Consider the following 226510-nt stretch of genomic DNA (forward strand, 5'->3'; position numbering starts at 1 on the left):
GCTCGACCGTGGCCGCACGCTGCCAGGCGCTGAAGGTGCCGGCGAACTTCCGCCAGCAGACCGCGTCGGAAGGCAACGTCGCCAACCGTCCGGGCCAGCAGGGCATCGCCGATTTCGACTCCGGTTCCAACGCGAACCTGAAGCCGGAAACCGCCAAGACCTGGACCGTGGGCCTGGTGTACAGCCCCGAGTTCGTGCCGGGCCTGGACGTCAGCCTGGACTGGTGGAAGATCCGCATCGACAACGCGATCGTGGGTGAGTCGGCCACCGACATCCTCAACCAGTGCTACGTGCAGGGCGTGGATTCGGCCTGCGGCCGCTTCACCCGTTCCACCAGCGCCAAGACGCTGGGCCAGGTGACGTCGCTGGACCGATCGCTGGTCAATGCGGGCTACCGCGAAACTGCCGGCTACGACTTCAGCCTGCGTTACCGCCTGCCGGAAACCTCGTTCGGCCGCTTTGCCGCCACCTGGAACACCACCTACACCGACTACCTGGAGCAGCGCAACGACAGCGCCGCCACCACGCCGGTGGAGCAGAAGACCGGCTGGCAGGGCAACTTCCGCGTGCGTTCGACCTTCAACCTGGATTGGCAGTACGGCGACCTGGGCATCGGCTGGACCGCCCGCTACTACTCGGGCATGAAGGAAGCCTGCTCGTATGACCTGTCCGGTGGCCCGGACTGCAACATGGCCGGCTTCGTCTCGCCGTACACCGATGCGCAGCCGAGCCGCAAGGTGGGCTCCAACACCTTCCACGACCTGCAGGTGCGTTACAGCCTGCCGTGGGACGGCACCGTGTCGCTGGGCGTGAACAACGTCTTCGACCACCAGGGTCCGATCATGTACAGCCAGCCGAACAGCAGCTTCACCTACTACGGTGGCTTCGACATCGGTCGTTTCATGTACATGAAGTACCAGCAGCGCTTCTAAGCCTGCAACCGCGTTCCCGCCACAGCCAACTCTCTCCTGGCTGTGGATGGAAGCAGAGCGGCGCCCCTCGGGGCGCCGCTCTTTTTTTGGGGAAGCGGGGTCGGATCCCTTCGCCCTGCGAAGGGCCCTGCCCCCAAGGCTGCGGACGGAAAAGAGGTCAGAGCCCTCCGCGTTGCGGAGGGATCCGCCCCCGCAGCCCCGTCGGCGCTAGCGCTTGGCGCGCATCGTGCGGATGTTGTCGCCGACGAACAGGATCAGGCCGGCCCAGATCGCGGCGAAACCGATCGCCTTGGCGGTATCGAACGCTTCGTGGAAGAAGAACACGCCCAGCAGCAGCTGCAGGCTCGGCGCGATGTACTGCAGGATGCCGACCAGCGACAGCGGAATGCGCTTCACGCCGTACGCGAAGCCGATCAGCGGCACTGCGGTCACTGCGCCACCGAAGATCAGCAGCAGGTCATTGCGCCAGCCCCAGCCGTGGAAGAACGCGCCGCCATGGCCATTCTCGGCCCAGATCGCAAACGCCAGCGCCGGCAGGAACAGGTACATGCTCTCCACGCCCAGGCCGGCCACCGGGTCGACCGAGACCAGCTTGCGCAGCAGGCCATACAGGCCGAACGAACAGGCCAGGCCCAGCGCGATCCACGGTGGCGTACCCGCGTCGATGGTCAGCCAGGCCACGCCCACCGCTGCCATCGCCACCGCCACCCACTGCAGGCGGCGCAGGCGCTCCTTCAGTACCAACACGCCCAGCAGCACGTTCACCAGCGGGTTGATGAAGTAGCCCAGGCTGGTTTCGATGACGTGGCCTGCATTGACCGCCCAGATGTACAGGCCCCAGTTGAAGGCGATGGTCAGGCTCGACACCAGCAGGATCGGCAACGCGCGCGGCTGCGCGGCGATCTTCTGCCACCAGCCCAGGCGCGAGCTGATCAGCAGCCAGCCCAGCACCATCACGGTGCTCCAGATGATGCGGTGGGCGATGATCTGGAACGAGGGCACCTCGTTGAGCAGGTGCCAGTACACCGGCACCAACCCCCAGATCACGAAGGTGGAGGCAGTGACCAGCAGGCCCCGGCGTTGTTCTTTCTCGTCCATGCTCATTTCTTTCGTGTCCTTGCCATTGTCAGTACCACCACACCCAGAAGAATCACCGCCATGGCGAGGAAGTCCCGCCATCCAAAGCGTTCACCATTCAATGCAGCACCCAGCAGCACGGCAATCACCGGATTGACGTACGCATAGCTGCCGGCCAGCGCCGGGCGCACGTTCTGCAACAGCCACACATAGGCGGTGAACGCGACGATGGAACCGAACACGCACAGGTAGGCCATCGCCAGCAGGCCGCCGGCATCGGGCAGCGTGGTCGGGCGCTCGCCGACCGCCAGGCCGATCAGCACCAGCAGCACGCCACCGCAGATCATCTGCCCAGCGGCGGTCATGAACGGGCCCGGCAGGTCCAGGCCACGTGACCACACCGAACCGAAGGCCCAGCCGATCGGCGCGATCAGCAGCAGCACCAGCCCGGTCGGCGAGGCGGTCAGGCTGCTGCCGGCATTGAGCCAGACCACGCCGGCAAAGCCGACCGCGATGCCCAGCCATTCACCCTTGCTGGCGTGCTGGCCGCGCAGCGCCGAGAACAGCGCCATCCACAGCGGCACCGAGGCCACCGCGGTCGCGGCCAGGCCCGAGGACACCTCACGCTCGGCCAGCACTACCATGCCGTTGCCCAGCACCAGCATGGTCACGCCCATCACCACCAGGTTGCGCCACTGCCGCAGGGTCGGGTTCGGCATCTTCCAGAACAGGCGCAAGGCCAGGAACATCAGGCCACCGGCAATGATGAACCGGCTGCCAGAAACCATCGTCAGCGGCAGCGCGCCACCGTGCAGGGCCTTGGCGATGCCCAGGTAGGTCGAGCCCCAGACCACATAGACCAGCAGCAATGCCAGCGCGACAAGGCCACCCCGGGGGGCAGCCGCAGACGAAGAAGGGGGAGCCGACATGACACACCAGGGAGCCGGGGGAAGGCGGATTCTAGGACGTTTTGAGTATGGTCCGGGACCCCGGACGGTGGCACGCTGTCATCCATCCATGCACCCTGCTCTGGTCTGCTACCCCGTGTTGACGGCCGATGCAGTACCAAGAGGGCTGCCCGGCCGCGCCGCCCCAAGGCCGGGCGCCGTTTTCCCTGCGCACGGACGCGCCGCATCGAGGATTCCCACCCAGATGAGCACCACGTCCCAACCTGCCGTACCCGCAAACGACCGCGCCGCCCTGCGGCGGTCGATCTCCAACACCCTCAAAGGCTCCGCCGGCAACCTGGTGGAGTGGTATGACGTCTACGTGTACTCGGTGTTCGCCGTGTACTTCGAATCGCAGTTCTTCTCGCCTGACGACAAGAACTCCACCATGTACGTGTGGGCGATCTTCGCCGCGACCTTCCTGATGCGCCCGATCGGTGCCTGGTTCTTCGGCCGCTTCGCCGACCGCCACGGCCGCCGCCTGGCACTGACAGTCTCGGTCACGCTGATGGCGCTGTGCTCGTTCCTGATCGCCATCACCCCTACCGCCGCCAGCATCGGCATCTGGGCCGCCGTGATCCTGCTGTTCGCACGCCTGCTGCAGGGCTTCGCCACAGGCGGCGAGTACGGTGCCAGCGCCACCTACATGTCCGAGGCCGCCATTCCCGGCCGTCGCGGCTTCCTGTCTTCCTTCCACTACGTCACCCTGGTCGGCGGCCATGTGCTGGCCCAGCTGACCCTGCTGCTGATGCTGACCTTCTGGGGCAAGCCGGAGATCTCCGAGTGGGGCTGGCGCATCGCCTTCGGTATCGGTGGCATCGCCGCGGTGGTGGTGTTCTGGCTGCGCCGGGGCATGGACGAAACGATGGAAGAATCGTCGATCGAGGCCGCACGCGAGGGCAAGGCAAAGAAGTCCGGTTCGATGTACGAACTGTTCGTGCACCAGTGGCGTCCGCTGCTGCTGTGCTTCCTGATCACCGCCGGTGGCACCGTGGCCTTCTACACCTATTCGGTGAACGGCCCGAAGATGATCCAGAGCGCCTTCGCCGGCAACGACCCGATGACCGGCACCCTGATCAACCTGGGCGTGCTGGCGTTCCTGATGGTGCTGCAACCGGTGGGTGGCTGGCTGTCGGACATCATCGGCCGCAAGACTCTGCTGGTGTTCTTCGGCGTCGGCGGCGTGCTGTACAGCTGGTACCTGATCACCCAGCTGCCGCACCAGCATGACGCCACCCTGGCGTTCCTGACCCTGGCACTGGCCTTCGTCATCCTCACCGGCTACACCTCGATCAACGCGGTGGTGAAGGCCGAACTGTTCCCCACCCACGTGCGTGCACTGGGCGTGGGCCTGGGTTACGCACTGGCCAACTCGCTGTTCGGTGGCACCGCCCCGCTGCTGTACCAGGGCGCACTGAAGACCGGCCATGTCGACTGGTTCGCCATCTACGTCACCGCAACGATCGCGGTCTCGCTGGTGGTCTACATCTTCTTCCTGACCAACAAGGGCCCGAACTGGCTCGACGGCACCCGCAAGTAAGGGCGCTGCAGTGATCGCGGCCACCGGTGCAATGCCGGTGGCCGCTGCGTTTCCCGCCATCCCACGGATGTGGATCGCGGCAACGCTGGCCGCAGCCGAGCGGTAGTGCCGGCCGCTGGCCGGCAACGCCACATTCTTTCGGAAGGTTCATGAGGTTGCCGGCCAGCGGCCGGCACTACCCCGTCAGCGGCGGGCGGATTCGCTCTTGTCCCGCGTGCTGCGGAACTCCGATTCCTTTTCCCACGTCGGCCAGCGGCGGCTGTTGGCCAGCTCGGCACCCAGGTCGTAGACCAGCAGGGTGTCAGCGGCGTGGCCGCTCGGGTCCCAGCTCGGGGTCCAGGCATCGCAGGCCTGGTGGTAGCAGTCGGCGAAGTACTTCTCGCGCAGCGCGCGGCCGGCTTCAACACCGCCGTCCAGCTTGTCCAGGCCCGGGCCGATGGTGATCGCCGGCACGCCCAGACGGGCGAAGGCGAAGTGGTCGGCACGGTAGAAGAAGCCGGCCTCCAGGTTCGGGTCCGGGCTGTAGCTGCGGCCGCGGGCCTTGGCCACGCGTTCCAGATCGCCTTCCAGCGAGACCCGGCCCTTGCCCCACGAGGCGATGTCACGGGTCGCGCCATCCGGGCTGAACATCTCGATGTTCAGCACCGCAGCGGTCTTGTCCAACGGCGCCAGCGGGTGCGCGGCGTAGTAGCTGGCGCCCAGCAGGCCCTTCTCTTCGGCGGTGAGGGCCACGAAGTACAGCGTGCGCTGCGGCTGCGGGCCGGCGGCGAATACGCGGCCCAGTTCCAGCACCGTGGCCACGCCGGTGGCGTTGTCGATCGCACCACGTCGGATGCGGTCGCCCTTGGCATCGGCCTGGCCGATACCGAACGCATCCCAGTGCGCGGAGAAGATCACGGCCTCGTCAGCATGTTCTCCACCGGGCAGCTTGGCCACCACGTTGCGGGTCACCACCTGCTCGCGCTTGAGCGCCAGATCCACGCTCAGCTTCGCGTTGTCCAGTGCCACCGGGCGGAAGTCGGCACGCATCGCCTTGCGCTTCTCGGCATCGAAGTCGAGGCCAGCGTCGGCGAAGATCGCCTCGGCCAGCTCGCGCTGCATCCAGCCGCGCAGCGGCGTGTGCTGGGCCATTGCTTCGGCCTGGCCGCGCTCGATGTCGAACAGCGGCGAGGTGCCCGAGCTCTTCACCGTGGCCCAGCCATACGCAGCCGGCGCGGTCTCGTGCACGATCAGCACGCCTTCGGCACCACGGCGTGCGGCTTCCTCGAATTTGTAGGTCCAGCGGCCGTAGTAGGTCACCGCCTTGCCATCGAACGCGCCCGGTGTATCGGCCTCGAAATCGGCGTCATTGATCAGCACGACGGCGATCTTGCCGTGCAGGTCCACGTCCTTGTAGTCGTTCCAGTGGCGTTCCGGGGCGTCGATGCCATAGCCGACGAACACCAGCGGCGCATCCTTGATCTGCACGCGCTTGCGCGGCTGCAGGCTCTGCAGGGTCACGTCCACACCGTTGGCCAGCGCGCGCTTGCCCTGCTTCAGCGACAGGCTGGCCTTGGCCGCACCATCCAGCTGGGCGCGCACCAGCGGCACCGGCTGCACCCAGCTGCCGTCCACGCCGCCCGGCTGCAGGCCATAGCTGCGGAACTGCTCGATCAGGTACTGCACCGTGCGCTCTTCGCCCTCGGTGGCCGGCGCGCGGCCCTCGAATTCATCCGACGCCAGTACACGCACGTGCCGCGACAGTGCCTGCGGATCGATGCCGCCACCCGGCAGGTCGTTGGCCGCATGGGCCAGGCCACCGACGAACAGGCAGGACGACAGCAGCAACACGCGCATCGGATTCACGGCAGTACCACGGCAGGCTTGGAAGTCACCAGAGTGTAACGTGGTCGTGACATCGCGGTGCAGCGTGGACTTGCGTCATCCACGCATGGCGTGGATCTACCGACGGATGCGGTCCAGCCAGCAGGCCAGGCCCTGTGCGTTCAGCTCGATGTCCATCGACAGCACGGCGGTCACCGCCGCCTGGTCCAGCGCACAGCCATGCTGTTGCGCACGCTCCAGGTACAGCGCCTGCAACGCGGCCAGCAAGCAGCGGTGGCGGTCCGGCCGACCATCGCACTGGCGGCCGATGGTCGCCATCGCATCGATCTGTTCGAACAGGTCGTTGGCCAGTTTCTCCACTTGCTCCACACGTCCGTAGTGGGTCAGGTACATCGCCTGCGGCGTGTAATCGAGCATGCGCCGGATCGAGACCTTCATCGCCTCCGGATCGAACTGCACCGGCGACGAGGTCGGGAAGATGAAAGCGCCCTGCGCACTGTCCAGCTCGCGGTAGGAGATGCCAAACGTATCGCCAGTGAACCAGCTGCGGCTGCGCGCATCCCACACGCAGTAGTGGTGCAGCGCGTGACCCGGTGTGTGCAGCAGCAACAGCTCGCGGCCGGCCAGGTCGATGCGGTGGCCGTCTTCAGCCACCACCACGCGCTGCTCCGGAATCGCCTCGATGCGACCATAGCTGCGGGCGATTTCCTCGGCACCATAAACGGCGGTCGCACCGGCAATCAGCCGGGCCGGGTCGATCATGTGCGGCGCACCGCGCGGGTGCAGCACCGCCTTTGCGTTCGGCAGCTGCTGCATCAGCAGGCCAGCGCCGCCGGCGTGGTCCAGGTGCACGTGGGTCAGCAGCAGCCAGTCGACCGCGTCCACACCCAGGCCGGCGTCCGCCAGCGCCTGCAGCATGGCCGGCACTGACAGCCCGGTGCCGCAGTCGACGAAGGCCGCGCGACCGTTTTCAACGATCAGGTAGGCCGCGTCGAAATCAGGACGCTGGAAGCCGGTATCGATGGTGTGGATGCTGGGGTCGGCGGTCATCGGCACGCACCTGGCAGGATCGGGAACAGACCTCCATGGTAGGCGCGCGGGCGGCCCGGGTTCGATGCGGCTTTGGTCGGGTAGTGCCGGCCGCTGGCCGGCAACTGCATTCAACTGGCTACCCCGAGGTTGCCGGCCAGCGGCCGGCGCTACCGGTCCAACCAGCGCGGCCGCAGCAGCAACGCCAGCACCAGCACCGCCAGGAACGCGCCGTAGGCGTACAGCACCGCCAGCACCTGTGGCCAGATCGGGCCGGCGCCGGGCTGCACCACGCCGATGCGGAAGCCCCACAGCATCGACACGATGCTCAGGGCGAAGGCCAGCACCAAGGTGGTGGTATCGAACAGGCGCCGCCGCGCGGTGCGCGGCTGGCGCGGGAACAGCCAGTACAGGCTGCCCAGCAGCAGGAACCAAGGCAGGAACAGCAGCAGCGACAACCAGGCCATCGCAGACTCCATGTCATCGCGCCTGAGGCGCGTGGGCATCATGCCATGGGCGCAATGCCCTGGTAGTGCCGGCCGCTGGCCGGCATGTCCCGTGCCCTTGCCGGCCAGCGGCCGGCACTACCCGTCATTCGGCGCGCAGCACCGCCAGGGCCGCCAGCACCGCGTCCACTTCGGCGTCCAGCTTGAACAGCTCGCTCTGCAGCTGATCGCCCTGCTCGGCCTGCTTGATCACCGCGATCAACTGGCCGGCATCGCGCGGCGAATCGAAGCCTTCGCTCTGGATCAGCAGCGTGCCGTCACCGGCGGTCAGCTTGAAGTAGAAGCGGCCGTCCTTTTCGCGGTACTGCTTGAACAGTGGTGGTGCCACGCGGGCAACGCCGGCATCCTCGCTGGCGATATCGCCCGCAGTGGACAGGTCACGCAGGCCCACGGCATGACGCAGCTCGTCCAGCAGCGGTGCCGCCAGCTGCTCGCGCAGCTGCTGGCCACGGCGCTTGAGCAGCGCTTCAATCTTCTCCGGCTCGGCCATCAGCGCGTTGTAGCGCTCGCGCAGCGGTGCAAGCTCGCTGTCGATGCGCTCGAACAGCTGCTGCTTGGCATCGCCCCAGCTGATGCCGGCGGCGAACGCCTTTGCGAATTCCGCCGTCTGTTCCGGGGTGGCGAAGGCCTGGTACATCTGGAACAGCGCCGAGCCTTCGGTGTCCTTCGGCTCGCCGGGTGTGCGCGAGTCGGTCAGGATCGAGAACACCAGTTTCTTCAGCTCCTCGCGCGGCACGAACAGCGGAATGGTGTTGTGGTAGCTCTTGCTCATCTTGCGGCCATCCAGGCCCGCCAGCGTCGCCACCTGCTCGTCGATCACCACGTCCGGCAGCGGGAAGTACTCCTTGCCGTACACGTGGTTGAAGCGCTGGGCGAAATCGCGCGCCATCTCGATGTGCTGGATCTGGTCACGGCCCACCGGTACCTGGTTGGCCTTGAAGATGAGGATGTCGGCGGCCATCAGCACCGGATACATGAACAGGCCGGCGCTGACGCCTGCGTCCTCGTCCACGCCTTCCTCGCGGTTCTTGTCCACCGCCGCCTTGTAGGCGTGCGCGCGGTTGAGGATGCCCTTGCTGGCGATGGCGGTCAGGAACCACATCAGCTCGGTGGTCTCGCGGATGTCGCTCTGGCGGTAGAACCACACGTGTTCCGGGTCCAGGCCGCAGGCCAGCCAGCTGGCCGCGATCTCCAGGGTCGCGCGCTGGGTGCGCTGCGGGTCCTGGGACTTGATCAGGCTGTGCAGGTCGGCCAGGAAGAAGAAGCTCTCGATCCCCGGAGCGCGGCTGGCGGCGATGGCCGGACGGATGGCGCCAACGTAGTTGCCCAGGTGGGGCGTGCCGGAGGGGGTGATGCCGGTAAGGACTCGGGTCGTCATGACTGCGTGGGGTAACCTTCGATGAACGGGGCCAGTTTACCTTGCACGCCACCAACCCCGTCAGGGCCTGCGGCGCGTTCATTCACGCAACCCCGCTGGAGACGCCCGATGAAACGCCTGCTGCCCCTGCTGCTGATCCTGCCCCTGGCCGGTTTCCGCCCGGCCCCACCCCCGCCACCGGTGTACACGGGCGGCCCGGTGCGCATGGCCCTGGTCGACCGCGACCGCGGCACCGAACTGCGCAGCTACCCCGCCGAGGGCCAGCGTTGGGTGGCCGGTGAGCGCGGCCACCGCTACGCCGTGCGCCTGTACAACGACAGCCCGCGCCGGGTGCTGGTGGTGCTGTCGGTGGACGGCATCAACGCCATCTCCGGCGAAGATGCCGATCCCTCGCAGACCGGCTACGTGCTCAACCCCGGCCAGCGCGCCGACATCACCGGCTGGCGCAAGAGCCAGGACGAAGTGGCGCAGTTCGTGTTCAGCAGCCCCAGCGGCAGCTATGCCAGCCGCACTGGTCGCCCGGACAACATCGGTGTGGTCGGCGTGGCGGTGTTCGAGGAAGCCCGCCGTTGGTACCCGCAGCCGATCCTGCGCCGTGGCCTGCCAGCACCCGCCCCGGCGGCCGAAGCAGCGGCCGATGCCAGTGCCAGCCGTATCGAGGGTTACGCCAGCAAGTCGCAGGCGCCGGCGCTGGGTACCGGCCACGGCGCACGCGAGCAGTCCTCGGTGCGCGATACCGACTTCGAACGCGCCAGCCGCAGCCCGGCGCAGGTTCTGCAGCTGCGTTACGACAGCGCCCGCAACCTGCGCGCACGCGGCATCCTGGTGGATTCGCCGTCGCGCCTGCCGCGCGAACCACAGGCGTTCCCCAACCGCTACGTGCCGGACCCGCCAGCGCGCTGATCGCCCGTCCAGACAGCACAACGCCCGCAACCTCACGGTGCGGGCGTTGTGCTGTGGGGGAAACCGTAGCGCTTACTTGTAGTCCGGGTAGTCCTTGCTCACGCTGTCCTGGAACTCACGCACTTCCTTCTCGGCGCGGTCCTTGGCCCAGCCATAACGTTCCTGCAGGCGACCGGCCAGATACTCGGCATTGCCTTCGGCCACATCGAAGTCGTCGTTGGTCAGATCGCCCCACTTGGCCTGGGCCTTGCCCTTCAGCTGCGACCACTTGCCGGAAATGATGTCTTTGTTCATTGCTGGGAATCCTCGGCTGCAACGGCGTTCTTACCGTGGCCCCAGCTTCGCGCGGCGGCTGTTGAGTGCCGGTCAACCGGCAATGAAATAGATGCTCACCTGCTTGAATGGTTCACTACGCTTCGACACATGCGCTGCAGAAGACGCGCAACAAAAAAGGCCGGGGGAAGTCCCCGGCCTTTTTCGCTTTCCGTTCCACTTCAGGCTCAACGGCCCTTGGCGGCATCCTCAACCTTCTCGCCAGCCTTCTGCACGTCCTTGCCGGCACCGGCAACGGTGTTGCAACCGGCCAGCAGGGCCACCGAGAACATCGACAACAGCATCAGGGCAACAACGCGCTTCATGGGCTTCTCCTTGGGTTCGCCGCTATACCGCTTCATTCGCGGATGGGGTTCGGTCGCTCGGCGGAAGAAGCCAATGCCACTGCCGCCGCGTGAAGTGCAATCTGGCGGCAGGGGCGTGGAGCGGGCGTGAACGGATCAGAGATCCGTTCAGGCGGAGCCGTCAATCGCGCATCAGGGTGGACTTGCCGAACAGGCTTTCGACCAGGTCCACGGCCAGTTCGGCGGTGGCATTCTGCTTGTCCAGCAAGGGGTTGAGTTCAACGATGTCCAGCGAGCCCATGCGCCCGGTGTCGGCGATCATCTCCATCACCAGCTGCGCCTCGCGGTAGTTCACCCCGCCCGGCACCGTGGTGCCGACGCCCGGCGCGATGCTCGGGTCGAGGAAGTCCACATCGAAGCTGACATGCAGGTGGGTGTTCTCGTCGATGCCGGCCAGCGCCGCCTCCACGGTGCGCTTCATGCCGTTCTCGTCGATGTAGCGCATGTCATAGACATCCACCTTGTGGGTCTTGATCAGGCGCTTCTCGTCCGGGTCCACCGAGCGGATGCCGATCTGGTGCATCTGCGCCGGGGTGATCGCAGGCACGGTGCCACCGAGGCGGGTCAACGCATCGGGGCCAAGGCCGCACAGGCAGGCCACCGGCATGCCGTGGATGTTGCCCGACGGGGTCACGTCGCTGGTGTTGAAGTCCGAATGCGCATCCAGCCACAGCACGCGCAGGGTCTTGCCCTGCTCGCGGCACCAGCGTGCCACGGCAGTGATCGAACCGATGCCCAGGCAGTGGTCGCCACCGAGCATGATCGGCATGCGGCCGGCCTGCAGTTCGGCGTAGCTGGCTTCCATCAGCGCGTGGTTCCACGCCACCACTTCATCCAGGTGGCGGTAGCCTTCCACCGGCGCGGTCCACGGGTTACGCGGACCATCCAGGTTGCCCAGGTCGCGTACGTCCACCCCGCGCGCCTCCAGCGCCTCCGGCAGGCCGGCCACGCGCAGCGCTTCCGGCCCCAGCCGTGCACCGCGATGGCCCGCACCTACATCGGTGGGAACGCCAATCAGGGATACGGAGATGGGATGGGCCATGGGTGCCTCCTGCGAACGAAAAAGAAGCACAGTCTAGCCAGAGGGATGTGACACCACTCGCGGCGGTGCAGCAGGGCGGGGTTCGCGTCCAGGGTCCTTTCACACTAGAGGATGGCTGCCGCCCAGGTCTCGATGTGGAACACACGCTTCTTCCGCAGGTCGATCCGCCACCGCCCACCCATACGCTTGAGTACGAACAGATGTTCGTAACGAAGGGAACGCGCCTTCTGAGGGTCGTCGCGTACCAGCACCTCGGCCCTCGAGACCGTCGGCATCGCAACTGACACCAAGAGATCCTCCGGTACGTACCGCGGGGGGTTCCCGACCGAAACGCCGGTCGAATAGACCCGTTTGCGGTTGGTACACCAGGCGGCAAGGATGTCCGCTTTCTCCTGTTGGAAGCCCGAGCTGAGCAGAAGTCTGCCGCCGGCACGGGAATCCTTGTAGCCACGCGTTTCCCACTCGTGATAAGCCAACAAGTATCCACGCACCACCGACGCGGGCTCACCTCCGGCGTCGGGCTGGGGCCACTCCAGTGGTGGCGCTTCTACCTGGGCGGGCGGGAGCTGTGCACCTGCCGCCTTCAAATGCACCACCACATCTGCGTGGTTGCGGGCGTCAGCCATCACCAGCGCATTGCGTCCAGAAAAATCCAGTGGTTCCACAGCGGCACCGCGGTCCAGCAGAAGCTCGACCATCGTTAGATGCCCACCTGAAGATGCCAACATCAGCGGCGTGTGCCGCGACTTCGGCGAAGCGGTGTTCACCGAGGCACCGCGCTCGATCAAGAGGCGCCCGATCTCAACATTGCCTCGCTCTGCAGCCCAACTCAGCGCGGTGTAGCCAAGTGCACTGCAGGAATGCTGGATGTTGGCACCGCGATCCAGCAGCCGCACCACTGCGTCCTTCTTCCCTGCGATTACGGCCGAAAGCAACGGAGTGCGTCCAGTACCCTTGTGCTGCCACTCGATATCGGCACCAGCATCCAGCAGGGCGTCGATACGGTCGAGGTCCTGCTTCTCAGCGGCCTTGGCCAGAAGATGGGACATGAAGTTGCTGCCAGACGGAAGTACGGGCGGCCACCATAGGACGGCGGGTGCGGCGAACTCAACCCCCGCGGCGGCGCAGCGGGGTCACGCTCTGCACTTCGCCATTGTTGCGCATCATGCACAGGTAGCGGCCATCGGGGTAATCAATGATCAGCTCTTGGTAGTCGCTGCCCACCGGCACCTGGGTCACCACCGCGCCCTGCGCGCCCTTGCGCAGGTTGCAGGCGCCCAGCGCGCTGTCACCAGTTGGGGCTGAATACGACATTCGCGAGGTATTGCGGAACACCGCCCGGCACCCGCCATTGACCCACACCGAATGCCGCGACAGGCCCCAGTTCTGGCCCTGCTCGCAGCGGGTGTGGCTGATCTGGCGAGCGACTTCCACGTTGCCGCGCGTGTCCATCTCGCACGACACCTGGCGCTGGTCGGTGGACTCGCAGGTGACTTCGCGCGGCAGCGCCGCACCTTCATCGTCACTGTCATCGTGGCGGCGGTGGTCGTGCCGCTCGCCCGCCACCGGTGCACCGCCGCCGCTGACCTGGCAGATGCCATTGGCGCCGCCTCGTCCGGTGTAGCTGATCTGCGGCGTGCCGTCCTCGTTGCTGCTGATCGACAGCGTGATGCCACTGTTGGCATCGCGTGCTTCGAAATAGCGGTCATTGAAGCGCTTCAGCGTGGCCTCGCGGCCCTGCACGTAGACCGGCCCGCCATCGTCGGCGTGCACATCGATGCCGCCCGGGCAGCTGGCGTTGAAGAACGGCACGGCGGCCATGGCCGGAGTAGCGAAAGCGGTGGACAACAGTGCGACGGTGAGCGACAGGGCATGGCGACGCATGAGCGGATCCCGAAGGGGCCCAGGATGGGCGTGTGGCGCCAGTATGCGGTGGAGCGCTGCGGGCTGTCCGTGAGGAATATCAAGATCCGGGTAGCGCGCGTGGGGATTCATGTCTGGCAGGGTGTTCTGGAAGCCCTGCCGGGGAAGTCAAGCCAGCTTTACTTCCTGGGTCATGACGGGCCGTGCAACAGCAATGACGCACCAGGATTCATCGTTGGTTGCAGCCCCGCGCGAAATGTCGCTTCTGGCATTGCGATGCTCGAAATGGGCCAAACGCGATAATTCATTTTTCCTTTTGGATCACCCGATGCCATCGAAACAAACGACTGGCAGGCGGTGATTTCACGTGCGCATGATGAATCGCCACCTGCAAGGGTGGCCGGGACTTCCAAGCCCGTGTTGTCAACGATGTATACGCTTGCCAGCCGGCGTCGTCCTCCCAAGTACGGCGCCGGCTGGCAGTCCGTTCGCCGATCGACGGCGGGCGGTGCGTGGGGGCCTCGTGCCCGCCGATTCGTTGACCCGGTCTTGGAAGCCACGCATCGCCCGCCACCCTCTTCGGGTGGCACCTCTGTTCCTGACGAGGATGCCCGCATGCCCAAGGCCCATCACCCGTACCTGACCGCCACCCTGGGCGAGGCTGCCCTGCGCCTGCCTCCCGAACTGGCGCAGCCGTTGGAAGCTGCGTTCGCTGCCGCGAACGAGGCGCCCGCGCCGATCAACCTGCCCGGATGCCTGCAGCGCATCCGGGCCGGTGACGCCGCCGATGGACAGCCGTGGCAGGGGTCGTCAAGCACGCCCGGCCAAGCGGTCGCCGCCGCGCGCAGGGATCGTGCCGCGGTGGGTTTGGTGTCGCTGCTGGAGCTGCACCACGCCAATGAGCGCGTTCGCGTGGATGGGGAAGAGAAGGACGATATCGGCGACGGTGCGCGCGAAGGGTTGATGCTGGCCTGCCGGGGGGCTGGCGGAGTATGTGGCGTTGCAGGTACGTAGCTGAGGCTGCGTTGGCAGTGTCAGCGGCGTTGATCGAAGAATCTGCCCACGTCATGCATTGAGCTGACTCACCGGCTTCGTACGAAGAAGCCGCCGAAAGGCGGTTTTTTCATGTTCGTTCCACCGCCTTCGCCACCGGCGCCGTGCTGACATATCAAGATCGGCGCGTGTGCTTATGCTGCGCTGGCATGCAGGCGTACACCCAAGGCGCGGGTCACTTTGAGGATGGTCGCAAAATCAGGGCTGCGCTCGCCCGACAGTGCGCGATACAGGCTCTCCCGCGACAGGCCTGCCGCACGCGCGACCTTGCTCATGCCCTGGGCGCGCGCGATATCGCCAAGTGCCTTGGCAATGAACGCAGAATCGCCATCGCTTTCTTCGATGCAGGCATCGAGATAGGCCGCCATCTCCTGCGGTGTGCGAAGGTGCTCGGCCACATCAAATGCTTTGAGTTCGACTTTCTTCTTGGTGGCCATGATGGGACAGCTCCTGTACTTCGGTATTGAGTCGTTTCACCTACAGCCCGTTCGACGCTTACAGGGCACGCGCAATCTCTTTGGCCTTCTCGATATCGCGTTGCTGTGAACCCTTGTCGCCGCCAGCCAGCAGAATCACCCACTGCCTGCCGCGCTGGGTGTAGTACACGCGGTAACCTGGTCCCACATCGATGCGCAGTTCGGAAACGCCATCGGCCAGATAGCGGTGATCGCCCAGATGGCCTTCGCTGAGCCGACCGATGCGGGCCAGGATGCGAGCGCGTGCGGTTACGTCCTTGAGAGCGTCAATCCATGTCGCGAACTGACGGGTACGCTGGATCTTCATGGAGGACTGTAGCCTACCGGCTACACCCTTTCAACCATGAGGAACTCGCTCTGGGAAATGCACAGCCATGGATCGCGCGCCAAATGGCAGATCAGCAACGAAAGAAGGAAGAAGACGCGACAGGGAGCAATGCTCGACCAACGACCGTGCCGCGGCTGTGCGGGCACAACGACAGTTGCTTGATGGTGCCGCTTATCCGAATCGAACGGATGACCTACTGTTTACAAGACAGTTGCTCTACCAACTGAGCTAAAGCGGCAAGGTTGGATCACCGGCGGCAGTGCCGCGGTCCGGGGATTCTAGCGCAACCTTGCGCATTCCAGCGACCGGCTCTGTGCCGCGCCGCTGCGCTGCTGGGCCTGCGCCGGCTGCGTACCCGCCGCCAGCTGCCCTTCCAGCCACCATTGGCCAGCGTCGCCGCTGGCCACCAGGCGCGGCTGGAAGCCGGCGGCCTGCACGGCGGCCATGCGGCGCTCGGCGCCTTCGCGGTTGCGGTACTGGCCCAGCGCCACGGCGTTGGCGTCCTCGCCCTGGCTGATGATGTAGTAGTCGCTCAGGCCGGCGGCGACGATGCGCTTCACCGTGGCCTGGGCCTCTTCGCGGCTGGCAGCCGCCGGCAGCATCACCCGGTAACGGGCACTGCCGCTGGCAGCGGGCTGTTCGCGCAGGCGCACCTGGCTGAGCAGCGTGCTGGCCTTGCCCTGCGCGCTGGTCGCGGCGGCGCGGTCGGCAAATGGGCCCAGCGCGACGCAGCGCGGCGGTTCGGCAGCCACGGGCGGGGTTGCGGGTTTTTCTGGCGCCGGGGCGGCTGCAGGCGGTGTTACCGGCTTGGTAGCGGCAGCAACCGGCGTAGCCTCAGCCACCTGCGACTTGGCAATTTCCGGCTTTGCCGGCACGGCCGTCGCGGGTGCAGGCGTCGCAGCCACTGCGGTCTTCGCGGCCGGTTCGCGCTCCATCAGCGGTGCAGTCGGGGCGGCGGCGGATACCTCGGCTGCGGCATTGGCATCCACGCCACCGCGTACCCAGCGCAGCTCGGCGACGCCAGCCGGTTGCGGCGCAGGCGCAGGCCTCTGCGGTGCATCGCGCAGCAGCCACCAGCAGGCGACGCCAAGATTGAGGATGGCCAGTACGACGATCAGGGCACGGGTCAGCATGCGCGGATACTAGCCTGCGGGCTGGTGCACCGCCCAGCGGGCGAGGCCATCCAGCACCAGCGACGGGTGGTAGTCGGCGCCGGGCAGCAGCGGCATCAGCGCCGGTGCGCCGCCGCCGTGCACAAGCAGTGACGGTGCTACGCCCAGCAGCGCGTGCGCCTGCTGTGCGCTGCGTTCGATCAGCGCCACCGCGGCACCATCACAGCCGGAGGCCAGCGCATCGGCAGTGTCGTTGGCGAACTCGCTGTAGTCGCCACCGCTCGCGGGCAGCTGCACCGCACGCGCGTGCAGTGCTTCGCGCATGGTGGTGGGCGATGCGGAAATGCGGCCACCGTGGTGCTGGCCGTCGGCGTCGAGCAGATCAATCGTCAGTGCGGTGCCCACGCCCACCACCAGCACCGGGCGCTGCGCCTTGGCAGCGGCCAGCAGGGCCAGGAAGCGGTCGACGCCGAACTTTTCCGGCCTGGCGTAGGCGATGCGCACACCGGCGCATTCGGCGCTGGTGCGTACCACGTGCACGTGCGCGAAGCGACGCTGCAGCTGGTCCAGCATGGCGCTGGTCAGCGACGGTGCGGCCACGCTGGCCACGAACGCGGTGGTGCCGCTGGGCAGGCTGTGCGGCGGCTGCCCGGCCATGCCTTCGGCGCCATGTGCCCAGGCCTGCACGTCGCCGGCACGGTCACCCTGCAACGGCGCGAACTTGAAGCGCGAGTTGCCGAGGTCGAACAACCAATCGCTCATGCCGCCCTCACGCTGACTTCGCCGGCGTGCAGCAGGCGTTCCTGGCCATCGATGCGCACGCGCAGTGCGCCGTCATCGGCCAGGCCGAGTGCGGTGCCGTGCTGCCACTGTCCATCCAGTTCCACCCGTACTTCGCGGCCGGCCAGCATGTCGAAGGCGGCGTAGCGCGGCAGGAACGGCGCCAGCCCTTCGCGGTCGAACTCTTCCAACGCCGGCAGCAGGCGCGCCAGCACGGCAGCAACGACCACGTTGCGGTCCACCGGCTTGCCAGCCAGCGTGTCCAGATCCACCCATGGCTGGGTGATCTGCTCGGCGAACGACGGCGGCATGTGCGTGTTGATGCCGATGCCGATCACCGCGCGCGCCGGGCCGGCATATTCGCCACCGCCCTCGGCCAGCAGGCCGACCAGCTTGCGTCGGCCATCAACGATCAGATCATTCGGCCACTTCAGCTGCGCCTGGGTAAACCCCAGATCGTGCAGCGCTTCGGCCACGGCGATGCCGGCCACCAGGCTCAGCCCGGCCAGGCGGCCGAGGCCACCGGAGTAAAGGCGCAGCACCGACAGGTAGACGTGCGCTGCCAGCGGCGAGGCCCAGGTGCGGCCGCGGCGCCCCCGGCCACCGGTCTGGCGTTCGGCCAGCAGGACGCTCACCCCGCGCTGGGGCGCGCTGCAACGCAGCAATTCGGCGTTGGTCGAGTCCACTGTCCAGGCCACCTGCAGGTCATGCAGCAGGGCCTGGGCGTCGGCGGGAAGGCCGGCGCGGATCGCGGCCGGGTCCAGCAGATCGACCGGCCGGGTCAGGCCATAGCCCTCGCCAGCGCGGCCCTCGATGTCCACACCGGCGGCTCTAAGTCCTTGAATACGCTTCCAAATGGCCGCCCGGGTCTGGCCCAGCTCACGGGCCAGGGCGTCGCCGGAGAGGCGACCGGCAGCGAGTTTGGCCAGCAATTGGCGGTCGTCCACGGCAGCTTCCACGAAGTCAGGACGGAATTATGCGGGAAAGCTGCCAACGACGCCCGCCACGCTGGGTTCCGCGAGGGCTTCCAACGGGGCGCCGGGTTCGGGCTAGAATCGGGAACTCACCTTCCCTTAACGTGGATGTCGTCAATGCGCCGTTATGCCCATTGCCTGATCCTGCTGACGATGCCCTTCGCGGCGTCTGCGACGGCAGCGCTGGACGACAGCCGTGGGGCCTGCGTGTCCTCCAACGGCGATGCCGCCTCGCAGCGCGCACCCACCGCCAGCGCTGCGGCCGCCAGCACCAAGGCGGCACCGGTACGCCCGGCGGCCAGCACCACCACCGGCGGCGGTGGTAGCGACGACGACATGCTGCCGCGCATCCGCGCGCCGAAGTGGCACAGCTACCTGCCGGGAATGTTCCGCTGATCAAGTCGTTGCTGCAGTGGCTGCGGCCTGCGCCGCGGCCGATCGACGATGCACTTTGGGAAGACGCCTGCCAACGCGCGGCGTGGCTGCGCGGCCTGGACGACGAACGCCGCGCGCGCCTGCGCGAGCTGGCCACGCGCTTCCTGCACGAGAAGACCATCACCCCGATCGGTGATCTGCAGCTGCAGGCCGGCGATGGCGTGCTGCTGGCCGCGCTGTGCTGCCTGCCGCTGCTGGAGTTCGGCAAGGTGGGACTGGAGGGCTGGTCGCAACTGGTGATCTACCCCGACGCGTTCCGCGTGCACCGCAGCCACATGGATGCGGCCGGCGTGCTTCACGAGTGGGATGACGAGCTGATCGGCGAGTCGTGGGACAGCGGTCCGTTGATCCTGTCCTGGGCCGACGTGCAGGCCGACCTGGCCGCGCCGCACGAGGGCTACTGCGTGGCGGTGCACGAGATGGTGCACAAGCTGGATGCGCTGGATGACGCGATGGACGGCACGCCGCCGCTGCCGCGCGAATGGCAGCGCGAGTGGGCCGCCACCTTCCAGCGCGCCTACGACGCCTTCTGTGCGCAGGTGGACGCAGGCGAAGAAACGCTGATCGATCCGTATGCGGCCGAAGCACCGGAAGAGTTCTTCGCGGTGGCCAGCGAGTATCACTTCTCGGCGCCGGATCTGCTGCAGCAGGCGTTGCCGGAGGTGGCCGCGCAGCTGCGACGGTTCTATGGCGAGCCGCCGAAGATCGAAATACGGTAGTGCCGGCCGTTGGCCGGCACCCTGGCAATGCCACCGAAGATCATGAGGTTGCCGGCCAGCGGCCGGCACTACCGGAGCAGCACGCGTTGTTGCGCCAGGCGATGCCCGGCGGACGGGAACGCGCGACTCAAGGCCCCGGCGGCAGGCGCACTTCGAAACGGGCGCCGCCCAGTTCGCTGGAACGGCCAACGGCCAGTTCGCCGCGGTAATCCTTGATCAGGTCCTGCACGATCGACAGGCCGATGCCGTGGCCCTGCACGCGCTCGTCGCCACGCACGCCACGCTGCAACACCTTGCCGATGTCGTCCGGGGCAATGCCCGGACCATCGTCGTCCACCGCCAGCAGCAGGCCCGCACGACGGGCGTTCGGTGCCGGCAGCGGCTGCGCGGTCAGCAGCACGCGGCGACTGGCCCACTTGAAGGCATTTTCCAGCAGGTTGCCGAGCAGTTCCTGCAGGTCGCCCGGTTCGCCATGGAAGCGCGCGGCCGGGTCGATGTCGAACTCGCACAGCACGCCCTTGGAGGCGTAGACCTTTTCCAGGCCACGTACGATTTCCTCGGCGTTGGACTCGATCGGCAGCGGTGCGGAGAACAGCTTGTGGCCCGATGATGCGGCACGTGCCAGCTGGTAGGAGACCAGGTTGTTCATGCGCTGCAGCTGTACGTCCAGTTCCTCGCGCAGCGCGCCATCGCCGGCGCCGCTGTCCATCTGCGTGCGCAGCACGGCGATGGGCGTCTTCAGGCTGTGTGCCAGGTCGGCCAGGGTGTTGCGCTGGCGCTCGAGGTTCTCGCGCTCGCTTTCAATGAAGGCGTTGATGCTGTCGGTCAGCGGTTCCAGCTCGCGCGGGTGGCGCTCGCTCATGCGCTCCGTCTCGCCGCGCTGCACCTTGGTGAGCTCGGTGATCACCCGACGCAGCGGGCGCAGGCTCCACTGCAGGATGACGGTCTGCAGCAGCAGCAGGATCAGGCCGATGCCGCCCAGGTAGAACCAGACACGGCCGCGGAACACGCGCAGCTGCGCGCCCAGTGCGCGCGAGTCTTCCATCACGTAGATGGTGTACGGGAATTCGGTGGCCGGGTCGGCGTCGGCGTCCCACACCAGGCCCAGGCCATAGCGGTACACCGAGCCCTGGCTGCCGTCGATCTGGATCATCGGCAGCGGGCCTTCGAACACTTCCTGGCGCGGCGCCAGCAGGCCGCCGCCGACGGTGGGCAGCATCGGGCCTTCGGCGGACATCGAATTGCCCTTGCCGTGCGGCATCACCACCTGCAGGTACAGGCCACTGCCCGGCACGTCGAAGCGCGAATCCGGCGGCTGCTCGCGGATGTACAGCGAGCGGTCGCGGGTGAAGTCGATGCCGGCCGCGTAAGCGGTGGCGTAGTTCTTCAGGCGCTCACGCAGGTTTGCCTTCGCCGTATCGGCGAAGGCGGCGTCGAGCGCGTAACCGGCCAGCGCCAGGAACGCGACCAGGCCCACGGACGCGGCAAGCATCTGGCGCGCCTGCAGGGAGCGCGGCCGCCAGCGTCGGAAGAACCACAGACGGCCGGACATCATGGTCTCGCCAGGCTGAGCCGGCTCAGCCCTCGTTGCGCGGAATCGCGAAACGGTAGCCGCGACCGCGCACGGTCTCGATCGGCTTCAGTTCGCCATCCGGGTCCAGCTTCTTGCGCAGGCGACCGATGAACACTTCCAGCACGTTCGAGTCGCGGTCGAAGTCCTGCTGGTAGATATGCTCGGTGAGGTCGGCCTTGGAGACCAGTTCACCGGCATGCATCATCAGGTACTCCAGCACCTTGTACTCGTAGCTGGTCAGGTCGACATTGCTGCCGGCCACGCTGACGGTCTGCGCGGCGAGGTCAAGGGCAACCGGGCCGCATTCCAGGGTCGGCTTGCTCCAGCCGGCGGCGCGGCGCAGCAGCGCGTTGACGCGGGCCAGCAGCTCCTCCACATGGAACGGCTTGACCAGGTAGTCGTCGGCGCCCTGCTTCAGGCCCTCGACCTTGTCCTGCCAGCTCGAACGTGCGGTCAGGATCAGCACCGGGAACTTCTTGCCTTCGTCACGCAGGGCCTTGATCAGCTCCATGCCCGACATCTTGGGCAGGCCGAGGTCGATGATGCCGACATCGAACGGAACTTCGCGCCCCATGTAGAGGCCTTCCTCGCCGTCCTGCGCAGCATCGACGGCAAAGCCTTCGCGCTTGAGCCGGGCTGCCAGGGTCTCACGCAGCGGGGCTTCGTCTTCGACCAGAAGGATACGCATGAACTCTCCCTAGTGTCCTGGGTGTGGCCCGGAGGCCTGTGGGGTACGGGTTGATAGCGACAACTATCCCTGTTCAGGGGTTATCGCCGCGTAGTGATGACATATCCGACCGCGGCGTGCGCGGCTGTGAACGCGACGGTGCAGGGTCGTCCATGTAGCGGACCCGGCCCCGGTCGTCCATGTACTTCACCCGGTTGATGTCACGACCATCGAACGGCACGCGCTCGGCGCCGAGGATGTGGCCGCCGGTGGTGCGCTGCACGCGGCGCACGGCATCGGACAGCGAACGCTCGTCGCCACGGTTGCCGCGCTCGCCCCGCTCCATCATCTCCGCCCGCCCCTGGTCGCCGCGCGGCGGCTGCTGCGCCAGCGCCGACGACAGCGGCACAGCCGACAGCACCACGCAGGTGGCGAAGGCAATGCGGCGATGGAAGGGAGCGGAAGACATCGATGCGATCCTAGCCGAGCTCGGCGATTCGTTCAAAAGTCGTAAATCCGGGAGCCGGGTTCGGGACCCGGCGCTTTACAATTCCTTTGCAAATTCTTGGTTTGGGGCAGTGAATCCGGTCTGAACTTTTCCGGTCCCGCCCCCGCGTTGTTCAGCTAAGTGAACATTCGGGACGAATCGGCGCCCCTTGTCAAGCCAGGAATGTGACTGCGGTCACGCTGCGGCACGATCCGCTTCGCGTTCGGTGACGGCCAGCGCCTGCTCGACCAAGGTCCAATCGGCGCCCGGGCGGTGTGCGCCCTCGCTCAGCACCTGGCGGAACGCGCGGCCACCGGGTTGGCCATGGAACAGGCCGAGCAGGTGGCGGGTGACGTGCTTCAACGCCAGGCCTTCGCCCAACCGTGCTTCCACATAGGGGCGCAGCGCGCGCAGCAGATCGCCACGGGCCTGCAGCGGGGCGCCTGTGTGCAGCGCCTCCAGCTGATGCAGCAGGTAAGGGTCGTGGTAAGCCGCGCGGCCCAGCATCACGCCGTCGACGTGCGGGGCCTGCGCCTGTACCGCCTCGATGCTGGCCAGGCCGCCATTGATCACCACCGGCAGCGCCGGGCGCTCCTGCTTCAGGCGGTAGGCCCAGTCGTACTTCAGTGGCGGAACCTCGCGGTTCTCCTTGGGCGACAGGCCCTTCAGCCACGCATTGCGCGCGTGCACCACCACCATCGCCGCGCCGGCGGCGACCTGGCGGTCGACGAAGGCGGCGAACACGTCGTAGTCGTTGTCCTCGTCCACGCCCAGGCGGCACTTCACCGTCACCGGGATGTCGACCGCATTGACCATGGCCGCCACGCACTCGGCCACCAGCACCGGTTCACGCATCAGGCAAGCGCCAAAACGCCCGGCCTGCACGCGGTCGGATGGGCAGCCGCAGTTGAGGTTGACCTCGTCATACCCCCACTCGGCGGCGATGCGCGCAGCCTGCGCCAGCAGGGCCGGATCGCTGCCGCCCAACTGCAGCGCCAGCGGCTGTTCGCTGCGATCGAAGCCGAGCAGGCGCTCGCGATCGCCGTGGATGACCGCGTTGGCGTGCACCATTTCCGTGTACAGGCGTGCGCCCGGCGCCAGCACGCGATGGAACACGCGGCAATGGCGATCGGTCCAGTCCATCATGGGCGCCACGGAAAGGCGAATATCTTTTGAATTCAATTGCTTACGCATGTTTCGGTGCATCCTTGGTGCGCTAGGACTCCCTGCAAGTCCCTGTTTTTCCCTGCGGATCCCGGTGTAATGTACCCGTGCTGCACCAAGCAGCGGGGAGTGCACCAAGACATGGCAGTAGTCGAAAAGCGCGGAAAGAAGTGGCGGGCAATGGTCCGCATCAAGCCCCATCCTACCGCCTCGAAGACCTTCAACGGTCGCAAGGCCGCTGAGGATTGGGCTCGCATTACAGAAGATGCCCTTCGGGCTGGCCTGCCTCCCCCGCAGGAGAGCATGACGCTGGAAACCCTGATTGATCGGTACATCAAGGAGATGGACCGCTTCAAACCCATTTCAGCCACCAAGCGCGGGAACCTGCGCCGATGGGTGGAAAGCCTCGGCGACCGGGAAGTGTGCTCACTCACCGGGCAGGACATTTTGAACCACATCCGGGCAAGAACGGCTCCCTCCGCTGCGCTGAACGGCGGCAAGGCACCCGGTCCGGCAACCATGGCGATGGAACTCGGGTTCCTGGCTGAGGCCCTGGCGGCTGCTCGGTCGCTATGGAACATGACGATCCCGGACGTGGTCACCGCCGTCCGGCCAGTGCTGCGCCGCGCCGGAGCCATCGCCAAGCCAGAGGAGCGTGACCGGCGCCCGACAGCCCAAGAGCTTGACGAGCTGGCCGCCTTCTACAAGTTCAACTTCGGCGCCATCCCTATGCGCGACCTGATCCCGTTCGCCATCGATTCGGCAATGCGGATGGGCGAGATTGTTGCACTGCGGTGGGAAGACTACCAAGGAGGCGACAAGCCCATGGTCCTGATCCGGGACAGAAAGGATCCCAAGGACAAGAAGGGCAATCATCAATGGGTGCCCTTGCTGGGGCGGACAGCGGCGATCATCGAAAGCCAGCCCCGCAAGGGTCCGCTGATCTTCCCCTACAAGGCAGACAGCATCGGGGCATCCTTCCGCCGCGCCTGCAACCGGCTGCAGATCGAGGATCTTCACTTCCATGATCTGCGCCACGAGGGAACCTCCAGGCTGTTTGAACGGGGCTACACCATTCCAGAGGTCGCAATCGTGACGGGCCACAAGGACTGGAAGTCCCTCAAGCGGTACACCCAGCTTGCCCCAAGCTCATTGCACCGGGCCGAATCGAACCTCACTCGCCCCCTGGCGGACGCCTACAAGCCGGGGAACCCAGGGCGCGAGGACTGACGGAATGCCTCGGCAATGTGGGCGGAGTACACTCCCGGCCAAGGAACGAGGGACAAGCCATGCAGGACGAAATTCGCATACTCATCTATGCCGCTGGCACGGTCTGCCTCTTGGCGTTTGCCCACCTGCAGATTTGTGCATGGGTCGCCCATGGCTGGATGAGGGCGTTCTACGTGGCTGGAGCCCGCTGGAGGAGCGTAGGGATCGCCCTGCAGGCTATGGCGTGGGTGGCCGCCGTGGCGATCACCATTGCCGGGGTCTCGTTCCTACTGTCCTGGATACCGAGCAGTTGGGGGTGGCGGGACGAAATCGGAACCTTTACCTCGCACGCAACTGACCTTGCCACTTGGGCTGGCCTGTTCATGGGATCTGGGTGGGTGTGGTCACTGCTGCAGGCTGGGCGCAGAAGCGCCTCAACCTGCCACTGATTATCGTCAGTCGATTGGAATGGTCTGCCGGGATGCCGTGGATCCGTACTTCACCGGACCGCGCGTGGTGCCGACACCAGGCGTCCATTCATAGGCAAGCACGCCGTCGTTGCTGGTGACACCAACATACAGAACCAATCCGTCCTTCGAGAACGAAACGCCGCGTCCGTAAGAGCCTCCGCCTATTCCAGGAGGAACCGGATATGCAGCGCCGACGCCATTGACCGGATCCCACAGGTAGAGGTGCATCTGCTGCATGAACGAACTGCCGAACACGACAGCACGCGCAGCGTCGGACAGGGCGACCATGCCCTGCGCCTGTTGGCCGAAGGCGGCAATCCGATCCTCAAACCCTTCCGGACCGATCTTGTAGATATGACAGGACGGGGAAGCACCGCAAATGGCAGCCAGGTGCGTTCCTGACTCGTTGATGGAAATGGACTGGACCGCCGACGGTGTCGTGAGAGCCGGGCTGTTCAACCTGGCGCCAAGACCATTCACGTCGTCCCACCGGTACGCAACGAGGTATGGCGGAGACTGCTGCACCAAGTACAGAACTTCGCCCGTGGGGTTGAACTGCGCGAACATCACCCGGCTGGTCAGTGCAGTTGCTGGTGGCGGGTAGGCCGCACCGATCCCAGATGGGCTTACCGAATGGGCGCGCAGGTAGGGGGCACCGCCGTGCCCAACTACCATTGCGGCTCCCGACCGGGAGAAAGCTACACACTCACATTGCTCAGTTAGTGGCGGAACTGGCGCCGCGAACGGGGCACCGAAGATGCCCAGCTCATTCACCGGGTACACCGCCAACTGCGGGAAAGTAGCGTAGGCGGTCGCGGCAATAGATCCATCGTCTGTGACGCCGATCAATCGCTGATTCGAAGTCGAGGCATTGTCGGGATAACCGGTCCGCTCCAACACGTTCGCCGCATGACGGTAGCTCAAGGACAGGATGGCGTTGCTGATTGCCGAAGCGAAGACCTTATAGGCTGCAGGACGGGTGGCGACAGTAATCTGCCCGCTCCAGACGAACGAGCGACCGATAGAGTCGTTTACGCGCAGAACAACGTTAAAGACGGTTTCCACATTGATACCAGCTGATGGGACTGTGTGGTCCCACTCGAAGTCATCAACAAAGAGGATCTTGTTCTCGCGGTATCGGATGCCATTCGCTGCGACGTTGATTGTTGCAGCGCCAGCCGGAGCCGCCCCAAACACCGACGACGGATAAACCCGGTTCTTACTGGCCGACATGACCTGATTACCCTCAACGGTATAGATCACTTCGCCAGCGGCGTTTCGGTACTCCAGCATCACGGAGGCTCCAGCGTTCCCCTCCGATGACGCGCCCTGCCGAACGTTGCACTTTGCGGACGTTACCTGCCCCGGCTGCACCGTGTATCGCGCGGCATTCGAGATCCGAGAAGTCCCCCAGTTTCCCCAATACCCAGCTGCCCATGATCCAGTCGGAGGATTTTCGGTTGCGATATTCCAGCCAGGGCCAAGCTCCCAACCTGTCTTCCCCTCCTCAAATCCAGGGTTCGCAATCGGAGCCTGCGTCGTTTGGTAGGCAGGCCAAGCCACAACCACTTCCTTGGATGCCTGATCGACCCGGACCTGACTACCATTGGGCAGCTTGTCGCCACCGATCTGCAGCACACTACAGCCGCCGATGCTGTTGCGGATCTGCAGACGGCCCTCGTATGCCAGTGACGGCTTCGCGCGGGCAAAGCGACCGTTCACGTAAAGGGCTGGCTGGTATACGTCCTGATCTAGGTCGGGGCGGTCGTAGATGCGGGCGGCCATGTCAGTTTGCCCTCTGACCAACCAGGTACACCCGCAATCCCTTAGCCAGCGCGGTCCCCACTTGGTCCACGTCAATCGTGATCTCGTCGCCCTTCGCAAGGATGTTGCCGCCCACCTCGTAAACGGCGGGGATGGCCGCCGTGGTGGTGCTGCGTTCGTTGTTGTCGAAGGTCAGCTTCGTGGACAGGATGCTGGTGCCGTTGCGGTTCACGTCCACGGTCAGCGCTACGCCCGTTGCCTGCGCGACTGACACGCTGGCATAGATGCCACCACTGGCCACCGGATCCAGCAGCATGCCGTAGGGCATGACCAAGCTGTCTTTGCCGGTGCCGGTGGAAATGGAACTCCCGATGTTCACAGATCGGTCGATCAGGTCGAACGACTGCAGATCGGGGGATGCCGCGATGCGCAGCAGGTCGCCTGCCGCAACCCAAGCGTCAGCGTCCGGCGCAATGCAGGTGGCGCTGATGATGCTGCGCGGCCCACGGGCCTTGGCCTGGAAGCTCACCGGGATATTGAGCTGCCCTGCCCCGTCCTGAATCGCCAGCGTCACGGCACCGTCGCCCAGCTGCAGCACAGAGAAGAACTGGCCCTCTTTCCAATCTGCACTGCCACCCGTGTTCTTACGAATGGTGATGGTTATAGGGCTTGCCGAGTTCGCCAGAATCAGCGTGTTGTGGGAGCCCCCGTCAACGATGGTGCTGGCGCTCACGCTCACAATGCGGGGGGCGACGGTATAGACGGGCGGCTGACCGATCCAAGGACGAGCATAGCCACGCAGGGTGGTAAAGCCCCGAACCCCGTCACCCAGCGGCGGATTGAAGCGGATCGCTGGCGGAGATCCCTGGACCCCAGCAACGATGGTGAAGGCCCCGCCGATGCCGGGCTTTGAAACGGGGTACACGTTCGAGCCTGCTGCAGTCTCCACGGCCGTGTCGTAGAACAGAGGGTCCAGAACATCGGCGCCGGGTAGAGGGAAGTCAGTGACCACCCCGTCTCCCTCGAAGGCCCAGAACTTTGGCGTGACACCAACTGTCCCGCCGCCTCCCTGAATCTGCTCAATCAGGACCAAGGCAGAGCGCTTGTTCAGCGCATCAGCATCGCCCGTGGCGTCGCCCACACGGATGATCCTCGATCCCTTTGCATCCCATACAAGCTCGCCGCTGCCTTCGGGATCGAGAATGATCTGCAGCACGCTTGCGGCAAGCTGCTGGATCATCATGACGGGGGCATCTTGATCCTGATTCAGAGTGGAGGCGAGAAGGTCGCCAAGGTTCTGATACTCAATGACCCTTGTGAAAGGCATGTTCCGCGAGCGAACGACAGTCGCGTTCGCTGCTGGCGGATCAAAGAAGACGACATTACCGCCGTCCTCATTGCCAACCCCAGTCACTGTGTAGTGCGTACCCAAGACGCGAGGCAGACCATTCACCGTTACGAGAATGTCTTCCTCCGCGAGGATCTTGAAGCTATAGGGGAAGGTCGTCGTCACCCCATTGGCAACAGACGAGTTCGGACCGGTGTAGACAGGAACGGACATAGAGGCGACCAAGGGCTGTGATGAACCCATGGTCTCCATCTGGACGGGCGGGTTCCCGACTATTTCTGCCGGTGGTCGTCCAGGCAGTCCGCAGTGAACGCCCGCTTGTTCTCGCTGTCCTCAAAGGCCCCCACGGCGCCAACGTAGGCAGCAGCCCACCTCACCCAATCAGGGACGTTCGGCGGTGCTGGCGGACGCTGGGCAATCGCTCGTTCGCTGCACCCTGCAGGCGGCACGTATGGCTCTGGCGTGCGCTTCCTGAGCAATGCGCAGGACGGCAGCAGCAGAATCAGGGTCAGGGTGAGTAGCAGTCGCATGGATGGCCTCCACCGCCTTGGCGGTGCGTTCGCGGGTTTCGTGGGCTTCCAGGTCGATGGCGGAGGCTGTCTCCCGACTGATCTGGACACTCTCGCTGGTGGCCTTTGCACTGGCTCGCAGCTCTCTATTCTCGATGGTGGTCGCGGTGTCCGACCGGCCTTTCAGGTAGTAGCAGCCGCCGATGGACAAGAGGACAACGACGGCGGCCAGCTGGACCGCCTGACGGGGGGTGAGGGTCATTGGATGGTTCCTCTGCAGGTCATCATTTCCCACTGCCTGCGGTCGGGTATGCCGCCACAAGCAGACTTCCATTGAGGGAGAGCGCAATCCCTTTTCACGCCGTTGACCTTCACGAACCGCCACTTCCAGATTTCATCGCAAGCGGTGGCCCGCTCCCCTGCATTCAAACGTCGTGCTGCGGTGCTGGAGCAAAACGCATTGGTCCCTACGTTGTAGGCAAAGTGTCCCCACGCCTTCACCTCGTGAAACTCAAACTCTCCTCGAACGCATTGGCCCATATGCCCGAGCATCGTCCGGACATAGGTTGTCTCAAGGCGCTGGCATTCTTCCGGTGTGTACCGCCGCCCTGGGACAACAGCGGGTCCGGTGATCCCGGCGCAAACTGTCCAGATCCCCGCTGAGTCACGGTATGGGGTGAACTTGCGACCTTCGTGGCGCGAATCGTTCTGGCCGAGAGTTGCCACCAGCGCCAAGATCAGCGTCGCCGGAGCAGCTGCAAAGGCGAACTTTTTCCCCGTGCTGGCCTTCTCGTCAGCCACGGCGGAACACCCATGCGGCGATGCGCCGCACCGTGACCCACCGCGCGCGTCCCCATTGCGTCCAGTCGCCCCAATTCTTCACCACCACGGAGAACGCCTGCAGCAGGGTAAAAATGATGGTGCAGATCAGGGCCCAGTCGCTCAGGGTGTACCCAGGCGCGTACGTTCCCACTGTGACCCCGGCAGCTGGGGCGACCTTGGCCGCCGCCATTGCAATATCCTGGGTGATGGTCTCTTTCATCGAAGCTCCGAACGGTTGGCGTTCAGCGCTCGAATGGAACCTCGAAGACTCCAGCGCTGGTGCCCCAATGTTCGCGGTCCGGGATATGCGGGTTCCCGACAATTTTGTGGATCCGCTCTGGAGTGCTGGTCAGCGCTCCCGCACCCGCATCCAACAGGTCATCCGGCTGATTTGAAACGTCGGCCTTCCAATCCTTCGCCTGATCCCAGAAAGGGCCTCTCAGCACATCTACGTGCCCCCAAAGCTGCCCATTGGACTTGAGAAGCGGCTCCCAGGCTTCAAGGATCCGCTTGTTCTTGTTGGCGGAGGATGTCACCTCCTTGACGCCGCAGCGGAGCCGCCGCTGTTTGAGAGCCGCTTTCAGTGACGCCGGGGCGAATCCACCGATGCCGTTGGTTTCGACCGAAATGCTGGTTATGCCGAATTGATCCACCAAGTCGCAGAGCTGCCACACCTGTCCGCCGATGATCCGCATCCCGTCATCGCTGGTCTCAAGCACCTCTCCGGTGAGCTGTGCGATGCGGTGGAGGTATCTGCGTCCATAAATGTCCTGCAGCACCAGGGCCGCAGCCGATATATCGGAGCGGAGCTTTCCGCTTGAAGGATCCCAACGGATGGCGCCGCCTGCGATCTGGACGGAGCCAAGGAACATTGCCGTATCGCCGTTGGCCTTCCGAATTGTGGGCTCGTCTTGATAGGGAACGATGCGACTCGGATCGAGACGGACCTCTGTGACAGGCTTGGCATGTAGCTGATACTGAGAGTCCCATTCGCCGATAGTGCGGGTCTGCTGCCGCCGTATCTGCATATCTTCGCGATCAAAGCGTTCAGGCCATGCCGCTCCCGCGTAGCAGTCGATCAGTGCCCCGCCAGGGTTCTCCAGCACAAGCACAGAACCTTCTAACTTGTAGTCAATTCCCTCCGTCAGGAGGCGCGCAGTCTCACCTATACCCATGAAGACGTACTCAGCGTGGAAGCCAACGTCATGGCGACCACGCTCAGCCTTCTCGATTCGGTACTCCTGCTGGAACATACGGACCACCATGCTGACAGCACCTTGGCGCTTCACGTCTTCGTAAATTGAATCATGAGTGTGCGGAGTGCCAATGTAGAGTTTGGGCGCTTTGGGGACAGCAATGAAGACCTGCTCGCCCAGGCGGAAGCGAAGCTTCGCTCTCGCATCCGGAGTTCCGATATTGCCGGGAACCTCGATATCGTCGTTCTGGATGAAGTCCGCACGGGAGCTTGTTGTGTTGGATAGGATGCCCCTGGCGTACATACTCGCGTTGCGGGCGTCATTCTCCATCGCTCCTTTGACCCACCACTGTTCGACGGTGCCGATGCCAGCGGGCAGCAAGTCAGCTGTCAGAGGGTGGTTCCTCAGCACGTTCTGCGTGCCTCGGCTTGTCTTCAACGCCGTCCCGTCTGATTCGGACTGGTGCAGGATTCGCGTCAGCCCCCAGCAGTAGTAAATCCAGGCATTGAACACCTCAAGGATCGTGGACTTCGCATGACCGCGCGGCAGCATTAGCAGGAGCAGCGGATTGGAACCAATCCAGGCCTGCTCAAGAAAGATGCAAACTCGGACGTGCAGGTCTGGGATTTCCCAGCCCATCCGGTTTGCCCACATTGCGAAGAACGCGAGGAACGAAATTCGCGGTTTGATGCGAATTCGATCAGGCAACATTCTTCGCCCCGATGCGCTCAAGGAGCCTGCTTGCCTCGCGCTCTGCGGCCTTGATTTCTGCCTCCGGGTCGGGATCCTTATCGCCGCCTCCAGGCGCCCCCGTATCCCTCAGCAGCTGCTGTAGGCGGCACAGCAGAGCGACCGATTGAACAGCGGTCTTCCTGCACCATGCAGCATCACCCCGCTCATCCTTGCTCATGTCGCACAGGGGCTTATCGAACGCTGTCCAGTTGGACGGGTCAGCGTCACGGATAGCCACCTCCGCGAGGGATTCGGACACGTCCTGCAGGCGCTTGCGCTGGTCATCTCTCATCACTGCTCTCCTGCCATTGCGGTGAGGTCAGGCGCGCGTTCCGGCACCGGCTCGCCCGGCTCCCACCAATACTTCTGTCCAAACTCCTTCTCACTGCGGCGCTTCATCTTGCGGAGGTAGCCCGGCGAGAAATACTCCTGCAGCTGGTGGAAGATGAGGTGGTCAAGCGCACCCTTGGCATACCAAAGGTTGGCACCTGGGGTATTACCCTTCACGAACCGGACGGCCTCAGCGCCAGCGTTCGTGTCCTTGCCCTGGGCGGCTTCCATCAGGTTCCCCTGCGTCAGCTTAAGAACGTCCTCCGCAAGACCGGCAACAGGCCCCAGGGCGGCAGCGAATGGCGATTGCCCATAGCGCGATGACTCAGAGAACAGGAAGTCCCCATATAGGCCGAGCGAGCCGCCCTTGAGCATGGCGGCGATTCCGAACCGTGGATCGGTCACGTCTCGGGGGTCACGCCCTGCGAGCATGTCGCTGATCTGCATCGACACCGCTCCCATTACCGTGGTCGAGGCAATGAGGGTAGAGAGATAGGCCGCCTTGCCCGTGCCGGTCGGCATCGACCAACCGCGCTGAATGTGCCGGGTCATCATGGCGATGGGGAAGGACTTGAAAAGGAAGAACGAACGGGTCAGTTCGCCTTTCCACGTCCCTCGCTGCAAGCCAGTCATCATCATGGCGCGCTCTTTCGCGCCCGGCTCGATCACAGCAACATCGGTCTCTTCAAGCACGACGCCCAGCAAGCGGGTCGCCGCGTTCTGTCGCAACGTGGCCGGGTCGCCCATGCTGGCAAGTGCCGCATCGGGAATCCGATAGATGGCGTCCGGCGTAAGCATGGTGTCGTTCCCGCCGCCCCAATCCTCCAGCGCCGCCAGCTTCCACACGGAATAGTCGGCGTCGGTGATCCCCTTGGAAAGCAGGATCCGGTTGTCTGCGGCATCGATAGCCTTGAGGGTTGGGTGATCCCGCACAACGGAACCAAGAGCGTGCATGAAGGTGACGCCATAGGCTCGCTTCCTGGCCTCAGTGAGGGCGTTCAGACCACTGGCCCGCAGAGTCACGCCAGCGAGCTTGTTGGAGAAAGAACTCACCAGACTGTCGTTGCCAAAGCGATTCAGCGATGAGAGGAGCGTGTTCATCGCAAGGCCCGCGCGCAGGGCCATCCGCTTTTCCATCTGGTTGGCGGGGTTGAGTGCTGCCAGCTCGTTGGCAAACAGCCTCATCGCCGGGAGGTTGTTCACATGTGCCGACAGGTACATGGTTGCATCGTCGGAGAAGGAGGTAATCACCGCCGAGCCAAGCCGCGATGCGGTAAGCCAGCTCCGCAGCGTGTCGAACGTCTCGGCCAGCCAGCGCGAAGCAACAGGCTGCGTACGGCCAGCAACCTGGTTGTAGAGGTTCTCCGACGTGATCGCACGCTTCTCCAGGCGTCCGGACGCGTTCGGATCAAGCAACGCTTGCTCCTGCAGCGCCTTGTCGCGGAACAGACGGAACGCAAGATCCGGGTTCGGTCCGAACGCCTCGACCAAGGCGATATCCTTGGATACCCCGGAAATGTGGCCCGTCAGCACCTCATACAGGGAGCGCTCGCCATAGCGCTGCTGATACTGCAGATACGCCTCGCCGTCGCGGAAATGGACCTGACGGGACTCGTTGCCCCGGTTGGCACGCATGCCGCCGCCAACCCCGCCACGGCCCGGCTCCAGCTTGTTGACGCCGCCAGTGGCGATGCTGACCCAGGCATGATCCAGGAACTCGCCAACCTCCACGTCGGTCATCCGGCTGCCGTCCTCGTTCATGTACCGACGCCGGTCCAGAAGTGGCAGAACGTCCTGAACCCATTGCGCCCGGCCAGCCTTCGCCACCAATGATTGGGAATGGTGATGCGGCATGCCCCAATCATCGAGCTGCCCCACATCGCCACCCGAGCGGTTGAAGCGCTCACGCAGAGCGGTGGTAATTCCGTGGAACACCTTGGCGCCAGCGGCGGCGTCAGCATCGCCAGTGGATTGGCCGTGCAGCTCACGTACCAGATTCCCCACCCCTTCCGGATTCTCGATCAGGCCGAAGAACTTCGGATTGGTCGCCTCCAGAGTGTCGAGCATCTGACGGAGCGCGTCTCGCTCGATGGCGCGCGCGCGAGTCTCAACGGATAAGGCGTTGCCCTTGCCATCTGCATGGAACGCAACCATGCGATCCAGCCCGTCGAACTTGTCGGCGAACTGTGCAAGGTGGTTCTGCACCCGATCATGGGCGAGGATCGTCAGGGCGACGCGCTGCTTCTTCTTGGCCGCCTCGTTCACCAGCTCCTGGGCCGCAGTCCTCGCGGCTTCTGTGAGTCGCTGCTCGGGTGAACGGGCAAGCTGCGCCTGGGGATCGCGAACAGAGTTCTGCCGCATGTGACGGCTGATCCGTGCCTCAATGCCCTGAACCTCCGCAGCGTTGAGCTTGCGGCCAATGGCTGCACTTACCGCGTCGATACATTCGGATCTCATCAGGCAAACCTCAATGCGCAGGTAACAGCGGCTGCAAAGCCACGGGAGTCGATTTCGGCCTGTGCGAGGTCAGCATCGGCACGGGCCAGTGCCTCGGCGGCGGTGACGACGGTTCCGTCCTCCAAGGTCACTTGCAGGTCGGGATTGATCGCAACGGCCTCAACTGCTGCCTGCTGGGCAATGTCAGGGCTGCCCGGCTCCCTGCCTGCCGGAATGCGCGACACTGCGGCCTGCGGGGCTGCGCCGGAATCGGCAGCGGCGGCTGATTGATCGCGCGCCGACTCGGCACGAGCTGGGGACGGCCGGCTGTCCAAGGCTCCTGGGCTCATCCAATCCGGCCCCTGCTGGGCAGCTGCCTGTCGCGATGTCGCGCGGGACGGAACTTCCATGGCCGGGGTGGAGCCGTTGTCAGGCAGCACCGGGCGTGCCGGGGTGGCAGTCATCTGATCCCTGCCGCTGATTCGATCTGCAAAGGCGATGAGGTCGGAGTCTGCATCCACGCGATCTAGCCGGGAACGCAGCTGCTTTGCCACCGCCTCATACCCCTTGGCGGCGTCGGACCGCTCCAGCGCCTGCCGGATCTCGACACGCCGGGCGCTCAGAGCATCGAACTCCTCGCGGCTGATCCGCTCGCGGGGGTCCGCAGGAACGATGCTGTCCCGCGTCAGCTGCTCCTGTCGCCGGATGGTCTCGACAAGGGCGGCGTCCTCCTGCCGGTAGGCGGCAACCTCTTCCTGACTTAGCCTCCCTTGCTGGGACAGTTCGTCCAGGGTGGACAGCCTCTGCTCAACCACCTGAGCGGCCTCTGCCGGTGTGGTGGGCAGCAGCGACGCGGCAGAAGGTGTTGCCTCGGGAGCCGCGCTTGCAAGCATCCGGACCACTGGCGGCGCATCAATGCCCATGCGCGACGCCCGCTGATCCCAATTGGCGATGGCATCGCCCTTGGTCTTCCCCTTGAGGTAAGGGTTTGCATCGAGCTGGGCCTTGGACAGGATCCGCGACATGGGGGTGTCGTCGGAGGCGCGCGCAAAGGCGACCCCTCGCTCCTCGCCAAAGTGGTGGGCGGCATAGAGGTTGTGCGCGGACACGTCGAGTCCAGCCGTCTCCAGCGCGGCGGTGTTCTGTGCATCCAGAGCGCGGGCCATTTCACCGGACTTCGCCGGATCCTTTCGCGCTGCCAGCAGCTGGTTGTCATTCAAGCCGTTAGCCCAATCCGGCTTGGCCTGGGCGACGATGCGGCGCCAGGTGCCTGCGGTGAACTGATCGATGCCGGTGGCGCTGCTGCTCGAATTGGTGGCATCTGCGCGGAACCCAGATTCTAGGGCGCGGCGGTAGGCTTCGTACCGGGCCGGGCCAAACTCGTAGTTGGCGGCCAGATCACTCGGAACGCCAGCCCTACGCGTGGGAAGGAACTCGGCGGACTGGATCACATCGGCGACGCTGACCTGCTCGCCACGCAGGATCGAGGCCATAGCAGACGCAAGGGCGGTCTGGTGAGCGCCGCTGGATGCCTCGTCACGGGGCAGGCCGGGCGCGGTATCAACCTGCATGTGCTTGGCGTTCGACACGGTCAGCACCGCGTCGCGATCAGCACTGGTCGGCTTTGGACCGGCCTGCAGGTGTGCGATGCCACCGAAGGCAGCGCCTGTCAGCACATCAACAGCCCGAGCCTCAAGGTTCAGGGGGCTATATGCCTTGGCAATCTCAGCATTGCCAGCAGACTCAAGCACCGCCTGCTGCGCTACGGCGGTGGCCGTTCCTACTGCCAGGTTCGCCGCAGCGCCCGTGCCGATCCTCTGCAGCAGCGTGGTTCCGAAGCTGGCCGGAATCTTGAATCCCAACATGGTCGCACCAGCTGAGACGGCGCCGAACTGGATGGCCGCGCCAGCATCGACACCCTGCTTTACCAGTCCAGCCGGAGCCTCAATGCCCTCGTTACCGGCCAGCAGCGCAGGGTTGCCGCCAGCAGCAGCAAGCGGGATCGCAATTTGTGCCAGGCCGCCAGCGATGCGACCTGCGGCGCCAGTCTGTGCGGGATCGGGCGCCCAATAGTCCGTGGCCGCCTGTCCAACGTCTTCGACCACGTTCCGGAAATACCACTCCTGCCCACTCACCTCGGGCTTGCTGAGGTCCGCCTTGATGCCAAGGGACTGAGCCAGGGCAGCAGATTCCGGCGTCCGGAAGGAATCAAGGTAGTTGTCACGAGCGCCGACGACAGGGGCACCAGCGAGAGCAACCGTTGTGAACGTGCGAGAGCCGCCCTGCATGATGCCGCCGCCAACGGCGGAGAAGAACCCAGAGAACATGCCGGGGGTGACCTTGGACAAGTCCAGGGGATTGCGGGAGACCTGCTCATTCAGAGCGAGTCCGCCTTGCTCATCAATCTCAAAGACGCTCACGGCTGGCTGCTCCCGTCGATCCGAATCACCAGAGGCGTTCCGTCCTTCTTGTAGAGGTAGGACATTCCGCTTTTGACAAAGAACGTGTTCTCGCCCGATTGGGTAAGGCCGAAGGCGCCGAAGTTGTTGACGGTCGAATCCGGCAGCTCAGCGGCGCGCGCGGCTGCCAGGAATGAAGCCTCTGCTCGGTCCTCAAAGTCGGCTGCCGACATGCCCCACGGGGCCAGTACTTCGCCCCGGCCATTGATATCTACCACCTCGCCCAGCGAAGCGCGCAGCGCCTGCCGCAGCCGAGTTGAGTCAACCTCTCCGCTGAGGTCTCCCTCTGCCGAAGACTTGCCCGTGTAGTAGGCGCGGACCGCCTGCATGGCAACGTCAGCTGCCCCTGGCCGTCCCGCAAACAGCTGCCCGGTCGCATCATTGAAGGCGGTGCGGAACTCCTTGTCAGCCGGGACGGGGAACTTGCTGTCGCCCTTCTGCTGCAGGAGACGGTTTCCCTCAAGCATGGTCGCGGCCACGTCGCGCGCGCCGACTGTCTCGTTCGGGCTGAAAAAGTGCTTGGCAGTGGTGACGCTCGCACGCTCCTTGGTTGCCAGCATCCCCGCGTAAGCAACAACCGGCTCCTCCGGCGCAAGCTGCTGCATGACTCGGTTGAACAACTTGTCATCCATCGTCGCAGTCCGCAGCTGCCCAAGCATCGAGGTTTGCTGGACAGCGGTCGAGTTCTTGAGCGTATCCGCCAGGATCTTGACCTCTTGAGGCAGAAGCAGCCGCTCCGGAACCTGAGTCCCAAAGCGCTTGCGCATGCCGGTAATGGTCGCCATCCGGTCATTGAGCTGAGAGCCGATTTCCCAGGCGTCAGCGGGCGATGCGAGCGCCTGGATCTTCAACGGCTCAACCTCCCCGCCCTCCCGCGCGGCGTTGTAGAGCAAGGGGGAATCCAGCAGCTGTTTCTGATTCGTCTCGACGGCGTTCTTGAGTCGGTCGAGGTTCGCCTTCTGGGCGACGCTCCCGCCATCGGTCAGCAACTTGGACTCAGCCGCCTGCACGTACGCTTGCTGCTGGTCTGGCGGCAGGCGCAGGATCGCCTGAACCGCCTTCTCCTGTTCGGCCCTGTTGTCGAACTCAGCAGCGGCGGTTGTGCCCTTGACGGTGTCGGCCCACTTCGCCCACATGTCGGCGGTGGCCGGGACGCCGCTGGCGATCTGCCGGTCGATCTGATCAATGACGCGCTGCCCCTTGGCGTCGAGCCGATCCTGAGCGCGCTCCGCCCGATCCACCAGCGTCTGTTGCCGGGTAACCACCTGGGACAGCAGAGCGTTGCGCTTCTCCGGGTCGAGCTTGTCTGCATAGAACCCATCTGCCGCCGACAGGTCATGCTCCAGCTTTGCAAGCTCCTCAGGGTTCTCCCGCGAGAAGATGGATCGCTGAGTCGCTTGGGTGGTCCAGTTGCGATCCTTGAAGTCCTGCAGCAGCTTCCCGGTCTGAGCATCAGTCAATCCCGACTGACGCCCCAGGCCACCGACAAGCTGCTCCGCCCGCAGATTGACGGCGGCTATATCCGCTCCCGGCATGCCAGCCACCTTGCCCAGCTTGTCCAGGCCGGAGGTCACCTGGTCCCGCAGCTCGGAGCGCTGGGCGCCCTGAACGGCGCGCTGAACCTTCATCTGTCCGGAATGCGCAGCCCGCGTAGTCCCGCGCTCATAGGCGAGCTTTGCATCCGGCGAAAGCCCATCAATGGAAGGGCGCTCAATCTGTGCCACCTTGGCCGAGTAGTCCTCGGCGGCCTGCCGGTGATCGAGGCCGCCCGTGGCGATTGCATCCTCGGTCTGCAGGGTAGCGTCCTGAACAGCAATCTCGTAGTCGAGCTGGGCATTCATCGCCTTGGCACGCGCCAGGGTTTCGGCTTCCTGCTTTTGGCGGCGCTCCTCCTGCTCAACCACCGACTGCGCCCGATCAGCCACGGCCATCCCGGTTTGGCCCAGGTTTCCGACAGCCTCAGCAACAGCGGCAACGCCAGCGCCGCTCACGCGCGTCTGCACAACCGGGGCCTGCGTCGCACCGTGCCCGAATCCTCCAGTCGGGATCTTTGCCATCTCAGTAGCCTCCTGAGGCGGCGGGCTTCTTCCACCCGCGCCCGTTGTTGCTGGCGCCTCGGAGCAGCGATGCTCCAGCGTTCACGAACCCGGCATTTCTGGCCTGCTGCCCACTGACTCGATACCCCTGGGCCTCAGCATCCAGGCGGTTGGCGCGGTCCACGCCGCCAGCGAGAGACAGATAGGCATCCTCTTCGGAGTCACGGACGATCTGCTGATCGATCCTCAGCGCGGTATCGCTGTTCACGTCCACGCCAGAGGATGCAAGCTCAGCGATGGCGTCCGCCCGCACCTTGTCCCGCTGCTTACGGATGCGCATCGCCTCGACCTCAGCAGCGCTCTGCGCAGTGCGCTTGTCGGCCTCAGCCTGGTCTGCCAGATAGTCGTTGTACTTCTTGGTCTCGATACCCTGTTGCACAGCGGCACCTGCCGCCAGGATCGTGGCACCCCACTGAATGACCGGAATTACTGCAGCGCCCATGGCTCAGTCCCCCTTGTATTCGAGAACGGTCCCGGTCTGGACGAATCCGATCTTCTCGTAGAGCCTGACCGTTCGCTGCAGGGTCACGCCAGTGGTGATGCCTGCTTGGATCAGGTCAGCGCCTGCCTCCTTGCACCAGCCAACATAGGCGCGCAGTAGCTCAACGCCCGCGCGCGTGCCGCGATTCTCCGGGCGAATGTAGATGCCGAACTCGCCTGCCACCTTGGCGTCGGCGAACCAGAAGTCCTCGCAGTAGCCAGCGGCTACCCCGATGGCCTCTCCATTATCCTCAGCGACGAACAGGCAACCCGCGCCGTCGATCAGTGAACGGAAGAGAGTCGCCAGCTTGCCGGGGGCAAACGGGAAGCGCGCATAGCTGGACTCGGCGTGCATGGCCTCAGCCAGCACGAGCAATGCGCCGATATCGGAGTGGTTTGCTGAGCGGATCATCCGTTGTTCACCGAAATAGTTGTGATGACTGCCTGGAGGTGGAAGGGATACGGCTGAGGCTGCTCGATCACGATCCGATAGTCCCCGTTGTTCCAGCCGAGAGAGGAAATGGGCACGTCGTCTGTCACCAGCGGCGGCGGCCTGTCGAGAGCGCCAATGCCGGTCTTGCGGCCCATGAGGGTCTGCCCATTGACCGTTGCGCCGGTTGTCTCGTGGAACCGGCAGACGATCTTGGAAACGCTCACTGCCCCAGCCTGTCCCGTCCCCTCCTGGGTTTGGGTGGCCGGACGAAGCAGCTCCACACGCGGCGTGTAAGGGAGGCCAATTTCGATGGCCTTGGCTGGGCGCTCAGTGGTGATCGAGCCGCCAGCCACGATCTTGTCGTTCAACTCCACGCCATCCGCTTTGACCTTGACCGTAAGCCCCTCAAGGTGGCCCAGGCCATCCCACACGGTCGCGCCAGCCGGGTTGGTGCCGGTGATCGCACTGTCGGTGCAAAGGCTCGAGTCGAAGCGTTCCACGTAGCGGACCTGTTGTCCGTTGACCTCGCGAATGACGATCACCCAAATCTGGGCGCCGTCCTCAGTCGGCAGGACAGAGACGGCGTCAAACCGCCCCACGGTGGATTGAGCGGCCCAGGCGATAACCTCTTGATCCCTGTCGAAGGTGCACACGGCCAACCGGCCATCTCCAAGACAGGCGAACAAGAAGGACTCCGGCTCTACCTGATAGGCCATCTGAGTGATCCCGCTCTTGAACATGTGTTCCGCAAGGACCGTGATATCCGGTGCCGCGAACTGGTCCGCGTCCACGCGATCAGCCGACAGTGCCCGGATCTTGCGGCCACCGCGCTGGACATACATCAATTCGTTGCCGATGCGCTCCGGAGAGACGCGGCTACAGCCGAAGTTTGGCTGTGCCTTCACCTTGTTCTTGTTGTTGGGTGCAATCGCGGAGTCATCCGTTCCGCGCGCGGTTACTGCGCCACCAGCGCTGAGCGCGATCAGCGAGCCCAGCGCCGTCATGTGCGTGATGGCATCCTGTTGCTCGCTGGCAGCGGAGAGCGAGATTGCATCGTCCGCCTCCGCGCCAAGCTCATAGTCGAGATACTCCCCGATGCGCGAACCCCACATGGTGAGCGGGAACTTGCGCGATCCTCCGGTCCACAGGCGCTGCTCGTAGAACGTGCCGGTCCGGGGATAGCCGTTGCCTCCACCCCAGGCATTCCCCATCAGGAGCCACGCTTGAGCAGGCACCGCCACGAGAGCAGACATGGTCTTGCGCAGCTCCCCGGTCGCCACAGTGGACGAAGAGACAGCCGTGATCTGGACAAGGCCAGCATTCAGGTCAACCCACTTGCCAACGTCATCCGCGCGCCAGCCGCCCGCAGACAGGGTCAGAGTGATGGTCGCTCCCACCGCTGGCTGTTCGTTGCCCGTGCCACCTGACCACGTAGGCGTCAGCGTGGTGAACGGACTGCCGTTGATGATCCACTCTCCAGCCGGGATCGTGAGTCCGGGGAACGGAGTCAGAACGTCCACGGTGACGACAGTTCCGCTGGTATAGGCGGTGATGAGCGCAAGGCCGCCCTCCGTCTCAATCTCTCGGCCAACGTCCGATGGCATGAACGCCGCGCCGCTCGCGGTGATGGTGCGACCAGGGCCCAGATCAGCGCTGTCGAGGGTGATGCTTACGGCTGGGCGGTGGCCCACCTCGGCGTATGGAACAGTTACCCACGGCACATCCTCCAGCACCCACGCAGCATCGCCGAAACGACGCAGGCGACGGACCGGGTAGTTCTCATGGAACAGGAACATGGTGTCCCCGCTCTGAACATAGTCCAGGGAGTCGAGGTCGGCCTCGGCATAGTCCGTCTGGATCTCGTAGGGGACGAACACGCCCGGCGTTGTCTCACGCTGAACCTGGGCGCCGCTCTGCAGGAACACCCGCAGATAGGCGTCCCCAATCTCCAACATGTATGCCTGATCGCGGTTGAACACATAGGGCACCAGCAGGGCGTGCTTGTCGCCATGCTTGGCAGGCTGGGTGAAGCGCAGGCCATAGCGCCCAATAACTCCACCCTGCACGAGGACAAACACGTTCTCCAGTCTCTTCGCGCCGTTCTGGTAACGGTCGATATCTGTCCGCCCCGCCAAGCGCTCGCTCAGCTCACCGGCAGTGAAGTTGGTCTTGATGGTGGTGAACTTCACCGCGAACTCCCCCAGCCATAGCCGCCCAGGCGGGCCGTCATCAGCGGGAAGTCGCCCAGCGTCTCAGGCGGATCGTCCTGGCCGTCAACTGCACGCGCCGTCTGCATCAGTGCGCGGAGTTCAGCCGTCTTCGTCTCGATCATCGCCGCAGACTTGGTGATGGGATACGCGAGCCGAGCGGCCATGGCGCAGGTCATTACGTCGATCAGCATGGCGTCCCAGGTATTCTCCGGAACGTCGGCGAGGTAGGTCAGCGGGAACACCACCGCATCACTGAGCAGATAGCGGCCCTCCGCCCGGAAGTCGATGCGAACGCCCCGATCCCCAACGGCCAATGTCCGCAGCCAGTCGCCCGGCAGGAGGAACCGGTTGGTGAAGCCAAATGGAGGCCGTACGGCATCGGGCGACAGCTGTACTCGCCGGATCGCGCAGTTCCATGGGTGGCTGCGGAGTACCGACTTGCGCACTTGTGGATAGAGCGCGGCGCAGAGCTTCGCTCGATCAAGGTCGCCGTATGACGCCTGTCCCTCGTCAAAGCTGGCGATTGGCCTGTCTCCCAAAGAGAGCAGCGCGTTAGAGCAGATGGTTACTGCATTGGCGGTTTCTGTCATCGCGGCCTGCCTCTTGAGACGCCGGGGGCGCTCGGCCCCCGGCAGGTGCTACCTGTCGATACCGGAATCCCGATATCGATCAGTTACCGTCGATGAAATGACCCTTGACGCCAATGAAACCTGCGGCGGTTGCGCCAGCGGTCAGGGTCGCCGCAACGTCGTAGTACAGGCCCGGATCGGCGGCCAGGCCCAGCAGACGCCAGATCGGCCATTCCAGCTTTTCGACGGTCACCAAGCCCGACTCACGCAGGACGTTGGTGGCATCCAGGGCGGCCGACAGGTCCTGCGCCGAAGCGAAGAAGTCGGCATCCACTACAGCGCCGGCCGCAGTCTTGGGCAGGTTGTAGAGGCCGATATCAGCTGCGGCACCGGTTACGGCGGTGCACGAAACCAGCACCGCGCCGACGCGCCAGCTGGAGTGGATGGAGAAGAAGCGCAGCACACTGGTTGCGCTGTCGCCGTTCGCCACCGGAATGACGCCGATGGATTCCTTCACGCGGCCCGTTGCCACCTTGGTGGAAGCCTGCTGCGAGTTGGTCTGCGAGGGGGCCGAGTCGCGAGCGGTGATCGCCGCGCTGCCCTTCTGAACTACTGCCATGGTGTTTACCTCGTATCGATAGGGATCAGGGGATGGGGTAGCAGTGCGCTACCCCATTGGTTGAATCAGGCGTCCGCGCAGGCGATTTCGACCACCTTCTCCTCTTCGACACGGACCGAGCCGATGGCCTGCTTGGCATAGACGCGGACGTTGAAGCCCTTGCCCGGATCCTTGCCAACCTCGGTGGTGGTGTCTTCGCCGATGCCCAGGGCGACGCCGGTCTTAGCCCAGGCGTAGCCAAAGGCGGTGCCAGCGGCACGCGGCAGACGCTCGGACGGAACCCAGGTGAAGCCCATCCACTGGCCCTTCATCGTGCCGTTCTGGATCATCTGCACGGTGGTCTGATCGGCGGTGGTGATGTTCGGGTCGCCCAGAACGTCGGCCATCATCTGCGCGGTGTAGGCAAAGAACAGCTCCTCGCCGTTCTCCTCGTCGGCCTCGTTCTGGCGGAACAGCTTCTTGGCCTGGATGATCTTGGCTTTCGTCAGGCCGGTGGCGTTGAGCGCGATCTTCTGCGAGGCCGGGAGTAGGATGTTGCCCTGAGTCGAACGCGAGCCGCCGCCCATGGCGCCGATAATCACGTCATCCTTGGCGCGGCCCATCGCCGCGACCATGGCCTTGACGTAATCGCTGGTCGGGTCCACCAGCATGCGGACCTTGTCCAGCTGGTCGATCATGTCGCCGTCTTCCCAATCCTCCAGGTCCACATAGCGGGTGGAATGCGGCTGATCGTTGATGGGGGTGTCGCCGTGGCGAACGAGGCGGCGCTGTGCGTTGCGCTTGCCCAGGCGGTTGACCGTCTTGGACATGCCAACGATGCCGCTCTCGATGGTGACGCAGCGCTCAAGGCGGGACTGGTTCTGCTGGGCGACGTGCTTGAAGTTGTCGGCGAACTGCTGCACGAACGCTTCGGTGATCTGGAAGCTCATTGAATGACTCCGAAGTTATGAGAGGGGTGTTCGTGCCTGCTCGGTTATCCCTGGCGGGGCCGTGCGGTTCGCGTGGCAACGTGCGCGGGCGAAGCTGGTTGTCCGAGAGCCACCTCGGGCCAGATGCACGCAGTGTTGGGTTGTTGCGCAGTCGGATTCCCGACTATTTGCCGCAACGAAAAAGCCCCGCACTTGGCGGGGCTTGTCATGGGCTCAGGCGGGGCTCAGAGGAACAGCGTGATGAGTTCCGTAAGGACCATTGCCGCGAAGGCCACGGCATAGATGACGAATCCCCAAGCAGCGACGCACCATGCCTTGGCCCTGAGCCGAGCGACGCGCTCTGCGCCCTCCGGGGACATGCGCCCGCCGATTCTCACCCGGATCATCGGACCGCCGACGAGCCGAGCTGGCGGGCATTGGTGCCGTAGCGCTTCTGATACAGAGCGCTTACCTCATCGACCTTCTGCCGGTGCTGCGGGTGGCTCTTGTCGCTGTAGGCCGGGTCGGCGCGCAAGGCCGCGATCTTCGCGTCCCAATCCTGCGTGGCGGACGGACTGCCGTTGATCGGGGTGTCCTCGCTCAGCTCGGCGCCAACGGCAGCGGCGAAGTGCAGGAAGTCGGGATCGTTGCCGTACTTGTCCTGCAGTCGCTGCAGACTCCCGGCAGCGTCGCCCTCTGCGGCGAATGCCTGGACAGCCCGCATCGCTTGGCCCAGGTTCTTCTGCATGGCCTGGTCGTCGGGCCACACCTTGCCCAGCTCCGCGCGAGCCTCCGCCTGGGTAGCGGCAACATTGCTCGCCAGGAGATCCGGCGCGAAGCCGAAATATTCCTTGAGGAAGAAGTTGACGTGCTCCTGCGGTATGCCAGCCTCATGGGCACGGCCAAGAATGCCCTTGAACAGCGGGTCTGCCTTCACCTCGTCAATGTTGACGCCGTCCGGCATGCCCTCGATCAGGTACTCCTCGGCAGTCTTCGGCATGGTGCCGGGCGCGCCGCGCGACTTCTCCAGCTCGGCGTAGCTGGTCGCCAGCTTGCGGGCCGATGCTTCGAGATCCAGATCGCTCCCACCTTCCTTCACGGTGCGGAACTTCTCCGGCAGCCAGTCATTCGGGCTCCCGCCCTGGTTCAGCAGCGAGCCGCCGCCATTCTGGCCGTCACCGCCCTGGTCGCCGTTGGAATTCGGGTTGACTACGTCATTCATTCGGGTCCACTCCGTTTGCAAAGTTGCATTGCCTGACAATGTGATCCACGACGGAGCGGGCTCCCTCGCGGTGATAGGTGGTGAGGATTGCGTCGATACCGCCAGATAGCTCGGCAGGGCGATGGAAGCGCTTCACCAAGTCCTCAAGGATCAGCGCGCCCTCGGCGTGGTTCTCGAACACGCGGGAGTACATTTCCGGCGTCACTTCGACAGTTGATCTACTCATGCCGCTGCCTGCTGCTGGGTCTGTGCCTGGGCGGACATGGCAACTGCCTGCTCACCCAACTGTTGCTGTTTGGCCTGTTCTGCGGCCTGCTGGCGCGCGTCGATTCGAGCCTGCATCTCGTCGTCGCTCAGCATGACCTTGCTGGGAACGCCAAGGCCGTCACCGATGATTTCAAGCGCCGCGTCATCGTTCAGGCGGTCAAAGACGGACATGTCTCCGCCCTTCGCTTGCGCAATTAGGGAAGCACTTTCGTACAGCCGCTGTGTCGCCGTGACTTCCTCCAGGCGCTGGGCGCGCGCCATTGGTGAGACGTAGCGGACCGAGTAGTCCCGCCCCGCGAGCGATTCGGGCGGATCGCCCAGGACGCCAGCGCGGAAGGCGATGCCAAAGCACCGCTCGATCAGCGGACGCAGGTACTCAGCTTGCAGGCGCCCGTAGATCGGCCCCAGCAGCTGGCGGATCATCTCCACGCGGACGTGCACCTCAGTTGCCGTCATCCGTGGCCCGTCCTGGGGTTGCAGCTGGTCGGCCATCAGCACGCGTCGAATCGAAGCCTGCGCGCCGGTCACCAAGTAGTCGGCCAGCTGGAAGTTCGCGCCGGTCTGGAGCGGCTTGATCGACTCGACGCTGTTAGCAATCAGGATCTTGCGCGGGCCCAGCTTGGCGGTACGCGGGTTGAACACGCCGTCATCTTCGGCAACCCACATTCCGCCAATGGCAACGTCGGCGGACGCCAGCTGCAGGGCCTTCAACTCGTTGAGCATCCGGATATCCGGAAGCGCGTCGAAGACAGGACCGATGCCATAGGAGGTATCGGGGATGCGCTGCCAACGCGGGACGATAACCGGGAACTCGTGATAGCCCGACTCGCGGACCATGTGCTTGTTCTTGGCCTCGACCACGTAGGAGCCGAACGGCAGGTTCTTTGCCATCTTGGCCCCAACCACATAGGGCATCCGGGGCTCGATGGCGTGAATGAAACAGACCTGCTCGTCAGGCTTGTCCTTCACCAGCTTCTGTGTCGCTTCGCTGAGGTTCTTGAGCCCGAACGTCTCGGCGGCGGCAGCGGCGGGCATGGAATGCTCGCGGTAGCAGGTGTCAATCAGTCCGTCGCGGCGAGTGCTGGTGACATAGACACCGGCAATGGGCCACTGCTCGAACGAGTAGCCGCCACGCTCGGCGTCTTCCTCCACGTACAGGGCAAACCACCCTCCGGCCACGGCGTCGATGCACGCCTCGAATGCCTCGGCGTCGAAGTTCGATTGGTGAATGTTGAGCCAGATCGTCTCGGCGGCGTTGTCGAGATACCGCTTGTCCTCAGTCGTCTCGCCATCAACGTCCAGCTCAAACCACCGGGAGTTTGCCGGGGTGAGCCCCGACATGATGGCCGATGCCAGGATGCGGGTTGCGTCGGTGCCGGTCGAATCGAGGATGCGGGCCTTCTGGTTCTGCGCCTGCTGCGCGTCCACAACGTTCCCGTTGAAGCCATGGGCACGCAGCGGATAGGTCATCTCGAAGCAGTCACGCCACACGGGCTCATGCGAGCTGCGGCGGCTCTTGAGTTCTGACAGGCGCTTGCAGATGCGACCGGCGTTCATCATGCGCCCCCGAGAGTCGAGCGACCCTGAGCGCTTGCCAGGAGCGACGGGGCATTGCTTCCGCCAATCAGGCCATCGGCGCCCAGAGTCAGGAGGCTACTCTCGCGGCGGCGGCGGCGGCGTCCGGCAAGCGCAAGGTTCGCCTCCGATGCTGCGGTGGCCTCGGCGGCGCGCTGTTCCGCCACGAGGTCACGCTCGACAACCTTGGGCTGCTTCTTGGATCCGCACATAGCGTCAGCTCCTGTTGCCGCTGGCAAGCAGCGACTGCGGGGTGGAACCTTGCCCCAGGAGGCTCACAGCAAAGGCGCTGCGGCGCTTGAGGCGGGAGTTGAGGGACGCCTCGGTCGCATCAGCGGCGTTCAGCGCGGCCAGGTTGCGGGCGCGAGGGAGAACGTTCTTGGCGTCCTCCTGCGCCTTGCGGTCGGCCTCGACCTGGGCAGCGAGCCGCGAGCGCTCCTTTCGTAGGTCGCCGGTCGGGTCGCCGATAGCGGTCTTGGTGATGCCCAGGGGGTCGGCATACTTGGCGTTCTTGCCAGTCAGCAGCCCAGCCGGGTCGAGGATCTTGGCCTTATTGCCGCACATGGCTCAGCCCTTCGGCTTCGGCTCAGGCACAACCCAGCCCGCATCGGTCAGAACGGGCCGGTCTGCGGTGTCTGCTGAGGTGACGGCGGAATTCGTCGGCGCCTTGGGTGCAGCCTGATCGCCAGCGCTCAGCGCCTCATCGACAGCGCCCAGGACGCTCACCCGGCCCTTGCCTGCGGTCTCCAGCTCACGCAGCAGCGCCAGCTCGTCACGATTCATCGTCGGCAGGGCGCCGATCACGTCCGGGGCGTTGAGCGAGACGATGGCCTCCAGCTCGGCGCGGAGTTCGGCCTTCGGGTCGGCGGCGGCGCCAGAGTCCTGCGCGCCAGCATCGGCAGCGGCGGTTTCAACGGTCGGGGCCTCGCCGGGAACGCGGGGCTTGAGGTCGGGCGCGGGCATGGTTTGGTTCCTGCACTGGGGTGTGATGCCAGTGTGGGCAGGCCAACCATGCGGGTTCCCGACTTTCTTCCGGGTAGCAGGTACGATTCCTGCTCACCCAAGAGCGGAGGATTGTGCTTTGACCATGGAAGAACAGGAATACTTGGCTCGCCTCATCGGTCGGGACGTTGCCCAGGAGCGGGCTCTCCTGACCCTTATCGGAACTCACCAGAGAGGAGATCTGGTCGCCCTCACTGAACTCCTGCGGCAGAACAACGAAATCGGCAAGGCCCAGCTCAGCACGCGGCTGCAGGAGGCAAAGCTGCCGGCACACCTTCTGCGGATGGCGGAACACGGGTTCAGCCTGACGGCAACCGCAATCCTCAACGGCGTCAGAGACCACAAGTTCCATCCGGCTCAGCGCTGACGTGCCGACAACCGTCCTCCTTATGGGGGACGGTTCCCGGTTGGGTGGTGGATCGCCACCCCATCATCCATACGCAACACCACCAGTACCGCACGGACGGATTACGTCCTCGGAGCCTCGTGTCGGCTCTGCCCGGTCTTTGCTATCCACAGGTCGAGCAGCAACTCCCCGTCGCGATACTTCGGTTCGGCTCCCTGCTTCCAGCCCACTATCGTGGAGCGCGGAACGCCAATGTAGGCAGCCACTCCGCCCATTGAAACGCCGCGCCTGGACAGGTCATCCAGCAGGCGGAACCAATCGACGCGACCCTCCAGCGCCTCAATCCTCACCATACGCGCCCCCATATGTACCGAATGGAATCACTCCCCCACCTCGCCGACAAACGCGCGCGCGCGCGAGGCGGACCGAGCCGCGCCCTCCAATCGCGCTCTCACCTGGGCCACTGCCCAAACGAATCCCTTGCCGTTGAGTGCAGCCTCTCTCGCCGCCTCATCGAACATTCGCGCAGTGCCGCCCTCGGCTATCGCTGCCAGCAGTGAGGGGTGATTCGGGATGGACCCCCTCACGCCTGCCCGGCGCATCGACAGACAGACTCGCGCCGATGCGTCTGGATCAGACCAAACATTGATGCTGCGTTCTTTCGCTTCACCATTGCCAGTGAATGGTGTCGATGCGCCCTTGCCGTTGCTGATCGAAGAAAGCCACTTGCGGGTGGCCTTCGACTTCAACCGGCTGCTGTGATCCGCGACCACTATCGCCGGGCAGTACCAACATGCGCCGGAATCCACTGTCACCAGCTGCACAGGGTTGCCGCGCTTGCCAGCATGCGTAGGCGCCCACGAGAACGACGCGCCATCGCTATCAGATCCACAGAGGACGCCAGCGAATGCCAGCTCCTCCACGATGGCGAGAGGCGCTTCCACCTCCTCGGCGATGCGTCGCAGGGGAAGTAGGCAGATGCCGCGAGCTTCCTGAGCCCGCAGCAACTCCTGTACGTCCATCCACGTCCCGCGAGCTGCACGGCTGCAGGACCGCAAGCGGCGGGCAGAGCGGGCCACTGTCTCCCCCGGCCTACTTGCCATTCCCACCATCCTCCAGCTGTGCAACCAGCCTCTCCAGGCGGTGTGCCTGCTGCCGGGCAAGGGACGCGGCCAGACGCAGCGCCTCAGCCATGGTCGAGCGCTCTCCTCCCCGGCGCCACAGCACGCGGTCATAACGCGCAGCCTGCTGTTCCAGCGTATCGGCATGATGGCGGAGCGCTTGGGGCGCCGTTGGAATGAAATCAGCCATTGGCATTCCACCCTCCGCCCCCGGAGCGCCTCCTGCTACCTACACGCGACGCAAGTCCAGATGGCTTGCTTGCCGGTGTCGGTGTCGGTGCCGGTTGCGGCGGCGAGACGAACTCATACTCCGGATCATCCCAATCCACGGCGCGCTGATACTGGAACTCGCCATGCAGGTTGATGATATCGCCCGTTCTCACGTTGCGACCCTTGCCGATGATGATCTGCACAACGCCCGGCTGATCCTCCGGGTTGTAGTAGTCAGGGCGGTGGACGAAGAGGATCATGTCAGCCGCCTCCTCAATTCCGCCCGAGCCGCGAATGTCCTTGATTTCCGGAGGTCGCCCGTTGGCGGCATCCCGGTTGAGCTGCGCCAGGATCACCACTGGACACCCGAGCTGCTTGGCAAGGCCCTTCACGTCGCGGATTGCTTGACCACGCTCAATCACCTCTCCCTGCTTCCCCGGTAGTGCCATCTCGTGCAAGTGATCGATCACCACGAGGCGTAGGCGCTTCTTCGCATGGGCTCGCTTCGCCCTGGCGATGATCTGAGTAGCCGAGAGCTGGGGAGCGTCATCGAACACAATGGACGCGTCCATGAGCTGCTGCATGGCTGGCGTGGTGCGCGACCAGTAGATATCACTGTCGTCCGCGCTGAACTCGCTTTCCATGCCGACAACCCACCCGAGCGGGATCTTCCCCAAGGCGGACACGTCACGGGCTACAGCGCTCTCGCCAACCATTTCCATGGAGAAGACCGCTGTCTGCTCTCCACGCAGGCCGTTGAACCGGGAAATCTGGAAAGCCAGGGTGGACTTACCCATGTTAGATCGAGCCGCAATAACGTAGACCTCACCGTCCCGAAGTCCGCCGATCTTCTTGTTCAGATCGGACCAAGGAGTAGGAAGGCCAACGGGCTTTCCGTGCCGATGGCGCGCAACAAGATCGTCCTTGAACCTCGTGACGTAGTGCCGGTACGGGACCAAGCCCCCCGCATTTGCAGGAGCCAGATCAGATGCCAAAGCGGACAGGCGAGACATGATTTCCTCAGTGGAGACCTCCCGCTTGTGCAGCGCTGCGTCATGGGCACGGCCAAGCAAATCCGCCAGCCGACGACGCCGGGAATGGCTGGCGATGATTTCTGCATGCGGGACGACGTTTGCAGCCGTGTAGGCGCTGCCAGCAATCTCGAATACAAGCGACGCACGGTGACTCGCGTCCGCACCGCCTTGGTTCTGGACCCACTCGGCCACGGTCACGCCGTCAGCGGGTTGGCCCGCGAGGCACAGGGCAACGATTCCCTCATAGATGGCGGCGTGATCGCGGCTCCAGAAGTCCTCCGGGGAGAGCCAATCCTGCACCTGCGAAAGGGTGTCGTTTGCAAGGATCAGACCCGCGAGAACCACTTGCTCTGCGTCCAGGCTGTAAAGCTGAACTTCTGCACGGCGGCTCATCGGACGCCCCTCCGCGTGTAGAAGTCCTCAATCACCTTGGCGAAGTTTTCGGGACTGACAAGCCACTCAAGCGTGCACTTGAACGGGGTGCCATCGTGGCCGTTGACCTTACCCATGAGCCATCCGCTTTTGCGGACGGTCAGGAAGAACTGACGCCACCACTCGATGCTCTGCCGCGAAGGGTCGGCCTTCCAACGCGCGGCAAGCTTGTTCCGGCGAGTTCCCTCCCAGGTCCGAACCTCCGGCAGCTCCGGCAGCACCTCATGGAACAGATCAACGATTTCCAGGTGAGGGCACGGCGGCGGGCCATTCTTCTTGGGCTTCGGCTTAACCGAGTCTCCGAGAAGATCACCACTCACGCTCTCGTCGCCAGTCACGGCAACGCCGCTGGCTGACGACAAACCCACGATAGTGGGTTCTTCTTCTTCCTGATCCTGTTCCTGCTGCTGTTCCTGTTCCTGCTCCTGATTAGGCATAGTCTTTCCGTAAGCCTTGGACAAAGGCTTCCCGAAAGTCTCATTGAAAGCCTTTGCGAAAGCCTCTCCTAGCCCGCAAACAGTGGCTCTCAGGTGATCCAGGGCCTCCGATTTCAAGGCGCACTCTGGAATCATGTTGAACTCAGCGCCCCACCCACGGACCACGTTTGGTGACTCGGGACGGTTGTGGGTGATGGCCTTCGGAACCCACACAACGCGGGATTTGAAATCGGCTTTGACCATGCCTTGCGAGTAGGCTTCACTGAAGGCTTTATCAAAGCCTTCCATGCCCCAGCCAAGCTCCTCCGCAAGGGCGGCGCGGCCTGCGCGGAAAAGGCCAGGAATAGGGCCGGTATGCGGTCCGGTGATGAGGTACAGCCAAAGACCTTGGCCGCAAGGCGGCATTGGGGTGAGGCGACGGAACTTCTCGTCGCCCCACATTTTCACCTCGACCTTGCGATACCGGCCCTTGGGCTGGCGCGCTTCGGCTGCCTCAGTCATTGCAGGCTCCATCGCCGAACTCTTCGCGCATCAGTGCTGCGAACTGCGCCAAGTGCGCAGGGGTGATCCACCGCTTATCAGCGACATGGCGCGCGATTTCCTGCGCCTGCTCCGCGCTGTGAATGCTGGGGTCGTACTCAAACCCTGGGTGATTGGGGTCGGTGAAGATGGCGAATACAACGCCGTTGATCCGCTCAACACGGACGAGTGCAGCCGGTTCAGCGGCTGAGTTGATGCTTGTGTCGTGAGATGGCATAGTGGCCTCGGTCTCAACGAAGCCTCCGCGCATGTCTGCCCGACAGCGGGGGCTTCGTCATATCTGGACGATGGGTTCTCGCGCCAGACACCCACACGGCCACTACCGCGTGCGGGATGTACGCCATCCTTCATTGCGCGCCGCCGTTCCTTCGGCGAACGCCTGCCGTCAGGCAGCGTCTTCTGAGTTGACCGCCGCAGCGATCAGGTTGCCCTCAGCGTCGAATGCCTCGGGGCGAAGTCGATAACGGATTTCGAGTTCGTGGACTCGCGGGATCCTTCCCGCAGGCCACATGGAAATGGTCGCGTGACTCTTGAGGCCCAATGCTTCCTGCAGGGCCTTCACAGAGCCGAAAAGGGCGACGGCGTCGGTCTTGGTGAGCATGTTGAGGAGCATAGCGGACTGACAGATGGTGTCAACACCCTGACACCATTTGCTTGTAAGCTTGCTGACATGGACACGAACTCTATGGCAACCCGCTTCAAGGCCGCGCGCACCCGCTCTGGCCTCACCGTTCAAGCAGCCGCCAATGAAATCGGCTGCTCCAGGCCCCTTGTCCTGTCATGGGAGAGCGGGGCCACCAAATCCATCGGCGGGCAGTACCTCTTGGCTGCCGCTGAGGTCTATCAGGTTGATCCGCGCTGGCTCTTGGGTCAGTCGGAGGATGATGGATATCCGTGGAGCGCAGACCGTCCATCGCGAACCGTCTCAGCAGTCGCTGCGATTGAGACGAGGGCCGGGCAGTATCGCGTCGAACAGATCGACGGGAGAGCTGACATGGGCGAAGGAAGCGAAAACGAGGACTATCCGGAAGTGGTCCGAGCTATGGACTTCTCCGACTCTTACATCCGGAACCTCATTGGCTTCCTGCCGCCACCTGGCAGGTTAAAGCTGGTCACCGGCGTGGGCGATTCCATGGTTCCCAGGATTCAGCCCGGCGAAGTTGTCCTCGTGGATACCGGGTGCAGTGAGTACCAGGGAGACGGGATCTACCTCATCAACTCTGGCAATGGTCAACAGCTCAAGGCGCTGCAGGATCGCGGTGATGCCGTGTATGTCGTGAGCGCCAACTCCTCCCTTTACCCGCCTTTCCCCGCACCCAAGGGAACGCTTGTGGCGGGCAAGGCGTATCTGATTGGGAAGCTTGAACGAGTAGCCTGACAGCCAGCGATCTTCATTCAACCAAAGGCCCCTGTCTCAGGGGCCTTTTTCTTGGCCGGAGCGCGTCAGTGCGTTGACATAGGTAAACGCGTTAAGAAAAAAGTGTCAGCAGACTTACGATTTATCCTGTCAGCCCATTGACCTTCACTGTCAGCGCACTGACAATGGACCCATCGCAGCACACCGCTGGCAGATGGGGTCCACCAAGTGATTAGGAACAGCAAGCAGACGTGGGAAGTAGGAGAAGCGGTCAAGGTCGGATTCCTCACCTTGATTGTTGTCGCGAAGGTTCCCACCCCCGGTGACTTCCTCCCGGACGCATACGTTCTCACCAACAAGGGCGCAACCAAGTTCTACCGGTTCGTGCCTCACAACGGCCTCTCTTCCCATCCTTCCAAGGATGCCGCCATGCGCGGCGAGGTCTGAGCCATGCGCGCAAAGAACCTCTCACGAAATCTGCATGGTCGTCTCTGGTGGGGCCGATGGGAGCGCTTCTCGCTCACGTCAGCATCGGCTACGCACGACTGCATGCTGATCGCGACTATTGGTTATTTCAGGTGCGAGGCGTAGCCATGAAAGCCAGAGAAATCGAAGTGCCTCGGTGCGCCTGGGCCTTGCTGATGATGCTCGCAGCGGTCGTTGTTCCTCTGCGGGTGGCCGAGATCGTCCGGCATCACCAAACCCCTATTTTTAAGCCTGAAAAGTGTTCGGACATAGTCCTGGCACCGTCGCAGGGTACGTCAAAACCTTGAACCAAGGAAACCTGATTTATGAGTAGGAATTGTCTGACACAACAAGATTTGGCACCCAGCCACATGGCTGGATCCAAGGTCATCAATCAGAAGGAGGGCGGCTTGATCCGCATCGGCGACAGCATCGACGTTGTCATTCTCAAGGCACGCGACGGGCATACGCGCCTCGTCATCCGTGCCCCGCGCAGCCTGGAAATCACCGCGCAAAAACAGTGACGGCCCGAGCGCGTCAACGCCCGAGCCGTCTGCCAAGTAGCCCCATCACCGCATAGATCAAGGAAACCACCATGGCGACCGATAGTGTAAACCCCAAGCTGGATACCCAGGCAGTAGCGCAAGCCGTATCCGATGCCCTGGACAAGCCACCCCGTATCGAGCTGGCCGTTGATCGTCATTGGACGGATTACGTCTGGGACGATAGCAATCTCGATCCGAGATTGACGGATCACCTTCGCAAGGTTGACCGCTGCATCGGGGCTGCGTCCTCGCTGGCGGCATTGATGCACCGACACGCCATCGCTGCTCAGGATGTGCAGAGTTCGATGGACGACGAGGTCGCTCGCTCTGTCTATCCGGCCATTAAGCCAAACGATCTGGATCGACTTTGGGTGGGGCTGAACGAACTGATCGATGCAGCGGAGTTCGGGATGGATCGCGTGCGCAATTTCCAGGAGGTGCGCCGTGGCTGATCGAGCTTCCTATAAGGCCATCACTCTCGACTTCGATCAGATGGCGACGATCAAGGCGAACCTGAAACGCCTGCACGCCCTCATGGACCTACTCGCAGAGGGAGACCTGAGCAATGTTGACCCGGCTTCGCTCAACGTCCTGGGCGACTACGCAGGTATGGCCGCTGTTCGTATCGATGAAGTTCTCAGCAAGGCGGAGGACAGCACCAATGTCTGACATGACCGTTGAGAGGAAGGTAAACGGGATGCCCTTGCTGGTTCCTGCCGGGGCAGAGGCGATTCAGGCTCTTGAAATGGCGCAGACGTTCGTTGAGCAGGTTCAGTCGCTCATGTGGGATGCGATGCGGGAAGCGGCAGTGTCGGACGATGCAATGACGGTCAAGTTCGACTATGACCGCGTGGTGGTCATGGAGCGGCTTCTGAGCATGTCAACCGCGATGTATCAGGCAGCGGGGGCCGTGGCATGAGCGCGAACAAGAAAGCTCCAGCGGTCCCATATGTGGTCATGGAAGAAGGGCCTAGCGGCAGCTTGGTGGATCAAGGATCGCACTACCTCACCAGCGCGCGGGCGCTTCTGGACTACGTCATGGAAGACGGGCAAGTGGCGACGGATCAAATGTGGGGCGTCTACCACCTTCTGTGCCTTGCGGAGAAAACCATCGAAGCCGCGCAGATCGTTATCGCAAAGGAGGGCAAGTGAACGAGACCGCGACCATTCTGGCCTTTCCGGTGCACAGGGTACGGCAGCGCGCGGCTGACGGGTTTCCCCCTGGCTGGCCCGCTGGGCCTGTCGGGGAACAGATGGAAAAGCTAGCGCGCATGGTTATGGCTCGGTCACTTAGCAAGGGCACCGATGTAAGCCTGGAGGACTGTCGAGCGTCGATCTATGCCGTTGTGTTTGAGACCCGCCTATGCAACTGATAGCAGCCACAGGCTACGCGGAACTGCCTCACTTGATCCGCAGCCATCGATACGCGAACCGCGTTATGCCTCTTCCGGAATTTCAGCTGCGAGAGGCGGTCGCCGGGCTGCGGTCCGGCTTGTCCCAGGCGGGCGCGATGAGGCGACTCAATGCGACTGGCGTTTCATTGAACCTGACAAACCGCCTGCGGGTGGAGTTCGGTCTCGATGATGACGGGATGATCCCTGCCATCAATCTCGACGCGGCGATGACGCTTCTTGTCGAGCTACACACCTGGGCCCAATGCCACTGCGAATGGAACAACTTGGCTGAGCTGCGCGAGGACATGCGCCGAGTCGTCGGCGGCAATCATCCGTTCCCGAGTAAGGGGAGGAAGCGCGGGCCCCGCGACCGGGCCCGTCGAGTGAAGTGCTGGTGGGAGGAGTACGAACATGACAACGCTTAACTACGATCTGAGTACCCGACGCGGTTGCATGTTGGCAGTGGTGGACATGCGCCACTGCTGCCGCGTCCTGACCACCACCCGCGATCTTTACGAGCAGGACGTTTCGATGGCACGGCGCGCTGTTCGCAAACTCCGCAGCACTGGAAACCCATTCATGGCAAGGCGAGCCGATGCTATCGAATGCGAAGTTGAGGGCGCACGCGGGGTTATCAACCAGCTCAACGAGCAGCTGCGAGGCGTCGCGGACAAGATGTTCATGTGCGCGCCGTACATCGACGCAATGCTCCCTCAGTCTGTTCTGCTGGACCTATTGAACGTCAACAACGTCGATAGGTCAGCCCTGACACCAGAGGATGACCTCACGCAAATTGTGTTTGCCCACGCGCTGGAGAATTCTGCGGAGAACCGACACAAGGATTGGAACGATAGCGCGATGTTCCAAGCTGTCCATCTGCGATTCGCCCATGCACTGGCTACCAATGCTGAGTTCGAGCGCATCACGACAGACATGCTGTTCGGACCTGGCGGGATGTTTGAGTTCGTTCCGCGCATGGAAGTTCTGTCGGACGGCACCACGAGGAAACTTCCGCCGCCGCTACGAATCGCTGATCCGGCCCTCGACGCTGGCGAACGATGGAGGGATGAGTGATGGCTGACACATATCGAATTGAGAAGATCGGCGATCTGCTGTTGATCCCGCCGGATCGGCTCTCTGCGTTTATTGAGGAGCTGGAGACGGGAATTGAAATGGTCCACTTCGTCCACGGCTCTGCTACCAGCCCGGAACTACTGCCCGCGATAACCTGGGTGGATGACGGAAAGCACTCAACCGAAGTTCGCCACAAAGACGGCAGTTCCTTGCGAGTGGAAGTCAAGGAGGACGCCGATGGCCGCAGCTGAGCATTCGACGTTCTGGCTGCTCTACGGGCAGTACGGCCCAACGATGACCGTGGAGAAGTTCCGCGAGGAGTTCTTTCCGAAGATGACCATGAAGACCCTGCAGAACTGGATCGCCAGGGGTGACGCGCCCAGGCCCATCAATGGAGTTCTCGATGTTCGAGACGTGGCCGCTTGGTGGGACGATCAGCGAAAGGCCAGCTGACTACAGCGCGCGGTGCACCACTCGTGCACCGCAACCCATGCAACTTACTGATTTCCCTTTGAATGCGCCCCATCCATCATGGGGGCGACGGACAGGCGCAGGGAATCGGCGTAACGGGCGGTGGCGGACGTCATCGGGGTGTTGATCGTGGAGACTGGCATTGCCAGTGAGATCAATAGTTTACACCGGGTGGCTGAATGGCAGCGGGTGGCGCCCGGATACCGCTGCAGCGCCCCCGGCCCGAGGGCCGTACGCAGACCGGACGGCGCCCACCCGCAATGACGGGCAACCGGTCACAGTTGTCGCGATTCGTTGACGACGACGAAATATTGACGCCGTTATAGTCCAGCGCTCGCAATGGATTGGACGTGTGGAGCAGATGATGCAGCACAAGCGTTTGAGCAGGACCCTCGCCACCGCGCTGGCCGTCGCCACCCTGGCCATCGGCACGGCAACCGCAGCACCGGCGGCCACCGGGCTGAGCCCGACCTTCACCACCTGCCGTGACAAGGCGCAGGGTGCGGTCGAGCAGGCCGCCTGCCTTACCTCGGAAAGCGCGCGCCAGGACCAGCGCCTGAACCAGGCCTACCGCCAGCTGCAGGCAAAGCTGAGTGGCGCGAAGAAGACCAAGCTGGTGAATGCCCAGCGCGCGTGGCTGCAGTCGCGCAGCCGCGATGGAGAACTGGATACCGCGCTCTACGACGATTCGCAGCCCGGCAACCTGCAGGGCGAGCTGAACGATGTGATGCGCCTGAGCGCGCGTGCCGACCAGCTGCAGAAGTATCTCCAGCTGCTGGACTGACCCATGAGGGGCACACCCTCTGACTGCACAAGGATGTAAGACATGCCAACCAACATCGATACCCACGATCTCGATGCCACCTCCGGCGCCGTGTATTTCGCCGTCGGCCGTGGCACCGAAGGTGGCCCCGCCTCCTACCATCTGGCCATCGCCGGCATCACCCAGGGCGTGACCGAACCGCACTGGGGCACGGTCAACAAAGTCGCGCAGAACAGCGGTTACAGCCTGGGCGCGATCCAGGTCGACTTCGGCCAGCGTGGCGAATGGGCGCTGGGCGCCATCGACGGCCATGCACTGAAGGCCGGCGAAACGACCTATGTCGACGCCGTGATCGATCAGGCCAGCAGCTATGCCAAGGCGCACAACCTGCCCTTCACCCAGGACCACGCCGACCTGCGCCGCGACCTGCTCAGCCACGGCAATGGCCTGAGCGGGCGCAGCTCGATCCAGTTCATCGATACCAACACGCGCGACAGCATCAACGCCTGGGCCGGTTCGGCCGAGGGCAAGCAGTGGATCCACGCCAACATCGACTACCCGCAGGTGCGCAACGCCACCCGGATCGGCATGACGATGGTGGACGCGCACGGCAGCGGCATCGCCGAGGAAAACCGCTTCGAAGCCATCAGCCTGATCGCCAAGACCGCCAACCAGTTGCCCAGCCAGCTGCCCAAGCTGCAGAAAGTGCTGGAAGACGGCGGTGACTACGAGGCGCTGCGCGCCAAGGCCGGGCAGATCCGCGAAACCTACCAGTACTTCGATGCGCCCAAGGCCGGCGACATCGCCGTGCGCTACGAGGACGCGTATGCCAACAACAAGGACGCAATGGACCGCGCCCATGCCAAGGTCAGCAGCCGCGACTACTCGCCTGCCGGTGAGCACAACGACGCCGATATCCAGGTGGCGCTGGGCCAGATCGGCGCACCGCGCCAGCAGGCCGGTTCGCAGACGTTGAAGGAAGGGTCCAGCGGCCGTGACGTGCTGAAGCTGGAAAGCAACCTGGTCACGCTGGGCCATGCCAGTGCTGACGGCCAGCAGACGCTGAATCCGGACCGGCGCTTCGATGCCACTACCCGCAAGGCGGTGGAAGACTTCCAGCGCGAGCACAATCTCGACCCGGTGGACGGCAAGGCGGGCCCAGCCACGCTGGCCGCGATCGACCGTGACGCGCGCGAACTGCAGGGCAACCTGGCCGCGCTGGGGCTGACCGACGCCAAGGGCCAGGCCATCAGCAGCGACGGCTATCTGGGCAGCGGCAGCCGCCACGCGATCAACACCTTCCAGCAGCAGCATGGCCTGCCTGCGACTGGCATCGCCGATGCGGAGACCCGCCAGGCGCTGGCCAATGAAGTGCAGCAGCGTGCGCAGGGACAGGGCAACACCCCGGAACAGCAGGCAGCGGCCGAGCCAGCGCGCGAGACGGTGTACCCGATGTCCGACCCGCGCAGCCCGCAGAACTGGCTGTACACCGAGACCCTGGTGCAGGTGAAGTTCGCCGAGGAAGCGCGTGGCCTGCCCTCCGGCGAGCACAGCGAGAAGCTGGCCGCTGCGCTTACCGTGGAAGCTGCGCGCGCCGGCCTGTACCGGGTTGATCGCGTTGAGCTGAACCAGGATGGCTCGATGGCGCGCGCGGTGCAGGCCAATGCACTGCACGACGAAAGCGCGTTGAACCGCAATACCGCGCCGGTATCGACCGCTGACGCGATGCGCCAGAGCGTGCAGGAGAACAGCGAGCGGGCCTTGCAGGTGAGCGATCAGCAGCCCGAGCAGCAGAAGATCGACCAGCAGACCCAGCAGCATGGGCCGCGGGCCATGATGGCGTAAGGAATACAGGCCCACGGGCCTGCTGTCGGCAGATGATGACATCGCAATCGCCACCTATCTGAGCGAGGCGTTGGCAGCTGGTGATGCGGGCCACTTCCAGGAGGCGCTCGGAACAGTGGCGCGCGCCCGCGGCATGGGCGGCGTTGCCGAGGTCTCCGGTCTTGGACGCGAGAGCCTGTACAAGGCGCTGCGCCCCGGAGCACACCCACGCTTCGATACCGTGCAACGTGTGCTGTCGGCGCTTGGGGTGCACCTGATCGTGCAGGCCGGCAAGGCCTGACCGCGACCGCTTCATTCGCCGGGCGTGGCCCGGCGCTACCGGGCCACATGGCCGGATCAGTGAGCGCTGCGCGCGCCACCCACCTGCTCGATCAACGTCTTGCTGGCCGCATTGAGTCCGACCACCGTCACCTCGGCACCGTGCGCGGCCAGCTTTTCCTGCGCCCGCTCCAGCGCGGCCACGGCGGTCAGGTCCCACAGGTGGGCATCGCGCAGATCAATCTGCACCTTCGGCGCCACGTGCTGGTAGTCGAACGCCGCTCCCAGCTGCCCCGCCGAGGCAAAGAACACCTGTCCACGCACGCGGTAGACCTGTGTATCACCCGCATCCTCGCGCTGCACGTCCAGCATGCGGCCAACCTTGCGCGCGAAGAACAGGGCCGACAGCAGCACACCGCTGAGCACGCCCTTGGCCAGATCGTGGGTGGCCACGGTGACCACCACGGTCAGCAGCATCACCGCAGACGAGCTGCGCGGATGCGTGCGCAGGTCGCGCAGCGAGCGCCAGCTGAAGGTGCCGATGCTGACCATGATCATCACCGCCACCAGCGCGGCCATCGGGATCTGCCGCACCAGGTCGCTGCCATACACCACCAGCACCAGCAGGACCACGCCGGCCACCAGGCAGGACAGGCGGCCGCGGCCACCGGAGGTCACGTTGATCACCGACTGGCCGATCATCGCGCAGCCGGCCATGCCGCCGAGGAAGCCGGTGACCGTGTTCGCCACGCCCTGGCCGACGCATTCGCGGTTGCGCTCGCTGGGCGTCTCGGTGATGTCCTCGACGATCTGCAGGGTCATCATCGATTCGAGCAGGCCGACCACCGCCAGCGTGGCCGACACCGGCAGCAGGATGCGCAGCGTCTCCCAGGTGAGCGGCACGTCGGGCAGCAGGAAATGCGGCAGGCTGTCGGGCAGCTGGCCCATGTCGCCGACGCTGCGCACCTCCACGCCGAAGCCGATCACCACGGCAGTGAGTACGACGATGGCCACCAGAGGCGACGGCACCGCGCGGGTGATGCGTGGCAGCAGGTAGATGATCGCCAGCGCGGCGGCGCACAGCACGTACACCGTCGGGCCGCGGCCGATCAGCTCGGGCATCTGTGCCAGGAAGATCAGGATCGCCAGCGCGTTGACGAAGCCGGTGATGACCGAGCGCGAGACGAAGCGCATCAACGAGCCCAGCTTGAACACGCCCGCGAGCACCTGCAGCAGGCCCGCCAGGATGCTGGCAGCGAACAGGTACTGCAGGCCATGGTCCTTGACCAGGTCGACCATCACCAGCGCCATTGCACCGGTGGCGGCGGAGATCATGCCGGGGCGGCCGCCAGCGATGGCGGTGATGACGGCAATGGAGAACGCGGCATACAGGCCGACCTTGGGGTCGACGCCGGCGATGAGCGAGAACGCGATGGCCTCGGGAATCAGGGCCAGGGCGACGACGATGCCGGAGAGCAGGTCGCCACGGATGTTACCGAGCCATTGCTGGCGCAGGGGGTAGGACGTTTGCATGGGAAAACTCCGCGCGCAGGCGGGCGTGGCCGCATGGCGCTGCAGTGGAAAGACACGGGTTCCTGAGCCGGGCGGGCCGGCTGCCGATGTACGGCAAGGGTCAGGGTGGCGTGATCACTGCAGGCGGGCGTCGGTACGTGGGAGGGAGGCAGTCTACGGCACAGGGCTGCCCAGGGACAGCGTCGGCAGGCCGCAACGGCAGTGAAGCATGGCGCCGCTCTACAATCGGGCCATGGCCACCCACCGCCCGCAGTTCTTCGACCCTGCCACCGAACAGGGCGTGCTTCGCCTGTCGATCGCCGCTTCGCTGCTGCTGGCCGCGGCGGCCGTGGTGTTCGGCCTGCTCGCCAATTCGTCGTTGATCATCTTCGACGGCATCTATGGCCTGATCGACGTGGTGATGACCTGGCTGTCGCTGCTGGTGGCGCGGTTGATCGCGCTGTCCACGCAGACCGATGCGCTGCAGTCGCGGCTCAACCAGCGCTTCACCATGGGCTTCTGGCATCTGGAGCCGATCGTGCTGGGGGTGAGCGGCACGCTGATGATCGGCGCGGCGCTGTATGCCCTGGTCAATGCGGTGGATGCGTTGATGTCCGGTGGCCGCCATATCGCGCTGGGCCCGGCCATTGCCTTCGCCGGGCTGTCGATCGTGGGCGAAGGTGCGCTGGCCTGGTTCATCCTGCGCGCCAACCGCCGCATCGGCTCGGAATTCATCGCGTTGGACGCGAAGAACTGGGTGATCGCGGCCAGCATGTCGGCCTGCTACCTGCTGGCCTTCCTCGGCGGCGTGCTGGTGCAGGGCACCTCGCTGGCGTGGATCGGGCCGTACATCGACCCGGCCATCCTCGCCTTCGTCTGCGTGCTGGTGATGATCGCCCCGCTCGGTACCGTGCGCCGGGCGCTGGCCGGCATCCTGCTGGTCACCCCACCGGAACTGCAGGCGCACGTGGATGCGGTGGCACGCGCGATCGTGGCCAAGCACGGCTTCGTCGAGCACCGCAGCTACGTGGCGCAGGTGGGGCGTGGCGAGCAGATCGAGCTGTTCTTCGTGGTGCCGGAAAACGACCCGCCGCGGCCCTTGGTGGAATGGGATCAGCTGCGCGACGAGATCGGAGATGCGCTGGGCGAGGCCTCACCGGACCGCTGGCTGACCATCATGTTCACCACCGACCGCGAATGGACGATCTAGGTCGCCAGGACGATCGATCAAGTTTTTCGTACGCATTGCAACCCAACGTACGCGGAAACCGGGCAAAGTAAGCTCCAACGCACCACCCACCCACCGACCAGGAGCATCCCGATGTCCATCGAAAAGGTTCTGTACACCGCCCAGGCCACCTCCACCGGCGGCCGTGAAGGCCGTTCCGTCTCCTCCGACAACGTGCTGGACATCCAGCTGTCGACCCCGCGCGAGCTGGGCGGCGCCGGCGGCCCGGGCACCAACCCGGAGCAGCTGTTCGCCGCTGGCTACTCGGCCTGCTTCCTGGGCGCGCTGAAGTTCGTGGCCGGCCAGGCCAAGGTCGCGCTGCCAGCCGACACCACCGTGACCGGCAAGGTCGGCATCGGCCAGATCCCGACCGGTTTCGGCATCGAAGCCGAGCTGACCATCAACGTGCCGGGCGTGCCGCGCGAGCAGGTGGAAGAGCTGGTGCAGAAGGCGCACATCGTGTGCCCGTACTCGAATGCCACCCGCGGCAATATCGACGTGACGCTGATCGTTGCCTGATGGGGTGATGCCGGCCAGCGGCCGGCACTACCCGCGCGGGGCAAAAAAATGGGCGGATGCCGGTCGAAACCGGGCATCCGCCCATCCCACCTCGGGTGGGCCCCGGCACGTGGCCGGGGACGCATTCGCTGCGGCGCGCATCCATCCTTCTGGAGAAGAGCCCCCTTCCTTCTGGAGAAGAGCCCCCTTGTTGTTCAAGGGGGCGCGCCAACGGCGCGGGGATAAGGTGGAATGCGCGGACCAGCGACCAGTTACTGGTCGCTGGTGATCAGCTGCACGACGCTGGAGAAATCCAGCTTGCCGCGGCCGGCCTGGTGGTTCATCGAATACAGGTTGCGGGCCACTTCGCCCAGCGGGATCGAGGCACCGACACTCATCGCCGCTTCCACCGCCAGGCCCATGTCCTTCAGCATCAGGTCGCTGCCGAAACCGCCGCTGTAGCCGCGCGACGCAGGCGCGTTCTCCAGCACGCCCGGCCACGGGTTGCACACTTCGGTGGCCCAGCTGCGGCCGGTGCTGACCGCCATCATCTGCGACAGCACCTTCGGGTCCAGCCCGTGCGCCACGCCGAGCGCGATGGCTTCGCCGGTCACCGCCATGATCACGCCCAGCGCCATGTTGTTGCACAGCTTGGCAACCTGGCCGGCACCACTGGCGCCCACGTGGAAGATGTTCTTGCCCATCGCCTGCAGCACCGGGCGCGCGCGTTCCAGCGCGTCCTCTTCACCACCGACGATGAAGGTCAGGGTGCCGGCCTGGGCACCGGCGGTACCGCCGGACACCGGCGCGTCGATCATCTGCAGGCCACGCGCGGCCGCGGCTTCGGAAACCTTGCGCGCGCTCGCCGGGGCAATGGTGCTGCAGTCGATGACCAGTGCACCGGCCGGAATCGCGGCGAGGATGCCGTCATCGCCCAGGTACACGCCTTCGACATGGCGGCTGGCCGGCAGCATCGAGATCACCACTTCGGCGTCGGCCAGGGTTTCACGCGCCGACGCAGCCGCGCTGGCGCCGGCATCGACGGCCGCCTGCACCGCGGCCGGGACCAGATCGAACACGCGCACGGTGTGGCCGTTCTTGACCAGATTGGCGGCCATCGGGCCACCCATGTTGCCCAACCCAATGAATGCAATGCGGCTCATGCCAGGCTCCTTTCAGCGACGGGGGTGCCCAGGTCGGCCAGCGGATGCGCGGCATCGGCCCAGGGCGAAGCGAAGAACGTATCGGCCCACTCGGCGGTGGCCTCGGCCAGCGTGGCCGGGTTCCACTGCGGGTTGCGGTCCTTGTCGATCAGCAGCGCGCGGATGCCTTCGGCGAAATCGCCGTGGGCGGCGCAGTGCAGCGCGGTGATGTACTCCAGCCGGTAGACGCTGGCCAGGTCCTGGCCGGCGCTGCGGCGCTGCAGTTCGAAGGCCAGCCGCGCCGAGCCGGGCGCACCGGCGGCGAGGGTCTTCTGTGCGGCCTGCAGCCAGGCATCGTCGGTCTGCAGGCCGGCAATGCGCGCCACGATGGCCTGCAGGTCATCGCCTTCGCACAGCGCCTCGACCTGCGCCGCATGGGCCAGCAACGGGCCGGTGGCGGCGTCGCTGGCGTGCGACTGCAGCAGATGGGTCAGGCGTTCGTGGTTGTGTGCGGCATCGCCCGACCAGGCCACCTGCAGCAGCGCGTCGAACACCGCGCTGCGGCGTTCTTCGGTCACGTGCACATCGGCCAGGCCGGCATAGATGGCATCGCCCGGGTTGAGCAGTGCGCCGGTCAGGGCCAGGAACAGGCCGCCCTTGCCCGGCACGCGCGGCAGCAGCCAGCTGCCACCGACATCGGGGAACAGGCCAACGGTGATTTCCGGGAAGGCCAGCTTGGAACGTTCGCTGACCACGCGGTGGCTGGCACCGGACATCAGGCCGATGCCGCCGCCCATCACGATGCCGTGACCCCAGCACAGGATCGGCTTGGCGTAGGTGTGGATGAGGTAGTCGACGCGGTACTCGACGTCGAAGAACTCCGCTGCGTAGTCGTTCTCGCGGATGTCGCGGCGGCCATCTTCGCGGAAGGCAACCATGCTCTTGTACAGGCTGTGCAGGTCACCGCCGGCACAGAATGCTTTTTCACCGGCGCCCTGCAGCACCACCATGGCGATGCCGTCGTCGTCGGCCCAGGCATTCAACTGCTTCAGCAGCAGGTGTGCCATCGGCAGCGAGAAACCGTTGAGCGTACGCGGCGCGTTGAGCGTTGCGATGCCGATGCGCGCGCCGTTGCCGGCCACGCGCTCTTCGAACAGCACCGGTGCGTCGTCGGCAGCGGTGTCGGTGCTCATGCGTTCTTCCACTGCGCGGCGCGCTTTTCCAGGAAGGCAGTCACGCCCTCGACCTGGTCGGCGGTGTCGAACAGGTCGACGAAGGCTTCACGCTCGGCCACCAGTGCCGAGGCGTGGGTGCCGGTGCGGGTGGACTGCACCAGGGTCTTGCAGGCGGCGATGCTGGTCGGGCTCTGCTTGCCGGCCTTCTTCGCCCATTCCAGGGCCAGTGCCTTGGCTTCGCCCTTGCCGACCTTTTCTTCGGCCAGGCCAATGCGCAGCGCGGTCTCGGCGTTGATGCGCTCACCCAGCAGGATCATGCGCTTGGCCCAGCCCTCACCGACCAGGCGCGGCAGGTTCTGGGTGCCACCGGCGCACGGCAGCAGGCCGACGGTGGCCTCCGGCAGCGCGACCTGGGCATGGTCTTCGATGATCCGCAGGTCGCAGGCCAGTGCGCATTCCAGGCCACCGCCCATGGCGTAGCCGTTGATCGCAGCGATCGACACGCCACGGAAAGCGGACAGCGCTTCGAAGGCTTCACCGAAGCGGCGTGCGGCTTCACGTGCAGCGGCCTTGTCGCCGGAGGCGAACTGGTTGAGGTCGGCACCGGCGGAGAAGAACTTCTCGCCGTCACCGGTGATCACCAGCGCGTAGATCTCGCGGTCCGCGTTGAGCGCGCCCACCAGGTCGCGCAGCGCCGACAGGCTGTGCACGGTCCAGGTGTGCGCCGGCGGGTTGTGCAGGGTGACTACGGCGGTGTGGCCATCGACCTCGACCTTCAGACCCACGTGCTCCTGGGTACGCCAATCCTTCATCGCAGTTCCTCTTCGGTGTTGAGCAGGTGGCGGGCAACGATCACCCGCATGATCTCGTTGGTGCCTTCCAGGATCTGGTGCACGCGGCTGTCGCGCAGCAGGCGCTCGATCGGGTATTCGCGGATGTAGCCGTAGCCACCGTGGATCTGCAGCGCTTCGTTGCAGATCTTGAAGCCGGCATCGGTGGCGAAGCGCTTGGCCATCGCGCACCACACGTTGGCATCGCTGGCACCGGCGTCGAGCTTGCGCGCGGCCGAATGCACCATCTGCCGCGCGGCGACCAGTTCGATGGCCATGTCGGCCAGCTTGAACTGCAGCGCCTGGAATTCGGCCAGCGCCTTGCCGAACTGGCGGCGCTCGCCCATGTAGCGGCGTGCGGCATCCAGCGCGCCCTGCGCGGCACCCAGCGAGCAGGCAGCGATGTTGATGCGGCCGCCGTCCAGCCCCTTCATCGCCAGCTTGAAGCCGCCGCCTTCCTCTCCCAGAAGGTGGCTGACCGGCACGCGGACGTTTTCGAAGGTGATGCCGCGGGTGGGCTGGCTGTTCCAGCCCATCTTCTCTTCCTTGCGGCCGAAGCTGATGCCCGGCAGGTCCGACGGCACTGCAATGGCGCTGACACCACCGGCACCGGCACCGCCGGTACGTGCCATCACCACCAGCAGCTCGGTGGCACCGGCACCGGAGATGAAGGCCTTGGAGCCGTTCAGCACATAGAAATCGCCATCGCGCACGGCGGTGGTCTTCAGCGAGGCCGCATCGGAACCGGCACCCGGTTCGGTCAGGCAGTACGAGGCCAGCTTGTTGCCCGAGGACAGGTCAGTGCCCCACGCATCGCGCAGTGCCGGCTGGCCCCACTTGGACACCATCCACGAGGCCATGTTGTGGATGCTGATGTACGCCGCGGTCGACGGATCGACGTTGGCGAGCTCCTCGATGACGACGGCGGCGTCCAGTCGGCTCAGGCCGCTGCCGCCCACTTCCGGGTCCATGTACAGACCGCAGAAGCCCAGTTCACCGGCCTTGGCGATCGCCTCGCGCGGAAAGATGCCCTCCGCATCCCATCGCGCGGCGTGCGGCGCCAGTTCGGCCAGTGCGAAGTCGCGCGCCGCCTCGCGGTACGCCTGCTGTGCTTCGTCCAGTTCCGTCGTCATCGAGTGGCTCATGGCTGCTCCTGCCGTTACTTCAGGCTGATCGTGGTGTTGACGCCGTGGCTCAGCGTCTCGTCATCGAACCAGCGTGCGGTGACCGTCTTGGTCTGGGTGTAGAACAGCACCACCTGCTTGCCGTACGGGCCCAGGTCGCCCAGCTTGGACGCGCGCGAACCGGTGAACGAGAACAGCGGCACCGGCACCGGGATCGGCACGTTGATGCCGACCTGGCCGACGTCGATGTCTTCCTGGAACTTGCGCGCGGCAGCGCCGGACTGGGTGAACAGTGCGGTGCCGTTGCCGTTCGGGTTGCTGTTGACCATCGCAATGGCCTCTTCCAGCGTTTCCGCTTCGAGGATGACCAGCACCGGCCCGAAGATTTCTTCCTGGTAGATGCGCATGTCGGTGGTGACACCGGCAAAGATGGTCGGGCCAACGAAGTTGCCCTTCTCAAAGCCATCGACCTGCGGCTTGCGGCCGTCCAGCACCAGCTTGGCGCCCTGCTCCACGCCCGAGGCGATCAGGCCTTCCACGCGCTCGCGCGCGCTGCAGGAAATGACCGGGCCGACGTCGGTGCCGGACACGGTGCCGGCGCTGACCTTCAGGGTCTGGGCCTTGGCCACCAGGTCCTGCACCCAGCCGCGCGCTTCACCGACCAGCACCAGCGTGGAGGCGGCCATGCAGCGCTGGCCCGCCGCACCGAAGGCGGCGCCGACCATCGCGTTGAGGGTCTGTTCCTTGTTGGCGTCCGGCAGCACCACGGCGTGGTTCTTGGCGCCCATCATGCACTGCACGCGCTTGCCGGCCAGCGAGGCACGGTTGTAGACGTGGGTGCCGACGCGGGTGGAACCGACGAACGACACAGCCTTGATGTCCGGGTGGTCGCAGATCGCGTTGACCACTTCCTCGCCACCATGGACGACGTTCAGCACGCCCTTCGGAATGCCGGCTTCCAGCGCCAGTTCGACCAGGCGCATGGTCACCATCGGGTCCTGCTCGGACGGCTTGAGGATGAAGGTGTTGCCGGTGGCAATGGCCATCGGGAACATCCACAGCGGGATCATCGCCGGGAAGTTGAACGGGGTGATGCCGGCGCACACGCCCAGCGGCTGCATGATCGTGTAGGTATCCACGCCATTGGCCACGTTGTTGGCCAGCTCGCCCAGCTGCAGGTTGCCGATGGCGGCAGCGTGCTCGACCACTTCCAGGCCGCGGAACACATCGCCTTCGGCATCCGGCAGGGTCTTGCCCTGTTCGGCGGTAAGGATATGGGCCAGCTCGCTCATGTTCTCGCGGATCAGCTGCTGGTACTTCAGGAAGATGCGCGCGCGGGTGCCGATCGGGGTCTTGCGCCAGGTCTTGAAAGCTTCCTTGGCGGCGGCGACGGCGGCGTCCACTTCGCCGGTGGTGGCGAACGGCACCTTGGCCAGCACGTCCTGGGTGGCCGGATTGATCACGTCCTGCCAGTGGGAGGTGGCCGATTCGATGAACTGGCCATCGATCAGCATGCGGATACGGGGCGCTGCAACAGTCATGACGACAATCCCACGGGCTCGAAAGATGCTTGGCATTATTCACAGCACCCACCTCGATTTCCGGGCTGAATCCGCTTAATCTGGCCAACACGCCAGACGATTCATGTTAATTCTGTGAATTATTCAGCCACCCAGCGGCAACTTGGCCTCCGCCTGCTGCGCCTGCGCGAGCAGCGCGGCTACAGCCAGGCCGACCTGGCACGGGCGCTGGGGCTGTCGGCCAGCTACCTGAACCAGATCGAGCGCAACAAGCGCCCGCTGACGCCGGCGGTGCAGAAAAAGCTGGGTGAGGTATTGGGCGATGTTTCCTCACTGTTCGACGAAGATGAGCCCGCCGCGCTGCAGGAGGCACTGGGCGAGACCCTCCGCGACCTGGGCCTGGCCGAGGTGAGCGCCACCGAGCTGCGCGCCCTGGCCGGCAACCTGCCGCAGGTCAGCCGCGCCCTGCTGGACCTGCACCGCCGCCACCTGGCCCTGCGCGAACATGCCGCCGCCCTGGAATTCCAGCTGGGCGAGCCGGGTGCCGGCAGCACTCTGCCTGCCGGTGACCAGGTGCGCGAGTTCTTCAACCGCATGCACAACCACATCCCCGAGCTGGACGAACTGGCCGAGCGCCTGTTCGCCGAGTGGGGGTTGTCGCCCGGGCATGTGGCACCCCGGTTGCGCCAGCTGCTGGCCGACCGCCATGGCGTGCTGGTGGAAGTGGCCGCGCTGCAGGCCGGGCGCGAAAAGCGCCAGTACGACGCCGGCACGCGCCGGTTGTGGCTGCCGGACTACCTGGAGCCGGGCCAGCAGGCGTTCCAGATGGCGGCCGAGCTGGCCCTGCACGGCTACCTGCCGCAGATCGATGCGGTGGTGGCACGCGCCGGCTTCACCGATGAGGCACGCATCGCGCAGGCGCGGATTGGCTTGTCGAATTACTTCGCCGGTGCGTTGGTGATGCCGTACATGCGCTTCCTGCGGGCGGCCGAAGCCAGCAGCTACGACATCGAACTGCTGGCGCATCAGTTCGGTGTGGGCTTCGAAGCGGTCTGCCATCGGCTGAGCACGCTGGCACGGCGCAGCGCGCCCGGGCTGCCGTTCTTCTTCATCCGCGTGGACCGCGCCGGCAATGTGTCAAAGCGTCATTCGGCCACCGATTTCCATTTCTCGCAGGTGGGTGGTTCGTGCCCGCTGTGGATCGTCTACGAGGCGTTCAACCAGCCCGGCCGCATCCTGACCCAGACCGCGCGCATGCCCGACGGGCGACGCCATTTCTGGCTGGCGCGGCAGGTCAGCAGCGGGCCGGTCGGACATGGGCAGCCGCGCAAGACCTTCGCCGTGGCGCTGGGCTGCGATCTGCAGCATGCCGAACGGCTGGTGTATTCACTGGGGTTGGACGTGCAGAGCCCGGGCAATTCGGTGTCGATCGGGCCAGGTTGCCGGGTGTGCCCGCGCGAGGACTGCATGCAGCGCGCGTTCGCGCAGTTGCCGGGGCGATAGGGTTGGTTCGGCAGGGCTGCGCCCTGCACCTGCTTCAATCCAAGGCAACAGCAAAAGCAACAGCGGGCTTTCCGTGGGATGGCGGGGTGGATCCGGTTGCGGGGGACGCCGTAAACCCGTCCTTGGGGGCTTGGCCGCGGCATCCATGCCGCGGACACCCCCGCAACCGGACCCACCCCGCCTTCGACAGTTTCCCGCTGCTGTTGGTGGGTGCTGACCGTTGGTCGGCACGCTGCTCTTGGTGGGTGTCGACCTTGGTCGACACGGTAGATCCACGCCATGCGTGGATGCTCTTCGATGAATGTTCGAAATATTCGATTCCGATGGGGTTCCATCCACGCATGGCGTGGATCTACTAAACCTTTCGTGCGTAGGCTGCATCCCATTGCAATGCCCGCCCTGGAGACACCCCATGTCCTTGCTGCGCTCTTGCCTGGCCCTGCTGCTTGCTGCCACCGCCGCGCCGGCGTGGGCGACCTTTTCGATTGCGGCCTGCAATGAGGCCGGCGACTGCGGGGTGGCGGTGGCTACGCACAATCTGGCAGTCGGGGGCGTGGGGGTGCCGTGGGCACAGGCGAAGGTGGACGCGGTCGCCAGCCAGTTCGAGACCAACCCGACCTATGGCTCCAAAGGCCTTGAGCTGCTGGCCAAAGGACGCACGCCTGCGCAGGTGCTGAAGCAGCTGCTGGATGAAGACGGCAACTTCGATGGCACCACGCTTGCCGAACGACAGGTCGGACTGGTCAGCGCACGCGGCGGCAATGCGCAGTACACCGGCGCTACCGCGCAACAAGCGGATTGGGCAGGTGCGCAGGGTGAGGGGATGCTGAGCGTGCAGGGCAATGGGCTGGCCGGGCCGGAGGTGCTGGCCACGATGCAACGCGTCTTCGCCACCTCACGTGGGCCGCTGGCCGCGCGCTTGTTGGCGGCGCTGGAAGCGGGTCAGGCAGCGGGTGGTCAACGCAGCGGACAGTGGTCGGCGGCGCTGCTGGTGCGTACGCCCGGGGGCGACTGGCAGGACACCGACCTGCGCGTGGACGCCGACCCACATGCGGTGGCGAGGCTGCGCGAGCTGTACGACATGCGTCTGTCCAACGAGGCGATCATCCGCGCGGAGGAACGTTGGCAGACAGGTGATGTGGCGGGTGCGCGCGCGGCGCTGGCAACGTCGTTGTCACTGGCCCACGGCTGGGACCGCACCTGGGCGCGTGCTGCGCGCCTGGCCATGCGGCAGGGTGATACCGCGCTGGCCCGGGAATACCTCGCCGGCCTGCGCGCGCTCAATCCGGGCTGGGTGAAGCAGGAGCTGGCGTTGCCGTTGTATGCGCCGTTGCAGGGCGATGCGGTGGTGGAGCCGTGGCGATGAGGCAACGCAGGGGTCAGATCCGTTTTCCGTAGGAGAACGGATCTGACCCCGATTCGGGATGCATCCACGCATGGCGTGGATCTACCGAGGACCGGCTCAGTAGATCGGCGTCACCTTCATCTGCGGCAGCGGACGCGGTGCGCCGTCAGTGAGGTCCGGGCCCAGGTCCTCCCAGGTGCGACCCTGCTCGACCATCACCCCCCACAGCTGCTGCGAGGCCAGCCGCTTGTCTTCCGAGCCCAGCTTGTACGACGGCGGGGTCGGTTCACCGCGGGCAACCATCGAGTACGCCGCGCGGTAGGCCAGCACCTGCTGCGCCGGGTCATCGGTGCGCGCTACCTCCAGCGTGTAGCGCTGGTAGGCCGAGGCCAGGTTGCGCCAGCGGATCCAGTAGTGGTTCTCGAACGAGAACGAGCAGAAGCGCGCACCGGCCAGGCTGCCCTTGTCGGCGATGCGGGTCAGCACCTCCTGCGGCATGTCCAGGTTCATGCCACCTTCGTCGCCCTGCAGGCTGACATGCACGATGCGGTCGCGGTAACCCGGTGCGCGCGCCTGCAGCAGATCGCGCCAGTTCTGCATGGTCGCCACCACCGCGAACAGGAAACGACCCAGTTCGGCAGCGGCCAGCGGCGTGGCGATCGACTGGTAGGTGCGCTGCCAGCCATGCCGGTTCTCGGTCGGCAGGAACACCGCATGTTCCAGCGCCTGGCGGCCGCTGCTGCCATGACTCACGTCGTCGGCGTGCTGCGGGTAGACCAGGTTGATGGCAAAGGTCGGCCAACGCGGCAGGGCCGCGTCGAAGAGGTGGATCGGGAAGTTGCTGCTGATGCCGCCATCGGAGAACCAGCAGATGCGGAAGGCGGTGATCACCGGGCCGCAGGCCTGCCCGGCGCTGGTCAGCCCTTCCATGCTGTCGGCCACGTTGTGCTCGGGGTCGGCCGCCGGCGCAGTCGGCTCGCAGCGACGCTCGCGGCGCGAAGGTTCGTGCAGCGGCACGGCGCTGATCAGCAGCGGGAAGCTCAGGCTCATGCGCGTGGCCACCAGCACCGGCAGCTGCGGGCCCGGCGGCAGGTGGTAGTACTGTCGTCCCTCCACGTCCAGCGGCGGTCCGGCCTGCGTCACCAGCCACTGCACCACGCTGGCCGGGAACAGCTGCTCGAACTCCTCGCGCAGGAACCAGAACTGCGCGCCACCCAGCGGCAGCGTGCGCGGCTCGTTGTGCGACACGCAGGTGGTGATCATCTGCAGGCTGATCGCATGCGGGCTGTCCGGTTCGCCGGCATAGCGCGGTGCGTCGTGCAGGTCCGCGAAGGTCAGCGGGGCATCCAGCGGCTTGCCGGACAATTGCTGCAGGCACGTGTGCAACCACTCGGTCAATGCCGGCTTGCGCGCATCGCGGCCGAGACCGCTGCACAGGCCCAGCAGGTTGCGCCGTGCCACCCGCGCGACCCGCAGCGCGGCACCGGCAACGCCCGCACCGTAGGCGCACAGCAGCGACGGCAGCAACGTGGCGGCCACGCCGCTCCAGCCGCCGCCCCACCAGCCCAGGCCCAGCAGCAACGCCAGCGACACCAGCACCTCAAGCGGCGCGATCTCGAACACCGCGATGGCCAGGCACAGCAGCTTATGCGGCAGGCTGGCATTGCCGGTCAGCACCACCAGCAGCCGATACGCCGCACGCGCACCGCGCGCCGGCTGGAACAGGCTGTAGATGAAACCGCGCCGCGACAGCTGCGTCGACACCGCCGACAAGCCGCCATAGCCCGCGTCGCCGGGCAGGTGCTCACCGGCCTGCTGGCGGCGATCACCGCAGGCCGCCGCAGCCGCCACCGCCGCGGCGATGGCGCCGGCCGAGGTGCCGCCGATGCTCTTGAAGCGATACTCGCGGGCCAGCGCCAGTACCGCATTGGGGTACACGATGCCGCTGGTGATGCCGCCTTTCATGACCAGATCGCAGTACTTGTCCGCCACTATCCTGCCCCCGCTGACTGTGCCCGAGATGCCATCCGACGCTACGGATGCAGTATGACGCGAAGCCTTCTCACCGCCTGAGAACCCGCCCACGGAAGCGCCACTGGCCGCCTCCAGCGGTACATGGCGGCAGCATGAAACCGAGGCATCCACGCACGGCGTGGATCCACCGCTCAGGCCCGGCCGGCAATCAACGCTGCTGCGGACAGAGCGCCACGCGCTTGCTGCCCGCATCGATCAGCACCACCGCGTCCTGCAGTGCGTGCGCGCCGATCACCGCCTCCGGGTAGTGATCAGAGACGCGCACGTCGAGATTGCGAAGCGTCAGGCCACCGACCACCAGCGGCACGTCCAGCCGTGCCCGGCCGCTCTGGATCCGGCCGTGGCTGAGGGCCAGTGGTTCGCCCGCGACAACCGTGCCGCTGGCTGCACGCTCATGGAGTGCAGCAGGCAGCACCAGCGCCACGTTTGCGCCGGTATCCAACTGTGCTTCGGTCGTAACCGTGCCGATCTGCACCGGAATGCGGAAGGCCCGCGTGTAAGCCAGCGTGCCCGGCTGCCCCGGCAGCAATCGATGGTCGCGGCGAAAGCGCAGCCGCTTGCGTGGGAAGTCGAGCAGCAGCAGGCCATCGTCGAAGAAATCGCGCGCCAGGATCCCATCGAAGGCGGCGGCCTCGGACTGTCGGGCGTTGTAGTCGCGGGTGATCGCCACCACGTCCTGGCGGCGCACGCCACCAAGGGCGAGCGCATCGAAGCGGACCGTAGCGGCATCGGCGGTGCGCACGCCATCGGAATGAGAGGCGGTGCCCCCCATTGGCAGATTCAGCGCGCGCACCAGGCGGGTATCGGCACGTGCCACACCACTCGCACCGGTATCGACGGCGAAGCGGAACGTACCTGCGTCATTGACCTGCACCTGCAGGTAGATGCGCCCATCGACAACCTCGAACGGAACATCGATGACGGTTTCACCGGGCGCAGTGGCCAATGCACATGCCGGGCCAGGTGAAGGCAGTGCATGGGCCCATCCGGAAAGGCAGAGCAGCCCCATCGCCCATACGGGCAGGCAGCGCCGCCTGGCACGGGTCGGGGCAGTTGGATGCCCGGTGCGGGCGTGTGGGTGCGTTGCGGCAAGACTGTCCATGGGCAGGGTTCCAAGCGGTCCTGCAGCATGGATGCGCCACGGGCCCGCACGGTTGCACCCTGCGGACCTTGACCATCGCCGCCAACGGGTTCACCGTGCACACGCCGAAGGTATCCTTCCCGACGTTTCGATAACGGGATGGATTTAAACGGGAATCCGGTGAAGGCGCCTCGCGCGCCCATTCCGGAGCTGCCCCGCAGCGGTGAATGGAAACGAATCCTGCCAACAGCACTGGGCACATGCCTGGGAAGCGGCAGGTAGTAGGTGGGCTGCGGCCCGTGTCCATCAGCCCGAATACCGGCCACGGCCGGGGGACACGACCGTCCCCTGATTCGACCTGGACTCTCCGCGGGGAGGGTGCCGGGGCCGCCGTTGTCCTGCGCGTGCAGGCAGCGCGGCCGCGCGCGTCCTTTTCACGGTATCCGGCCCGCCCTGTTCCACCCACGCGCTGATGCATGGGCCACCGTCGCTGCCGGCGGTCCATGCGGTACCTGACGATGACCGATCTCCAACGCCCCACCCTGACCCTGCCCGCCGACGGCAAGCGCCTGCTGCTGCATTCGTGCTGCGCGCCCTGTTCGGGCGAAGTGATGGAGGCGATCACCGCCTCCGGGATCGACTACGCGATCTTCTTCTACAACCCCAACATCCACCCGGTGAAGGAGTACGAGCTGCGCAAGCAGGAGAACATCCGCTTCGCCGAGCAGCACGGCATTCCCTTCATCGATTGCGACTACGACACCGACAACTGGTTCAGCCGTGCGCGTGGCATGGAGAACGAGCCCGAGCGCGGTATCCGCTGCACGATGTGCTTCGACATGCGTTTCGAGCGCACCGCGCTGTACGCGCATGAACACGGCTACGACACCATCAGCTCGTCGCTGGGCATCTCGCGCTGGAAGAACATGACGCAGATCAACGACTGCGGCATCCGCGCCGCATCGCGCTATGAAGGCCTGCAGTACTGGGACTACAACTGGCGCAAGGGTGGCGGTGCCAGCCGCATGATCGAGATCAGCAAGCGCGAGCAGTTCTACCAGCAGGAATACTGCGGCTGCGTGTACTCGCTGCGCGATGCCAACCGCCATCGCCGCGAGAACGGCCGGGAGCGGATCAGGATCGGCCTGCTGTACTACGGGCAGGACGCTGAGACGCCGCAGGGCGATTGACCTGCGCCGCCGGGGCGGCCACGCTGGTCGCCCCCTTGTGATGTAGTGGATCTGCCATGACCGCCCTGCCCGCCGATGTCGCCCTGCTGGTGATCGACCTGCAGCCGGACTTCATGCCCGGTGGCGCGCTGGCCTGCGACCAGGGCGATGCGCTGGTGGCACCGATTGCCGGACTGCTGGCACAGCGCCGCTACCGCACGGTGGTGGCCACCCAGGACTGGCACCCGGCCGGCCACGCCTCCTTCGCCAGCCAGCACCCCGGCAAGCGTCCGTTCGAGACCATCCTCCTGCACGCGCAGCCGCAGACGCTGTGGCCCGACCATTGCGTGCAGGGCAGCGATGGCGCCGCGCTGCACCCGGGCGTGGACTGGACCGTGGCCGACCTGATCCTGCGCAAGGGCACGCGCCAACAGGTGGATTCGTACAGCGCCTTCCGCGAGAACCACGGCCCCGATGGCGAGCGCCCGGCCACCGGCCTGGCCGGCTGGCTGCACGAGCGCCGCATCCGCGAAGTGCACGTGTGCGGCCTGGCCCGCGACTACTGCGTGCTGTGGAGCGCGCAGGACGCGGTGAAGTCCGGCTTCCGGGTGAAGTTCCTGTGGGAGCTGACCAAACCGGTGACCGAGGCCAACGACGCAATGGTGCGCGAGGCGCTGGGGAAGGCGGGAATCGCGATCGCCTGACCGACATCGGTAGTGCCGGCCGCTGGCCGGCAACCCCGGGATCCCTGCTGTTGCCGACCCGCGGCCGGCACTACCGGAACACCACCGTGCGGTGCCCGTTGAGCAGGATGCGGTGCTCGACATGCCTGCGCACGGCACGCGCCAGCACCAGCGATTCGGTGTCACTGCCCAGCCGCACCAGCTCACGCGGTGCCATGGCGTGGTCCACACGCGCGACGTCCTGTTCGATGATCGGACCTTCGTCCAGATCCTCGGTGACGTAGTGCGCGGTGGCGCCGATGATCTTGACCCCGCGCGCGTGCGCCTGGTGATAAGGCTGCGCGCCCTTGAAGCTGGGCAGGAAGCTGTGGTGGATGTTGATCGCACGGCCCGCCAGCGCGCGGCACAGCGTGGGCGACAGGATCTGCATGTAGCGCGCCAGCACCACCAGGTCGATGCGCTCGCGCTCGACCAGGTCGATGATCTGCTGCTCCTGCACCGCGCGCGTTTCCGCGTTCACCGGCAGATGATGGAACGGCACCTGGTAGGACGCGGCCAGCGGCGCGAAGTCGGCATGGTTGGACGCCACTGCGGCGATGTCCACCTTCAGCTGGCCGCTGTGGGCACGGAACAGCAGATCGTTGAGGCAGTGCCCCTGCTTGCTGACCAGCACCAGCAGCCGCGCGCGGCGTCGGCCATCGTGCAGCTGCCAGTCCATGCCGAAGCCTTCGGCGAGCGTGGCCATGGCCGTGTGCACGGTCTCCAGCGGCAGGCTGGCGTCGCGGTCGAAGTGCACGCGCAGGAAGAAGCGGCCGCTTTCCTCATCGCCGAACTGCTGCGCGTCGAGGATGTTGCAGCCGTGGTCGAACAGAAGGCCGGACACGCGGTAGACGATGCCGGTGCGGTCGGGGCAGGACAGAGTAAGAATGGAATCGGGGCGCATCTTCCGAGTGTAGGGCAGCGACCTGCCTGCCGGATCGATGGTCTCCGATGCAACCGAACTGCTTGGTTCAGTCCCAAGCGATACTTGGGCGTCCCCATGGCAAGCTGGTCGGTCATGAACCTGTTGCAACTGATCCGCAGCTTCACCCGCACCGCAGAGACCGGCAGCATTGCCGCCGCGGCCCGCATCCTTGGCATCAGCGCCACCGCAGTCGGCCAGAACATCAACCGTCTGGAGGCCCATCTGGGCGTACGGTTGCTGAACCGAAGCACGCGCCAGCTGGCCCTCAGCGAGGCCGGTGCGCTGTACCTGGCCCAGGTGCGCCACATCGAAGCCGACCTGGCACGCGCGCAGGCCATGGTCACCGCCGGCGACATCGAACCGGCCGGGCCACTGCGCATCGCCAGCAGCAGCGCGTTCGGTCGCCACGTGCTTGCACCGTTGCTGCCGTCGCTGCAGCAGCGCTATCCACAACTGCAGCTGGAGCTTCGCCTGACCGACCGCGCCGTGCAGCACGGGCCGGAAGCGGTGGATGCCAGCATCCGCATCGGTGCGCAGCTGGAGGACGGCGTAGTCGCACGGCAGCTGGCGCGCGTGCCCTTCGTGTTCTGTGCCTCACCGGCCTACCTGACGGCACACGGCACCCCGCAGCAACCCTCCGACCTGGGCAGCCATCGTGGTCTGCTGCACCGCTTCCCCACCGATGGCCGACCATTGCGCTGGGGCCTGCTGAAGGACGGCCAGCGCGTGGACGCCGCGCTGCCACCGAGCATGGTCTGTGATGACATCGATGCGCTGGCGACGCTGGCGGCGGCCGGTGCCGGCATTACCCGGCTGGCCGCATTCGTGGCCGAGCCGTACCTGCGCGATGGCCGCCTGCAGGCGGTGTTCGGCGCCAACACCGCGTGGCGCCCGGAACCGATGGAGGTCTACTTCTGCGTCAGCGACCGCCGCGACTTCACCGCCAAGATCCGCGCGCTGTTCGAGCACCTGCAGGCCGGCATCACGCCGGCCTGGCGGGTGTGAGCCTCAGCGTGCCTTGAATCAGCGTGCCTTGAACACGCCACGCGCGTCGCGCGGCTCGCAGCGCAGGTACTGCGGCGCCGGTTCCACGCTGTCGCGCAATGCAGCAGCAGCGTGCCACGGCCAGCGCGGGTCGTAGAGGATGCCGCGTGCCAGCGCGACCGCATCGGCGTGGCGATGGCGCAGGATCGATTCGGCCTGCTCCGGTTCGGTGATCATGCCCACGGCGATGACCGGCATGCGCACCTTGGCCTTGATCGCCGCCGCGAACGGCACCTGGTAACCCGGACCGACGGTGATCTTCTGGCGCTCGTCCAGGCCACCGCTGGAAACGTGCAGGAAGTTGCAGCCGCGCGCATCCATCACCTGCGCCAGCGCTTCGCTCTGCACCAGATCCCAACCACCGTCGACCCAGTCGCTGGCGGAAATGCGCACGCCCACAGCGACCTTGTCGGACACTGCCGCACGCACGGCATCGAACACTTCCACCAGCAGACGCAGGCGGTTCGGCAACGAGCCACCGTAGCCGTCGGTGCGGCGGTTGCTCAGCGGCGACAGGAACTGGTGCAGCAGGTAACCGTGGGCCGCATGCAGCTCGATCAGCTCGAAGCCCAGGCGCTCGGCGCGCACGGCGCTGGCGGCGAAGGCAGCGACGACTTCGGCAATGCCGGCCTCATCCAGTTCCTGCGGCGCCGGATCGGCTGCGTGGAACGGCAGCGGCGACGGCGCCACGGTGGCCCAGCCACGCGCATCATCGGCCGGCAGCTGGCCGCCGCCATCCCACGGGCGCTTCACCGACGCCTTGCGACCGGCGTGGCCGAGCTGGATACCCAGCGGCATCGGCGACCAGCGGCGGACGCTGGCCAGTACCTGTGCCAGTGCCGCTTCGGTGCCGTCATCCCACAGGCCCAGGTCGGCCCAGCTGATGCGGCCACGCGGCTCGACCGCGGTGGCTTCCAGGATCAGCAGGCCGGCGCCGGACTGCGCCAGGTTGCCCAGGTGCATGGCATGCCAGTCGCTGGCGCGGCCGTCTTCGGCGGAGTACTGGCACATCGGCGCGATGACGATGCGGTTGGACAGGGTCAGGGGGCCGAACGAGATCGGCGAAAACAGCTGGCTCAAGACGGTGATGAACGACGAAGGGGGTGCGTATTGCACCGCCGCACGGCCTGCGAATCAACCGTCTGGATGGATCGCTGTTTCGCGGGGGCGGGTCACCGGTAGCGCCGGGCACGGCCCGGCGCTACCGGGTCGCAAAACCCGCCAACGCCTCGGCGCAGTCCCGCTCATCCTTGAACTGCAGCAGGTCGTCGGCGCGGGTGCGGCCACGGTTCAGCGCCGCCACCGGCAGTCCTGCCCTGGCCGCTGCCTGCACGAAGCGGAAGCCGGAATAGACCATCAGCGACGAGCCCACCACCAGCACGGCGTCTGCCTGCTGCAGGTGCCCATGCACCGCCTCCACGCGGTCCCGCGGCACGTTTTCACCGAAGAACACCACGTCCGGCTTCAGCAGGCCGCCACAGTACGGGCAACCGGGCACCACGAAGCTGGAGAAATCGGTCTCCAGATCGGCATCGCCGTCGGGGGCGATGCCAGCCTCCAGGGCATCCCAGCCGGGATTGGCGTCCAGCAGGCGCTGCTGGAAGTCCTCGCGGCCGCTACGGCGCTCGCAGCCCATGCAGCGCACCAGGTCCAGGCGGCCATGCAGGTCGATCACGTTGCGGCTGCCGGCGCGCTGGTGCAGGCCGTCCACGTTCTGGGTCAGCAGTACCTGCAGCTTGCCGCTGTTTTCCAGTGCGGCCAGGGCCTGGTGGGTACCATTGGGCCGTGCCAGGCCGAACCGCGGCCAGCCCAGCAGGCTGCGCGCCCAGTAGCGCTGGCGGGTGGCCGCTTCGCCCATGAACGCCTGGTAGGTCACCGGTGGCGTACGTTTCCACTGGCCGTCGGTATCGCGGTAATCGGGAATGCCCGAGGCGGTGCTGCAACCGGCACCGGTCAGCACGAACAGGCGCTGGGCGCGGTCGATGAAGTCGGTCAGCGGCAGGGTCATGGGTACCAGATGGGGGCGCATGCGCGCCCCGGCAAGCGCCGGTCCAGTCGGCCGGGTCAGGCCACCGGCAGGGGTGGCACTGCGATCGGATGGCCTTCCTCGTCCAGCGCGATCATCACGAAGTGGCCGCGGGTACACAGCTTGCGCTCGCCGCTGTGCAGGTCTTCGGCGACCAGCTCCACCTCGACCTTCATCGAGCTGCGGCCGACTTCGACGATGCGGCCGATGGTTTCCACCATCTGGCCGATGCGGATCGGCAGCTTGAAGTCGACCTGGTCGCTGCGCGCGGTCACCACGGTGCGGCGCGAGTAGCGCGCAGCGGCCAGGAAGGCGGCCTTGTCCATCCACGCCAGCGCCTGGCCACCGAACAGGGTGCCGAGGTGGTTGGTGTGGTTCGGGAAGACGATTTCGGCCATGCGCACTTCGGTGGGCGGCACGGTCTCGGGGATCGGGGTCATGGGGGTGCTTCGGTGTGTGGGGTCCGGTAATTTTATGCGACCGGCGTGACGGCCATCGGAACGCATGTGCAATGGCCACCTGGCAGCGGTGCCTGCGCAGGCACCGCCCGTGGCAGGCGCTACACTGCGCCACGCCCACCGCCAGGACCGCCCATGCCCGCCACTTCCGACCTTCTGGCTTTTGCACTGGTCTCGCTGGCCATGGTGATCACGCCCGGGCCGAACATGATCTACGTCATCTCGCGCTCGATCTGCCAGGGGCCCATGGCGGGACTGATCTCGCTGGGCGGGGTGGCGCTGGGCTTCGTGTTCTACATGCTGTGTGCGGCGCTGGGCATTACCGCCCTGCTGATGACGGTACCGTTTGCCTACGACGCGCTGCGCATCGGCGGCGCGCTGTACCTGCTGTACCTGGCGTGGCAGGCGCTCAAGCCGGGTGGCCGTTCGCCGTTCGCGGTGCGCGACCTGCCGCAGGACAGCCCGCGCAAGCTGTTCACGATGGGCTTTCTGACCAATCTGCTGAACCCGAAGGTGGCCGTGATGTACCTGTCGCTGCTGCCGCAGTTCCTGCATCCCGACGGCGAAGGCAGTGTGCTGATGCAGTCGATCGTGCTGGGCTCCACCCAGATCCTGGTCAGCGTCAGCGTGAACGGCATGATCGCGCTGACTGCAGGCAGCATCGCCGGCTTCCTGGCTGCGCGCCCGACCTGGCAGGTGGTGCAGCGCTGGCTGATGGGCACGGTGCTGGCCGGGCTGGCGGTACGCATGGCGGTGGAAGGACGGCGCTGATCGCGGCGTGCCCTCCAGGCGATACGCCCAGCCCCGTGATCAGAACAGTTCGGCGTGGTAGAAGCTCGGTTGTGCCGACCAGGCCTTGATATCGCCACATTGCGGCACGCTGGTGTAGTACAGGCGGATGGGAATGGCGGAGACCTTCGCACTCATCAGCATGGCGTAGGTTGCCTTGCAGACCTCCGTCGGCATGCTGAAATCGCCTTTGCTGACGATGTTGCAGACAGCGTGGATGGGCGAGGCGGTGGTTGCCACGAACACCTTGCCGCTGGCATCGATGGAAACGTTGGCCACCTTGGAATCGCAGTTCGTGCCATGGGCCAGGGACGGACAGGCGACCAGGACGGCGAACAGTCCTCCCATCCATCCACGAAACACGGTCTTGCGGGTTGCTGTTCCAGGCACTGCAGTCTCCATTGCGACCTCCAGGGTCCATTCAATTCCACCACCATGGTGGGAACACGCGTACGGGAACGCGGCGCTGGGATTGTCCGCGCGTCATTCCTGCCGTGGCGTCCCCTCTTCCTGTCCAGGCACGGCATGGGTACGACGTACCGCCGCCGCCGGAGTCCAGCGAGAATAGCCCATCTTGTTGATGCGCAACAAAAAACCCCGGCATTGGCCGGGGTTCTTCGTTGCGACAGGCCTGACCGGTCCGATCAGAAGTTCATGTCGAAGGCCACTTCGCCCTGCACGCCAACCTGGTAGGCCGAGACGCGGCGTTCGAAGAAGTTGGTCAGTTCCTGCACGTCCTGCAGTTCCATGAACGGCAGCGGGTTGCGCACGTTGTACTTCTTTTCCATGCCCAGCTTGGCGAAATGCTGGTCGGCGCAGTGCTGCAGGTACTGGCGCATGTCGCGGGTGGAAATGCCGGCCACGCCGCCGGACAGCACGTCCTCGGCGAACTGCACTTCGCATTCGATGGCTTCGGCCAGCATGTCGTAGACCTGCTGCTTCATCTCTTCGTCGAACAGGTCCGGTTCTTCCTCACGCACCACGCGCACCGACTCGAACGCGAACTCCATGTGCGCGCTCTCGTCGCGGAACACCCAGTTGGTGCCCGAGGCCAGGCCCGGCAGCAGGCCGCGCGAACGGAAGTAGTACACGTAGGCGAAGGCCGCGAAGAAGAACAGGCCTTCGATGCACGCGGCGAAGCAGATCTGGTTCAGCAGGAACTGGCGGCGCTCGGCACGGGTCTCGATGCGCTTCAGGTCCTGGATCGAGTCGATCCACTTGAAGCAGAAGTCGGCCTTCTTCTTGATCGAGTCGATGTTCTCCACCGCGGCGAAGGCTTTGACACGCTCTTCCGGGTCCGGCAGGTAGTTGTCGAGCAGGGTCAGGTAGAACTGCACGTGCAGCGCTTCTTCATACAGCTGGCGCGACAGGTACATGCGCGCTTCGGGCGCATTCAAGTGCTGGTACAGGTTCAGCACCAGGTTGTTGGAGACGATCGAATCGCCGGTGGCGAAGAACGCGACCAGGCGGTGGATCAGGTGGCGCTCACCCGGCGACATCTTGCTGTGCAGGTCGGTGATGTCGATCTGGAAGTTGATCTCTTCCACCGTCCAGGTGTTCTTGATCGCATTCCGGTACATGTCATAGAACTGCGGGTAGCGCATCGGGCGCAGGGTCAGTTCAAAACCGGGATCGAGCAGCATCTGCTTGCTGGTGGCTGATGTCATTTATATATCTCTTCAATTTCTGCCGGGCCGAGGCGGCCCGGCGGCTGGTCCAATATTAGTCCAAATCTACGCTGCGGCTGATCCGCTAAACCACCGAATCGCGATCTCCTCGCATGCCGCCTCAATGTCCTTCATCTTCCTGACGTGCGCCTTCGGCGCAACCGTCACGGATGAAGTTGGTACGTCAACGACGTAACACTTTCGGTAATCCACATGCGAGTTGCCTTTTTCGAGCTCCATGTAAACACGCATCGCCGTAGCAACGTACTCCGCGCCAACTGAGGTCAAAGGCGAAGTCTTGGGGAAATGAAGTTTGAGAGCCCCTTCAATCTCGCCAGTCATCCAGTTCCGCAGATAGATATCAGGTCGGACAGATACGTACACACCAGCGATCTTCATGCCTTGAGAAGTTGTGCTTGGCATAGACACTGCAACGCAGTCACCAAGATCAATGTCATCGACGGCCTCAATGAAGCTCTCAATGGCATCGGCGGAAGCGATTCGGTCGTTGATAGCAAACTCAGAACCCTCGCGGCTCTTGCGAAGCCGAGAAGCCACGGACAACAATCCGGCACGATCACTCATACCGGAGACGACGAAATCAACAATCGCCTCTCGAGCATCTTTGTAGCGCGCCGCAATAAAAGGCTGCGGCGTCTGTTGATCTAAAACGATACGTTTGCGTCGCGATGGTGTCGGCGCCGTCATGTACTCGCCAAGCTTGTTCAAACTGATTCGAGGATCTTGCATTGGCTAACTCCTTGGAATCGTGCTGAGACCGTTTGCACAACCGATGACTAGGCAAGCTAGGTGGGCTGGGCTACATGAAGTAGCCCAGCCAGGTCGTTCTATCGAGCCTTGTTCGACTGTGACACCAAGCTGGCTGCCAAGGTGCGCGTGGTGGCAGACGATCGATCGTTGTTCAATGCGCGGCCTGCACGCTCTTCCATTCGAGCTCCGGTTTGACTAGCAGTCCCACGTTGAGCCAACACCGAGCCAGCAAGAGAACGCTCAAGTCCGGACGAGCTTCCATTGTTGAGAGTCCGTGCCGCCAATGAGGCAGCCGAAGCGGAGCTAGTTTTAGTATTTCTACTCATGATCAAGCCTCTTAACGATTCAGGGGCTTGGTCTCGAATCTTGATCTGCATCTAACCTTTTCGAATTGCAGAAAAGGTATAGTTGGCAAACTTCCTAGACGAAGTAGCAGAGCAAGAACACCCTGACCAAGCGTTGGATGTTTTGTGAAGCATCAGAAGGGCCCCGAGTTACAGCTCGGGGCCCTTCTTTTTTACTGGCAGGCCTCGCAGGCTTCCGGGTTTTCCAGCGAGCAGGCGATGGCTTCGTCCGGGCTGAACACCTTGGCCGGGGCTGCGCTGCTCACCGTGGTCTTGGCGATCTTGGTGGCCGGGCGCGAACGCAGGTAGTAGGTGGTCTTGATGCCCTGCTTCCAGGCGTACATGTACATGGAAGACATCGCGCCGATGTTCGGGCTTTCCATGAACAGGTTGAGCGAGGCCGACTGGTCGATGAAGGCGCCACGCTCGGCGGCCATGTCGATCAGCGAACGCATCGGCAGTTCCCACGCGGTGCGGTAGACCTCGCGCAGCGTTTCCGGAATCTGCGCCACGCCGGCGATGGAGCCTTCGGCCAGCTTGATGGCATCGCGCATGTCGGCGGTCCACAGGCCCAGCTTCTTCAGCTCGTTCACCAGGTAGCGGTTGACCTGCAGGAAGTCACCGGACAGGGTCTCGCGCTTGAACAGGTTGGACACCTGCGGCTCGACGCACTCGTAGCAGCCGGCGATCGAGGCGATGGTCGCGGTCGGGGCGATCGCGATCATCAGCGAGTTGCGCAGGCCGTGTTCCTTGATGCGGGCGCGCAGGGCATCCCAGCGTGCGGTGTCTTCCGGCACCACGTTCCAGGCGTCGAACTGCAGTTCGCCACCGGCGGCGCGGGTGTCGTTGAACGACGGGTGCTTGCCACGTTCCTGGGCCAGCTCGCAGGAGGTTTCCAGCGCGTGGAAGTAGATCGCTTCGGCGATCTTCTTCGACAGGGCACGGGCTTCGGCGCTGTCGAACGGCAGGCGCTTGCGGAAGAACACGTCCTGCAGGCCCATGCAGCCCAGGCCGACCGGACGCCAGCGCAGGTTGGCGCGGCGGGCGGTTTCGATCGGGTAGAAGTTCAGGTCGATGACGCGGTCGAGCTGGCGCACGGCCAGGCGCACGGTCTCGGCCAGCTTCTCGAAGTCGAACTCGTTGTGCTCGTCGAAGTGGTTGCCCAGGTTGATCGAACCCAGGTTGCACACGGCGGTTTCATCGTTGGAAGTGACTTCCAGGATTTCGGTGCACAGGTTGGACAGGTGGATCACGTTGCCCGGACGCAGGGTCTGGTTGCTGGCGCGGTTGCACTTGTCCTTGAAGGTCATCCAGCCGTTGCCGGTCTCGGCCAGCGTACGCATCATGCGGGCATACAGCTTGCGCGCGGAGATGGTGCGGTTGGCCTTGCCCTGGGCTTCGGCCTGCAGGTAGGCCTGCTCGAAGGCTTCGCCGAACAGGTCGGTGAACTCCGGCACGACGCGCGGATCGAACAGCGACCATTCCTGGTCGGCTTCGACGCGCTTCATGAACAGGTCCGGCACCCAGTTGGCCAGGTTCAGGTTGTGCGCGCGGCGGGCTTCGTCACCGGTGTTGTCACGCAGCTCGAGGAAGTCCTCGACGTCGGCGTGCCAGGTTTCCAGGTAGACGCAGGCCGCGCCCTTGCGCTTGCCGCCCTGGTTCACCGCGGCCACGGACGAATCCATGGTCTTCAGCCACGGCACGATGCCGTTGGAGTGGCCGTTGGTCGACTTGATCAGCGAACCACGCGAGCGCACGCGGGTGTAGCTGACGCCGATGCCGCCGGAGAACTTCGACAGCTGGGCGATATCGCCGTACTTGGAATAGATCGACTCCAGCGAGTCCTGCGGCGAGTCCAGCAGGAAGCACGAGGACAGCTGCTCGTGGGTGGTGCCGGAATTGAACAGGGTCGGGCTGGACGGCAGGTAGTCCAGGTTGCCCATGCGCTTGTACAGCGCCAGGGTCTCGGACACGTCCTCGCTCAGCGCGCTGGCGATGCGCAGGAAGAACTGCTGCGGGGTCTCGATCACCTTGCGGGTGTGCGGGTGGCGCAGCAGGTAACGGTCGTACAGGGTACGCAGGCCGAAGTAATCGAAGTTCAGGTCCAGCGAGATGTCGATGGCATCGTTGAGCTTGCGCGCGTTGGTCTGCACGAAGTTCAGCAGGCGGTCGTTGATCAGGCCGACTTCATGGCCACGGCTGACCGACTGCGAGAACGCGTAGATTTCCTGGCCCGAGACTTCCTTGGCGATGTAGTTGGCCAGCAGGCGCGCAGCCAGGCGGCCGTACTCGGGCTCTTCACCGATCAGCAGGGCGGCGGTGCGGATGGACAGTTCGTCCAGCTCGCGGGTGGTGGCGCCGTTGTACAGGCCGGAAATGGTGCGGGTGGCCACGCGCATCGGATCGACGGCGTGCAGGCCTTCGGAGGAACGCTGCACCGCGCGCACGATCTTGTTCAGGTCCACCAGTTCGGTCGTGCCATTGCGCTTGGTCACACTCATCGCGTTGGCCGTCGGCGGCGACGTCAACAGGAATTCGCTTTCCTTCTCGATGGTGGCGCTGGATTCGGTGGTCACGGCGTGTGTCCTCTTGGCGTGATTGGTGGGTGCTCGATGCATCGGGTGACGCAGCCCGGGACATGACAGCCCAGGATGGCAGGACGGCGTCGCAGGGGATGAGACCCTGCGCCTGCCACTGCCGTTGACGATCGCGGATGGGTACCCCGGGCACCCCTGGAATTGGGGTTGCTGCGACCGACGGCCACAAGATAGTGGGGGTAATGGGGTCCGTCAACGCCAAATGTAGTGAAATTCGGCAATCCCTTGCGCCGCAAGGATCGTGCCATCGGCGCCCGGATCAGACGCTTCAGACCTGCCGGAACGGGCTGCGCAGTCAAGCCCGAAAGGCGTCATTGCGGTGGTACAACGCACCGCGAAAACGGAACAATGACAGCTTCACATGACAGTGATGAAACTGGCTAGGGACAACCCTGTGGATAGGTGGTGGGCAGCCGGTGGGAAAGCCGGTATGGCCGGTTGGATGCCATCGGGCAGTGACTTCCGGCCGGTGACGGCACCGTGCGGGCGCGGGATGCTGGGGCCCTGCACCGACCGGAAAGGATTCCACCATGCGCCCGCCCCTGCCCGCCTTGGCCCTGCTGGCCTGCCTGGCCACCGCCCCGGTGATGGCCGGCGACGCCCCGAAGCTGCGCTCGGACCAGTGCGGCATGCGCACCGACTACGACGTGCTGGTGGACAGCGGCGGCATCTGGCTGCGGCATGGCCCGCAGGCGCCGCACGAGGTGGTGTTCCACGATGGCGTGCTGAGCCTGGACGACACGGTCGTGCCGGTCAGCGAGGCCGACGCCGCCCGCCTGCGGCAGATGGAGGCGGGGGCGCGGCAGCTGATGCCGGCAGCCACGGCGTTGGCCCAGGAAGTGAGCGGGCTGAGCTTCGACGTGCTCGACGGGGTCTATGAGAGCCTCACCGGCACCGCCAACAGCCGCAAGGTCCGGCGCCTGCGCCGGCAGGCCGATGACTGGATCGGCGGCACGCTGGGCAAGGGCTACTGGGAACAGGCGGTGTTCGGGCCGGGCTTCGAGGCCAAGGTGCAGGACATGGCCGAGTCGCTGTCCGCATCCATCGCCCGCAGCATGCTGTGGCAGATGGTCACCGGCCGCAGCGAGGCGATGGAGGAGCGCGCCGACCGCCTGGACGCGCAGATGGAACAGCAGCTGGAAGGCCGCGCCGAGCGCATCGAGGCCCGCGCGCAGGCGCTGTGCCCGCTGGTGGCCGCCGTGGCCGAGGCCCACGACGCGCTCGAGGTCCGCTATCAGGGGCAGCCGCTGCGGCTGATCCAGCGCAGTGAGGGCGTGCAGGTGGCGGCCAGCGTGCGCGAGCAGCCGCAGGATGATGCGGTGGCGCCGAGTCGATAGGCCCGCCGCGCTGTTGTAGAGCCGAGCCCACGCTCGGCTGCCTTTCGGCACGTCATTCAGAAGCAGCCGAGCATGGGCTCGGCTCTACAACCAGCGGCCCCCTCACGCCCGGTGCGGGGTACCCAGGTACTCGGCGCTCTGCATCTCGATCAGGCGCGAGGCGGTGCGTTCGAACGCGCCCTGCAGGCGCTGGCCGGTGTACAGCTCGATCGGCGAGGTGCTGGCGGTGCAGACCAGGTTGACGTGGCGGTCGTACAGTTCGTCGATCAGGTTGACGAAGCGGCGCGCGGCATCCTCGTTCAAACGGTCGAAGGCGGGGATGCCACCCAGCAGCACGGTGTTGAACTCGTGCGCGATCTCGATGTAGTCCGAGGGCCCGCGTGGGCCCTCGCACAGCGCGGCGAAGTCGAACCAGGCGATGCTCTTGCCGCGGCCGCGGACCGGGATCTTGCGGCCCTCGATCTCGATGTTGCCGGGCTTGGCCGGCTGGCCGCCGCTCAGCTCGTTCCAGCGGGTGGCCAGCCATTCATCGCTGTCGGCCGCCAGCGGTGCGCGGTACACCGGCGAGCGGGTGAGCGCGCGCATGCGGTAATCCTCGGTGCCCTCGGCGTACAGCTCGACGCAGAAGCGCTGCAGCAGGCCGATGGCCGGCAGGAAGCTCTCGCGCTGCAGGCCGTTGAGATACAGGTTCTCCACCGCGGTGTTGGAGGTGGTGACCAGGGTCACGCCTTCGGCGAACAGGCGCTCCAGCAGCCGCGCCAGCAGCATCGCATCACCGATGTCGGTAACGAAGAATTCGTCCAGCACCAGCACGCGCAGGTTGCTGCGCCATTCCTGGGCGATCTTCGCCAGCGGGTCGCTCTGGCCCTGGTGCTCGCGCAGGCGCTCATGGACGCTGCGCATGAAGCGATGGAAATGGGTGCGGTACTTCTGCTTGATCGGCAGCCCGTCGTAGAACAGATCAACCAGGAAGGTCTTGCCGCGGCCGACGCCGCCCCAGAAGTACAGGCCCTTCACCGGCTCGGGCTTCTTCCAGAACGAGGACAGGCGGTCCAGCCAGCCGTCCTCGGCGCTGTCGACCAGGCCCAGGTGGATGCGGTCCAGTTCGGCCAGGGCCGCGTGCTGGGCCGGGTCGTCCTGCCAGTCGCCGCTGGCAACCCCGGCCGCGTACCGCTGCGACGGGGTCAACTCGGTCGCACTCATGCCGCTGCGCCCAGCCAGTGCTTGACGCCGTGGGTCAGCGCGCCGCGCAGATCGATCAGCTTGCGGTGGAAGAAGTGGCTGGTTTCGGGCATGCGCACCAGCTCATGCGGGAAATCGAGCGTGTCCAGCCACTGGTAGACGGCCTGCGGGTCGACGATCTCGTCCTGCTCGCCCTGGATGACCAGCCAGCGGGCCGGCGGCTGCACGCCGCTGAAATCCCAGCGGCCGGCCGGCGGCGCGATCGAGATCAGCGCTTCTGGCTGCAGCTCGCCTGCGGCCTTCAGCGAAACGAAGGAGCCGAAGCTGAAACCGGCCAGCCACAGGCGGTCGTCCGGGCGCTGGCTGCGCACCCAGGCGGTGACGGCCTTGAGGTCGTCCTGTTCGCCCACGCCGTGGTCGAAGCTGCCGGCCGAGCTGCCGACGCTGCGGAAGTTGAAGCGCACCGTGGCGATGCCCAGCTCGCGCAGGGTGGTGGCGGTCATGGTGACCACCTTGTTGTGCAGGGTGCCGCCTTCGGTGGACAGCGGGTGGCAGATGAGGGCCACGATCGGCTGCACCGGCACGTCGGCCTTGGGCAGGTCGACGACCACTTCCAGCGGGCCGGCCGGGCCGTCCAGTACGAGGCAGGCGGTTTCGCCGGGGGCGACGGGGAACGAGGGCTTGTGCATGGCACCATGATACCGTCCCCCGCCCCTGCCCTGTGCCCGCCCCATGCTCTACCTGTCCCTGGCCGTGATCTGCAGTGTGCTGGTTTCGGTGTTGTTGAAGCTGGCCAACCGCCGCGCGCTGGACGTGCCGCAGATGGTGACCTGGAACTATCTGGTCGCCGCCACCCTCACTGCCGTGGTGCTGCAGCCGCCGCTGGACGCGCTGCGCGCGCCGCATGCGCCGTGGCTGTCACTGCTGGCGCTGGCGGTGGTGCTGCCGTCGATCTTCCTGGTGCTGGGCCGCGCAGTGGCGGTGGCCGGCATCGTCCGCAGCGACGTGGCCCAGCGCCTGTCGCTGCTGCTGTCGCTGGCGGCGGCCTTCCTGTTCTTCGGCCAGACCGCCACGCCGTGGAAGCTGGCCGGCCTGGGCCTGGGCGTGCTGGCGATGGTGGCCATCAGCCTGCGCCCGCGTGGGCCGGCCGTGGCGGCCTCGCCCGGTGGCTGGGGCTGGCTGCTGGGCGTGTGGGGCGGCTTTGCGGTGGTGGACGTGCTGCTGAAGCAGGTGGCGCTGTCGGGCACGCCGTCGATGGCGGCGGTGCTGGCCAGCTTCAGCGTGGCCTTCGTGCTGATGCTGGCGCTGCAGCTGTGGCGGCATGCCAGCGGCCGCAGCCGGCTGGCCTGGCGCAACCTGGGGGCCGGCGCGCTGCTGGGCCTGCTCAACGGCGGCAACATCCTCTTCTATGTGCATGCACACCAGTCGATGCCGGACAGCCCGGCCACCGTGTTCGCCGGCATGAACATCGGCGTGGTGGTGCTGGGCGCGCTGGTGGGCGTGTTCGCCTTCGGCGAGGCCACCACGAAGTGGAACCGCGCCGGGCTGGCGCTGGCGGTGCTGGCGATCGGATTGATCGCCTGGGGGTGAGCGTTGGTTGCGGCGGGCCATTTCCGCGCCCGCGGTGGGATGTCACTTTTCTTTTCGCGCGAAAAGAAAAGTAACCAAAAGAAACGCGCCGCCAGCCGCGAGCCGGTGCTGTGCACCGGTACCCTGCGCTTCTCGATGAACCAGGGGACGGCGCCGAACTCGCTGCGCTCAGACATCGGCGCCTCTTCGCCCCTGATTCACCTGCGATGCTCGGCTCGCTTGAAGACGGACTGGAAGATCAAAAGCAACAGCAGGATCAGTGTCGCCCCATGTGCACGCCACACCCCAGCGGATGCACAACCGCTGGGTTATTTATCGAAACCCAGCAACAGCGGGTCGTGGTCGGAGCTGCGCCACGGGCCCTGTACGTTGCGGCCCTGGTAGCCGCTGGCGTCCTGCTCGTCGGCATTGCTGTGCCATTCGGCGGCCCCGCGCAGGCGCTTGGCCATGCCCGGGCTCAGCAGTGCATGGTCGAGGCGGCCGGTGTAGCCGTTGTAGACGTAGCTGTAGGGATGCTCGACCTTTGCAACCTTGAACGCGTCCTGCCAGCCCAGCTCATGCAGGGTGCGGATCGGGTCTTCCATCGCGTAGGCATTGAAATCGCCCAGCAGCACCGCGTCCTTGGCACCGGTACCGGTCGGGTCGGTCTGCAGCCAGGCGTGCAGCTGCTGCGCCGAGGCCACGCGGGTGGCATTCCAGCAGCCCTGGTTGTCGTTGCGGTCCGCGTCGGCACCGCTCGCATCCCGGCAGCCCTTCGACTTGAAATGGTTGGCGACCACCACGAACGGCGCGCCCTGCTTGCCCTGGAAGGCCTGCGCCAACGGCACGCGGCTGTGCTCGACGAACGGGCCGCCGGTCAGCGTGGCCGGCGCGCCCACCGGCTGCAGTCGCGAGCTGCGGTAGATGATGCCGACCCGGATCGGGTTGTCGCCGGGGCCGTTGCCCGCGTCGACAAAGCGCCAGTCGCCCTGCGCGCCACGGTCGCGGTTGAGCGCATCGACCAGTTCGGCGATGGCCGACTGCGGACCGTAGCCATCGTTCTCCAGTTCCATCAGCGCGGCGACGTCGGCCCCCAGCGCGTTGACCGTGGTGACCAGCTTGGCCACCTGCGCCTTGTGCTCGTCCAGCGTGCGCGCGCCGCGCAGGGTCGGGAAGCCACCGCCCTGGCCGTCACCGTTGAAGAAATTCTCCAGGTTGAAGGCCGCCACGTGCAGGCTGCCCGGCACCGTCGGCACCGCCGGGCGCTTGAGTTCCGGCAGCTTCAGTGCGCCTTCGACCTGCAGCCGCGGACGGCCCTGTGCGTCCACGCGCACGATACCCTCCACATTGCGCAGCTGCATGCCGGTACGCAGCACCGGGTTGGCCGGCAGGTAGGCCACGCTGGCCGGGTCGCGGGCATCGCTGCCGTCGTCCAGCACCAGGCGGCGGCGCTGGTTGTCGGCCATCACCTGCTCGTAGCCGGCAGTACCCGGCGCGGCCACTTCGGTCGGCTGCCAAAGGCGGCCATCGAAGGCGACGGTGAGCTGGCCGAAGCGCTCCAGACCGTCGGTACCGGCCAGGGTGAGCGGTGCGGCGATGCGCACACGCTGGCCATCCAGCGCGCGCCAGTCGGCCGGTGCGGCGGTCAGCACCACGGTGCCGCTGCTGCGCGCGGCGGAGGGCGACGCGACCGGTACGGCCTGCGGCTGGGCCTGGGCAAAGGCGCCGGCCGGCAGCAGCAGGGACAGGGCAAGGGCGAGGGAACGGCGGCGCATCGACGGGCGACTCCATGGAAGAGGCGCACAGACTAACCCTGAAACGCGAAACCCCGCCTGCGCAGCGGGGGCATATGAGCGATCAGGCCTCGGTGGGCAAAGCCGGGTAGTGCCGGCCGCTGGCCGGCAACCTCATGACCTTCGTGCGATGCGTGGTTGCCGGCCAGCGGCCGGCACGACCGTCTACTTCAGGTTGCCCAGCATCCAGTCCACGGTGGCGTGGATCTGCTCCTCGGTCAGCGCCGGGTTGCCGCCCTTGGGTGGCATGATGCCGCCGTCCGGGCCGGTGTAACCCTCGATGGCGTGCTTGTAGAGCGTGTCCTTGCCCTGCGCGATGCGCTTGTCCCAGTGCGAGTGGTCCAGCGTTGGCGCCATGCCCACACCCGTGGTGTGGCAGGCAGTGCACAGGTTGTCGAAGATGACCTTGCCGTCCTTGGTGCCGCCATAGGCCACCTGCGACGCCGCCTTGGCCAGCGCGGCGGCCTTGGCCGCTGCCTGCGCGGCGGCGCCGGTACTGCCGGCATAGACCGCACCGGTGGGCGAGATGCGCTGTTCGGTGCGCTTGGCCGCGGTCGGCGACACCTCGGGCGGAATCCGGGTGTGGATGTAGGCGGCAAGGAGGATGAGGCCGAGGGTGATGGTCGCCAGCAGCGCGATCACCATGGAGAAGCGTTTCAGGAACTCCAGATCGTAATTCCGCACTCTTCGTTACCCCTGGCTGATAGTCGTTGGACCACGGCTGAGCGACTGCGTGATGGACCGAGTATAGAACGCGCTTTGCGTGCGACAACAGGCGTCGCTGCTGGTGCGGCGCAACATGCCGGGGGATGGGGTCAGATCCCTTTTGCGCCGCAAAAGGGATCTGACCCCAGCAACAGAAGCCGGCCAGCGGCCGGCTCTACCGGATTACCGGGCGCCGATCGCGCGCAGGCAGAAGCTGCAGATCGCGTCCACCAGCGCGTCTTCGTCGCGGTGCGCTTCGCGGCTGGGCGCGGTGGGGCCGACCATCGCTTCGGTGAAGGCACCGACCAGGCACGCGGCCGTGGCGTGCGCGTCCTGCGCCGGCAGTTCACCGGCGGCCACGCCCTCTTCCACCAGCCGCAGGAAGACATCCCCAAAGGCGCGACGGCCACGCATGCGCTCGGCTTCCACATCCGGGTCGACCGGCTCAACGATGAAGGCATGGGCCAGCCCCGGCCCCGCCAGCGCGCGGCGGACGAAGGCGGTGATCGCCAGCCGCAGACGCTCGCTGGCCACCTCCGGGCCACTGGCGATGCGCTCCATGATCGCGACCTCGTGGGCCACGGCGGCGTTGAGCACCTCCACGAACAGTTCGGCCTTGGACGGGAAGTGGCGGTAGATCAGGCCGGTGGACACCCCGGCCTGGGTCGCTACGGCCGTCACCGGGGCGTTGCGCCAGCCGCCGGTGGCGACCAGCTCACGGGTGGCCAGCAGGATCCTTTCACGGGCCCCGGCCAGGCGTTCTTCCATCAATGCAGAGCGTTTATAGGCCATGTTCTGATTCTAGTTTCAATTTTTGAATTCGTATTCACTTCTTACCCGAACCCCGCTACGCTGGGGCCATCGCCCGTACGGGTGGCGGTCCTGTACACCGCCGCCCGCTCCCCCGCCGGGTGCGTCCATTTCCTGCCATCCCGCCGTGGAGCCACCACAATGCACGTGCCATCCCTGAACTTCGATCTTGGCGAAGACATCGACCTGCTGCGCCAGAGCGTGGCCCATTTTGCCGCCGCCGAGGTCGCACCGCTGGCCGCCGAGGCCGATGCCACCAATCAGTTCCCGCTGGCCCTGTGGCCGAAGCTGGGCGAACAGGGCCTGCTCGGCCTCACCGTGGAAGAAGAATACGGCGGCACCGGCATGGGCTACCTGGCCCACGTGGTGGCGATGGAAGAGATCTCGCGTGCTTCCGGCGGCATCGGCCTGTCCTACGGCGCGCACTCCAACCTGTGCGTGAACCAGCTGCGCAAGAACGGCAACGAAGAACAGAAGCAGCGCTTCCTGCCGGGCCTGTGCAACGGCAGCCTGATCGGCGCACTGGCGATGAGCGAGCCGGGTGCCGGTTCGGACGTGGTGTCGATGAAGCTGCGCGCCGACAAGCGCGGTGACCGCTACGTGCTCAACGGCAACAAGATGTGGATCACCAACGGCCCGGACGCCGACGTGCTGGTGGTCTATGCCAAGACCGACATGGACGCTGGCGCCAAGGGCATCACCGCGTTCCTGGTCGAAAAGGGCATGAAGGGCTTCTCCACCGCGCAGAAGCTGGACAAGCTGGGCATGCGTTCCTCGCCCACCTGCGAGCTGGTGTTCCAGGACTGCGAAGTACCGGAAGAAAACGTGCTGGGCCAGATCGGTGGCGGCGTGCGCGTGCTGATGTCCGGCCTGGACTACGAGCGCGTGGTGCTCTCTGGTGGTCCGCTGGGCCTGATGGCCGCGGCGATGGACGTGGTGATGCCGTACGTGCACGAGCGCCACCAGTTCGGTGAAGCGATCGGCAGCTTCCAGCTGATCCAGGGCAAGATCGCCGACATGTACGTGGGCCTGGGCGCCTGCCGCGCCTATGTCTATGCCGTGGCGCGCGCCTGCGACCAGGGCCGCACCACCCGCCAGGACGCCGCCGGTGCCATCCTGTATGCCGCCGAGAAGGCCACCTGGCTGACCGGCCAGGCGATCCAGATCCTGGGCGGCAACGGCTACATCAACGAATACCCGACCGGCCGTTTGTGGCGCGACGCCAAGCTGTATGAAATCGGCGCCGGCACTTCGGAGATCCGCCGCATGCTGATCGGCCGTGAACTGTTCCAGCGCACCCTGTAAGGCCACCGCGATGACCGTCCTGAACAGCCAGCTGCAACCGGGCAGCGAAACGTTTGAAAGCAACCGCGCGGCCATGCAGGCCGTGGTCGACGACCTGCATGCCACCCTGGCGCGCACCGCGCTGGGTGGCAGCGAAGCCGCACGCGCCAAGCACACCGCACGCGGCAAGCTGCTGGTGCGCGACCGCATTGATGCCCTGCTCGACCCCGGCAGCGCCTTCCTGGAAATCGCGCCGCTGGCCGCGCATGGCATGTACGAAGACGCCGTGCCTGCCGCCGGCGTGGTGGCCGGCATCGGCCGCGTGAGCGGCGTGGAATGCGTGATCGTGGCCAACGACGCCACGGTCAAGGGCGGCACCTACTACCCGATGACGGTGAAGAAGCACCTGCGCGCGCAGGAGATCGCCGAGCAGAACCACCTGCCGTGCATCTACCTGGTCGATTCCGGTGGCGCCTTCCTGCCGCTGCAGGACGAGGTGTTCCCCGACCGCGATCATTTCGGCCGCATCTTCTACAACCAGGCCAACCTGTCGGCGCAGGGCATCCCGCAGATCGCCTGCGTGATGGGCAGCTGCACCGCCGGCGGTGCCTATGTGCCGGCGATGAGCGATGAGACCGTGATCGTGCGCGAACAGGGCACGATCTTCCTGGGCGGCCCGCCGCTGGTGAAGGCCGCCACCGGCGAAGTGGTGACCGCCGAGGAACTGGGCGGCGCCGACGTGCACACGCGCATTTCCGGCGTGGCCGACCACATGGCCGACAACGACCTGCAGGCACTTGCACGGGTGCGTGCGATCATCGCCCAGCTCAACTGGCGCAAGCCGGAACCGGCGATGGCGGTGCAGGCCAGCGAAGAACCGCTGCTGCCGGCGCATGAACTGTACGGGGTGATCCCGGCCGATACGCGCAAGCCCTACGACGTGCGCGAAGTGATCGCGCGACTGGTGGACGGTTCGCGTTTCGATGAATTCAAGCCGCGCTACGGCGCAACGCTGGTGACCGGCTTCGCGCATCTGAACGGCTACCCGATCGGCATCATCGCCAACAACGGCATCCTGTTCTCGGAGTCGGCGCTGAAGGGCGCGCACTTCATCGAGCTGTGCACCCAGCGCAACATCCCGCTGGTGTTCCTGCAGAACATCACCGGCTTCATGGTCGGCCGCAAGTACGAACAGGGCGGCATCGCCAAGGACGGGGCCAAACTGGTGATGGCCGTGGCCTGCGCCAAGGTGCCCAAGTTCACCGTGGTCATCGGCGGCTCGTTCGGCGCCGGCAACTACGGCATGTGCGGCCGTGCGTACTCGCCGAACTTCCTGTGGATGTGGCCGAACGCGCGCATCGGCGTGATGGGCGGCGAACAGGCCGCCAGCGTGCTGGCCACGGTCAAGCGCGATGGCATCGAAGCCAAGGGCGGACAGTGGCCGGCAGCGGAAGAAGATGCGTTCAAGGTGCCGATCCGCGAGCAGTTCGAACAACAGGGCCATCCCTACTACGCCAGCGCGCGCCTGTGGGACGACGGCGTGATCGATCCGGCCGACACCCGCCGCGTGCTCGCCCTGGCCCTGTCGGCCAGCCTCAACGCCGCCCCGCAGCAGACGCGCTTCGGCGTGTTCCGCATGTGACCCGTGCCATGACCGAGCCAGCCCACATGAAGCCCGCTGCCATGTTCACCAAGATCCTGATTGCCAACCGCGGCGAGATCGCCTGCCGCGTCATCGCCACCTGCCGACGCCTCGGTATCGCCACCGTGGCGGTGTATTCCGATGCCGACCGCAACGCACGCCACGTGCGGCTGGCCGACGAAGCCATCCACATTGGTCCGGCCGCTGCACGTGAGAGCTACCTGCGCGGCGATGTCCTGCTCGACGCCGCACGCCTGACCGGCGCGCAGGCCATCCACCCCGGCTACGGCTTCCTGTCCGAGAACGCCGATTTCGCCGACGCCTGCGCCGCCGCCGGCATCACCTTCATCGGACCGCCGGCCAGCGCCATCCGCGCGATGGGCGACAAGAGCGCGGCCAAGGCACTGATGGCCAAGGCCGGTGTGCCGCTGACCCCGGGCTACCACGGCGACCAGCAGGCGCCGGACTTCCTGCGCGCGCAGGCCGATGGCATCGGCTACCCGGTGCTGATCAAGGCCAGTGCCGGCGGCGGTGGCAAGGGCATGCGCAAGGTCGAGCGCAGCGAGGACTTCGTCGATGCGCTGGCCAGCTGCCAGCGCGAGGCGGCCTCGGCATTCGGCAACGACCACGTGGTGGTCGAGAAGTACGTCGAGCGCCCGCGCCATATCGAGATCCAGGTATTTGGCGACAGCCACGGCGAGGCGGTCTACCTGTTCGAGCGCGACTGCTCGGTGCAGCGCCGTCACCAGAAGGTGCTGGAAGAGGCACCCGCCCCGGGCATGAGCGCGGAACGTCGTGCTGCGATGGGCAAGGCCGCGGTCGATGCCGCGCGTGCGGTGGGCTACGTCGGTGCCGGCACGGTGGAGTTCATCGCCGGCCCGGATGGCGATTTCTACTTCATGGAAATGAACACCCGCCTGCAGGTCGAACACCCGGTCACCGAGTACATCACCGGTACCGATCTGGTGGAGTGGCAGCTGCGCGTGGCCTCGGGCCAGCCGCTGCCGCTGCGCCAGGAACAGCTGGCCATCCACGGCCACGCCATCGAAGCGCGCCTGTACGCCGAAGATGCCGACCGTGGCTTCCTGCCGTCCACCGGCACCCTGCGCCGCCTGCGCCTGCCGACGCCATCGGCCCATGTGCGCGTGGATACCGGCGTGGAGGAAGGCGACAGCATCACCCCGTACTACGACCCGATGATTGCCAAGCTGATCGTCTGGGACGTGGACCGCGACGCCGCGCTGCGCCGCATGAGCCAGGCGCTGGCCGACTGCCAGGTGGTGGGCGTGACCACCAATGCCGGCTTCCTGCGCCGGCTGGTGAACACCGATTCGTTCGCGCACGCCAAGCTGGATACCGCGCTGATCGAACGCGAACAGGCGGCATTGAGTGCAGTGGGCGACACGGATGACGCCCTGTGGCAGCTGGCCGCCGTGGCCGCGGTTGCTGGCACTGCCGGTGCCAGCACCGACGCGCGCGACCCGCATTCGCCATGGCAGGCCCAGGATGGCTGGCGCCTCGGCGCATCGGCACCGCGCGTGCTGCCGCTGCAGCAGGGCGAACGCAAGCACACGCTGAAAGTGTGGGCACAGGCCGATGGCTGGCGCGTGCAGCGCGATGACGCCGCGCCGGTTCAGGTGATCGGCACAGCCGATGCGCAGCATCTTACCGTGCAGCTGGGCGAACGCCGCTGGTCGCTGCAGCTGCTGCGCGACGGTGACCAGCTGTACCTGTTCGGCGCCGACGGCCAGCACCGCTTCACCCTGCACGATCCGGTGGGCGAATCGGACCACGCCGTGGCCGATGCCGGCAGCCTGCTGGCGCCGATGCCGGGCAAGATCGTCGCGACACTGGTCGCGGCCGGCACCGAGGTCAAGCGCGGCACGCCGCTGGTGGTGCTGGAAGCGATGAAGATGGAGCACACCCTGCAGGCACCGGCGGATGGGACGGTGAAGGGCTATCGCGCCAAGGCCGGCGACCAGGTGGGTGATGGCACGGTACTGGTGGACTTCGAAGCGGCGTGATGCAGCAGAGGCCGCGCGGGGTCAGCCCGCGCGGTCTTCAAGGTTCCAGATCGTGCCTGCAGGGTCCAGCTCGGTCGTGGTCATGGTCGCGGCGCGCCAGCCGAAGCCGCACACAGCGAGCACGCCATCGGTGACGGGATCCAAGGAAAGGGCGCGCTCGATTGCTTTCTCGTTGATTGCCGCAGTGATGAACGCACCCAGGCCATCGTCGGTCGCGGCCAGATACAGTGTCTGGGACAGATGGCCCGCCTCAAGGGCGATGACGCGGTAGCTTTTCGCGTGCTGGCGATACTTCCAGAATGTACGGTCGAAGCGCGGCGCCAGGATCACCAGCACGTGCGCATCGGCAAACCAGTGCTGCTGGCCCACAACATCCATCACGAAGTCACGGTCCACCTCGCTGTCCGAGGCCACCGGCTCCAGCACATGGGTATCGCCGCGATAGTGGTACAGGCCCGCCGGCAGCCCTTCGACGTGCTGCACCACCAGATAGGCCTCGATGGGATGCAGCCCGCCACCGGAGGGCACGTTCTTCTTCATGAACACCAGGTCCTCGCCGACACGGTGTTCTCCGGTACTGCCGAAGGTCCGCTGCAACATCCGCGCCAGCATCGGCAGCGGCAGCGGTCGCTGCCAGTCGAAGTTGCGACAGGTTGCGCGACGGGCCAGCAGCGTGTCGAAGGCTGCCGGCTCGGCCCTGGGCAGCGCAATGGCGCCTTCGCTGCAACGTGACACCGTGGTCGCAGGCGGCGCTCCCAGTGTTTCACGCATCTGCACGGCCGTCTCGGTCCTGGACGCGCGCATGTTGCCGACGGCATCCACCCCATCCCAGCGCGAGAATGCGTGCAGCACGGCAGCAAGCGGGTGCCAGTAGGTCGAGCGCAATGCCTCGTCGGCAATCGACGCTGCATCCGTCGCGCTGCCCTGGACAAACACCAGCCCTGCCTGCTGCAGGGGCGACACCATGCCCGCCTCCTCGCTGTCCACCGCGACCTCCTGCCATGCGCTGGGGCTGAGCCGACCCAGCCAGGCCTGCTGCCTGGCATCCAGTTCGACCGGTTCGGGCAAGTGCGGCGCGAGCGCAAGCCAGGCCTGCCTGCGACGAAGCCCATCACCGCCCTGCATCAGGCCCTGCAGGTCGAACGTTGCCGTTTCCCGCAGCTCCATCATCAGTACCGAACAGCGCCTGACCTGCATGTTCTTTCCTTTGGATATTCCTGCCACGTTATCGAGCGATACCGCGATTCCTTGATGGCAGCTCGGCGGTCACTCAAGAAGCGCTCCCCTGCGCCGACATCAAGGTTCCATATCGACGTTTCCGGACCCCACCATGCCCACCCTGCAGCTGGAACCTGCCGTCGCGCAGAATCTTGTGAACCTGCTCGCCACCGATGACGCATTCCGCGGCCGCTTCACCCAGTCGCCGGAGGCGGCGTTGCTGGAAGCCGGCCACGTTCCTGCAGATCCGGCCGAGCTGAGCCAGTTCGTCGCCATGTGCTGTGCCTCCATCGAGCTGGCGGACAAAGCCGTCATCGAGCAGGCACACGCGCAGATCGTCGCGATGCTGTCCAGTGGAACGGCCTACACCGTGCCGATGCTCGAGAACGGCAACACAGGTAATTCCCCGCGTACGCTCCGCTGAGAACCGCTCACCCTTCGGGCCTGGTCTCCGCTGCGGGCAAAGGCCGGGCAGCCTCGCGCACATCCAGCACGTTCATCGCCTGCAGGCAGTAACTGCATTCGATCTCTGCGTACGCAAGGCCGGGGTTGGAGGCCAGCCAACGCTTCTGGTCGAGCATCTGGGCATCCAAGCCCGCATCGCGGGCCGCCTTCATCGCCGCGACCCGCGATTGCACCCGCGAGCGAGCACCCAGATAGGGTTCGAGCAGCTGGAGTGCCTGCAGCGGTTTACCTGATGCGCGCAGCCTCTCCGCGCCCAGCACAGCATCGAATTCGCGGATGACGGCGCTTTCCGGCTTTCTCTGCAACGAAGCCCAGCGACGCTCGACCTGCCTGGCGTAGCGGGCGTCCCCCATGCGCAACCCTACAAGTGCCGCGGCCTGGGCGGTGACGATACGATCAACGGCATCGACCACGGGAACTGATTCGATGCCTTCGAATGTCCGGTGGATCGCCTCATCCAGCAGCGGTCCGACGCTTGAATGCTGGCCCGCCTGCAATCGCGCTACGGCCAGGGGAACATAGAAGTTGAAGCGGTCAACACCGGGCATGGTGTAGCTCCGCTTCATGCCGCGCTCGGCATTCCACAGCGCGGCCTGGATGTCACCCTTGTCCAGCTGGACGGAAATGCGGATGTTGTCGGCGTGATAGTCGCTGGCGTCGATCTTCTGCAACAAGCCCAGGGACCGTGCCAGGTCGCCTCGCGCCGCTGCAACGGTCGCCTGTCGCATCAGTGCTCCCTGCCAGCCGCTGGCCGCTGCAACGGAAAGCGCGCGGTCTGCTTCATCGAACCGCCCCATTGCCAGCAGGATGCGGCCGTACTGATCCTGGCCAACGCCCAATAGATCGACCTGGCTCATCGCAACGCGTTGCGCCAGCGGCAGTGCTTCGCTGAAACGGTTCTCGCAATAGAGGCTGATCGCAGCATTGTTCGCAGCCGGCAGATAGTCCGGATACAACTCGGCCATCTGCATCCATCCATCGGTTGCGCGGTCCGGGTCGCCCAGATGAAGGGTCCAGTTGCGTACGTAGAGCGCTTCACGTGTGGTCAGATGCCGGGACCATCGCTGTGCCTTCTTCAACACGCTGGCGGCACGGGAGAAATCCGCATCCGCGAAATGGCTGCGAGTCTGTCCCAGCCATGCCAGTGCGAATTCTGGATCGATTTCCGTGGCCTGCTGGTAAAACGCCAATGCTCCCTTGTAGTCACCGCGCACGTAGCGCTTCTGGCCCAAGGCAAACGCACGCAGCGCATCCATGCTGCCCGTGGTCACCTCTGGCAGGGATTGGCTGTCGCGCTGGATCAATGCGGGCTCTTCGCCCAGGCGATCGCGCAGCTGGCGCGAAACATCGTCCACCGCCGCCAGTACCGCACCCGCCTTCGCATCGGCGGATACCACAGCCAGGGTGCGCAGCGTCGACGGCTCGATCACCTCCACGCTGAAGCGGGTGCGGCCGCCGACATCGGTAGCCGATGGCACGAACACCAGGCGGGCGCCCGTGCGTACCGCCACAGCGGCGGCATCGCCGCGTTCGCGGACGCCGCCATCCAGCGGTTTCCGCATCATCTCAAGGGTGCGGCCGACGCGGTCGTCACTGACGACGTTGACGTAGCGGGACTGCTCGAGACTGATCCGGAACGCCTGGTCCAGGGCGTCATCGAGCAGGCGATTGCCGGTGAAGTTATGCAGCCCGCCGAGCACCACCCAATCGCGTTCGGCGAACGCGATGGCCGGCTGTGGCCGGGTCAGCAACCAGACGCCAAGCACCGCGGCCAGCAGTACGGCAGCCTGCGCCGCCATCGCCAGTGGACGGCGCCACAACGGCAGGTCACGCCGGGCCTTGGCCGTGTGCCGCAGCCGCCCCGGCGTGGGCATGCCCGCCGCCTGCACGCCGTAGACTTCGGCTGGCTGGCTCACGCCCTTGAAACGCCATCGCCCGAACGATCGCCATTGCAGGCCTTCAGCCATCGCGCCCAGCGACCCACTGGAGCGACGCACGATGGATTCGGCCACCGCCGAAAGCAGGATCTGGCCCGGCCGCGCCAACTGCATCAGGCGCGCCGCCGTCGGCTTGGCCAGGCCTTCGACTTCAATCGCCTTGGCGCCAGCCCGCACTGCCTCGGCGCTGTTCTCCCAGGTGAGCACATCGCCCACATGCAGACCGGCCCGCGCCTGCAGATGGATCTCGTGTCTCTGCCCCAGCGGCTGCAGTCCACGCTGGTAATCCAATGCGAAGCCAAGCGCGTCGATCGGGCGCTCGAACAGCATGAACAACCCGTCGGAGCGATCGATCAGCTGGCCGTTCCAGCGCTGCTGCAGCGCCAGCACCAGCCGGTCGTGTTCCTGGAACAGTTCGGCGGCGGCGACATCGCCGATGCGCTCGACCAGCAGCAGCGAGTCACACAGGTCGGTGAACAGCAGGGCGCGCAGTTGCTGGTTGTGCGGCGCCGACGTTCCGTTGTCGCCATTCATCGCCTCTGTCTCCCGATCTAGGGTGAGTCCACTGCGTCTGCCCAACGCAGGCAGTTGCCACCATCGCGCTTGGCCTGGTACAGCGCACGGTCCGCGCTGGCGTACCACTCGCTCCAGCCCGCATCCGGGTCCAGCAGGCTGGCGCCGATGCTGACCAGGCTGACGTGCGGCGTGCCGTGGCTGCGTTCGAGCAGACCATGTACCGCGCTGAGGATGAACTCGGCCGCGTGCTGCACGATCTCGTGGTTGCCACGACGCAGGATCAGGCAGAACTCGTCACCGCCGAGCCGGCAGGTCAGGTCCTGCTCGCCGGCCATCGAGCGCAGGATGTTGCCCATGCTCTGCAGCACGCGATCGCCGGCCTGATGGCCATGGCGGTCATTGATCTGCTTGAAGCGGTCGCAGTCGATCAGCAGCAGCGCCTGCGGCAGCCCACTGCCATCGGCACGGCATTCCTGCAGGTACAGAGTGAGGCCACGGCGGTTGTGCAGTCCGGTCAGTTCATCGGTACGCACCAGCTCACGGGTGTGGGTCAGCTGGTGGGTGGTGATGTACAGGTTGTCCAGCGCGGTTTCCAGGTCATGGTTGCGCCGGCGCAGCTGGCTGATCAGGGCCTGTTCGTTGGTCAGCACGCGCATGATCGTGCGGCGCAGGAAGTAGGCGACCAGGCCCGGATCGGATTCGACCAGGCGATGGAAGTCGGCGGGCCCCAGCTCAAGCACCTCGCAGTCCACCAGGGCGCGCGCACTGGCGCTGCGCGGGTGGTCACCCACCAGCAGGCCCAGCTCACCGAAGAACTCCTGCTGCCCGAGAGTCTTGATCACCAGGTCCTCGCCGAAGTCCAGTTCGATCTGGCCTTCCAGGATCACGTACATGCGCTCGCCACGATGCCCACGCTGGAACAGCCACTGTCCGGCATGAAGCTTGCATGGACGGGCAAATCTGGCGAACAATGCGACTTCGGCATCGGACAGCAACGCATGCACGATCTCGGCCATCGCCACCCGGGCGATACCTGACGTCACATCACTGTTCTCGGCCGCACCCCTGCCGGTCATTCCCTGCACCCGCCGCCAGCGTCCCCTGGTGAGCCGCGGAGCATAGCACCGCTTTAAAATGTGCGCTCTATCTCATTTTGAGCCTTGAGGTCCGCTTTCCCGATGTGAAGGCGCGCGGTGGCCGTTCTGCCCGCCACGGTCGAGGGAAAAGTCGTTCCGGATCAATCTGATGGCCACCTTCACAGGGTTTCGGCCAAGTTGCCGGGCCGTGGGGTGCGCCGGATTGACGCTGGCGGCCTCCCTCTGTTTCCCATCGACACAACAACGCCGGCAGGTCCCCCGACCCACCGGCGTTGCCTGGCCCTTCCCTGGCCACCCTGATCGGATTTCGAGGCTTCGGTAGAGCCGGCCGCTGGCCGGCTTCCCTGCAATGCCCGGAAGATCACATGGTCGCCGGCCAGCGGCCGGCACTACCGCATCACGCGGCGCGTTCGCTGCGCCCGCCGTGGAACTGTTCTTCTTCCGTCGAACCGGTCAACGCGGTGGTCGAGGACTGGCCCTGCTGGATCGCCTGGGTCACGGCATCGAAGTAACCGGTGCCGACCTCGCGCTGGTGCTTGACCGCGGTGAAGCCACGCTCGGCTGCTTCGAACTCGGCCTCCTGCAGTTCCACGAAGGCGCTCATCTGGCGGCGTGCATAGCCGTGGGCCAGGTTGAACATGCCGTAGTTCAGCGCATGGAAACCGGCCAGGGTGATGAACTGGAACTTGTAGCCGTAGCTGCCCAGCTCGCGCTGGAACCTGGCGATGGTGGCGTCGTCCAGGTTCTTCTTCCAGTTGAAGCTGGGCGAGCAGTTGTAGGCCAGCAGCTTGCCCGGGAACTTCGCATGGATTGCCTCGGCGAACTTGCGTGCGAATTCCAGATCCGGCTTGCCGGTCTCGCACCACACCAGGTCGGCATACGGTGCATAGGCCAGGCCACGGCTGATCGCCTGGTCCAGACCATTGCGGGTCTTGTAGAAGCCCTCGACGGTGCGCTCGCCGGTGGCGAACGGCTTGTCGTTGCCGTCGATGTCGCTGGTCAGCAGGTCGGCGGCTTCGGCGTCGGTGCGCGCCACCAGCAGGGTCGGCACACCCAGCACGTCGGCAGCCAGGCGCGCGGCGTTGAGCTTCTCGATGGCCTCGCGGGTCGGCACCAGCACCTTGCCGCCCATGTGCCCGCACTTCTTCACCGAGGCCAGCTGGTCCTCGAAGTGCACGCCGGCGGCACCGGCTTCGATCATCGCCTTCATCAGCTCGAACGCGTTGAGCACGCCGCCAAAACCGGCTTCGGCGTCGGCCACGATCGGCTGCAGGAAGTCGATGTCATCCTTGCCTTCGGCGTGGTGCAGCTGGTCGGCGCGCAGCAGGGTGTTGTTGATGCGCTTGACCACCGCCGGCACCGAATCGGCCGGGTACAGCGACTGGTCCGGATACATCTGGCCGGCCAGGTTGGCGTCGGCCGCCACCTGCCAACCGGACAGGTAGATCGCCTTCAGGCCGGCCTTGACCTGCTGCATGGCCTGGTTGCCGGTCAGCGCACCCAGCGCGTTGACGAACTCGCGCTCGTGCAGCGACGCCCACAGCTTCTCCGCGCCCAGGCGGGCCAGCGAGTGCTCGATGTGCACGGTGCCGCGCAGGCGCACCACGTCGGCGGCGCTGTAGTTGCGCTGGATGCCTTCCCAGCGCGGGTTGGTGTCCCAGTCGTGCTGGATCTGTTCGGCAGTGGGCAGCTTGCTCATGTCTTTCTCCAGTTCGGTTCGTGCGTGCAGCGGGGAGGGAAACGACGGGTTTGCGGGCAGTCGGTCAATCGATGCGCGCGTAGGCCGGCAGGGTCAGGAAATCGGTCAGTTCTTCGCTGCGGCTCAGTTCACCGAGCAGGGCGATGGCTTCGCTGATGCGTGCGCCACCGGGCAGCGCGGCGGTATCACCCAGCCGTGCCGGCAGCTGCGCCAGCGTGGCGTCGAGCAGAGCCAGGTCGATCGCGGTGCCATCGTCCAGCTGCTGGCCCGGCGTGTGCAGCCACTGCCACAGCTGGCTGCGGCTGATCTCGGCGGTGGCCGCGTCCTCCATCAAGTGATGGATCGGCACGCAGCCGTTGCCGTCCAGCCATGCCGCCAGATAGCGCACGCAGACTTCCACGTTGCCGTCGAAGCCGGCGCGGGTGATGGTGCCCGGCGGCCGTGCGATCAGCTCGTCGCGACCGACGCGCACATCGTGGCGCAGCACGCTGTGCTGGTTCGCACCGGGCATGTGCTCGTCGAAGATCGCCATCGCCACCGGAATCAGCGCGGGGTGCGCGACCCAGGTACCGTCGTGGCCGGCAGTGACCTCGCGCAGCTTGTCGGCGCGCACGCGGGCCATCGCCTGCTCGTTGGCAGCGGCATCGTTGTTGATCGGGATCTGCGCGGCCATGCCGCCCATCGCATGCGCACCGCGGCGGTGACAGGTCTGGATCAGCAGTTCCGAATACGCCTTCAGGAACGGCTGGGTCATGGTCACCTGGCCGCGCTCGGGCAGCACACGGTCAGCGTGGCGGCGGAAGGTCTTCAGGTAGGAGAAGATGTAATCCCAGCGGCCGCAGTTGAGGCCGACGATGCGCTCGCGCAGCGCGTGCAGGATCTCGTCCATCTCGAACACCGCCGGCAGCGTTTCGATCAGCACGGTCACCTTGATCTGGCCGTGCGGCAGGCCCAGCATGCCTTCGATGTGCGACAGCGCGGTCTCCCACAGCGCCGCTTCTTCCATGCTCTGCAGCTTGGGCAGGTAGAAGTACGGGCCACGATCCTTCGCCTGCAAGGTGCGGGCGTTGTGGAAGGCGAACACCGCCGCGTCGAACAGGCCACCGGCAATGAACTGGCCATCGATGCGCACGTGCTTCTCGTCCAGGTGCCAGCCACGCGGGCGCACGATCAGCACCGCCTGTTCGTCGTAGGCGCGCAGGGTGTAGTGCTTGCCCGGCTTGCCGTTGGCGGCCGGTGCGGTGAATTCCAGATCGCCGCGCACGGCGGCCGCCAGCGACTGCTGGCCGGCCAGCAGGTTGCGCCAGGTCGGCGAGGTCGAATCCTCGAAGTCGGCCATGAACACCTTGGCGCCGGAGTTCAGCGCGTTGATGACCATCTTCGGATCGGTCGGGCCGGTGATCTCGACGCGGCGGTCCTGCAGCGCGGTCGGCAGCGGGGCCACGCGCCACTCGCCGCTGCGGATCGCGGCGGTGTCTTCGCGGAAGTCCGGCAGGCCGCCCTGGTCGAAGAATGCCTGGCGCTTGCGGCGGTCCTGCAGCCGCGCCTGCCGGCCCGGTTCCACCGCCCGGTGCAGCGAGACCAGCAGGGCCAGCAGCGGTGCCGGCAGCACGGTCTCCTGGCCGGCCACGCGGGTCGCCAGGGCGATGCCGGGGGTAGCCTTGCTGGCAGGGGTGGGAACAGCGGAAGCGACGGCGGACATGGGGCGACTCCAGCGGTGGGGGAACGTCTCCACGGTGCCGCTGGCCCTTGGTATTTGGCAAAACAGTTTTTGCAATGCTTTACATAAATTGTGCTAATACTTGTAACGCCATGACCACGCGCCCCTCGCCAAGTCCGCGTTTTTCCTACAAATCCGACCGGTTGAAGCCGCTGCGCGCGTTCTGCCAGACGGTGCGCCTGGGTTCGGTCTCACGGGCGGCTGAGGCACTTTTCGTCAGCCAGCCGGCCATCAGCCTGCAGTTGCAGGCGTTGGAACGGGAGCTGGGTGTGCCGTTGTTCGAGCGCAGCGGGCGGCGCCTGGTGCCCAGTCGCGAGGGCCAGCTGCTGTACGAAATGGCGCAGCCGCTGGTGGAGAACCTGGACGGGCTGGAGGCGCGCTTCCGCGACAAGGTGCGCGGCCTGGACGCAGGCGAACTGAACATCGCCGCCAACAGTTCCACCATCCTGTACCTGCTGCCGAAGATCGTCGAACGCTTCCGCCTGCACCACCCGGACGTGCGCCTGACCCTGCACAACGCGATCAGCGCCGATGGCACCGACCTGCTGCGCGAGGATGCCGCCGACCTGGCGATCGGCTCGATGACCGACGTGCCGGCCGACCTGAGCTACGCACCGGCCTATCGCTTCGAGCAGGTCCTGATTGCTCCGCACGACCATCCGCTGGCCAGTGGCGGTGAGCTGGAACTGGCCGACATCGCGCGCTACCCGCTGGTGCTGCCGCCGAAGCGGCAGATCACCTACCGGCTGGTGGACCAAGTGTTCCAGCGCCACCGCATCGCGTACACGGTGGCGCTGGAGGTCGGTGGCTGGGAGGTGATCAAGCAGTACGTGGCGATGGGCATGGGTATTTCCATCGTGCCGGCGCTGTGCCTGAACGATGCCGACCGCGAGCGGCTGGCGGCGCGGTCGATGAAGCGCTGGTTCCCGGAGCGCAGCTACGGGGTGATCGTGCGGCGCGGCAAGGCGTTGTCGGCGCAGGCGCGGGCGTTTGTGGAGCTGATCCAGCCGGAGTTGTTCAGTCCGCGCGATTACGACCAGAGCGGGCATTCGGAGCGGTAAGGGGTGTTCGGCAGGGCTGCACCCTGCACCTGCCGAATCAACGTCAACGTCAACGTCAACGGCAACTGCAACGTCGAAAGCCGGGCTTCCGTGAGTTGGCGGGGTGGGTCCGGTTGCGGGGGACGCTGCAAGTACGTCCCTGTAAGCTCGGTCGCCGCATCCATGCGGCTCACGCCCCCGCAACCGGACCCACCCCGCCTTCGACAGATTGCTGCTGCTGTTGGTGGGTGTCGACCTTGGTCGACACGGTAGATCCACGCCATGCGTGGATGACGTACAGATGATCGAACTGTTGGATCCGCGGCTCGGATCCCGCTGCCTTGCAACGGGCTCTGACCCTACGTGCAGCTCACGGCGGGAGCGATTGCCCCGTGGGGCCGTCCACGATGGCGAGCCATTGCGCGAACGCGGTGTCGAAATGTTCGGGCTGCAGGTTGGTCCAGCTGCATTGGTAGATCCGCTGCTCTGATTCAACATCAAGAATCTCAGCATCGCATTCACCGGAACTCCAGTAGGTGATGCGGGCGATGACCTGCGCGGTGTCGATGTCGAGCCTGCCAGCCGGGTTGGCGGTGGGGAGACAGCGCGTGGCGATGCCATGGGGTGCAGCCCAGGCCAGGAAGGCGTTCAACCATTCGCGATGGATTGGCGGGTCGAAGGGCATGGGGTTCCGGTCACGGTGGATTCCTGACCGTAAGATAGGCGGGCCGACCGGGCGCGTCATCTGCCGCTGCTGCATGTCCATCGAACTCCGCCACCTGCGTTACTTCCTCGCTGTCGCCGATACCCTGCACTTCGGCCAGGCGGCGGAGCGGTTGGGCATGTCGCAGCCGCCGCTCAGCCAGCAGATCCGGCAGCTGGAAGACCTGATCGGGGCGCGCCTGTTCGTGCGCAGTCATCGTCGCGTGCAGCTGACACCTGCGGGCGAGCTGCTGCAGGAACGTGCACGCGCCATCGTGCAGCAGGTGGAAGCGGCGGTGGACGAGGTGCAGCGTGCGCAGCGCGGCGAGCAGGGTGAGCTGCATATCGGCCTGACCCGCGCCACGCCACTGTCGCCGCAGATTCCGCGTTCGATCCTGCATTACCGCCAGCAGTACCCGCAGGTACGGCTGCAGCTGAGCGAGATGAACACGCTGCAGCAGATCGATGCGCTGCTCGACGGTTCGCTGGACGTGGGCATCATCCGCAAGCGCGCGTTGCCGCCGGAACTGGTGGCGCACAGCCTGTTCGTCGATCCGCTGGCGTTGATCGTGCATGCCGACCATCCTGCTCTGCGCAGACTGTCGAAGCAGGGCGCGCTGTCGCTGCGCGACTTCGCGCAGGAACCGTTCGTGGCATTCCGGCGCAGCGCGGGCGCGGGCATCCACGACCACATGATCGCGTTGTGTGCGGCTGCCGGATTCACGCCGCGCATCGTGCAGGAAGCGGGTGAAGCCTCGACGCTGATCAGTCTTGCTGCTGCCGGCCTGGGTGCGGCAATCCTGCCGTCGTCGTGCGATCACATCCGGGTCGAAGGCGCGCGCTTCGTGGCACTGGCCGATGCTGGCGCGCATTCGGAAGTACAGCTGGCCTGGCGCCGCGAAGGGGTGACGCCGTTGATCCGCAACTTCGCCGGATTGTTGCGCGGCGCGTTTGCCGAAGAGTGAGGCGCCGACCAATCAGGTTTGGTAGACGCCAACCTTGGTTGGCTGCTGTGCCAGAGCGCCGACCAAGGTCGGCATCTACCAGAGCAACGCCGCGCCCGTGCGGAACGCGAGGCAGGCGTCAGGCAGCAACCGGCTGCGGGGCGCGCTGCTGCAGGGCCCAGACGATGCCACCACCGACCAGCGTCAGTACGGCGGCAAACAGGCACACGCCCAGCCAGTCCCAGGCTGCATAGGCCAGGCCACCGACACCACCCAGCACACTGGACCCCAGGTAGTAGGCAAACAGGTACAGCGCCGACGCTTCCGCGCGCATCGTGCCGGCGCGGCTGCCGACCCAGCTGCTGGCCACCGAATGGCCACCGAAGAAGCCGAAGGTCACCAGTGCGATACCCAGCGCCATCGTGCTCAGCCACGGCATCGCCAGCAGCGCGATGCCGACGCCGATCAGCGCGAACGAGACCGACAGGATGCGGCCGCGGCCGTAGCGCGTGGCCTGCTGGCCCATCCACGCCGAACTGAAGGTGCCCACCAGATAGACGCTGAAGATCAGCCCGACCACGGTCTGGCTGAGGTGGTAGGGCGGCGCCAGCAGGTGATAGCCCAGGTAGTTGTAGAGGGTGACGAACACGCCCATCAGCACGAACGAGGTAGCGAACAGCCACGGCAGGCCCGGGTCGGCGAACAGCGTGCGCCAGCGCGACGGCAACTGGCGCAGGCCATCGCGGCGCGCGCTGAAATGGCGCGACGGCGGCAGCTGCAGCCACAGCAGCACGGTGCTGGCGATAGCGATGATCGAGACCACGCCGATACCCCAGCGCCAGCCCCAGTGGTCGGCGATGATGCCGGCCAGCAGGCGCCCGCTCATGCCACCAATGGCATTGCCGCCGATATACAGGCCCATCGCCAGGCCCAGCGCGCGGCTGTCCATTTCCTCGACCAGGTAGGTCATCGCCACTGCCGGCACGCCGCTCAGCGCCAGGCCGAGCAGGGTGCGCAGCACCAGCAGCGTGGTCCAGTCGTCCACCAGCGCCGTGCTCAGCGACAGCATGGCCGAGGCCAGCAACGCGACGATCATCAACGGACGACGGCCGACCGCATCGGACAACAGGCCGGCCAGCAGCATCGCCACCGCCAGCGTGCCAGTGGTCAACGACAGCGACATCGCGCTCCCGGCGGCGGACACGCCGAAGTGGCGGCTGAACTCGGGCAGCAGCGGTTGCACCGTGTACAGCAGGCCGAAGGTGGAGAATCCGGCCAGGAACAGCGCCAACGCGGTGCGGCGGAAGGCCGGCGTGCCCTGCTGGATGCGGGTCTCGGCGCCGGAATCGGCAGTGTGGGGACGGCATTCGACGGCCGCTGCGGTTTCGCCAGTCATCGGATCGGTGGGCCGGTGGGGTCGGCCGGGCATGGGAGGGAACGGGCCTAGACTAGGCCCACCCATCCAGTCGATCCATAACCTGATAGGTCATGATTGATACGTCTGGCGTATCAATTCAGCTTAGAGGCGCTGCCACTCGAAGCCGTCGCCACGGCGGTAGTACACCGCCACCGCACGGCCGTAGACCTTGTCCGCATCGACGAAGCCGAAGAAGCGGCCATCGAAGCTGTTGCCGCGATGGTCGCCCAGCACCAGCAGCTTGCCGTCCGGCACCACCAGGTCGGCGATGTCCGGGCCGCCCCCCATGTCCAGATCGAGGCGGGCACGGCGTTCACCGAAGGCTTCCACATCCTGCAGGTCCGCGGTCTGCAGCGGCTGGCCGTTGATGCTCAGGTGCCCTTCGTGCAGCTGCACATGGTCACCGGCCACTGCGGCCACGCGCTTGATCAGGCGGGTGCCATCGGCCGGCGAATCGAACACCGCCACTTCGCCGCGCTGCGGGGTACCGGTCGCCATCAGTTCCTTGCTGGTGAACGGCAGGCGCAGGCCGTAGGCACGCATGTCCACCACCACCCGGTCACCAGGCTGCAGGGTCGGCTGCATCGAGCCGCTGGGCACTACGTAGTGGTTGGCCAGGGTATCGCGGGCGGCGGCGAGCAGGCCGAGCATCACCAGCAGGGGCAACGCCTCCTTCTTCAGCCAGGCCAGCGCACGTTCGGAAAAGGGAGGGCGGGCAACGGCATCCATGGCAGGCTCCGGGTAGGTGGTAGCTGCATCAGACCACACATGGGGGGAGAGGTTCCCGGTAGCGCCGGGCCGTGCCCGACGGCCGATGGAAACGGGGATGCGGCGCGTTCACCGGGCATGGCCCGGCGCTACCGATGCAGGGTTACGCAGGTTTTACGCGCTGGACCGGCCACGGGCATCGCACCTTTACGGCCAGCGCGCGCATCGTGTGCCCACCGCGCCACAGGGCGCATTCCGCAAGGTGTTGTATGACCCTCCTGGTGATCCGCCACGCATCTTCGTCGGCACCGCGCCCGCAATTGCCGACGCAGCTGGCCGGCCATCGCGTGCTGTGCAGCGACTGCGCCAGCCTGTCCGAAGTACGCCAGTGCCTGTGCCAGCCGCAGGCGCGTTCGGCCGACTGGGTACTGCTGGATGTCGGCGTGGCCGATGATGCGCAATGGCAGGCCGAGGGTGGCGCGCTGCAGGCGGCATTGGAACGACTGCCGGCGCAGTACATCGAACTGCAGGCACCCAGCGAGCCCGGCCTGGAGGCGCGCCTGCGCCTGCAGCATGGCCCCGCCGCGGTGGTGGTGGACCAGCGCAGCCAGCAGGCCGGTTACCCGTTGTCGCTGGCCATCGTTGGCCACCGCCTGGCACAGGAGGGCTGAGCCATGTCGATCTTCATCATCCGCGGCCCGGAAGCGGCCGGCGCCTTGATCCGCACCGCCATGCCACTGCCGGCGCCGGTACTGAAGTCGCTGGTGCATCGCGCGATCGACGCCGGCACCAGTGTGGCGATCCGTGCCTGCGGCTCGGAGCAGGAACTGCTGGATGCGCTGCGCGTAGCCGACCACAGCCGTGGCGAGGTGACGCTGCTTGACCCGGGTGCCTGTGCCAACAGCCTGCGCCTGCAGCGGCTGCTGCCCTACCTGCACAACGCCTACGTGGAAGTGCATGACGACGGCGCGGTCGCCGAGCCGTGCCTGCCGGCCGGTGTCGGCCAGCGCCTGGGCATCGCCGCTGGGTATGGCGCACAGAGCTATGTGCTGGCGCTGGATATCGCGCTGGATCACCTGGGATTGGCCGAACAGGCGAACCGGGTGCATGTGGGGACGTGATGGCCGGGCTGCGCCCGGCACCCGGTAGTGCCGGCCGCTGGCCGGCAACCTCAACAGCAACAGCCGGTTTCCTGGGGGATGGCGGGGTGGGTCCGGTTGCGGGGGACGCTGCAAGTACGTCCCTGTAAGCTTGGCCGCGGCATCCATGCCGCAGACACCCCCGCAACCGGACCCACCCGCCTTCGACAGATCTCCGCGAACTGTCGGAATGGCATGGCCTGCTTCTGGTGGGTGTCGACCTTGGTCGATACATGGATCCACGCCATGCGTGGATGAGCGGCAAACTGCGGAATCTGTCGATGGCATCGATTCAACGAATAACGGCGGGGTTTCCCCCGCCGTTATTTCTTTCGTACTTCAGGTCGCGCTTATTTCAGCCCGCGGAACTTCAGCAGCGGTTCAACCGACGGATCCTTGCCGCGGAAATCGCGGTACAGGGTCGACAGTTCCACGCTGTTGCCGCGCGAGAGAATCTTGTCGCGGAACTCCTGTCCATTGGCCGCGGTCAGGCCACCGTGTTCGGTGAACCACTGGTAGGCGTCATGGTCCAGCACTTCCGCCCAGAAGTAAGCGTAGTAACCGGCCGAGTAACCACCACCCCAGATGTGGTCGAAGTAGGTGGTGCGGTAGCGCGGCGGCACCTGCGGCAGGTCGACCTTGAACTTCTTCAGCGCGCTGGCTTCAAAGGCGCCAACATCCTGCAGCGGCGCATCAGCCTTCTGCGTGTGCCAGGCCAGGTCGAGCAGTGCGGCCGACAGGTATTCGGTGGTCGCATAACCCTGGTTGAAGCTGCGTGCCTTGAGGATCTTGTCGACCAGTTCCTGCGGCATCGCTTCGCCAGTCTTGTAGTGCTTGGCGTAGTTGGCGAACACCTTCGGATCCAGCGCCCAGTGCTCGTTGAACTGCGACGGGAACTCGACAAAGTCGCGCGAGGTGGCGGTGCCGGCGATCGACGGGTACTTCACGTTCGAGAACATGCCGTGCAGCGCATGGCCGAACTCATGGAACATGGTGGTGACGTCGTCGAAGCTGATCAGCGCAGGCTGGCCGGCGGCCGGCTTGGTGAAGTTGCAGACGTTGTAGACCACCGGCTTGGCACCGGTCAGGCCATCCTGCTCGACGAACACGTCCATCCAGGCGCCGCCGGACTTGCTGTCACGCTTGAAGTAGTCGGTGTAGAACAGGGCCAGCGAGGTGCCGTCCTTGTCAAACACTTCGTACACCTTCATGTCCGGGTTGTAGGTCGGAATGTCGGTACGCGGCTTGAAGGTGATGCCGTACAGCTGGGTGGCGGCGTAGAAGACGCCGTTCTGCAGCACGTTGTCCAGTTCGAAGTACGGCTTGATCTGCGATTCGTCCAGATCGTACTTGGCCTTGCGCACCTGCTCGGCGTAGAAATCCCAGTCCGAAGCGGCGACCTGGAAACCACCCTTCTGCGCGTCGATCACCTTCTGGATCTCGCCGGCTTCGGCGCGCGCCTTGGCGGTGGCAGCCGGCACGGTGTCGGTCAGCAGCTTCAGCGCGGCGGCCGGGGTCTTGGCCATCTGGTCGCCCAGCTGGTAGTCGGCGAAGGTGTCGAAGCCGAGCAGCTTGGCCTTCTGCGCGCGCAGCTGGGCCAGGCGCTGCACGGTCTGCCGGGTGTCGTTGGCATCGCCGCGCTCGGCACGGGTTTCCGAGGCCTTCAGCACGGCGGCGCGCTGGTCGCGGTCACTCAGCGAACCGAGCACCGGCTGCTGGGTGGTGTTCTGCAACGGCAGCAGGAACTTGCCATCCAGCTTGCGATCCTTGGCTGCATTGGCGGCGTTGTTGATCGCATTCTCGTCCAGGCCGGCCAGCTTGGCCTTGTCATCGACAACGACGGCCGCAGCGGCAGTGGCGGCCACCAGGCGGGTATGGAACTGGGTGGAAAGGGTGGTTTCTTCCACGTTGAGCTTGCGCAGGCTCGCCTTGTCGGCGTCGGACAGCTGCGCGCCGGCGCGCACCAGGCCGTCGTAGTAATGCTCGACCAGGCGCTTCTGCACCGGGTCCAGTTCCAGCGTGTCACGCTGGTCGTACAGCGACTTCACGCGCGCGAACAGCTTCGGGTCGAGATTGATCTCGTCCTGGTGCGCGGCCAGCTTCGGCGCCACTTCTTCCTGGATCTTCTGGCGTGCATCGTTGGTATCGGCCTGGACCAGGCCGAAGAAGATGCGCGACACGCGGGTCAGGGTCTCGCCGCTGCGCTCCATCGCCACGATGGTGTTGTCGAAGGTGGCCGGCTCACTGCTGTCGGCGATCTTGCGGACATCGGCCAGGTGCTGGCGCATGCCTTCCTCGAACGCCGGCAGGTAGTCGCTGTCCTTGATCTTGTCGAACTGCGGCGCCTGGAACGGCAGCGTGCTGGCGCTCAGCAGCGGATTGGTGGAGGCTTCGGCCGGCTGCTGGGCCGGGGCTTTCTGGGCATCGGACACGGGGGTGGACTCCTTGCCGGAACAGGCCGCCAGCGCCAGGCTGATGGCGGCGGCCAGGACTACGGTACGCGACATGTAAAACGCTCCTTGGGCAGACGGTATGGAATACCAGCCCTCCACCCTACTCCTGTCGCGCACGCCCGGCATGTGCCGGACGTGGCGTCTATGCGGCGGCCTTTGACCGGCTCAGACCGTGCCGCGGGTCTTGCCCATCCACGGCCGGTAGAACTCGCGGATGGCGGCCATGTCGGCGGCGTCATCGCCGGTCGGCCGGAACAGCGGGCCGATGCCGATGGTTTTTTCCGGGTAATGGAAATAGGCGGCCAGGATCGGCACGTCGGCCATCCGGGCGATCTTCAGGAAGCCGGCCTTCCAGTCCTTCACCGCCTTGCGGGTGCCCTCGGGGGTGATGGCGAACCACATCTTCTCGTTGTTGCGCAGCAGGTCCACCGCCTGGCCCACCGTGCCCTGCGGCGAGCTGCGGTCCAGCGGGATCACGCCCAGCTTGTGCAGCAGCGGGCCCAGCGGCCACCAGAACAGCGAGGCCTTGCCCAGCACCTTCACCTTCATGCCCAGCGCGATCTTGGCCGCCATGCCCCACAGGCCATCCCAGTTGGACGAATGCGGCGCGATGATGAACACCAGGCGCGGGATGTCAGGCAGGGTGCCGGTCACCTTCCAGCCGCCCATGCGCAGGGTGCAGCGCGCCAGCCAGCGCAGGAAGGCGTTGGGTTTGACCTGCGGCATCTGCGGCGGCACGGCCGGCAGCAACGAAGTCGGCTTGTTCAAGCAATCACTCCCAGTCACGTGATGAGCGCCCGCGCTTGATCTGCGCGCGCCCGCGTTTGGCGTCCAGACGACGCAGTTTCGACCCGAGGGTCGGCTTGGTGGCCTTGCGTGGTTTGGGCACGCTCAGCCCGGCCTGGATGAAGGCCGCCAGCCGCTCGCGCGCATCCTCGCGATTGCGATCCTGGGTGCGGAAACGTTGCGCGTCGATGACCAGCACGCCTTCGCCGGTCATGCGCCGGTCGCGCCGCGCCAGCAGGCGCGTGCGCAACGGTTCGGGCAACGAGGGCGAGTTGGCCACATCGAAACGCAGTTCCACCGCGGTGGAGACCTTGTTGACGTTCTGGCCACCGGCACCACTGGCACGCACGAACCGCTCGACGATCTCGCCGTCGGGGATTTCAAGCTGCGCGCTGATGGTGACCGGTCCACTGCCCATCCGCGCATTGTAGCGGCAGCCACGTATCGGAGTGCGCATCGCGCGCCGTATGCCGCCGATCAGGTACCGAACACGCCGCCTTCGCCTTGGCTGCGGGTATGCTGGCCGTCCCATGTACCGCAGGAAGCTTCGCATGACCCGCTCCGCACCCGCCCTGCCGTCCCTGCCGTCCCTGCTGCGCCGTGCTGCCCTGTTGCTGGCGCTGGCCGTGGCCAGTGTCCCGGCCCTGGCCGCACCACCGACCGACGGCGACATCAACCGCCTGCTGTCGGCCTCGCGCGCGCAGAGCATGATCGACACCATGCTGCCGCAGATCGAGGCGATGCAGCAGCAGCAGTTCCAGCAGGTGGCCGCCCAGCGCCAGCTCAACGCCCAGCAGCAGGAACAGCTGAAGCGGATCCAGGCACGGACCAGCCAGACCCTGCGCCAGGCCCTGTCGTGGCAGCAGCTGCGGCCGATGTACGTGGACCTGTACAAGAAGACCTTCAGCAAGGAAGACGTGCTGGCGATGGCCGAGTTCTACGAGAGCGCGGCCGGACAGAGCCTGCTGGACAAGACCCCGGCCCTGATGCAGAACGTGATGGTGGCCATCCAGGCGCGCATGCAGCCGCTGTTCGCGGACCTGCAGAAGGACCTGGAAGCAATCGTCAACGAGCCGGAAAAGAAGTGAGGTAGTGCCGGCCGCTGGCCGGCAATCCCAGGACAACGGGAATCAGGCAGCTGCCGGCCAGCGGCCGGCACTACCGTCAGGCGGTTTCTACCTGCCAGTCGAACAGGTCCAGCGCCTTCTGGAACTCGCGGTCCAGCGGCGCACGTACATCCACCACGCCACCATCGGGATGCGGGAAGCGCAGGCGCTCGGCGTGCAGCAGCATGCGGTGCACGCCCTGCATGCGGAAGATGCGGTTGTGGCGGCCATCACCGTGGCTGGTGTCGCCGATCATGTGATGCGACAGGTGCTTGAGGTGCCGGCGGATCTGCCGGAAACGCCCGGTCTGCGGCTGGCAGCGCAGCAGCGCGTAACGCGAGCTGGTGAACTCACCGACCGGCACCGACAGCTCGCCGGTCGCCAGCCGCTGGAAGTCGGTGATGGCCGGCTTCTTCACCGGCTTGCCCGGGCCGCCATCCAGATCATGGTCGACCTGCCAGGAAAGTTCGGCCGGCCAGCCCCGGCAGACCGTCAGGTAGTCCTTCAACACTTCGCCGCCCATCAGCGCCTTGCCCAGCGCGCTGGCGGTCTCGCGGTCGAAGGCCAGCAGCAGGCAGCCGCTGGTCGCCCGGTCCAGGCGATGCACGAGGAAGATCGGGCGGCCCAGCTGCTCACGCAGGCGGTCGGCCAGGAAGTCATCTTCGCCGCGGGCCAGCTTGCTGTCGTGGACCATCAGCCCGGCAGGCTTGTTGACCACGGCCAGGCGTTCATCCAGGTGCAGCATCTGCAGGGGCGCGGTGTCGGTCTCGACCGCGGCGAGGGTATCGGGTTCGGTGCTCACCGCGGGATTATCGGGGCTGGGCACTGAATGGGGTAGAGCCGGCCGCTGGCCGGCTGCCTCCGGGCCGTTGGATTGTTGCGGTTGCCGGCCAGCGGCCGGCACTACCGGATCAGGCGCGGGCAATGCGGGGTCAGGCGCTGCGCACGGCCAGCAGCTCGCCGTTGCCCACCGGCACCAGACTGGTGCTGAAGTTCACGTCGGCCTCCAGCAGCGCCCGCAGCGGTTCCATCTCTTCCGCGTGCGAGGTGGCGTTGTCCACCACCAGCAGGCCGCCCGGGCGCAGCACGCGCCGCAGCTGCGGCCACCAGCCGGCGTACTGACCACGGTCCGAATCGAGGAACAGCAGGTCGATGCTGCCCTCAGCGGCCTGCACCAACCACGGCCCGGCATCGCCGTGCACCAGCGTGATGTGCTCGGCCAGACCGCTGCGTGCGAAGTTCGCACGTGCCATCGCCACCTTGTCCCCGGCGAACTCCAGCGTGGTCACGTGGCCGTCGATGGCAGCGGCAGCCTCGGCCAGCCACAGCGTGGAGTAGCCGTTGGAGGTGCCGATCTCCAGCACCCGGCGCGCTACCCCGAATCGCACCAGCACCGCCAGGAACTCGCCCGTATCCGGTGTGATGTTGAGCATGCGACGGCCGCGTTCGACTTCACTGGCGTCGTTTTCGACACCAAGCCGGGCCAGTTCATCCTTCAGTTCCGACAGTTCCAGGGCCATTTTCCGCTGAGCTCGCCATGAGGCAGCGTCCATTCTTACCCGAATCGCGGATTTTCGTATTAATCCTAAAGCCGCTGCATTTTCACGCTGAGATAGTTCCCGCCTCCTTCACGCGGGGACAGCATGCCTGGCCGCCGCGCACCCGGCTTCCGCTAGGACACAGCCATGACATTGAACATTCTGGCAATCGGTGCCCATCCAGATGACATCGAACTCGGTTGCGGTGGCAGCCTGGCAAAGCTCGCCCACGCCGGCTCACGCATCCATGCACTGGTACTCAGCCGCGGCGGCCGCGGCTGCCACGCCGGCATCGATCGCAGCGATGAATCGCATCGCGCCCTGCGCCGACTCGGGGTGGCCGAGGTGATCCAGCAGGATTTCCCGGACACGCGATTCCCCGCCTGCCGCAACGACATCATCGCGTCGATCGAACAGGTCTGCGCCGTGATAGAACCAGGCCGCATCTACACGATGTGTGGTGAGGATCATCACCAGGACCATCGCACTGTTCATGAAGCGTCGATCATCGCCTGCCGCCACACTCCGCAGATCCTCTGTTATGAGAGCCCCAGCACCCTGCCGCAGTTCGCGCCGCAGGTGTTCGAGGACATCAGTGCGCAGCTGGAGCTGAAGATCCACGCGCTGCGCGAGCATGCCAGCCAGGGCGATCGCCACTACATGCAGGAAAGCCACCTCCGCTGCCATGCGCAGTTCCGTGGCCAGCAGATCGGCATCGGTCCCAGCGAGGGCTTCCTGCCATACCGGTTGGTGCTGTGATGAAGACACTGTTGTTCCTGGCCATGTGCGCCTTCATCCTGGTGCGCATCTGTGTGCAGGCCTCGCGCCGGCCCAGCACCCGCCTGTACAGCATCGACGCGATCGTGCCGGCCTACAACGAAGCCCCGTGCCTTGAGCGCTCGCTGGCCAGCCTGCTGGAAAACCCGTACGTGGCGCGGGTGATCTGCGTCAATGATGGCTCCACCGACAACACGGCTCAAGTACTTGATGCGCTGCAGGCACGCTGGCCCGGGCGGCTGGTGGCCGTGCACCAGGCCAACACCGGCAAGGGCGGTGCACTGATGCACGGGCTGCAGCACGCGACCGCCGAGCAGGTGTTCCTGACCGATGCAGATACCCATATCGATCCACGCAGCCATGGCCTGGGCCATCTGCTGGACGAGATCGAACGCGGCGCCGATGCAGTTGGCGGCGTCCCCTCTTCCAGCCTGCAGGGCGCCGGCTTCCTCCCCCATGTGCGCGCCAGCCTGAAACTGCCGATGATCGTTATCAAGCGCAGCTTCCAGCAATGGCTGGGCGGCGCACCGTTCATCGTCTCCGGTTCGTGTGGCCTGTTCCGCACTTCGGTGCTGCGCAAGGTCGGGTTCTCCGATCGCACCCGCGTGGAAGACCTGGACATGTCCTGGTCGCTGGTTGCGCAGGGCTATCGGGTTCGCCAGAGCGTCCGCTGCGTGGTCTACCCGCAGGAATGCAACACGCTGGTCGAAGAGTGGCGGCGCTGGCGACGCTGGATCGTCGGCTATGCGGTATGCATGCGCCTGCATCGCCGCCTGCTGCTGACCCGCTTCGGCCTTTTCAGCATCCTGCCGATGATGCTGCTCGCCCTGGCCGGCATCGTGCTGTCGCTGCAGGTATGGTTCGGTGCGGCCCGGCTGCACGGACCCGGTGGCCTTGCACTGTCGGTGATGCCGCTGTTCTGGATCGGCATCGTCATGCTGCTGGCAGTGATCAGCGCCATCCACCACCGGCGCGCGTGGCTGGTGCCCGCGGCGGCCTTCTCGATGCTGTATGTACTGCTCGCCTATGCGATCTGGCTGCTGCACGGCCTGGCGGGACTGTTCACAGGCCGTGAGCCCGTGCGCGACAAACCGACGAGGTATCCGCATGTGGTGGAATGACCTCGCCGCCATGGCCGAGGCGCTGTCGACACTGGCGCCCCACACTGATCCCAGCGCACGGATCTCGCCACTGGCCACCCTGCAGGGCGCCGTACAGATCGGTGCCGGCAGTCGCATCTGCGACGGCGCCCATGTCCAGGGTCCGGTGTCGATCGGCCGCGACTGCCTGATCGGCAACAACGCGCTGCTGCGCGGCCCGCTGTGCATCGGTGACGGCACGCGTATCGGGTTTGCCAGCGAACTGAAGAACGCGCGGTTGGGCAACCAGGTCAGCGTCGGTCCGCAATGCTTCATCGCCGACAGCCGTATCGATGACCAGGTCTATCTCGGCGCCCTTGTGCGCACCAGCAACCACCGCCTCGATGGCGCCACGGTCAGCGTACACATCGAAGGCACCGCCATCGACAGCCAACGCGACAAGCTCGGTGCGTGGATCGGTGAAGGTGCCGCGCTGGGCGTCGGCGTGATCATCCTGCCCGGCCGCATCGTCGCGCCGGGGAGCCAGTTCGGGCCGCGTATCACCGTGGAACGAAACCTGCCGCCCGGCCGCTACCGCCTGCTGCAGTCACTGCATTCCCAACCCCTGGAGTAACCCCATGCGATTGATCATCCGCGGCGCACTGCCGTGCGCCCTGCTGCTGGCTGTTTCCAGCGCCCACGCCGGCGTCGACCGTGTCACGGTGCAGCTGGACCATGCCGACTACAGCGATGGCTTCGGCAAGCGCGACGTACAGACCGTGGACGTGGCCGGCCGCAGTGGTGACAGCCGATGGCACCTGGGGTTGGCCCATGGCGAGCGTGACTACGGCAGCAGGCGATTCAGCGGCAACCGCGTACAGGGCTCGCTGCACCATCGCTGGAGCCCGCGCCTGTCCACCCGCACCGCCGTCACGGCATCCAACGATGATCCAGTGTTCGTCAACCGCCAGGTGAACCAGGACATCCAGTGGAAAGTGACACCGCAGACCGTACTGAGCGTGGGCGGCAAATACGCCCAGTACCATGCCGGCGCCTATGTGAGCGGCTGGTCGGTGGGTGCCTCGCATTACTTCCCGCGCGTGACCACATCACTGCGCCACGAACGGCACCGCCAGTCCAATGGACCGGATGGGCATGGCACCACACTGTCGCTGCGGCTGAAGGATGGGCAAGGCCGTGGCTCGACCCAACTGTGGCTGGGCAGCGGCACGGCCGGCTACACCGCCGAGTCCGATCCGCTGCTGCTGCGCGAGCACGACGCACGGCGTGCCTTCCTGCGCCGCAGCCAGCCATTGGGTGAACATCTGGTGCTGGACGTGGGTATCGGCAAGACCTGGCACAAGACGCGCCTGGACAGCTTCCAGAGCATGCAGTCGCACCTGGGCCTGGGCTACCACTGGTAAGCCTGTGGTCGATCGGCGGCATGCATTGCCGCCGATCTTCAATCCGCTGGGGTCAGCGCCACCACGCGCGCGCCAGTGCCACCACGCCGACCGCACCGGACAGCCAGCTCCACATCGGCAGGTCGCCCCAGTACCAGCCCGGCGGCTGCACCACGTACATCAATGCAGCGATGGCGAGCAGGCCGACACCGGTGATCGCCCCCACGGCGCGCTTCTGCAGGCGCTGCAGGCTGGCGTCGAGCGCAACCAGATCGCGCGACCGCATTGCCAACTCGTGTCGGCCTTCCACCTGCTGGGTCAGCCAGGCATGTACCAGGCGCGGCATGTCCGGCGCGTGGGTCATGATTTCCGGCAGGCGCTTGCCGATCTCGCGTACCACCCGGCGCGGGCTGTAGCGCTCGCGCAGGATCTTCGCCAGCACCGGCTTGGCCACCGCCCAGATGTCGATCTGCGGATCGAGCTGGCGGCCGACGCCTTCGATGTTCAGCAGGGTCTTCTGCAGCAGGATCAGCTGCGGCTGCAAGGTCAGCTGGTAACGCTGCGCCACGCGGAACAGTTTCATCAGCACTTCGGCCAGCGAGATCTGCGACAGCGGACGTGTGAAGTACGGCTCGCATACCGAACGCACGGCCGCTTCCAGATCGTCGATGCGTACGTGGTCCGGCATCCAGCGTGCCTGCACGTGCAGTTCGGCGATGCGGCGGTAATCGCGGTTGAAGATGGCCATGAAGTTCTCGGCCAGGTAGTACTGATCTTCCTGCGAGAGCTGGCCCATGATGCCGAAGTCCAGCGCGATGAATCGCGGGTTGGCACGGCGCGCCGGATCGGTATCGACCCAGATGTTGCCAGCGTGCGCATCGGCGTGGAAGAAGTTGTCGCGGAACACCTGGGTGTAGAACACCCGCACGCCCTTGGCGGCCAGCGCCTTGCGGTCGATGCCGGCCTTGTCCAGCGCCTCGATGTCGTCGGACGGAATACCCCACACGCGCTCCAGGGTCAGCGCGCGCTCTGCGGTGTGGCTCCAGATCACTTCCGGCACGTACAGGTCGTCGGAATTTTCCCAGAAGCGGCGCAGCACGCTGGCATTGGCGCCTTCGCGCTGCAGGTCCAGCTCGGCGGCCAGGGTGTTCTCGACCTCGGCCACCACTTCGCGCGGGCGGATCTTGTCGGCGCGTGGGTGGGTGCGCTCGACCAGCGCCGCCAGCGAGTTGAGAAGGGCGATGTCAGCGTCGATCTGCTTCTCGATGCCCGGGCGCAGCACCTTGACCACCACCTGGCGGCCATCAGCCAGGGTGGCCGCGTGCACCTGCGCGATCGAGGCCGAAGCCAGCGGTTCGGTATCGAAGCTGGCGAAGGCCTCGCTCACCGGCAGTCCGAGCGCGTCCTCGACGATGCGACGCGCGGTCTCGCCATCGAACGGCTTGACCCGGTCCTGCAGCAGGGTCAGTTCATTGGCCACGTCCGGCGGTACCAGGTCGCGGCGAGTGGACAGGATCTGGCCGAACTTGACGAAGATCGGGCCGAGGTCCTGCAGCGCCAGACGCAGGCGGGCGCCGCGCGACTGCGAAGCAATGCTGGCCGAGGCGCGCGGCACGAAGGGCTTGGCCAGGCGCAGCCAGCGCTCGGCCGGCGTGCCCTGCAGCAGGTCGTCGAGACGATAACGCAGGATCACCCGGCCAATGCGGCTGGCCCGCAGCACGGCCTTCATGCGGCACCCCGCAGGCGCTGCACGCGTGCACCCAGGCGCTCGACGTCGTCGCGCAGCACGTCCACATCATCGTGGAAGGCATCCAGTTCAGCGCGCGGCACTACGTCGCGCGATTCTTCGGTGATGAACTCGGCGGCGCTGTGGGCCAGGTCGATCGCACCCTGACGTGCATGCTGCAGGGCGCTGCGCAGGGTGTTGGCCACCTGCACGCCCAGTACTTCGCCGAACACGCTGACGAAGGGCTGCTGCCAGTCCGGGTCGAAGCCCTTGGCCAGCTGCTGCAGGCGCCGCGCCAGTTCGGCGTCGCCGGCCACGCGCACGCGGCCCTTGCCGCTGTTGTCGCCGCGTCGTGCGTTGGCCAGCAGCGGCAGCTGCGCCAGCACGCCGGCCAGGCTGCTGCGCACGGCCAGGTCGGCTTCCTGCGCATCCACCGGGCCGACCCGCAGCTGGTCGCCGTCGACGCTGATGCGCATCGCCAGCGAAGGCGCTTCCAGGGTCAGGTCGATATGCCGGCCGTCGAGGCTGGCCAGTGCATGGCGGGTATCCGGATCCAACGCCAGTGCGCGGTTCAGGGCGATCTGCAGGGCGCGGCCAGCGACCGGCTTGAGGGACTTGAGCAGGGAGAGAGCCATGTGCGCATTCTACCTGCGTGGGTGGGGGGCTTGGGCCGGGCTGCCGCCCGGCACCCGCAGAGGCACCGGCAACGGCAACGGCCAAAGCAACAGCGGGCATTCCGTGGGTTGGCGGGATGGGTCCGGTTGCGGGGGACGCCGTAAACCCGTCCGTGGGGGCTTGGCCGCGGCATCCATGCCGCGGACACCCCCGCAACCGGCCCCACCCCGCCTTCGACAGATTTCCGCGCTGTTGGTGGGTGTCGACCTTGGTCGACACAGTAGATCCACGCCATGCGTGGATGGATTTCTGGTTCATCTGTGCCTCACCCGGAGGGCCGGTGAAGGTTCATGCTATGAGGCCACGCAACGCACAGGACATCGCATTTCCCATGGCACGGACCCGGGTCGGCATCATCTTCGGGGGCAAGTCCTCCGAGCACGAAGTTTCGCTGCAGTCGGCGAAGAACATCCTCGATGCGCTTGATCGCGAGCGCTTCGAGCCGGTGCTGGTCGGTATCGACAAGCAGGGCCAGTGGCATCTGAGCCAGCCGGATACCTTCCTGATCAATGCCGATGATCCGTCGCGCATCGCGCTGCATCGGTCCGGCACGTCGCTGGCGGTGCACCCGGGTGTGGAACACGGGCAGCTGCAGCCGTGCGATGCGGCCAGCGCGCTCGGCCAGATCGACGTGGTGTTGCCGATCGTGCACGGGCCACTCGGCGAAGACGGTGCGCTGCAGGGGCTGCTGCGCATGGCCAACCTGCCCTTCGTCGGTTCGCCGGTACTGGGCTCGGCAGTGGCGATGGACAAGGACGTGACCAAGCGCCTGCTGCGCGACGCCGGCCTGCAGGTCGCGCCGTGGCTGTGCATCCGTCGCCATCAGGTCGCGGAGGTCGATGCCAATGCGGTGATCGCGCAGCTCGGCCTGCCGCTGTTCGTGAAACCGGCCAACCAGGGTTCGTCGGTGGGCGTGAGCAAGGTCAAGGATGCGGCGGGCTTCACCGAGGCACTGGCATTGGCGCTGCGCTACGACCACAAGGTGCTGGTGGAATCGGCGGTGGTCGGCCGCGAGATCGAGTGCGCGGTGCTGGGCAACGAACATCCGCAGGCCAGCCTGTGCGGCGAGGTGGTGGTGCACGACGAGTTCTACGCCTACGACACCAAGTACATCAACGAGGATGGCGCCGAGGTGGTGGTGCCGGCGGATATCGATGCTGCAACCCAGGCGCGCGTCCAGCAGATCGCGCTGCAGGCCTACCAGGCGCTGGAGTGTGCGGGCATGGCCCGCGTGGATGTGTTCCTCACCGCAGCCGGCGAGATCGTCATCAACGAGGTCAACACGCTGCCGGGCTTCACCCGCATCAGCATGTACCCGAAGCTGTGGGGCGCCAGCGGTGTGGACTACACCACGCTGATCACGCGGTTGATCGAGCTGGCGCTGGAGCGCCATGCTGCGGACCAGGCGCTGCTGTAGCGTCGAGCCATGCTCGCCTCATGAGAAGCAGCCGAGCATGGCTCGGCTCTACAGAAGACGTGCCGACCAACGGTCGGCACCCACCGGGAAGCGGCGTACCGGTCGGTGACCGGCACGTCCTGCAGGTTCTATCCGCGCTTGCGGAACATCGAGATCACCGCCAGCACCAGGAAGATCACGAACAGGATCCAGGCGATGTTGCTGGCGGCACCGGCGATGCCGGAGAAGCCGAGTACGGCGGCGATGATGGCGATGACGAAAAAGATGACGGCGTAATGCAGCATGGCGCTCCTCGCAGATGTCCGGGCCGTTGGATGGCGTGGGTCCATCCTCCCGATCTGGCGGTGTGCAACCAGTGATGGCGACCTATGCGGCAGATGAAGCCTTCAGCCTGCGCAGCCCTTCCTCGATGCTGACCTGCGGCACGTAGCCGAAGTCGCGGCGCGCCGGTTCCATGCTGTACCAGTGCGGCGTGCACAGCTGCTCGGCCAGGAAGCGGGTCAACGGTGGTTCGCCGCGCAGGCGCAGCAGCGGCCACAGCCGCTCGCAGACCGCACCGATGCGGTAGGCGGTCTTGAAGCTGATCGCCTTGTCCACCGTCGGTGCACCCACAGCGGCCAGCAGCTTGTTGACCAGCTCGCGCATCGGCAGCGGTTCGCCGTTGGAAATGAAGTAGGCCTTGCCTGCACATGCAGCGCCCGGCGCCAATGCCTCGAAGGCGAGGAAGTGGGCGAGCGCGGCGTTGTCGATGTAGGTGGTATCGACCTTGTTGTTGCCATCGCCCACCAGGCGCAGGCGGCCCTGCCGCGCACGTTCGGCCAGGCGCGGCACCAGCTGCTGGTCGCCCGGGCCCCAGATCAGGCGCGGGCGCAGCGCCACCGTCGCCAACGAGGCGTCATTGGCCGCCAGCACACGCTGTTCGGCAATCGCCTTGGTCGCCGCATACGGCGCCTGGAAGTCCTCGCCGTAAGGCACTTCGTCGGCGCCGAGCCCTTCCACCGGGTGGGTGGCACGGTGCGTCACGCTGGGCGTGGAGGTGTAGACCAGCCGGCTGATGCCGTGCGCGCGGCATGCGGCGATCACGTTGTCAGTGCCGACCACGTTGGCCTGGTGGTAGCTGTCATAACTGCCCCAGGCGCCAGCCTTGGCGCCGTTGTGGAACACCGCGTCGACGCCGGCCACCGCGTGCAGCACCGCCTGCGCATCGGCCAGGTCGCCGCGGATCTGGCCGACGCCCATCGCCTGCAGCTCCGGGTAATGACTGCGGTTGAACGCCAGCACCTGGTGGCCACGCTCGACCAGGCCGCGGCACAGTGCCTGGCCAAGGAAACCACCACCACCGGTGACCAGGATCTTCATGCGCGCTTCTCCAGTTCGGCGCTGGCCCAGACGGCGAGCTTCTCGCGGCCGATCTTGGCGTTGTGACGGATATCGACGGGGAACGCAGGATGTACCAGGAAGTGCTGCAGGCCAGCCTCGGCCAGGCACGCCGCTGCCTTGGCACGCAGCGCTTCCTGCAGTGCCGGGCTGTCGGACTGGCCACGCTGCAGCTCCACGCACAGCACCGGCACCTGCGCACCGGCAGCGCCGACGCCGACCAGCGCAGTGCGCGCCACGCCTGCCACGGTGTTGAACACCGGCTCGACCTGTTCGGTGTACAGCGGCCCGCGCGCGGTCTCCACGCGCTGCGTCTTGCGGCCGCAGAACCACAGGCGGCCCTGCGCATCGAAGTAGCCCACGTCACCCATGCGATGGACGATGCGGGTGCTGCCATCGGCCAGCGTCTCGCGGATCTTCGCTGCGGCCGTGGCCTGCGGGCGGTTGAAGTAACTGTCGGTAGCGGTCGGGCCAGCCACCGTGATTTCTCCCACTTCGCCAACGGCCAGCACGCGCGCCTGCGACCAGTCGGCCAGCGGCGCGTCATCGATGGCAACGATGCGGACCTCGTTCGGCGCCACGACGCTGCCCACGCAGGTACCGGCACCGGCCTCGGTGGCGGCGCGCGTGCGTTCCAGCTCGCGGCCTTCGACCACCGCCACCGGCAGGCACTCGGTGGCGCCATATGGCGTCCAGAACTGCGCATCGGCGGGCAACAGGCTACGGATGGTGGCGACCACGTCCGGCGGCACCGGTGCCCCCGCCGAGGTCACCCGGGTCACCGTCGGCAGCGGACGGCCATGCTTCGCCAGCACCCGCATCAATGCCGGAGAACCGAACAGCTGGGTCACACCGAAACGCTGGATGGCGTCGTGCAGGCGCGCCGGGTCGGCCTGCGCCGGCCGGGTCGGGTCCATGTCCGGGATGACCGAGGTCAGGCCCAGCGCAGGATCGAACAGGGCGAACGGCGGGAAGGTCGGCAGGTCCACCCCGCCCGCTTCCATGCCGAAGGCGCTGCCCAGCAGCTGGATCTGGCCGACGAAGTGGCGATGGCGGTAGACCACGCCCTTCGGCACGCCGGTGGAGCCGCTGGTGAACAGGATCGCGGCCATGTCCTCGCCGTCAGTGGCCGCCAGCATCGGCCCGCCGCTGGCGCCGGCGCGCTCCAGCGCGGCCAGCGTGGTCCCGCCCCAGCCGAGGCGGCGGCCGACGGTCACCAGGCGGGTCGCCGACGGTGCCCAGCGCAGCACCAGCCGCGCCACATGCGCCAGCGGAATGCCGATGAAGGCCTCCGGCTGCGCCTCGTCCAGGCACTGCTTCAGCGCGCGCCTGTCGATGCCCGGGTCGACCAGCACCGGCACCGCGCCCAGCTTGAACAGGGCAAACATCAGCAGGAAGAACTCCGGCGACGGCCGTACCATCACCACCGTGCGCACCCCACGGCCGATCCCGTAGCCGGCCAGGCCGGCCGCCATGGCATCGCTGCGGGCGTCCAGCTGGCGGTAATCCAGGGTCACGTCGTAGGCGGCCATGCCGTTGCCGGCGCCACGGCGGCCAGGGCAGCGGATGGCGATCTGATCAGGCCGTTCACGCGCCAGTTCAGGCAAGCGGGCGGCAATATTGCAGGGTCGGTTCATCCGTTCATTGTCGCCGCTTACGGAATTTCTTGCGCGGCGGCCCACTTCGTGGAAAATCCGCACCCTCGTTCCTGATTCCGACTGCCGCCCGAGGCGGCTTGCCCATGCAACATCCCTGCATGACCTGCGGCGCCTGCTGCACTCAATACCGCGTGGCCTTCCACTGGATGGAATCAGACGAGGTCACCCCCGGCGGCGTGCCGCACCAGCTGACCGAGGTTCTCGACCCGCACCGCCTGTGCATGCGCGGCACCCATTCCAAGCCGGTGCGCTGCGTGGCGCTTGATGCGCAGATCGGCGTGTATTCACGCTGCACCATCCACCCCAACCGGCCCAGCGTGTGCCGTGAGGTGGATGCATCGTGGGAGTACGGCAAGGCCAGCCCGCAGTGCGACAAGGCGCGCATCGCCTATGGCCTGGATCCGTTGACGCTGGCCGACTGGCGCTGGCGCGACGCGGCCGACAATGACGACGACCATCCGGACGACAACGGCAACAGCCCGTCCTCGCCGCCGCAGGCGCCGGTCGCCGCGTAGCGGCAGTGCCGGCCGCTGGCCGGCAACCTCTTGAACCCGGCGCGCATTGCGCCCTTGCCGGCCAGCGGCCGGCACTACCGGGATCCGCCCCGGGAACCGATCAGATCGGGTTCTTGTCCAGGAACGCGCGGATCTCCGGCACCAGCACCTCGTGCTTGTCTTCCAGCACGTAGTGGCCGGCGTCCTCGAAGGCATGTACCTGGGCCTGCGGCAGCGCGGCCTGGAAGCCCTTCAGGAAATGATGATCGAACACGAAGTCGCGCAGGCCCCAGCCGAGGAAGGCCGGGCGGTCGGCGAACGACGGCAGCGCCTTGCCGGCCCGCTCCAGCAGCGACCAGGCCTTGTCGGCCGGCGACAGCGGGATATCCTGCATGAAGCGGATGGTGCTGATGCGGTTGGCGTAGTTGTTGTACGGCGACACGTAGGCGCGGCGCACGTCGGCCGGCATCTTCCGCTCCACGCCCAGCCACGAGGCACCGGACGAGAACGCATTGAAGGTGCGGATGATCCACTCGCCGATCTTCCAGTGGCGGCCCAGCGCGATCTGCCACGGCATCTTCTTCGCCGCCGGCATCGGGAACGCGGCGGTGTTGAGCACCACCAGGCGCTTCACCTGGTCGTGGTGCGACAGCGCCCAGCCGAAACCGATCATGCCGCCCCAGTCGTGCACCGCCAGGGTCACCGGGCCGGTGATGCCCAGGTGCTTCAGCAACGCATCAAGATCATCCACGCGCGACTGCAGGGTGTACTCGTAGCGGCTATCGTCCGGCTTGTCCGACAGGCCCATGCCGATGTGGTCCGGCACGATGCAGCGGTACGTGTCCGACAGGCCGGCCACCAGCGTGCGCCAGTAATAGCTCCACGACGGGTTGCCGTGCACCATCACCACCACCTCGCCGTCGCGCGGGCCTTCGTCGAGATAGTTCATCGACAGGCCGGGGCGCACTTCGAAGCGCTGCGGGTGGGCGGGGTAACCGGGAAGATCGCGCATGCGGAGTACCTAGGGAGAGTCGCGGCGCAATGTAGAGCCGAGCCGATGCTCGGCTGCTCTCCGGTCCGCTGCGGAAGAGCCGCGCTGCGCGCGTGAGCCGAGCATGGGCTCGGCTCTACAGGAGGTCGGGCAGCGGGCTGCTTACCAGACCACTTCAGCCATCGAACAGTTCAGGCCCGAGCCGATGCCGAGCAGCGCGATGCGATCGCCCTTCTTCAGCTTGCCCAGCTGCTTGAGCTTGCTCAGCACGATCGGCACCGAGGCCGGGCCGATGTTGCCGTGCTCGCCGAAGATGGTCATGACCTTCTTCGGGTCGATGCCGAAGTTCTTGATGAACGCGGCGGTGTGCGGCTGGCTGACCTGGTGGATCACGAACTGGTCCAGCTCTTCCACGGCCCAGCCCAGGGCGATCTTGGCGGCGGTGAAGGTCTTCTGCGCCAGCTTGATGCCTTCGATCAGCAGCAGGCGGGTGTCGGTGACCATGCGGTCCAGGTTGCCCAGGCACAGCTGGTTCCACTCGGTGGCCGAGCGGGTCACGCCGCCCTTGTAGCGCGGCGCGTCCGGCACCAGCTCCGAGCGCGCCATCACCATCGCCGCGGCACCCGAACCGGTGGTCAGCGCCGCCAGCTCGTTGCGGAAATCGTCGGCGGTGACATCCGGGGCGGTCATGCGCTCCAGGGTCTTCTCGTACACCAGGTTGGCGGTCTCGCCGTCCACCACCAGCGCGTAGTCGATGTCACCGCGCTCGATCATGCGCGCGGCGATATCCATGCCGTTGATGAAGGCCAGGCAGGCATTGGCGACGTCGAAGGTCATGCACTCATCGCTGACGCCGAGATTGCCCGAGACGATGGAGGCGGTGGACGGCTCCAGGTAGTCGCGGCTGACCGAGGTGTTGACCAGCAGGCCAACCTGCGTCGCATTGATGCCTGCGTCTTCCAGTGCCTTGCGGCCTGCCATGGTGGCAGCGTCGGACGCCAGCACGCCGTTGTCCCACAGGCGGCGCGCGTGGATGCCGGCGATGTCGCCGAGCACGTCGGTGCGGATACCCAGGCGATCCAACGTCGGCTGCAGGCGTTCGTTGATTTCCTTGGTGGTCAGCGTATGCGGCGCGTCGACGTGTGCCAGGCCGGCGATCGAGACATTCTTGAAGAGCATCGAGGTTAGCGCCAAGGCTCAGGCAAAAGGGGGCGCTATTCTATAACCCCCGGGGCCTTCACCGCATCTTTACGAATTCAGCCTTGGCCGTATGGTGAAGCGTTCAGCGCGGCGGGCACTGGAACGCGGCGAAGCGCTGGCTGCCATCAGCGGGCGCCGCAGCGGCCTGCACGGCATTGGCGCCGGCACTCGGGGCCTCGTTGCGGGCCAGGGTTTCCAGCTCTTCCTGCACGCGCAGAGGGTTGCGGTTGTAGAAACCGACCTTGCTCTTCACGGTCACCACCACCTCGCCCTTGGCGATGCAGCCGGCCGGGACCGGACCTGCCGGCAGCACGCGGGTCGCCTTGCCGGCCGGTTCGATCGGCACCCAGGTACAGGCGGTGACGGTGAGCAGCAGGGAGGAAAGCAGCAGAACGCGCATGGGCAGATCCTGGAAGGGTATGGAGGGATTCTGCCTGAACAGCCTGAATCGGGGGTAGCCGGTGGGGGGTCGGATCCCCCGGTAGCGCCGGGCCGTGCCCGGCGAGCGCGCAGCGCGGCCTTGCTGGCCGCCGGAAAACCGCCGGGCATGGCCCGGCGCTACCACAGGGAGCCTGCCCGCCGTAGCGGGCAGGCACTTCCCTTACTTCTTGACCGGGTTGCCTTCTGCGTCGATCACCGTCACCTCGCCCAGGTTCAGCGCGCGCACGGCCGCTTCGGTCTGCTTGAGGTCACCCACCACCACCCAGGTCAGCGCCTGCGGCTTGATCTCGGCGGCGGCCTGCTGCACCTGCGCCGGGGTCATCGCTTCGATCTCGGCCTTGCGACGCAGCACGTAGTCGTCCGGACGCTTGAACTGGACGATCGAGCCGATGGTCGATGCCACCGCGCTGGCGGTCTCGTAGGCACCCGGCAGGCTCAGCGTCTGGATGTTGCGGATGCGGTTCACCTCGCCGGCGGTGGCCGGCTTGCTGCCATCGGCGAACGCGGCGATTTCCTTGCGCATTTCCGCCATCGCCGGACCCGTCTTGTCGATCTGCACCGGCGCGCTGGCCATCCACGGACGCTGGCCGACCGAATTGACCGCGCTGCTGCGTGCACCGTACGACCAGTGCTTGTCTTCACGCAGGTTCATGTTCAGACGCGAGGTGAAGTCGCCGCCGATCACGCCGTTGGCGATGTCGAAGCGGGTCGAGCTGGTGGCGCTGGACGGCGCGACCACCTGGCCGGCGAACAGATTGGCCTGCACTGCGCCCGGCTGGTCGATCAGGAACACGCGCGGGCCCTTCGGCAATGCGACGTCGGTGGCGGCCTTCACCTGCGGGGCATCGCCGGCAGCCTTCCAGTCACCCAGCTGCTTGTCCAGCAGCGGCACGATCTCGGCCAGGGTGGTGTCACCGACCACGATCAGGGTGCCGTTCTGCGGGCGCAGCCAATCGTGGTGGAAGTCGACCAGGTCTTCGCGGGTCAGGCCGTTGATCGCTGCTTCGTCACCGCTGCCGGTGAACGGAATGGCATACGGATGGCCCTTGCCGTACAGCAGCGGCGGCAGCACGCGCATCGCCACCGCACCCGGGTTGACCTTCTCCTGCTGGATGCCGGCGATCCAGCTCGCCTTGACCCGGTCGATCTCGCCCTGCTCGAAGCGCGGTTCGCGCAGCAGATCGCGATACAGCGCCAACGACGGCGCCAGGTTTTCCTTCAGCGCCGACAGGTCCACGCTCATCGAGTCCAGGCCGGCCGAGGCATCCAGGCTGGCACCCAGTGCGTCAGCGGCATCGGCGAAGGCCAGCGAGCCGAGCTTGCCGGCGCCTTCGGTCATCAGGCTCATGGTGAAGTTGGCGGTGCCCGGCTTGCGGCCCTGGTCGGCGCTGAAGCCGCCCGGGAACTGGTAGCTGAACTGCACCACCGGAATCTCGTGGCGCTCGGCCAGGATCACCTGGGTGCCGTTCTTCAGCGTGGCGCGCTGCAGCGCCGGGAACTTCAGCTGCGGGAACTCGCGGGTCTGCAGCACGCCGGCCTTGCGGTCGACCTGCTCCGGCAGCGTGCTGTACTTGGGGTCCACTGCCGGCACATTGAACGGCTTCGGCGCCTGGCTCGGGTCTTCCTTCAGCGCCACGCGCTCACCCGGTGCGATCACCAGGGTGTGGCTGCCCTTGTCCAGCCACTGCGTGCCCAGACGGCTCAGATCGGCGGCACTGGCCTTCTCGATGTTGGCCAGCGAGGTGCGGAAGCAGCCCGGGTCGCCGGTGAACACCGCGCACTCGGCCAGCGCGTCGGCCTTGCCGCCGAAGCCACCGATGCGCTCGATGCCGCGGATGAAGCCGGCGCGGGCACCGGTCTTGGCGCGCTCCAGCTCGGCCGCGGTCGGGCCCTGCTTGATCAGCCGATCCAGTTCCTCGTCGATGATCTTCTCGACCTTGGCCGGGTCCTGGCCCTGCTTGACCGTCGCCATGATCACGAAGTTCGAACCCAGCTGCGACGTCGACAGGCCCGACGCGATGCTGTCCACCAGCTTGTCCTGGTGCTGCAGGCGCTGGCTCAGGCGCGAGGACTTGGCACCGCCCAGGATCTGCGCGAACAGCTGCAGCTGATCGACATCGGCGGTGCCGACCTGCGGCACGTTCCAGGCGCGGTAGATGCGCGCCTGCGGCACCTTGTCGGTCATCGTCTCGCGCGTGTCGGCGCTGCGCTTGGCCACGTTCACGGCCGGCTGCGCCATGGTCGGGCCGGCCGGAATGCTGCCGAAGTACTTGCCGACCTTTTCCTTGGCGGTGGCCAGGTCGATGTCGCCGGCCAGCACCAGCACCGCGTTGTTCGGGCCGTACCAGGTGCGGAACCAGGTCTTCACGTCATCCAGCGACGCCGCGTTCAGATCGTTCATGGAACCGATCACGCTGTGGTGGTACGGGTGGCCCACCGGGTACATCGCCTTGTTGAGCTGGTCCCAGGCCTGTCCGTAGGGCTGGTTCTCGCCCTGGCGCTTCTCGTTCTGCACCACGCCGCGCTGCTCGTCCAGCGCCGCCTGGTCGATCGCACCGACCAGATGGCCCATGCGGTCCGATTCCATCCACAGCGCCATGTCCAGTGCGGTGGTGGGCACGTTCTCGAAGTAGTTGGTGCGGTCGGTATTGGTGGTGCCGTTCTGGTTGGTGGCACCCACCTGCTTGAACGGTTCGAAGAATTCGCCGTCGTGGTTTTCGCTGCCCTGGAACATCAGGTGTTCGAACAGGTGCGCAAAGCCGGTACGGCCGGCCGGTTCGTCCTTGCTGCCCACGTGATACCAGACGTTGACCGCGACGATCGGCGCCTTGCGATCGGTATGCACGATCACGCGCAGGCCGTTGGGCAGGGTGAACTGCTCATACGGGATATCGACCTTGGCCGGTGCGGCCGGCTTTGCCGCCAACGCATGGGAAGGCACAAGCGTGCCCAGGGCGGTGCTGAGGGCGACAGCCAGCAGTGCAGCGCGCGGGCGAAGGGCGAGAGACATATCCGGATCCTTGGTCACATAGGTGAACCCCGATCCTAGCGTGCGCACGCAGCGGCAGGAATCGGTCGCCAGTCACTGGGGGTGTTTGCCCCAGTGCGCCATCCGCCCGGCCCTCCCAGGCTGGCGTGGGAAGTCACATGCACCCGCAGCAGGCGTCCGGACAGTGTCCGCGGCGCATCGAATGGACAGGTGTCCGCCCACCGGACACTTTTCGATCCAAACAAAACCCTTGTAAATCAACGACTAAAAGTTGGCACGGGGATTGCTTGGTACTTCCTGCGCCAGGAAGGGCTTCAGACGAAAGCTGACTGAAGACTGAACAAATGCAGGAAATCGAAAATTTTCCTTGCATGCCCAGAATCGGTGTACTACCTTACTACCACACCACTGATCACCAACACTAAACAGGCCCCGTCATGAACGCCAAGACCATTGCCATCGCCATCGCCCTGATCGCCGGCACCGCGGTTGTTTCGTCGGTGCAGGCCTCCGAATCCATCAAGACCCTGTCCACCGTGCAGGTCCGCCCGGCCGCCGACCAGCTGGCCCAGCAGGCCTGGGAACAGGCCAGCGGCATTCCGACCCTGGCCACCGTGGAAGTTCGCCCCAGCGCCGACCAGCTGGCCGAGCGCAGCGGCTACGTCGCCGCCCCGGTCGCCGCCGCGATGCCGATCACCACCCTGGCCTCGGTGGAAGTGCGTCCGAGCCTGGAGCAGCGCGTCGCCCTGGCCGCCGAACTGGAAGCCCAGCGCTACGCCGCGACCCTGGCTGCTGCCGCCACCAACGTCGCCAACTCGGTCATCGTCAACCTGCCGGCCCTGCAGGTGCGTCCGAGCGCCGCCGACCTGCAGGCCCTGGCCACCGAAACCGCCCAGGTTCTGCTGCGCCCGTAACCGGTGCCGCCCTGCCCAGCGCAGGGCGTGCGCCGTAAAGGCGGCCGCCGTCGCAGGTACACTGCGCCGATGAAAGCCGCGCCCCAGTTCCACGTGATCCTGTTCCAACCGGAAATCCCGCCCAACACGGGCAATGTGATCCGGCTCTGCGCCAACACCGGCGCGCAGCTGCACCTGGTCGAGCCGCTCGGCTTCGCACTGGAAGACAAGCAGCTCAAGCGCGCCGGCCTGGACTACCACGAGTATTCGCGCCTGCAGGTGCACCCCGACCTTGACACTGCACTGGCGCGGATCGCACCGAAGCGGTTGTTCGCCCTGAGTACGCGTGCCAGCGTCCGCTATGACAGCGTGGCGTTCGAAGACGGTGATGCGTTCCTGTTCGGCCCGGAAAGCCGCGGCCTGCCGCAGGACGTGCTCGATGCTTTGCCCGATGGCCACCGCCTGCGCCTGCCGATGCGGCCGGACAACCGCAGCCTCAATCTTTCCAACACCGTTGCCGTGGTGATGTACGAAGCGTGGCGGCAGCATGGGTTTGCCGGCGGGGCGTAGCTCACGTGCGTCACTTTCTTTGCTCGCGCAAAGAAAGTAACCAAAGAAACGCGCCGCTTTCAGCGTGCCAATCGCAACGCCGGCCAGCGGCCGGCACTACCGGTGCACTCAGAACGCGTTGATGCCGGTCAGTTCGCGGCCGATCACCAGCTGGTGCACGGTCTCGGTGCCTTCATAGGTGATCACCGATTCCAGGTTCAGCGCGTGGCGGATCGCCACGTGTTCGGTGGTGATGCCGGCCCCGCCCAGCAGATCGCGGCATTCGCGGGCAATGTCGATGGCCATGCGGCAGTTGTTCCACTTGGCCAGGCTGACCTGCTGCGGCTGCAGCTGGCCGGCTTCCTTCAGGCGGCCCAGCTGCAGGGCCAGCAGCTGCGCGGTGGTGATGCGGCGGGCCATCTCGGCCAGCTTGATCTGCGCGCTCTGCGTGGCCGCCAGCGGGCGACCGAACAGAACGCGCTCCTTGGCATAGCCCAGTGCTTCATCCAGGCAGGCAATCGCCGCGCCGATCGGGCCCCAGCTGATGCCGTAGCGGGCCTGGGTCAGGCAGCCCAGCGGCCCCTTCAACCCCTTCACGTTCGGCAGGCGATGGCTGTCGGGCACACGCACATCGTCGAAGAACAGCGCACCGGTCAGCGACGCGCGCAGGCTCATCTTGTGCTTGATTTCCTGCGTGGTGAAACCGGCCATGCCCTTTTCCAGCACGAAGCCCTGGATGCCGTCCTCGGTCTGCGCCCAGACGATGGCCAGATCGGCCACCGGACCGCTGGTGATCCACATCTTGCTGCCGGTGATGCGCCAGTCACCGCCGTCACGCACGGCGCGGGTTTTCATGCTGGCCGGATCGGAACCACCATGCGCCTCGGTCAGGCCGAAGCAGCCGATCAGCTCGCCGCGCGCCATCGCCGGCAGCCACTGCTGGCGCTGTTCCTCGCTGCCATAGGCGTAGATCGGATACATGCACAGCGAGCTCTGCACCGAGACGAAACTGCGCAGGCCGGAATCGCCGCGCTCCAGCTCCTGGCAGATCAGGCCGTAGCTGACCGCGCCCAGGCCACCACCGCCGTACTCGGTCGGCAGAGTCGCACCGAGCAGGCCCAGTGACGCGATCTCCGGCACCAGTTCATCGGGGAAGCGGGCCTGGTCGAAGGCATCGCCGATGATCGGCAGCACACGCTCGTTGGTGAAACGGGCGACGCTCTCCTGTACGGCGCGCTCTTCCTCGTTGAGCAGGGAACGGACATCAAACAGATCGTACGGATGCAAAGCCATGGCACTCACACGCAGTCAGGACCCGGCCATTGTCGGTCATCCGGGCAGAGCGTGCCGACCAGGGTCGGCACCCACCAGAGCTGCGGCACTACGCTGCAACGCAGCAATCGTGGCGTGAACGGCGCCGATCTAGCTGGATCCGGCGCGTCCCGGTACCCTGACACATTCAAACAACCGTTTCGCCCGTGGCCGCACGCGCGATTCCCAGGCACCGCCGGTGGCCCCGATGCCGGCCCTACCCACGAGTCATGCAATCGATGAGCGCTGAAGCCAACGCCCTGCCCCCGCGTGAAGTAATGGAATTCGACGTGGTGATCGTCGGTGCCGGCCCCGCCGGCCTGGCCACCGCGATCCGCCTGCGCCAGCGCGCGATCGAAGCCGGTCGCGAATTGTCGGTGTGCGTGCTGGAGAAGGGTTCCGAACCGGGCGCGCACGTGCTGTCCGGCGCGGTGATGGATCCGCGCGCGCTGACCGAACTGTTCCCGGACTGGGCCGAGCGTGGCGCACCGCTGAAGCAGAAGGTCACCCGCGACGAATTCCTGTTCCTCAGCCAGACCGGTTCGCGCAGCACGCCCAACGCGCTGCTGCCGGAGTGCTTCCACAACGAAGGCAACTACATCATCAGCCTGGGGGAAGTGACCCGCTGGCTGGCGCAGCAGGCCGAGGCGCTGGAAGTGGCGATCTTCCCCGGCTTCGCCGCCGCCGAAGTGCTGTATGGCGACAACGGTGAAGTGATCGGCGTGGCCACCGGCGACATGGGCATCGAGAAGGACGGCAGCATCGGCCCGGCCTTCGAGCGTGGCATGGCGCTGCAGGCCAAGTACACGATCTTCGCCGAAGGCGCACGCGGCCACCTGGGGCGCCAGTTGATCGCCCGCTACAAACTGGACGAAGGCAAGGACCCGCAGGCCTACGGCATCGGCATCAAGGAACTGTGGCAGATCGACCCGGCCAAGCATGAGCCGGGCCTGGTGGTGCATGCCGCCGGCTGGCCGCTGGACAGCGACACCTACGGCGGTGCATTCCTGTACCACGCCGACGGCGGCAAGGTCGCGATCGGCTATGTGGTCGGCCTGGACTACAGGAATCCGTGGCTGAGCCCGTTCGAGGAATTCCAGCGCTTCAAGACCCACCCGCAGATCCGCAAGCACCTGGAAGGCGGCACCCGCATCGGCTACGGCGCGCGTGCGATCACCGCCGGCGGCCTGCTGTCGCTGCCGAAGACCGTGTTCCCCGGTGGCGCGCTGGTCGGCTGCGAGGCCGGCTACCTCAACGCCAGCCGCATCAAGGGCAGCCATGCCGCGATCAAGACCGGCATGCTGTGCGCCGACGCCGCGTTCGATGCGCTCGCCGCCGACCGCCAGCACGATGAACTGAGTGCCTACCCGAAGGCCTTCGAAGCCAGCTGGCTGTTCACCGAACTGCAGCAGGCCAAGAACTTCAAGCAGTGGTTCAAGAAGGGCCAGACCGTGGCCACGCTGATGACCGGCGTAGAGCAGTGGCTGCTTCCCAAGCTGGGTGTGCGCAACCCACCGTGGACCCTGCATCGCACCCAGCCCGACCACGCCTGCCTGGAACCGGCGTCCAGGCACACCCGCATCGCCTACCCGAAGCCGGATGGCGTGCTGACCTTCGATCGCCTCAGTTCGGTGTTCCTGAGCAGCACCAACCACGACGAAAACCAGCCCAGCCACCTGACGCTGAAGGACCCGAGCATTCCAGTGAAGGTGAACCTGGCCGAGTACGCCGGTCCGGAAGCGCGCTACTGCCCGGCCGGCGTGTACGAGTTCGTCGGCGACGCCGACAACGCGCGGCTGCAGATCAACGCGCAGAACTGCGTGCACTGCAAGACCTGCGACATCAAGGACCCCACCCAGAACATCGTCTGGGTGACCCCGCAGGGCGGCGGCGGCCCGAACTACTCGGGCATGTGATCGCACCGGGCTGCGACCGCGTGTCGCAGCCCGCCTGCCCCGCTGCGTCGCTATCCTGCCCGCCCATGCGTGCATCACTCCCGCTCATCGCCGTTGCCGTGGCCCTGGTCGCCACGGCCTGCCAGCGTCCGCCTGCGGCACCGGCCACGCCGGAACAGGCGCACCAACAGGCCATGCAGCGCGCGTTCGAGTTGTGTGCCGGCTGCCACACCGTGCAAGCCGGGGGCATCCACCGCTTCGGGCCGAATCTGCACGGCGTGATCGGTCGTCGCGCCGGCAGCCTGCCCGACTACGGCTACTCCGATGGCATGCGCCGCGCCGACATCACCTGGACCGCGCAGACGCTGGATGCGTTCCTGCAGTCGCCCACCCACGTGGTGCCCGGCACGCGCATGTACAACGCCTTCCCCAGCGCCGAACGCCGCGCGCTGGTGATCGCCTACCTGCAGCAGCAGTCGGCTCAGTGAGCCAGGCGCTGCAGTTGTTGCTGCAGCCGCGCCACGAATGCCGCCACCGCGGCGAACAATGGCACCGGATCGGTCTCGGCCGCATCCTGCAGGCGCTCGACCAGTGCATTGGCCTGCCCGGCCAGTGCCGTCGCCCCCACTGCACCCAATCCGCCCGCCTGGCGATGCAGGTGCAGCGCGGCAGCCTCACGGTCGCCGGCCTGCAGCGCGCACTGCACAGCGGCCAGGTCACCTTCACTGGCCTGCAGCAGGCTGTCGCGCAACTGCTCGGCCACGGCCTGCGAACCGAAACGCTGTTGCAGCGTGGCCAGATCAGGCAGCATCGCGCCGGCGGCGGCGGACTCCGGCACCGGCTCCTCGAACGAATGCCCCTGCGCCTGCGGTAACCAGCGCAGCAATGCCGCGCGCAGAGTGGCCAATGACAACGGCTTGGCCAGCACCTCGTCCATCCCGGCTTCACGGCAGCGACGCGCATCGTCGTCCAGCACGCTGGCGGTCAGCGCCAGCACGGCCAGCCGCGGTTGCCCGGTGCGTCCCTCGCGCTCACGCAGAAGGCGGGTGAAGGCGAAACCATCCAGCACCGGCATCCGGCAATCGGTAATGACCAGATCGAAGGACTTTGATGCCAGATGATCCAGGCCCTGCTGGCCATCACCGACCAGCACATGCGGCACGCCCAACTGCTGCAGCCGCCAGGCCATCATCGCCTGGTTGGTCGGATGATCCTCGATCACCAGCACGCGCGCCTGCCGCAGCGCCAACGGCAGCAGGGCAGCCTGTGCCTGTTCGGCAACCAGCGCTTCAGCATCGGCAATGCCCGCTTCCACCAGCGATAGCCGCACCTCGGCACAGGTGCCCTCGCCCAGCGTGCTGTGCAGCTCCAGCTCGCCCTCCATCATCTGCACCAGGCGATGGCAGATGCTGAGGCCGAGGCCGGTACCACCGTGGTCACGCTGGATGTAAGCGCCGGCCTGGGTGAACGGCGCGAACAGGTGCTGCAATTCTTCCGGCGCGATACCCATGCCGGTATCGGTGACGCTCAGGCGAAGCGGCTGGCTACCGTCTTCGGCGGTCGGCCCCAGCACCTCCAGCTGCAGCCGCACTTCGCCGTGCACGGTGAACTTGATGGCGTTGCTGAGCAGGTTGAACACGATCTGGCGCAGGCGCACGCCATCCACTTCGTGCGCCGCCGCCAGCTGCGGGTCGATCTGCACCTGCAGGTCCAGTCCACGTGCACTGGCCTGCGCCGACAACAACCGGCACACGCTTTCCAGCAATGGCCGCAGCCGCTGCGGCACCGGTTCCAGGCGCAGCGCGCCGGCCTCCAGCCGCGAGTAGTCGAGGATGTCGTCGAGGATCTGCCGCAGCATCTGCGCCGCGTCCTCGATAACCCCGAGAATGCGCTGCTGCTCGGCATCCAGCGGCGAATGCGCCAGCACCTCCAGCATGCCCAGCACGCCACTCATCGGCGTGCGGATCTCATGGCTCATGGTGGCCAGGAAGCGGGATTTGGCCTCGGCCGCCTGCTCGGCCTCGGCCTTGGCTGCGGTCAGGGCATCCGCCTGTGCACGGGCCTCGCTGGCATCCACCCAGTAGCCACTCCAGGTCACTACACCGGCTTCGGCGGCATAGGGTTGCGCCTGGGTGCGCACCCAACGCGGGCCTGTTCCATTGCCGCGCAGGCGGAATTCCAGCATGAGCGGTGCGAACTGGTGCGCGGCCTGTTCGACCGCCTGCAGGATGCGCGCGCGATCGTCCTCTTCGACGCGTTCCAGCAATGTCCTGGCGTCCTGCTCGGCCTGCTGCCGGGTGATCCCGAACAGCGCCTGCAGGTCGCCGGCAATGAACGGGAAGCTGAGCGTGCCATCAACCTCGCGACGGGCCTGGTAGACCACGGCAGGCAGGTTGTCGGTCACTTCGGCCAGGCGCTGCTCCAGCTGGCGGCGCCCGGCCACCTCACGGCGCAGGCGCCAGTAGCCGATGCCATGCACCAGCAGCGCGGTCAGCAGCACCAGCAGCAGCGGTACACCCCAGCGCAGCGTGCGCTGCCAGTCGATGCCGTTGCGGTACTCCACCGCCAGCCAGTCGTCGCGCAGCGCTTCGCGCTCGCGTGGCGTCATCTGCAGCAGCAAGCGATCGAAGGTCGTGGCGAGCGCCGCATGCCGGCGCTCCACGGCCAGTGCCAGCTGGTCGTTGAAGCCCGCGGGCGCGGCAACCTGCAGGCGCCCCGGGAAGCTCGTGCGCAGCAGGTGGTCGACCAGCGCAAGATTACCCACGTAGGCGTCGGCCTCGCCATCGATCAGGCGTTGCATGGCCTGTTCGGCACTGCGCGCGGCGACGATCCTGGCCTGCGGCGCCTGCTGCAGCACATAGCCACGAACGCGCTCCGGATCGGACAGCAGTACACGCTTGTCCTGGAGGTCGGACAGACCCAGCAGGGCCGGGCTGTCGTGGCGGCTGATGATCACGTTCGGCACGCTGATGAAGGGTTGGCTGAACACCCAGTCCGGGCCCAGGTAATGCGAATCGACCGGAATACCCATCACCGCCTGCAGCTCGCCGCGACGCGCCTTCTCGCGCACCTCGTACCAGTCATGGCTGTTCTGCGCCTGCAGGTTGGCACCGGCCTGCATCAGCCGCCCCAGGTACTCGCTGGCCAGGCCGCTGGGCTTGCCATCCTCGTCGGCGAACGACAGTGGGGCGGCGTTCGGCGCGAAACCGATCTTCAACGGCTGTTCCAGAACCCGCTTCTCGGCCTGGCTCAGCGCCAGCTGTGCCGATGCCGACCACTGCGGCGGGGGCAGCCAGCGTTGTGCCAGTGCATCGCGCTGGGCCTGGCTGGTCGCGGCCAGCGCCAGGTCCAGCGCTTCGGCCAGCGGTTGCTTGCTGTTGGGAACGCCGAAGTGCAGCCGTTCGGGGGGCAGGTCGCTCGGACGCAGCAGGACGACACCCTGCAGGTGCTGGCGAGCGATCAGTTCGGTGGCAACGTAGGCATTGCCTATGTAGACATCAGCTTTGTCGTCTCTGACCATCTGCAGCGCTGCCAACGAGCTGTTTGCGACAAGCTGCACCGCACGTGGGAAACGTGCCCGCACCTGCGGGCCGGTCAGGAAATCCTGCTCGATGACCACCCGCAATCCGTCCAGGTCGGGCATGTTCGAAGCACGCAGATCGCCTGGCCTCCCCACCAGCGCCAACGGCGCCTCGCCATAGGCAGCGGTGTAGACCATGCACCGGGTGCGGTCGGCGCTGAGACCGACATTCATTACCACGTCGATCTCGCCACGACAGGCCGCATCCAGTACGGAAGTCCAGTCGGCATATCGCCGGGCCTCGACCTTCACGCCCAACTGACGGGCAAGAAGCGACAGATAATCCGGCCCCAGGCCAACCTGCTGGCCATCACGGAGGGACTCGAACGGCGGCCAGCCGCTGTCATACTGGCCCACGACGATGCTTGGATGGGCGGCGAGGTACTCGCGCTGCAGGGGACTGAGCGGCAACAGCCCAGGCACCGCCTGTGCCAGCGCCACCGGCAGCACCAGTGCGGCCAGCAGCAGGACCAGCCCGCGAACAGCCCAGCTACGCATCGGCGTCGATCTCCTAGAATCCTGCCAGGGTCCGCGATGGTCGCGGTCCGGCCTGCCCGGTGGTCATACTAGAGCATGAGCTTGCGCATCATCATCGCAGACGACCACCCGGTGGTCCGTATCGGTACCCGCGCCGTCATCGAATCGAGCGGGGTCGGTCGTGTGGTCGGTGAAGCCGACAGCGCGCAGGCGCTGATGGCCCTGCTCGGCAGCCACCCCTGCGACCTGCTGGTGACCGACTATTCCATGCCGGGCAGCCCACAGGCAGACGGCTTCGCCATGATCGGCATGATCCGCCGCCGCTACCCCGACCTGCCGGTGCTGATGCTCAGCGTCTCCAACAACCTGGCGATCCTGCGCATGGTGCTCGACAGCGGTGTGCTCGGTCTGGTCGACAAGAGCTCGTCGATGGACGAACTGCCGCAGGCCATCCAGGCGGTCTACCGGGGCCAGCCCTACATCAGCCGCAGCCTGCGTGAGCGGGTCGAGGCTGCGGGCAGCTGGCGCATGCGCGAGGGCGACGGCAAGCCGTTGTCGCCACGCGAGGTGGAAGTGCTACGGCTGCTCGGCACCGGCATGACGGTGAAGGAGATCTCGCTGCAGCTGCACAAGAGCGTCAGCACCATCAGCCGGCAGAAGGGCGACGCCATGCTCAAGCTGGGCCTGAAGGGCGACGCCGAGCTGTTCGACTACCTGCGCGACGGCAAGATCTGAGAACCAGATCACACTGCAAGGGCATCTGTCACCGCCCTCTTTGACCGGCCGCCGTTCTGTGCCAAGATGACCCGGCATGGGTTTTCAATGCGAGGTCGAAGGAATCGGCCGGCTCATGTCCTCGCTCCCGTCCCTGGTGGATGGGGTGCGGTTTCCTGCCGGCCGTCTGGCCCGGCAACGCTGACCATGGAGAGGCGCATGCATCACCCCCCCGAGCTACGTTGGACCCTGCCGTTGCGGCCCCTGCGCGCATTCGCGGCGTGCCTGCTCGTCTCTCTTTCCGCTGCGGCCTGCAGCGCCGCCGATCCGGCCCCCTCGTCCTCCCAGCCTGGTGCCCCCGTGCAGGCTGCCGATGCGCCCCGACAGGATGTTGCCCCGATGCAGAACACCTCTCCCGACACCGCGGTCACCCCGCCCGACGCGCCGACCGTGATGTATTTCACCTACCAGGTGGACGGTGATGGCGCGACCTCCTACGAGGTCCAGAACGGCAGTGTGGCGACCTTCTGGTTCGGCCACACCTTCACCCTCGACGGCACCACGTATTACACGGGTTTCTCCTGGGATACCCGCGAGCACTACGGCAAGCCGGGCGAGCAGTCGCCAGCCGGCCCGGATGACCGCGCCAATCTCGCCGAGGCCACCTTCGTGCTGGCCGGCAGCGATGCGAACAAGCCCTGGAAGTTCCGTGGCCAGGAATGGACCATCGGCGCACTGGGCGCCTATGACAAGGCCGACGATGTGGATACCCGGCGCAAGCCGCTTGAACATCGCACCGCAGACGGCCGCCTGCTGCTGGCGGTGCCGACCAGCAGCTTCGACCGCGGCATCAGCAGCACCGGCTATGCACTGCTGCTGTTCAACCCCAAGCGCAGCGAAGACGACGTGGACAGCAAGGTCTGGCGCTATGTCGGTTCGGTGCGCACCGGCGAGGACAACAGCACCGCCTGCGACGAGGGCAACGTGATGCCCTGCACCGACAGCGATGGCGAACTGGCGTTCGCTGCCGACGGCAATGGCCTGCCGCGACTGACCGTGACCTTCAAGGGCACCACCATCGACGCCCCGGGCAAGACCCGTGCGCTGGCTGCCAGCGATGCCGTGCACTACACCTTCGACAGCGCGACCCAGCAGTACATCGCGCCCTGATAGCACCCGCCACACGCGGGTTCCCTGTTGACCGACATGTTCTTGACTCATGGATGAGTCCGGTTGGCGATTCGCGGCACGCGCCGCTCCATCAACCCCGAGGAAGACGTCATGGCACAGCATGACTACAGCAGAAAGGAAGTCCTGGACATCGTCGAGCAGGTCGCCCGGCACAAGGGCATTCCGGTCGATGACTTCATGCGCTTCGCGCACATCGAGACCGGCGGCACCTTCAACGAGCGTGCCCACAACACCTCGTCCGGCGCCAAGGGCCTGTTCCAGTTCGTGCCCGGCTCCGCGCGCCAGTATCACCTGACCGGCCACGAGTTCGACCCGACCCGCAACACCGAAGCGGCCGCACAGATGTACCAGGACAACCTGGACTCGATGGCACGCCGCAACGAACGCACCGGCCACCCGTACCTGTCCGGCGGCAGTACGCCGACCGGCCTGGACCTGTACCTGGCCCACCAGCAGGGCAGCGCCGGCTATGGTTCGGTGCAGACCGCGATCGCCACCGGCACCTTCGGCGTGGTCCGCAACGGCCATGGTGAAGAGATCAACATGCGCCGCAACGTACTCAACCAGATCGGCTCCGATGCCAAAGCGCTCACCGGCCACACTCTGGCCGAGATGCGTGGCATGAACGATGGCGACCTGGCGCGCACCTTCTCCAGCTACTACATCCACAAGTACGCGGCGATCAGCATTCCGGAAAAGAACATCGCCCCGCAGACGGTGGCCCCAGGCCAGAGCCAGGGTCAGACCCCGGCAGCGCCGGTGCAGGCCAGCGCCGCCGTGGCAGCCGGTGCAGCCGCGCTGGCGGCGACCGCTTCGGCCGCCGCCGCGCCGAAGCCGGGCATCGAACTGCAGGCCGCCTACGAGGCCGGCGTGAAGTACGACCACGTCAAATACGCCATCAATATTCCGGGCCACGCGCTGCATGTGCCGGGCAAGAGCGGCAAGAACGTGGAACAGGGTTACATCGACTGTTCCGGTTGGGTCGGCACGCTGCAGAACCGGACCATGGATGAGATCAACCAGAAGGCCGGGCATGCGGTCTTCAGCAAGGCCGATCGCATCGACCTGGGCAACCTGGGTTCCGGTGGCATCGTGCGCAAGGCATTCGACCAGTCCGGCGTGCTGCTTGACCGCGACGCGATCCTGAAGCCCGATGCGCTGAAGGAAGGCATGATCATCGGCCTGGATACGGCCAAGACCCGCCACGAGCATTGGAACGGCATCGACCACATCGTGATGGTGGTGCGCGACCCCAACACCGACAAGTTGCTGATCAGCCAGTCCACCGGCAGCAAGGGCGTGCACACCATGCCCATCGAGGATTACCTCAAGCAGGTGAAGGACCACCCGAACTGGAAGCTGTACGCCTCCGACCCGCTGTCCAAGGCGCGCGACCTGCTGGAAAACCGCACCCAGTCGCATGAGCAGACCCAGGGCAAGCCGGCCGCCGAGCACAAGGCCGCTGCCACCCCGCACGCCGAACTGTACAAGCAGGGCGCGCACAGCGAGGGCGTGCGCACAGTGCAGGAGCAACTGGGCCACCTTGGCTACGTCGGTGCCGACGGCAAGCCGCTGATCGAGGATGGCCGCTTCGGCCGCAACACCGACGCGGCGGTGCGCCAGCTGCAGAAGGACAACGGCCTGGTGGCCGACGGCATTGTCGGGGCCAAGACGCTGGAGGCAATCAGGGAAGCCCGCGAGCGCCCGCTGCTGAACGACGAACGGCACCCGCGCAATCCGCTCTTCATCCAGGCAAGCAAGGGGCTGGAACTGATGCCGGCAGGCACCTTCAAGGATCGCCACGCGCTGGAAAGCGCCGCCGCGGCCCTGACCAAGGAGGCGCATGCCGCCGGCCTGCAGCGCATCGACACGGTGGTGCCGAGCCCGAACGGTGAGCGCCTGTTTGCCGTGCAGGGCACGATCGGCGACCCCGCCGCCAGCCGCGTGGCGGTGGAGACCCGTGCAGCCAGCGAGCAGAGCCTGGCGCTCAGCAGCGGTGCCGTGCAGGGCGCGCCGAACGTGCTGCATCAGCAGCAGGACGCCCAGCAGGAGCAGGCCCGGCAGGCACAGAAGGCCATGGGCGTCTGAGCCCGCGGCGCCTTGCAGACCAGGGAAGGGCCGCGCCATGCGCGGCCCTTTCCCTTTCTGCCAGCTGAGCGGCCGCGGCCGCTTTCAGCCTTGCTTCATGCCGCCTGCCGCTAGATGAATGCGCAAGCCGCACGGTGGGCCAGGCAATGTTCCGGCAATGTTGGAACGTCAGCGTGGTCTCCACGGCAGCCGGGGCGCCCGCGCCCTCCCTGCCCAGCGTGGCATGCACCCCACAGGAGAACGAACATGCTCAGTACTTCCACACTCAGCTTCCGTGGTCTGGCGATGACCCTGGCACTGGTGGCCGGTGTTGCCGTGGTCAGCGATGCCAGCGCGATGTCGAGGAAGGACAAGCGCACCCTGGTCGGTGCCGTGGTCGGTGGCGTGGCCGGCAACCTGCTCTCCAACGGTGATCCCGCTGCCACTGTCGGCGGTGCCGTGGCCGGCGGCGCGATCGGCAACCTGACCACGTCCGACCGCCGCGACCGTCGCTATTACGACAACCGTTACTACGACAACCGCTACGACCGCCGCTACGATCGTGGCTATTACCGCAGCGGCTACTACGACCGTGGCGACGACCGTCGCTGGCAGCGCCAGCGCTACTACGACAACCGCTACTACAACGACCGCGGCCGCCATCGCGGCTGGTAAGCGGCGCGACGGCATCATCGCAGCTGATGCAGGCACGGGCGGGTCGATGACCCGCCCGTTTGCGTTGGCCGCGCGCATGGCGTTGAATGCGCAGCCTTGGATGTGACTTTCCCCACTGGGGCTGCGGCATGACTTCTTCCTCCCACCGCGTGCAGGGCCTCAACAACGACGAGGTCGCTGCCGACTGGCCGCCGATCAGCGCGGCGGACATTGCGTGGCTGAGTGCGCGTTACCCGCAGCTGGACGAGCACAGCCATCCCTGCTGGCACAGCCCGCGACCGCTGTCGGCCGCCGCCATCGTCGACGGCGTGGACGGCGCGGTGTTCGTCAAGCGCCATCACCACAGCGTGCGCAGCGCGGCCTGCCTGGAAGAAGAGCACCGCTTCATCGCCCATCTCGCCGCAGAGGACGTACCGGTGGTGCAGGTGCTGCCGGCGACCGATGGCCGCACTGCGGTCGAACATGGCGAATGGACCTTCGAGCTGCATGCGATCGGCGTCGGCGAGGACCTGTACCGCGATGCCGTGTCGTGGTCGCTGCTGACCGACGTCGCGCAGGCCCGCGAGGCCGGGCGTGCACTCGCGCAGCTGCACCGTGCTGCGGCCAGCTACCACGCGCCCCAGCGCAGCACCCATGTGCTGGTCGCGCGCGACGATCTGATCCGTGCCGACGATCCGATCGCGGCCATCAAGGCAGGGCTGCACGAGCGCCCCGGGCTGGCCCGCTATCTCGCGCGCATTCCATGGGAAGCGCAGCTGCGGCGCGACGTGCTGCCGTGGCATGCCGGCCTGGCCCAGCGCCTGCGCGACGAGCCACGGTTGTGGGCGCACAACGACTGGCATGTCTCCAACCTGCTGTGGCGCGATGGGCAGATCAGTACCGTGCTGGATTTCGGCCTGGCCTCGCCCACCAGCGCGCTGTTCGACCTCGCCACGGCGATCGAGCGCAACGCGGTGGCGTGGCTGGAACTGGAGCACGGCATGGAGGCGGTGCGCATCGATATCGCGCTGGCCCTGCTCGACGGCTATCGCCAGGTGCTGCCGCTGTCGGCGGCACGCGTGCGCCTGCTGGCCGACCTGCTGCCGATGGTCCATTTCGACTTCGCACTGTCCGAAGTGGAGTACTTCGAAGGCGTCACCGGCTCGACCGCCAATGCCGACGTAGCGTGGCAGCCCTTCATGCTGGGGCATCCGGCATGGTTCCACAGCGCGCCGGGACAGGCACTGCTGCAGGCGCTGCACGCCGTAGCGTGACCCGGTTGGGACACCGTTGGGGTCAGATCCCTTTCCTGCGGAAAGGGATCTGACCTCGCAGCCTGAAGGGCACCGGCTCGCAAATCCGTACCATTTGTAGTGAAATGGTCACCTGAAGCGGGGGTGCCTGGATCTGCCAGGCTGAGAGAGTCCCTTGGAACCTGATCCGGTTTGCACCGGCGTAGGGAGCTTTGAGCCGCAGCCACACCCCCATCATGGGCCGGTGCACCTGCGCGCCGTCGCTTCGTCTCCCTTGTTGTCCGAAGACGAACCGAATGAACCGCTGCCTGCGCCCCACCCTGCTCTCCCTCGCCCTCTGCGCCGCGCTGCCGCTGCACGCCAGCGACGCCGAAGCGTCCCCCGATGCGGCTGCCACCGGCGCCGAACGCTCGCCGACCGAACTGGCAGCAGTGCGCGTGCAGGCCGGCAAACCGAAGGCCGATACCTCGCGCGTGAATGCCTTCGGTGGTGGTTCCTGGAAGGACACGCCGGCCTCGGTGAACGTGCTCGAGCGTGACTACCTCGACCGCCGCCAGGTGCGTTCGCTGTCCGAGCTGGCCAGCAACGATGCCTCACTGGGCGATGCCTACGCGCCGGTGGGCTACTACCAGAACATCGCCATCCGTGGCTTCGCCCTGGACGCCGCCACCGGCTACCGCTTCAACGGCCTGTCCATCGCCGGCGAACAGCGCCTGGCGCTGGAGAATGTGCAGTCGGTGGAAATCCTCAAGGGCGAAGCCGGCCTGGCCGCAGGCGTGATGGCACCGGGCGGCATCATCAACTACATCGGCAAGCGCCCGGCCGAGGTACGCACTGCCACGCTCGGCACCGATTCGGAAGGCTCGCGCTACGTCGCCGTCGATGTCGGCCACTGGATCACCCCGCGTTTCGGCCTGCGCCTGAATGCCGCGTGGGATTCCAGCAACTCCTATGTCGAGCACGCCGATGGCCGCCGCAATTTCTACTCGTTGGCCGCCGACTGGCTGATCGGCGAGCGCGGCAAGCTGGAAGTGGATGCCAACTACCAGACCAGCTCGCAGCGTTCGGTGTCGGGTTACCAGCTGCTGGGCGCGCGCGACCTGCCGCGCGGCGTCGACCGCGAGCACCTGCTCGGCTACCAGCCGTGGCAGCGCCCGGTGGATATCGCCAGCACCAACATCACCGCCCTGCACACCTATGATTTCAACGACGCCTGGCAGTCGCGCGTGTCGGTGGGCCACAGCCGGTCGGTGATCGATGACAACGTCGCCTTCGCCTATGGCTGCTACTACGCCACGCAGTGCGCCGATGGCAGCGTGCCGGGCAACTACTTCGCGCCCAATGGCGACTACGACGTCTACGACTACCGCAGCCCGGACGACACCCGCCGCAACCAGCAGGCGCGTGCCGAACTGCGTGGCCGCTTCGAGACCGGCAACGTCGGCCATGAGCTGACCCTCGGTGCCGACTACTTCCGCCGCACCGTGGACAAGCGCCCGAGCGTCAACGAGTACGTCGGCACCAGCAACATCCACGACGCACCGGTGCAGGTGTTCGTGCCGTCGCCGAAGATGCCGGGGCCGTCCGCACGGCGCCTGGACAGCCGCCAGACCGCGTTCTTCGCGCTGGACCGGATGAGCTTCGGCGACGACTGGCAGTGGCTGGCCGGCGGCCGCTTCGTGCGCCTGGACGAGCGCGCCTACGACAAGCGCGGCACCCCGCAGCGCCACAGCCGTCTGTCGCGCTTCCTGCCGCAGACCGCCGTGGTGTGGAAGGCCACCGACCAGCTCAACGCCTATGCCAGCTACGTGCGCGGCATTTCGCTGGGCCAGGAAGCGCCGTTCTGGACCAGCAACGCCGATACCTTCCTGCCATCGGTGCAGTCCCGGCAGCTGGAAGTGGGCGTGAAGTACGTGCCGGTCGAAGCACTGACGCTGAGCGCGGCGGTGTTCCGCATTTCGCAGCCGTACCAGTACGCCAAGCCCGACAACAGCGACGTCGGCTACACCTTCGTTGAGGAAGGCACGCAGACCCACACCGGCCTGGAGCTGACCGCCAACGGCCAGCTGACCGATGCGCTGCAGATCGTGGCCAGCGCCAGCGTGCTGCAGGCGCGCGCGCGCGACACCGGCACACCGGCCTATGAAGGCCATCAACTGGTGAACGTGCCGAAGGTGCGCGCCAGCGTGCACGTGGCCTATGCGCTGCCGTTCGTGCAGGGCCTGGATGTGACCGGTGGCTGGCGCTATGCCGGTGCCAACGTGGCCCGCGCCGACGGTGGCGTGCGCGCGCCCGACTACTCGGTGTTCGACGCGGGCCTGCGTTTCCAGCATCGCCTGCACGAGCGCGCGGTGACCTGGAACCTGTCGGTGGACAACGTGTTCAACCGCTTCTACTGGCGCGATACCGGCAGCAGCGGCGGTGACTACTACCTGTTCCCCGGCGCACCGCGACAGGCCCGCCTGTCGGTGACGTTCGCGCTGTGAGCGGCGTGATGCTGGAGTGGACCGCCGCGCTGTGCAGCATCCTCGGCGTTTGGCTGATGGCCAAGCGCCGGCTGGTGGCGTGGCCGGTCGGCCTGCTGTCGGTGACGCTGTATGGCGTGGTGTTCGCCGAGGCCAAGCTGTACTCGGACACCCTGCTGCAGGTCGCCTTCGGTGGCTTCCTGGTCTATGGCTGGCTCAACTGGCGCCAGCATGCTGCCGATGAAGGCAGCATCCGCATCGTGCCGTTGGCGCGCGGCAAGCTGCTGCGCGACCTGGCCATCGGCCTGTGCGGTGGCGTGGCGTTGGGAGCCGGCATGCACACCTTCACCGACGCTGCGCTGCCGTGGCTGGACGCGATGCTGACCGCACTGAGCCTGGTTGGCCAGTGGTGGCAGGCACGCCGCCACGTGGCCTGCTGGTGGGTGTGGATCGCGGTGGACGTGGTCTACGTCGGCGCCTACCTGTTCAAGTCGCTGCACGTGACCGCCGCGCTGTACGTGTTCTTCCTCGGCCTGGCCGTGTTCGGCCTGCGCGCATGGAGCGCCGCCGCGCGCGAGCCGCAGGTGGCAACGCAGTAGAGCCACGCCATGCGTGGCTGAGGAACACCGGTAGTCGCCAACCGTGGTTGGCGCGCGCCTGCCGACCACGGTCGGTTACCAGGCACATCCACGCATGGCGTGGATCTACTGGGTAAGCAGCAGGCCCAGCCGCAGCGGCTGCCGCATGTCGGCCGGTGGGGCCGCCTGCAACGGCGCGGCCTGCAGCGTCGCGCGCAGGTCGGCGTCGACCTGGGCATCACCCAGGCTGTCGAATTCCAGCTTCGAAATGCGACCATCCGCCGCGATCCACACGCTCACCGGCAACGGCGTCGGTGCATCCGGATGTGCCTGCAGCCATTCCAGCACGCGCTGCGCCTGCGGATCCTGTTCCTGCTGCAGGCGCTGCTGCAGCTGGCCACCCACGGCGGCGGCGTAGGCCATCCAGTGCGCAGGGGCATCCTGCGCGGAAACGCTGGCACTCCCCAGTGCCAACGCGCCGAACAACGCGGCCAGTGGCCGCCACCAGCGCCGCACGCCGGTCCCGTTCCCAGTCTTGGCCATCGCCTGCCTCCTGCACTCCCATCCAGCGCGCCATGGTCGGCGCCATAGATGACAGGCAGATGGCGGGCCGTGATGGCCCGGCGCGATCAATCGCCCAGGTCGGCCAGCGCCTTGCGCGAGGGCGCGAAGAAGGTCACGCCGGTGGTGGCGGTGGAGAAGTCCAGGATGCGGTCGTGCAGCGGCGCGGGATTGCCGATGAACATGCGCTCGAGCATCTTCTCGATCACCCACAGGCGGCGGGTGTAACCAATGAAGTAGGTGCCGTACTCGCCACGGCCCGGGTTGGCGAACGGCATGTTGTCGCGCAGGATCTCGTGTTCGCCGTCGGCGTCTTCAATGGTGCACAGGGTCTTGTGCGACTTCTGCGCATCGGCCGGCGCATCGTCCAGCTCGATGTTGTCGTGCTTGGTGCGGCCGATGATCGCTTCCTGCGCTTCGGTCTTCTGTGCGCGCCACGCATCAAGATTGTGCAGGTACTTCTGCACCACCACGTAGCTGCCACCGGCATGCTCCGGGTCTTCCTCGCCCACGATGGTGGCTTCCGGCAGCGACAGCCCTTCCGGGTTGGCGGTGCCGTCAACGAAATCGAGCAGGTCGCGGCCATCGAAGTAGCGGAAGCCGGCCACGTCATCGACCGTTTCCACCGCATCGCCAAAGGCCATCAGCAGGTTGCGCTCGAACGCCACGATCAGATCCATCGTGCGTGCACGGACGTGGTACAGCAGGTCACCGGGTGTGGACACGGCCGTGTGGGTCGCACCCTTGATCTCGCGGAACGGCTTCAGCTCGCGCGGCGGCGTGGTGCCGACCAGCGGCTGCCACACGCGGTGGCCAATGGCCACGTTGCAGGTAAAGGTGCGCTCGATCTCGCGGATGGCGGTGTTCTTGATCAGATCATCGGTGCTGGCCAGCACCTCGCGTGCCTTGGCGATCGACGCCTCGTCATCCTTCACCTTCAGCACCAGGAATGCCGCCGAATGGGTGAGCGGCGCAGTGATCTGCTGCGGCTCGTTGTCGAGCGTGTGATTGAGGGCGGTGATCGGTGCGGGCTGGGAGTTCACGGCGGTTCCTGCTGGCTTGAGGCGGGCGCATCGCGTGGCGATGTGCGGGCGATCATAGCCGAACCACCCGCGCGCGGCCGGAGCGGTTCTCGTTCCGCCGCCAGCAGCGCCGCACTACGCCCGGGTCAACTGGAACTGCTGCGTGCCCGTCCAGGCGATGCGCAGGTACGCGCCTTCCAGCAGGCCGCGCTCGCGCAGCCAAGCGAACACCTCGCCCGGGCACCACTCGCGCCCTGCCGAGAAGGCCACGCCCAGATCGCGCAATGCGACGAACATGCGGGCCTTGGCGGCATCGTCGGCGACAGAGGCATGCAGGATCGGCGGCACGCCCTGAAAACCAAGCGCACCCAGCGCCGGCTGCGCGGCGGTATCCACAAACACCACCTGCACGGTGTTGCCATCGGCCTGCTGCACGTATGCGCAAAGGGAGGTCTGCATGCGGAATCTGCTATCCGGTGGGCTGACAGTATGCCCGCGCATTACCGATGCCTCAGGGGTCCCGGAAAAAGTGAAGCCCGGCGCGAGGCCGGGCTTCGGTTGGCGTGTGGGAGAGAGAGAGTCACACGCCAGCACAACACGCACTAACGACAGGCGTTTGTTACCAGGTGAAGCGCGGGCCCACGAACCACTCGCGGTCGCCAGCCTTGGCCAGCTTCACTTCGCCACTCAGGCCCCAGTTCTGGTTGAACTTGGCGGTGGCGCCGACACGGCCATAGAACTCGCCGTCCGGGTTGATGCCGTGCTTCTTGGTGTAGTCCTCGTAGCCGGCCATCACGTAGCCTTCCACGTACGGGTTGAACGCGGTGCGCACGCCAACCTCGGTGGAGTAGCCGTTGAAGTCCAGGCCATGCTTCATGTCGTACTTCTGGTACGCAACGCGAGCCACCAGGTCGGTGTTCGGTGCGATGCCGTAGTTGTAGCCGGCGCCGATGCGCCACTGGTCGACGTCATTCTTGAACTTGTCGGTCTCCTGCGCGCTGTAGTCGCCGAAGATGTGGAAGTTCGGGTGCACCGCCACGGAACCCTTCACCTTCCAGCCATCGGCGTCGCCGCCCTTGGCATCGGTGTTCACGTAGCCGCCTTCAACGTAGTTGTACGACAGGCCATCGGTTGCCGATGCAGCGAACGGCAGAGCAGCCAGAAGACCCAGGGCAAGCAGCGAATTCTTGTTCATCGGGACACACCTTTAATTATTTTGGTTTCGTCGACCGCCTCCCGGGAGGGGGAGAGAGAGGAGGCGGTCGACAGGTGTGAATTATCCGTTAGGGGGTCTAATCAACCCTGAATATTGAACTGACTGGTGTATAAATAAGGCTGGCGTTCAGGGAACTCCGCATGGCATTGCTGTCGGCTTCTAACGCTCACCACGCTCGATGCCTGATGCGGGCACTGATCCTGATCGCCTCGCCGGTCGCGCTGCTGCAGGCACAGGCAGCTGATCACGTCGTTGCTGCCGGGCACATCGTCGTACAGACAGACGATGTCACGCGCTTCTTCAAGGTGTTGGACGCCAACCACGGGCGCCCAAGCGCCGATGATCTGCAACACGGCTATCTGGATGCGGGTACGGATGCCCTGCGCAGCTTCACCGACAGCCGTATCGGCTCGATGGAGCGGCTGGCCAGGGCCATCCAGGACAAGCCGGCATTGTTTGCGAAAGCGAGAACCTGCGCGAGAGCATTGCCATCGATCCGCACGCGCGTCGCCGCTGCCGTCGATCAACTGGGCGCCCTGTTGCCATCTGCGCGCTTTCCCCCGGTCACCGTACTGGTGGGCCGCGGCAACAGTGGTGGCGTGACCACCGAAGCAGGTGTGGTCATCGGACTGGAAGCGCTGTGCAACGCCGACTGGATGCAGGCCGATGTAAGTGACCGCTTCGTGCACCTGATCGCCCATGAGTACGTGCACGTGCAACAGCCCGGTGCACGTGTGGACGTCGAGCAGCCCACCCTGCTCTATCAGACGCTGCTGGAAGGCGGTGCCGAATACGTGGCCGAACGGATCTCCGGGCAACCGGCCAACGCACATCTGCAGCGTTGGACGCAGGGTCGCGAGTGTGCGCTGGAGCGCGCCTTCCTGCAGGACAGCATGGGTACCGATCTTTCGAGGTGGCTGTACAACGGCCCCGGCGACGACGCGCGCCGCGGAGATCTCGGCTACTGGATCGGCTACCGCATCGCCCATGCCTATGTTGCGCGCGCGCCCGACACGCGCAACGCCATCGCCGAACTGCTGGATGTCCAGCCTGGAAACGCTGCAGCGCTGTTGGAAGCAAGTGGATGGCAACCTGCGTGCGGAGCAGGCGAAAGCACGCAGACGCGCATGCCGTGATGCCGGCTTCATGCAGGTGAATGGGTGATGTTTAACAGGCACAAGGCGATACGCCGATGCAGATCAGCTCGCTTGATCCCGCTTGTTAAGGTTTGTTGATTTGCAGGCCTTCACAGCCCATCCACGTACTCAAATTCCAGCTGAAAGCGCTTGGTAGCGCCGGGAACAAACGCCGCTATATTCCAGCTTCCCCAGACGAAGGAGGGAGTGGAATGAAACTGACCTCGCAACACATGAAGATGGCCCGTGCACTCAGCGTGGCGCTCATCGCCACCGTGAGCCTTGGCGCTTGCGCCTCTTACAAGAACGAGTTTGCAACGATCAACTCGCGTCTCGACCAGCTCGATGTAAAGGTGCAGGGCGCCGCCCAGAGTGCCGAGTCCGCCAACCAGTCGGCGCAGCAGGCCAACCAGCGTCTGGACCAGATCGAAGGCCGCGTGCAGCAGCTTGAAAGGGCACCTGCCGGCCGCAAGCCGCGCGGTTAATCGCTCCCTCACCGATTGAATTGATCCACCTCTGTATCGGGAACCAGTGGCCTTCACCGGCCACTGGCATCCTTCCACCAAGATTGCATTGCAAGGAGCCGTCCCATTCGCACTTCCTCCTCCCCTGCACGCCGCGCCCTCCATGCCGCACTGGCCATGGCACTGGTCGTTGCGTGCAGCGGCGTAGCCAATGCCAGGGACAAGGACGCACCTGCACCTCCGGTGGCCGCAGTCGATGAACTTCCCGCTGACCAGGGCGTCTCCGAGACAGTGATCGAGCTGGCCGGCTGGGTGGTCGCCAGCAAGGACAACCAGGGTTATCCGTTCGCGATCATGGACAAGGCGGCCGCGCAGGTACTGGTCTTCGGTGGAGACGGCAAGCTGCGTGGCGCGGCACCGGCGCTGTTCGGTTCGGCCATCGGCGATCACTCGGCGCCCGGCGTTGCCAAGCTCGCGCTGAGTGCGATTCCAGGCCATGACCGCACCACCCCGGCGGGCCGTTTCATTGGTGGCTACGGCCCCTCCGACGATGCCGGTCGCGTGCTGTGGGTGGACTACGATTCCGCCGTCTCGATGCACCCGCTTCCGCCAGGCACCCCGAAAGAGAAGCGCGCCGAACGGCTGGCATCACCTTCGCCGGACGACAACCGCGTTACGCACGGCTGCATCAACGTCACACCTGCGTTCTACGAGCAGATCGTGCAGTCCACGTTCGAGAAGGGTGGTGTGTTCTACATCCTGCCGGACAAGGATTCGATCGCGAAGACGTTCCCGGAGTTCGCGCAGAGCCGTGGGGATGCAAAGGACGAAGACGAGAAAGGCGCGCGGCGCGCGAGCAAGTAATGGGCAATGCACGCTAACGGGCGTTGTCCCTGTTCTCCATGACTTGCCCGATGCTGAGCTCATTGCCACTTGGGTCCGCTATGCGGAAATCGCGCATGCCGTAGGGCCTGTCCCCGATGGGGACGATGATCGTGACGTTCGAGCCCGCAAGCGTTTCGTAATAGTCGTCGATACCGGATATGCCCAGATAGACATGTGCCGCGCCTGCAGGCTTGCTATCGGCCTGTTGCGTGAGGGTGATCTCCACCCCGTCGCGGCAGACGGCGGCAATGTCCGCTGGATCGCCCCACGACCATGCCAGTTCGAATCCGAGCACGCTGCGGTAGAACGCTATCGACTCCGCGAGATGGTCTACTGAAAGGATGGGAGAGATGGACTCGATCTTCATGGGCTCGACAGTCCTTCCATGCTCCGGTGTTGGCTGATCATAGCTTCCCACCGGTCCCCGGGCCTGACCATCTGAAACAGCGAACGAGCACAGCCAGCCACCGTTGCCACTGTCAACGGGTCACCCTGGCCGTACTCCTCCACCGGTCCCATGTACGACTCCGCCGATCTGGACGATTTTCCGCCTCGTCGTACCCATGCTCGGGCCTCCATTTCCCCAAGGAGGTTCCGAGATGCCACACCGCTTTCCCAAGGCCGCCCGCTGGACGGCCGGGCTGGTCTTCACCCTGCTCTGCGCCGCCGTGGCGGCCTACGCCTTCGCCGTGCTGTACGGCCAGCCACACGCGGACAATCCCCTGCAGATGAAGTTCGCAGCATCCGGCCTGGATGTTCCCGCCCACCTCTTCGGCGGCGGGCTGGCCCTGTTGCTGGCGCCGTTGCAGATGAACGGATGGATCCAGCGGTACGTCCCCCGCCTGCATCGGCTGAGTGGCGGACTGTATGCGGGCGGGGTGCTGATTGCCGGGCTGGCCGGCCTCTCCCTGGCATTCCACGCCGAAGGTGGAGCGCCTACCGGCATCGCCTTTGGCCTGCTTGCCGTGGCATGGTTGGCCACAACCGGCATCGGCGTCGGCCACGCGCTGGCCGGCAACCTGGCCAGGCACCGGCAATGGATGTGGCGCAGCATCGCTCTTACCGCGTCGGCGATATCGTTCCGGCTGATCCTGGGCATCGGGCTGGGCGTGCTGCATCTACCCTTCGCCCCGGTCTATCTGGCCGCCGCCTGCGGCTGCTGGTTGTTCAACCTGACGGTCTGCGAACTGGTATTGCGATGGCCGCGGCGCTCATCGGCCACGGCGTTGTCAGCGGCTCGGTGATTCCGGGGCGCCAGACATCGCATGGCGCTTGCGGAAGACGCTGGGTGTTTCATCCAGCCGGCGCTTGAACGCCGCGTTGAACGTCGATTTCGAGGTAAAGCCGCAGGCATAGGCGATATCCAGAATGGTCCGGGCGTCAGCACCATCGGCCAGATGGGCAGCGGCGGCTTCAATCCGCTGGCGGTTGATGTAGTCGCAGAAGTTCTCGCCGAAGCGGCGGTTGATGACCACCGAGACCAGGTATTCGGGGTAGCCGCAGCGTTTGGCCAGCTGGCCGATGGTGAGCGCCGGTTCGCGGTACAGCTGCTGATCGGTCATCAGCTGCGACAGGCGCACCTCGACATCGACAAAGCGCGGGGCGTCAGCGCTCGACGCCGTGTCGGGCTGCGCTGGCGGGGGTTCAATGACCGACTCCACCACCACGGCCACCTGGGTGAGGCTGAAATACCCCATCAGGAAAACCCAGGCCGCCACCAGGCCGTAGATCAGCGGATAGTCGATCCAGGGGATCCGCACCAGCCACTGCAGGGTGGCAACGAACCAGATGGCAATCTGCGAGATCGCCATCGCGTCGATCCAGTGCAGCGACATCCGGTCCGCATCCGAACGTCGCTGCAGCAAACCGCGCCGGTAACGCCAGACACGCAGCAGACCGGCAATCACATAGGAAAGGCTGTACGCGTACAGCACGATGTTCAGCCGCATCCATTCCAGGTCCGCGATGCCCGTCAGCAAGCGCGCATGGATGCCTTCAGCCGATACCAGCCCCCGCAGGAAGAAACCTGCGTGCAGGGCCAGCACGATGATGAACCCGGATAGATGCACACTGTCGCGCCAGCGTGCGGTCCGCGCCTCGGTGAGGACACTGACGTAGACATAGAACAGGCTGCCGTACAGGAATGGGAACAGGCCGACGAACCGCAGCGCCTTGCCGGCCGTGGGGTAGGACGGATCCCAGTAGACTGCCTTCACCGCAAGATCGATGCCGATCAGTGCGATCCACACCGCCAGCACACGGTTCGCCCCTGCATTGACCGGGCGGCGCCACAGGGCCAACGCCAGCAGCGCGGCCTGCGCGGCGCCAATGGCGAAGACGACGGTCCAGAAAGCCATGCAGGGAGGCCGATGGGCAACGGGCTGGTGTGAAATCTTAGCAGCCGGTTTCCGGGCGAAAGAACAGGACGAACGGCACAGAGCCCGCCCGCCACATCACTCGCAGAGCGCGCTGTCTTCCGTCAACGCGGCATCCTGCAGTGGCTGGCCCTGTTCGATCTGCGCGCGTTGTTCCGCCGTCGGCTCGCCCAGCCACCACACACGGCAGCGCGCGGTAAGACGGCCGACCATCTTCGCTTCCGTCGGCGAATACAGCATCGCCAACGCGGTGCCGGGGCAGTCGTGGGCCTGGCAGGCGGTGTAGAACCACCACGGCTCGCCCTGCAGCACCACCAGCTCGCCAGGTCCGCTGGGCCCGCTCAACAGGCGTTCGCGCAGCGACGGAATCTCCTTGTCGGCGGATTCGGCCGCGGCCGTGTTCTTCATCAGGGCGTTGAACGCGGCCAGCACCTTCGGGTCCTTGCGGCCGCAGTCGTCCACGGTGTTGCCGCCCACCAGGGTGAAGAAATGGGTCGCCAGCGGGTTGTCCGCACAGGTGAGTTCGCCGCCGGCGCTCGGGTCTTCCGGTTCGCCTTCGTTGTCCCACACCGAGGGGTCCACGCCGTCTTCGATGGACGGTTCCTTTTCGACCACCGTCGCTGTGGCGGCCGGTGCTTCGGTGGCCGGTGCCGGTGCGGCCGGTGCTGCATCCGGTGCCGGTGCCTGTCCGCAGGCCGCCAGCAGTGCGACCATCATCGCCATCCCTGTGATTCGAATCTTCATTCCGTGTCCTTGTCTGATCTGCGGTGCATGCAGCCGCGCGGGCGCCTGCGAGATTCTAACCAGCGGCGCGCTAGGATGCGTCTGAAGCCTTCCCACCATCGCCAGGGCCTGGACGCATGCGCCGCACACGACTCGCCATGATTTTCTCCAGTGCCCTGCTGCTGGCATCGCCGGCAATTGCCCACGATGCAGAAGGCGTGAAGCGTGCACAGCCTCTCCCGGATGCAGCCCTGCCCGCACCGCTGGACCGTGTACTGCGCGACTACGAACAGGCGTGGCGCACAGGTGATGCCAAGGCACTGGCGGCGCTGTTCACCGAGGATGGCTTTGTACTGCAGAGCAACCAGCCGCCGGTGCGCGGGCGCAGCGCGATCGAGGCCGCGTATACCGGCCAGGGCAGCAGCCCGTTACGGCTGCGTGCCTTGGCGTATGCGGTGGAGCGGAATACGGGTTACATCATCGGTGCCTACGGCTACGGTAACAACGCGGGCGATACCGGCAAATTCACGCTCACGTTGAAGCGCGTGGGTGACGGGCCGTGGCTGATCTTCTCGGACATGGACAACGGCAACGCGCCGCCGCGGGCGCGGTGATGAATGCCGCCGGGCATGGCCCGGCGCTATCGGGCGCCAACCAAGGTTGGCGGCTACCAGAGGCGGGTTCCGTCGTAGATCCACGCCATCCGTGGATGGGGCGCGCACAAAAAAACCCCGGCACGTAGCCGGGGTTTTTCGATTCACTTGAACAGCGTGTCCGGGTATTCCGGTTTCTGTTCCCGCGCCAGCAATGCGCGCAGGCCTTCTTCCGGCGTCTGCTCGCCGTGCAGCACCGCACGCACGCGGTCGGAGATCGGCAGGTCGATGCCATGACGGCGTGCCTGTCGCATCACTTCGTCGGCGGTCTGCACCGACTCGACCACCTGGCCGATTTCGCGCACGGCATCCTGCAGCGTCTGGCCGCGGCCCAGGGCCAGGCCCAGGCGGCGGTTGCGCGACAGGTCGCCGGTGCAGGTCAGCACCAGATCGCCCAGGCCCGCCAGGCCCATCAGCGTTTCCGGCTTGGCACCGATCGCAGCAGCCAAGCGCAGCATCTCGTTGAGGCCACGGGTGATCAGGCCGGCGCGGGCGTTGAGGCCCAGCTGCATGCCATCGGCCACGCCGGTGGCCACGGCCAGCACGTTCTTCATCGCGCCGCCCAGCTCGGCGCCGACCATGTCGTCGCCGGTATAGGCGCGGAACGCCGGGCCATGCATCGCCTCGGCCACCGTCTGCGCGAACTCGGGCACGTCGCCGTGCACGGTGATCGCAGTCGGCAGGCCCTGGGTCACTTCCTTGGCGAACGACGGCCCGGTGACAACGGCCAGCGGCACGTCCTCACCCAGCACTTCGCGCGCCACTTCATGCAGGAAGCGGCCTGATCCGGGTTCGAAGCCCTTGGTGGCCCAGGCCACGCCGGCACCGGCCGGACGCAGCGGCGCCAGCGCACGCACGGTTTCACCGAAGGCATGCGACGGGGTCACCACCAGGATCCAGGCCGCGCCCTCCACCGCCGACGCCAGGTCGGTGGTGGCACGCAGGCTGTCCGGCAGCGGGATGCCCGGCAGGTAACGCGGATTCTCGTGGCGCTGGTCGATGGCTTCGACCACGGCAGCATCGCGCCCCCACAGCACGGTCGGATGACCGTGCCGTGCGAGCAGGCTGGCCAGCGCGGTTCCCCAGGAACCGGCGCCCAGCACGGCGATCTTGTCAGCGGTAGTGCTCATCCGTGACGTCGCGGCAGGAATCAGGCGTTGCCAGCCGGCTCGGAGTCAGCCAGCGACGGTGCGTCGCCCTGCTCCTGGCGCTGGCGCAGGGTTTCTGCGTACAGGCCTTCGAAGTTGATCGGCTGCAGGAAGAACGGCGGGAAGCCGCCGGCCTGGATCAGGTCGCTGACCAGCTGGCGCACGTAGGGGAACAGGATGTTCGGGCACTGGGTGCCGAGCAGCACGTCGATCGACTGCGGGTCCAGGCCGACCAGGCCGAACACGCCGGCCTGCTTCACTTCGGCCACGTAGGCGGTGCGCTCACCGGCCTGGCAGGTCAGGGTCACGGCCAGCACGACTTCGAAGGCGTTCTCACCCAGGCGCTGCACCTGCTGGTTCAGGTTCAGCTGCAGCTCCGGCTGCACCTGGTCGTTGAAGATGGTCGGAGCATTCGGCGACTCGAAGGAGACGTCCTTGACGTAGATCTTCTCGACGGTGAAAGCAGGGCCGGTAGCGGCATCGACCGGCGCAGCGGCGCCGTTGGTGATCTCTTCGGACATTTCCAGTAACTCCAATGAATGCAATGAAAACGATGGTCGAACTACTGCGATGGGGGCGGGATCAGGCCCATACAAGGCCGGATCCGCCACCTGCGGCAATCAGTTGCGGCCCTTGACCAGCGGCAGCTCGGCCTGCTGCCAGGCGGGAATGCCGCCGTCGAGCACGTAGACCTTCTCGAAGCCGGCCTTCTTCAGTGCCTTGGCGGCGGTTTCCGAGGCGTTGCCGCTGCGGCATACCAGCACCACCGGCGACTGCTTGGCATTGGCCACCAGCTTGTTGTCCGGGCCGAAGGCACTGGCCTGGGCGTTGCGGCTGCCGGCAATGTGACCCTTCTCGAAGTCACCGCTGGCCGACAGGTCGACCACCACCGTGCCGCCCGCGTTCATCAGCTGGGTCAGTTCGGCGGGCTTGATGCCCTTGAAGCCCCGGAACAGGCGGCGGATCTCGGTGACGATGATGGCCACGGTCAGGCCGACCAGGGCCGCGGACAGCATCGGGTTTCGGCCTGCAAAGGCCAGCAACTCTTCGTAATTCACTCAGGTCACGGGTCGATTAAGCGGGCGCCGATTGTCGCACAAGCCGGACGCGGCCCGTCACTGCCCCTTCCACAGGTCCGGCAGGCCGGCGGTCTGCCACCAGCGCTTGGCCTCCGGATCCCAGCGCCAGCGCTCGACCACCATCACGGTGCGTTCGGCCTGGGTGTTCTGGTTGATCACCCCGATTTCGACCCGGCGCTCGACCAGGCCGCCTTCCAGCGCCGCGCTGCTGCGCTCGCGGTAGGACGACACGCGCAGCTGCGCGTAGCGGTTGAGCTCGAACTCGGTGGGCGGCTTTTCCTTGCGCTGCTTGGGGTCGAGGTAGCCGATGGCATCGTCCATGCTGCCCCAGCGGATGGTCGCCCCGTAAGCGATCTGGGTCTCTTCCAGCAGCTTTCGCTGCTTGCGGCTGAGGTCGTCGGCCGAGGCTGCGGCGCTGGCCAGCAGCAGGGAGCAGATCAGGAACTGGATCAGGCGGCGCATCGGTGGTTTCCCCAGAACGTCAGCCTGCCATCCTACCCTTTGGCGAAGGCAACAAAGCGACCGCTGAACTCGGCGGCCGGCTTGCCATCGGCACCGGGCTGGGTGGCGATGATGCTGATGCGGGCCTTGCGGCGCTGGCGGAAGGTGTTCAGGAAGGCATCCCAGCCGGTGGCTTCGGCCGCTTCGGCATGGGCATGCAGGTCTTCGTAGACCGGGGCCAGGTAGCGCAGGTTGCTGTCGGCCACGTAGACCTCGGCATCGTGGCCGGCAAGGCGCAGGCGCAGGCTGACCAGTGCCCAGCCCGACAGGGTCAGCACCGAGGCCAGGCTGCCACCGAAGGCATTGCCCTTGTCGTTGACGTTGGCGGCCAGCGGCGCGGTGATGCGCAGCACGCCGTCGGCATAGCCGTCGAGCTGGATCTGCATGGCGCGGACCGCCGGCATGCAGTCCAGCACGTCCTGCAGGGCGGCCAACGAGGAAGTCAGGGCATCAACGGACATCGGAGCAGCGACCACGACAACGAAGGGCCCGCATAATGCAGGCAATGGCCGACCATACGATACCCACTGGCGCTGCCGGTTCCGAGGCGGGCTGGACCTTCATTTCGCTGCGCCCGCGGGGCCAGAATGCGGCGCTGCGCCGCGCCGTTGCTGGGCTGGGCGGGCATGTAGTGGCCCTGCCGCCCTGGCGCTTGCAACGCCTGCAGGGCACGCCAGTGGTGCGCCAGCTGCAACGCGCGCTGAACTGCGATCGGGTGGTGTTCACCAGCCCGGCTGCGGTGGCCGCAGCCGCCGCGCTGCTGCCGCTGGCCGACGCGCAGCGCAGTCCCTGGCTGACGGTGGGCGAAGGCTCCGCGCGCGCGTTGCGGGCGCAGGGCATTGACCAGGTGCATGCACCGCAGCGGATGGACAGCGAAGGCCTGCTCGCCCTGCCGGTTCTGGCGCAGGTGCAGGGCCTGCGCATCGGCCTGGTCACCGCTCCCGGTGGACGCGGCCTGATTGCCGCGCAGCTGCAGGCGGCCGGCGCCACCCTCGAACGCGCAGACGTCTACCAGCGCTGCCTGCTGGGCCTGCAGCCACGCGTGTTGGCCCGACTGGCGCGTTCAGCGTCTCCCTGGGTGCTTGCGGTCAGCAGTGGCGAAGCGCTTCAGCATTTCTGGCGGCAGATTCCGGCTGCCTTGCAGCAGCGTCTGCGGGCACACGCCAGCATCGTGGTCGCCAGCGACCGGCTCGGTGAACAGGCTCGCGACCTGGGCCTGCACCGGGTCGTGCGCAGTGCCGGTCCGACCACTGAACAGTTGGTCGCCGCTGCACACGCCACACTCACCGGCCCGGCAGCGACCTGAACAGGGACGTGCGTCACGCTTGCCGCTGCCGTCGGCAACAGTGATGCTGTGCACAACGCGGCCTGCCGGAACCGACTGGCAACACAGCCGACAAGGAAGCCCGATGAACGACACTCCGCCCGCTGCTCCACCCCATCGACCCGTGCGCTGGCTGCTGCCGCTGGCCGGGGTGGTCGTGCTTGGTGCGGGCGGCTATGCCGGCTGGTACTTCTGGCAGCAGCAACAGGAAGAACAGCACGCGCAGGCGCAGACCACCGCCGTGCAGCTGCAGGGCCTGGAAGCCACGCTGGACGCGCTGCGTCGTGACCAGCGCGCGACCAGCCAGCGCCTGCAGGATGCGGCGGCCACCAACCGCGTGCTGCGCGACGAGATGCTGGGCCTCTCGCAGCGCAGTGCACTACTGGAAGAGAACCTGGCCAAGCTGGCCGACAGCGCCAACCAGGGCCGCCAGGCGGTACAGCGCGATGAGGCCGAGCTGCTGCTGACCCAGGCCGCGCAGCGCCTCAACTACGCCGACGACGTGGACGGCGCGCGCCGTCTGTACGCGCAGGCTGCCACCGCACTGGCCGATCTGCCCGACAGCGAGGGCCTGAACCTGCGCCAGGCGCTGGTGCAGGAGCGCGATGCGCTCGATGCGCTGGGCGCCGGCCCGCGCGTGCAGTCGCTGCAGCGGCTGGATGCCTTGGCCAGGGCACTGCAGGGGTTGCCCTCGCAGGTAACCGGCAACGCTGCGACCGACACCGCAAGACCGTGGTGGCAATCGACGCTGGCCCCGTTCGTGGACATCACACCGAGCCGCCAGAACGGCCCGCTGACCGCTGCCGAACGCCGCAATGCCGACGATGCACTGCAACTGGAACTGACCCTGGCGCGCGCCGCGATCGAACGTGGCGACCGCGCCGGCCGCGATACCGCGTTGGCACGCGTGGAGCACTGGGCACAGCGACGCTGGCCGGATTCACCGGCCCTGCGCGCGCAACGTGCTGAACTGAAGGCCTTGCGCGAGCTTCCGCTGCAGGCCAGCAACGCCGTTCTTGGCAGCACCCTGCAGCAACTGCGCACCCAGACCGACCGGAGGTAATCCCGCATGAAACCCCTGCAATCCCTGGTCGTGCTGTTGCTGGCCGTGGCCATCGGCGTGGTCGCCGCGCAATGGCTCGGCGCCGATGACCTCAACCGCTTCGGCGAAGTGACGCTGCGCTACGGCGGCTACGACTACCACAGCAACCTGCCGAAGGTGGCGCTGCTGTCGGTGATCGCGGTGCTGGTGCTGTGGCTGCTGTGGAGCCTGATTGCCGCACCGTTCCGTGCCTGGGGCCGCTACCGCCGCAAGCAGGGCCGGGTACGCCTGATCGATGGCCTGCAGGCCTACGAACACGGCCAGTGGCAGCGTGCCGAAAAGCTGCTGGACGGCGCGGCCAAGGATCCGGAAGTGAGTGCGGTGGCGCTGGCCAATGCCGTGCGCAGCGCACAGGCGCGTGCCGATGGCCCCGCGGGCGAGGCGCTGCTGCAGCGCCTGGGCGAAAGCGATGCCACGTTGCAGGCGCTGCTGCGTGCGGAACAGCTGCTGGCGCGCGATCTGCCGGTGGACGCCATCAACGCATTGGACGTGGCGGCGATCCAGCCACTGCCGCCGCGTGGCCTGTGGCTGCGCACCGAAGCGCTGGCGCGTGCCGGGCGCGCACACGAGGCCTATGGCCAGCTGGGTGCGCTGCGCCAGAGCAAGGTGCTGCCGGCCGAATCGAACAGCGAACTGGAGGCACGCCTGGCCGCACAGGCGCTGCTGGAAGCAGCCGACGTCAATGCGCTGGCCGCGCAGTGGGAAGCCACGCCGAAGGCGCTGCGCCCCACTCCGGACGTGGTCGGCGCCTATGCCAGCCGCGCGGTGGCACTGAACTGGGACGAGCCCGCGCTGCTGGCGCTGGAACAGGCCCTGGACCATCGCTGGGACGACGAACTGGTGGCGCTGTATGGCCGCCTGCCGGCCGAGCGCCTGGCCACGCGACAAGCCAACCTCGCGCGCTGGCGCAACGTGCACGACAGCTCGGCCGCGCTGCGCCTGGCACAGGGCCGCGTGGCACTGGGCCAGCAGCAGTGGGATGCCGCCGATGCGTTCCTGCACGAGGCCATCGCCGCGGGCGCCGGTGCACCGGCCTGGGAAGCACTGGGAGAACTGTTCACGCAGCGTGGCGAGCACGCACTGGCCGCGCAGTGCCTGTCCAATGCGCTGCGCCTGCAGCGCGGCGAGGACAGCGTGGAGCTGGTGCGCAGCATTGAAGCGCCGTCGCGGGCCACGGTGGAAGAGCAGCCGATCGCGGTGCAGCCGCCGGTGTATGACGCCAACGAAGAGCGCGACGAATTCGGCAACCCGCGGTTGCCGTGAAGCGTGCCGACCAACGGTCGGCACCCACCGGAGCAACAAAAAAACGCCGCCCATTGGGCGGCGTTTTCATGTGTGGAACGTCGCGCGATCAGCGTTCGACGATCGCGACCACGCCCATGCCGCCGGCGGTGCAGATCGACACCAGCGCGCGGCCACCGCCGCGTTCTGCCAGCTGCTTGGCTGCGGTAGCAATCACACGTGCGCCGGTGGCGGCGAACGGGTGGCCGGTGGCCAGCGACGAGCCCAGCAGGTTGATCTTGTCCGGGTCGATGCGACCCAGCGGTGCGTCCAGGCCCAGGCGGTTGCGGCAGTAATCCTCGCTCTCCCACGCACGCAGGGTGCACAGCACCTGCGCGGCGAAGGCTTCGTGGATCTCGTAGATGTCGAAGTCCTGCAGGGTCAGGCCGTTGCGCTTGAGCATCTCCGGCACGGCCACCGTCGGCGCCATCAGCAGGCCTTCGCCATGCACGAAATCAACGGCCGACACGTGGGCATCACGCAGATACGCCTGCGGCTCATGGCCATGCGCACGAGCCCATTCCTCACTGGCCAGCAGCACCGCGGCGGCCCCGTCGGTCAGCGGCGTCGAGTTGGCAGCCGTGAGCGTGCCACGGCCGGAGACCTTGTCGAAGGCCGGCTTCAGCGTGGCGAGCTTTTCCAGCGAGGTATCCGGGCGCAGGATGTTGTCGCGCTCGACGCCACGGAACGGTGCGATCAGGTCGTTGAAGAAGCCACGCTCATAAGCGGCAGCGAGCTTCTTGTGCGACGACACCGCCCACTCGTCCTGCGAGTCGCGCGAGATGTTCCATTCCTTGGCCATGTCCTCGCAGTGGTCGCCCATGCTCTTGCCGGTGCGCGGCTCGGCCACGCCCGGGAACTCGGGCTTGAGCTCGGAGAACTTGAAGCCAGCGGTGAGCGCGCGGATCTTGTCGCCGGTGCTCTTGGCACGGTTGGCGGCCAGCAGGCGCGCGCGCAGCTTCTTGCCGTAGACGATCGGCACGTCGGAGGTGGTGTCCGAACCGCCGCCGATGCCGGATTCGATCTGGCCCAGCGCGATCTTGTTGGCGACAGTGATGATGCTGTCCAGCGAAGTACCGCAGGCGCGCTGCAGGGTGATGCCGGGGGTCAACGGCGACAGGCCGGAGGACAGCGTGGCTTCGCGGCCCAGGTTCCAGTCGCTGGAGTGCTTGATCACCGCACCCATCGCCACTTCACCCAGCTGCTGGCCGTGCAGGCCGAACCGTTCGACCAGCGCGCCCAGCGTACGGACCGACATGCCGAGGTTGCCGACATCCGAATACGCGGTGTTCTGGCGGCAGAACGGAATGCGGACGCCACCGAGGATGGCGACGGGACGAGCGTTGGGCATGGAGATACCTGGCATGGATGAGGGTGTCTGCAACATGGCCTGCACGACGGAGCAGGCATAATGGAGCCAAGTGTAGCTGCCGCCCTGTGATGGGCCAACCGTGGAACCATGAGCAAACCCGACCCCGCGATGAATGCCCTTGGCGTGCTGGCCCTGGAACTGGCCGGCGGTGAAGTCCCCCGCCAGGCGGTGCTCAGCGCTGAACAAGCCGGTGAACTGGCCGATCGCGTCGGCCGCGACCTGTCCAAGCTGGTGCCGCAGGTGGCCGAGCTGGACCTGGTGTTCGCCGCCGCCCATTTCGACCCGGCCGAAGTGCTGCGCCCGGGCTGGCCGATCCATCGCCGCCTGGAAGAACTGCAGATGCGCGCCCCGGGCCGCAACCAGGGCCCGCGCCTGCTCGCCTTCGGCACCGATGCCCAGGGTGACGTGCCCCTGCCCTTCCAGGCCGATGCCAGCCTGGTGGGCGGTGGCCTGCGCGTGGTGCCGTTCCTGTTGACCGGCAGCGACGTAGCCACCACCAACACCGTCGCCAACGCGCTGGAAGAAACACTGCTGGCCAACGGCATGGCGCATGCCGATACCGCGTTGATGGCGCAGAACACCTTCGGTGCCCGCATCGAGCACGCGCGCTACTTCACCGTGAATGATCTGGCCGCGATGATGTCGATGCAGTACGACAACCAGGGCCTGGCGGCGCTGTGGCCGCTGATCGAGACCGCGATCATGGCGCCGGGCGAGGACGAGTGGCTCAACGCCGCGCCCGAGCCGCTGCTGCGCTATACGCATGGCGAAGCGCGCATGGCGCTGTTCGACCCGGCCGGCTGGTGCGCGCACTACAACCACGGCAAGAACGACTGTGACCGCCTGAAGGGGATCTACGAGCAGTTCCTGATGCGCCAGCGGCAGATGGCCGCAGTGCTGGAAGCGCACGGCGTGCCGGTGCTGTTCGTGCACTGCGAGGCCGGCCAGGACGCGCGCGAGCTGCTGGCGCGCTGAAGGCCGGTAGTGCCGGCCGCTGGCCGGCAACCTCCGGATCTGCGATTGCCGGCCAGCGGCCGGCACTACCGATCAGGAAAAACGCCGGCTTGCGCCGGCGTTTTCTGTTCCCAGCACGATCGGCCTTACGGGGCCTTCTGGATCACCGCACACGCCAGGCGCGCGCCGGCGTTGCCGGTCGGCTGGGTCTTGTAGTCGTCCGCATCGGCGTGGACGATCAAGCCGCGGCCGATGATGTCGAAGTCATCACCCTTGCCGATGTTGACGTTGCTCGACACCGGGCCGTCGATGGTGGCCACGCCCTTGTCGTCGGCCTTGATGTTGGGCATGTCACCGCCGTGGTGCGGATCGGTGGCCACGCTGCCGTGATCCTGCTTGCCCGGATTGAAGTGGCCACCGGCGCTCATGCCGTCCGGGGCACTGCAGTCGCCCTTCTCGTGGATGTGGAAGCCGTGTTCGCTACCCGGCTTCAGGCCACTGATCTGGCCGGTCACATGGACCTTGCCGTCAACCACCTTGAAGGTGACGCTGCCCTTGGTCTCGTTGCCCTGGGTCGGTGCCAGCTCGGCGCTGGCCGAGGCGTCGGCAGCCGGTGCAGCCGCCGGGGCCGGCGTCACAGCCGGTTCGGTGGTGGCGCCGTCGGCCGGCGCGGCCGGCGGGGTTTCAGCCTGCGGCGCGGCCGGCTGCTGGTTGCAGGCCGCCAGGCCCAGTGCAGCAATGGCCGCGAACAGCGAAGTGTGGATCAAACGCATGGAATCTCTCCCTGGATGGTGCCTGCAGTGATCAGCGGACAACCCGGATCACGCCACAGGCGATGCGGACGCCGGCATTGCCGGCGGGCTGGCTGCGATAGTCGTCGGCGTTGGCATGCACGACCAGTGCACGTCCGGCGATATCGGTGGCGGCGCCTCCGCCAAGGGTAACGCCCTTGAGGTGGATATCGACGTTGGCGCGGCCCTGGGCGTCGGCACGCAGATTGTCCATGTCGCCCAGGTGGTGCTTGCCGGTGCCGGCGCGACCATGCGCAGCGCCACCGGGATTGAAGTGATTGCCGGCACTGCTGGCATCCACCGCGCTGCAGTCGCCGCGCTCGTGGATGTGGAAGCCGGCCTGCTGCATCGGCTGCAGGCCACCGATCAGGCCGGTGATGTGGATGCCACCGGGCTCCACCATCAGCGCGATGCGGCCACTGACGATGCTGGCCGAAGCCGGCGACAGATTGGCCTCGCCCTGTTTCGCGGCGCTGACCACGGTCGGCGGTGGCGGGGTGGGCTCGGCCTTCTTCGGCGCACTGCCACAGGCAGACAGCAGCACGGCGGCGGACAACGGCAGGATGGCAAAGGACAGACGCATCGAAGACTCCTTGCAGGTGACACTACGGACGGCATCGTCCATGAACGATCAACGGTTCGGCAAGCGGGCGCGAGGATCGCGTGCAGGGACCGTTCAATGGCCCCCGCGGCGGCGCCCGGCGCCCAGCTTGCGGGTAAGGGTATTGCGGCCGAGGCCCAGGCGGGCAGCGGCTTCGGCTCGGCGGCCATGGGTGATCTGCAGCGCGGCCTCCAGCAGGGCATGGTCGACCCGCTCGCGCACCTGCGCGTGCAGCCCTTCCACGCCTTCGGCCAGCTGACGGCGTGCCCATTCGGCCAGCAGCGCTTCCCACTGCCCCGGATCGGCGCTGGTGGTGCTGCTGCGGCGACCGCGCGTACGGTTGAGCGCGGTATCGACGTCGGCCACGCCGATGGTGTCGGCGGCGGCCAACGCCGCCATCCGCCAGCACACGTTTTCCAGTTCGCGCACGTTGCCCGGCCAGTCGTGTTCCCGCAGCGCCTGCAGGGCGGCAGCGGTCAGGCGCTTCGGTGGCGTGTCCAGCTTGCGCGCGGCGGCGGCCAGGAAGGTGCTGGCCAGTTGCGCGATGTCCTCGCGGCGCTCGCGCAGCGGCGGCAGCTGCAGGCGCACCACATCCAGGCGATGCAGCAGGTCGGCGCGGAACTTCCCCTGTGCAACCAGACCTTCCAGATCCTGGTGGGTGGCGGCGATCACGCGCACATCGACGCGGATCAGTTCACGGCCACCGACACGGAAGAACTCGCCCTGCGCCAGCACGCGCAGCAGGCGGGTCTGCAGCGGCAGCGGCATGTCGCCGATCTCATCCAGGAACAGCGTGCCGCCATCGGCCTGCTCGAAGCGGCCGATATGGCGGCGCTGCGCACCGGTGAAGGCGCCGGCCTCGTGGCCGAACAGCTCGCTTTCCAGCAGCTCGGCCGGGATTGCGGCAGTGTTGAGTGCAACGAACGGACCGTGCGCGCGTGGTGATTCGCGATGCAGCGCATTCGCCACCAGTTCCTTGCCGGTACCGGTCTCGCCGGTGATCAGCACCGCCAGTGGTGCCTGCGCCAAGCGGCCGATGGCGCGGAACAGCGCGCGCATCGGCGGCGTATCACCCACCAGTTGCGGCGGCTGGTCGCTGGGCGTTTCGGCGGCGGGGCTGGACGCGGCCAGCGCCGGCGCCACCGCCGGCAGCACACGCTGCGCCAGCGCCACGGCATCGTCCAGGTCGAACGGCTTGGACAGGAATTCATGCGCGCCACCGCGGAACGCACCGGCGGTGCTGGCCACATCGGTATAGGCCGACATCACCACCACCGGCAGCTGCGGCAATGCGGCCTTGAGCTTGTCCAGCAGCACCAGGCCGTCGTCGCCGGGCATGCGTACATCGGTGAACAGCAACGCCGGTGGCGGGCCTTCGCTCAAGGCCTGCAACGCGGGCGTGGCGCTGTCGAAATCGACGACCTGGTAGCCCGCCTCGCGCAGCGCGGTGCACAGCACGAAGCGCACGGCACGATCGTCATCGACCACCCAGATGCGCTGCGGGGACGAAGAAGACTCAGACATCGCGCGGGGCCTCCTCGGCCGGGGCGGCGCTGCTGACGATCGGCAGCAGCAGGGTGAACACGGTATGGCCCGGGCGCGAGCGGTAGGTCAGCGTGCCGCGGTGTTCGCGCGCCACCTGCTGGGCCAGCGCCAGGCCCAGCCCGGTGCCCTCGGCGCGGCCACTGACCAGCGGCAGGAACAGGTGTTCGGCCAGTTCCTCGGGCACGCCACGGCCGTCGTCGGCGATTTCCAGGCGCAACGCCAGCGTGTGCAGCTGCTCGGCAATGCGCACGCCATGCTCCACGCGGGTGCGCAGGGTGATGCTGCCGGCGCCGGCCTGGATCGCGTTGCGCACCAGGTTCCAGACCGCCTGGGTGAGGCGGTCGGCGTCGCCATGGAATTCGGGAATGCTGGGGTCGTAGTCGCGCTGCAGCCGTACCGCCCAGCCGGCTTCGCTCTCGGCCAGGCGCAGCACGCGCTCCAGCGCCGCATGGATGTTCAGTTCGGCATGCGGCGCGGCCGGGGCCGGCGACAGCAACTGGTCGAGCAGGCCGTTGAGGCGCTCGATCTCCGAGCCGATCAGTTCGATCAGCTCGCGTTCGCTGGCGTCGCGCTGGGCCGCGCGGCGGGCCAGCAGCTGGGCCGCGCCCTTCAGCCCGGCCAGCGGGTTGCGCAGCTCGTGGGCCAGCCCCTTCAGCGCTGCACTGAGCGCGCTGGGCAGGGCCTGGGTCGGGTCGAGCCCGGGGAATTCATCGACCGGATGCGCCTCCAGCAGCCAGCCGCCATCGTCGCGGCGGCTCATCCAGCCCTCGGCGAAGCGCGGCGCCTCGCCGGGCACCGCCAGCGCCAGCCGGTTCAGGCGCAGGCTGTCGCGCTCATCGCGGGCCAGGAAATGGGCCAGTGCCTCGCCCTGCACTTCCAGTGCAGCCAGCGGCCGCCCCAGCAGGCGCCGGACGCTGACGCCCAGCCAGCGTGCGAAGGCCGGATTGCAGCCGGCGATGCAGCCATCGGCCCCGGCCCAGGCCAGCGGCGTGCCCAGGGCATCGAGGGACGGCGGGGGTGCGGGGTCGGACATTGCACCAATGTAGTGCAAAACGCGGGGTTCGGGGTCAGAGCTCTTTCCGTGAGGAAAGGGCTCTGACCCCGGCCGGGCAGCGTTACACCGGGTAGCCGGTGGCTTCCCTGGCCTTCTTCCAGGCGCTTTCGAATTCGCGTGCGGAAATTTCGTCGTCCTCGTCGAAATCCAGGAACGACACCGGCTGGTCGGCCAGCAGGAAGCGGTCATCGCTGTGGGCATGCTCGTCGGCCCAGACCATCTTGGTGCCGTAGATTTCCACTTGGCGCACGATCTTCTCGCCGCGCGCTTCCATCAGCACGTTGCCCTTGCCCAGGCCCGATTCGGCCCAGTGCTTGTAGTACTTCTTTGCGGCGGACTTCGCGCCGGGTTTTGCGTTGTGCTTTGCGTAGGTCATTGCAGGGGTCCTGGCCGCAGGCGCGGCCGGAAAGTTCGGAATGGCGCCATTATCAGGCATCCGGGGGGCAACCTACCGCGGCAGCGCCACGCTCTTCGGCCACAGCATCCAGATATTGCCCTTCTGCTTCATGTCGCCGGCCAGCTTGCCAGCAGCATCGCCGCTGCCCCAGTAGAGGTCCGCGCGCACTTCACCGGCGATGGCGCCGCCGGTGTCCTGCGCGGCCACCGGGCGCACCACGGGCGTGCCATCGGGGCGCGTGGTCGACAGCCACAGCAGGCTGCCCAGCGGCACCACGGTGCGGTCCACCGCCACGCTGTAGCCGGCGGTGAGCGGCACGTTCAGTGAACCACGTGGACCCTCCGGGCTGTCCGGGTTGCGCACGAAGAACACGTAGCTGGGGTTGCTGCGCAGCAGTTCCGGCACGCGCGCGGGGTTGGCCCGTGCCCAGGCACGGATGGCGTCCATGGTGACGTCTTCCTTCTTCAGCTGGCCCTGGTCGACCAGCCAGCGGCCGATGGCACGGTACGGGTGGCCGTTCTGTTCCGCATAGGCCAGCCGCACCTGCTTGCCATCAGCCAGGCGCACCCGGCCGGACCCCTGGATCTGCAGCAGCTGCAGATCCATCGGGTCGGTCAGCCAGGCCAACACCGGGGCCTTGGCGCCCTTGGCCGCGATGGTGCCAGCGTCGTCATAGGGCTTGAGCACCTTGCCTTCGACGCGCCCGCGCAGGCGCTTGCCTTTCAGTTCCGGGTAGAGGCTCTCCAGCTGCACCACCACCAGATCATCCGGCGTGCCGTACACCGGCACCGTCGCCTTGTCGGTGCGGGTCAGGCTGCCGGCGTAGATCGGCTCGTAGTAGCCGGTAATCAGCCCGTCGGCCTGGTGGCCGCCGGCACGCAGCGCATAGACATCAAGGTCGCGCTGCAGGAACTGGCGGATCGCGGCCGGGTCCTTGTCTGATACCGCGGCGGCGGTGGCGCAGGGCTTGGCCCAGACCGCATCGTTCTTGAGGCGGCTGCAGCTGCTGCGCCAGGCAACGAAACCGGCCTGCAGATCGCTGTCGGAAACCGGCGGCAGTGCGCTCCATGCAGCCTTGGCGTAGGTGGCCGCGGGCGGTGTGGCCGGCGTCGGCACTTCGGATCCGGTACGGGGAGCGGTGGTGGAGCAGCCGGCGAGCACGGCCGCTGCCAACAGGGTCCAGTGCTTGCGCTTGAAGAAGGTAGCGGAATCGATCATGCCGCCATGGTGGAGTGCCGGCCGCTGGGCGGCAACCCAACGCGGGGCCAAGCGTTCATGCGCGGGGTCACGGCATCTGCAGCAGCAACGAGTGCAGGATGCGGGCATCTTCGGCATCCAGCGTCTTCGGCAGGTCGTCGCGGCCGCGGAAGCGGCGGTGGAACGCGGCTACGGTGGCCTCGCGGTTGTCCAGCGGATAACCGAAGCGGGCCAGCGCATTCCACGCGTCGAAGCCTTCCGGTGCCGCGCCGTCAGCGGCGCGCGGCCATACCCCGAAGCCAGCCTCGGCCAACTGCTGCCAGGGGAAGAACCGGCTCGGATCCTGCTTGCGCGTCGGCGCCAGGTCGGCATGGCCGATCACCTGGCGCGGCGGGATGTTCAGGCGGGTGGTGAGGTCGCGCAGCAGCACGATCAGCGATTCGATCTGCGCCGGGCTGAAGGGGCTGCGGCCGTCGTTGTCGAGCTCGATGCCGATCGAGGCCGAGTTGAGATCAGTGATGGTGCCCCAGCGTCCGGCACCGGCATGCCAGGCACGGCGCTCATCGGCCACCAGCTGGTAGCGATGGCCATCGGCGCCGATCAGGTAGTGCGCGCTGACCGGGCCACCGCTATTGGCGGTGCGCAGCGTATGCAAGCTCTGCTGCACCGACTTCTGCTCGGTATGGTGCAGCACGATGATGACCGGGGTGCGCGCGTTCTGGTTGGGTGACGGCACCCAGGTGGCGAGCGGGTTGTGCTGCACGGGCGCGGTAGCCGTGCAGGCCGAAAGGGCCAGCGCCAGCAGTGCGGAAACCAGAAGGCGGGGGCTGATCATGGGCAGATTGTAACCACGGACCGCAGCCGTGGTTCGACGCAGCGTGCCGAACGACATCGCCGATGACCCGCAGTCCACGTGCTGGTGGCAGTGCCTGATCATTAAGATGTAGCGGATCACATGAAAAGAGCGAAGCGGCAGTATGGGGCAGCAGGGCCCGCAAAGATCAGATCCTGCCCCAATCTTGCGGCATAGATGCTCTCGAACTGGAAGGAAAGCACGAAGCGCGATTCACATCCCGCAGCATAGCGCTTGATGAAACGGCAGATTTCTTCTCAAGCGCATTCAAATCCGCTTGCGCGGAAATGGAACGAACCCAGCAGCCCCACGCGCCACTCGGCCTCCAGCCCTTCTGCGACGACAGCCTCCGGCGGCTCAACGATGCGGAACCCGAACCCCGTGTTGGACGCTGGAAGATACCCCTGCAGCTTGTCCAGACCATCGGAATACTCGGCCTGGATCGAATCCAAGGCTCGTTGCACGGCTTCGAGTTTGGAACCAACCTCGACTTCAAGAAACAGCGAAATACTCATCGTCGAACCTTTACAGCGGCGCCATCGTCAAAGGTCTTATGCTACGGCAGAGCGTTCTCATCCGCGTACAGGGCATTCGGACGTAATGATCCCTCTACCCGCTGAGCTCACCCATGAACTCCGCAATCAACATCCGATCAGAATCATTCTTCCCCACTCGATCCAGAACTGGACCAAGATGGTAGGCGAGAAGGTCACGATAGGCACCGGCCTCTGGAATAAAAGCATCAAGACAACTCAAGAAGGACCTTACCGACATGAACGAAAGAAAGACCTCGTAGGGATATGAGCTCGCATAAGGAACAGCCTGCAAATAGTAGTTGGCCAACTTTTTCTGCTCTGCCCTGGGCCAGGAACGGCACTTCATCAGAACAAATGCATCCCGATAATTGTCCGACCTCAAGGCGGCGTAGTTCATCAACCACTCCGATGCGGCCGCAGCGTCCATTGCAGAGATCTCGCCGCAGAGCTTTCTAATTCTTTCATCCATAGATCTGCAGCCGACCTGATGATTGCTTCGTTGTAGATTGCTTCATTCGCCGACTTCGGCATCAACTGCTATTTGTGCCCCTTCCTCTGCGAGGGCTCCCAACAGCGCATGTGGATAGTAATCATCCTTCGACAGTAGATACATATATCACCCGGCGACTTCGATCACCGAGGCATTGCGATACGGAATCTCGAAAAATTACTCACGAGAGAGGACTTCAGCTTCAAAAAGCCATCCCCGCTTCATCCGATGAATTCCACACTCAAATCAGGTCCAGACGTCTCCCTCAGGCGCGGTCCAAACCAATCCAAACGGTGCATCCGTAAGAAACCAGAATCCATCCTCATCGAGATCTTCCTGATCTCTTGTAGCAGGCCAAGCGTGACGCAAAACATCCAGTTGCGCATCGATATCGCCATCGGCGAAGACACCATCCGAGGCAAGCTTCAGCTTCCCTTCCTGCATCAACATCCTAAGCATCGAGAAGAACTCTTCCGTCTGCTGCTCAAAAGCGACACTCCCCGCATCAAACTCCATGTTCATATTTCTCCATAGAACTCCCATGGAGTAGCCATAAGAGTAATGAAGAACATTCCTGATTACGCCAGACATTTCTTGGATCTGCTGGGGGTGATGCCTCTGACCTATCGATTGCTCCAATTGAATAGCGAGGCCAATGCTTCCATTGAAAGCTGATTCAAACTTGGATGACAGGCGACCATTTTCTTCATATCCGAGAATAGATCATCCCACCCCTGCAGTTCACGGCAAGTACTGAGCGCAAAACACTTCTCAAGCAAGCTTCATCAAAGCTCGGTGTCGTTACAAGCCCTGACCCATTCGTCAGGATCATCGTGGCGCCACCGACATGAATCGGACTACTACGTCCAGTGTTCACGGCCATCTGCGCCGATCCAAACCAGACCCGCCGGAGCATCGGTCAAGAACCAGAGGCCGAATCCATCGATATCATCTTCACCAGGATTTTCGGGCCAAGCGTTTGAGATTAGCGTCAGCTGCTCCCTCCAGTCGCCTTGCAAGAACACCCCGTCCGTTGCAAGCCTCACTTTCCCTTCCCTCAACAAACGACCCATCAACTCGAAGAACGCGTCTTTTCTTTCGGAGATCCCAACACCTCCCATTTCCATCGTCATGTGCTGCCAGACGGTACCCATTGATAACCCAAACGAAGAAATCACCACTGCACAATAAATCCCATCTTTCATTTGAACTTCACCTCTACTCGCTTTCCATTATTTATGGATTTATCCTGCACATCAATTGTCCAACTCGCACCAGTCTTCTGCGCGCTCGTTGAAAAATCTCTAAGAGTTATCTTTGCACCAGAGCTCGTGGTTGCCGTATAAAGAAGACCCTTTCCAGGTACGACCTTCGCGACAGGCATGCGATCAGTTCCAGTCAGCTGTCTGAAATACAGCATGACATCGGATGTGCTTGCACCAATATAAACCGGAGCACCCGTACTGACTTGAGCATCGGCCTTCAAGACCTTTGAACCAAGATTCAGCTGAAAATCCTTAGGATCCAATGACTTGCTATTGTATTGGTGTGCGAGGTCATCAATTCGCTTTTGCGAGTACGCCTGAAGAACGGATTCAGGTTGTTTGAGAGACAAATCGGGCCCTGCCGGGCGACCTGCGATTCTCTCCAGTGCGGACTTCTCCGCATCCACTTGCGTCCCGCTTGAGGTATTCGGTGTCCCATCACTCCGTCCGCTCCCAAAGCCTCCGTTGCCGCCGACTATATTGACCATTCCATAGCGTCGTGCCAGCAACTGTGCCAGCCCAAGGCCTACTTCGCCTGCAGTCTCCTTGGACCACAGCCCATATTGATCGATGGAAGTGTCGACACCGGCGGTCCACTGCGCCAGCGCGGCCACCGTATATTCCTGAGGCAGGATATAGACGGGCTGGAGCCCCCCGTTCTCAAAAATCAGCTCGCGATAGGCACGTCCATTCATGGAGTGAGCGAACGAGGAAAGCGCCTCGCTGCTACGGCCGAGATCATCGAACAGTCCAAGCTCTCCGGGCCACGAGCCATACTTGTAGGAAACGGCCGCATTCACAAACGCCTGACACGCAGGGCTCGCCGAGTTCGCTGTACAAACCGAGAGCAGCTCATAGTCCATTCGCTCCGACAGTTGCTTGGCAACGTCACGCACCATCTTCTGACATGACGTGTCGCTGCCGCACTCGTCGAGTTGCTGCTTCATTACTCGAGCCTGATCCTCGGCAAGGAAGTTGTTCTCAACCGAGTTCTTGGCAATCCCCGCATTCAACGCGATCCCAGCCAGATCCTGCCCCGACAGGCCACCCGCCAGTGCACCCACCGCCTGCGACAGCGCCAGCACCATCTCCTTCTGTTCCGGGCTCAGCCTGGAAGGATCGCCCCCGGTCAACGTATCGGTCAGCACCTTCGCTGCCAACTCGCCGCCGGCCGCCGATACGGCACCGGTCCCCGCATTGCCACCATTGGCTTCGGCCAGCAGCGCACCCAGCACCGCATGCGACAGCAATTGCAGCGTTGCGTTCGGGTCACTGCCATGGTTCGGGTCAAGCGTGCTGCCGATGAAGTAGGCGGCATATGGCGCCAGTGCATTGGAGGCGACCTGACCAGCACCTTGTCCCGCTGCGCCTCCCACAAGGGCGGTCGTCACTGCGTTCAATGCGCGGTTGTATTCACCGCCCGTGCCCCACTTCTTGGCATTTTCGTAGGCCGGGCTGTTTGCCGTCAGCACCGCATCGCGTTGTTCCGCGCTTAGCGCGTTGAATTCGTTCTTCTGTTCCGGCGACAGGCCGTCGTAGTACGCCTGGGTCGCCTTGTTGCTCTGATAGGCCTGCACATCCACTGAGACCTGCTTGCTGGTGGCAAGCACCGTGCTGGCTGCGTTCGCCATTGCCTGCTGGTCAGCCAGCAGTTTGTTCGCATCAGGCATCGCTTCCAGCGCGCGGTGTGCAGCGGCTGCATCGGTGTTGACGCCCAGCTCGGCCGCGGTGGTCTTCCTGCCGCCGATGGTGATGTTGCCCTCGGTCAGCGTCGCACGCGTGCTGGAGCTGTCGCTGCCGCTCTCATGCATGGGCAGCCCACCACCTATCGAGACACCCGTCGGCCGCCCCAACTCGCCGGTCACGATGCTCGTGCCAATGCCCTTCAGCTGCTCGCCGGCCCCCACGCCCTTGCCGGCCGGTCCCTTGCCCCCGTTACCGAAGCCACCACTGATGCTGCCCGAGCTGGCCTTGTAGTCCATATGGTTCTGCAGGTCGGTGAACGTCAGCGAATCAGCAGTCAGTTCACTGTTGCCCGCATTCGTGCTGGCGATCGCGCCGCCTACCAGGTTCACCTGGCCGGCATCAACGTGATAACCGCCATCACCTGCGAACAGGCCACTCTGCTGGCCGACGCCCTGATAGCTGCCGTTGGCCTTGCCTCCGCTGGCGTAGCCGTCGGCGTTCCACGCGGTGCCGAACGACACCTGCACGCGGCCACCCACCTGGCTGTTCTTGGACATGCTCTCGGCGATGTCCTGCAGCGATTCGATGGTCAGCGTGCCACCGGTCTTGACGTCGATGCGGTCGGCGGTGGCGGTCGCGCCGCGGAGGGTGGTATCGCCCTCGGCCTTCATCGAGATGTTCTTGCCGGTCAGCGTGGTGTTCTGCCAGGTGCTGCTCTCGGCATTGGACTTGCTGCTGCCCACACTCGCTTCGGCGTAGACATACACACCGGTCTGCGCACCCACCGCAACGCCCACGCCGACTTCGGCGCCGGCATTGCTGCTCTTGCTACGGTCGGCCACATGCGCCTTGCCGGCTTCCAGCAGGATGTCACCGGCCGAATCCAGACTGAGCGTGTTGCCCGCGCTCAGATTGCCTTGCACCACGTGGATGTCGCCAGCGGTACTGGTCAGGTTGACGTTTCCACCGCCCTGGATGGTGGAGCCGCGCGAGACCTGGCTGCTGCCATCGGCACTGCTGCTGGAGGTCTTGAAACCGACGCCGGCCTCGGCACTGAGGAGTGCCCCGCCTCCGCCCTTGCCGGCCATGCTGGAGATGGCACTGGCGGCCTGATAGGCATTGGCACCAGCGGCAAGGCCCTGCATCTTCTGCAGGCGGTCGTCGGACTTGCGGGCGGCATCGACATTGTTGAGCAGATCGATCAACGGCGACTTCACCCGCGCGAAGGCACCGATCTTCAGGTCCTTGTCGCTCTGCGAGTAGTGGCCACTTTCGTCGGCGGTCAGCAGCTCGATCTCGGCAGCGGTGATGTTCACGTCCTTGGCCGCCACCACATTGCTGGCACTCTGCGTGTACTTGCCACCGGCGGTGAGGTTGACGTTGTCGCCGAGACTGCCAACGGTGCTGGCCACCTGCGAGACCTGCGCGCTGTCATCGCGATGCTGCTCGCGATGCCAGCCGGAGAACTTCTCGGTATCGGAGATCTGCACGGTGCCGATCGCCTTGCTGTCTGAGCGGTTGGCATTGCTGACCGTGTCCTGCCCGCTACGGATCGTCAGGTCGCCCGCAGCGCGGATGTTGACGTCCTTCTCTGCGGCGATGTTGGCGGCGGTCAGGCGGATGTCACCCTCGGTGGTGGCCATGCGCACGCCGCCCCCAACCGACAGCTGGGTACCGGTGATGGTGTCGCTCTGTCCGACGCCATCGCTGCGTGAGTTGTTGGTGCCGAACGGCAGGCCTGCCGAGTTGGTGGCGATACCCCAACCCTTGCCACGGCTGTCGCTTTCACTGCGCTCTGTGTTGTGCGCGACATCGAAGACGATGTCCTTGGTGGCCAGCAGGACAGCATTGCCCTCGGCCGTCATCTGCGCACCCTGGCTGGTGATCGAGCCGCCGTTGGCGATCAGCGAGAGATTTCCGCCTGCATTGAGGTTGCTGACCCGGGCCTCACTGGTGGAGTGGCTCTGGTTGCTGTTCGAGCGCTGGCTGCCGGCGGTGATTGCCGGCAGCACGGCCGCCGACACGCCAGCCGCTACGCCTTCAGCGGTACGCGTGATCCGGCCCATCATCGTGCCGCTGTCGGCCATGCCTTCGGTGGCGTTGTCGCGTGCGGTGCGGTACGCCTTGGCTGGGTCGTAGGTGACGCCCACCGAGAAGCCGCTGGATTTGCTCGACTGACTGGACTGGGTATCCACCGTATCCTGGCGCGCAATCAGGTTGATGTCCTTGCCAACCAGGGTCAGATCCTTGCCTGCGGCCACGTCGGACGCCGCGATCGTCAGCTGGTTGCCGGCGTTGATCAGCACGTTGCCTTCGCGCGAAGCGATCGCAGAGCCGACCTGGGTGGTCGACTGCTCGGCAGAACTGCTGCTGTTCTTCGAACTGCCATAGCCGATCGAAGCGGTTCCATTGGAGAAGCCACCGGTGAAGCCGGACTTCTTCCTGCTTTCGCTGGACTCGCTGCTGTGATGGTCTTCCGCAGAAGTGATCAGCACATTGTTGCCCGCACCGAGGACCACTGCGCCGGTGGCATCAACCACCGCGCCTACGGCGGTCAGATCGCGGCCGGCGGTGACGCTCACGCTCTCGCCCATCAAGCCGGTGCCAATCGCATAGCTGTCACTGCTCTCGGCGTGGCGGGTGGTGGTGGTGCTCGACAGGGTTTTCTTTTTCTTGTCGTAGCTGTCCAGACTGAAGTCATGCGTTTCGCTGGCCGAGAGCAGGTTGACGTCGCGTCCGGCCGCCACGCTCAGCGTGCCATCCGAGCTGGCGACCTGGGTTGCAGTCAGATTGATATCGCGGTTCGCCCTCAGCACTACATTGTCGCCAGCCTGCAACTGGCTGCCGCGCACGGTCTCATCGCTCTGGCTGATCTGCAGCGAGCTGCGCTTGCCACCGGCACTGAAATCACTGCTGCGGCTGTCCACCAGCACCTGGCTGTTGATGTCACCACCGGCCTGCAGGGCCATGCCGCCATCGGCCTTGATGCGGGTTGCGGCCAGGTTGATGTCCTTGCCCGCGGCCAGCACCACATCGCCCGCGCCTTCAATCGAAGACACCGCGTGCGTGGTCTGGCTGTTGCTGGTGTGGTTGCGGCTGTCGTGGTTCAGCGCACTGCTCTGGCCCAGCGTCTGCGCGCCGAGGTCGATGTTGCCACCGGCAGCCAGCTGGGTGATGCCATTCTTGCCGGCATTGCGGATCTCCGCCGCCTTCAGGCCGATGTCACCGCCGGCCACCACCGACAGCACGCCTTCGCCACCAGGATTGGTGACATACAGGCCCGCCACGCGATCCAGCGTGGTCTTCTGCTGCGACAGGCGATCGCCCTGGTCCTTCCATTCCGTGGTGGTCGAGGCCACGGTGATGTTGCCGCCGGCCTTCAGTGCGAGCGCATCGGTGGCCTTGACGGTACTGCCGATGATGTCGATGTCCTGCCGCGCCGACAGGCCCACCTGGGCACCGCTGATCTGGCCGCCGGCCAGGTTGCGGATGTTGCCGGCATCGATGCTGACCAGCTGGCGACCGGCAATCGTGCCGCTGTTGACGAGGTCACCGCGCAGCTTGACGTCCACCTCCGCGCCGGCCAGCAATGCGCCATCGTTGCCGAGGTCGCCCGGCATCACCCGTAGGTAGACCTGCGGGACCAGCGCACGGACCACCGAGCCATCGGTCAGGGTGACGTCCTTTTCCACCAGCCAGACAATGTCGCTGGTCAGCCGTGCCATCTGCTCGGCGGTGAGCGCCACGCCCGGTCGCAGGCCCCATTCGCTTGCGACCGTGGCACCGGCCTCCAGCAGCGCGCGGTACTGCTCCTCGTCGCTGGCATGGCCGGTAAGGAAGCGGCGGCCGGTGAGCTCGCCGATCTGCTCGCGTACCAGCTTCTGCTCATAGAAGCCGTCACCCAGGCGCTTCTGCGTCTGCGAGGGCTCAAAGCCCGCGCGCTGCAGCAGGTAATCCGAGCTGAGCCAATCGCGGTAGCTGGCAAAACGCGGATCGGTTTCCACGATGTGATTGCCACGGTTGGCGTCCACGTTGAACAGGCTGGCCGTGGGCGCACTGGCATTCGGGCTGGTGGTGACCACCACGCGCGGGTCGGTACTGGTGGTCGTCGTGGCCTGCTTGCCCGCCACCGCGGTGTTGCCACCACTGCCGGCGTGCTCACCGGCACGGACCGTGGCCGGGCCATTGGCGTTGGCCTGCCCGGCCTGCGCCGCCGTGATGTCCTGCGCGGTGCCGGCACCGGTGCCGGCGTTGCCGGCCTGACCGGGCCCCTGTGCGCCTGCCGCATCTGCGCGCACGCCATCGGCCTGGGCGACCGCCTGCTGATGGCCGCCACTGGCCCCCTGTGCCGCACCGGCCGTGCCCGGTCCCCGCGCATCCACGCTGTCCGCACCCTGGCCGCTGCTCTGGCCAGGCCCCTGCACGTTGCCGGCCCCCGGACCGACCGCGCCTGTGCCGTGGCCAGCGGTATCCAACTGCGCCGTGCCCTTGCCGCCACCGGCGTTGGGATTGCTGCCACCGGTGTTGTCGTTGCGCAGGTTGCCGACATCGATGGTGAGCTTGCCGCCGGCCGTTATCGACGAACCCAGCGCACCGGTCTTCTCGGTGATGGGGGCCGCCTTCCAGCGGCTGGACGAGCCACCGTAGGTGATGGACACGTTGTCGAACGTGCTGGTGCGGGTCAGCTGCTCGGCTGCATTGATCACCTCGGAGCGGTCACGGTTCAGGCCGACAATGGCCAGGTCGCGGCCCGCGGCGATGTTGGCGAAACGGTTCTCCAGCCGATCGGTGCTGATCCGCATGTTGCCGCCGGCATTGATCACCGCATTGTTGCCTGCCGATACCACCACGTCTTCCACGGTGGTACGGGTAGCGATGCGGGTCTTCTCGTTGCCGCTGGTGTCCTGCGGGTGGCGCTGCATGTTGATCAGCGTCGATTCCGGGTTGTCGTAGTCCGGATAGGTGATGATCTGCACGCAGGTGGTGGTGCAGGTGCCGTAGGCGTTGTTGTACCTGAGGGTGTCGGTCACGTACTCGATCGGCGGCGAACCGGCCCCGCGGACGGACAGGTCGCGGAAGGGATCTTCCGCCCCCGCACCGAGCTGATCGGGATTGTTGCGGTTGTCGGCACGGCCAACGTAGTAGACCGTGACCGTACCGTCCTGCACGTTCAGGCGTTCGCGCGACGCGCGCGCGCCGTACGCGCCACCGCGGGCGAAGGCGTAGGCACTGGTGTTGCTGGTCAGCCGGATGACCGCCTTGCGGATCTGCTGGCCATCCGGGGTGACATAGGGGGTGTCTTCGAGGATGTCGGACGGATCGAGGTAGTAGATCTCGTACGGCTGGTAGTTCGACGTTGCGCGGAAATCACGGTTGTTGTTGGTGGCGTTCTTGAACCAGCCAGGCTGCTCCAGCCGGACCGGCGCATGCACGGTGGTGACCTTCTCCACGACCACGTTCTCGCGGATGTTGTTCACCGCCAGTGCGGACAGGTCCAGGTTGCCGCTGACCTCGATGGTGGAGCCGATGTTGTCCACCCGCTGCGCGCTGCCGACCGCGGCCAGCCCGTTCAGCGCCCCGCCGATGGCGGCGTCGCCATCACTGAAGATCAGGCTCTTGCCGCTGTTGGTCAGCGTGCCGACGCCCAGGTCCAGACGCTGGCGCGCGGCGATGGTGCCTGCACGGTCCACGCCGCCGATGTTGGCGGCGAGGTTGTTGAGCGAGCCCGCCTGGATGGCGACACGGTCACCGTAGATGCGGCCGCTGCCGATGTTGTCGACGCTCGCTGCGGTGATGTGGGTGACGTTGCCGTCCAGCAGGCCGTAGTTGACCAGTGCGCCCCCCGCTGCCAGGCGGGTCAGGCCGATGCTGCTGATCTCGCCAGTGGAAGCGTTGGTGATGTTGCCGGCATTGATGTTGACGTTGGCACCCGCCAGCTTGCCGCTGTTGTCCAGGTTGCCCTGGATGGACAGGCTCAGTGTGCCGTTGGCCACCATTTCGCCACGGTTGGTGTGGCTCTGGCCCAGCTCCAGGGTCATGTCACCCTGCGACATCAGCCGGCCATCACCGATGATCTCGCGGGTGCGGAGCGTCTGCTGCCTGCCGGCCACCAGGGTGCCACCGCTGTTGACCAGGGTATCGGCGCGGACATCGGAGGTCAGCGCCGCCGACACCTGGCCACCGCTGTTGTCCAGGCGCTGGTTCACCTGCAGCAGCAGGTTGTCGGCAATCACCTGGCCGTTCTGGTTGTCCAGGTTGCCGGTGGTCACCTGCAGGTTCTTGCCCTGCAAGCCCAGCGCAGGGCCATTGGCCTGGCTGAGCGTATTGCGGTTGTCGATGTAACCGGCCTGCAGGTCGAGGCGGCCGGTTGCCGCCACCAGGCCGCCACTGTTGAGCAGGGCGCCCTGCAAACCGATGTCGGCATTGCCACCGGCGGTCACGCTGCCACCGCTGTTGGCCAGCTGCTGCGCGCGCAGCAGCAGGTCGGCTGCACTCACCAGCGAGCCGCCGCCACTGTTGTCGATGTTGACGGCCTGCACGTCGGCGCCGGCCTTGGCGAACACCGAGCCACCTCGATTGTCCAGATCGCCACTGCGGATCTGCAGCGTGCCACTGCTGACGATGCCGTTGCCATTGGAAGCGGCATTGGTCAGCCGCTGTCCGGAGGTGTCGATGCTGAGCGCTGCCGCCGACTGCAGCAGGCCACCGGTGTTGTCCAGCGCACCACTGCGCAGCGCTGCATTTCCGGAAAGACTGGCAATGATGCCGCTGCGGTTGTCCAGCGCCTGGCCGCGGGTATCCAGCTGCAGGTCGTTGGCGATGATTCGGCCACTGGTGTTGTTCAGGCCGCCGGCCGAGACCTGCAGGTGCTTGCCGGCCTGGACCAGGCCGCCGCCATTGCGCAGCAGATCGGTGCTGGTCAGCTGCAGATCCTGCCCCGCAGCCACGGTACCGCCGCTGTTGTTGATGGCCTGTGCCTCGGCCAGCAGCGCGCCCCCCGCAGACAGGGTGCCCTTGTCGCTGTTGTCGAGCAGGCCGTCCACGCGCACGGTCAGCGCGCTGTTGCCATCGCTGTGCACGGTGCCGCCGCGATTGTCGAGCGTGCCGGCGCTGAGGCCTGCGTCGCCCGTGGTCAGGATGCGACCCCCGCGATTCTCCAGCGCATGGGTGATCGCCAGGGTGCTGCTGCCGCTGCCGGCGGCCTGGAGGGTACCCAGATTGTTGATCAGCTGCGCGCTGCGCAGATCCAGCGAGCCGTTGCCGGCCAGCGTGCCCCCGCTGTTGTCCAGCCGGTCGCGCGCGGACACCTTCAACGTATCGGTGCCGGAGGCGATGATCGATCCGCCCGCGTTGAGCAGCGTGCCGGTATCCACGGCGATGCGGGCCGCGGCCAGCGTGCCGTCGCGCAGGTCGGTGGTTTCGCCGGTCAGCTGCAGGGCGCCATTGCTGAGCAGCTTGCCGCCCTGGCCATTCACGGTGTGCGCGTTGATCGCCAGCGTGCCGGTGCCGGCCTGCTGCACGGTACCGCCGGCATTGCCGAACAGTGCGCTGGTCAGGGTCAGGTCGCCATTGCTGGCGATCAGGCCGTTGCCGCCGTTATCCAGCGAGGTGGTGGCCTGCACGGTGCTGGCCTGCGTGCCCGTCGCCAGCAGCTTGCCGTTCTGGTTGTCGAAGCGGTCGGCGTTGACGGTGAAGTGATCGGCATTGAGCGTGGCACCGCGATGGTCCACGCTCACCGCATCCAGCTGCAATGCGCCTGCCGTGGCGATGCTGCCGCCGACCCCGTCCAGCTGGGTAGCCTTCACGGTCAGCGTGCCCTTGCCGGCATGGACGATGCTGCCTGCGGCATTGACCAGCTGCGCGGCGTCCAGGCGCAGGTTGCCAGCATTGCTGGCGAGGGTGCCACCGCCGTTGTTGAAGCGGCCCGTGACCGTGATCCGGCTGTCGGAGGTCCCTGCCGAACTCAAGGTGCCGCCTGCGTTCGACAGCGAACCGGCGTTGATCTGCTGTGCGCCGTTGGCGGCGATGGTGCCGCCGTCATTGCCGAGCGCACCGCGCACCTGCAGCGACATCGCCTGGTTGCCGGTGGCGTTCAGCGTACCGGCCGTGTTGTCCAGCTGGCCGGCCTCGATGCTGACCTGCTGCGCGGCGGTGGTGCCTGCGCTGAGATCCAGGGTCTCGCCCTTCAGCTGCAGCTCGCCGTTGCTGACGATGCGGCCGGCGTGGCCCTGCAGCGTGGTGGCATCGATCTGCAGCAGGCCGTCACCGGCCTGCTCGATGCTGCCGCTGCGGTTGTCCAGCGAAGCCGCCGCAACCTGCATGCCCGCGCCGCTGGCGATGACGCCCTTGTTGCTGTTGTCGAGCAGGCCATCGGCCTTGACCACCAGCCGTGCGGCGCTGTGCAGCGTGCCACCCTGGTTGTCGATGCTGCCGGAGCTGATGCCAAGCCCACCGTTGGCCAGGATGCGGCCGCCGCGGTTGTTGATGTCCTGGCCGATGATCAGCTGGCTCGCCGCTGTACCCGCCGACTGCAGCGTGCCGCCCGCGTTGACCAGCGCGGCACTGCGCAGGTCCAGCCCGCCATTGCTGGACACGGTACCGCCGCTGTTGTCGATGCGTTCGCGCGCGCTCAGCCGCAGCATGTCATTGCCGGTGGCGGTGAGCGTGCCGCCGGCGGTGATCAGCGAGCCGGTGTCGATCTCGATCCGCTTGGCGGAGGTGACACCCGCACGCAGGTCGGTGGTGGTGCCCTTGAGCAACAGGCTGCCATTGCTGACCAGCGTGCCGCCGGTGCCGTTGAGCGTGCCGGCGTCGATCGACAGCACGCCTTCACCGGCGTGCTGCACGGTGCCGCCGGCATTGCCGAACACCGCCGCCTGGATGCCAAGGTCGCCGTTGCTGGCCAGCAGGCCACCCTCGCCGTTGTCCAGCGTGCCGACCACGTTGATCGTGCTGCCCTCGGCACCGGTCGCGATGACCTTGCCGGCACGGTTGTCGAAGGACTGTGCGTCCAGTGCGATGCGCTCGGCCTGCAGGGTGGCTCCGCGATGGTCCACGCTGCCCGCCTGCAGGGTGATGCCGCCTGCGCTGGCGATGCTGCCACCCTGGCCGTCCAGTTGCCCGGTACGCAGCAGCAGGCCCTGGGTGCCGGCATGGCTGAGCGTGCCCTTCACGTTGGCCATGTGGCCGGCATCGATCTTCAGCGCGGCGCCGTTGCTGGCAAGCACGCCGTTGCTGTTGTCGAACAGGCCCGCTACGTGCAGCTCGGTAGTGGCGCTGCCTGCCGAACTGAGCGTGCCGCCACGGTTGGAGAGTTCGCCGGCTTCGATACGCTGCGCACCGTTGCTGGCGATGGTGCCCGCGTCGTTGGCCAAGCGGCCGCTTACCTGCAGTGCCAGCGTCCCGCTGCCGGTTGCGCGCAGCGCGCCTGCGCTGTTGTCCAGGCTGTCGGCCACGATATCGAGCTGCTCGGCCGCCACGCTGCCGCCGCGGAGATCCAATGACCCGCCCTGCAGTGACAGCGCGCGGGCGGCACCGATGCTGCCGCCCTGGCCCGACAGCGTTTGCGCCTCGATGCGCAGGTTGCCGTTGGCGGAGATCGCGCCGCTGCGGTTCTCCAGCTGCGCGGCGCGGATTGCGGACGCAGCATCACCGGCGGCAATCAACTTGCCATGGTCGTTGACGAAGCGGCCTGCGTGCACGTCGACCGCACCATTGCTGCCCAGCGTTCCGCCGGTATTGTCGAGCAGGCTGCGGGCCTGCAACTGGAGCGCCTGGGTGCCAAGCGCACTCAACTGGCCGCCGGCGGTGATCACGGTGTCGCCGTCGATGCTGATGCGCTGCGCGGTGGTGGTGCCGTTGCGCAGATCGAGGGTGTCGCCCTGCAGGTCCAGCGAACCGTTGCTGAGCAGGGTGCCACCGGCGCCGGTCAGGTCCTGCGTGGTGATGACCAGGCTGCCGGACCCGGCCTGCTGCACGGTTCCGCCAGCATTGCCGAAGGTACGCGCGTGGATATCCAGGTTGCCATTGCTGGCCAGGGTGCCGCCATTGCCGTTGTCCAGCGCGCCCTGCACGCGCAGCGTATTGCCACCGGTGCCGGTGGCGATGATGCGCCCGCCGCGGTTGTCGAACCCGGTCGCCGTGATGTCCAGCTGCGCGGCAGCCAGCGACGCACCCTGGTGATCGACCTCGGCCGCAGTAAGCTGCAGGGCACCGGCAGTGGCGATCTGCCCCTTTGCTCCGTCCAGGCGCCCGCTGTCGATGACCAGGCCGTCGCTGCCCGCATGGCTGAGGGTACCGCCGGCATTGACCAGCGCGCCGCTCTTCAGCTGCAGGTGGGCGGCATTGCTGGCGATGCTGCCGCCACTGTTGTCGAGCGTGCCGTCGACCCTGATCTGCGAAGCTGCCGTTCCCGCCGAACTGAGCGCACCGCCGCGGTTGGACAGCGCACCGGCCTGGATCTGCTGCGCGCCATTGGCGCTGATGCTGCCGCCGTCGTTGCGCAGCAGGCCCTGCACCTGCAGCTGCATCGCGTTGTTTCCCAGTGACAACAGGCTGCCGCCGCTGGTGTCCAGGCCGGTGGCCGTGATCTTCACGTCACGGGCGCGGGTGGTGCCCTTCTGCAGGTCCAGCTGCTGCCCACTCAACTGCAGCAGGCCATTGCTGGCGATGCTGCCAGCAGCTCCCTGCACGGTGGTCGCGTCGATCTGCAGCGTGCCGGTGCCGGCATGATCGATGCTGCCGCTCTCGTTCAGCAGGCCATCGGTCTTGATCTGCAGATCGCCATTGCCGGACAGCAGGCCGCGCTGGTTCTGCAGCCGCTGGCTGGCGTGGATGTGGCTGGTGCCGGTGCCTGCGGCGATCAGCTTGCCGCCGTCGTTGATGAGGATGCCGCTGTTGATGTCCAGCGCACCATTGGCGCCCACGGTCCCGCCGCTATTGTCCAGGGTGCGCGATACCTGCAGCTGCAGGGCATCGCCGCCGGTCGAGGTCAGCGTGCCGCCGGCGGTGGTCAGGTCGCCGGCGCGCACATCGATGCGCTGCGCGGCGGTGGTGCCATTGCGCAGGTTCAGGGTATCGCCGTGCAGCTGCAGGGTGCCGTTGCTGAGAACGGTGCCGCCCTGGCCCTGCAGGCTGGCGGTGGTGATGCGCAGGTTGCCGGTGCCCGCCTGCTGCACGGTGCCGCCGGCATTGCCGAAGTACGCTGCATCGATCTGCAGGTCGGCATTGCTGGCCAGCAGGCCACCGTCGCTGTTGTCCAGGTGATTGCGGACGTTGAGCGTGCTGGCCTGCAGCCCCGTGGACAGCACGCGGCCGCCGCGGTTGTCGAAGTCCTGTGCGCTCAGGCCCAGCTGGCGGGCGACCAGCTGCGCACCACGGTGGTCGGCGCGGCCCAGCTGCAGGTCTGCCGCGCCGGCGGTGGCGATGCTGCCCTGCACGCCATCCAGTACCTCCGCACGCAGCAGCAGGCCCTCGCTGCCGGCGTGGTTGATGCTGCCCCGGGTGTTGACCAGGGTACCGATGTCGAGGCCGAGCCGCGTGGCATTGCTGGAGATGCTGCCCTCGCTGTTGTCGAGCTGGCCGATCGTCCAGGTCGTCTCGGCGCTGCCACCGTGGGCAAGGCTGCCGCCGCGATTGATCGCCGACTGTGCCTTCAACTCGAAACCACGGGCGAAGGTCATGCGGCCGCCGCTGTTGTCCAGCTGTTGCACCTGCGCGCTGGCCGCGCCCTGGACCTGCAGGGTGCCACGCATGTTGCGCAGCGCTTCTCCCTGCACCTGCAGGGTGCTTGCACCCAGCGTGCCGTCGCTGTTGTCCAGGCTGTTGCGGGCGCTGAGCTGCAGGTCACCGCTGGCTTCAATGCGGCCGCCATCGTTGCCCAGCGTTCCTGCGATGTTGAGCACACCGGCCGCCAGCGGCGGAAGCGGCGTGACCGGCGGGGTGCCGCCGCCGGTGCCGGGAGTGCCAGTGCCCGGGGTGCCGGTACCTGGCGTACCCGTGCCTGGCGTACCCGTACCCGGCGGGGTGCCGGTGCCGCCGGTACCGGTGCCTGGCGAAACACTGGCCACGTTGCCGATGCGGCCCTGCAGGTTGCTGACGTCGGCCGCCTGCAGCTGCAGCGCCTGCGTTCCGAGCTGTTCGATGCTGCCGCCGCGGTTGCGCAGCGCATCGGCATTCACTTCGATGCGTCGCGCATTGAGCGTGCCGCCACTATTGTCGACATCTGCCGGGGTCTGCACGCGCAGCTCGCGCTCGGCACTGAGCGTGCCGGCATTGGAGATGCCCGCGCTGGCGTCGATGCGCAGGTCCTGCTGCGCATGCATCGCACCAGTGTTCTGCAGCCGGCCGTCGGCGGTGACCACCAGCTCGCCGGCCTGGGCACCGATCTTGCCGGCATTGCTTACGCCCACGCCATGTTCGTTGCCGACCAGCCAGATGCGGTTGGCATACATGCCGCCCAGCGCGCCCACATCCAGCGCGAAGGTGGGCGCGGCGGACGCAGGCTTCTGCTGCTGCACGCTGCTGTGGTCGGCACTGACCACGTTGCTGCCCAGGCTCGCCTGCAGCTGGTTGGCCCAGATGCCGGCATTGACCTGCAGCGAGCGGGTGATGATGTCGGTGTAGTCGGCGCGGCTGGTATCCAGGCCCGCGCCACCGACGCCGATGCTGCCACCTTCGACGCGATAGCCTTCCAGCACGCCATTGCTGACGATCGGCGTGCCGGTGGTCAGGGTCACCCGGCTGGCGTTGAGGAAGCCCGCGCCATTGACCTGGATCCCGGCCGGGTTGGCGATGACCACCTGCGCCCGCGCACCCGCGACCTCCACGTAGCCGTTGAGGTGGCTGGGGTTGCTGCTGTTGACCTCGTTGAGGATGACGCGCGCGGTACCGGTGGCCAGCCACGGATTGCCCTGCACCCAGCCACCCAGCTGGGTCTGCACGTCGCCGCGCGAGTTGTTGAGGATGACACCCTGCTGGCCGACGTCGAACTGCTGGTAGGTGTTGCGCGATACGCCACCGGCGCTGGGCGTGGTGATGTTCACCTGCGGCGTGCCGTTGGCCGAGGTGATCACCGTCGGGCGCTGGTTTGCCGGTGCGCCGGGGTCGGCGGCAATACGGCCAGGATCGGCCGGCGCCTGCTGCGCGGACAGCGGCTGCACCCATCCCACCCAGCCCAGCACCAGCCAGAGCGCGAAACTGATCGGCCGCAGGGTACCGACGGTGTTGCCGCCACGGTGGTCTACCCCGCCGTGCGCAGCGTTGACCAGCTCGGAGGCGACCTGCATGACGCCGAGCGTACGGTTGAAGACCAGACGGTAGACTTTGTTCACGGCGCTGATTCCTTTCGGTGCTGTTGGGTTGTATGCGCAGCAGGCTGCGCGGTACCGCATCGTGTGGGCCGCGCAGGGGACTGCGCAGGCCGGTCATGTGCAGGCGTCAGAACGAGACGCCCAGGTTCATTCCGAAGGTGGTGTAGGCGGTCTGGAAGCCGCGCGGCTTGGACAGCGGGCTGCCGACGAACGCATCCCAGTTGATGTGGGGGGTGCCACCGCGAAGCCCGAGGGCCGTACCGGTGAGCCGGTCGCCCAGCAATCGGGCCGTGGACGGGCCGGCGACACGCCCGTGATCAACGGCAACGTAGGCCTCCACGCCGCCGCCCAGGGGCACGCCCACTTCATTGCGCAGCAACCAGCCACGCTCACCGGTCAGCGACATTTCGCCATCAAAGCCACGCACGGTGTAGCGGCCACCAATGGAGAACCGGTCCTGCGGCACCAATGGCGAGCGGTTCCACTGCGCACGCCAGCTGCCGATGTAGCGCAGGCTCTGCTTGCCCCACTGCAGCGGCAGGACCAGCTGCGCGTCCGCGGTATAGATGCGGCCATGCGCCGTGCCTTCGCCAAACGCCTCTTCCGGCGCACGCAACGCGTTGAAGGCACCGGTACCCTTGCGGTACGCCAGGTTCACATCCAGCGTCGCCTTGCCGATGAAGTGCCGGTGGCCCAGGCCCAGTTCCCAGCCGGCCATGCGCCGGCGCTGCACTTCGATCTCGGTATCGTTGATGAAGTTGTCCGATTCGCGGTACCAGCCGCGCGCGTACATGCTGGTCTTGGCGCGCGCGTTGCGGAACAGCATGCGCGTCAGGCGCAGCTCGGCGTTGCGGCTGGAGCCACTGTAGACGTAGTTCTCGAATGCGCCGGCAACGGTCTGCTCATAGTCGAAGTTGCTGGCGTTGGCGCCCAGCAGCCATCCGCCCAGCGGCACGCTGTAATGCACTGCCCAGCTGTCGGTGCCACGCTCGCTGCCGTTGAACACCGATTTGCCCACGTTGATGTAGAACAGGTCGCTGAGGCCGGCCGCGTTGTCCACCGACACCGTGGTGCCGGCCTGCATCTTGCCGGTGGACTGGCTGCCGGCATCGTCCAGGGTCAGGTTGACCCGTACCAGGCGCGCCTGCTGCCAGCTGATCACCAGATCGCTCTCGCCCGGCTTGGCCGCCGCGCCATCGGCCGGGGGCGCGACCTGGATGTCCACCTGCGCAGTCGGCACGCGCTGCAGGTTTTCCAGCGCCTGTTCGATGTCACGCAGGTTCAGTACTTCGCCGCGTGCCACCCGCACCGCGTTCCAGAGGGCGGGGGTACGCCCTTCGCCGTCGGCAAAGCGGATGGCATTGACGCGGCCCGGCACGACAGTGAGCGTCAGGATGCCGGTCTTCAGGTCCTGCGGGGCGGCCAGGATGCGGGTGGTGACGTAGCCGCGCTCGATGATCGCGTTCTGCACGCGCTTCATCACGATGTCCACGCCCGCCGTACCCAGGCAGCGCCCGGTGGCGGGATCGCTGCGGGGATCGGCTGCCGCCAGCGCCCAGCGGAAGCGGTCCGCTAGATCCCCCTGCAGCGCGATGGTGTTGATGGTGAAGCAGGGGAACTCTTCCACCGGCAGGTGGCCGAGGTCTTCGGTAGCCGGCTGCAGGCGGACATCCGGCGTGGACTCCTGCTGCTCACGCAGCGCGCGCTCGCGCTCCTGCTGCCGGAGCAGTTCCTGCTCCGGTGACACCGTCTGTGCCCATGCCGGCGCCTGGAGGCCAGTGATGGCCAATGCCACGCCCACGGACAACCGCCACTGCAACACCCGGCTGCGTACTTTACGTCCTTGTTCCACGATGCTTTTCCCTGCTGATGACTGCCAGACCGAAGAAGATGCGGCTGGAAGAGGCAGCACTGTAAGGGAATCGTGTGGCAGGAAAAAGCGCCAGAGAACCGCGCTGGCGCAAGCCTTCAAGGCAAAGTGTGATGTCCGACGGAGGGCATTCCGCCAGCGGGCAGCGCCCTGGATCTACACTGGAACCAGCAGAGCACCGCCAGTGCGTCGACTGATGCCGGTGGCACAAGGAAAACCTGTACCTGACGCCCGCCACTGCGTGCAGCGCAGCAGTGGCGGGGCGCCCTTGAAACCGTGAAACCGGTCAGGCCTCGTAAGCCGATTCACCATGCGAGGTGACATCCAGACCGGTGCGTTCGGCTTCCTCGGTCACGCGCAGGCCGACCACGCTGCGCACCACCAGCAGGATCAGCGTGGTCACCACCGCCGACCACACCACGGTGAGGCCGACGCTGACCACCTGCACCCACACCTGGTGGGCGATATCCAGACCGGCCTTGGTACCACCCAGCGACTGTGCACTGAACACACCGGTGAGAATCGCGCCGACGATGCCGCCGACACCATGCACACCGAACACGTCGGCAGTGTCGTCCACCTTCAGCAGGCGCTTGAGGCCGGTCACGCCCCAGACGCAGACCACGCCGGCGACGAAGCCGATGATGATCGCGCCGAGTGGGCCGACGGTGCCGCAGGCCGGGGTGATGCCGACCAGGCCGGCCACCGCGCCCGAGGCCGCGCCCAGTGCCGACGGCTTGCCCTTGCTGATTGCTTCCACCAGCGTCCAGCCGAGTACGGCCGCAGCAGTGGCCAGCACGGTGTTGAGGAAGGCCAGCGAGGCCACGGTATCGGCCGCCGCCGCCGAGCCGGCGTTGAAGCCGAACCAGCCCACCCACAGCAGCATTGCGCCGATATAGGTAAACGGCACGTTGTGCGGCTTCAGCGCGGTCTGGCCATAGCCCAGGCGCTTGCCGACGAACCACGCGGCAACCAGGCCTGCAACGCCTGCGTTGATGTGCACCACGGTACCGCCGGCGAAGTCGATGGCACCCAGCTCACCCAGGTAGCCGCCACCCCAGACGATGTGCGCCATCGGGATGTAGCTGAGGGTGAACCACAGAGCCGAGAACAGCAGCACCGCGCGGAACTTGATGCGTTCGGCGAAAGCACCGACGATCAGCGCGGTGGTGATGCCGGCAAAGGTCGACTGGAAGGCGACGAACAGATAGTCCGGCAGTCCCTTGATCGGCGTGTTGCCCACCGACTCGGGGGTGAAGCCCTTGAGGAAGGCGAACTCGGTGAACGAGCCGAAGAACGGGTTGCCTGCACTGAACACCGCGCTGTAGCCGTAGGCCACCCACAGCAGCAGCACCAGCGAGAACACCACCAGGATCTGGCTGAGCACCGACAGCACGTTCTTCGAGCGCACCAGCCCGCCGTAGAACAGGGCCAGGCCCGGCACCACCATCAACAGCACCAGCAGGGTGGAGGTGAGCATCCAGGCCACGTCGCCATGATCATAGGCGGCGGCCGCTTCGGCCACGGCCGGTGCAGCAGCTGCAGCCGCAGGGTCCTGCAGCGGTTCAACGGCCACGCTTTCGCTCGGCAGTGGCGACACCTGCGCCTGGGCGTGGGCATTGCCCGGCCAGGCACCGGCAGCCAGCGCGCTGAGCAGCATCAACAGGCACACGATATGGAACCGGGCTTGCCACCCGGTGAGAAGGCGCATCTTCATGGGGGAGTCTCCGGAAGGGGGTTACAGCGCGTCGGCACCGATTTCGCCGGTACGGATGCGGATGACCTGTTCGACGGCGGTGACGAAGATCTTGCCGTCACCGATCTTGCCGGTGCCTGCCGACGATTGGATCGCTTCGATCACCGCATCGGCACGCTCGTCGGTGACCACGGTTTCGATCTTGATCTTGGGCAGGAAGTCGACGACGTACTCGGCGCCGCGATACAGCTCGGTGTGGCCCTTCTGGCGGCCGAAGCCTTTCACTTCGGTCACGGTGATGCCCGACACGCCCGCGTCGGACAGGGCCTCGCGGACCTCGTCGAGCTTGAACGGCCGGATGATGGCGGAGATCAGTTTCATGCGCATGTCCCGAGGGTGGATGGGGCCAGCGCGCCAGCGCGCGTTGGCATCAGGCAACCAGCGGCCATCACGGTGATGGCCGTGGCAGTTGCACCGGACACGTACAGGACCGGGACGGCCGTGCCTCTCTCCTTGCACGACCGACGCGGGAGGGAGGGCGGCCCTGGTCGCGTATCCGGTCTTTCTCTTGCCCCTGGATCAGGGGTCAGAGCCCATTCGTAGACGAACGGGATCCGACCCCGATCTGACCGCGGCTCCCCAGCCGCGAAAACGGAAGCGATGGCGGCGGGTGGGAGGGGGAAGCCCACCGCCATCGCATCCGGTCAGCTCGCGTAGTACAGCTGGTACTCCAGCGGGTGGGTGGCCGCGCGGAACTTGGTCACTTCCTGCATCTTCAGCGCGATGTAGCCATCGATGAAGTCATCGCTCATCACGCCGCCGGCCTTCAGGAACTCGCGGTCCTTGTCCAGCGCTTCCAGGGCCTGGTCCAGCGAGGAGCAGACCTGCGGGATCAGCTTCTCTTCTTCCGGCGGCAGGTCGTACAGGTCCTTGTCGCTCGGTGCGCCCGGGTCGATCTGGTTCTTGATGCCGTCCAGGCCGGCCATCATCAGCGCGGTGAAGGTCAGGTAGCCGGACTGGATCGGATCCGGGAAGCGCATTTCAATGCGGCGTGCCTTCGGGTTGGACACCCACGGAATGCGGCACGAGGCCGAGCGGTTGCGGGCCGAATAGGCCAGCATCACCGGCGCTTCGTAGCCCGGCACCAGGCGCTTGTAGCTGTTGGTGCCCGAGTTGGCGAAGGCATTGATGGCCTTGGCATGCTTGAAGATGCCGCCGATGTACCACAGCGCCAGCTGGCTCAGGCCGCCGTAGCCGTCACCGGAGAACAGGTTGGTGCCGCCCTTGGACAGCGACTGGTGCACGTGCATGCCGCTGCCGTTGTCGCCGACGATCGGCTTGGGCATGAAGGTGACAGTCTTGCCGTTGCGGTGCGCGACGTTCTTGATCACGTACTTCATGCGCAGCAGTTCGTCGGCCTTCTGCACCAGGGTGCTGAACTTGGTGCCGATCTCGCACTGGCCGGCGGTGGCCACTTCGTGATGCTGCACTTCCACTTCGATGCCGACCTGTTCCAGGGTCTTGCACATCTCGGCGCGCAGGTCGTGCAGGGTGTCGGTCGGCGGGACGGGGAAGTAGCCGCCCTTCACGCCCGGACGGTAACCGCTGTTGGCGCCGTCGTACTTGGCGCCGCTGTTCCACGCCGCTTCTTCCGAGTCGACCTGGAAGAAGGTGTGGCCCATTTCATTGGCGAAGCGGACCGAGTCGAAGATGAAGAATTCCGGCTCCGGGCCGAAGAACGCGGTTTCGGCGATGCCAGAGGACTTCAGGTAGGCCTCGGCGCGCTTGGCGATGCCGCGCGGGCAGCGGCCGTACGGCTGCATGGTGGCCGGATCGAGGATGTCGCAGCTGATCACGATGGTCGGATCGGCGTAGAACGGGTCGACGTAGGCGCTGGCGGTATCCGGCAGCAGCACCATGTCCGATTCGGCGATGCCCTTCCAGCCGGCGATCGAGCTGCCATCGAACATCTTGCCTTCTTCGAACAACGACGGCTCGACGATGCTGACCGGGAAGGTCACATGCTGCTCGACGCCACGCATGTCGACAAAGCGCAGGTCGACGAACTCGATCTGGTTGTCCTTGATCAGCTTCTCAACGTTTTCCACGGACATCGGTACGACCTCGGATGGGGATGAATGCCTGCTGAGGTACAGCAACGACCGTGCCAACTTTTCGCTGACCGCAAGTCATTGATTTCAAAAAGGGCGCTCCGTGGCGGTGCAGAACGGCGCGCACCAAACGGGTGCACCCGGCACCAGACGCACCCGTTTGGTGCAGCAGGGATCGTCTATCCTCTCGACCTTCTTCCTTCCTGCCGCGCGTGCCCGCACCGTCCATGTCCGACCTGCTCTCCGCCCTGCTGCTGGGCATCCTCGAAGGCTTGACCGAATTCCTGCCGATCTCCAGCACCGGCCACCTGCTCATCGCCCAGCACTGGCTGGGCGCCCGTTCGGACTTCTTCAACATCGTCATCCAGGCCGGTGCGATCGTGGCGGTGGTGCTGGTGTTCCGCCAGCGCCTGCTGCAGCTGGCCACCGGCTTCAACCAGCGTGAGAACCGCGAGTACGTGTTCAAGCTGGGCGCCGCCTTCCTGGTCACTGCCGTGGTCGGCCTGGTGGTGCGCAAGGCCGGCTGGTCGCTGCCGGAGACGGTCAGCCCGGTGGCCTGGGCGCTGATCATCGGTGGCGTCTGGATGCTGCTGGTGGAGGCCTATACCGCGCGCCTGCCCGACCGCGACCAGGTGACCTGGACGGTGGCGATCGGCGTCGGCCTGGCGCAGGTGGTGGCCGGTGTGTTCCCCGGCACCTCGCGCTCGGCCTCGGCGATCTTCCTGGCCATGCTGCTGGGCCTGAGCCGCCGCGCGGCCGCCGCCGAGTTCGTGTTCCTGGTCGGCATTCCCACCATGTTCGCCGCCAGCGCCTACACCTTCCTGGAGATGGCCAGGGCCGGGCAGCTGGGCAGCGAAGACTGGACCGACGTGGGCGTGGCCTTCCTTGCCGCGGCCGTCACCGGCTTCGTCGTAGTGAAGTGGCTGATGGGCTACATCAAGTCGCACAGGTTCACGGCCTTCGCCATCTACCGCATCGCACTGGGCGCAGCACTGCTGCTGTGGTTGCCGTCCGGCAGCTGAACAGCGCCGGGGCACTGTAACCCCGTTGCCGGCCCCACCCCGTTTCCCCCACGGTTCCCCAAGGAGAATCACCATGAACCGCAAGCTCACCCTGCTCCTCCCGCTGGCCCTGATGGCCGCCTGCAGCCAGACCCCGGCCCCGGCCGGCACCGGTGGCGACGACGTGGCCCCGGCCGCGGCCAAGGCAGCAGACCAGCAGACGCTGGCGCACCTGGACGCGCAGCGCCTGCAGAGCCAGCACTGGCTGCTGCAGCAGGCCACCGGCGCCGACGGCAAGCGCATCGACGCGCTGTTCGCCCGCGAAGACAAGCCGGTCACCCTGGACTTCGCTGATGGCCGCCTGTCGGTCAGCAACGCCTGCAACCACATGGGTGGCGGCTACACCCTGGCCGACGGCAAGCTGACGGTCAGTGCGATGGCCTCGACCATGATGGCCTGCACCGACAAGGCGCTGATGGCGCTGGACGAAGCCGTGTCGAGCCGCCTGCAGGGCGAGCTGAAGGCCGAACAGGACGCCGACGGCAAGCTGACCCTGACCAACGCCAAGGGCGACAAGCTGGTCTTCAATCCGGAACCGACCGCTGAAACCCGCTACGGCGGCGCCGGCGAAACCGTGTTCCTGGAAGTGGCCGCCAAGACCGAGAAGTGCTCGCACCCGCTGATCCCGGACTACCAGTGCCTGCAGGTGCGTGAGGTCAAGTTCGACGACAAGGGCCTGAAGCAGGGTGAGCCGGGCAAGTTCGAGAACTTCTACGGCAACATCGAGGGCTACACCCACGAAGACGGCGTGCGCAACGTGGTGCGCGTAAAGCGCTACGAGGTGAAGAACCCGCCGGCCGATGCGCCGTCGCAGGCGTACGTGCTGGACATGGTGGTCGAGTCGGCCATCGAGAAGAAATAAAACGATGGAAGGGCGGCCGAGAGGCCGCCCTTCTTCATGGTCGGTAGAGCCGGCCGCTGGCCGGCTGCCCTGCGGGGCACCGCCAACACACGGATGTTGCCGGCCAGCGGCCGGCACTACCCGGATGCATCGGGAGATTGGCATGAAGCACGTCCCCGTCCTCATCATTGCTGCGCTGCTGGCCATGTCCGCGGATGTGGCCGCTGCCAGCACGCCCGGTACCGATCGGCTCGAAACACGCCTGTGGCAACTGGCGCGCGCCACAGATGCGCAGGGCCGGCGCATCGATGCCTTGTTCGTCCGCGGCCACGCGCCCTATACGCTGCGCTTCCAGCCCGGTTACATGAGCGAATTGAACCTCTGCAACCACGTCAGCAACGAGTACCGGCTGCAGGGCAACCTGCTGATCCTGCGCAACGGCGTGCAGACCACGGCCCAGTGCATCGATCAGGGCATGACCATGCAGCAGGAACGCGCGGGAATGCTGATGCGCGGTGGACATTCGGCGCCGACGCTTGCGTTGGATGACCACGGCGTGCTGGTGCTGCGCAATGCGCAGGGCGACATCGCGGTGTTCGAACCGGTGGCGCTGCAAGCGGATGGAAGGTAGAGCCGGCCGCTGGCCGGCATCTTCCCTGTGTTGCCGCCATTGCCTGCAGCAGCCGGCCAGCGGCCGGCTCTACCCGGTGTGCTGCTCAGCCCAGCGCCGGGTTCAACGTGTAGGTGCCGTGCAGTGCGGCTTCGGCCAGCACGTGGCCGTGCATGGCGCGGTACGCATCGGCGGCGGTGAAGCGCTGCGGCAGGTCCAGTGACGCCACGTCCAGCGCGAATACCCGGAAGAAATAGCGGTGCATGCGCTCGTCGTTGAACGGCGGATACGGGCCGTCATAGCCCAGGTAATCACCGGCCATGTCCGGGTTGCCCGCGAACCAGCCGGTGAAGTCGTTCAGCCCCTGGCGGCTGCCGGCCGGGCCGGCGGGTGCAGGCTTGCCCTTCACCACGAAGCCGTCGCTGCAGCTGCCGGCGGCGATCTCCTGCACCGTGGCCGGGATATCGGCCATCACCCAGTGCACGAAATCGCAGCGCGGCTGGTCGCGCGGCACGCTCATGTCGCTGCGGCCAACCGTCTCCGGCACGGTCGGTACGTCCGGGTCCACGCACACCAGCAGGAACGAACGGGTGCCGGCCGGCGCCCCGCTCCAGGCCAGGTGCGGGTTGCGGTCCGGGGCGAAACCGCTTGCGTCGCCCGCGGCGAAATCACGATCAATCGGTGCGCCGTTGGTCAGGCTGTGGCTGGTCAACTGCATCGGACTCTCCTCACTCTTCCGGGTAACCCAGGCGCACCGCAACCGGGGTGAGCTGGGCGAAGGCGGCGCTCATCACGTCGCGGTAGTTGCGCCAATGACCGGCAGGCAGGCGCGGGGCTCCCAGCTGTGCCGCCGGCGGCATCGGCCGCTCGAACAGGCGACCCAGCAGTTCGGCCATCGCCTGCGGATCATTGCCGATCTGGTCGATGCGCAGCAGCACGTGCGGGTACAGGTCGTCCTCATGCAGCGTGGCGATCTGGTTCAGCGCGCGGGTCAGCCATTCACTGGCTTCGGCCAACGACGTCATCGCCAGCGGCGCGGCGGCACCGTAGGCCACCCAGTCCAGCAGCATGTCGCGCGGGTCGCGCAGCACCAGCACCAGGCGGCCCTGTGGCAGCTGCGGGCGCAGCGCCCACAGCAGCGCGTTATCCCACCACAGCAGCCAGTCGATCACGGTGTCGCTCTGCAGGCCACGTGCCGGCAGCTGTTCACGCCAGCGCTGCACCAGCCGCTCCGGCGTCAGCACGCCCGAGGCCAGGTCCTGCAGCGTGTTGTAGTTCTGGAACGCGTCATCGGGCGGCGTGTTGGTGTAGCGGTCGCTGCGCAGCACCGGGCTGGCAGCAGCCAGGCCGGTTGCCACGCGCTCCACGCCCGAACCCGGCGCGCCCCAGAGGAAGATCGGCGCGGAGCTGGCATCGCCGTCGATGCTGCCCTTGTCCGGCCAGCTCGGCGGGGACTTGGCCTGCGGCGGCAGTGGCAAGCGCTGCGACGCCTGGTCGGCCTGCAGCGACAGCCACGTGCGCAGCGCGTCCTGCGGCTGCCCGGCGCGGTCCTGGATCTCGCCCATCCACGTCCGCAGGTCGGCACGATGGTCTTCCGGCGCCAGCTCGATCAGCGCCTGCACGCGGGCCACGGCGGCGGCGGGATCGCGCTGCAGCAGGCCTTCGACCAGGCGGGTCTCGCCGCTGACGCGGCCCGGTTCCAGGCTGACGATGCGTTCGGCGATCGCTTCGGCCTGAGCGTGTTCGCCGACCATGTCATGCAGGCGCAGGCGCGCCTCCAGGGCCGGCAGATGCGCGGGCATCGCCGCCATCCAGCGCTCGACCGCGGTCACGGCGCTTTCGCTGCCCACCTGCTCGATGGCCAGGCGTGCCAGCCACACGTCGTGCAGCTGGTCATTGGCATCCAGTACCGCATCCAGGCGTGCACGTGCTTCATCCTCTCGCCCCAGGCGCTGCCATGACATCAGCAGCAGCTGCAGCACCTGGCGGTCTTCCGGCTGCGTCTCCAGCAGCGGCAGCAGGTAGTCCAGGGCCTGCAGCGGCTGGCCATTGCGCAGCGACAGTTCACCCGCCAGGCGGCGCATCGACGGTACGTCCATCTCCGGCTGCTGCAGCGCCACCTGCATCGCTTCGGCGGCGGCCGGCACGTTGCCCTGGCGCAGTGCCAGCTGCACCACCAGGCCGTGCAGCGAGGACAGCGACGGATTGAGTTCCAGCACGCGGCGGAACGACTGCTCTGCAAACGCCAGCATGTCCTTGCCCAGGTAGGCGAAGCCCAGCGCGTACAGCACGCGGGTATCGTCCGGCAGTGCCTTGCTGGCAGCCGACAGCAGCGCCAGTGCGCGGTCGGCATCACCGCGGCGCAGTGCAACCATGCCGTCGATGGTCAGCAGCTCCGGATGGTCCGGCTCCACGCGCGCGGCCAGGGTCGAGATGCGCTGCGCTTCGTCGAAGTCATTGCGGCCGATCGCCAGGTGCGCCTGCATCAGATAGGCGGAGAACGAGTTCGGATCGAGGCCGGTGGTGCGCACCAGTGCTTCGTCGGCACCCTCGAACTGGCGCAGTGCCAGCAGCAGGCCGGCATGCTGCAGGTGCAGCTGGGCGTCGTCCGGGGCCAGCCGCAGCGCCTGCTGCAGGGCCTCCATCGCCTCCTCGGCGTTGCCCTGCTGCTGCAGCGCAAGCGCCAGCCAGCGGTGGGCGTTGGCCTGGCCGGGTTCGTCATGGGTCCACGCCTGGGCCAGCTGCACGGCCTGGTCGGCCTGGTTCTGGCGCAACGCTTGGATGATCTGGTCTTGCATGGCAGTCCGGTTCAAGTGCAAACCCGCATTGTAGCGGGCTGCGCGCTGCCGCCGGTTCAGGCCCGCAGAACCCGCCGCAGGCGCTGCGCCACCCAGCGCTCGGAGAAACCGTCGCCACGCCAGTTCTCGATGAAACCGCAGTGGCCGCCCCAGCAGGCGGTTTCCAGGTGCGCCTGGCGCGGCAGCTGCCAGTTGTTGAAGGTGGCATATGGGATCACCGGGTCATCCTGCGCCATCAGGATGTCGGCCGGTACCTGCAGGGTCGACAGGCGATCGCCGGCAATCGAGTAGCCGTCGAAATAGGCCTGCAGCGAACCGAAGCTGGTGTGGCGCTCGACCAGCCAGGTGGTCAGCGCGCGGATGTCCAGCTTCAGCACGCGGTCGTCGCAGTCGCTCAGCTCCGGGAACAGGTCGCGCTTGCGGCGCAGCGAACCGGCCCACTTGCGGCGGAAGTACCAGTCGTACATCGCCGGTCCGTTCTCGATGCTTTCCATGGTCAGCGCCGGGTCCAGCACCGGGCACACCGAGGCCACGCGCTGCAGCGGCACGCCGGCGGCCGGTGCACGCAGGGCCAGGCGCAGCACGAAGTTGCCGCCCAGCGAATAGCCGGCGGCCACCAGCGGCAGCTGCGGCCAGCGCTGGGCGACGTCACCCGCGGCATGCACCACTTCGTCGATCAGGTTGGAGTGGAAGATGCCGGGGTTGAGGTGATGGGTGTTGCCGTGGTCGCGGAAGTTCAGTCGCACCACGTCGAAGCCCTGTTCCAGCATGCGCGCGGCCGCCATCCGCATGTAGCTGGATTCGGCACTGCCTTCCCAGCCATGCAGCAGCAGCGCGATGCCCTTTGGCTCCCGGCCTTCGACATGGCTGTGCCAGCCCTGCAGGCGAACGCCATCGCCGCCATCCAGGATCAGCTCCTCGCTGACCGCACCGGTGGCGGCCAGCAGCAGCAGGCCACGCTGGAGGCGCATGCGGCTGGAGCTGAGCATCGACTGCAGGTGGGGATTGCGCAGCCAGCGCGGTGGCTGGTAGTCAGCCGCATGCAGCGTCGGCGTACCGGCGTCCAGGACAGGTGGCGGGATCAGGGCCACCGCAGCCTCACCCGGTGCTCATGGCCGCCACGATGCGCGCGCGCGAGGTTTCCGCGATGCGCCGACGGCCTTCCAGGTCCTGTGCACCGATCGGTGCCAGGAAGTGCACTTCCGCACGTCGCGCCGGCTCGCCGAGCAGGCGCAGGAAATTGGCGAAAAAGCTTTCGTTCGGGCCGAACGCGACGATGGTCTGCGCGTCGCCCTTCACCCCGTATACCAGTGCCACCGGCTGCACCGGCACGCCGGTCTCGACCGCGGCCTGGAAGATGCGGGCGTGGAACGGGCCCACTTCGTGACCGCCGCGGGTCCGCCCTTCCGGGAACACGCCCACGGCCTTGCCCTCGCGCAGGCGGTCGGCCATCACCTGCATCACGCCACCGAGCGATTCGGTGTTGCCTCGCTGGTGGAAGATGGTCTGGCCGCGCGCGGCAAGCCAACCCACCAGCGGCCAGCTGGCAATCTCGCGCTTGGCGACGAAGCCCATCATGCGCTGGCTGTGCAGGATGCAGATATCGACCCAGCTGACATGGTTGGCCACGAACAGCACGGCACCGGGCAGTGGCGCGCCGATCTGCGTCAGGCGGAAGCCGAAGATCCACATCAGCCCACCCTGCCACCAGTTGACCACCTTGGCGCCGAAGGTCGCCTCGCCCACGCGCAGCTCGCCCCACGGCGGAAGCATGCCGATCAGGATGAGCGGCAGGAACACGATGATGTGGACCAACAGCAGCGGTACGCGGTACAGGTAACGGCACACACGCGCCACGCCGCCACGGGGGGCCGGAGTGGGGGAAGTCATCCGCGCACGATACCGGAGGGCCGTCATCGCTGCCAGCCGATTTAGGCCATAACAGCCATCGACCGGGGCAATCGGCGGGGAACGCTGGGTTCCGCCGCCGTCAACGAGCCCCGCGGAGCTCAGCCGTGGCCGGCAGCCACCACCGCCAGGGTCAGCCGCGAGATGCATACCAGGCGGCCCTGCTCGTCCTCGATGCGGATCTCCCACAGCTGGGTGCTGCGGCCGACGTGCAGCGCGCGGGCGGTGCCGGTGACCGTGCCCGAGCGCACGGCGCGCACGTGGTTGGCGTTGATCTCCAGGCCCACGCAGATCTGCTTGCCGGTATCCACGCACAGGTTGCCGGCGCTGCTGCCCAGGGTCTCGGCCAGCACCACCGAGGCACCACCATGCAGGATGCCGTAGGGCTGGCGGGTGCGCTCATCCACCGGCATGGTGGCCTGCAGCCAGTCCTCGCCGGCGGCGCTGAAGACGATGCCCAGGGATTCAATCGCCGTGTCGCGGCTGAGCGCGTTGAGCTGCTCGATGGAAACGGCTTCGCGGAACACCTGGGTCATGCGGGTACCTTCAGAGGATGGGAACGAGACCGGCGCCGAATGCTGTCAGCATGCGCACCAGCAGCCACTTCGGGCCGACGTTGACTTCGGGGAAGTCGCCGACGGCGACGTAGCAGCGATGGAAATCAGGATCCTGCCGTGGCAGCGGCCGCGGGCACTCGGGGCCGGGCTTGAACTCGTAGTCGGTGGCGTAGCGCCACGGCCAGAAATCAAGGATGGGCAGCGCTTCGGAGGCCTTGCCGACGCTGTAGTTCAGCCCCGACAGCACCGGTGGCTTGGCCCGTGGCGCCACCGTCCAGGAGTTCTGCGGGTGGGTATCACGCAGGATGCTCTGCGCCAGTTCCTCGGCAAAAACAGGGTCATCGATGATCACCGCGCCTTCGGTGTTGTAGTTCTCGCTGCGCGGATCGAAGTTGTGGGTGCCGACCACGCCGATGCGGCGGTCGACCACCAGCGACTTGGCATGCAGGCCCATGCGCGCGCCCTTGCGGGTGACCGGCAACGGCTTGTTGACCGCCTTGCTGCCAAGGAACGACGGCCGCGTCTCGGTGCGCAACAGGCGCGTTTCCACCTCGCTGCCGGCGGCGCGACGGCGTGCGCGTGCGTTGTCGTAGGCACCATCGCTGTGGCGATGGTTCAACGGGCCCTGCTTGCTGCCAGCATCCGAACCACTGCTGCTGCCACTGCGTGCGTTGCTGCCGGCGGCACTGCCGCCGATCAGCGGATTGCGGTCGCCCTCGTCTTCACCCCCGGGCGCGGCGATCGGGTCCGGCAGCAGGTTGCGGTAGTCGACCGGCGCATCCAGCGGGAACGGCTTGTATTCGAAGATGTTGAAGCCCAGTTCGCGCATGTTGCGCCGCTTGTACTTGTACGACAGCGCATACACGATCGGGTTGTCGGTCGCCGCCAGGCTGTTGCTGGACACCACCACGCGGGGTGGCTGCGGGCGCTTGCGCAGTTCACGGAACAGCTTCTGCGCCGGCTTGGACAACACCAGGTACGGCGTCTGCAGGATCACTTCCTTCTGCGCACTGGCGATCAGCGCATCCAGCTGTGGCTCGGTCACATGCTGGCCGGCCAGCGGGGCATCGGCCTTCTCGCGGCGATGCTTGCGTGGCAGGTCGGCCACGTAGCGCACCGATGCCACCGGTAGCGCGGTATCCACGAAGGAACGGGTGACGAACTCGGTGTCGTTGGCTTCGGCGCTGACCCGCTGTACCCGTTCCGGGCGCCGGAAGGTGGCCGGTGGCAGCGTTGGCACGCCTTCGCGCAGCAGGGTGCGGCCCACGTCGTTGAGGCGCTCGGCCGGCACGCTGCGGTGGGCGCGCCAGAACGCGTCGAAGTTGGCCGCCATCGCACGTGCTTCGGGGCCGGCGATCAGCACATCGCGGTCGCGGAAGTTGTACTCACGGTCCCAGTCGTAATAATCGTCCTGGTAGTTGCGGCCACCGACCACGCCGATCGCATCGTCGATCACCAGCAGCTTGTTGTGCATGCGCTGGTTGAAGCGGCGGAAGCAGCACAGCACGCTGCCGGCATAGTCGAAGTAGTTCAGCCGGGCCTTGCCGAAGGTCGGGTTGTAGACCCGAAGCTGGAAATTCTGGTGGGCACCGGACAGGGCGCCGAGGATCTGCAGGTCGGAGATCGCCGAGAGCTGGTCGATCAGCAGCCGTACCTTCACCCCGCGGCGCGATGCGGCCAGCAGTTCGTCGATGACCAGGCGGGCGCTGTCGTCCTTGTCGAAGATGTAGGTCTGCAGGTCGATGCTGCGGGTGGCACTGCGCAGCAGGTTCAGGCGCGCCACCAGGGCGCCCTCGCCCTCATCGAGCAGGGTGGCGTAGTGGCGCGGTCGTTCCGGGGTGGATTCGGTGAACGCCCGGCCGGCCAGCGCACGCAGCGGCGAGTCCTGTGCACAGCGGTCGGGACGCTGGCAATCCACCACGGTCGAACGTGCCTGCACGGCGATTGCCTCGGCGCGGTCACGCTCGGCATTCGACAGCGATGCACAACCACTGCCCAGCAACACGGTTGCCAGCGCCAGTACACGCAGCAGGAGGTTCACGGTTTCGGCGCCTCGCTCAGGCGCGCACGCAGTACGAAAGTCACTCGGTCACTCAAGGCAAGCTGCCAGCTGTCCATGCCGTACCGGCCTCGCTGCACGGTACCGCGGCTGACGACGTCGCAATCATAGCCGGGTCGGGCACACTCCGCCTTCTCGACCTTCAGTGTCTCGGGGTGGCTGATCCCGCGCAGGGTCAGCCGGCCGTTGATGTCGCCACCGCTCTCCACGGTTTCCGGCCAGTACGGCAGCGAGTCGAACTCGACCACCGGATGGCGGCCGGCATCGAAGAACTCCTCGCCGCGCATCCAGCCGGTGTAGCGTGATTTGCCGGGAATCTCGACCGAGCGCGTGAACATCTTCAGGTGCACCTGGTGGCGGCCGTCGGAGAGGATCTCGATGCGCCCCTCGAAGTGCGGGAACAGGCCTTCGATACGCTGCCCGAAGCGTGTGCGCACCTCGAAGCCGATCTGCGAACGCTGGGTATCCAGGCGCATGACCCTGTGCGCCTCGGCGACCACCGGTGGCAGGGTGGTCGGCGTGGGCACGGCGGCCCAGGCCGGGCCAAGTGCCAGCAGCGCGGGCAGCAGATAGCGGCTGCGCCGCGCCAGGCTCATCGGATCACGGCCACCAGAATGCGTTCAGGCTGGCCACGCCCGGCTCGATCGAGGCCTCACGCGGGAAGCCGAGCACGGCGATCCCTGCCGGCGGCATGCCGCGGTAGTCGCTGCTGGTGCCCTCGGTCATCAACGCCACCAGCCGCTCCAGGCCCGGGTTGTGGCCGACGATCAGCACCCGGTCGAGATCACGGCGGTCGTCCACCAATGCCGCCAGGGTGCCGGGAGTGGCTTCGTAGATGCGGTCTTCCAGGCGCTTTTCCACGTAACCGATGGTGCCGAGCACGGCTTCCAGGGTTTCGCGGGTACGCCGCGCCGGTGAACACAGCACGCAGTCCGGCAGCAGGTTGTTTTCCTTCAGCCACTTGCCGGCGGCTTCGGCTTCAGCCAGCCCCACCGGCGACAACGGCCGGTCGAGGTCGGCCTGGCCGGGGGTAGCCGGTTCGGCATGGGCATGGCGCAGCAGGATCAATTCACGCATCGCGGGTTTCCATGAAGAAGAGGATGCAGCAGAAAGAGTGACGCAGGGATCAAAGCTTGAGCCAGGACAGCAGCGGCTCCCAGTCGGCCTGATGCTCGCGCACCTGGGCCGAGCGGTAGTCGAACAGGCTGCGGCCGAGGCCGGTCATGACCACATAGCTCTGGCTGTCACGCAGCTGCGCGACCACCGGGTACGGCCATTCGGCCAGCATCTGCAACGCCTGCTGCGAAGTCTGGGTCCAGGGCTTGGTGCGGTTCAGGACCAGCCCGACCGGCAGCTTGCGGCTGTGCACCCGCGGGTTCTGGGCCAGGCTGTTGAGGAAGCCGACGATGGCTTCGATGTCCAGCGCCGAGGGCAACACCGGCACCACCACCGCGTCGGCAGCGTCAAGGAAATGGGGGATATCGTCGGCCAACGCACCGGCCGGTGCATCGATGATGACGGTTTCGGTGCCGTCGGGCAGCTTCTGTGCCCACTGCTTCTTTCGATACACATCAATGGGAAGCACCGCGCTTTCCAGCCCGGCACGCCGTTGCGCCCAGCGGGTGCTGGAGCCCTGCGGGTCGGCATCGGCGATCACCGTGGCCTTGCCCTGCAATGCCGCGTACGCGGCCAGGTGGGTGGCGACGGTGGTCTTGCCCACCCCGCCCTTGGAACCGGCCACCAGGATCGTCTTCATGCCAGCCTCGCTTCCGGGTACGTGCCCCGAGCGTACACCGGCGGTGGTGACGGGAGGTAGCACTGCGCTGAACCTGTGGCCATCGCCTTTGCTATCGTGGCGCCCCCGAAGGATCGAACCGGCATGAGCGAGCTGCAGGACCTGAGCGCACTGATCCGCGCCAACACCCCCCTGATCGTGATCGAGACCCAGGACGAGGGCCGCATCGTCGATCTGTTCCGGCAGACGCTGATGCACGTGTGGCGGGCGCTGCACCGCTGGTCGATCACCGAAGGCCTGCGCCGCATCGACCTGGACAGCGAAGATCCACCGGTCGGGCCGCCCGATGCCAGCGCGGCCCTGCAGATGATCCGCCAGGCCGAGCAGCGCGGGGTCTACCTGCTCCTCGATTTCCACCCCTACCTGGGCTATGCCAGCCACCAGCGCGCCCTGCGCGACCTGATCCAGCGCCGCCACAGCGAACCGCACGTGCTGGTTCTGATCGGCGCCAAGGTCGAACTGCCGGCCGAGCTGGAAGCGCTGGCGGTACGCTTCAACCCGCGCCTGCCCGACGCCAACGCCCTGCTGAAGATGCTGCGCGAAGAGGCCGATGCCTACGCCCGCGAGCATGGCGGCCGCCGGGTAGAAGTGGACAGCGAAGCGGTCAAGAAGATCCTGAAGAATCTGCAGGGGCTGAGCCTGGTCGATGCCCGGCGCATCGCGCGCCAGCTGATCTACGCCGATGGCGCGCTGCGCGATGACGACCTGCCGCAGCTGGCACGGCTGAAGTTCGAGCTGCTCAACCGCAGCGGCCACCTGTTCTTCGAGCATGACAGCGCGCGCTTCGGCGACGTGGCCGGCGCCAACCGGCTCAAGCGCTGGATCAACCAGCGGCGTGTGGCGTTCATCGCTGGCTCGGCACCGGCCGGGCTGGACCCGCCGCGCGGCATGTTGCTGCTGGGCGTACAGGGCTGCGGCAAATCGATGCTGGCCAAGGCCACCGCTGCCGGCTTTGGTGTGCCGCTGCTGCGCCTGGACGTCGGCGCGCTGTACAACAAGTACCACGGCGAGACCGAGGCCAACCTGCGCCAGGCCCTGGCCTCGGCCGAGCAGCTGGCGCCCTGCGTGCTGTGGATGGACGAAATCGAGAAGGGCCTGGCCAGCGGTGGCGAAGACGGCGGCGTGTCGCGCCGCGTGCTCGGCCATCTGCTGACCTGGATGGCCGAGCGCAAGGCACCGGTGTTCATTGTGGCCACTGCCAACCAGGTACATGAGCTGCCTGCCGAACTGCTGCGCAAGGGCCGTTTCGACGAGATTTTCTTCGTCGACCTGCCCTCGCCTGAAGTGCGCGTGGAGCTGCTGCGGCTGCACCTCGGCCGGCGCCAGCTCAACGCCGACGACTTCGCACTGCCCGCGCTGGCGGCTGCCGCCAACGGGTTCTCCGGTGCCGAGATCGAGCAGGCGATCGTGGCCGGGCTGTATGCGGCGCATGCCGAGGGCCGGCCGCTGGATACCGAGCTGCTGATGAACGAGATCCGTGCGACGCGACCGCTGTCGGTACTGATGGCCGAGCAGGTCGAGGCGCTGCGGGCGTGGGCGTCGGGGCGGACGGTGTCCGCGGACGACTGAGCGGTTTCCAGCGAACGGCGCAGCCCCTCGTGGCGGCTGGTTGGCTGTGAACATCAAAAGCCGCGCTTGGCCGGGCGGGATGGATTCGCGGGGGACGCCGTGAACCCGTCCATGGGGGCTTGGCCGCGGCATCCATGCCGCGGACACCCCCGCGAACCCACCCCGCCCGGCCTCTGACAATTTCCGACTGCGTCCGCCACGGAAAAGAAAGAAGAAAAGCAGAAGCAAAAGCAAAAGCAAAAGCGCTTGGCTGGCCGCTCTTTGTAGAGCCGAGCCCACGCTCGGCTGCCTTTCGATCAGATATCGAATAGTCGATTCCGATGCAGATTCATCCACGCATGGCGTGGATCTACCGTGTCGACCAAGGTCGACACCTACCAACAGCAGCGTCGAACCGTCAGAGGTGGGGCGGTGTGGGTTGGCAGGACCGTTGGCGCCATGGATGGCGCCATCGAGCCCCCAGGGACGGGTTTACGGCGTGTCCTGCCAACCCACACCGCCCCGCCATCCCGCGGATTGCCCGCTGTTGCTCCGGCCGTTGCCTCTGCGGGTGCCGGGTGCAACCCGGCCGGACCCCCTCCCTCAGGGCCAGGCAGGCGGTGCGGCCAGCCACGCCTGCTGCACTTCGGCCAACGACGCACGCTCGTCCTCGCGCCATTGCGGCAGCAGCTGCGCGTAGTTGGCGCTGGCGCTCCATTGCGACGGCTCGGTGCGCACCGCTGCGGCATACCACTGCACCGCTTCCTGTTTCTGCCCCATCCGCCACAGCGCCAGCGCATAGGTCGGTGGCACCCAGCTGGGCTTGCTGCGCGCATTGCCGGCCGATGACAGCCATTGCTCCAGCGCTGCCTCCGGCTTGCCCTGGCGCAGCAGGTCCCAGCCATAGTTCCAGCGCACGCTGCGGCCCGCGCTGCTCTGTGCCGGCGCCTCCTTCAAAGCCTCGCCGTACAGCTGGTCGGCCAGCTCGGCACGGCCCTGGGTGCTGGCCAACGAAGCCAGCTGCACGGTGGCTTCCACCGCGCGCCGGCCGCGCTCGCGCAGCCTCACCAGCTGGCTGACCAGCTCATCGCCCTCGCCCTGCATCGCCACCATCGGTGCCGCCGCCAGGTCGCTGTCGAAGTAGAACTCCTGTGGTGCCGGCATGGCCGGCGCGGCCCACGCCGTGGCCGCTCCCGAGGCCAGCAGCACGCTGGCCAGGATCTTTCCTGGAACTGACATCCCTTCTCCCCAGGCTGCACAACCGCAGCCTCCCTCTCTCGCCTCCGATCCTAACCCCAGCAGCGGCGCGGGCGCGAGTGCCGGGACCACCACGGCCCCGCTGCTACAATTCGCGCCTTTCCCGCCGCGTGCCCGCACGCGGCCGGTGCCAGCCGATCCTACCGGGCCAGCCATGACCAGTACCGCGCAACTCACTTCGCCCTCTTCCGCCGACCTGATCGACCGTGATTACACGCTCGACCACAAGTACAGCCGCAACGAGGGGCGGATCTACCTGAGTGGCGTGCAGGCGCTGGTACGGCTGCCGCTGATGCAGCGCCTGCGCGATGCCGCCGAAGGCATCGACAGCGCCGGTTTCGTCAGTGGCTACCGTGGCAGTCCGCTGGGCGGCTTCGACCTGGAACTGTGGCGCGCGCGCAAGCACCTGGACGCAGCCAAGGTGAAGTTCACCCCGGGCCTGAACGAGGACCTGGGCGCCACCATGGTGTGGGGCACCCAGCAGACCAACCTGTTCCCCGGCGCCAACGTGCAGGGCGTGTTCGGCATGTGGTACGGCAAGGGCCCCGGCGTGGACCGTTGCGGCGACGTGTTCAAGCATGCCAATGCCGCCGGCACCTCGCGCTACGGCGGCGTGCTGGCACTGGCTGCCGATGACCATGCCTGCCGCAGCTCGACCCTGCCGCACGGCAGCGAGGACGAGTTCGTCAGCGCGATGATGCCGGTGCTGAACCCGGCCGGCGTGCAGGACATCCTGGACATGGGCCTGCTCGGCTGGGCGATGAGCCGCTATACCGGCCGCTGGGTGGGCTTCAAGACCATTGCCGAGACGGTGGAATCCTCGGCCTCGGTCGAGGTCAATCCGATGGCGCGCCGCATCGTGCTGCCGGAAGACTTCGAGATGCCGTCGGCTGGCCTCAACATCCGCTGGCCGGACCCGCCGCTGGACCAGGAAATGCGCCTGCACCGCTATGCGGTGAAAGCCGCGCAGGCGTTTGCCCGCGCCAACGGCATCGACAAGGTGGTGATGGATGCGCCGCGCGCGCGGCTGGGCATCGTCACCACCGGCAAGAGCTATCTGGATGTGCTGCAGGCGCTGGAATACCTGGGCCTGGATGAAGCCGCATGCGCCGACATCGGCATCCGCGTGTACAAGGTCGGTATGACCTGGCCGCTGGAACCGCAGGGTATCGCGCGCTTCGCGCAGGGTCTGGAAGACATCATCGTGGTGGAGGAGAAGCGCGCCTTCATCGAGCGCCAGATGAAGGAACAGTTCTTCAACTGGCCGGCCAGCTGGGGCCAGCGCCCGTCCATCGTCGGCAAGTACGACGAGAGCGGCGAATGGATCCTGCCGTCCACCGGTGAACTGACCCCGGCCACCATCGCCGGCGTGATCGGCCGCCGCATCCAGAAGTTCTTCAACAACGAGTCGATCGAGCAGCGCCTGCAGTGGATGCAGGAGAAGGAAGCCGAGCTTGCATTGCCGCGCGCCAGCTTCCCGCGCGTGCCGCACTACTGCTCGGGCTGCCCGCACAACACCTCCACGCAGGTGCCGGAAGGTTCGCGTGCGCTGGCCGGCATCGGTTGCCACTACATGGTGACCTGGATGGACCGCAGCACCGACACCTTCACCCACATGGGCGGCGAAGGCGTGACCTGGGCCGGGCAGGCGCCGTTCACCGACACCCCGCACGTATTCCAGAACCTGGGTGACGGCACCTATTTCCACAGCGGCTCGCTGGCGATCCGCCAGGCAGTCGCCGCCGGCGTCAACATCACCTACAAGATCCTCTACAACGATGCGGTGGCGATGACCGGCGGCCAGCCGGTGGACGGCCCGCTGAGCGTGCCCGACATCGCCAGGCAGATGCGCGCCGAAGGCATCCACACCATCGTGGTGCTGTCGGACAACATCGGCAAGTGGACCGGCCAGCGCGAACACTTCCCCAGCGACGTGGAGTTCCATGACCGCAGCGAGCTGGAGGAGGTGCAGAAGCGCCTGCGCGAAGTGAAGGGTGTTTCGATCCTGATCTACGAACAGACCTGCGCCACCGAGAAGCGCCGCCGCCGCAAGCGCGGCAAGCTGGAAGACCCGCAGAAGCGCGTGCTGATCAATTCACTGGTCTGCGAAGGCTGCGGCGACTGCGGCAAGAAGAGCTTCTGCGTGTCGGTGCTGCCGAAGGAAACCGAGTTCGGGCGCAAGCGCGAGATCGACCAGTCCAACTGCAACAAGGACTATTCCTGCGTGAATGGCTTCTGCCCGAGCTTCGTCACCGTGCACGGTGGCCAGCCGCGCAAGGGCAGCAAGCGCGATGCCTCCACCCTGCTGGACAACCTGCCGGCACCGACCATCCGCGGCACCCTGGAACAGCCCTGGAACATCCTGATCACCGGCGTCGGCGGTACCGGCGTGGTGACCATCGGCGCGCTGCTGGGCATGGCCGGTCACCTGGAAGGCAAGGGTGCGACCGTGCTGGACCAGACCGGCCTGGCGCAGAAGGGTGGCGCGGTGACCACGCACATCCGCATCGCCCGCCGCCCGGATGACATCCACGCCGTGCGCATCGCCGCCGGTGAGGCCGACCTGGTGCTGGGCTGCGACATGGTGGTAGTCAATGACTACTGGGCCCTGTCGAAGGTGCGCGCCGGACGTTCGCAGGTGGTGCTGAACACCTACGAAGCGATGCCGGGCACGTTCACCACCCGTCCGGACATGCAGTTCCCCGCCGCCGACATCGTCGCCGGTGTGCGCGTGGCCCTGGGCGGCCAGGAGCCGCTGCTGCTGGATGCTACCCAGCTGGCCACTGCGCTGCTGGGCGATGCCATCGCCGCCAACCTGTTCATCCTCGGCTACGCCTGGCAGCAGGGCCTGGTGCCGCTGTCGTTCGAATCGCTGATGCGCGCCATCGAGTTGAATGGCGCGGCCGTGGCGATGAACCAGCAGGCGTTCGCCTGGGGCCGCCTGGCCGCCGTCGATCCGCAGGCCGTGCAGCAGGCCGCCGGCCTGGTGCGCAACCGCCACACCGATACCGAATCCACCCCGGGCCCGCTGCACCCGCTGCCGCCGGGCGAGTGGGAAGGCAACGAATGGGGTGCAACTGCGGCACCGCGCAACACCGCTGACGAACGCGAGCTGCGCGGCCTGCCCTCGCATGGCGGCGACGTCGCCTTCCTGCCGCTGGACGACGCGCGCCTGTCGCGCTCGCTGGATGAAATGATCGAGCGCCGTGCCGCCTTCCTGGTCGAATACCAGGATGCCGCCTACGCCAAGCGTTACCGTGATCTGGTGGCACGCGTACGCGCCACCGAGGCCGATCGCATCGGCGGTTCCACCGCGCTGACCGAGACTGTGGCCCGCTACCTGTTCAAGCTGATGGCCTACAAGGACGAGTACGAAGTGGCGCGCCTGTACACCAGCGGCGACTTCCAGCGCCGCCTGCAACAGCAGTTCGAGGGCGACTACCAGCTGCGCTTCCACCTGGCGCCGCCGCTGTTCGCGAAGAAGGACGAGCAGGGCCGGTTGCTGAAGAAGGAATACGGCCCGTGGATGTTCAAGGCCTTCGGCCTGCTGGCGAAGCTGAAGTTCCTGCGCGGCGGCCGCTTTGATGTGTTCGGCCGTACCGAGGAGCGCCGCATGGAGCGCAAGCTGATCGGCGACTACGAGGCCACCGTGCAGCTGCTGCTGGATGGCCTGGATGACGACCGCCTGGCGCTGGCGGTGGAGATTGCCAGCGTCCCCGAGCACATCCGCGGCTTCGGCCACGTCAAGGAAGCGCATTTCGCGCAGGCCAAGGCGCGCGAAGCCACGCTGCTGGCGCAGTGGCGCAACCCGAAGGCGCTGCACATCGTGCAGGTGGCTTGAAGCGCAAAAGTCATCGAAGGCTGACATTGGTCAAATGTCGTCGTTCGCTTACTTTCCTAGGCCGCCCAACGGGCGAAGCTAAGCAGGGCTTCTGACCAAATGAATGCGAACGCTGGCATTTGCATCAATGTCAACGTTCGCATACCTTGGTTTCATGACAGCGATCAGAACCGCACAGGAGCTTGGAAACCTGATCCGGAGCCAGCGTAAGGCTCGAGCATGGGACCAAGCGCGTTTGGCTCGCGAGGCTGGCGTCAGCCGTCAATGGATCATTGAAATCGAGAAGGGCAAGCCGCGCGCGGAACTGCAACTTGTACTGCGTGTAATGAACGTTCTCGGTCTTTCATTGATCGTTGAGCCAGAAATCACATCTCAAGCACCTAACCTGAATTCGGTGGAGCCTCAGACGGCCGACATCGACGAGATTGTTGACCGTTACAAGAGCTCACCAGCTGACGCGACGTCGCTGGCAAACGACGTAGAACTTCAGAACTCACTCATAAGAGCTTCGCTTTCTCTGCCAGGACCAACATGGCCGATGGAAAATGAAGCATTTGAGACTATCTATCGTGCTCTGCAGAATCCTACAGTAAAGGCCGCTTCAAGCCTCATGGAGGATCCCTTGCTAAAGCAAGTCGCCGAGGTTCTCGAATCTCCAGCTTTGAAGAAGGCTAACCTAGCCATGGAGAATGCGGCCATGAAGCACCTTAGGGAGTACATGGAAATGCCGACGATGCAGCAATTGGAACGCCTCAGGAGCCGTGTCAAACGCTGATTGCGAAATATTCCAAAAACCATCCAAATAGTCATAGACATGGCACTCAACGTACTTCTTTCCGGTCAGATTTCGGGACGCCTGACCCAAGGTTCGCGCGGGCACCCGGAGTTCAGCTATCTCGCCGAATGGAGGAGTGCAGCGAGAGCTTTCCCGCTTTCCCTTTCGCTTCCCCTTGCCGGCGACGTCAACTCTTCCGACAAAGTCGCTGCCGTCCTTTGGGGCCTCCTGCCTGACAACGAGTCGCTCCTGCAGCGGTGGGCATCACAATTTCATGTGTCCCCCCGCAATCCCGTTGGTATTCTGAGTCATGTAGGCGAGGACTGCGCTGGGGCTGTGCAATTCGTCCGCGATGAACGGCTCAACTCCATTCTGGCGGGAGAAGATGATCTACTGGTACCGCTTACTAATCAGCAGGTTGGAGAACGGCTTTCGAGGATTGGTATTGGTCAGCCTGCAAGCAGACAGCCCACTGATGTAGGCCAATTTAGCCTCGCCGGCGCACAGGCCAAGATCGCACTGCTTCGACAAGAAGATGGTAGCTGGGCAATTCCTTCTGGCCGGATTCCAACAACCCACATTCTAAAGCCACCGAATAGTGACTTCGATGGGTTCGTAGAAAACGAGGTATTTTGCCTGAGACTCGCCCGCGCACTTGGTGCATCTGCTGCATCAGCGGAGATGATTGTATTCGGTGATCAGACCGCAATCAGTGTTGAGCGTTACGACCGATACTGCGAGGCAGGGAAATGGAAGCGAGTTCATCAGGAGGACTTCTGCCAGGCCCTAGGTGTAATGCCTCACATCAAGTATCAGAGCCAAGGAGGTCCCGGGCCGGCAGATCTGTCCAGAGTCCTGTGGGAGCACTCAAGCCAGCCAACTGTCGACGTGGAAGCTCTTCTTCAAGCGCTGATGTTCAACTATCTGATCGGCGGCACTGATGCACACGCAAAAAATTACTCAATGCTAATCGGGGCCGCTGGGAAAGTCAGACTCGCGCCCCTCTACGATGTGTCCAGCGCCCTGCCCTATCAGCACATTCAAAAGCGAAAGATCAAGATGGCCATGAAGATAGGCAATCACTATCGCTGGTGGGAAATTGGACTGAACGACTGGCTGAAAACTGCCGAGTCGATGAAGGTTGACTTGGGCAAGGCAACCTACATGCTCTTTTCCATGGCATCACTCCTACCCCACATCGCATTGCGAGTACTGAACGAGTTGCGTGCGGAAGGAATAGAACATGAAGTTCTACAAAGGCTGTTTGGAGAAATCCGCAATAGTTGCGAGCGCTGCCTTCGGCAATTCGAACAACCCGCGACCTGATCAGCCCAACCGCCACAGCAATAGTCGGTTGTTGGCCGGCATCGCCACGTCGCGCAGGCGGGTGAAGCCGTTGTCCTCGGCCAGCGCCTGCACAGCTTCCACGTCGCGGATGCCGCTGCGCGGGTCACGCGCCTTCAGCCAGGCATCGAACTGCGCGTTGCTGTCGCTGGTGTAGCGGCCGCCGTAGTTGAACGGGCCGTAGACCGCCAGCAGCGCGCCGTGGCGCAGCAGCGGCGGCAGCGCGGCGAACAACGCCTGCACGTGCTCCCAGCCCATGATGTGCAGGGTATTGGCAGTGAACGCCGCATCGAAGGTGCTGCCCTCGGGCAGGGTCAGGCCCGGTGCCGGCGGCAGTTCCACCTGCAGCGCCACGGGCGGCAACAGGTTGAGCAGCGCCGCCTCCGCGCGCCAGGCCTCGATGCCGGGCAGGTGGTCCGGGTGGTCGCTGGGCTGCCAGCGCAGCCACGGCCAGCGCTCGGCGAAGAAGGCCGCGTGCTGGCCGGTGCCGCTGCCGATTTCCAGCAGCCGATGACGGTCGCCCATCCACGGGTCGAGTGCGGCGGCGATCGGTTCGCGGTTGCGCTCGCAGGCTTCTGAATACGGCTTGCTCGACATCAGGACGGTGTCCAGGCGGGGGTCGGCCCCATTGTGCACGAGGGGGTGTTGCTCGGCAGGGCTTGCAGCCCTGCACCTGCTTCAAGCCACAGCAACGGCAACAGCCACGTCAAATTCAAAAGCAGGCTATCCGTGGGATGGCGGGGTGGGTCCGGTTGAGGGGGACGCTGCAAGTACGTCCATGTAAGCTCGGTCGCCGCATCCATGCGGCTCACGCCCCCTCAACCGGACCCACCCCGCCTTCGACAGACCTCCGCGATCTGTCGGAGCACGGGGTCGGATCCCGTTGCTGCGCAACGGGCTCTGACCCCCGATGAATTTCGATATCTGACAGATGTGTCGACCAAGGTCGACACCTACCAACAGCCGCTCGGACAACCATCGCAGTTTCCAACAGCCACCGGCCAGCTGTCAGAGGTGGGGCGGTGTGGGTGGGCAGGACCGTTGGCGCCATGGATGGCGCCATCGAGCCCCCAGGGACGGGTTTACGGCGTGTCCTGCCCACCCACACCGCCCCGCCATCCCACGGAATGCCGCTCTGGCTCTGGCTTTGGCCGTTGCCGTTGCATTGAGCAGGTGCAGGGCGCAGCCCTGCCGAAACCCTCCCCAACCATGACTGCAGTCACTTGTCCCCGCGCGCCGCGCTGGCGAAAGTCGGGCAGTTGACGTGATCGGTCCGGCCCGTTGCCAACCGCACGCAAGCGAGAGAGAGAAACGCTGTGCAACGACGTGAGTTCCTGGCTTTTTCCGGTCTGGGCCTGGCGGGCCTGCTGCTGCCGCATTCCCGTACCATCGCTGCCGAGCAGCTGCTGGCGCCGGTTGATACCGCCCAGCGGCGGCGCCTGGCCGAGGTCGCGCTGACAGCCGCACGCACCGCCAAGGCCAGCTACTGCGATGTGCGCATTGGCCGCTACCTCAACCAGTCGGTCATCACCCGCGAGCACCAGGTCGGCAATGTGACCAACCGCGAGTCGTCCGGTGTGGGCGTGCGGGTGATCGTCAACGGCGCCTGGGGCTTTGCGGCAACCCATCAACAGACCGAAGCCGCGGTGCGCGCCGCGGTCGAGCAGGCCGTCGCGATCGCGCGCGCCAATGCCGCCATCCAGACCCGGCCGGTACAGCTGGCACCGACGCCTTCGGTCGGCGAGGTACGCTGGCAGACGCCCGTGCGCCGCAATGCGATGGCAGTGCCGATCCAGGACAAGGTCGAGCTGCTGCTGGCACTCAATGCCGCCGCGCTGAATGCGGGCGCCGACTACATCAATTCCACCCTGTTCCTGGTCAACGAACAGAAGTACTTCGCGTCCAGCGACGGCTCGTTCATCGACCAGGACATCCACCGCATCTGGTTGCCGTTCACCGCCACCGCCATCGACAAGGCCAGCGGCAGGTTCCGCACCCGCGCCGGCCTGTCGTCGCCGATGGGCATGGGCTATGAGTTCCTTGATGGCGATGCACGCGGCAAGGTGCAGCTGCCCGGTGGCATCACCGCCTACCGCGATTCCTACGACCCGGTCGAGGACGCCATCGCCGCCGCCCGCCACGCCCGCGAGAAACTGAAGGCGCCGTCGGTGAAGCCCGGCAAGTACGACCTGGTGCTGGACCCGTCCAACCTGTTCCTGACCATCCACGAGAACGTCGGCCACCCGCTGGAGCTGGACCGCGTGCTCGGCTACGAGGCCAACTACGCCGGCACCAGCTTCGCTACGCTGGACAAGCGCGATGCCGGCTTCCGCTGGGGCAGCGACATCGTCACCTTCTTCGCCGACAAGACCCAGCCGGGCAGCCTCGGTGCGGTCGGCTACGACGATGAAGGGGTGAAGACCCAGCGCTGGGACCTGGTGCGCGACGGCGTGCTGGTCGATTACCAGGCCACCCGCGATGAAGCACACATCCTCGGCCGCGATGCATCGCATGGCTGCAGCTATGCCGATTCGTGGTCCAGCGTGCAGTTCCAGCGCATGGCCAATGTCTCGCTGGCACCGGGCAAGCAGCCACTCAGCGTCGAAGACATGATCAAGGACGTGGAGAACGGCATCTACATCCACGGCCGGGGCTCGTACTCGATCGACCAGCAGCGCTACAACGCGCAGTTTGGTGGCCAGCTGTACTACCAGATCAAGGACGGAAAGATCGCCGGCATGGTCGAGGATGCGGCCTACCAGATCCGTACGCCGGAGTTCTGGAACGCCTGCTCCGCCATCTGCGACGAGCGTGACTTCCGTCTCGGCGGTTCGTTCTTCGACGGCAAGGGCCAGCCCGGCCAGGTCTCGGCGGTCTCGCACGGTTCGTCCACCACCCGCTTCAACGGCATCAACATCATCAACACCGCGCGCAGTCTCGGCGCTTGAGCCACCCATCCTTCGACATGGAGAGCAGCCTTGCAAAGACGTGACTTCCTGGCCCTGACCGGGCTTACCGCGGGCGGGCTGATCGTGCCCTCCTTCTTCGGCAAGGTGATCGCCGCCGAGCAGCTGCAGTCCAGCCTCGACCCGGCGCTGAAGAAGCGCCTGGCCGACGCCGCCCTGCAGGCCGCACGCAGCGCTGGCGCCACCTACTGCGACGTGCGCATCGGCCGCTACCTGCGGCAGTTCGTGATCACCCGCGAGGACAAGGTGCAGAACGTGGTGAACACCGAGTCCACCGGCGTGGGCATCCGTGTGATCGTCAACGGTGCGTGGGGCTTCGCCGCCACCAACGCGTTGGGCACTGCCGATGTGGCCAAGGCCGCACAGCAGGCGGCAGCAATCGCCAAGGCCAACGCCGGCGTGCAGACCGCGCCGGTGCAGCTGGCCAAGGCGCCAGGCGTGGGCGAGGTGAGCTGGCGCACGCCGATCCGCAAGAACGCGATGGAGGTGCCGATCAAGGACAAGGTCGGCCTGCTGCTGGACGTCAACGCTGCGGCGATGGGTGCCGGTGCCAGCTTCGTCAATTCGATGCTGTTCCTGGTCAACGAGCAGAAGTACTTCGCCTCCACGGACGGTTCCTACATCGACCAGGACGTGCACCGCATCTGGGCCCCGATGACGGTCACCGCCATCGACAAGTCCAGCGGCAAGTTCCGTACCCGTTCGGGCCTGTCCTCGCCGATGGGCCTGGGCTACGAGTACCTGGATGGCGCCGCCGCCGGCAAGGTGGTCGGCCCCAATGGCGTGGTCAATTACAGCTCCTCCTACGACATGAAGGAGGACGCCATCGCCGCCGCCAGGCAGGCGCAGGAGAAGCTGAAGGCGCCGTCGGTGAAGCCAGGCAAGTACGACCTGGTGCTGGACCCGTCACACACCTGGCTGACCATCCACGAGTCGATCGGCCACCCGCTGGAACTGGACCGCGTGCTCGGCTACGAAGCCAACTACGCCGGTACCAGCTTCGCCACGCTGGACAAGCGCGAGCAGCATTTCCAGTACGGCAGTGAGCTGGTCAACATCTTCGCCGACAAGACCCAGCCGGGCAGCCTCGGCGCGGTGGCGTACGACGATGAAGGCGTGAAGTGCAAGCGCTGGGATCTGATCAGCAACGGCAAGCTGGTGGACTACCAGACCATCCGCGACCAGGCCCACATCCTCGGCAAGACCGAGTCCGACGGTTGCTGCTATGCCGATTCGTGGTCCAGCGTGCAGTTCCAGCGCATGGCCAACGTGTCGATGGCGCCGGGCAAGAAGCCACTGAGCGTGCCGGACCTGATCAAGGACGTGGAG

At 66.1% G+C, this 226510-nt stretch carries 206 protein-coding genes, 1 tRNA gene, 1 pseudogene and 2 riboswitches (2 of these 210 running past the window's edge); of the genes and pseudogenes, 75 read left to right on the top strand and 133 right to left on the bottom strand.

Annotated features, from left to right (window positions below):
* A protein-coding gene (locus AC5P57_RS17795; protein WP_262235800.1) for a TonB-dependent receptor plug domain-containing protein crosses the window boundary here: on the top strand, positions 1-932 show its end. 1927 nt of this gene lie to the left of the window's left edge; only the last 932 of its 2859 coding nucleotides appear in the window; its start codon lies off the left edge, out of view; the stop codon is at positions 930-932.
* Positions 933-1139: 207 nt separating this feature from the next.
* Here the strand turns inward: AC5P57_RS17795 and rarD are convergent, their stop codons facing one another.
* Together rarD and yedA are read right to left on the bottom strand one after the other, a co-directional pair.
* Positions 1140-2036, bottom strand: a complete 897-nt coding sequence (gene rarD, locus AC5P57_RS17800; RefSeq protein ID WP_032965507.1) for an EamA family transporter RarD — start codon at positions 2034-2036, stop codon at positions 1140-1142.
* Positions 2033-2938, bottom strand: coding sequence for a drug/metabolite exporter YedA (yedA, locus tag AC5P57_RS17805; protein WP_099551504.1), 906 nt, complete (start codon positions 2936-2938; stop codon positions 2033-2035). Before yedA ends, rarD begins: the two co-directional genes overlap by 4 nt.
* Before the next feature lie 223 nt (positions 2939-3161).
* On the opposite strand from yedA, the gene AC5P57_RS17810 reads away from it, so the two are divergent.
* Positions 3162-4496: an MFS transporter gene (locus AC5P57_RS17810; RefSeq protein WP_099551505.1), complete on the top strand. Its 1335-nt coding sequence runs from the start codon at positions 3162-3164 to the stop codon at positions 4494-4496.
* Between the two features lie 183 nt (positions 4497-4679).
* Here the strand turns inward: AC5P57_RS17810 and AC5P57_RS17815 are convergent, their stop codons facing one another.
* From AC5P57_RS17815 to AC5P57_RS17830, 4 genes are all read right to left on the bottom strand, one after another.
* On the bottom strand, positions 4680-6332 hold the full coding sequence (locus tag AC5P57_RS17815; RefSeq protein ID WP_099551506.1) for a M28 family metallopeptidase: 1653 nt from the start codon (positions 6330-6332) through the stop codon (positions 4680-4682).
* A 105-nt stretch (positions 6333-6437) separates the two neighbouring features.
* Positions 6438-7370: an MBL fold metallo-hydrolase gene (locus tag AC5P57_RS17820; RefSeq protein ID WP_099551507.1), complete on the bottom strand. Its 933-nt coding sequence runs from the start codon at positions 7368-7370 to the stop codon at positions 6438-6440.
* 149 nt (positions 7371-7519) lie between these two features.
* Positions 7520-7816 (bottom strand): hypothetical protein, encoded by a 297-nt coding sequence (locus AC5P57_RS17825; RefSeq protein WP_099551508.1) that lies wholly within the window; start codon positions 7814-7816, stop codon positions 7520-7522.
* Positions 7817-7940: 124 nt separating this feature from the next.
* Positions 7941-9233, bottom strand: a complete 1293-nt coding sequence (locus AC5P57_RS17830; RefSeq protein WP_099551509.1) for a tryptophan--tRNA ligase — start codon at positions 9231-9233, stop codon at positions 7941-7943.
* Between the two features lie 108 nt (positions 9234-9341).
* Here AC5P57_RS17830 and AC5P57_RS17835 point away from each other — a divergent pair, with 108 nt between their 5' ends.
* Positions 9342-10136 carry a hypothetical protein gene (locus AC5P57_RS17835; RefSeq protein ID WP_099551510.1) on the top strand — a complete coding sequence of 265 codons (795 nt, stop codon included), beginning with the start codon at positions 9342-9344 and terminating at the stop codon, positions 10134-10136.
* 72 nt (positions 10137-10208) lie between these two features.
* On the opposite strand, the gene AC5P57_RS17840 is transcribed toward AC5P57_RS17835, so the two are convergent.
* From AC5P57_RS17840 to AC5P57_RS17860, 5 genes are all read right to left on the bottom strand, one after another.
* Positions 10209-10430 (bottom strand): CsbD family protein, encoded by a 222-nt coding sequence (locus AC5P57_RS17840; protein WP_004137109.1) that lies wholly within the window; start codon positions 10428-10430, stop codon positions 10209-10211.
* 206 nt (positions 10431-10636) lie between these two features.
* Entirely contained in the window at positions 10637-10774 is a 138-nt protein-coding gene (locus tag AC5P57_RS17845) for an entericidin A/B family lipoprotein (RefSeq protein WP_005407710.1), read from the bottom strand.
* 160 nt (positions 10775-10934) lie between these two features.
* A complete protein-coding gene (gene rocF, locus AC5P57_RS17850; RefSeq protein WP_094001609.1) occupies positions 10935-11855 on the bottom strand; it encodes an arginase in 921 nt (306 codons plus the stop codon).
* 104 nt (positions 11856-11959) lie between these two features.
* A complete protein-coding gene (locus tag AC5P57_RS17855) occupies positions 11960-12904 on the bottom strand; it encodes an ankyrin repeat domain-containing protein (RefSeq protein WP_099551511.1) in 945 nt (314 codons plus the stop codon).
* Between the two features lie 58 nt (positions 12905-12962).
* Complete coding sequence (locus tag AC5P57_RS17860; RefSeq protein WP_099551512.1) at positions 12963-13739, bottom strand: DUF3011 domain-containing protein; 777 nt, start codon at positions 13737-13739, stop codon at positions 12963-12965.
* A gap of 594 nt (positions 13740-14333) precedes the next feature.
* Here AC5P57_RS17860 and AC5P57_RS17865 point away from each other — a divergent pair.
* A pseudogene (locus AC5P57_RS17865) lies at positions 14334-14736 on the top strand (hypothetical protein).
* Positions 14737-14905: 169 nt separating this feature from the next.
* Here AC5P57_RS17865 and AC5P57_RS17870 read toward each other — a convergent pair.
* The 6 genes from AC5P57_RS17870 to birA form a co-directional block, all read right to left on the bottom strand.
* On the bottom strand, positions 14906-15208 hold the full coding sequence (locus AC5P57_RS17870; RefSeq protein ID WP_099551514.1) for an addiction module antidote protein: 303 nt from the start codon (positions 15206-15208) through the stop codon (positions 14906-14908).
* A gap of 58 nt (positions 15209-15266) precedes the next feature.
* Positions 15267-15554: a type II toxin-antitoxin system RelE/ParE family toxin gene (locus tag AC5P57_RS17875; RefSeq protein WP_099551515.1), complete on the bottom strand. Its 288-nt coding sequence runs from the start codon at positions 15552-15554 to the stop codon at positions 15267-15269.
* Between the two features lie 183 nt (positions 15555-15737).
* Positions 15738-15813 (bottom strand) — tRNA-Thr (locus AC5P57_RS17880).
* A gap of 40 nt (positions 15814-15853) precedes the next feature.
* A complete protein-coding gene (locus AC5P57_RS17885; protein WP_262235810.1) occupies positions 15854-16708 on the bottom strand; it encodes an SPOR domain-containing protein in 855 nt (284 codons plus the stop codon).
* A 9-nt stretch (positions 16709-16717) separates the two neighbouring features.
* The gene (locus AC5P57_RS17890; RefSeq protein ID WP_142807894.1) at positions 16718-17449 is read right to left on the bottom strand and encodes a type III pantothenate kinase; all 732 of its coding nucleotides are present in this window, start codon (positions 17447-17449) and stop codon (positions 16718-16720) included.
* Positions 17446-18414: a bifunctional biotin--[acetyl-CoA-carboxylase] ligase/biotin operon repressor BirA gene (gene birA / locus AC5P57_RS17895; protein ID WP_099551518.1), complete on the bottom strand. Its 969-nt coding sequence runs from the start codon at positions 18412-18414 to the stop codon at positions 17446-17448. The genes AC5P57_RS17890 and birA overlap by 4 nt, the downstream gene beginning before the upstream one ends.
* 144 nt (positions 18415-18558) lie before the next feature.
* Here birA and AC5P57_RS17900 point away from each other — a divergent pair, with 144 nt between their 5' ends.
* Together AC5P57_RS17900 and AC5P57_RS17905 are read left to right on the top strand one after the other, a co-directional pair.
* Positions 18559-18837 (top strand): hypothetical protein, encoded by a 279-nt coding sequence (locus AC5P57_RS17900; RefSeq protein ID WP_049435508.1) that lies wholly within the window; start codon positions 18559-18561, stop codon positions 18835-18837.
* Positions 18804-19595 (top strand): M90 family metallopeptidase, encoded by a 792-nt coding sequence (locus tag AC5P57_RS17905; RefSeq protein WP_185959196.1) that lies wholly within the window; start codon positions 18804-18806, stop codon positions 19593-19595. Before AC5P57_RS17900 ends, AC5P57_RS17905 begins: the two co-directional genes overlap by 34 nt.
* 127 nt (positions 19596-19722) lie before the next feature.
* Here AC5P57_RS17905 and AC5P57_RS17910 read toward each other — a convergent pair whose 3' ends face one another.
* From AC5P57_RS17910 to dusA, 4 genes are all read right to left on the bottom strand, one after another.
* Positions 19723-21147 carry an ATP-binding protein gene (locus AC5P57_RS17910; RefSeq protein ID WP_099551613.1) on the bottom strand — a complete coding sequence of 475 codons (1425 nt, stop codon included), beginning with the start codon at positions 21145-21147 and terminating at the stop codon, positions 19723-19725.
* A 25-nt stretch (positions 21148-21172) separates the two neighbouring features.
* On the bottom strand, positions 21173-21856 hold the full coding sequence (locus tag AC5P57_RS17915; protein WP_004136763.1) for a response regulator transcription factor: 684 nt from the start codon (positions 21854-21856) through the stop codon (positions 21173-21175).
* Positions 21857-21929: 73 nt separating this feature from the next.
* Complete coding sequence (locus tag AC5P57_RS17920) at positions 21930-22304, bottom strand: hypothetical protein (RefSeq protein ID WP_049431386.1); 375 nt, start codon at positions 22302-22304, stop codon at positions 21930-21932.
* A 213-nt stretch (positions 22305-22517) separates the two neighbouring features.
* Entirely contained in the window at positions 22518-23516 is a 999-nt protein-coding gene (gene dusA, locus AC5P57_RS17925) for a tRNA dihydrouridine(20/20a) synthase DusA (RefSeq protein WP_495219685.1), read from the bottom strand.
* A gap of 150 nt (positions 23517-23666) precedes the next feature.
* Here dusA and AC5P57_RS17930 point away from each other — a divergent pair, with 150 nt between their 5' ends.
* The gene (locus tag AC5P57_RS17930) at positions 23667-24716 is read left to right on the top strand and encodes a site-specific integrase (protein WP_495219686.1); all 1050 of its coding nucleotides are present in this window, start codon (positions 23667-23669) and stop codon (positions 24714-24716) included.
* 434 nt (positions 24717-25150) lie between these two features.
* Here the strand turns inward: AC5P57_RS17930 and AC5P57_RS17935 are convergent, their stop codons facing one another.
* The 21 genes from AC5P57_RS17935 to AC5P57_RS18035 form a co-directional block, all read right to left on the bottom strand.
* Complete coding sequence (locus AC5P57_RS17935; protein ID WP_495219687.1) at positions 25151-26950, bottom strand: hypothetical protein; 1800 nt, start codon at positions 26948-26950, stop codon at positions 25151-25153.
* A 1-nt stretch (position 26951) separates the two neighbouring features.
* Entirely contained in the window at positions 26952-28490 is a 1539-nt protein-coding gene (locus AC5P57_RS17940) for a hypothetical protein (protein ID WP_495219688.1), read from the bottom strand.
* A gap of 168 nt (positions 28491-28658) precedes the next feature.
* Positions 28659-29048 carry a hypothetical protein gene (locus AC5P57_RS17945; RefSeq protein ID WP_495219689.1) on the bottom strand — a complete coding sequence of 130 codons (390 nt, stop codon included), beginning with the start codon at positions 29046-29048 and terminating at the stop codon, positions 28659-28661.
* On the bottom strand, positions 29045-29587 hold the full coding sequence (locus tag AC5P57_RS17950; RefSeq protein WP_495219690.1) for a lysozyme: 543 nt from the start codon (positions 29585-29587) through the stop codon (positions 29045-29047). The genes AC5P57_RS17945 and AC5P57_RS17950 overlap by 4 nt, the downstream gene beginning before the upstream one ends.
* Entirely contained in the window at positions 29580-29828 is a 249-nt protein-coding gene (locus AC5P57_RS17955) for a hypothetical protein (protein ID WP_495219691.1), read from the bottom strand. The genes AC5P57_RS17950 and AC5P57_RS17955 overlap by 8 nt, the downstream gene beginning before the upstream one ends.
* A 22-nt stretch (positions 29829-29850) precedes the next feature.
* Entirely contained in the window at positions 29851-31515 is a 1665-nt protein-coding gene (terL, locus tag AC5P57_RS17960; protein WP_495219692.1) for a phage terminase large subunit, read from the bottom strand.
* Positions 31505-31828 carry a hypothetical protein gene (locus tag AC5P57_RS17965; protein ID WP_495219693.1) on the bottom strand — a complete coding sequence of 108 codons (324 nt, stop codon included), beginning with the start codon at positions 31826-31828 and terminating at the stop codon, positions 31505-31507. Before AC5P57_RS17965 ends, terL begins: the two co-directional genes overlap by 11 nt.
* Complete coding sequence (locus AC5P57_RS17970) at positions 31828-34323, bottom strand: hypothetical protein (RefSeq protein WP_495219694.1); 2496 nt, start codon at positions 34321-34323, stop codon at positions 31828-31830. The genes AC5P57_RS17965 and AC5P57_RS17970 overlap by 1 nt, the downstream gene beginning before the upstream one ends.
* Positions 34323-36722 (bottom strand): lysozyme family protein, encoded by a 2400-nt coding sequence (locus tag AC5P57_RS17975; protein WP_495219695.1) that lies wholly within the window; start codon positions 36720-36722, stop codon positions 34323-34325. The genes AC5P57_RS17970 and AC5P57_RS17975 overlap by 1 nt, the downstream gene beginning before the upstream one ends.
* Complete coding sequence (locus AC5P57_RS17980) at positions 36719-38818, bottom strand: coiled-coil domain-containing protein (protein ID WP_495219696.1); 2100 nt, start codon at positions 38816-38818, stop codon at positions 36719-36721. Before AC5P57_RS17980 ends, AC5P57_RS17975 begins: the two co-directional genes overlap by 4 nt.
* Position 38819: 1 nt before the next feature.
* Entirely contained in the window at positions 38820-39299 is a 480-nt protein-coding gene (locus AC5P57_RS17985; protein ID WP_495219697.1) for a hypothetical protein, read from the bottom strand.
* 3 nt (positions 39300-39302) lie between these two features.
* Entirely contained in the window at positions 39303-39749 is a 447-nt protein-coding gene (locus AC5P57_RS17990; protein WP_495219699.1) for a GNAT family N-acetyltransferase, read from the bottom strand.
* The gene (locus AC5P57_RS17995; protein WP_495219700.1) at positions 39746-41959 is read right to left on the bottom strand and encodes a phage tail protein; all 2214 of its coding nucleotides are present in this window, start codon (positions 41957-41959) and stop codon (positions 39746-39748) included. Before AC5P57_RS17995 ends, AC5P57_RS17990 begins: the two co-directional genes overlap by 4 nt.
* Complete coding sequence (locus AC5P57_RS18000) at positions 41956-42570, bottom strand: phage connector family protein (protein ID WP_495219702.1); 615 nt, start codon at positions 42568-42570, stop codon at positions 41956-41958. Before AC5P57_RS18000 ends, AC5P57_RS17995 begins: the two co-directional genes overlap by 4 nt.
* Before the next feature lie 79 nt (positions 42571-42649).
* On the bottom strand, positions 42650-43168 hold the full coding sequence (locus AC5P57_RS18005) for a hypothetical protein (RefSeq protein WP_495219703.1): 519 nt from the start codon (positions 43166-43168) through the stop codon (positions 42650-42652).
* Between the two features lie 65 nt (positions 43169-43233).
* Complete coding sequence (locus tag AC5P57_RS18010) at positions 43234-44097, bottom strand: phage capsid protein (RefSeq protein ID WP_495219704.1); 864 nt, start codon at positions 44095-44097, stop codon at positions 43234-43236.
* A gap of 382 nt (positions 44098-44479) precedes the next feature.
* The gene (locus AC5P57_RS18015) at positions 44480-45298 is read right to left on the bottom strand and encodes a hypothetical protein (protein WP_495219705.1); all 819 of its coding nucleotides are present in this window, start codon (positions 45296-45298) and stop codon (positions 44480-44482) included.
* Positions 45291-45524, bottom strand: coding sequence for a Bbp19 family protein (locus tag AC5P57_RS18020; protein ID WP_495219706.1), 234 nt, complete (start codon positions 45522-45524; stop codon positions 45291-45293). Before AC5P57_RS18020 ends, AC5P57_RS18015 begins: the two co-directional genes overlap by 8 nt.
* Positions 45521-47122, bottom strand: a complete 1602-nt coding sequence (locus AC5P57_RS18025) for a portal protein (protein ID WP_495219707.1) — start codon at positions 47120-47122, stop codon at positions 45521-45523. Before AC5P57_RS18025 ends, AC5P57_RS18020 begins: the two co-directional genes overlap by 4 nt.
* 234 nt (positions 47123-47356) lie before the next feature.
* On the bottom strand, positions 47357-47704 hold the full coding sequence (locus tag AC5P57_RS18030) for a hypothetical protein (RefSeq protein ID WP_414488447.1): 348 nt from the start codon (positions 47702-47704) through the stop codon (positions 47357-47359).
* Between the two features lie 3 nt (positions 47705-47707).
* On the bottom strand, positions 47708-48103 hold the full coding sequence (locus tag AC5P57_RS18035) for a hypothetical protein (RefSeq protein WP_495219708.1): 396 nt from the start codon (positions 48101-48103) through the stop codon (positions 47708-47710).
* 124 nt (positions 48104-48227) lie between these two features.
* Between AC5P57_RS18035 and AC5P57_RS18040 the strand changes: the two genes are divergently transcribed.
* On the top strand, positions 48228-48509 hold the full coding sequence (locus AC5P57_RS18040) for a hypothetical protein (protein WP_495219709.1): 282 nt from the start codon (positions 48228-48230) through the stop codon (positions 48507-48509).
* A 359-nt stretch (positions 48510-48868) separates the two neighbouring features.
* Here AC5P57_RS18040 and AC5P57_RS18045 read toward each other — a convergent pair whose 3' ends face one another.
* From AC5P57_RS18045 to AC5P57_RS18070, 6 genes are all read right to left on the bottom strand, one after another.
* Positions 48869-49510, bottom strand: coding sequence for a hypothetical protein (locus tag AC5P57_RS18045; RefSeq protein WP_495219710.1), 642 nt, complete (start codon positions 49508-49510; stop codon positions 48869-48871).
* Positions 49511-49580: 70 nt separating this feature from the next.
* Entirely contained in the window at positions 49581-49799 is a 219-nt protein-coding gene (locus tag AC5P57_RS18050; protein ID WP_495219711.1) for a hypothetical protein, read from the bottom strand.
* Positions 49792-51246, bottom strand: a complete 1455-nt coding sequence (locus tag AC5P57_RS18055) for a replicative DNA helicase (RefSeq protein WP_495219712.1) — start codon at positions 51244-51246, stop codon at positions 49792-49794. The genes AC5P57_RS18050 and AC5P57_RS18055 overlap by 8 nt, the downstream gene beginning before the upstream one ends.
* On the bottom strand, positions 51243-52223 hold the full coding sequence (locus AC5P57_RS18060; protein WP_495219713.1) for a hypothetical protein: 981 nt from the start codon (positions 52221-52223) through the stop codon (positions 51243-51245). The genes AC5P57_RS18055 and AC5P57_RS18060 overlap by 4 nt, the downstream gene beginning before the upstream one ends.
* Positions 52216-52479: a hypothetical protein gene (locus AC5P57_RS18065; RefSeq protein WP_495219714.1), complete on the bottom strand. Its 264-nt coding sequence runs from the start codon at positions 52477-52479 to the stop codon at positions 52216-52218. Before AC5P57_RS18065 ends, AC5P57_RS18060 begins: the two co-directional genes overlap by 8 nt.
* A gap of 168 nt (positions 52480-52647) precedes the next feature.
* On the bottom strand, positions 52648-52863 hold the full coding sequence (locus tag AC5P57_RS18070) for a hypothetical protein (protein WP_414488439.1): 216 nt from the start codon (positions 52861-52863) through the stop codon (positions 52648-52650).
* 84 nt (positions 52864-52947) lie between these two features.
* Here AC5P57_RS18070 and AC5P57_RS18075 point away from each other — a divergent pair, with 84 nt between their 5' ends.
* From AC5P57_RS18075 to AC5P57_RS18135, 13 genes are all read left to right on the top strand, one after another.
* Complete coding sequence (locus AC5P57_RS18075) at positions 52948-53640, top strand: XRE family transcriptional regulator (protein WP_495219715.1); 693 nt, start codon at positions 52948-52950, stop codon at positions 53638-53640.
* Positions 53641-54455: 815 nt separating this feature from the next.
* On the top strand, positions 54456-54608 hold the full coding sequence (locus AC5P57_RS18080) for a carbon storage regulator (protein ID WP_495219716.1): 153 nt from the start codon (positions 54456-54458) through the stop codon (positions 54606-54608).
* A 71-nt stretch (positions 54609-54679) separates the two neighbouring features.
* Positions 54680-55081: a hypothetical protein gene (locus AC5P57_RS18085; protein ID WP_495219717.1), complete on the top strand. Its 402-nt coding sequence runs from the start codon at positions 54680-54682 to the stop codon at positions 55079-55081.
* Positions 55074-55298 (top strand): hypothetical protein, encoded by a 225-nt coding sequence (locus AC5P57_RS18090; RefSeq protein WP_495219718.1) that lies wholly within the window; start codon positions 55074-55076, stop codon positions 55296-55298. The genes AC5P57_RS18085 and AC5P57_RS18090 overlap by 8 nt, the downstream gene beginning before the upstream one ends.
* Positions 55291-55548 (top strand): hypothetical protein, encoded by a 258-nt coding sequence (locus tag AC5P57_RS18095; protein WP_495219720.1) that lies wholly within the window; start codon positions 55291-55293, stop codon positions 55546-55548. Before AC5P57_RS18090 ends, AC5P57_RS18095 begins: the two co-directional genes overlap by 8 nt.
* Positions 55545-55781, top strand: a complete 237-nt coding sequence (locus AC5P57_RS18100; RefSeq protein ID WP_495219722.1) for a hypothetical protein — start codon at positions 55545-55547, stop codon at positions 55779-55781. Before AC5P57_RS18095 ends, AC5P57_RS18100 begins: the two co-directional genes overlap by 4 nt.
* A 253-nt stretch (positions 55782-56034) precedes the next feature.
* Positions 56035-56448: a hypothetical protein gene (locus tag AC5P57_RS18105; protein WP_495219724.1), complete on the top strand. Its 414-nt coding sequence runs from the start codon at positions 56035-56037 to the stop codon at positions 56446-56448.
* Positions 56435-57097 (top strand): hypothetical protein, encoded by a 663-nt coding sequence (locus AC5P57_RS18110; protein ID WP_495219726.1) that lies wholly within the window; start codon positions 56435-56437, stop codon positions 57095-57097. The genes AC5P57_RS18105 and AC5P57_RS18110 overlap by 14 nt, the downstream gene beginning before the upstream one ends.
* Positions 57097-57348, top strand: coding sequence for a hypothetical protein (locus tag AC5P57_RS18115; RefSeq protein WP_495219728.1), 252 nt, complete (start codon positions 57097-57099; stop codon positions 57346-57348). Before AC5P57_RS18110 ends, AC5P57_RS18115 begins: the two co-directional genes overlap by 1 nt.
* Positions 57335-57550, top strand: coding sequence for a hypothetical protein (locus AC5P57_RS18120; protein WP_495219730.1), 216 nt, complete (start codon positions 57335-57337; stop codon positions 57548-57550). Before AC5P57_RS18115 ends, AC5P57_RS18120 begins: the two co-directional genes overlap by 14 nt.
* A 382-nt stretch (positions 57551-57932) precedes the next feature.
* Positions 57933-58352: a lysozyme inhibitor LprI family protein gene (locus AC5P57_RS18125; protein WP_239503727.1), complete on the top strand. Its 420-nt coding sequence runs from the start codon at positions 57933-57935 to the stop codon at positions 58350-58352.
* A gap of 42 nt (positions 58353-58394) precedes the next feature.
* Positions 58395-60176, top strand: coding sequence for a peptidoglycan-binding domain-containing protein (locus tag AC5P57_RS18130; RefSeq protein WP_495219732.1), 1782 nt, complete (start codon positions 58395-58397; stop codon positions 60174-60176).
* A gap of 40 nt (positions 60177-60216) precedes the next feature.
* A complete protein-coding gene (locus AC5P57_RS18135) occupies positions 60217-60456 on the top strand; it encodes an addiction module antidote protein (protein ID WP_262235945.1) in 240 nt (79 codons plus the stop codon).
* A 56-nt stretch (positions 60457-60512) separates the two neighbouring features.
* On the opposite strand, the gene AC5P57_RS18140 is transcribed toward AC5P57_RS18135, so the two are convergent.
* A complete protein-coding gene (locus AC5P57_RS18140; protein ID WP_262235812.1) occupies positions 60513-61967 on the bottom strand; it encodes a SulP family inorganic anion transporter in 1455 nt (484 codons plus the stop codon).
* Positions 61968-62175: 208 nt separating this feature from the next.
* Here AC5P57_RS18140 and AC5P57_RS18145 point away from each other — a divergent pair, with 208 nt between their 5' ends.
* Positions 62176-63156, top strand: coding sequence for a cation diffusion facilitator family transporter (locus tag AC5P57_RS18145; RefSeq protein WP_126928271.1), 981 nt, complete (start codon positions 62176-62178; stop codon positions 63154-63156).
* Positions 63157-63267: 111 nt separating this feature from the next.
* Positions 63268-63693 carry an organic hydroperoxide resistance protein gene (locus tag AC5P57_RS18150; RefSeq protein WP_004153735.1) on the top strand — a complete coding sequence of 142 codons (426 nt, stop codon included), beginning with the start codon at positions 63268-63270 and terminating at the stop codon, positions 63691-63693.
* 251 nt (positions 63694-63944) lie between these two features.
* On the opposite strand, the gene mmsB is transcribed toward AC5P57_RS18150, so the two are convergent.
* Genes mmsB through AC5P57_RS18175 form a run of 5 tightly spaced genes read right to left on the bottom strand, consistent with a single transcriptional unit; the run spans position 63945 to position 69484 of the window.
* Entirely contained in the window at positions 63945-64835 is an 891-nt protein-coding gene (gene mmsB / locus AC5P57_RS18155; protein ID WP_099551527.1) for a 3-hydroxyisobutyrate dehydrogenase, read from the bottom strand.
* On the bottom strand, positions 64832-66007 hold the full coding sequence (locus tag AC5P57_RS18160) for an enoyl-CoA hydratase/isomerase family protein (protein ID WP_142807902.1): 1176 nt from the start codon (positions 66005-66007) through the stop codon (positions 64832-64834). The genes mmsB and AC5P57_RS18160 overlap by 4 nt, the downstream gene beginning before the upstream one ends.
* Complete coding sequence (locus tag AC5P57_RS18165; RefSeq protein WP_099559702.1) at positions 66004-66801, bottom strand: enoyl-CoA hydratase; 798 nt, start codon at positions 66799-66801, stop codon at positions 66004-66006. The genes AC5P57_RS18160 and AC5P57_RS18165 overlap by 4 nt, the downstream gene beginning before the upstream one ends.
* On the bottom strand, positions 66798-67964 hold the full coding sequence (locus AC5P57_RS18170; RefSeq protein WP_142807903.1) for an acyl-CoA dehydrogenase family protein: 1167 nt from the start codon (positions 67962-67964) through the stop codon (positions 66798-66800). Before AC5P57_RS18170 ends, AC5P57_RS18165 begins: the two co-directional genes overlap by 4 nt.
* 14 nt (positions 67965-67978) lie before the next feature.
* Positions 67979-69484: a CoA-acylating methylmalonate-semialdehyde dehydrogenase gene (locus AC5P57_RS18175; RefSeq protein ID WP_262235813.1), complete on the bottom strand. Its 1506-nt coding sequence runs from the start codon at positions 69482-69484 to the stop codon at positions 67979-67981.
* Between the two features lie 114 nt (positions 69485-69598).
* On the opposite strand from AC5P57_RS18175, the gene AC5P57_RS18180 reads away from it, so the two are divergent.
* Together AC5P57_RS18180 and AC5P57_RS18185 are read left to right on the top strand one after the other, a co-directional pair.
* Positions 69599-70966 (top strand): helix-turn-helix domain-containing protein, encoded by a 1368-nt coding sequence (locus tag AC5P57_RS18180; RefSeq protein ID WP_262235814.1) that lies wholly within the window; start codon positions 69599-69601, stop codon positions 70964-70966.
* Between the two features lie 412 nt (positions 70967-71378).
* Positions 71379-72332, top strand: a complete 954-nt coding sequence (locus tag AC5P57_RS18185) for a DUF1028 domain-containing protein (RefSeq protein ID WP_262235815.1) — start codon at positions 71379-71381, stop codon at positions 72330-72332.
* A gap of 96 nt (positions 72333-72428) precedes the next feature.
* Here the strand turns inward: AC5P57_RS18185 and AC5P57_RS18190 are convergent, their stop codons facing one another.
* Together AC5P57_RS18190 and AC5P57_RS18195 are read right to left on the bottom strand one after the other, a co-directional pair.
* Positions 72429-74276: an RpoH suppressor gene (locus AC5P57_RS18190; protein ID WP_495219737.1), complete on the bottom strand. Its 1848-nt coding sequence runs from the start codon at positions 74274-74276 to the stop codon at positions 72429-72431.
* Positions 74277-74493: 217 nt separating this feature from the next.
* Positions 74494-75291 carry an aspartyl protease family protein gene (locus AC5P57_RS18195; protein WP_262235817.1) on the bottom strand — a complete coding sequence of 266 codons (798 nt, stop codon included), beginning with the start codon at positions 75289-75291 and terminating at the stop codon, positions 74494-74496.
* Positions 75292-75552: 261 nt separating this feature from the next.
* A riboswitch (cobalamin riboswitch) is annotated at positions 75553-75767 on the top strand.
* Positions 75768-75929: 162 nt separating this feature from the next.
* Between AC5P57_RS18195 and AC5P57_RS18200 the strand changes: the two genes are divergently transcribed.
* Together AC5P57_RS18200 and pncA are read left to right on the top strand one after the other, a co-directional pair.
* On the top strand, positions 75930-76616 hold the full coding sequence (locus AC5P57_RS18200; protein WP_428843486.1) for an epoxyqueuosine reductase QueH: 687 nt from the start codon (positions 75930-75932) through the stop codon (positions 76614-76616).
* 56 nt (positions 76617-76672) lie between these two features.
* Positions 76673-77299, top strand: coding sequence for a bifunctional nicotinamidase/pyrazinamidase (gene pncA / locus AC5P57_RS18205; RefSeq protein WP_099551536.1), 627 nt, complete (start codon positions 76673-76675; stop codon positions 77297-77299).
* Positions 77300-77369: 70 nt separating this feature from the next.
* On the opposite strand, the gene purU is transcribed toward pncA, so the two are convergent.
* Positions 77370-78221 carry a formyltetrahydrofolate deformylase gene (gene purU / locus AC5P57_RS18210; RefSeq protein ID WP_099551537.1) on the bottom strand — a complete coding sequence of 284 codons (852 nt, stop codon included), beginning with the start codon at positions 78219-78221 and terminating at the stop codon, positions 77370-77372.
* Between the two features lie 114 nt (positions 78222-78335).
* Here purU and AC5P57_RS18215 point away from each other — a divergent pair, with 114 nt between their 5' ends.
* Positions 78336-79247 carry a LysR family transcriptional regulator gene (locus tag AC5P57_RS18215; RefSeq protein WP_099551538.1) on the top strand — a complete coding sequence of 304 codons (912 nt, stop codon included), beginning with the start codon at positions 78336-78338 and terminating at the stop codon, positions 79245-79247.
* An 18-nt stretch (positions 79248-79265) separates the two neighbouring features.
* Here AC5P57_RS18215 and AC5P57_RS18220 read toward each other — a convergent pair whose 3' ends face one another.
* The 3 genes from AC5P57_RS18220 to AC5P57_RS18230 form a co-directional block, all read right to left on the bottom strand.
* Complete coding sequence (locus AC5P57_RS18220; RefSeq protein ID WP_111112503.1) at positions 79266-80366, bottom strand: NADH:flavin oxidoreductase/NADH oxidase; 1101 nt, start codon at positions 80364-80366, stop codon at positions 79266-79268.
* Between the two features lie 121 nt (positions 80367-80487).
* Entirely contained in the window at positions 80488-81294 is an 807-nt protein-coding gene (locus tag AC5P57_RS18225; RefSeq protein ID WP_262235818.1) for an NAD-dependent protein deacetylase, read from the bottom strand.
* A 56-nt stretch (positions 81295-81350) separates the two neighbouring features.
* Positions 81351-81752 (bottom strand): acyl-CoA thioesterase, encoded by a 402-nt coding sequence (locus AC5P57_RS18230; RefSeq protein ID WP_049435481.1) that lies wholly within the window; start codon positions 81750-81752, stop codon positions 81351-81353.
* Between the two features lie 153 nt (positions 81753-81905).
* On the opposite strand from AC5P57_RS18230, the gene AC5P57_RS18235 reads away from it, so the two are divergent.
* Positions 81906-82541, top strand: coding sequence for a LysE family translocator (locus tag AC5P57_RS18235; protein WP_099551541.1), 636 nt, complete (start codon positions 81906-81908; stop codon positions 82539-82541).
* 39 nt (positions 82542-82580) lie between these two features.
* Here AC5P57_RS18235 and AC5P57_RS18240 read toward each other — a convergent pair whose 3' ends face one another.
* From AC5P57_RS18240 to AC5P57_RS18255, 4 genes are all read right to left on the bottom strand, one after another.
* The gene (locus AC5P57_RS18240) at positions 82581-82961 is read right to left on the bottom strand and encodes a hypothetical protein (protein WP_099551542.1); all 381 of its coding nucleotides are present in this window, start codon (positions 82959-82961) and stop codon (positions 82581-82583) included.
* Positions 82962-83203: 242 nt separating this feature from the next.
* The gene (locus tag AC5P57_RS18245; protein WP_262235819.1) at positions 83204-84226 is read right to left on the bottom strand and encodes a ribonucleotide-diphosphate reductase subunit beta; all 1023 of its coding nucleotides are present in this window, start codon (positions 84224-84226) and stop codon (positions 83204-83206) included.
* 66 nt (positions 84227-84292) lie between these two features.
* Positions 84293-84976, bottom strand: coding sequence for a hypothetical protein (locus tag AC5P57_RS18250; protein ID WP_262235820.1), 684 nt, complete (start codon positions 84974-84976; stop codon positions 84293-84295).
* Positions 84977-85514: 538 nt separating this feature from the next.
* The gene (locus AC5P57_RS18255; protein ID WP_032128210.1) at positions 85515-87917 is read right to left on the bottom strand and encodes a ribonucleoside-diphosphate reductase subunit alpha; all 2403 of its coding nucleotides are present in this window, start codon (positions 87915-87917) and stop codon (positions 85515-85517) included.
* Positions 87918-88468: 551 nt separating this feature from the next.
* Between AC5P57_RS18255 and AC5P57_RS18260 the strand changes: the two genes are divergently transcribed.
* A complete protein-coding gene (locus AC5P57_RS18260; RefSeq protein WP_099551543.1) occupies positions 88469-89275 on the top strand; it encodes a DUF2884 family protein in 807 nt (268 codons plus the stop codon).
* 102 nt (positions 89276-89377) lie between these two features.
* Here AC5P57_RS18260 and zapE read toward each other — a convergent pair whose 3' ends face one another.
* Positions 89378-90478: a cell division protein ZapE gene (zapE, locus tag AC5P57_RS18265; RefSeq protein WP_262235821.1), complete on the bottom strand. Its 1101-nt coding sequence runs from the start codon at positions 90476-90478 to the stop codon at positions 89378-89380.
* Positions 90475-91146, bottom strand: coding sequence for an alpha/beta hydrolase (locus tag AC5P57_RS18270; RefSeq protein ID WP_262235822.1), 672 nt, complete (start codon positions 91144-91146; stop codon positions 90475-90477). Before AC5P57_RS18270 ends, zapE begins: the two co-directional genes overlap by 4 nt.
* A gap of 43 nt (positions 91147-91189) precedes the next feature.
* On the opposite strand from AC5P57_RS18270, the gene AC5P57_RS18275 reads away from it, so the two are divergent.
* Complete coding sequence (locus AC5P57_RS18275; RefSeq protein WP_108767350.1) at positions 91190-92047, top strand: EamA family transporter; 858 nt, start codon at positions 91190-91192, stop codon at positions 92045-92047.
* Between the two features lie 308 nt (positions 92048-92355).
* Here AC5P57_RS18275 and AC5P57_RS18280 read toward each other — a convergent pair whose 3' ends face one another.
* From AC5P57_RS18280 to AC5P57_RS18290, 3 genes are all read right to left on the bottom strand, one after another.
* Positions 92356-93801, bottom strand: coding sequence for an ExeM/NucH family extracellular endonuclease (locus AC5P57_RS18280; RefSeq protein WP_262235823.1), 1446 nt, complete (start codon positions 93799-93801; stop codon positions 92356-92358).
* A gap of 183 nt (positions 93802-93984) precedes the next feature.
* Positions 93985-94503 carry a c-type cytochrome gene (locus tag AC5P57_RS18285; RefSeq protein ID WP_005407662.1) on the bottom strand — a complete coding sequence of 173 codons (519 nt, stop codon included), beginning with the start codon at positions 94501-94503 and terminating at the stop codon, positions 93985-93987.
* A gap of 204 nt (positions 94504-94707) precedes the next feature.
* Positions 94708-95316 (bottom strand): TetR/AcrR family transcriptional regulator, encoded by a 609-nt coding sequence (locus AC5P57_RS18290; protein ID WP_099551548.1) that lies wholly within the window; start codon positions 95314-95316, stop codon positions 94708-94710.
* A gap of 159 nt (positions 95317-95475) precedes the next feature.
* Between AC5P57_RS18290 and AC5P57_RS18295 the strand changes: the two genes are divergently transcribed.
* From AC5P57_RS18295 to AC5P57_RS18305, 3 genes are read left to right on the top strand one after another with little or no spacing between them, the layout of a single operon-like run.
* On the top strand, positions 95476-96639 hold the full coding sequence (locus AC5P57_RS18295) for an isovaleryl-CoA dehydrogenase (RefSeq protein ID WP_099551549.1): 1164 nt from the start codon (positions 95476-95478) through the stop codon (positions 96637-96639).
* A gap of 10 nt (positions 96640-96649) precedes the next feature.
* Positions 96650-98260, top strand: coding sequence for a carboxyl transferase domain-containing protein (locus tag AC5P57_RS18300; RefSeq protein WP_262235824.1), 1611 nt, complete (start codon positions 96650-96652; stop codon positions 98258-98260).
* Positions 98261-98301: 41 nt separating this feature from the next.
* Positions 98302-100284, top strand: coding sequence for an acetyl/propionyl/methylcrotonyl-CoA carboxylase subunit alpha (locus AC5P57_RS18305; protein WP_495219747.1), 1983 nt, complete (start codon positions 98302-98304; stop codon positions 100282-100284).
* A gap of 21 nt (positions 100285-100305) precedes the next feature.
* Here AC5P57_RS18305 and AC5P57_RS18310 read toward each other — a convergent pair whose 3' ends face one another.
* Positions 100306-101481 carry a putative peptide maturation dehydrogenase gene (locus AC5P57_RS18310; protein WP_088430670.1) on the bottom strand — a complete coding sequence of 392 codons (1176 nt, stop codon included), beginning with the start codon at positions 101479-101481 and terminating at the stop codon, positions 100306-100308.
* 133 nt (positions 101482-101614) lie between these two features.
* Here AC5P57_RS18310 and AC5P57_RS18315 point away from each other — a divergent pair, with 133 nt between their 5' ends.
* On the top strand, positions 101615-101926 hold the full coding sequence (locus AC5P57_RS18315; RefSeq protein ID WP_049452942.1) for an NHLP-related RiPP peptide: 312 nt from the start codon (positions 101615-101617) through the stop codon (positions 101924-101926).
* A 7-nt stretch (positions 101927-101933) separates the two neighbouring features.
* On the opposite strand, the gene AC5P57_RS18320 is transcribed toward AC5P57_RS18315, so the two are convergent.
* From AC5P57_RS18320 to aceB, 4 genes are all read right to left on the bottom strand, one after another.
* A complete protein-coding gene (locus AC5P57_RS18320; RefSeq protein ID WP_185959199.1) occupies positions 101934-104438 on the bottom strand; it encodes a putative peptide modification system cyclase in 2505 nt (834 codons plus the stop codon).
* A 17-nt stretch (positions 104439-104455) separates the two neighbouring features.
* Entirely contained in the window at positions 104456-105496 is a 1041-nt protein-coding gene (locus tag AC5P57_RS18325) for a GGDEF domain-containing protein (RefSeq protein ID WP_099551553.1), read from the bottom strand.
* 418 nt (positions 105497-105914) lie between these two features.
* Entirely contained in the window at positions 105915-107216 is a 1302-nt protein-coding gene (gene aceA, locus AC5P57_RS18330) for an isocitrate lyase (protein ID WP_069118153.1), read from the bottom strand.
* Positions 107217-107280: 64 nt separating this feature from the next.
* Positions 107281-108918 (bottom strand): malate synthase A, encoded by a 1638-nt coding sequence (gene aceB / locus AC5P57_RS18335; RefSeq protein WP_262235828.1) that lies wholly within the window; start codon positions 108916-108918, stop codon positions 107281-107283.
* 110 nt (positions 108919-109028) lie between these two features.
* On the opposite strand from aceB, the gene AC5P57_RS18340 reads away from it, so the two are divergent.
* Positions 109029-109997, top strand: coding sequence for a LysR family transcriptional regulator (locus AC5P57_RS18340; RefSeq protein ID WP_099551555.1), 969 nt, complete (start codon positions 109029-109031; stop codon positions 109995-109997).
* A gap of 349 nt (positions 109998-110346) precedes the next feature.
* On the opposite strand, the gene AC5P57_RS18345 is transcribed toward AC5P57_RS18340, so the two are convergent.
* Complete coding sequence (locus AC5P57_RS18345; RefSeq protein ID WP_099551556.1) at positions 110347-110661, bottom strand: immunity protein TriTu family protein; 315 nt, start codon at positions 110659-110661, stop codon at positions 110347-110349.
* 73 nt (positions 110662-110734) lie between these two features.
* Here AC5P57_RS18345 and AC5P57_RS18350 point away from each other — a divergent pair, with 73 nt between their 5' ends.
* Positions 110735-111643, top strand: a complete 909-nt coding sequence (locus AC5P57_RS18350) for a LysR family transcriptional regulator (RefSeq protein ID WP_099551557.1) — start codon at positions 110735-110737, stop codon at positions 111641-111643.
* Positions 111644-111761: 118 nt separating this feature from the next.
* Here the strand turns inward: AC5P57_RS18350 and AC5P57_RS18355 are convergent, their stop codons facing one another.
* Complete coding sequence (locus tag AC5P57_RS18355) at positions 111762-113018, bottom strand: MFS transporter (RefSeq protein WP_262235830.1); 1257 nt, start codon at positions 113016-113018, stop codon at positions 111762-111764.
* A 123-nt stretch (positions 113019-113141) separates the two neighbouring features.
* Positions 113142-113768 carry a signal peptidase I gene (gene lepB / locus AC5P57_RS18360; protein ID WP_099551559.1) on the bottom strand — a complete coding sequence of 209 codons (627 nt, stop codon included), beginning with the start codon at positions 113766-113768 and terminating at the stop codon, positions 113142-113144.
* Between the two features lie 248 nt (positions 113769-114016).
* Between lepB and AC5P57_RS18365 the strand changes: the two genes are divergently transcribed.
* Positions 114017-114418, top strand: a complete 402-nt coding sequence (locus tag AC5P57_RS18365) for a hypothetical protein (protein WP_262235831.1) — start codon at positions 114017-114019, stop codon at positions 114416-114418.
* Positions 114419-114421: 3 nt separating this feature from the next.
* Positions 114422-114868, top strand: a complete 447-nt coding sequence (locus AC5P57_RS18370) for a 3-dehydroquinate dehydratase (RefSeq protein WP_004153636.1) — start codon at positions 114422-114424, stop codon at positions 114866-114868.
* A gap of 368 nt (positions 114869-115236) precedes the next feature.
* Here the strand turns inward: AC5P57_RS18370 and dcp are convergent, their stop codons facing one another.
* From dcp to arfB, 3 genes are all read right to left on the bottom strand, one after another.
* Positions 115237-117393 carry a peptidyl-dipeptidase Dcp gene (gene dcp, locus AC5P57_RS18375; RefSeq protein WP_099551561.1) on the bottom strand — a complete coding sequence of 719 codons (2157 nt, stop codon included), beginning with the start codon at positions 117391-117393 and terminating at the stop codon, positions 115237-115239.
* 111 nt (positions 117394-117504) lie between these two features.
* Positions 117505-118065 (bottom strand): lysophospholipid acyltransferase family protein, encoded by a 561-nt coding sequence (locus AC5P57_RS18380; protein WP_239503795.1) that lies wholly within the window; start codon positions 118063-118065, stop codon positions 117505-117507.
* Positions 118066-118111: 46 nt separating this feature from the next.
* Positions 118112-118543 (bottom strand): alternative ribosome rescue aminoacyl-tRNA hydrolase ArfB, encoded by a 432-nt coding sequence (gene arfB / locus AC5P57_RS18385; RefSeq protein ID WP_032962216.1) that lies wholly within the window; start codon positions 118541-118543, stop codon positions 118112-118114.
* 133 nt (positions 118544-118676) lie between these two features.
* On the opposite strand from arfB, the gene AC5P57_RS18390 reads away from it, so the two are divergent.
* Entirely contained in the window at positions 118677-119213 is a 537-nt protein-coding gene (locus AC5P57_RS18390; protein ID WP_099551563.1) for a DUF2059 domain-containing protein, read from the top strand.
* Positions 119214-119289: 76 nt separating this feature from the next.
* Here AC5P57_RS18390 and AC5P57_RS18395 read toward each other — a convergent pair whose 3' ends face one another.
* Both AC5P57_RS18395 and AC5P57_RS18400 read right to left on the bottom strand, forming a co-directional pair.
* Complete coding sequence (locus AC5P57_RS18395; RefSeq protein WP_099551564.1) at positions 119290-120033, bottom strand: pseudouridine synthase; 744 nt, start codon at positions 120031-120033, stop codon at positions 119290-119292.
* Positions 120034-120163: 130 nt separating this feature from the next.
* Entirely contained in the window at positions 120164-120751 is a 588-nt protein-coding gene (locus AC5P57_RS18400; protein WP_262235832.1) for an O-methyltransferase, read from the bottom strand.
* Positions 120752-120916: 165 nt separating this feature from the next.
* On the opposite strand from AC5P57_RS18400, the gene AC5P57_RS18405 reads away from it, so the two are divergent.
* Genes AC5P57_RS18405 through AC5P57_RS18420 form a run of 4 tightly spaced genes read left to right on the top strand, consistent with a single transcriptional unit; the run spans position 120917 to position 124049 of the window.
* Positions 120917-121528: a PIG-L deacetylase family protein gene (locus AC5P57_RS18405; protein ID WP_262235833.1), complete on the top strand. Its 612-nt coding sequence runs from the start codon at positions 120917-120919 to the stop codon at positions 121526-121528.
* Positions 121528-122667: a glycosyltransferase family 2 protein gene (locus tag AC5P57_RS18410; protein WP_142807920.1), complete on the top strand. Its 1140-nt coding sequence runs from the start codon at positions 121528-121530 to the stop codon at positions 122665-122667. Before AC5P57_RS18405 ends, AC5P57_RS18410 begins: the two co-directional genes overlap by 1 nt.
* Positions 122654-123259, top strand: a complete 606-nt coding sequence (locus AC5P57_RS18415) for an LbetaH domain-containing protein (RefSeq protein ID WP_099551568.1) — start codon at positions 122654-122656, stop codon at positions 123257-123259. Before AC5P57_RS18410 ends, AC5P57_RS18415 begins: the two co-directional genes overlap by 14 nt.
* 4 nt (positions 123260-123263) lie before the next feature.
* Entirely contained in the window at positions 123264-124049 is a 786-nt protein-coding gene (locus tag AC5P57_RS18420) for a YaiO family outer membrane beta-barrel protein (RefSeq protein WP_099551569.1), read from the top strand.
* Between the two features lie 52 nt (positions 124050-124101).
* Here AC5P57_RS18420 and ubiB read toward each other — a convergent pair whose 3' ends face one another.
* Together ubiB and AC5P57_RS18430 are read right to left on the bottom strand one after the other, a co-directional pair.
* Entirely contained in the window at positions 124102-125757 is a 1656-nt protein-coding gene (gene ubiB, locus AC5P57_RS18425; protein WP_099551570.1) for a ubiquinone biosynthesis regulatory protein kinase UbiB, read from the bottom strand.
* Positions 125754-126389 (bottom strand): ubiquinone biosynthesis accessory factor UbiJ, encoded by a 636-nt coding sequence (locus AC5P57_RS18430; protein ID WP_099551571.1) that lies wholly within the window; start codon positions 126387-126389, stop codon positions 125754-125756. Before AC5P57_RS18430 ends, ubiB begins: the two co-directional genes overlap by 4 nt.
* Positions 126390-126760: 371 nt before the next feature.
* Here AC5P57_RS18430 and ddlA point away from each other — a divergent pair, with 371 nt between their 5' ends.
* Positions 126761-127846: a D-alanine--D-alanine ligase gene (ddlA, locus tag AC5P57_RS18435; protein WP_262235835.1), complete on the top strand. Its 1086-nt coding sequence runs from the start codon at positions 126761-126763 to the stop codon at positions 127844-127846.
* 128 nt (positions 127847-127974) lie between these two features.
* Here ddlA and AC5P57_RS18440 read toward each other — a convergent pair whose 3' ends face one another.
* The 3 genes from AC5P57_RS18440 to oleC form a co-directional block, all read right to left on the bottom strand.
* Positions 127975-128130 (bottom strand): DUF1328 domain-containing protein, encoded by a 156-nt coding sequence (locus tag AC5P57_RS18440; protein WP_049429804.1) that lies wholly within the window; start codon positions 128128-128130, stop codon positions 127975-127977.
* Between the two features lie 82 nt (positions 128131-128212).
* On the bottom strand, positions 128213-129205 hold the full coding sequence (gene oleD, locus AC5P57_RS18445) for a 2-alkyl-3-oxoalkanoate reductase (protein WP_262235837.1): 993 nt from the start codon (positions 129203-129205) through the stop codon (positions 128213-128215).
* Positions 129202-130860 (bottom strand): olefin beta-lactone synthetase, encoded by a 1659-nt coding sequence (gene oleC / locus AC5P57_RS18450; protein WP_262235838.1) that lies wholly within the window; start codon positions 130858-130860, stop codon positions 129202-129204. Before oleC ends, oleD begins: the two co-directional genes overlap by 4 nt.
* Before the next feature lie 104 nt (positions 130861-130964).
* Here oleC and AC5P57_RS18455 point away from each other — a divergent pair, with 104 nt between their 5' ends.
* A complete protein-coding gene (locus tag AC5P57_RS18455) occupies positions 130965-131396 on the top strand; it encodes a YkgJ family cysteine cluster protein (RefSeq protein WP_088023282.1) in 432 nt (143 codons plus the stop codon).
* A gap of 100 nt (positions 131397-131496) precedes the next feature.
* Here the strand turns inward: AC5P57_RS18455 and AC5P57_RS18460 are convergent, their stop codons facing one another.
* The 4 genes from AC5P57_RS18460 to AC5P57_RS18475 form a co-directional block, all read right to left on the bottom strand.
* Positions 131497-132387: an alpha/beta fold hydrolase gene (locus AC5P57_RS18460; protein ID WP_099551575.1), complete on the bottom strand. Its 891-nt coding sequence runs from the start codon at positions 132385-132387 to the stop codon at positions 131497-131499.
* A 141-nt stretch (positions 132388-132528) separates the two neighbouring features.
* Positions 132529-133545, bottom strand: a complete 1017-nt coding sequence (locus AC5P57_RS18465) for a 3-oxoacyl-ACP synthase III (protein ID WP_004135358.1) — start codon at positions 133543-133545, stop codon at positions 132529-132531.
* A gap of 103 nt (positions 133546-133648) precedes the next feature.
* Positions 133649-133966, bottom strand: coding sequence for a DUF4156 domain-containing protein (locus AC5P57_RS18470; RefSeq protein ID WP_005407628.1), 318 nt, complete (start codon positions 133964-133966; stop codon positions 133649-133651).
* Positions 133967-134167: 201 nt separating this feature from the next.
* The gene (locus tag AC5P57_RS18475) at positions 134168-137017 is read right to left on the bottom strand and encodes a M16 family metallopeptidase (RefSeq protein WP_262235839.1); all 2850 of its coding nucleotides are present in this window, start codon (positions 137015-137017) and stop codon (positions 134168-134170) included.
* Positions 137018-137433: 416 nt separating this feature from the next.
* Here AC5P57_RS18475 and AC5P57_RS18480 point away from each other — a divergent pair, with 416 nt between their 5' ends.
* Both AC5P57_RS18480 and AC5P57_RS18485 read left to right on the top strand, forming a co-directional pair.
* Positions 137434-137910 (top strand): XAC0231 family protein, encoded by a 477-nt coding sequence (locus AC5P57_RS18480; RefSeq protein WP_049402662.1) that lies wholly within the window; start codon positions 137434-137436, stop codon positions 137908-137910.
* Positions 137911-137979: 69 nt separating this feature from the next.
* The gene (locus AC5P57_RS18485; protein WP_262235840.1) at positions 137980-138459 is read left to right on the top strand and encodes a tRNA (cytidine(34)-2'-O)-methyltransferase; all 480 of its coding nucleotides are present in this window, start codon (positions 137980-137982) and stop codon (positions 138457-138459) included.
* Between the two features lie 108 nt (positions 138460-138567).
* On the opposite strand, the gene AC5P57_RS18490 is transcribed toward AC5P57_RS18485, so the two are convergent.
* Positions 138568-139731, bottom strand: coding sequence for an acyl-CoA dehydrogenase family protein (locus tag AC5P57_RS18490; protein ID WP_262235841.1), 1164 nt, complete (start codon positions 139729-139731; stop codon positions 138568-138570).
* A 257-nt stretch (positions 139732-139988) separates the two neighbouring features.
* Here AC5P57_RS18490 and AC5P57_RS18495 point away from each other — a divergent pair, with 257 nt between their 5' ends.
* Both AC5P57_RS18495 and AC5P57_RS18500 read left to right on the top strand, forming a co-directional pair.
* Complete coding sequence (locus AC5P57_RS18495) at positions 139989-141665, top strand: electron transfer flavoprotein-ubiquinone oxidoreductase (protein ID WP_262235842.1); 1677 nt, start codon at positions 139989-139991, stop codon at positions 141663-141665.
* A 65-nt stretch (positions 141666-141730) separates the two neighbouring features.
* Entirely contained in the window at positions 141731-142132 is a 402-nt protein-coding gene (locus AC5P57_RS18500) for a c-type cytochrome (RefSeq protein ID WP_099551580.1), read from the top strand.
* On the opposite strand, the gene AC5P57_RS18505 is transcribed toward AC5P57_RS18500, so the two are convergent.
* Positions 142126-145722 (bottom strand): ATP-binding protein, encoded by a 3597-nt coding sequence (locus AC5P57_RS18505; protein WP_262235843.1) that lies wholly within the window; start codon positions 145720-145722, stop codon positions 142126-142128. The two genes, AC5P57_RS18500 and AC5P57_RS18505, sit on opposite strands and share 7 nt — an antisense overlap.
* A gap of 75 nt (positions 145723-145797) precedes the next feature.
* Here AC5P57_RS18505 and AC5P57_RS18510 point away from each other — a divergent pair, with 75 nt between their 5' ends.
* From AC5P57_RS18510 to pnuC, 7 genes are all read left to right on the top strand, one after another.
* Entirely contained in the window at positions 145798-146436 is a 639-nt protein-coding gene (locus tag AC5P57_RS18510; RefSeq protein ID WP_099551582.1) for a response regulator, read from the top strand.
* Positions 146437-146814: 378 nt separating this feature from the next.
* Positions 146815-147585 carry a hypothetical protein gene (locus AC5P57_RS18515; protein ID WP_262235844.1) on the top strand — a complete coding sequence of 257 codons (771 nt, stop codon included), beginning with the start codon at positions 146815-146817 and terminating at the stop codon, positions 147583-147585.
* A 111-nt stretch (positions 147586-147696) separates the two neighbouring features.
* Positions 147697-149694, top strand: a complete 1998-nt coding sequence (locus AC5P57_RS18520) for a peptidoglycan-binding domain-containing protein (RefSeq protein ID WP_142807931.1) — start codon at positions 147697-147699, stop codon at positions 149692-149694.
* A gap of 246 nt (positions 149695-149940) precedes the next feature.
* On the top strand, positions 149941-150348 hold the full coding sequence (locus AC5P57_RS18525; protein WP_262235846.1) for a glycine zipper 2TM domain-containing protein: 408 nt from the start codon (positions 149941-149943) through the stop codon (positions 150346-150348).
* Positions 150349-150476: 128 nt separating this feature from the next.
* Positions 150477-151601 carry a phosphotransferase enzyme family protein gene (locus AC5P57_RS18530; RefSeq protein ID WP_262235847.1) on the top strand — a complete coding sequence of 375 codons (1125 nt, stop codon included), beginning with the start codon at positions 150477-150479 and terminating at the stop codon, positions 151599-151601.
* 109 nt (positions 151602-151710) lie between these two features.
* A riboswitch (TPP riboswitch) is annotated at positions 151711-151806 on the top strand.
* Positions 151807-151876: 70 nt separating this feature from the next.
* Positions 151877-154066 (top strand): TonB-dependent siderophore receptor, encoded by a 2190-nt coding sequence (locus tag AC5P57_RS18535; RefSeq protein WP_262235848.1) that lies wholly within the window; start codon positions 151877-151879, stop codon positions 154064-154066.
* 8 nt (positions 154067-154074) lie between these two features.
* A complete protein-coding gene (pnuC, locus tag AC5P57_RS18540; RefSeq protein WP_262235849.1) occupies positions 154075-154644 on the top strand; it encodes a nicotinamide riboside transporter PnuC in 570 nt (189 codons plus the stop codon).
* A 105-nt stretch (positions 154645-154749) separates the two neighbouring features.
* Here pnuC and AC5P57_RS18545 read toward each other — a convergent pair whose 3' ends face one another.
* From AC5P57_RS18545 to AC5P57_RS18560, 4 genes are all read right to left on the bottom strand, one after another.
* Entirely contained in the window at positions 154750-155166 is a 417-nt protein-coding gene (locus tag AC5P57_RS18545) for a hypothetical protein (RefSeq protein WP_099551588.1), read from the bottom strand.
* An 86-nt stretch (positions 155167-155252) separates the two neighbouring features.
* Positions 155253-156227: a Dyp-type peroxidase gene (locus AC5P57_RS18550; RefSeq protein ID WP_099551589.1), complete on the bottom strand. Its 975-nt coding sequence runs from the start codon at positions 156225-156227 to the stop codon at positions 155253-155255.
* Positions 156228-156341: 114 nt separating this feature from the next.
* On the bottom strand, positions 156342-156665 hold the full coding sequence (locus tag AC5P57_RS18555; RefSeq protein ID WP_134528812.1) for a hypothetical protein: 324 nt from the start codon (positions 156663-156665) through the stop codon (positions 156342-156344).
* A gap of 160 nt (positions 156666-156825) precedes the next feature.
* Positions 156826-157401 (bottom strand): OmpO family porin, encoded by a 576-nt coding sequence (locus AC5P57_RS18560; RefSeq protein ID WP_099551591.1) that lies wholly within the window; start codon positions 157399-157401, stop codon positions 156826-156828.
* A gap of 206 nt (positions 157402-157607) precedes the next feature.
* Here AC5P57_RS18560 and AC5P57_RS18565 point away from each other — a divergent pair, with 206 nt between their 5' ends.
* The 3 genes from AC5P57_RS18565 to AC5P57_RS18575 all read left to right on the top strand — a co-directional run bounded on the left by AC5P57_RS18565 (position 157608) and on the right by AC5P57_RS18575 (position 159886).
* On the top strand, positions 157608-158558 hold the full coding sequence (locus AC5P57_RS18565; RefSeq protein ID WP_262235946.1) for a DUF2268 domain-containing putative Zn-dependent protease: 951 nt from the start codon (positions 157608-157610) through the stop codon (positions 158556-158558).
* Positions 158559-158770: 212 nt separating this feature from the next.
* Positions 158771-159043 carry a hypothetical protein gene (locus tag AC5P57_RS18570; RefSeq protein WP_012509703.1) on the top strand — a complete coding sequence of 91 codons (273 nt, stop codon included), beginning with the start codon at positions 158771-158773 and terminating at the stop codon, positions 159041-159043.
* Positions 159044-159199: 156 nt separating this feature from the next.
* Entirely contained in the window at positions 159200-159886 is a 687-nt protein-coding gene (locus tag AC5P57_RS18575) for a hypothetical protein (RefSeq protein WP_099551593.1), read from the top strand.
* A 13-nt stretch (positions 159887-159899) separates the two neighbouring features.
* On the opposite strand, the gene AC5P57_RS18580 is transcribed toward AC5P57_RS18575, so the two are convergent.
* Positions 159900-160274, bottom strand: coding sequence for a glyoxalase superfamily protein (locus AC5P57_RS18580; RefSeq protein ID WP_099551594.1), 375 nt, complete (start codon positions 160272-160274; stop codon positions 159900-159902).
* A gap of 196 nt (positions 160275-160470) precedes the next feature.
* Between AC5P57_RS18580 and AC5P57_RS18585 the strand changes: the two genes are divergently transcribed.
* On the top strand, positions 160471-161151 hold the full coding sequence (locus AC5P57_RS18585) for a DUF2306 domain-containing protein (RefSeq protein ID WP_495219751.1): 681 nt from the start codon (positions 160471-160473) through the stop codon (positions 161149-161151).
* Here the strand turns inward: AC5P57_RS18585 and AC5P57_RS18590 are convergent.
* Positions 161137-162264, bottom strand: coding sequence for a helix-turn-helix domain-containing protein (locus tag AC5P57_RS18590; RefSeq protein WP_142807940.1), 1128 nt, complete (start codon positions 162262-162264; stop codon positions 161137-161139). The two genes, AC5P57_RS18585 and AC5P57_RS18590, sit on opposite strands and share 15 nt — an antisense overlap.
* A gap of 96 nt (positions 162265-162360) precedes the next feature.
* Positions 162361-163026, bottom strand: a complete 666-nt coding sequence (locus tag AC5P57_RS18595) for an inhibitor of vertebrate lysozyme family protein (RefSeq protein ID WP_262235862.1) — start codon at positions 163024-163026, stop codon at positions 162361-162363.
* Positions 163027-163163: 137 nt separating this feature from the next.
* Here AC5P57_RS18595 and AC5P57_RS18600 point away from each other — a divergent pair, with 137 nt between their 5' ends.
* On the top strand, positions 163164-163619 hold the full coding sequence (locus tag AC5P57_RS18600) for a YybH family protein (RefSeq protein ID WP_142807942.1): 456 nt from the start codon (positions 163164-163166) through the stop codon (positions 163617-163619).
* A 143-nt stretch (positions 163620-163762) separates the two neighbouring features.
* On the opposite strand, the gene AC5P57_RS18605 is transcribed toward AC5P57_RS18600, so the two are convergent.
* From AC5P57_RS18605 to AC5P57_RS18625, 5 genes are all read right to left on the bottom strand, one after another.
* A complete protein-coding gene (locus tag AC5P57_RS18605) occupies positions 163763-164788 on the bottom strand; it encodes an NAD(P)H-dependent glycerol-3-phosphate dehydrogenase (RefSeq protein WP_005407597.1) in 1026 nt (341 codons plus the stop codon).
* A 20-nt stretch (positions 164789-164808) separates the two neighbouring features.
* The gene (gene secB / locus AC5P57_RS18610; protein ID WP_004153553.1) at positions 164809-165327 is read right to left on the bottom strand and encodes a protein-export chaperone SecB; all 519 of its coding nucleotides are present in this window, start codon (positions 165325-165327) and stop codon (positions 164809-164811) included.
* 99 nt (positions 165328-165426) lie between these two features.
* Entirely contained in the window at positions 165427-165864 is a 438-nt protein-coding gene (locus tag AC5P57_RS18615; RefSeq protein WP_004153552.1) for a rhodanese-like domain-containing protein, read from the bottom strand.
* 57 nt (positions 165865-165921) lie between these two features.
* Complete coding sequence (locus AC5P57_RS18620) at positions 165922-166347, bottom strand: hypothetical protein (RefSeq protein ID WP_049429838.1); 426 nt, start codon at positions 166345-166347, stop codon at positions 165922-165924.
* A gap of 32 nt (positions 166348-166379) precedes the next feature.
* On the bottom strand, positions 166380-166847 hold the full coding sequence (locus AC5P57_RS18625) for a YiiD C-terminal domain-containing protein (protein ID WP_005407593.1): 468 nt from the start codon (positions 166845-166847) through the stop codon (positions 166380-166382).
* 35 nt (positions 166848-166882) lie between these two features.
* Here AC5P57_RS18625 and AC5P57_RS18630 point away from each other — a divergent pair, with 35 nt between their 5' ends.
* The 3 genes from AC5P57_RS18630 (at position 166883) to AC5P57_RS18640 (ending at position 170075) form a co-directional block, all read left to right on the top strand.
* The gene (locus AC5P57_RS18630; RefSeq protein WP_099551599.1) at positions 166883-167692 is read left to right on the top strand and encodes a uroporphyrinogen-III synthase; all 810 of its coding nucleotides are present in this window, start codon (positions 166883-166885) and stop codon (positions 167690-167692) included.
* 103 nt (positions 167693-167795) lie between these two features.
* Positions 167796-168773, top strand: coding sequence for a uroporphyrinogen-III C-methyltransferase (locus AC5P57_RS18635; protein WP_099551600.1), 978 nt, complete (start codon positions 167796-167798; stop codon positions 168771-168773).
* A gap of 6 nt (positions 168774-168779) precedes the next feature.
* Positions 168780-170075: a heme biosynthesis HemY N-terminal domain-containing protein gene (locus AC5P57_RS18640; RefSeq protein ID WP_099551601.1), complete on the top strand. Its 1296-nt coding sequence runs from the start codon at positions 168780-168782 to the stop codon at positions 170073-170075.
* Positions 170076-170163: 88 nt separating this feature from the next.
* On the opposite strand, the gene AC5P57_RS18645 is transcribed toward AC5P57_RS18640, so the two are convergent.
* On the bottom strand, positions 170164-171459 hold the full coding sequence (locus AC5P57_RS18645) for an acetyl-CoA C-acetyltransferase (RefSeq protein WP_099551602.1): 1296 nt from the start codon (positions 171457-171459) through the stop codon (positions 170164-170166).
* A gap of 93 nt (positions 171460-171552) precedes the next feature.
* Between AC5P57_RS18645 and AC5P57_RS18650 the strand changes: the two genes are divergently transcribed.
* Positions 171553-172440: a hypothetical protein gene (locus AC5P57_RS18650; RefSeq protein ID WP_099551603.1), complete on the top strand. Its 888-nt coding sequence runs from the start codon at positions 171553-171555 to the stop codon at positions 172438-172440.
* A 125-nt stretch (positions 172441-172565) separates the two neighbouring features.
* On the opposite strand, the gene AC5P57_RS18655 is transcribed toward AC5P57_RS18650, so the two are convergent.
* The 16 genes from AC5P57_RS18655 to glnA form a co-directional block, all read right to left on the bottom strand.
* Complete coding sequence (locus tag AC5P57_RS18655) at positions 172566-173192, bottom strand: superoxide dismutase family protein (protein ID WP_099551604.1); 627 nt, start codon at positions 173190-173192, stop codon at positions 172566-172568.
* Positions 173193-173223: 31 nt separating this feature from the next.
* Positions 173224-173793, bottom strand: a complete 570-nt coding sequence (locus AC5P57_RS18660; RefSeq protein ID WP_014645498.1) for a superoxide dismutase family protein — start codon at positions 173791-173793, stop codon at positions 173224-173226.
* A 93-nt stretch (positions 173794-173886) separates the two neighbouring features.
* Complete coding sequence (ntrC, locus tag AC5P57_RS18665) at positions 173887-175335, bottom strand: nitrogen regulation protein NR(I) (RefSeq protein ID WP_099551605.1); 1449 nt, start codon at positions 175333-175335, stop codon at positions 173887-173889.
* Positions 175328-176389, bottom strand: coding sequence for a two-component system sensor histidine kinase NtrB (locus tag AC5P57_RS18670; RefSeq protein WP_099551616.1), 1062 nt, complete (start codon positions 176387-176389; stop codon positions 175328-175330). The genes ntrC and AC5P57_RS18670 overlap by 8 nt, the downstream gene beginning before the upstream one ends.
* A gap of 82 nt (positions 176390-176471) precedes the next feature.
* Entirely contained in the window at positions 176472-176786 is a 315-nt protein-coding gene (locus AC5P57_RS18675; RefSeq protein WP_032130155.1) for a hypothetical protein, read from the bottom strand.
* A 72-nt stretch (positions 176787-176858) separates the two neighbouring features.
* Entirely contained in the window at positions 176859-178025 is a 1167-nt protein-coding gene (gene mltA, locus AC5P57_RS18680) for a murein transglycosylase A (protein WP_099551617.1), read from the bottom strand.
* Positions 178026-178092: 67 nt separating this feature from the next.
* Entirely contained in the window at positions 178093-178839 is a 747-nt protein-coding gene (locus AC5P57_RS18685) for an N-acetylmuramoyl-L-alanine amidase (RefSeq protein ID WP_099551618.1), read from the bottom strand.
* Positions 178840-179114: 275 nt separating this feature from the next.
* Positions 179115-179372 (bottom strand): hypothetical protein, encoded by a 258-nt coding sequence (locus AC5P57_RS18690; protein ID WP_239503794.1) that lies wholly within the window; start codon positions 179370-179372, stop codon positions 179115-179117.
* A gap of 94 nt (positions 179373-179466) precedes the next feature.
* A complete protein-coding gene (locus tag AC5P57_RS18695) occupies positions 179467-179790 on the bottom strand; it encodes a hypothetical protein (protein ID WP_142807956.1) in 324 nt (107 codons plus the stop codon).
* 339 nt (positions 179791-180129) lie between these two features.
* Positions 180130-180405, bottom strand: coding sequence for a DUF596 domain-containing protein (locus tag AC5P57_RS18700; protein WP_158230201.1), 276 nt, complete (start codon positions 180403-180405; stop codon positions 180130-180132).
* Between the two features lie 338 nt (positions 180406-180743).
* Positions 180744-181088 carry a DUF596 domain-containing protein gene (locus AC5P57_RS18705; RefSeq protein WP_099551608.1) on the bottom strand — a complete coding sequence of 115 codons (345 nt, stop codon included), beginning with the start codon at positions 181086-181088 and terminating at the stop codon, positions 180744-180746.
* Positions 181085-196165 (bottom strand): hemagglutinin repeat-containing protein, encoded by a 15081-nt coding sequence (locus AC5P57_RS18710; protein ID WP_495219752.1) that lies wholly within the window; start codon positions 196163-196165, stop codon positions 181085-181087. The genes AC5P57_RS18705 and AC5P57_RS18710 overlap by 4 nt, the downstream gene beginning before the upstream one ends.
* A gap of 106 nt (positions 196166-196271) precedes the next feature.
* Entirely contained in the window at positions 196272-197996 is a 1725-nt protein-coding gene (locus AC5P57_RS18715) for a ShlB/FhaC/HecB family hemolysin secretion/activation protein (protein WP_099551609.1), read from the bottom strand.
* Between the two features lie 304 nt (positions 197997-198300).
* Entirely contained in the window at positions 198301-199731 is a 1431-nt protein-coding gene (locus AC5P57_RS18720; protein ID WP_099551610.1) for an ammonium transporter, read from the bottom strand.
* A 21-nt stretch (positions 199732-199752) separates the two neighbouring features.
* Complete coding sequence (locus tag AC5P57_RS18725; RefSeq protein WP_004134334.1) at positions 199753-200091, bottom strand: P-II family nitrogen regulator; 339 nt, start codon at positions 200089-200091, stop codon at positions 199753-199755.
* Between the two features lie 323 nt (positions 200092-200414).
* Positions 200415-201824 (bottom strand): type I glutamate--ammonia ligase, encoded by a 1410-nt coding sequence (gene glnA / locus AC5P57_RS18730; protein ID WP_004153533.1) that lies wholly within the window; start codon positions 201822-201824, stop codon positions 200415-200417.
* 224 nt (positions 201825-202048) lie between these two features.
* Here glnA and AC5P57_RS18735 point away from each other — a divergent pair, with 224 nt between their 5' ends.
* From AC5P57_RS18735 to AC5P57_RS18745, 3 genes are all read left to right on the top strand, one after another.
* A complete protein-coding gene (locus tag AC5P57_RS18735; RefSeq protein ID WP_099551611.1) occupies positions 202049-202843 on the top strand; it encodes an undecaprenyl-diphosphate phosphatase in 795 nt (264 codons plus the stop codon).
* A 73-nt stretch (positions 202844-202916) separates the two neighbouring features.
* Positions 202917-203744 carry an META and DUF4377 domain-containing protein gene (locus tag AC5P57_RS18740; RefSeq protein ID WP_099552516.1) on the top strand — a complete coding sequence of 276 codons (828 nt, stop codon included), beginning with the start codon at positions 202917-202919 and terminating at the stop codon, positions 203742-203744.
* Between the two features lie 142 nt (positions 203745-203886).
* Positions 203887-204354: an META domain-containing protein gene (locus AC5P57_RS18745; RefSeq protein WP_142807962.1), complete on the top strand. Its 468-nt coding sequence runs from the start codon at positions 203887-203889 to the stop codon at positions 204352-204354.
* Positions 204355-204439: 85 nt separating this feature from the next.
* Here AC5P57_RS18745 and AC5P57_RS18750 read toward each other — a convergent pair whose 3' ends face one another.
* The 9 genes from AC5P57_RS18750 to AC5P57_RS18790 all read right to left on the bottom strand — a co-directional run bounded on the left by AC5P57_RS18750 (position 204440) and on the right by AC5P57_RS18790 (position 213411).
* Positions 204440-205051 (bottom strand): YbhB/YbcL family Raf kinase inhibitor-like protein, encoded by a 612-nt coding sequence (locus AC5P57_RS18750; RefSeq protein WP_262235866.1) that lies wholly within the window; start codon positions 205049-205051, stop codon positions 204440-204442.
* A 10-nt stretch (positions 205052-205061) separates the two neighbouring features.
* Positions 205062-207131 carry a tetratricopeptide repeat protein gene (locus tag AC5P57_RS18755; protein WP_099552519.1) on the bottom strand — a complete coding sequence of 690 codons (2070 nt, stop codon included), beginning with the start codon at positions 207129-207131 and terminating at the stop codon, positions 205062-205064.
* Between the two features lie 56 nt (positions 207132-207187).
* Positions 207188-208177: a YheT family hydrolase gene (locus AC5P57_RS18760; RefSeq protein ID WP_262235947.1), complete on the bottom strand. Its 990-nt coding sequence runs from the start codon at positions 208175-208177 to the stop codon at positions 207188-207190.
* 52 nt (positions 208178-208229) lie between these two features.
* Positions 208230-209021 carry a lysophospholipid acyltransferase family protein gene (locus AC5P57_RS18765; RefSeq protein ID WP_099552521.1) on the bottom strand — a complete coding sequence of 264 codons (792 nt, stop codon included), beginning with the start codon at positions 209019-209021 and terminating at the stop codon, positions 208230-208232.
* 119 nt (positions 209022-209140) lie between these two features.
* Positions 209141-209575 (bottom strand): hotdog fold thioesterase, encoded by a 435-nt coding sequence (locus AC5P57_RS18770; RefSeq protein ID WP_099552522.1) that lies wholly within the window; start codon positions 209573-209575, stop codon positions 209141-209143.
* A gap of 10 nt (positions 209576-209585) precedes the next feature.
* Positions 209586-211637: a phospholipase D family protein gene (locus AC5P57_RS18775; protein ID WP_099552523.1), complete on the bottom strand. Its 2052-nt coding sequence runs from the start codon at positions 211635-211637 to the stop codon at positions 209586-209588.
* Positions 211634-212251 (bottom strand): YceI family protein, encoded by a 618-nt coding sequence (locus AC5P57_RS18780; RefSeq protein WP_099552524.1) that lies wholly within the window; start codon positions 212249-212251, stop codon positions 211634-211636. Before AC5P57_RS18780 ends, AC5P57_RS18775 begins: the two co-directional genes overlap by 4 nt.
* Positions 212252-212255: 4 nt before the next feature.
* A complete protein-coding gene (locus AC5P57_RS18785; protein WP_005407539.1) occupies positions 212256-212732 on the bottom strand; it encodes a SixA phosphatase family protein in 477 nt (158 codons plus the stop codon).
* Between the two features lie 49 nt (positions 212733-212781).
* Positions 212782-213411, bottom strand: a complete 630-nt coding sequence (locus tag AC5P57_RS18790) for a ParA family protein (protein WP_049446080.1) — start codon at positions 213409-213411, stop codon at positions 212782-212784.
* A 123-nt stretch (positions 213412-213534) separates the two neighbouring features.
* Between AC5P57_RS18790 and AC5P57_RS18795 the strand changes: the two genes are divergently transcribed.
* Positions 213535-215019 (top strand): AAA family ATPase, encoded by a 1485-nt coding sequence (locus tag AC5P57_RS18795; protein WP_049429869.1) that lies wholly within the window; start codon positions 213535-213537, stop codon positions 215017-215019.
* Positions 215020-215601: 582 nt separating this feature from the next.
* Here the strand turns inward: AC5P57_RS18795 and AC5P57_RS18800 are convergent.
* On the bottom strand, positions 215602-216237 hold the full coding sequence (locus AC5P57_RS18800) for a tetratricopeptide repeat protein (RefSeq protein WP_262235868.1): 636 nt from the start codon (positions 216235-216237) through the stop codon (positions 215602-215604).
* 172 nt (positions 216238-216409) lie between these two features.
* Here AC5P57_RS18800 and AC5P57_RS18805 point away from each other — a divergent pair, with 172 nt between their 5' ends.
* The 3 genes from AC5P57_RS18805 to AC5P57_RS18815 all read left to right on the top strand — a co-directional run bounded on the left by AC5P57_RS18805 (position 216410) and on the right by AC5P57_RS18815 (position 222197).
* The gene (locus AC5P57_RS18805; protein ID WP_262235869.1) at positions 216410-220096 is read left to right on the top strand and encodes an indolepyruvate ferredoxin oxidoreductase family protein; all 3687 of its coding nucleotides are present in this window, start codon (positions 216410-216412) and stop codon (positions 220094-220096) included.
* 127 nt (positions 220097-220223) lie between these two features.
* Complete coding sequence (locus AC5P57_RS18810) at positions 220224-220871, top strand: helix-turn-helix transcriptional regulator (protein WP_262235870.1); 648 nt, start codon at positions 220224-220226, stop codon at positions 220869-220871.
* 39 nt (positions 220872-220910) lie between these two features.
* Positions 220911-222197: a type II toxin-antitoxin system HipA family toxin gene (locus AC5P57_RS18815; RefSeq protein WP_262235871.1), complete on the top strand. Its 1287-nt coding sequence runs from the start codon at positions 220911-220913 to the stop codon at positions 222195-222197.
* Here the strand turns inward: AC5P57_RS18815 and AC5P57_RS18820 are convergent, their stop codons facing one another.
* Positions 222198-222812, bottom strand: a complete 615-nt coding sequence (locus AC5P57_RS18820) for a DUF938 domain-containing protein (RefSeq protein ID WP_099552529.1) — start codon at positions 222810-222812, stop codon at positions 222198-222200. It abuts the gene before it with no gap.
* A gap of 719 nt (positions 222813-223531) precedes the next feature.
* Here AC5P57_RS18820 and AC5P57_RS18825 point away from each other — a divergent pair.
* Together AC5P57_RS18825 and AC5P57_RS18830 are read left to right on the top strand one after the other, a co-directional pair.
* The gene (locus AC5P57_RS18825) at positions 223532-225163 is read left to right on the top strand and encodes a TldD/PmbA family protein (RefSeq protein ID WP_262235872.1); all 1632 of its coding nucleotides are present in this window, start codon (positions 223532-223534) and stop codon (positions 225161-225163) included.
* 30 nt (positions 225164-225193) lie between these two features.
* Positions 225194-226510: the 5' portion of a TldD/PmbA family protein gene (locus AC5P57_RS18830; RefSeq protein WP_099552766.1), read on the top strand. Its footprint extends 318 nt past the window's final position; 1317 of the gene's 1635 nt are visible here — the first part of the coding sequence; it begins with the start codon at positions 225194-225196; the stop codon falls past the right edge of the window.

This window comes from Stenotrophomonas sp. YJH_SMC_79 (assembly GCF_059367995.1).

What these genes read in the sequence shown, in the direction of transcription:
- AC5P57_RS18150 (WP_004153735.1), top strand. Translation starts at nt 63,268, where the DNA reads ATGTCCATCGAAAAGGTTCTGTACACCGCCCAGGCCACCTCCACCGGC.
- AC5P57_RS18600 (WP_142807942.1), top strand. Translation starts at nt 163,164, where the DNA reads ATGATTTTCTCCAGTGCCCTGCTGCTGGCATCGCCGGCAATTGCCCAC.
- AC5P57_RS18060 (WP_495219713.1), bottom strand. Translation starts at nt 52,223, where the DNA reads ATGACTGAGGCAGCCGAAGCGCGCCAGCCCAAGGGCCGGTATCGCAAG.
- AC5P57_RS18405 (WP_262235833.1), top strand. Translation starts at nt 120,917, where the DNA reads ATGACATTGAACATTCTGGCAATCGGTGCCCATCCAGATGACATCGAA.
- AC5P57_RS18685 (WP_099551618.1), bottom strand. Translation starts at nt 178,839, where the DNA reads ATGATCAGCCCCCGCCTTCTGGTTTCCGCACTGCTGGCGCTGGCCCTT.
- AC5P57_RS18725 (WP_004134334.1), bottom strand. Translation starts at nt 200,091, where the DNA reads ATGAAACTGATCTCCGCCATCATCCGGCCGTTCAAGCTCGACGAGGTC.
- AC5P57_RS17830 (WP_099551509.1), bottom strand. Translation starts at nt 9,233, where the DNA reads ATGACGACCCGAGTCCTTACCGGCATCACCCCCTCCGGCACGCCCCAC.
- AC5P57_RS18310 (WP_088430670.1), bottom strand. Translation starts at nt 101,481, where the DNA reads ATGCAGGTCAGGCGCTGTTCGGTACTGATGATGGAGCTGCGGGAAACG.
- AC5P57_RS18355 (WP_262235830.1), bottom strand. Translation starts at nt 113,018, where the DNA reads ATGACTGGCGAAACCGCAGCGGCCGTCGAATGCCGTCCCCACACTGCC.
- AC5P57_RS18465 (WP_004135358.1), bottom strand. Translation starts at nt 133,545, where the DNA reads ATGCTCTTCAAGAATGTCTCGATCGCCGGCCTGGCACACGTCGACGCG.
- AC5P57_RS18815 (WP_262235871.1), top strand. Translation starts at nt 220,911, where the DNA reads ATGGCACTCAACGTACTTCTTTCCGGTCAGATTTCGGGACGCCTGACC.
- AC5P57_RS18620 (WP_049429838.1), bottom strand. Translation starts at nt 166,347, where the DNA reads ATGCGCCGCCTGATCCAGTTCCTGATCTGCTCCCTGCTGCTGGCCAGC.
- aceB (WP_262235828.1), bottom strand. Translation starts at nt 108,918, where the DNA reads ATGTCCGCCGTCGCTTCCGCTGTTCCCACCCCTGCCAGCAAGGCTACC.
- AC5P57_RS18495 (WP_262235842.1), top strand. Translation starts at nt 139,989, where the DNA reads ATGAGCGCTGAAGCCAACGCCCTGCCCCCGCGTGAAGTAATGGAATTC.
- AC5P57_RS18440 (WP_049429804.1), bottom strand. Translation starts at nt 128,130, where the DNA reads ATGCTGCATTACGCCGTCATCTTTTTCGTCATCGCCATCATCGCCGCC.
- glnA (WP_004153533.1), bottom strand. Translation starts at nt 201,824, where the DNA reads ATGTCCGTGGAAAACGTTGAGAAGCTGATCAAGGACAACCAGATCGAG.
- AC5P57_RS18095 (WP_495219720.1), top strand. Translation starts at nt 55,291, where the DNA reads ATGTCTGACATGACCGTTGAGAGGAAGGTAAACGGGATGCCCTTGCTG.
- AC5P57_RS17835 (WP_099551510.1), top strand. Translation starts at nt 9,342, where the DNA reads ATGAAACGCCTGCTGCCCCTGCTGCTGATCCTGCCCCTGGCCGGTTTC.
- AC5P57_RS17860 (WP_099551512.1), bottom strand. Translation starts at nt 13,739, where the DNA reads ATGCGTCGCCATGCCCTGTCGCTCACCGTCGCACTGTTGTCCACCGCT.
- AC5P57_RS18325 (WP_099551553.1), bottom strand. Translation starts at nt 105,496, where the DNA reads ATGACCGGCAGGGGTGCGGCCGAGAACAGTGATGTGACGTCAGGTATC.
- AC5P57_RS18575 (WP_099551593.1), top strand. Translation starts at nt 159,200, where the DNA reads ATGGCACTGGTCGTTGCGTGCAGCGGCGTAGCCAATGCCAGGGACAAG.
- AC5P57_RS18100 (WP_495219722.1), top strand. Translation starts at nt 55,545, where the DNA reads ATGAGCGCGAACAAGAAAGCTCCAGCGGTCCCATATGTGGTCATGGAA.
- terL (WP_495219692.1), bottom strand. Translation starts at nt 31,515, where the DNA reads ATGTTGCCTGATCGAATTCGCATCAAACCGCGAATTTCGTTCCTCGCG.
- AC5P57_RS18020 (WP_495219706.1), bottom strand. Translation starts at nt 45,524, where the DNA reads ATGAGTAGATCAACTGTCGAAGTGACGCCGGAAATGTACTCCCGCGTG.
- AC5P57_RS18120 (WP_495219730.1), top strand. Translation starts at nt 57,335, where the DNA reads ATGGCCGCAGCTGAGCATTCGACGTTCTGGCTGCTCTACGGGCAGTAC.
- AC5P57_RS18050 (WP_495219711.1), bottom strand. Translation starts at nt 49,799, where the DNA reads ATGGCTGATTTCATTCCAACGGCGCCCCAAGCGCTCCGCCATCATGCC.
- AC5P57_RS18660 (WP_014645498.1), bottom strand. Translation starts at nt 173,793, where the DNA reads ATGCGTCTGTCCTTTGCCATCCTGCCGTTGTCCGCCGCCGTGCTGCTG.
- AC5P57_RS18145 (WP_126928271.1), top strand. Translation starts at nt 62,176, where the DNA reads ATGGCGCCGCTCTACAATCGGGCCATGGCCACCCACCGCCCGCAGTTC.
- AC5P57_RS18690 (WP_239503794.1), bottom strand. Translation starts at nt 179,372, where the DNA reads ATGAGTATTTCGCTGTTTCTTGAAGTCGAGGTTGGTTCCAAACTCGAA.
- AC5P57_RS18190 (WP_495219737.1), bottom strand. Translation starts at nt 74,276, where the DNA reads ATGAAAGGCGGCATCACCAGCGGCATCGTGTACCCCAATGCGGTACTG.
- AC5P57_RS18305 (WP_495219747.1), top strand. Translation starts at nt 98,302, where the DNA reads ATGTTCACCAAGATCCTGATTGCCAACCGCGGCGAGATCGCCTGCCGC.
- AC5P57_RS18460 (WP_099551575.1), bottom strand. Translation starts at nt 132,387, where the DNA reads ATGCGCGATCTTCCCGGTTACCCCGCCCACCCGCAGCGCTTCGAAGTG.
- AC5P57_RS18700 (WP_158230201.1), bottom strand. Translation starts at nt 180,405, where the DNA reads ATGAACATGGAGTTTGATGCGGGGAGTGTCGCTTTTGAGCAGCAGACG.
- AC5P57_RS18170 (WP_142807903.1), bottom strand. Translation starts at nt 67,964, where the DNA reads ATGAGCCACTCGATGACGACGGAACTGGACGAAGCACAGCAGGCGTAC.
- AC5P57_RS18590 (WP_142807940.1), bottom strand. Translation starts at nt 162,264, where the DNA reads ATGGCTTTCTGGACCGTCGTCTTCGCCATTGGCGCCGCGCAGGCCGCG.
- AC5P57_RS18175 (WP_262235813.1), bottom strand. Translation starts at nt 69,484, where the DNA reads ATGACTGTTGCAGCGCCCCGTATCCGCATGCTGATCGATGGCCAGTTC.
- AC5P57_RS18675 (WP_032130155.1), bottom strand. Translation starts at nt 176,786, where the DNA reads ATGACCTACGCAAAGCACAACGCAAAACCCGGCGCGAAGTCCGCCGCA.
- AC5P57_RS17900 (WP_049435508.1), top strand. Translation starts at nt 18,559, where the DNA reads ATGCGCCGTTATGCCCATTGCCTGATCCTGCTGACGATGCCCTTCGCG.
- AC5P57_RS17855 (WP_099551511.1), bottom strand. Translation starts at nt 12,904, where the DNA reads ATGTCCCATCTTCTGGCCAAGGCCGCTGAGAAGCAGGACCTCGACCGT.
- AC5P57_RS18040 (WP_495219709.1), top strand. Translation starts at nt 48,228, where the DNA reads ATGGAAGAACAGGAATACTTGGCTCGCCTCATCGGTCGGGACGTTGCC.
- AC5P57_RS18520 (WP_142807931.1), top strand. Translation starts at nt 147,697, where the DNA reads ATGGCACAGCATGACTACAGCAGAAAGGAAGTCCTGGACATCGTCGAG.
- AC5P57_RS18130 (WP_495219732.1), top strand. Translation starts at nt 58,395, where the DNA reads ATGCCAACCAACATCGATACCCACGATCTCGATGCCACCTCCGGCGCC.
- AC5P57_RS18630 (WP_099551599.1), top strand. Translation starts at nt 166,883, where the DNA reads ATGCAGGCAATGGCCGACCATACGATACCCACTGGCGCTGCCGGTTCC.
- AC5P57_RS18010 (WP_495219704.1), bottom strand. Translation starts at nt 44,097, where the DNA reads ATGAGCTTCCAGATCACCGAAGCGTTCGTGCAGCAGTTCGCCGACAAC.
- AC5P57_RS18455 (WP_088023282.1), top strand. Translation starts at nt 130,965, where the DNA reads ATGCAACATCCCTGCATGACCTGCGGCGCCTGCTGCACTCAATACCGC.
- zapE (WP_262235821.1), bottom strand. Translation starts at nt 90,478, where the DNA reads ATGAGTGCGACCGAGTTGACCCCGTCGCAGCGGTACGCGGCCGGGGTT.
- AC5P57_RS17970 (WP_495219694.1), bottom strand. Translation starts at nt 34,323, where the DNA reads ATGAGATCCGAATGTATCGACGCGGTAAGTGCAGCCATTGGCCGCAAG.
- AC5P57_RS18300 (WP_262235824.1), top strand. Translation starts at nt 96,650, where the DNA reads ATGACCGTCCTGAACAGCCAGCTGCAACCGGGCAGCGAAACGTTTGAA.
- AC5P57_RS18415 (WP_099551568.1), top strand. Translation starts at nt 122,654, where the DNA reads ATGTGGTGGAATGACCTCGCCGCCATGGCCGAGGCGCTGTCGACACTG.
- AC5P57_RS18185 (WP_262235815.1), top strand. Translation starts at nt 71,379, where the DNA reads ATGTCCTTGCTGCGCTCTTGCCTGGCCCTGCTGCTTGCTGCCACCGCC.
- AC5P57_RS18045 (WP_495219710.1), bottom strand. Translation starts at nt 49,510, where the DNA reads ATGGACGTACAGGAGTTGCTGCGGGCTCAGGAAGCTCGCGGCATCTGC.
- AC5P57_RS18770 (WP_099552522.1), bottom strand. Translation starts at nt 209,575, where the DNA reads ATGACCCAGGTGTTCCGCGAAGCCGTTTCCATCGAGCAGCTCAACGCG.
- secB (WP_004153553.1), bottom strand. Translation starts at nt 165,327, where the DNA reads ATGTCCGAAGAGATCACCAACGGCGCCGCTGCGCCGGTCGATGCCGCT.
- AC5P57_RS18655 (WP_099551604.1), bottom strand. Translation starts at nt 173,192, where the DNA reads ATGCGTTTGATCCACACTTCGCTGTTCGCGGCCATTGCTGCACTGGGC.
- AC5P57_RS17870 (WP_099551514.1), bottom strand. Translation starts at nt 15,208, where the DNA reads ATGGCCACCAAGAAGAAAGTCGAACTCAAAGCATTTGATGTGGCCGAG.
- pncA (WP_099551536.1), top strand. Translation starts at nt 76,673, where the DNA reads ATGACCGCCCTGCCCGCCGATGTCGCCCTGCTGGTGATCGACCTGCAG.
- mmsB (WP_099551527.1), bottom strand. Translation starts at nt 64,835, where the DNA reads ATGAGCCGCATTGCATTCATTGGGTTGGGCAACATGGGTGGCCCGATG.
- AC5P57_RS18640 (WP_099551601.1), top strand. Translation starts at nt 168,780, where the DNA reads ATGAAACCCCTGCAATCCCTGGTCGTGCTGTTGCTGGCCGTGGCCATC.
- lepB (WP_099551559.1), bottom strand. Translation starts at nt 113,768, where the DNA reads ATGGATGCCGTTGCCCGCCCTCCCTTTTCCGAACGTGCGCTGGCCTGG.
- ntrC (WP_099551605.1), bottom strand. Translation starts at nt 175,335, where the DNA reads ATGTCTGAGTCTTCTTCGTCCCCGCAGCGCATCTGGGTGGTCGATGAC.
- AC5P57_RS18035 (WP_495219708.1), bottom strand. Translation starts at nt 48,103, where the DNA reads ATGCCCGCGCCCGACCTCAAGCCCCGCGTTCCCGGCGAGGCCCCGACC.
- AC5P57_RS18485 (WP_262235840.1), top strand. Translation starts at nt 137,980, where the DNA reads ATGAAAGCCGCGCCCCAGTTCCACGTGATCCTGTTCCAACCGGAAATC.
- AC5P57_RS18430 (WP_099551571.1), bottom strand. Translation starts at nt 126,389, where the DNA reads ATGGCTCTCTCCCTGCTCAAGTCCCTCAAGCCGGTCGCTGGCCGCGCC.
- aceA (WP_069118153.1), bottom strand. Translation starts at nt 107,216, where the DNA reads ATGAGCAAGCTGCCCACTGCCGAACAGATCCAGCACGACTGGGACACC.
- AC5P57_RS17940 (WP_495219688.1), bottom strand. Translation starts at nt 28,490, where the DNA reads ATGTCCGTTCCTGTCTACACCGGTCCGAACTCGTCTGTTGCCAATGGG.
- AC5P57_RS18595 (WP_262235862.1), bottom strand. Translation starts at nt 163,026, where the DNA reads ATGAAGATTCGAATCACAGGGATGGCGATGATGGTCGCACTGCTGGCG.
- AC5P57_RS17990 (WP_495219699.1), bottom strand. Translation starts at nt 39,749, where the DNA reads ATGATCCGCTCAGCAAACCACTCCGATATCGGCGCATTGCTCGTGCTG.
- AC5P57_RS18735 (WP_099551611.1), top strand. Translation starts at nt 202,049, where the DNA reads ATGTCCGACCTGCTCTCCGCCCTGCTGCTGGGCATCCTCGAAGGCTTG.
- AC5P57_RS18075 (WP_495219715.1), top strand. Translation starts at nt 52,948, where the DNA reads ATGGCAACCCGCTTCAAGGCCGCGCGCACCCGCTCTGGCCTCACCGTT.
- AC5P57_RS18200 (WP_428843486.1), top strand. Translation starts at nt 75,930, where the DNA reads ATGCGGTACCTGACGATGACCGATCTCCAACGCCCCACCCTGACCCTG.
- AC5P57_RS18370 (WP_004153636.1), top strand. Translation starts at nt 114,422, where the DNA reads ATGTCGATCTTCATCATCCGCGGCCCGGAAGCGGCCGGCGCCTTGATC.
- AC5P57_RS18800 (WP_262235868.1), bottom strand. Translation starts at nt 216,237, where the DNA reads ATGTCAGTTCCAGGAAAGATCCTGGCCAGCGTGCTGCTGGCCTCGGGA.
- AC5P57_RS18645 (WP_099551602.1), bottom strand. Translation starts at nt 171,459, where the DNA reads ATGCCAGGTATCTCCATGCCCAACGCTCGTCCCGTCGCCATCCTCGGT.
- AC5P57_RS18315 (WP_049452942.1), top strand. Translation starts at nt 101,615, where the DNA reads ATGCCCACCCTGCAGCTGGAACCTGCCGTCGCGCAGAATCTTGTGAAC.
- AC5P57_RS18245 (WP_262235819.1), bottom strand. Translation starts at nt 84,226, where the DNA reads ATGACATCAGCCACCAGCAAGCAGATGCTGCTCGATCCCGGTTTTGAA.
- AC5P57_RS18030 (WP_414488447.1), bottom strand. Translation starts at nt 47,704, where the DNA reads ATGTGCGGCAATAAGGCCAAGATCCTCGACCCGGCTGGGCTGCTGACT.
- AC5P57_RS18790 (WP_049446080.1), bottom strand. Translation starts at nt 213,411, where the DNA reads ATGAAGACGATCCTGGTGGCCGGTTCCAAGGGCGGGGTGGGCAAGACC.
- AC5P57_RS18625 (WP_005407593.1), bottom strand. Translation starts at nt 166,847, where the DNA reads ATGTCCGTTGATGCCCTGACTTCCTCGTTGGCCGCCCTGCAGGACGTG.
- AC5P57_RS18390 (WP_099551563.1), top strand. Translation starts at nt 118,677, where the DNA reads ATGACCCGCTCCGCACCCGCCCTGCCGTCCCTGCCGTCCCTGCTGCGC.
- AC5P57_RS17840 (WP_004137109.1), bottom strand. Translation starts at nt 10,430, where the DNA reads ATGAACAAAGACATCATTTCCGGCAAGTGGTCGCAGCTGAAGGGCAAG.
- AC5P57_RS18525 (WP_262235846.1), top strand. Translation starts at nt 149,941, where the DNA reads ATGCTCAGTACTTCCACACTCAGCTTCCGTGGTCTGGCGATGACCCTG.
- AC5P57_RS18475 (WP_262235839.1), bottom strand. Translation starts at nt 137,017, where the DNA reads ATGTCTCTCGCCCTTCGCCCGCGCGCTGCACTGCTGGCTGTCGCCCTC.
- rarD (WP_032965507.1), bottom strand. Translation starts at nt 2,036, where the DNA reads ATGAGCATGGACGAGAAAGAACAACGCCGGGGCCTGCTGGTCACTGCC.
- AC5P57_RS17815 (WP_099551506.1), bottom strand. Translation starts at nt 6,332, where the DNA reads ATGCGCGTGTTGCTGCTGTCGTCCTGCCTGTTCGTCGGTGGCCTGGCC.
- AC5P57_RS18290 (WP_099551548.1), bottom strand. Translation starts at nt 95,316, where the DNA reads ATGGCCTATAAACGCTCTGCATTGATGGAAGAACGCCTGGCCGGGGCC.
- AC5P57_RS17845 (WP_005407710.1), bottom strand. Translation starts at nt 10,774, where the DNA reads ATGAAGCGCGTTGTTGCCCTGATGCTGTTGTCGATGTTCTCGGTGGCC.
- AC5P57_RS18490 (WP_262235841.1), bottom strand. Translation starts at nt 139,731, where the DNA reads ATGGCTTTGCATCCGTACGATCTGTTTGATGTCCGTTCCCTGCTCAAC.
- AC5P57_RS18570 (WP_012509703.1), top strand. Translation starts at nt 158,771, where the DNA reads ATGAAACTGACCTCGCAACACATGAAGATGGCCCGTGCACTCAGCGTG.
- AC5P57_RS18225 (WP_262235818.1), bottom strand. Translation starts at nt 81,294, where the DNA reads ATGACCCTGCCGCTGACCGACTTCATCGACCGCGCCCAGCGCCTGTTC.
- AC5P57_RS18400 (WP_262235832.1), bottom strand. Translation starts at nt 120,751, where the DNA reads ATGGCCCTGGAACTGTCGGAACTGAAGGATGAACTGGCCCGGCTTGGT.
- AC5P57_RS18275 (WP_108767350.1), top strand. Translation starts at nt 91,190, where the DNA reads ATGCTCTACCTGTCCCTGGCCGTGATCTGCAGTGTGCTGGTTTCGGTG.
- AC5P57_RS18510 (WP_099551582.1), top strand. Translation starts at nt 145,798, where the DNA reads ATGAGCTTGCGCATCATCATCGCAGACGACCACCCGGTGGTCCGTATC.
- AC5P57_RS18650 (WP_099551603.1), top strand. Translation starts at nt 171,553, where the DNA reads ATGAGCAAACCCGACCCCGCGATGAATGCCCTTGGCGTGCTGGCCCTG.
- AC5P57_RS18160 (WP_142807902.1), bottom strand. Translation starts at nt 66,007, where the DNA reads ATGAGCACCGACACCGCTGCCGACGACGCACCGGTGCTGTTCGAAGAG.
- AC5P57_RS17910 (WP_099551613.1), bottom strand. Translation starts at nt 21,147, where the DNA reads ATGTCCGGCCGTCTGTGGTTCTTCCGACGCTGGCGGCCGCGCTCCCTG.
- AC5P57_RS18065 (WP_495219714.1), bottom strand. Translation starts at nt 52,479, where the DNA reads ATGCCATCTCACGACACAAGCATCAACTCAGCCGCTGAACCGGCTGCA.
- AC5P57_RS18340 (WP_099551555.1), top strand. Translation starts at nt 109,029, where the DNA reads ATGACCACGCGCCCCTCGCCAAGTCCGCGTTTTTCCTACAAATCCGAC.
- ubiB (WP_099551570.1), bottom strand. Translation starts at nt 125,757, where the DNA reads ATGAAGGCCGTGCTGCGGGCCAGCCGCATTGGCCGGGTGATCCTGCGT.
- pnuC (WP_262235849.1), top strand. Translation starts at nt 154,075, where the DNA reads ATGCTGGAGTGGACCGCCGCGCTGTGCAGCATCCTCGGCGTTTGGCTG.
- AC5P57_RS18165 (WP_099559702.1), bottom strand. Translation starts at nt 66,801, where the DNA reads ATGAAGGATTGGCGTACCCAGGAGCACGTGGGTCTGAAGGTCGAGGTC.
- AC5P57_RS18745 (WP_142807962.1), top strand. Translation starts at nt 203,887, where the DNA reads ATGAAGCACGTCCCCGTCCTCATCATTGCTGCGCTGCTGGCCATGTCC.
- AC5P57_RS18580 (WP_099551594.1), bottom strand. Translation starts at nt 160,274, where the DNA reads ATGAAGATCGAGTCCATCTCTCCCATCCTTTCAGTAGACCATCTCGCG.
- ddlA (WP_262235835.1), top strand. Translation starts at nt 126,761, where the DNA reads ATGGCACGGACCCGGGTCGGCATCATCTTCGGGGGCAAGTCCTCCGAG.
- AC5P57_RS17825 (WP_099551508.1), bottom strand. Translation starts at nt 7,816, where the DNA reads ATGGCCTGGTTGTCGCTGCTGCTGTTCCTGCCTTGGTTCCTGCTGCTG.
- AC5P57_RS17920 (WP_049431386.1), bottom strand. Translation starts at nt 22,304, where the DNA reads ATGTCTTCCGCTCCCTTCCATCGCCGCATTGCCTTCGCCACCTGCGTG.
- AC5P57_RS18535 (WP_262235848.1), top strand. Translation starts at nt 151,877, where the DNA reads ATGAACCGCTGCCTGCGCCCCACCCTGCTCTCCCTCGCCCTCTGCGCC.
- AC5P57_RS18670 (WP_099551616.1), bottom strand. Translation starts at nt 176,389, where the DNA reads ATGTCCGACCCCGCACCCCCGCCGTCCCTCGATGCCCTGGGCACGCCG.
- AC5P57_RS18750 (WP_262235866.1), bottom strand. Translation starts at nt 205,051, where the DNA reads ATGCAGTTGACCAGCCACAGCCTGACCAACGGCGCACCGATTGATCGT.
- AC5P57_RS18240 (WP_099551542.1), bottom strand. Translation starts at nt 82,961, where the DNA reads ATGGAGACTGCAGTGCCTGGAACAGCAACCCGCAAGACCGTGTTTCGT.
- AC5P57_RS18810 (WP_262235870.1), top strand. Translation starts at nt 220,224, where the DNA reads ATGTCAACGTTCGCATACCTTGGTTTCATGACAGCGATCAGAACCGCA.
- AC5P57_RS18260 (WP_099551543.1), top strand. Translation starts at nt 88,469, where the DNA reads ATGCGCCCGCCCCTGCCCGCCTTGGCCCTGCTGGCCTGCCTGGCCACC.
- AC5P57_RS18560 (WP_099551591.1), bottom strand. Translation starts at nt 157,401, where the DNA reads ATGAACAAGAATTCGCTGCTTGCCCTGGGTCTTCTGGCTGCTCTGCCG.
- AC5P57_RS18365 (WP_262235831.1), top strand. Translation starts at nt 114,017, where the DNA reads ATGACCCTCCTGGTGATCCGCCACGCATCTTCGTCGGCACCGCGCCCG.
- AC5P57_RS18765 (WP_099552521.1), bottom strand. Translation starts at nt 209,021, where the DNA reads ATGACTTCCCCCACTCCGGCCCCCCGTGGCGGCGTGGCGCGTGTGTGC.
- AC5P57_RS18295 (WP_099551549.1), top strand. Translation starts at nt 95,476, where the DNA reads ATGCACGTGCCATCCCTGAACTTCGATCTTGGCGAAGACATCGACCTG.
- AC5P57_RS18125 (WP_239503727.1), top strand. Translation starts at nt 57,933, where the DNA reads ATGCAGCACAAGCGTTTGAGCAGGACCCTCGCCACCGCGCTGGCCGTC.
- AC5P57_RS18250 (WP_262235820.1), bottom strand. Translation starts at nt 84,976, where the DNA reads ATGCAAGATCCTCGAATCAGTTTGAACAAGCTTGGCGAGTACATGACG.
- AC5P57_RS18410 (WP_142807920.1), top strand. Translation starts at nt 121,528, where the DNA reads ATGAAGACACTGTTGTTCCTGGCCATGTGCGCCTTCATCCTGGTGCGC.
- AC5P57_RS18070 (WP_414488439.1), bottom strand. Translation starts at nt 52,863, where the DNA reads ATGCTCACCAAGACCGACGCCGTCGCCCTTTTCGGCTCTGTGAAGGCC.
- AC5P57_RS18025 (WP_495219707.1), bottom strand. Translation starts at nt 47,122, where the DNA reads ATGAACGCCGGTCGCATCTGCAAGCGCCTGTCAGAACTCAAGAGCCGC.
- AC5P57_RS18505 (WP_262235843.1), bottom strand. Translation starts at nt 145,722, where the DNA reads ATGCGTAGCTGGGCTGTTCGCGGGCTGGTCCTGCTGCTGGCCGCACTG.
- AC5P57_RS18085 (WP_495219717.1), top strand. Translation starts at nt 54,680, where the DNA reads ATGGCGACCGATAGTGTAAACCCCAAGCTGGATACCCAGGCAGTAGCG.
- AC5P57_RS18420 (WP_099551569.1), top strand. Translation starts at nt 123,264, where the DNA reads ATGCGATTGATCATCCGCGGCGCACTGCCGTGCGCCCTGCTGCTGGCT.
- AC5P57_RS18565 (WP_262235946.1), top strand. Translation starts at nt 157,608, where the DNA reads ATGCGGGCACTGATCCTGATCGCCTCGCCGGTCGCGCTGCTGCAGGCA.
- oleC (WP_262235838.1), bottom strand. Translation starts at nt 130,860, where the DNA reads ATGAACCGACCCTGCAATATTGCCGCCCGCTTGCCTGAACTGGCGCGT.
- AC5P57_RS18555 (WP_134528812.1), bottom strand. Translation starts at nt 156,665, where the DNA reads ATGCAGACCTCCCTTTGCGCATACGTGCAGCAGGCCGATGGCAACACC.
- AC5P57_RS18530 (WP_262235847.1), top strand. Translation starts at nt 150,477, where the DNA reads ATGACTTCTTCCTCCCACCGCGTGCAGGGCCTCAACAACGACGAGGTC.
- AC5P57_RS18795 (WP_049429869.1), top strand. Translation starts at nt 213,535, where the DNA reads ATGAGCGAGCTGCAGGACCTGAGCGCACTGATCCGCGCCAACACCCCC.
- AC5P57_RS18705 (WP_099551608.1), bottom strand. Translation starts at nt 181,088, where the DNA reads ATGAAAGATGGGATTTATTGTGCAGTGGTGATTTCTTCGTTTGGGTTA.
- AC5P57_RS18820 (WP_099552529.1), bottom strand. Translation starts at nt 222,812, where the DNA reads ATGTCGAGCAAGCCGTATTCAGAAGCCTGCGAGCGCAACCGCGAACCG.
- oleD (WP_262235837.1), bottom strand. Translation starts at nt 129,205, where the DNA reads ATGAAGATCCTGGTCACCGGTGGTGGTGGTTTCCTTGGCCAGGCACTG.
- AC5P57_RS17890 (WP_142807894.1), bottom strand. Translation starts at nt 17,449, where the DNA reads ATGAGCGATTGGTTGTTCGACCTCGGCAACTCGCGCTTCAAGTTCGCG.
- AC5P57_RS18780 (WP_099552524.1), bottom strand. Translation starts at nt 212,251, where the DNA reads ATGAGCCTGGCGCGGCGCAGCCGCTATCTGCTGCCCGCGCTGCTGGCA.
- AC5P57_RS17935 (WP_495219687.1), bottom strand. Translation starts at nt 26,950, where the DNA reads ATGGCCGCCCGCATCTACGACCGCCCCGACCTAGATCAGGACGTATAC.
- AC5P57_RS18235 (WP_099551541.1), top strand. Translation starts at nt 81,906, where the DNA reads ATGCCCGCCACTTCCGACCTTCTGGCTTTTGCACTGGTCTCGCTGGCC.
- AC5P57_RS18280 (WP_262235823.1), bottom strand. Translation starts at nt 93,801, where the DNA reads ATGCGCCGCCGTTCCCTCGCCCTTGCCCTGTCCCTGCTGCTGCCGGCC.
- AC5P57_RS18515 (WP_262235844.1), top strand. Translation starts at nt 146,815, where the DNA reads ATGCAGAACACCTCTCCCGACACCGCGGTCACCCCGCCCGACGCGCCG.
- AC5P57_RS18080 (WP_495219716.1), top strand. Translation starts at nt 54,456, where the DNA reads ATGGCTGGATCCAAGGTCATCAATCAGAAGGAGGGCGGCTTGATCCGC.
- AC5P57_RS17915 (WP_004136763.1), bottom strand. Translation starts at nt 21,856, where the DNA reads ATGCGTATCCTTCTGGTCGAAGACGAAGCCCCGCTGCGTGAGACCCTG.
- AC5P57_RS18805 (WP_262235869.1), top strand. Translation starts at nt 216,410, where the DNA reads ATGACCAGTACCGCGCAACTCACTTCGCCCTCTTCCGCCGACCTGATC.
- AC5P57_RS17875 (WP_099551515.1), bottom strand. Translation starts at nt 15,554, where the DNA reads ATGAAGATCCAGCGTACCCGTCAGTTCGCGACATGGATTGACGCTCTC.
- AC5P57_RS17955 (WP_495219691.1), bottom strand. Translation starts at nt 29,828, where the DNA reads ATGAAAGAGACCATCACCCAGGATATTGCAATGGCGGCGGCCAAGGTC.
- AC5P57_RS18605 (WP_005407597.1), bottom strand. Translation starts at nt 164,788, where the DNA reads ATGAGCACTACCGCTGACAAGATCGCCGTGCTGGGCGCCGGTTCCTGG.
- AC5P57_RS18380 (WP_239503795.1), bottom strand. Translation starts at nt 118,065, where the DNA reads ATGCCGCAGGTCAAACCCAACGCCTTCCTGCGCTGGCTGGCGCGCTGC.
- AC5P57_RS17930 (WP_495219686.1), top strand. Translation starts at nt 23,667, where the DNA reads ATGGTCCGCATCAAGCCCCATCCTACCGCCTCGAAGACCTTCAACGGT.
- AC5P57_RS18720 (WP_099551610.1), bottom strand. Translation starts at nt 199,731, where the DNA reads ATGAAGATGCGCCTTCTCACCGGGTGGCAAGCCCGGTTCCATATCGTG.
- AC5P57_RS18695 (WP_142807956.1), bottom strand. Translation starts at nt 179,790, where the DNA reads ATGAACTACGCCGCCTTGAGGTCGGACAATTATCGGGATGCATTTGTT.
- AC5P57_RS18005 (WP_495219703.1), bottom strand. Translation starts at nt 43,168, where the DNA reads ATGGCAGTAGTTCAGAAGGGCAGCGCGGCGATCACCGCTCGCGACTCG.
- AC5P57_RS17810 (WP_099551505.1), top strand. Translation starts at nt 3,162, where the DNA reads ATGAGCACCACGTCCCAACCTGCCGTACCCGCAAACGACCGCGCCGCC.
- yedA (WP_099551504.1), bottom strand. Translation starts at nt 2,938, where the DNA reads ATGTCGGCTCCCCCTTCTTCGTCTGCGGCTGCCCCCCGGGGTGGCCTT.
- AC5P57_RS18635 (WP_099551600.1), top strand. Translation starts at nt 167,796, where the DNA reads ATGAACGACACTCCGCCCGCTGCTCCACCCCATCGACCCGTGCGCTGG.
- AC5P57_RS18785 (WP_005407539.1), bottom strand. Translation starts at nt 212,732, where the DNA reads ATGCGTGAATTGATCCTGCTGCGCCATGCCCATGCCGAACCGGCTACC.
- AC5P57_RS18585 (WP_495219751.1), top strand. Translation starts at nt 160,471, where the DNA reads ATGCTCGGGCCTCCATTTCCCCAAGGAGGTTCCGAGATGCCACACCGC.
- AC5P57_RS18320 (WP_185959199.1), bottom strand. Translation starts at nt 104,438, where the DNA reads ATGAATGGCGACAACGGAACGTCGGCGCCGCACAACCAGCAACTGCGC.
- AC5P57_RS18345 (WP_099551556.1), bottom strand. Translation starts at nt 110,661, where the DNA reads ATGCCCTTCGACCCGCCAATCCATCGCGAATGGTTGAACGCCTTCCTG.
- AC5P57_RS17980 (WP_495219696.1), bottom strand. Translation starts at nt 38,818, where the DNA reads ATGGCAAAGATCCCGACTGGAGGATTCGGGCACGGTGCGACGCAGGCC.
- AC5P57_RS18215 (WP_099551538.1), top strand. Translation starts at nt 78,336, where the DNA reads ATGAACCTGTTGCAACTGATCCGCAGCTTCACCCGCACCGCAGAGACC.
- AC5P57_RS17965 (WP_495219693.1), bottom strand. Translation starts at nt 31,828, where the DNA reads ATGAGAGATGACCAGCGCAAGCGCCTGCAGGACGTGTCCGAATCCCTC.
- AC5P57_RS18740 (WP_099552516.1), top strand. Translation starts at nt 202,917, where the DNA reads ATGAACCGCAAGCTCACCCTGCTCCTCCCGCTGGCCCTGATGGCCGCC.
- AC5P57_RS18470 (WP_005407628.1), bottom strand. Translation starts at nt 133,966, where the DNA reads ATGCGCGTTCTGCTGCTTTCCTCCCTGCTGCTCACCGTCACCGCCTGT.
- AC5P57_RS17820 (WP_099551507.1), bottom strand. Translation starts at nt 7,370, where the DNA reads ATGACCGCCGACCCCAGCATCCACACCATCGATACCGGCTTCCAGCGT.
- AC5P57_RS17885 (WP_262235810.1), bottom strand. Translation starts at nt 16,708, where the DNA reads ATGCTGACCCGTGCCCTGATCGTCGTACTGGCCATCCTCAATCTTGGC.
- AC5P57_RS18755 (WP_099552519.1), bottom strand. Translation starts at nt 207,131, where the DNA reads ATGCAAGACCAGATCATCCAAGCGTTGCGCCAGAACCAGGCCGACCAG.
- AC5P57_RS18015 (WP_495219705.1), bottom strand. Translation starts at nt 45,298, where the DNA reads ATGAATGACGTAGTCAACCCGAATTCCAACGGCGACCAGGGCGGTGAC.
- purU (WP_099551537.1), bottom strand. Translation starts at nt 78,221, where the DNA reads ATGCGCCCCGATTCCATTCTTACTCTGTCCTGCCCCGACCGCACCGGC.
- AC5P57_RS18000 (WP_495219702.1), bottom strand. Translation starts at nt 42,570, where the DNA reads ATGACAGAAACCGCCAATGCAGTAACCATCTGCTCTAACGCGCTGCTC.
- AC5P57_RS18055 (WP_495219712.1), bottom strand. Translation starts at nt 51,246, where the DNA reads ATGAGCCGCCGTGCAGAAGTTCAGCTTTACAGCCTGGACGCAGAGCAA.
- AC5P57_RS18270 (WP_262235822.1), bottom strand. Translation starts at nt 91,146, where the DNA reads ATGCACAAGCCCTCGTTCCCCGTCGCCCCCGGCGAAACCGCCTGCCTC.
- AC5P57_RS17985 (WP_495219697.1), bottom strand. Translation starts at nt 39,299, where the DNA reads ATGGGCGCTGCAGTAATTCCGGTCATTCAGTGGGGTGCCACGATCCTG.
- AC5P57_RS18110 (WP_495219726.1), top strand. Translation starts at nt 56,435, where the DNA reads ATGACAACGCTTAACTACGATCTGAGTACCCGACGCGGTTGCATGTTG.
- dcp (WP_099551561.1), bottom strand. Translation starts at nt 117,393, where the DNA reads ATGTCGCGTACCGTAGTCCTGGCCGCCGCCATCAGCCTGGCGCTGGCG.
- AC5P57_RS18545 (WP_099551588.1), bottom strand. Translation starts at nt 155,166, where the DNA reads ATGGCCAAGACTGGGAACGGGACCGGCGTGCGGCGCTGGTGGCGGCCA.
- AC5P57_RS18480 (WP_049402662.1), top strand. Translation starts at nt 137,434, where the DNA reads ATGAACGCCAAGACCATTGCCATCGCCATCGCCCTGATCGCCGGCACC.
- AC5P57_RS18140 (WP_262235812.1), bottom strand. Translation starts at nt 61,967, where the DNA reads ATGCAAACGTCCTACCCCCTGCGCCAGCAATGGCTCGGTAACATCCGT.
- mltA (WP_099551617.1), bottom strand. Translation starts at nt 178,025, where the DNA reads ATGATCGATTCCGCTACCTTCTTCAAGCGCAAGCACTGGACCCTGTTG.
- AC5P57_RS18350 (WP_099551557.1), top strand. Translation starts at nt 110,735, where the DNA reads ATGTCCATCGAACTCCGCCACCTGCGTTACTTCCTCGCTGTCGCCGAT.
- AC5P57_RS18115 (WP_495219728.1), top strand. Translation starts at nt 57,097, where the DNA reads ATGGCTGACACATATCGAATTGAGAAGATCGGCGATCTGCTGTTGATC.
- arfB (WP_032962216.1), bottom strand. Translation starts at nt 118,543, where the DNA reads ATGGGCAGTGGACCGGTCACCATCAGCGCGCAGCTTGAAATCCCCGAC.
- AC5P57_RS18500 (WP_099551580.1), top strand. Translation starts at nt 141,731, where the DNA reads ATGCGTGCATCACTCCCGCTCATCGCCGTTGCCGTGGCCCTGGTCGCC.
- AC5P57_RS18230 (WP_049435481.1), bottom strand. Translation starts at nt 81,752, where the DNA reads ATGACCCCGATCCCCGAGACCGTGCCGCCCACCGAAGTGCGCATGGCC.
- AC5P57_RS17945 (WP_495219689.1), bottom strand. Translation starts at nt 29,048, where the DNA reads ATGACCCTCACCCCCCGTCAGGCGGTCCAGCTGGCCGCCGTCGTTGTC.
- dusA (WP_495219685.1), bottom strand. Translation starts at nt 23,516, where the DNA reads ATGCGTAAGCAATTGAATTCAAAAGATATTCGCCTTTCCGTGGCGCCC.
- rocF (WP_094001609.1), bottom strand. Translation starts at nt 11,855, where the DNA reads ATGGCCCATCCCATCTCCGTATCCCTGATTGGCGTTCCCACCGATGTA.